Genomic DNA, 230,686 nt, shown 5'->3' on the forward strand with positions numbered 1-230,686 from the left:
CAGGTACAGGAGTATCTTGAAGAAGTGCCCAGTAAGGCAGAGCTCATTGAAATATTGTCACAACTCGGACTTCAGCCACTAGCGCTTATCCGTAAGAATGAAGCTTTATTCCTCGAAAAATTTCAACAGCTTCAATTGACAGACGAGGAGTGGGTTGAGGTGATGCTGCAAAACCCTATATTGATAGAACGGCCCATCGTTATTAAAGACGGCAAAGCGGTTATCGGCCGTCCATTGGAAAGAGTAATCGATCTCTTTTCACCACGATCATCCTAATGGCTCGATAATTGCATTATTTTTTCCATGAAACAGCTACTAAATATACTCGCAGCGGTGCTGGATATCTTCAAATTATTTACCTAGATGAAGTGTCGTTAGCCATCTTTTCTAGAAGAATTGAAATATGCCCTTTAAGGTCTTTCGTGACATGCATCTCTTTGTCTGAAAACTGATGATCTTTCAATATAAATTGATGCTCAACATCCTGACGAAGTAAAATTGTTCGGCCCTTCGACAACTGGTAAATTTTTGTATTAATGATAGCAATATCATTGTTAGGCTGAGTGAAAGCGACGAAATTGACACAATAGTCATTTCCCAAAAAACAGCGAGCACATTTTTGTCCAAGTGTTTATGCCTACGGTTCATCTGGAATACAATAATGTCTGATGTATACTGAAACTTACCCCGATTATCTTCCTTCAAATATGGAGTATTCGGCTACAAATATGGCCGGGCTCCAGACTAATATGGATTTCAAGATAAAAAGCAAATATTTATTTCCAGATTTACAGCAGTAAATTGAAATCTCAAGCTCATAAAAGTGATAATGAGTAGTTAAATTCACTGTGGGAAGCCTTTTGGGGCTGCGATAAAATGTAAATAGGAATCATTAGTTAAAAATAATATTATAAAATTATGTTTAAATTTTTCAAAGAATTATTGAGTGCAGCCAAGGAGGGCGTAAGGGAAGCGAAAGAGGAACTCGCACAGGAAGCGGAATTGGATAAAGCCAAAAAACAGCAAATTAACGATAAGCATATGTTGAAAGATATTTCTTATGAAGAGCAATTTGGTACGGCATTGGGAGCGGCATTCCGCGTTATCGTCTTTGGCGATTGGTTTACCGTATTTGGCAGTGCCGGGGACGATAGAACTTATCCGGTTCATCTCTATCAGTTCGGGACTTATCCTAAACAGGCAGAGTACCGTAACGAACTGGTGAAACTATTGAACAGAGACTTCGCCATTGCAGATACTGAAAGCTGCCTGCAGCTATTAGCAGCATATTTTAATTTGCTCGGAATGAAGACAGGGGGGACTGTCCTGGAGGGTCGGGAAGATCAAATAGACAGCGGAAACTGGGATATTAGCAAACCTGGTGTGGATGCACTTGTCATTACTGTGAGCAGTCATATCACGACTGCTGCAACAGATGTAGGGTATCTGCAAAAATCAGCCGCTTTGGACATACTGAAAAACCTTTCTTCTTACGCAAGATTGCACTTTAAAGATTGGCACACATTCTCCGAAAAATTTTTAGAAGGAGAACATTATGTTGGGCTGAACAATAAAATCGGGAAATCTTATTTGAAAAGATATATTGGCTATTTAAGGGAAAAAATAGGCAGCCCTTGGAATAATATAGATTGGAACATCCAATCAGTCCAAGATCGTGTGCTGTCAGCTATAGCTTGGACATTTCAGGCTAAATCGTATAATAGTTCCCGGGAATTTGACGCCGATGTTGCGGAGTCTCAACGTAATATTTTAGCTGATCGGGCGCAATGGGACGCCAATGAAATTGTGGTGGATGCTCCCGAAATTGAGCTGTGTTATATGTGTTGGATCAAAGGTATGGAAGATTTGAATCCAAATGAAACACTATTGGATGATGAAGAAGAGGCTTTTGATGACGATAACGAAGACAGCGGGTACTACCAAGTGGAGATCTGTGCCCGCCTTCGCGCATCCAATGAGAAGAATTTTACCGCACTGGATCTATTGTATCAAATGGAGAAACAATTGATAGGCAAGGAATTGGGGGATCACATATTCTTTGAAGGGCTTGATCGTGTCAAGAATCATCCAGGAGATACACCCTTGTATTATATCAGCTTTGGAAGCTAGTCTTTTTATCTTGAGAAACGGAAGTGGGTATCATCCCAAACGGAAGCTTTGATCTCGTTTATTTACCCGTTAGCCATGGAATTCTGCATATCGAATTAAATTTGGTAATTTTGTGCTGCTAATTAATTACCTTATTATCTATTTAGACGTTTTTTTTGATGTCCGGAGAGAAACACAAATGTCGTTTAACAAAGAGAAGAATGTATTTATACCTTATATTGTTGGCAGGTTTAGTACTATTTATTGTACTTTATAGCTTAATTTTCAGGAAGTATACTGCTGGATTTAAACCTGAAAACCATCAGATCAGTTATGAAGCTTCAGCTGATTTAGTGAGCGCAAAGATCAAAAAGATTTCGTCCCGCCCTTTCCTGTTTGGCATGGAAGATAATCTTGTCAGCGATGAAGATTTCTATTTTGATGATATAAACTTTTATGCTATCGATAATAAACAACAAAGAAAGGCGGTTTTCCCGCTGACGGAGATAATCGAACTGAGTAAGACTTCGATAACAATCACCAATGATAGGGTCTGGCAAGTCATTATTCAGGGAGCTGACAATCACAAGATCGTATTTAAGTTTACCCATAACTATACCCTATGGAATAAAGATTTTTATAAATTTTATAAGAAAATAGAGCAAGTAAACCCTGCTGCGGTAAAATCAAAATGGAGTCTCTGGACAATGTAATGAGGATCAGCTATCATAAAAACAAGGATGTGTTGAGAGTTGTTATATTGGTAAAAAGTCATGAATAAAGTATCATCATCGTTTTTGATCTCAGCAGCACTCATCGCACAGACCGCGTGTCAGTCCCCGTCAGATCAACATAGAAATATGCGAGATAATTCAGCTGATCTGAAATCAGCAGAAAAAGCAGTTTCTTTTAACGATGGCCGTCTGGTAAAACATATGGAAATAAAGTCAGGACATACTGATACTATTTTTATTTTCGTTCATCGAGCAGATTCTGTTCGGATAAAAATCAAAACTCCCTCAGATACGGCTAATATTCGGATTAGCCAGCTATTTTCTCCAAATGGAAAAGCCGACGGACCGTTTGGGAAAGAATTGATCCATCGTTTTATTGATAGCGGACAATACTATATTACTGTCAATGAAAATAGGATGGTTGGCAATCGGTATTCAGGTCCCTACGAAGTGGCGATTGTTCCAAATTGAGAATGGCCCTATCAATTTGATAAGGTCGTTTCTTTTTTATATTTTTTTAAATAAAATTATCTTTCTGTATATCAGTTTATTAATTCGTTTTTTATTGTTTTGGAATATTGTTTGGTTCATCCGGTTTACAGTGATAACATGTATACATAAAAAACGATACAATGGAAGTAAGAAAAAAAATGGATGAAGGACAGACGGTGGATTTTATTGCCGCCGTAATCCCTGAGTTGAATCTAAGATTAAGAAAATCGGAACTTAAAGGAGACTACAAAAATATTATAAAATTGATCTCACAGTTTGCGGAAGATGTCATTTATGCCAAGGATTGGCATCGTTTTGAATGGATTATGCAGGTCATGGCTTATGTACATGATCGGGGAACCTCCGAACTTCAGTTTGTGATAAACGGATTACTTCCAAACACCTTCTTCAGGTTAAAAAAAGCATGCAACTCGATTGAATGGAATTACCTTGAAGCCCGCTTGCCACTTTCAATACAACGGCTTGTTTTGCCCGAAGATACCTGCGATAAAGAAAAAAACAAGCATGCTGAATATCGCTCCTATGAAAACAACTGATGTATCAATTCGACAAACTATTCCGGCCGACTGTAAATATGCGGTTCGGATCTCTCAGGAAATGGAGGCTTCAGCACGTGCGCGCGGTATCGGAATTGGACGAAGAAGCCCCGAGTCTATCGTTCATAAAATGTCGGAAGGAAATGCCGTTATCGCTTTGACCAAAGCTGGAGAATGGGTTGGTTACATCTATCTAGAGGTGTATGGACATGCCAGTTTTGTTTCTCATTGTGGCTTGATTGTAGCTCCAGACTGGCGCAGACTTGGGATCGCAACCCAAATGAAGGAGTGTATATTTTGGTTAACACGGAAAAAGTATCCAGAGGCAAAGATATTTGGTATTACAACGACATTGGCGACTATGCGGATCAATTCAAAACTCGGGATGCGGCCGGTAACTTTCTCTGAAATAACACAGGATGCATCGTTTTGGCTTAAATGTGAGCAATGTGTGAATTATCAGAATTTAAAAAATACAGGGTTTAGAAACTGCTATTGTACGGCGATGATGTTTGAACCGGATATAGCATTAAACGCAAGTAAATGATGAATATAAAACAGGCTCAGGAAATAATTGTTTCGGTAGTACCATCGGTGCAGACGGAAATCTTGCGACCCGAAAATGTTGGAAATCCACTTACGATAATCGGGATTCTTACCGCTTATATTGAGAAAATGATCGCACAGGAGTGCGAAGATGAATTGGGCAAGGCCCTGCATCTGATGGAATATATGCACGAAAAAGGAGAGTGGAGGCTTCAAAATGCGGTGGAAAATATATTTGTTTTTTCATTGCACAGTATTTTGAATGCCTGTCCCGAATCACGCCGTGGTAGAGTGACCGGCAAGATTCCTATTGGAATTTATACGGCCTATGTCAATCAAATATATAGATCAGGCAACTAGGCCTGATCTATATGGCCCAAACAAGGTAAGGGGACTATAATCACTTCGCAGCAATGGACCTAATCTATCAGTACAATTCTCCCATTTATAGATTTCCAATGGGCCTGCTGCAATAATTTATCTATTGAATTATTGATAATTATATCAATTTGAGCACCAGTCTTTGAAAAGCCAAAGGCTCTTGCGGCGGCACGTACAAGATCCTCCCGCAATAAACTGAGGTTGGTATCCATGATCTCGATGAGCGCAATCTCTATTTCTTGGGGAGCAATATCTTCTATTGCCCTTTTTTCCAGACTATTGTCTCTATAGTGGGTCAGGTCGGTAGCCAATTGTCCCTGATCCCAATAAAAACTTTGATGTGAAATTTCCTCCCTTATATCCGGTAGATTTTTTATAAGCTCACCTAGATATTGGGTAAGTTTTCCGGAGGATCTTGGGAGATCCCATAGGCGTAGAACTTTGCGAAACAGATGATTTTGACCAATTGGAGATTCTGTACGGATGATTTTCAGGATCTGATTGCTCAATGTTGCGCGATGTGTTGCATCATAAATTGATTCCGCACTAGCTGTTGCCATTGAACTGATATTGGCACTTAGATAGGGTTTCATTTTACTTGAAACAATCGCATCATCGGATATCACTGAAATATTTGTCTTTGGTTGTGGTTGTGAGGCGTCAATGATGATTGGCTCTTGTATCTTCGCGTCATTTAAGATACGTTGAATTTCCGCTTGGATGTCAGCCAGTATTTTTTCTTTGTTTTTTATCCAGTCTAAGGTCCAGATGCGATAAATATTCCATCCTAAGGATTGCAGAACATCGGGAATAAGCAGCTCTCTATCATTTGTCGTTTTTGTATTGAAATAGTTTTTTCCATCGACCAAAACTCCCAAAATATACTTTTGCGTATGCATAGGATCAACAATTCCAATATCAACACGGTAGCCAGAGGTTCCAATATTTGTTTTTACTTTTATTCCATTTCGATCTAAATGGCCGGCAATAGACTGGATGAGCGTATGTTTGTCTTTATCTTGGGCAACAGTTTCTGTTGTTTGCAATATACCTCTTTCCGCAAAGTTCAAAAAGGCTTTCAGTCCTTGCACACCAGCTGAACTGGTACGGTTCAAGTCGATCTGGTCCCCCTTTAACGAAGAGAAAACACGCATTTCGTATCGGGCCCGGGTTACTGCGACATTTAGCCTTCGCCAGCCACCCTCACGATTCAAAGGACCGAAATTCATGGAAACTTTCCCTTCTTCATCTGGACCATAGCCAATTGAAAATAAAATGAAATCACGTTCGTCACCCTGAACATTCTCCAGGTTTTTAATAAAAATCGGTTCCTCTCCCTGCAGTGCAGTTTCCTCTAAAGTGGGGTATTGGGAGAATAAAAGCTGTAGCAAATCTTCTATTAGATTCTGCTGTGTTTGACTAAATGTAACCACACCTAATGAACGATGGGGATGATGTTCCAAATGATGTTTTATGTATTGAATAACAGCTTCAGCTTCGTTCTGATTTGTTCTTGTTTTCCCTTTGTCATAATGGCCGTTGATAAATTGATAACTTACCTTCCTGTCCTGATCGTCATGAGAAGGAAATGTCAGCAATTTGTTTTCATAAAAGTTGGAGTTACTGAAAGAAATCAGGCTTTCATGTTTACTGCGGTAATGCCGCAGCAGGTATTTGGACGGAATGGACAAGGCCAGGGTATCATCAAGGATACTTTCGAGATCCTCCAATTCAAGATTGTCTTCATCGAATTTGTTACTGGCAAAGAAACTGGTTGGTGGCATTTGTTTGGGATCCCCAACAATAATGGCCTGCTTTGCCCGTGCAAGAGCACTGATTGCCTCAGATGTCGGTAATTGTGAAGCCTCATCAAAAATAACAAGATCAAAATGATCGGTATTTACGTCGAAATATTGGGCGACCGAGATTGGACTCATCAACATACAGGGTTTTAACCGGGGAAGTAAAGTCGAAATTTGGTCAAATAAACGGCGGATACTGACCCCACGCCCCCGGTTACGGATGGCTCGTTGCAAAATACCGATTTCCGAACTATGGACCGCTTCGTGGGAGAGATTCGGAATTTTGTTGCTTAGCGCCAAAACCAATTGATCCCGCACCAGCCGGGTAAATTCTTGATAAAGTGCCTTATATTGTCCGATCTGTGCTTCATACACAGCTGCGTCAAAACCATTTAGAATAGTGTACTGATCCAACGATTTTATGAAGTAATTGAGATGCAGTACACTTTCCATATCTCTGCTTAATTCATTTTTATCAATCTTGTTTGATTCAAGGAGGTCAATCAACCAGGATAATCCAAGTTTTATTCCCTGATCTTTATAATAATTGTAGCGGATCCAGTCTTCAAGGCTATCTAAATGTTGTTTTATCTGGTTTAATTCTTCAATGTCGGGAATATATGTTAAGAATGTCGAAATTTCCTGATGTTTATCCGCATACTGCTGTAGGGTAAGGACAGTGGCAGGGATCTTAAGCTTTAAATCCACATCCGTGAGGATGTTGGTGAGCCAGGATTGGAAATTTTCAATTTTGAGATATTGCGCCAGATGATTTAGTTCTTCCAGCTCATGCTGGTTCTGTGATAATGTGTTTAAGTCAAACTGGTTACCGACAAGATAATAGCTCGTCGCTTCGTTTATGGGATGAAACTGCGGCTCGCTTAAATTTTTAGTAACGAGATCAAAGGAATTTTTCTGATTAAAGAATTGATCAACTTGTTGTTCGGAGGTGATTTTATTTGTGGCAAAACCATTTAAAAAGTTTTTTACTTTGCGCTGTTTCAGCCACTTGAGCAGAAACCAGGAATGCTTTGACTGATTCCAGACAGATTCAATAGGATTACAGTCTGTGGTGAATATTCGGTTGCCAAAATCTGTGATAAGCACTTGTTTTAATGCTTGCTTTTGGGTTTGCAATTCAATCCAATGATCAAGTAAATTCTTTTTACGTGGGTCATAGTGCACATTCACGAGGGTCTGATGCGCTTGAAAATGAGCTGTTTTTTCGAGAAGTGAGTATAGAGAAGCTTTGTTTACGATCCAGTTGTCTGAAAGGTTCAGCTGTAAATCCGATTGGGCTTTGTTCGCATGAGTAGATGCCTGAATGTATTCGTCGATAGATTTTTCGATCTGATTTTTATAGGCAAAGTTCTGATCTTTCAACGGGATCAAACGCAACGGGTGCGTGTCAATCGCGGGTAAATTAGCTGTTAATTGTCCAAACGGGATTGCCCAGTCCTGCCAGTCATTCCAGGTCTTTTTATCGATAACATCCAGTTGCAAAGGTAGCAGCCATGCTGTGTTGATTGCAATATGATTGCTGTCTAGATAAGAGACAGAATCATACAGGCTCCAACCTACTGCGAAGGGCTGATGCAGGGCGTCTACGTAGCGACTTAATGCCGCTTTGCGCTGATCGATACGTTGGGCTTCTTCCTGAAAATCAATATGACTTTGATATTTGGGGGTTTCCAGGCTCTGCTCCAATTGCTTTAACACATCTGATTTTTTGGATTTATTGGAGTGTAACTCCAGGCAAAAGGAGCCCAGTCCAATTTTTTCCAACCGACGATGGACCACATCCAGTGCCGCCTTTTTAGCGGCCACAAAAAGTACCTTTTTGTCATTCGCCAAAGCATCTGCGATAATATTGGTGATGGTCTGGGATTTACCGGTACCGGGAGGCCCATGTAAGACAAAGCTTTTATTTGCGTTCGAGTGACGGATAGCTTCCAATTGCGAATTGTCGGTTGGTATCGGTAATGTCAACTGTGAAGATGGCATAGTTTCCAGGTTCTCCGAATCGCCGCTGATATCCAGCATTTCTGAAAGCCTTCCGTCAATCAGGCTCTTTACAATTGTACTTTTTTCAATTTCTTCAGCATATCTGGATAGATCTTGCCATAAAATCAATTTGTTAAAAGAAAAGTTTCCTAAAACGACCTGCTCCAGGATATCCCAGCCTTCCAGATTTAGAATAGACTTTCTTAAAATGGCGAGTACTTTCTGCACATCTACTCCCGATTCATCCATCGGTAGTGTCTCCAATGTACTGAGATTAAGTTTGAATTCCTGCTTGAGATATTCCAATAAGGTAATATTGATCATAGCCTCTTCCTCACGGCTTCGGAGCGTAAATTTCGTATTAACGGATCGACGGGATAATTCTACCGGAATCAATAGGATAGGAGCGAGTCTGGCCTGCTGTTTGGTTTTGGGTTCAAACCATTTCAATAGGCCAACACCCAGATACAATGTACTTTTTCCATTTTCTTCTTCGGCTAATTTCGCATTACGGTACAAGTGTGTTAAAATGATATCTAGGTCATCCTGATGGTAATGGGTCAGCAAGCGGTTATAGCGAAATGCGTCATCTGCGAGTTTAAATAATGGCTCGGAGAAGTGTAAAGGTGCTGAATATAGATTATAACGGCGTAAGAGCTGTTGGTTGTTATTGGGATGAATTGACAGTGATTTCCCGTTCGAAAGATGATCTTCCAGATGGTCTATTTTCAGATCCACAATTTGCAGCATGCTTTTGGTGAACCGTAGATTCAATAGATTATTTCTGAGCGAGAGATCGAGCAATTTCCTTTCCCATATTTTTTGTTTGGTTAGCTCTTTAGCGTCACTAAGAGCTAGGTCCAGCTTGTTGTCATCTAGGGTAAAACGATCGATAGCCTGTTGTTTAGGTAAGCTTGAAGAATGCTCTATACTTGCGTTGTGCAACTCTTCTTTTCCTGAAAAAGGTAGGGGAAGAATACCATGTGAACGGGCATGTTTGATATCGAGAGATAAGATAAAATTGTTTGCATGCAAGAGCTGTGTTTCGGCGTAGTTCATAGCTTCGCCCATGGTATACGCATTTCCACGGCACAGATGAGTAGACTCAATTAAAGCAATATCATCAATCCCATGAACGATCCGTTTTGAAATCGCGGCCTGATCATAATTGATTACCGCATCTAACCGTTGGTCACCGAGCCAAACACCAATAAATGCATGACCATGCGTAACAATAAGAATCGGATTCAGATCGATTGCTTCCAGGCAGGCCGCAAATAATAGAGAGATATCAATACAGTTTCCGAATTTGGTTTCATAAATCTGATCGACCAGACGAATCCGCTGACCTTCAGTTTCGAAGCTCGGGGGCATGGCACTGTAGGTAATATTGATATTTAAAATTGCTTGGTATATCGCCGTTACTTCCTGTAGGACACGTTCCTTGCTATTGGATTGATAGCCCAAAAAGGCCGGCTTTAATCTATTTTTTTCAAGAATCTTGACCGCCTCTGCTTTAATGGTATAGATTATAGGGTGATTGGGTAAAACATAAGATGCTAACAACTCTGGATATTTACTTAATCCGCCAAAATAATCCATCGGTAACACCTTTACGGCAAACTTTTGCTGATGTAATATTTCATTTTTCGAAGAGATAGTACAGGTAATGGTGTCTAGATCTTTCTCCACGAGATTCCGGAGATATGGAATATGGTAGTCGAAAGCTAAATTTTCCAGCGTTACTGGAATTCCCTCCGAAAATTTATCTATATGAAATGCATAAGGGCTGAACAGCCCGATTTCAGAAGTCATCTCAATTTTAATGTGCTCGATATCTCTCGTGACCGCAGTGATTTTAATTTTTTCCACCAAGGACAGGTTATGGAAACAGAAGCTATAATTAAAGTGGGAAGCCTTCTCTATTGCAACTTGAAAACACGCATTCGTTTCGATCATTTTAAAAAAATATATTAGTTTAAAGATATTGAAAATTTATTTACTCCCAATTGCTTTATGCACGAATTCGAAATGTCGTTTTAAGTGTAATTTGGCAAAAAAGATAAAAGGGGCATTTTTAATTTTGTTTCCCCAGCCCGCTGGAAATTATCAATCCTATGTCCGTTCCTGAAATTTAGTCTTTATCAATCAGGTTGAAAAGGATGGTAAGATATTGAAACTGCGAAAACTGGGCATGGAGGTCAATGAGCAGGAGGTCAAAGAGGCTGCCGATGTTGAGATACAGGCAATCTTCGAGATTGATTAAGCAGACGTGCTATGTAGGCATTCTTGTTAGTCAAAAAGTTTTCAAAAGGAGATATTGCTCTTTGTAAGATAAATAAAAAAATGCCAATGTGATAAACATTGGCATTACCTTTACGTCCTATAAAGTTTCAGGGATGTTATTCAACTTCACCTTTATATTTGATTGTACCATCGACATATAAATCTGATTTTTTTGCATCATATTTATAAATATCCTTTTGGTACAGGTTGTCTTCCGTTTTATCCAAAATAATGGTTGTTTTATTGTCATCTGGCAAAAATAGCTCCATTTTCGATTTATCATCGTTTATGACGACAAATGCACTGATGACAGCATCCCCCTCTTTCGAATCAACAGGATTTAGCCGCGTTCCGACATTGAACACCTGGATACATCCCTGCTTAACCTCACTCCAGGTTTGACCTGCACCCACAAGACAGCCATGTTCATCTTTATCACCGCCAATAGATGGCGTTTCTTCTTTGGTCTTATCTTCTGTGCTCTCTGTAGATTTTGATTGCTGTGTATTGTTACATCCGGCAAATAGGATCACACCCAGTGCTAGAATCGCTATTTTTTTCATTTGAATCAGTTTTTCTATATATTCTAATTCTGCTGTGCAATAAATATACCATATTTGTCAAATTGTACTTTTTATCAAAAAAAATAAACGTTGCATAAATATTGTCATAGGGCAAGTTAATTTAGTACGCTGTTTATTAATATTGTCTTTCAATTGATTGGTCGCTATTCACTTGCGACGATCAGATCTGCCGAACGTAGCAGAAAATCTAAATAATAAATAGAAAAAACAATGATCAATAGATAGAACGTATTTAACCTAAAAATATAAAATATGGAAGCTGCAGACTCAAACAGGAATACCCTAGTCTCGGTTGTTTTGGTCGAAAGGCCAATCGAGGATGTCTGGGAACATTGGACCGGTGCCGGATCCATAAAACAATGGAACATTCCATTTGACGATTGGCATTGTCCAGCCGTGACAAACGATTTCAGGGAAGGAGGGAACTTTAATTTTCGAATGGAGCGAATGGAAGACGGAGAGGGTTTTGACTATCGTGGCGTGTATGACCGAATTGTCCCATTCGAATATATTGAAAGTACCAGTGCAGGGAGAAACTGCATTGTCGAATTTCAGGCAATAGATAACAATACAATTCTAAGGGAAACATTTGAACCGGACAAAAAAACTCCTTTAGACCTTCAGCAAAAATTCACAGACTCTGTTCTGATCAACTTTAAAAAATTTGTGGAAAGCAGATAAATTTTTCATCTAAATAAGCCAAACTATTTAATATTGAATTATGGATATATTGAACAATCATTCAGGCTATTCTCCAGCGAATGGAATACAACTATATTATGAGATCTATGGAACCGGAAAACCGCTGATACTTATTCATGGCGGCGGTTCTTCTGGTTTTTTTGATTTTGAGGAAACAGTGAAACGGCTGCAGGATCATTACCAATTGATTCTGTTGGATATGCAAAATCACGGAAGATCGGCACATAGAAAAGTTCCCGAAACATTTGAACAGGATGCAAAAGACATTGTAGCAGTATTGGATCATCTCGCCATAGATAAAGCTTCATTTTTTGGTTTCAGTAACGGTGCGACCACTATTTTGAAACTCGCTTCTCTTTTTCCAGATCGGGTAGACCGATTGATCGCAGCCTCCGGTAATACAAAGAGGGCGGGGTTGTTAGATGGTTTTTTTGAGGGAATGTCGGCTTCAACGATTGAGGTGATGCCGCCCTCTCTGAAAGAAAACTTTTTGAAGTTAAATTCTGATCCCGAAGATTTTAGAAATATGTATGAAAAAGACAGCCAACGAATGATCAATTTTCGCGATTTTGAAGCCGGAGCTTTAGAAAATATATCATGTCCGGTATTTCTCATTGGAGGGGATCAGGATGTGGTTAAGGGAGAGCATTTAGCGGAAATGCAAAAACAAATCCCAAATGCCCGTCTCATGATCTTACCTGCCAATCATGGAAACTATATGATGAAAGATTTCAGCGGTGAGACTGATGAAGGATTAATTGATTTTACCATTTTTCAGGTTCGAAAATTCCTCGAAGCTCAATAGCACCCTTTTGTGGCGGTTATGTATACATCAGCGATCCGATTTTAGGACAGGTGATTGCTAGACTTAATGGCGCATACTTCGTTCAAGACTTCGTATACGTTGTTTATTTTTGCCATCTACACGTGAAGCAACCGCCCAAATAGCAGCCGGTAACCAGCCCAGAATAGTGAGCTGAAGGATTAAACAAATAATTCCCCTGAAAATTTTCCCTCTTAAAAAGAAGGATAACCAAGGTAGTAACACTGCGATCAAGATCATAACAGTTGATTTATAAAAGAGTAATATCTTATGTTAAAATAATCTATGTTTATCTGGCTATAGATAGCTTAGATGTTCAAAGCAAAAATCGACAATAATAATAAAGAAAGCAAATAAGAATGGTGAAAATTGCTGCTACTTGCTTCAATATGAATCCTGTTACCAAAATCGCCGCTGTTGGTTTGCTGAACCATTATTTGGCAAATCGCTAAAAATGTTAAGAAATCTTAAAGTTTTCTGTTTCCAATCTTCATTTGAAAATCTAGTGGAGGAGTGGCACCAATGTTGATGTTCCCCTGTCGAATATTTTTAGATGCAGTTTACAATTGAATAAATGACGGAACAAATGAAAGATAGCAAAAACATAATTGAGATTTTGGACAGTAAATATAAGGCTTATTTAGAAGATGAAGGAAAATGGCTCAATGAAGGGTTCAGAAATATTTTTACCGAAGGTGAAGCCAACAGAGAAAATCTAAAAACACCAGTTTACCTGATGTTACCCGAAGAAATTAGGGAATATGTGGATCAATTGTTATTAGATCATTTAAGTTAACAGGGAAGGAGGCTAACTTACAGCAGGTTTTTCTAAATATTTAAGGTATCCTTCTTCCATTCGGCGTTTGACGAGATTTCGTATACCGAATCTTTTGATAGTTTGATAAATCTGCTGTTTTTCTTTTCTGCTCAGCACATTCAGCATCTCTTTGCCTTGCATGGTTTCTAGTTCGAGTCTCGTTCCCATGCAGATACTCGTTGTTATCCGGATATTGACAATTTGCACAAATGGAACAAAAACCAATAAATCCAAGTCCGTTAATGCTTTTTTTATTAGCAGGCTACCAGATATTCACTTGAAATAAAAACCCTGTCTATCTGTTTTTGCCCGAATGGCTCTTTTCTTGTTTTTCAAAATCCAAAAGCCGGTAAGAATACAGGTAAGTTTCAATGGAATTGCTACCATGGAATGTGACAAAGAGGCAATATCGATGCCTAATGGTGCTAGACCAATGAGCACTTAAATAACGGCGATAGTGACCCTTTTCTATTTTGGTCGATATAAATCTTTTCAGATTGAACCTCATTAACCATAAGCTCTTTATCATTTTTGATGAATATAAAGGTGTAAAGTAATCCATGTTTGCTGCTTTTACAATTCGTCCGGAAAGATTTTATACTTGATCATACATCAAATTGTGTCAAACAGACTGCTGATCACGTAATATGAACAAATGAAATTTTATCCGTCGATTGAAGAATGCAACACGACTGAACTCTTCCCGTCTTCGTTTAATGACTTTAATCGGCGGTGGTAACATACTGGACTGTCTGACATCTCAAATCTGGATGATGAGGTGAATTTCTTTTACGAGTATTTTTGCCTGTATAAATCAAAATATTTACTAAAATGAATTATCAAATTAAAAAAGCTAGCCTCGAAGACCTGGAACAGACCGCAGAACTGTTTAACCTTTATCGGATTTTTTATCGCCAGGAATCGGATCTGGAAAAAGGGAAAGTCTTTTTAAAAGAGCGGTTTCTGAATAGCGAATCGGATATTTTTCTAGCGATGGTGGACGGTAAAGCGGTAGGATTTGTACAATTATATAAACTGTTTCACTACACCAAATTGGAAATGCAGTGGCTGCTGAGCGACCTGTTTGTTCATCAGGACTATCGTGGTAAAGGACTCTCTGTCGCACTGATAGACCGAAGTAAACAATGGTGTACGGAAACCGGTGCCTGTGGTTTGATGTTAGAAACGGAAAAAACAAACGACATCGGCAATACGCTATATCCACGTTGCGGATTTGAATACGATGGAGCCCACAACTATTATCATTGGTGGAGTAAAAAGTAAACTATATTTTGTCTAGTCCTTAGAATCATCCGATTATCTGGACTAGACTTCTTTATGAATTTACAATTAAGCTAGTATTTGGTGCCGGTGATGATTGAGGTGGGTTACATAATCTGCCATCAAAAACGCTAATGTGAGATCATTACATTTTCGTGTTGTCAGATCTCTCGCAATCAGCGTCCTGAATAGGAATAAAAGCTGCTTGTTGAGTGATAACCATAAGTCCGTGAGTTGTTTGGTTTCCGACTGCTGATAATTTGCGTTTTCGCAAAAATCATCCTGTGCGTAAAAAATCTGCGGATTTTCTTCAGATTGTGCTCTTATAAACCGGAGATAGTTTGTCATGGCACTATCGATCAAGTGCCCTAAAATTTCCTTCTTGCTCCATTTTTCCGGAACTGACTTCTCGTTAAATGCGACTGTATTAATTGCCGAAAGTTCAGCTGGAAAAGTATCAATGAGAACTTCAAATTCATGTATAAAATCGTTCATTTTTATTGAATATTAATATGATGGTAGATTTGTGTTAAGTGATGACATGGCTTGTCACTGAAAAAATTACCGCAAGTCGTATTTAGAGATAAACTGTTATTGCTAATTTATAAATAAAAATTCACGGACAGAAATCAATTCGTTTTTAAATCCATTTTATGGTTTGGATGAATAATTATATATGCGTCCCTTTCTTCGGATAACGGTCGATGTTTTGTAAAACCAGTTTGCACGGATTGTAAATATTATTGTTAACCTAACGCTGTACTCCTTATATTTGATTATCTTTTGCCGCAGGTTTAAGATTGAAAATGAAAAGATAATTTTGAGCAATTTTCCCCATGAAGCTATTTAGTTCAATACATAAAAGTATCCTTTTTTCACTACTTTTATCGACGCTGTTACATTCTTGTCAATCTCAGGATCCGGATGTTGTACTCTTGGATAAATTGGATAAGACGTTTGATGTTTCAAAGTTTTATGCACCAAAAATAAAAAAAACAGAGTCTATATTAGCTTCTGATGTGAAGAACATGGACAAGAAAGCAATAAAAGAGGTTTTTGAAACCGCCATGTTCAAAAAAGATACCATGGCAATTTTTGATAGCGAAGGAAGTTTGCCGACGCCATTTTATCTGGAGTCTAACTCTAGCTGGGGAACAAGAAAATTAAAACCGAAGAAATATTATGGCTATCGCTATACAACGGTGTCCTATAACGAGGAGAAGGATACCTTGGCCATGCTGAATGGTGTCGCTTTTCCCTCGCTGGCTATGGGGGAAAATAGCGATGGTAAATTCGCTTATTTATATGCGGGCAAAACCTCAAAAAATATGGCTGATTTCCAAAATATTCAGAATTTTCTACAAAAAAAATACACTGCCCTCAACATAGCAGAAGAAACTGGTTCAGGGGTAAAAGGCTGGGAAAGTCCGGATTTTTATTATTTCTTAACGAAGAAAGATCGAACGGAGGAGGAAATTTTCTCGTTTGGTGAATCCGAAGATGACAAGCCCACCACGACAGCTATTTCAGAAATACTTTTGGAAATTTTTAGTAAAGAATATATTCAGGATATGCGGAAAGAGCAGGTTTATCTGAAGGATTATATTCCTGTTGCTAAATGATAAGTGATTCGATTGAGCGGCAGGGCTAAGACGTTTTTTGAAATTGTTTATATTTACATCTTTGTTTTTCGGAAAAATCAATAAAACTAATCTTATTATTTGTATGCCCGATACAGCAGTTTCTACTTCCGCGTATGCCGACACCAAACCGCATTATGCTGTGCTTGATGGCCTGCGTGGCGTTGCCGCCATCACGGTAGTGTGTTTTCATATTTTCGAAGCTTTTGCCACCAGTCACTTGGATCAACGTATTAACCACGGTTACCTGGCGGTCGATTTTTTCTTTATGTTATCTGGATTTGTCGTCGGTTATGCGTACGATGATCGTTGGGGAACGATGACGACAATGGATTTTATCAAACGCCGGATTATACGATTACATCCCATGGTTATTATGGGGGCGATCATTGGTGCTGTCCTATTCTATTTACAGGGTTGTTCGGTCTGGGATGTATCGAAGGTGACTGTTTCGGCTTTATTACTAGCGACGGTATTAAATGCACTGCTGATCCCTGCTCTCCCCGGACATGAAGTAAGGGGATTAGGTGAGATGTTTCCGCTGAATGGTCCGAGTTGGTCCTTGTTTTTTGAATATATTGGTAATCTCCTTTATGTTTTGATCATCCGTAAATTTTCAACAAAAGCACTTGGCGGACTGGTGGTTGCTGCTGGCTGTGGATTAGCCATATTTGCGATCTGGGGTCCTTTGGGTGATATTTGTGCAGGATTTTCACTGACCGGAACAGAATTTACAGCGGGATCCTTACGTCTTTTATTTTCCTTTACTGCAGGACTGTTTTTATCGCGCGTATTTAAGCCTTTTCGGATTAAAGGTGCATTTTGGATCTGTAGTATTATCCTTGTTTCACTTTTGGCGATTCCTCGTATCGGGGGAGTTGAACATCTCTGGATGAATGGACTCTATGATACGCTGTGCTGTGTGCTGGTTTTTCCACTGCTAGTTGTTCTGGGGGCTTCCGGAAAAGGGGGCAGTTTTACAAACAAACTGTCTAAATTCCTGGGAGATATCTCTTACCCTTTGTATATGGTGCACTATCCTTTTATCTATTTGTATTACGCTTGGGTGAAAAATGAAAACCTCAGCTTTGAGCAATCATTGCCCGGTGCTGCAGCGGTCGTGATCGGTAGTATTGTGCTCGCTTATAGCTGTTTAAAGTTGTACGATATCCCTGTACGAAAATATCTGACCCAGCGATTTTTAAAATCAAAGGCAAAGAATTAGAATTAAGTGCAGAATAGGTAAACGATTATTTTTGAAATGCTCCAATCGTAATGCGATTTGCTTCTGATCTTGCCTTTCCGCTCAAATCCAATACGCCATTGATTGCTTGACTAATAAAATTGCCTTTATCAAGGGCAGGAGATGAATCCCTTAATTCAAAATCTGCTTGTGTCGTTGATATAAACCCCGGATCCTGGCCAAAGATCGCATGCGTATCGCCAATAAGGGTTGATTTCCAGGTTTGTTGATCCCGGATGACTTTCCCATTCCATATCCACTGATCTTCTCCGGTACTGAAGTATAAATTGTAGTCAATCGCATTGGATTTACCTGTATTGGTATATTTATGAATAAATACACCATTGGGTTTGGCAACAATAATATTATTTTGGATGATATTGTCTATACAGTTCTCAACAAGTCGTATTTCACCTTCAATTTCATCAAAATAGCCCCTGTCGATATTGTTATGAAATAAGGTATTATTCACAACATAACAGTTCAGCGTACCACCTCCGGTGTAATTTAGATATCCACCCAGGCTGATCCCCGCGAGTGAATTGTTATAGACCTCGTTATTTCTGACAATACAGTCACGTGTAGGAAAGTTGTCGGTTTCACTGACTAGGCCGATTCCGCGCCCACAGCGATAGACACTGTTTCTTTCAACAATGATATCCCGGGCGCCATCGATGTAAATTCCAATGGCCCCGTTATGCTCAGCAAATGCAGGGATAGGACCAGTTCGACCATCAATATCATAAACTTCGTTTTGGCTGATCAGTCCGTTACGTACATAGTTCAGGTTTGCTGTAGCATTGGCGGCATATCCTCCGGCTGCAACAATACCAATATTTTCACCATTGTATACTTTGTTCCCTCTAATCGTAAAGCCATCCACGTAGCCATTGATGGTGAGGTTTTCGGAATAGCCGGTATTGCAGTCATGGATCGTATTATCCTCCACAATAATATCCTGTAAGGCCTCGGCAGTATTGCCGATGACCAGAATACCATGCCCACTTCTGCCATCCTGTGGGCTGGCATTGTTCTCGATATGATGAACCCTATTATTTCGTATGGTTATGTTTTTAGAACCTTGATCGATAATAATCCCGTTCACGTCATTGCCCTTGGCTTGTGTTTTAAAATTGCGGATTTCAAAACCCTCGAATTGAATAAATCGGGCATTTCTGATCGTGACCAATGCTTCTGTGCCGGTGATGGGTAGTCCTTCACCATCAATAGCCACAGCTTCGTTGGGATAGGACTTTATCGTAATGAGTTTCGTTGAACTTCCTGATTTTGAAATCAATAGTTTTTCATGGTAAGCACCTTCACGTACAAAAATAGTGTCACCTGCTGATATAGCATCCAAAGCGCGTGAGATAGTACGAAAGGGCTGGCTCTCCGTACCCTTGTTCTGGTCGTTACCTGTAACCGAAACGTACCTGCTTTTTTGAGGGACTGAGTCGGTCTGTATATGATCGACATCATAAGCATGACCGCATGCCGCGCACAAAAGCAAACCTTGTAATAGCGAATAGGTCAACGAAAATAGGCGCTTAAAAATCATATAAAGTCATTTGAAATTTGAATAAACTGTCCAAAGTGTATAGGCTTTCATATCTTTATGACCTCATTTGGATCTTGTCATCTCTGAGAATGCACAATTGAAAAGAGTGGTTGGGGATATGGATAAAATTAAAGAAAATGGGTGTCCGATGGTTCTATTTCGGACACCCATTAGGTTATTCAGATATGATCTTTCGGACACTATTATTTTTCTTGTCGATGACATAGACTGTACCATTTTTATCTACAGCTACACCTTCAGGCACGTTAAATGAGGCAGCCTCGCCGACGGCGTTTGTAAAACCTGCGATGTTAGATCCCGCAAATGTACTTACCTGGAATGTCTTGCCATCCACCAAGCGGATGCTCTGATCCGGAGATCCACTATCGGCCCCGGCGGTACCATTTCCAGCTACATATACATTGCCTTGGCTGTCGGCCGCAATCCCCCAAGGGAGTGCAAATTCAGCCTCCGTACTGAGTCCATTTTTATAACCATATTTACCAGAACCGGCAATCATGGTATGCTTCCATGTTTTGGGATCGTATTTTCTGATTTGATTGTCGCCATGGATACAGATGTATAGACTGCCATCCGGACCGCAGGCCATTCCTGCCGGAAAATTCAATCCATCGATGACTGTCGTTACTGCTGTACCATCTGTATTTAACTGATAAATAGGAGCCGGGGAGGTAACAGAATTATAATATAGTTTTTTTGACGTTTGGTCATAAGCAATGAACCAAGGCTCCCTTGCGGCCCAGGCGACAAGCTTTGCTGTACCATCGGGTGTTATCTTACGGATATCCCAGTTTCCGGGATCGACACAATACAGATTACCCTGTTCATCAATGGTCAATCCATACGGAAGGCTAAACCGTGCTTCACCTCCTTTCCCGTCTGCAAAACCGGCATTACTTGGAGATCCGGCTAAAGTACTGACGTTTCCGGCGGGATCAATTTTACGGATACAGTGGTTACCGGGGTCAGTGACATAGACATTTAACGCATCATCTACAGCGATACCGCCATTGCGGTACCAGGATTCGCCTCCAAAATTGAACTTCGCATCAGTACCTTTTCCGTTGAGGAAGCCTGCTGCGCCATTGCCCGCCAAGGTGCTGACCGTTCTTTTGTAGATATAGCTGTAGCTATCTTTGGATGTTCCTGTTTTTCCGCCGATAGACACTTCAAGAGGTCCGCTACCAGCTCTTTTAGGGATTATGGCCATGATCTGGCTACCATTTGAGCCAACAACTTTCAAAGGTATGCCATTAAGTTTAACAGAAATCGCAGCAGTGTCCGTGGTAAAGTTCTCTCCATTGATCAGCACTTCTGTTCCATAGACGCCTTGCTTTGGAAGGAAATCCGTGACAACAATGGCCGCATTCGGATCATGTGCTGCACTCATATGATCTTTCTTACATGAACATATTCCCACCAATATCACAAAGGAGAGCAGGGGGAAGAATAAATACTTTCTATATATTAATTTCATCTGTCAATAATTTTATTTTCCATCCGTTAGATGGGAGCTATTCTATTTAAAATTTACATTTACTGCTGTGATAAAAATGAAATTTCAACTAGGAGCGGTTTATAAATAGTAAAAATCAAACCCTAATTACCAGCCTGGATTTTGGACAAGGGCTGTATTCTTGTCCAGATCATCTTGGAAAATCGGGAATAGATACATTTTGTCATCCCAAAATCTGTTTTGCAATAAATTTCTTTTATAGAAATCCTGGTAGAAAAATCCTTGATTGTTATCGTTTGACGTTATATTCATCCGGTATATCGCTCGGGAGGCTGGGTTTCCCATCATCAGTCGACGAATGAGGGTGAAATAGCGGTCACCTTCAAAAGCGAGTTCAATTTGTCGCTCGCGAAGAATCCATTTACGTTGTTCATCTTTATTGCCTACCACCTGTGGATAGACAGTTTCCAATTTAGGTAAACCGGCCCGTTGACGGACAAGGTTTAGATAAGACAGAATATCAGGATGGCTCGGATTAACTTCATTGAGCGATTCGGCATAATTTAAATAGATTTCAGCCAAACGGATATGGATATATGGACGATATACAGCGCGATCCTGGCGAATATTACTGGCTGGACTAACATTTTTTTGTGCGAGATATCCTGTTTTATCGGCACTATTTGAATTCTGTACCAGTCCGGCTTTTCCTGAATAATAAAACTCGGCTCTTCCGCGTCCATCCTTGTTGCCATCTGAGGAAAAGAAGTTGCGGTCATCGGCTGTTGGTGCGGGTAGGATAGGCTTACCATTATAGAGGATATTGACGTAAAATCGCGCTTCCCGGTTTACATACATATTTGAATTGCCAGCGATGTAACCTCTATTGACGCCATCGCGGCTTTTGCCCCAGTCGGCAGGATCATCCGTTGCGACGAAACCATCCTCCCGATAACCAGAAGTGGGATCGTCAATAGTCTTGCCATTACGCATCAGGTGGGCATCCACCACATTTTGTGTGGCATTCATCATCGCAATTCCACCGGGTTCAGGTGCACTTCGTTTCTCATGTCCCCATTGCCAGGTGTCCGCTTTGTGCGTGGAAAAAATAATCTCACTATTCCAGTTGGTTAAAAAGAGGTTACGGAAAGACAGGTAAGGATCGAATTTTGAATCTCCTTCATCCAGATTGGTAAAGAGCTTATAGGCATTTAAGTCAATAACAGCTTTTGCAGCATCAGCGGCCAATTGCCATTTATTGGCATCGTTCTGCAACGGGGCGAGGGCCTTACCATCTTTGTTTTTGAAGTTTGCAAAACGCGGATTTCCATTCCATAAGGGGCTCGCCGCCCATAGCGCCACCTGTGATTTTATAGCCAGACAGGTTCCTTTACTTGGTCGACCATAATTGGAGGAGGCGGACCATACCACAGGAAGGTCTGCTGCGGCAAGATCCATCATGCTATTGATGTAATCGACGCATTCCTGAAATGAATTGCGGGGATATTTGTTGAAATCTTCGTTCAAACCCAATGTCCCTTTCAGCAATACCGCTGGGCCATATTGACGCAGCAATTTCCAATAGTACCAGCCCCGCAAAAACCTTACCTCGGCTTTGTATTGTACTTTAAGTTCTGTGCTCAATGCACCTTCAGGAACCTTGTCGATGTTTTCCTCAAAAATAAATGACTGCCTAATGGCGGTGTAAGGGTTATTCCAATAATGCTGCCAGTACATGCTTTGTGCATTCCAGTTCCCGACAGCCATTTGTCGAACGTTCACAACAGGTATATTACAGGAGCTTTCATCGCTGGCACCAAGGGTCGTAAAATCGTCTACCGGCGTTTCGATATAACTATAGATCTGGTTTAAGTAAGATTCTGCATTGGCCCGGGTCTCCCAAACCATGTCTGAAGTGAGGAGGTTATCCGGTTTTTTGTCCAAATAAGTACAGCTTTGCATATTTTGGCATAAGGCTAGCGCTAATAGACCTGATGCAATATATTTTGGTGATATCTGTTTCATGGTTATTGTATAGATTTAGATTAAAACTGTGCCCGAACGCCGAAGGTGATCATACGATTTAATGGATATTTGGCACCGTTGCTTCCCAATTCGGGATCCCAGAGCTTGAATTTGCTAAATGTCAGGAGGTTTTGGCCCGATGAATACACATAAAGTGACGTGAAACCAAGTTTGTCCAATCCTTTTGCTTTAATAGTATAGCCCAAAGAAGCCTGTTTCATGCGTATATAAGCCCCATCTTTTAACCAGTGTGTACTGTTGATATAGTTGTTGTCACTGCCACTGGCCATTGTCAGGCGCGGGTAGTAAGCATCCTGACGTGGATTTTCTGCGGTCCAACGGTCTTCAACAATGGACATGGTATTGTTGGGATAGATTCCTAATCCCGAAAAAGGGAGCACGCCGACCCCATTGACGCCCATACCTTTCCCCGGAATTTCACTGCCATTGGCCATGATCCCCACATCAGCGACCCCTTGAAAAAATACGGAAAGGTCAAAGTTTTTATATGAAGCTGAAAGACCGGCACCGTATAGCCAGGATGGAAACCAGGATTTTCCAAGGTAGGTCCGGTCATATGCATCAATGATATTATCGTCTTCAGCATTTAAGTTTTTGTAACGGATATCTCCCGGAGATACGGGGTTAAATTTTTGCTGAGGGGCAGACTCGACCTCTTCTTTGCTCGTAAAGTAGCCCATGGCAATATGCCCCTGATATTCGCCATAGCGTGTTCCTGTCTTGGATTGATAACCGTAGCGTCTGACGGGTTCATCCGCATATACTATTTTATTGCGGCTATAGGTGACATTACCAAAAAGGCGTAGCCCAACATCCCCAAAGTTATCGTTGTATTCAATACTGGCATCCATCCCCTTATTGTCCATCTCACCTATATTGGCATAAACAAGAAGACTATTATAACCGGCGATAGAAGAAATGGATTGTCTCTCGATAAGAATGTTTTTTCGACGCTCGGCGAAACCATCAAAGATCAGGTTGAGCTTGTTCCATAATCCGATTTCAAGACCAATGCCGGTTTTATAGGATTTTTCCCAGGTGAGATTCTCGACACCTAATATTCTCTCCGTTTTTCCGCCGACCAAATTTCCATTGAGACCAAAACCTGTAGAGCCGCCACCACCGATCTGCGTTAAGTAAGGGAAGCGATTTTCAGCATTACCAATATTATCGTTACCGACCACACCATAGGATCCCCTGATTTTTAATAAACTAAATGTCTTTTTCAAAGGCTCAAAAAATTCTTCATTGGAAATCACCCAGCCAGCCGAAGCGGAGGGAAATAAGCCAAATTTCTGTCCCTTCTCGAAATTTTCAGATCCCGTATAGCCCGCGTTAACTTCGACAAGATATTTATCACGGAATCCGTAGTTGATCCTTCCGGCCAGACTTTGATTGCGGTAGGGGATGGATCCAATAACGTCACCGGCCAAACTGACCAAACGGTTACGCATATTATAAAGAAACATCCCGCCGATTTTGTGATCGTTGAAAGTACGGTCATAGTTTAAATTACCTTCAAGATACATGACGCGTTGGCCAAAAGATTCTTTACTATAGTCCAAAAATTGCTGACCAACTCTGCTTTGATTAAAAATGAGTTCCCCCTCAGGTGTCCTTCCTGTGGCCTGCCATAAATCATTTCTCCCTGAACGACGGTTGTTGAATTCACCATAACTGTCAAAGGAGAACCGGGCATAGGCAGATAATCCTTCCGTAATTGCGTCTAATTTTTGATTAATGGTCAATACCGACTGTACGATAGGTTTAAATTCGCTGGAATAACCATTATTTTGTACTTCATTTAATGGGTTTGCGCCACCACCACTCAGTGGTCCTGCCCATTTACCGTCCGGATATTGAATTGGGTAGGCAACGGGTGTAGTCGCATATGCCAGATACCATAAATCACCGGCAGCAATACCGGGGTAGCGGGAGTTGACCAGCATCCCTGTTAAGTTGAGCTGAACGGAGGTGGTTTTTGATAAATTGACATCCACATTACTGCGGAAATCATAGCGCTTGAAATCGAGATTCGGATTGTAATTGTTTAAATTACGGACTTTATAAGGACCGGTTTGATTATAATACGATCCTGAAATATAATATTTCATCGATTCACCACCGCCGGTAATGTTGATGTTGGCATTGGTGAGCATGGAATTCTTCTTATATACTTCATCAATCCAGTTCACATTGGGATACATATAGGGATCCAGTCCACTGGCTGTTTTTTGGATCAATTCGTCTGTATAGACGGGACTAAGTCCCATATTTCTTCGCGCTTCATTCTGCAGTTCCATATATTTTATTCCATCCAGCATCTGTGGCGTTTTTGTAAAACCTGAGAAGCCTGTTTCTGCCTTAAAGGAAATCTTTGGTTTACCGGCAACACCTCTTTTCGTGGTAATAATCAAAACACCGTTGGCGCCCTTAGCTCCATACATGGCCGTGGATGAAGCATCTTTCAATAGGGAAATACTGGAAATATCTTCGGGATCAATATTGTTGAAAGATCCACCGAAACCGCCATTGACATCATCACGTTGCACACCATCGATGATAATTAGTGGAGACGAATTACCAGCGTAGGTCCCGATTCCACGGATTGTAAAGGTCGAATTGTCATAACCGGGTTCACCACTGGACTGCACAGAAATAATACCAGCGACTTTACCTGCTAAAGCATTCGATAAATTGGGTACAGGCGTCCGCATATCCGCCATATTTACTGAACTTACAGCACCCGTGACATTGATTTTTTTCTGTGTACCATAACCTACGACAACAACATCATCCAGATTGTTATTGGCGAGTGCCAAGGTTATATTTAGATGGTCTTTGTTATCCGCATCTCGTTCAATACTTTCATAGCCCACATAGGTAAATGTCAGGATCACCTGACCGGATCCGGATGGAGGGGCAATGGTAAAATTTCCCTTGCCGTCGGTTGTCGTTGTGATCTGGGTATTTTTGATACGTACTGTTACACCGGCTAAAGGGTTTCCCTGTTGATCTTTGACTGAACCATTAATGGCTTTTTGATTTTCGGTAACCTCTGCGGTACGAGCTGCCCCCGTCGATTCTTTTGGACGTATTATTAAGGTCTTCTTGATGACTTCAAACTCCAGCGCCTGATTTCGGAATAATGCCGTCAGCGCTTCGCTCAGCGTGGCATTTTCCAGGTTAAGGGTGACAGGGCTTGCTTTCTTGATCAGTTTTGAATCGTAAAGCAGATCAAGCTGCGCCTGTTTGCTGATTTCTGCAAGAACTAGGTCGACCTTACTATTTTTAAAATGTAGGTTCATTTTTTGGCTATAAACCGGGGTTTTAGCCTGAACAACGCCAAAAAATGCGAGCAGTAGATAGAACTTCATAATCAATAGGGTCTTAATTAAGAACATATGCTGTTCTTTTCCCGGTATTATTTTCATAATTTTGTTTAGAATTAAAAGGTTAATTAATTTTTGACAGAAAATTTTTAAACTCTATTCGTAGCCGGGATGTGACAGCATCCTGGCTTAAGTTTTCTATTTATCTTTTGCTGACGTAGATCCTCCTTTCCACAATTTTAAATTTAATTGATTTTGTTAGTTCGAGAAGTGATAAGATCTCTTCAATATTTTCTCTCCTGGAGATTTTCATTTTGAGATTTACATCATCCCATTCCTTTCCCTCAAATATCACTTCGGCATCGTACCATTGCGCTACATCCGCCATAATGGTTTTGATATTTTCATCTTTGTAAATAAAATAGTTGTTCTTCCAGGCGATTTCGGATTCAGCATCAAATTGATCAATCTCAACACCTGAGGTAGATATCTTTGCACGCTCTCCGGGTTTGAGCATGGTCTGGCCTGTTTTTGAAGTCAAACGTACTGATCCCTGTAGTAGAGCAACTTTTGCAAAATGGAGGTTATCCCTATCAGATACATTGAATTTGGTGCCCAGTACCCGAATTCCAAATCCATTTCCCGCTACGATAAAAGGTTTGTGTTTTGATTCAGCAACTTCGAAGTAAGCTTCTCCTTTGACCTGAACGAGGCGACGGTCAGCAGCAAAATGTTCCGGGAAAATTAGGCTACTCTCGGCGTTGAGCCATACTTTGGTACCATCTTCTAAATTGATCTGATATTTACCACCTTTCGGCGTTTCTAAAGTTATAAGTTGAGATTCTATAGTTCTTTTGCCGGTCGTTGCAAGATAACTGATAACACCTTCCTGATCTATTTTGAACAACAACTTTCCAAAGGGAATTGTGTCTCCAATCTTTTTTTTCTGCAGATCCAGACTATTGCCGTCAGAGTTTTTCAGGGAAGCTTTTTCTACACCCGGATTTAGGTATGTATGTTGATTTGCAACTTGTAAATCGGCCTTCCCAACCTTCAAAAAATAATATCCGGCAATGCTGGAAACAGCCAATAACAAAGAGGCTGCATAGGGGAGGTAACGACGGAAAGTGCTTATCTTTTTTGAATTGCCCGCTTCTGCCTGAATAAGTTGTTCTACGTTGTACTTAATCTGTGTTTCTATATTTTCTGCAGGACCGAATTTATCTTCGTCCCAAGTCGCATCATGATATGCATCCAAGAGCCTATCGTCTACTTCAAGTAATTCATCTTCGGAGGATTGTTTGCGTAAAATCTTCTTAATTAAGTCTATAATTTCAGGTTTTTTCATGAAATCTATAATTGATTCGTTCTTATAGAGTTCATTTTTTCATTTAGCCCCCAAAAGGAATTGCACTTTTTTAAAAAAAGAAAATATAAAAGAGCCTTTTATTAAATTATTTTGGTTGTAATGTGTTGTATTTCAGTGTCTTGTTAGAGGAAGAAAATCTGAAGAAAGATGTGCATATTCTGCATACCTTGTTTTAATCGTTTCAACGCAATAGAAATTTGGTTTTCTACTGTTTTTACGGAAATATTTAGCTTCTCAGCAATCTCCTTATGGCTTAACTGCTCCATTCTGCTGAGGTAAAAGATTTCCTTACATTTGTCAGGAAGCTGGTTGATCATTTGATCCAGGTAATCCAGCAGTTCACTGTACTCCAATTTTAACAAGGGGTTGAAGGAATCAATATAGTTCTCATCTAAGTCTTTGAGTTCAACGTGATCCATTTTCTTTTTAACATTTCGGAACACTTCGTAACGAATGCAACCAAATAGATAAGTTTTGATGGAATATTTGAGATTTATTTTCTCCCTGTTTCGCCATATATTGATAAATACATTTTGGACAAGTTCCTGACATACTTCGGGATCCTGCATCGTGACAGACGCCGTTTTGAACAGTGGTTGCCAAAAGCGATGCATCAGGTGTTGTAGCGCCCGTTCCTCACCTTGACAAACTGATTCAAAAATTTGCTGATCCGAACAGGCGGAGAAATTCATAGTTTAATTCTGTTTACAATAGGTATCCCACAAAAACCTTCTCAAAGTAAGTATAAAATAATAATAAAACAAAATCTATTCCGCAAGTGCCATGATCTGTAACTGGAGTCGATATTTCGGGACAAAACCCTAAGGCTTCCTGGCTAACGAGTTATCTGTCAACAAGTGCGGTCAATATAACGACCGAGAACAAGAATTTCGAACCTAATTATCCGATGAAAGTGGGAGTGGGGCTAGGGATCAGCAGCTTTTGAACGAAGCGAACGACAGCTTCAGAACGCAAATTAACTTTTCTTTTAGCAAACATGGATCAGGTTGAACGGAATAGCAGTTTATCCAAAAATCCGGCAAAATGACTTAAGAAAATTGTATTTTTAGCAACCAAATTTTATACAATGATGAATCAATTAAGAGATCACATAGAACGTATTGTACCTCTTGAGGATACTGAATTTGAGACAATTTCTTCTTTTTTTAGTTATAAAAAATACAAAAAACATCAATTTTTGATTCAGGAAGGAGAGCTGGTACCATGCAACTTTTTTGTACTCAAAGGACTTTTAAAGCTCGTTTATTCTGACGATACCGGAAAGGAGCATATTGTCAGTTTTGCACAGGAAGATTGGTGGGAGACTGACTTTGCCGCTTTTTATACGGAATCGAGGGCCACGATGTCGCTCGAATGTGTTGAAGATACGGAGGTACTCTGTCTCCGTTTGACTGACTATAGGAAACTATGCGCTGCAGTACCCCAATTAGAGCATTTTTTTCTGGAGAAGGCTTATCAAGGCTTTATCGCTGCACAGCAGCGCATTATTTCAACAATGACAGTAGGAATCAAAGAACGTTATGAACAGCTCCTGAAAAAATACCCCACGCTGGTACAGCGTGTTCCGAAATCATTACTTGCAGCCTATTTGGGCGTTTCTCGGGAGGCTCTAAGCCGGCTGTCGCGGTGATGTGACTTTTGTCACGCGAAAATTGTGCGTTTTATCAAGGGTTTTTACATCTGCCATTTCACAATTTTGTTGTACATCAAAATGTTGTGAAAATGAATAAAAGATCGATTAACCCATGGACGTGGCAACGGCAGCGGAGTTACGTGCAGGCTGTTGAAGTAAAAAATGTCGAAGGAACCTTGTATTGTTCGGGGCAGGCGGCAATAGCTGATGACGGAATTTCTAGTGATAAAGACATGGAGTCCCAACTGAGACAGGCTATTGCCAATCTCGAAAACGTTATTCAGACGGCTGGCTATTTGTGTAGTGGAATTGTGCGCTTAAACCTATATACCACTTCCATGCGAGAACTTTGGCCACATTTTCCGATACTTCAGGAGTGGATTGCCAAACATCAAATTGAACAAGCATTAACAGCGCTGGAAGTTGTAGGATTATTTGAGACGCTGAAGGTCGAATTGGAAGCTACAGTGGTCAAATAACAAGTTGATTTTTTCTCTTCATGGCGATCATCAAAATCACCATGAAGAGAAAAGCTGTTAAGGGATAATTTGTTTATTCCGCATTTCGTCGAATAAACGAAAAAACATCTGCTCGGTATCAACGAACTCATGAAATCCCATTCTTCGGGCTTTATTGCCATCCGCAAAAAAGTCATAATCCCAAGAGAAAACAAAATCTCCAAAAGCCCAGGCAGATACTTCTGTATAAGTATAATTCAATCCATGTCGGGTCCTTATATCTTCCCATATATCCGCTTTGTCGGACATCATCGTCTGTAGCGGTAAGGGTAAGGGCGCGTCGACTTCCATCTGGAAATATTTCGCAATCTTGGGCCAGAGATCTTCCCAGCGGAATAAGTCACCATTATTAATATTGAAGGCCTGATTGGCTGCACGCGGTTCCGTAGCGGCCCATACAGTCGCCTTTGCCAATAAGTTAGCATCAGTCATCTCCAACAGTTTGCCATAGGCAGCGGGTTTTCCCGGAAAGCGTAGCGGGATATTCAATGCCTTGGAGATTGTTGCATATACAGCAATTAACAAGGCTAGGTTCATCGGGTTGCCGGGAGCTGTTCCCCCTACAACTGACGGGCGGATCGCTGACCAGGTCCAGCGCTTTCCAATTTGCTGCTGTTGGAGATACTTGAGCTGACTGCTGTTAAATTCCGGTGGCATGTGTCCGGCATCTGATTCCTTGGCCGGTGTTTTAAATGGGCCGAGGTGAGCACCGTATACTTTATAGCCTTGCATGAGACTTACATGCCGCAAAGACTTCGCTACCGGCTCAATTGCGGTTAACACATTGACCAACATCTTCAGGTTGGGTTCGACCAAAGCTGCCCAACTTTCCCGGTCCTGATAAGCTGCGTAAAAAATGTGAGTTACGGTTGTTAATGGGTTTAGTTTGTTGATAACGTCCTCTAAATCCAATAAATCTACTGCAATATAATGCACGTGGCCTTGATCGGTTCCACCGCGACGGGATATTGCAATGATGTCCCAGTTTCCAAGGCTGCTAAGATAGTCAATGAGGTTTGTGCTGATGACACCGTTCGCCCCGACGATTAATGCCGTGTTGTTTGTTGTTTCCATATGGATTCCTTTTTAACAAAATTAGTGTGGATCAGATCGGACAGGATGTAAAAATCGGCTATAATTTTGTACATTTCTTAAATGAAACGCTATCGACAATTTGAGCCTGTTCTGGTATCGGAATTTAAAACCGCTGAATGGGCACATCCTGAACATAATCATAATCACTACGAATTTATTTTTATTGTGCGTGGAAGGGGGGTACATGTGATAAATGGCCATATTGTCCCTTACCAAAGCGGGGCTATTTTCTTTATTGGGCCAGAAGAGTACCATTATTTTGAGATTGAACAAGAGACGCATTTTATTTATTTAAAATTTACAGATGCATATCGCCTCGGGTATGCCGCCGATTCGGGTGTGTTAACCCGACAATTGGAGTATTTGGTGAAAAGCAGGGAGACCCATCAGCATGGATTTCCGCTACTTGCTGCTGATCTCTTCACTGTTCACCTACTGTTTCAGGTCGTTGCTTCATTAAAACACGATACTTTTGCCAATCAAGACTTGATCTGGTATCAGTTGCTTAGCATAACTACGATTCTGATGAGAAATATGCCCGAATTACAGGTAGATCGAAGTAGAAGTCGCGACCTACAGGCGATGTTCTGCTATATCCATAAAAATATCTATACGCCCAATTTATTGAAGTCGCAGGTTATGGCCCCTCATTTTAATATTTCGCCCGATTATTTGGGCACCTATTTCAAACGTCAAGTTGGGATGACCATAAGAGCATATATTCTGGGCTACCGGAATACGCTTATTCGACAACGTATCGCAGCCGGGCGCATGATTTTAAAGGAAATTGCAGATGAGTTTGGATTGACAGATGTAAGTCACCTCAGCAAAATCTTACAGAAAGATCACGGAGCTTAAAACGAGAGCCCCCTTAAAATTTCATGTTTAAGGGGGCTCTCGTTTTATTTATACCTAGATTATCAATTACATGGTATTTTCTTTTTTCCGGCTCCAATTCCTTTGATTACCGTTCTGCCATCAACAAGTTGAGTGACTTTTACCGCGTTGCTTTGTATACCGTTCCAAGGGAATGTATTGAAAGCATTGCCATTGGTTAAGATAAGTGGATACAACTCACCACCGGAAGTTTTACTTCCAAACATCGTAACCTCACCAGTTCTGCTAATTACAAGCTTAATTAATGGTTTTGATGCCGTGCCTTTCATGTCATAGATGTTACCAATTCTTTTATTGGTTTGTACATCAGTACCTTCGTATTTGCTTCCATCAGCAAATTGAATATTTTGTTTTGAAGAAGCACCCGCATTCTGAAATTGGATTTCCTGTTTGGCTAATCTAATACCGTTTACTTCCATGTTGAAAGCATTGTCAAGCTCAGTGATATCAAAGACAAAACCATAGTTCGCTACCGGCGCTGTAAAAATACGTTCGATTGTGCTACCATTAGCGTAGAATGTTCCATCTTTCATAATTCCTTTTTTACCGCGAAAAGTTGTTTCAGGATAGCTCCAATTTAATCCATCACTTGTTACATCCTGTGTACAGGTTTTGAAATTAAGTTTGAGGTCATATTTTTGTCCCGGATTAATTTTTACATTTGGAATGCTGATGTTTGATTTTGTTTCTCCATCAATTGTTAACGTTCCTAATTTAAGTGTTCCATTGCTCGTTGCCGGATGGATCAATAAAGAAGGAGTACTAACGACTGTACGAAGACCGTTTCCTAAACTTGGAAACTGTGCCAGCACTCCAGCATCATTCATGGCATTGTAAGTAAGGGCTTCATCCGATAATTTGAAGTTTGCCGTAGAATAGCTTGGTTTGAACACTGCATTTTCAAGTTTTGTAATTGCTCCGGTCATATTTGGATCCATGGTCAAAGTCGTGATGATCTGACTGAAACGATGTTTTAAAACAATATTTAAGTTGTTTACACCGGTGTTCAATTTTAAAGAACCTGAGTAAACCATTAAATCGCCACTGATATTGTCCAGACTTGCCGCAGACAATGTGCTTTGGTTGTTGATATTGGGAACAGTGCTAGTGCTGTTGATTGAATACGCGATGAACGTATAGGTTTTGCCGGCATCCAGTGCAATTCCCGCTGCTGTTGATTCACTACCATAGCTATAGGTTTTTTCTGTTACATAGCTGCCTTGGTTGTCATATACCACGACTTTATATTTGATATCTTTGTCCAATGGTTTCTCGCTTACCTGAGCAGCGGTGGTTTTTGGGCTCGATGCGGCAACTAATCCCTTCTTTGCAGCTGCTGCAGAACTGTTTGTCAGGACAACATCGATGGAACATCCGTTACCGAAAGGGACGGTCATTTCCTGAATATTCGATGTGCTGCCAGAAGCTAAAGATCCTTTAGCGGAGCCTTGCTTTTGACCTACAGTGTTACTGCCATCTTCATCAAAGCCTGCAACGCCTTGTAGATTGATTTTAACCACTGTTTCTCCAGTTAATGCTGTAGTTTCTCCACTCTTTTGACAAGAGTAAAGGCCTGAGCCCGTCAGTACAATGCAGGTTAGTATTAAAATGTTTTTCAGATTAAGATAAGGCTTTAAATTCATGTAATTAAATATTTATGTAAGGGAATTCTTTGTTTTAATGTATTTTTATATGATACAAAGCGTTTATTTAAATCCTTATTCGGAATATTTAAATTAAAGCTGTGTATTTTTAGTGTGTCAGTAATATGATATCTGTTGTAGTAAATGTTTTTCGACGCAAAATTAAATGGATTTTTTGTTTAATAAGTGTTGTTTGATAGGTTGATTTTTTCTTGTAGAGAAACATCTACATTACTGCAATTCCTGTAAGGATTTACATAATTGCAGAATTTGTTTTACGCCGGAGAAGATGTTTCAGCACATAAAATCTTATCATATGAACACATTAGACAAGGTTGTGAATGCTGATTGTCAATCGAAACACTTTAATTTTGTTTTGACGTTTGCAGTGATCACCGGCTTCAACTTTATTGGTAATAACGGTAAAATCATCTGTCCGAGGTGACTATTTTCAGTCTGAGAAACTGGAAAGAATGCTTCTGAGTCCAAACAAACTATTTATTGAATTTGAAAAATATTTAAAATGCGATTACCTTTTCTACCCTACGATCCGAAATGGAAAAAACATTTTGAGTCAATTAAGTCGGAACTACAAGCTATACTTAAACCACTCGCCCCTCAGATTGATCATATTGGCAGCACTGCAGTAGAAGGTCTTTCCGCTAAACCGATCATTGATATACAGTTAGGAGTTGAGAACGAAACGGATTTGGAAGTGCTTCCCGATGTATTAAAATTGCCGAATATTGTTTATTACGAAAAATATAATCAAGATTGGCCAGAACGCCGTTTTTTTATTTTGCTCAATGAACCTGTATATAAAATTGTGGTCCCGGATGTTGTAAAGATTGGGGAGGAGATACCAGCGATCTTGCATGATCATGAATTTCGTCTCGCCCATTTACATGCTTTTGTAAAAGGCTCGGCAGATTGGGTAAGACATATCGCGTTTCGTGATTATCTATTAGCCCATCCGAAGGTCAAAGAAAGCTATCAGGCACTTAAACAAAATTTAATTCAACTCGAATGGGTTGATGGAAACGATTATAACAAGGGCAAGGACGAATTTTTGAAGAGGCAGGAAAGAAACGCATTAATATGGTACAGAGAGAGACAGCAATGACTATCGAGCATGTAAGGATTGAGGAGAAAAACTATATGACCTTATCACATACATAGGATATGAGTAAAGATATGACGAATAAATTGAAACAGGCAGCAATCGGGTTGGCCGGTACAAATAGACTAAATGACTTTGTTGAATATGCCGGTGTCGCCGCAGCGATAGAAACGGTATCAGGCAATATTTATACCGGAATCAGTATCGATACAGCCTGCTCAATGGGCTTTTGTGCTGAACATAGCGCTGTTGCGGAAATGTTGAAACATAAGGAGTTTCGGGTCAGGGCATTTGTTGCAGTAGATGCCGCAGGAAATGCCGTTCCCCCTTGCGGACGTTGCCGGGAATTGATCAGTCAGCTTGCCAAAGACAACCTCGAAGCAATTGTGGAAGTAAAAAATGGAGTGTTCAAATCCTTAAAAGAATTGTTACCTTTTGACTGGAAAGAAAATCTGGATAGAAATTGGTGATTTTAGGGTACAGTCAATAGATTTAGACAGAGTGATCAATATAAAAACAATGGAGAAGATAAAATCAGTATATAAGAAGATTAATTTAGCGGACTGGAAGCGGAAGGAGCACTTTGCGGTATATCGCAGCCAGATGAAATGCGGCTTTAGCCTGACAACAAAAATCAATATCGCCAAAGTACTTCCTTTTATTAAGGAAAATGGCTATAAACTTTATCCTGTCATGATATACCTCATCGCACGCGCTGTGAACAAGCATGACGCGTTTAAGATGGCAATGAAGGAGGGCGAGCTCATTGTCTGGGATTATGTAGATCCGATATATACCGTATTGCACTCGGAAACAGAGACTTTTTCTGCACTGACTGCTATATACGATAAAGATTTTACGAGGTTTATGGCTAATTATAATGATGTAGGAGAAAGACACGCAGATAATCTGCATTTTTTCCCGGAGCAGCCACCGGAGAATCATTTTAATATTTCAGCGATTCCATGGATTAATTTCGATAGTTTTAATTTGCATATTGCTGACTTTACAGATTATTTTGCACCTTCTTTTACCATTGGAAAGTATAAAAAACAAGCTGATGAAACCTTGATGCCTATTGCGATCCAGGTGCATCATGCCGTCTGTGATGGGATTCATGTCGCGCAATTGATCTCAACATTGGAAGAGTACTGTGAAAACATTGAAACAGTCATTAAATCTCAAGTATAAAAAACGAATCGTGGTCATCGATAATATCCTTTTGTACTATTCGACCTGATTAATACCTCGAAGATATGTCATCAAAAATACGACAATTAACACAATCGGATTTCCCAAAGCTACTGGAGGCAATTAACGCAGCTTTTGAGGATTATATTGTTCCATTTCATCTTGATGTCGAGCAGCTGAGACAGAAGATCAGAATAGAAGATATCGATTTTGCATGGTCTGTTGGGACATTTGTAGCAGGCAAACTTGTGGCCTTCATGTTGCATGGCCTGCGCGAACTAGATCATCATCCTGTTGTCTACAATGGCGGCACTGGTGTGTTACCCGGATTTCGTGGACTTGGGCTGGTGGGAAAAATGTATGATTATCTACTGCCTTTACTGGGCCAGCATCAAGCAAAGTGGATTGTTCTGGAGGCAATAGAAAGTAACCAGTCAGCTATTCGTGCCTATGAAAAGACTGGTTTTTTGATCAGTAGAAAATTGTTATGTTTCAATGGCGTCATTCAATCGGCAAAAGTGGAGGAAGTTGCAACAATCCAGACACTATCTAATTTGTCATGGACATTGCTTCAATCGTTCTGGGATATTTTACCAAGCTGGCAAAGTGCGCCACAGAGTATGGATACCTTGCGGCCAAATGCATTGGGTGCATATGTTAATGGTGAACTTGTTGGTTATATACTTTTCAGCCTTGGAAACAAGCGAATATACCATATCGCCGTGGCACCTGAATTTCGAGGGAAAGGAGTGGGAAGGCAGCTTTTTCAGGCGCTTAGAAATGAGCTGCCAGCAGAGAATATACAATTCAATAACATTGATGCAAAAGCGGAGGAATTGAAATTATTTCTGGAGAAGCAAGGCTTGGTAAATGGGATTAACCAACTTGAAATGACAAAAGTGTTATAAATCCAATATCCTATACGACTGTTGGTCAATTTTTCTTGTTGACCAACAGTCGTATAAAGATGTTCGTTTATAAGCGATAAACTGTACTTATGGTAGACAAGAAGCTTGCAGAGGAATTGATTCAACTCGCAAATGGCGATAGACTATTGAGGGAAGAAATAGCCAAAGAAGGTGCACTTGGAAAAGGCTATCATCCGAAAATGGAAGCTGTCCATCGTGCCAACGCGAAACGATTACGCGAAATAATTGACAAGATAGGATATCCCGGTATTTCAAAAGTTGGCGAAGAGGCTAGTGAAGCCGCTTGGTTGATTGTACAGCATGCGGTATCAGAGCCCGTGTTTATGCAAAACTGTTATCAATTGATGAACAATAAAGAGGATATTAACTTGGCCCACATAGCCTATTTATACGATAGAATACAGTGTTTCAAGGGCGAGCCACAACGTTTTGGAACACAGTTAACTGCGGATGGCGGAATCTATCCTGTGGAAAACAAGGAAGATCTGAACACGTTGCGTTTGCAAATGAATCTGCCCCCGCTCACTAAAAGGAAACTTGATACGGTTTATCATATAGAGGAGCTTGCGAATTTAAATCAGCGGGATCCCGACTATACAATCTGGCGAAAGAAAGTAGGCTGGATATAATTCTTTTTAAGTAATGCAAAAATTTCGCCATCCACAAAACGTCCTTTCTCAAAGAAGTAGTCCTGCAAGATTCCTTCTGAAACAAGGTTCATTTTTTCAAGCAACTTACGGGAAGCCAAATTCTCAGGGTCGATAAATGCCTCTATGCGGTTGAGCTTATACTCCTCAAATCCGTAAGAAATAATGGTAGAAATTGCTTCTGTCATAATCCCTTGCTGCCAGAAGTCAGGATGAAGTTCATAGCCGATTTCTGCACGAAAGTGTTCGGAGGAGAAGTTATGAAAACCACAAGAGCCAATCAGCTGATCCGGATTGCCCTTCAGACAGATTGCCCAACGAATTGCTTTCTTTTGTTCAAAATTTTCCTGCCAGTTTTTTACGAGCTCGTAGGCCTCATCCATGTGCTGAAAAGTTGGTAGATCAAAATATAGCGTTACCTCATCTTTTGAAAAATAAGAGAATAAAGCCTGAGCATCCGACTGTTGAATCTCACGCAAATAAAGACGTTCACTCGATAAAATTGGGAATATATCCGATATCATGGATGTAAAAATAATAAAATATGTTTAATTGAAGAATGATGATGTGAGTTTTCGACATTTTTTGTATGTTTGTCGAGCAATGACAATGCAACAGGAAAATATTAGAGAAGAAATTATCCTTTCGTCAATGAAGGTATTTGAAACGTATGGTTTTACACGAGTTTCAATGCAGGATATTTCTAAAGCTTGTGGTAAAGGCCGTAGTACGTTGTATTACTATTTTACGAGCAAAATGGATGTTTTTGATGCGATAGCCGAATGTTTATGTCAACAGGTATTCACAAAAGCAAAGGAAAGCTATAGTCGGGAAGCTTCTTTGGAGGAAAATTTGGTTGGCTTTTTGAGAGCGAAACTGCACCAGATTAATCTGATTACGAAACGTTTTCACCTTGCTTTCGAGGATATGAAATCAGATCCGGCTTTGATGGTATCCAAGACACGTTATATGTTGGATGATGAAATTAAATTGATTCGTGATATGATCGGGTGCGCTATTGCAAAAGGAGAGATTCAGTTTTTAGAAGAAAAAGATATTCTCTTCCTCTCAGAAATGCTAGTAACGACTTCCCGTTGTTTTGAACAGGAAGTGTTGTTATTTGACCGGTTTCCTGATTTCGAAGCGCGACTTGGTTGGTTAATCAGCATCTGTGTAAAAGGGCTCAGGTAGCTGTTTGGTACCCAGACATTAGAAATTGACGAGCATTTGCTCTTTTTTTAGCGTAAAGTTTCGACAAAAATACAAAATATGTCTATTTTGTATTTGACTCAAAAAATAGGAATGCCTAATAAAAAATATGGTATAACATGATTTTAAATGCAAAAATAGGAAAGGTGACCAGAAAATTGACGGCAAAAAAATACCTGCTCGTATTAGTAGAAACGGATGAGAAGATTCAGCCTGAGTCTACCGGTTTATTGGATGCAGCGTTTGATTGTTATGTATTGATACATCGTGAAATCGAACATTTGGATGAATTGGCGCTTGCATTGGAAGGTATAAATAAAGAAGTGCGATTGGCGCGCAATTTTAATGAGCTGAAAGATAAAGGAATTGTGATCGGTGACATGAATCAGATCGCATTTAAGGTATTGAAATAAAGTGTTTTAGTGAAATAAATCTAATATGTACAAAGTTGTTTACTCCCTATCCCGCAAATTGAAATGGAAGGCCAGCGAGATCTATCAATTCTTATATCAGAGTTTTCCGGAGATTAAAAATATTGATTTATTGCTGGATGATCAGCAATTTTTACTTGTTGTCAAGATTAACAGCCGTTTGGAATTTTCAATTCTAAATATTTGCCAGCAACAAGGCCTTAAGATGCAGTTTGTCCAGGTAGAGGATTTCGATTAAAGATTTTTGAAAATCCAGTTCGGCGCATTGTTATAATGCATAAATTTACATTTCATATTTTTCGATTCAGGCTATGAAACACTGTAAATATAAGGTGTTCACTTCTAAGGTCGGGGAAAGCATCGAAAATGGAATATATTGTGTTTTAAGCCAAACTTTTTTTAGTACTGAGGGTTATTCTTAACTTATACGGGAGATAACTGGTCTTGCGGATAGTTAACTAATGCAGATCGTTATAACAGGTATAAATAATAATTAATTATAGAGCATTATATGGATATGAATACATTTTCAATAAAAGCTTTCGGAACTGAAGCGCCGACAGCAGATTTAAAACAGCTGGAAGTTCAGCGCCGTGAAGTAACAGCCGGAGATGTGGAGATTGATATCCTCTATTGTGGTGTTTGCCATTCCGATTTACATACCGCACGTAACGAATGGGGGGGAACAGTTTATCCAAATGTTCCCGGCCATGAGATCGTCGGACGGATCACCAAAATAGGATCTGGTGTGACTAAATTTAAAGTTGGCGATTTTGCCGGCGTTGGATGTATGGTGGACAGTTGCCGTGAATGTGAGAGTTGCAAAGAAGGATTGGAACAATATTGTGAGAATGGAAATATCCAAACATACAATGGTCATGATCAACATCTGAACAAACAGACTTTTGGCGGATACTCAGAGCGGATTGTAGTGGATCAAGATTTTGTTTTACGTATTCCTGAAAATTTGGACCTGGCGGCAACTGCGCCTTTGCTTTGCGCCGGTATTACAACTTACTCACCATTACGGTATTGGAAAGTTGGCCCCGGACAGAAGGTAGGTATTGTGGGCATAGGCGGTTTGGGGCACATGGGGGTAAAAATTGCTAAAGCGATGGGGGCGTATGTCGTAGTGATAACAACCTCCGAAAGTAAAGTGGAAGACGCCAAACGTTTAGGTGCTGACGAAGTCGTTCTGTCAACAGATCAGGAACAGATGAAAAAGAATGCCGGCACTTTACATTTTATTTTGGATTGTGTCTCTGCGCAACACGATATCAATACCTACCTGAGTCTATTGAAACGTGATGGATCACTTACGCTCGTGGGGGCTCCGGAACTTCCGCTTCCAGTAGCCCCATTTAGCTTAATTCCTGCCCGTAAAAGTTTCTCAGGATCAATGATCGGTGGAATTGCCGAAACGCAAGAAATGCTGGATTTCTGTGGAAAGCATAACATCACTTCGGATATAGAGCTCATACGGATGCAGGACATTAACCATGCCTATGATAGGTTGCTAAAGAGCGATGTAAAATATCGATTTGTGATCGATATGGAAAGCTTAAAGAACTAAGATGCAAATCAGACAGTGTTAAATCAGCCGGGAGCAACTTTAAGTTAATGGTAAGTCTAACACTGTCCAATTAATTTGTTTGTCGTTTTGTGAATTTTTTGGTGTCATCATTTGAAATAATTAGACGTGTAGCTATTTTGATCGCGTTGCCTCTATTTTTATGGAAGAAAGTAAAGTCGTAGTTTTTTGGTTCCGTAGGGATCTTCGCCTAGAAGACAATGGCGGATTATCCCGGGCGTTAGCAACAGGACTCCCTGTGCTGCCGGTTTTTATATTTGATGAAGATATTTTACAGCAATTGGAAGATAAATCGGATCGACGTGTAGACTATATCCATCAGGCACTTGAAGCGATAAACAAACAATTAAAGGAGTTCGGAGCAGCATTGAATACTTTTTATGGGAGTCCTTTGGCAATTTATAAAACACTACATGAGAAATACAGAATTCATGAAATCTATTGCAATAGAGATTATGAACCTAAAGCAATCAAACGGGATCGCACAATATTTGAATTTTTTAAAACAGCTGGTATTCCATTTAAAGCAATAAAAGATCAAGTTATTTTCGATAAAAATGAGTTATTGAAAAACGATGGTACCCCTTATACCATTTATACACCTTATGCGAAAAAGTGGCGGGAAAAATTAACGACAAAAGATCTTCAGCCACATGATCATAAAGGGGGGCTTTTTGTCCAGCAGGCTTATGCGCCAATAATTTCGTTGGAGAAAATTGGATTTAAAAAGACAGATTTGACTTTCCATCCGCCACAATTGAGTACAGATATTATTAATAATTACGATAAATTCCGAGATTACCCTGCCTTAGCGGGGACAACGTACCTTGGTATAGCGCTGCGTTTTGGCACGATCAGTATTCGTCAGTGTGTGACCTTTGCCAGGCAGCATAATGAGGTATGGCTGTCAGAGCTCATCTGGCGTGAATTTTTTATGCAAATCTTGTATCATTTTCCAAATGTCGTCAGCGAATCATTTAAAAAGAATTATGATGGTATTCATTGGCGCAATAATGAAGTGGAATTTGAACGGTGGTGTAAGGGCCAAACGGGCTATCCTTTGGTCGATGCCGGAATGCGGCAATTAAATAGTACTGGTTATATGCATAATCGGGTTCGCATGGTAGCGGCTAGTTTTTTATGTAAACATTTATTAATTGATTGGCGATGGGGCGAAGCTTATTTTGCGCAAAAACTCAATGATTATGATTTATCTGCGAATAATGGCAATTGGCAATGGGCAGCGGGGTGTGGTTGTGATGCAGCACCGTATTTCAGGGTATTTAACCCAATCATTCAGGCTGAAAAATTTGATAAAAAGCAAGAATATAGTGGACAATGGATCCCTGAACTTGGGAGCGCAGCTTATCCCGAACCGATGGTAGCACATTCTTTTGCTAGAGAACGTGCGCTAAAGGCCTATGCGGCAGCATTGGATAAACGATGACTTAGGATAATCCAATCCCAACTTAACAATTGGTTCAGCTGGGATCGGGGGCCTTAGGACTAGATTTTTATTGCGCCAAGAAATCGGCAACAAACTTGTCGAATGCCTGTGGGTTTTCCGCCTGGACCCAGTGTCCGGCGTTTGGTATCGTTTCAAAGCTGACATTTGGAAATTGCTCTTTGATTTTGACTTTATCTTCAGGAAGAATGTAGCGCGATTTTTCGCCCGCTAGAAATAGCGTAGGGCCACTGTAAATACCAGCTTTTACACTTATTGTGATAAAATCCGAATATTTTTGCTGTAGAACATCTAGATTGAAGCGCCACCCCAGTTTGCGGTCTTCTTTAATATAAACGTTTTTTAACAGAAATTGAACGACTCCCGGATCATCAAGGTAAGTTTCAAGTTTTGTCTGTACATCTTTTCTGTTGTCCATACTATTGATATCAACTGCACAGAGCGCGTTGAAAATATCCTGATGATGTGGTGGATAAGCTTTGGGGGCAATATCCGCAATAATTAACTTTTCAACCTGTTCGGGATGATCAATGGCAAATTGCATGGCAACTTTTCCGCCCAGAGAATGACCCAATAACAGAATTTTCTTCACCCCGATCGAAGTAATATAGTCGGCTAGATCCTCGACCATATCCTCAATGGACATGCCATCGCTGTGGAAACTTCGACCGTGATTGCGGAGGTCAAGCAAATGTATCTGTCTTCTTTCTCCAAAACTTCGGCCAAAAGATCCCCAGTTGTCCGCCATACCAAAAAGCCCATGCAGAACAATAAGTGGTGTTCCACCATTTTCTGCTCCATATATTTTGCTGTGTAATAGTTCTTTCACGATATTTCTTTCTTTTAATCGAATTAATGTTGCCTCCAAAAGGCTATTCCTGGGGCTAAGATAACTAAAACATCTTTCCTTATCAAAATGGTAGTGTCGAGGATATATTTGGTAGTGGCCTCAGTTGTTGCCCCGCTAATATTGTCGTAACGAAAACATAATACTATATAAAAGTTCATCCCACTTGAATCGTTAGAACGTCCACATCACACTTTTTTAAAGCAAACTATTTGGTCAGTCTCAAAACCTATGGACTAAGCGGGTAATTTGGTCAATCTAAATAGAAAGAAATTGATGTCAGGGGCACTGACTTCCGAAAAATTTTATCTTGGTATTGAAAGATTCGGCGGCGGTATTTGTGCTTTTTTTCATGATCCATACTGCCAGTTCTGATAAGGTCGAATATATTTTATTTCTTTTTTGTCAAATTCCAAATCAGGACCATGATATGATTTTTTACACTTTTTAATCGACTATTTTTGATTGCTTCAATAGAAGTTATTTTAAGTACAACTCAACATAATGAAAAAAAAAGAGTACGTCATTTCTCTTAAAATGGAGGATTTGACGCGTGAGCTGCTGTTTCCGCAACGCAGCAAGGAATATATGGTGCTAGAGTCGACAAGTGACAATATGCAAATTCAGCGCAATTGCCATTATCGAGCTTCTTTTTTTGGAGTATTGTTGGCTGAAGAGGGTATTTCCTATTATCGGGTGGGAGACTATGAATATGAGTTTCAAAAAGGCGACATTCTTTTTTGTGTTCCACAGGAGGTTTTCAAAGTCATTTACTTTTCCGCAGATGTCAAGCAAAAGCAAATTTTCTTTTCCATAGATATGCTATCGGATGCCGGCTTTAATTATCGGTCAAATGATATGTTAAAGAATTTCTCCAATAACCCTTCCTATATCATTCGTGGGGAACAACACCTCTACAGACGGTTGGCATTTTATATAAAGGAACTTGCTTATCTCAACGATTTTAAGAACACGGTCTATTATAGTAATGAGATGATCTGGCATTATTTTTCTTTATTGATGTACGATATTGAGAACTATTCCAAGAACTTTCGGCAACAGGCGAATTTTTCTTCCAGGGAAGAAGAGATTACAAGTGCTTTTTTTGCGCTTGTCCGGGAATATTATGTCGAACATCATGACGTTCAATTTTACGCGGATCGTTTATTTGTCAGTCGAAAGTATCTCACGAAAGTTGTCAAGAAAGCCATGTCGCGTACCCCGAAAGAAATTATTAATCAGGTACTCCTTATCGAAGCAAAAATTCTCTTAAAAAACTCGATAAATAACATCAGTCAGGTGGCCTGTTTACTTAATTTTTCAGATCAAACGGTCTTCAGCAAATTTTTCAAAAAACATACCAAAAGAAATCCGAGTGACTACAAAATGGACGATCTTTTCTAGGTAATTCTTGCTGTTTCAATAGCAATCCGAACAAAGGTGCTTTTACTTCGTACGAAAGTAAAAGCACCTTTGTTTTTAGGGCCTGAGCTATTCTGTTTGGCGTCTTTTAAACAAATTTTGGCGTCTTTGCGCCGAATTTAGGCTTCGGTTTTTTTGGACTTTTGCTACACATATAATTAAAAGCAAAATCCATTATGAAGCAAAACGTCGTTAAAAAACGCACCACGAACTTGTTTATTGCACTGGTGTTATTATCCAGCTGTACGGGTAAACAGCAGGGGGACGGCTATCAGCAGGGACCTGCCGAGGTTCTTTTTGATACCGTGAAAACAGGCGATGCAACGATCCGAAATGAATATGCGAGTGCCATTGAAGGTCTTTCCAATATAGAAATACGGCCCCAGGTGAACGGTTATCTCCAAAAAATATTTGTCGATGAGGGGGACTATGTTCGTGCCGGACAGACGCTATTCAAAATTGAAGATCGGATCTTCCGCGAACAGTTGACCAACGCAAAGGCTGCATTGGCTGTCGCAGAATCAAATCTACTGACTGCTAAAATTGAATTAGATCGAAAAACTGAGCTAACCAAAAGCCGTATTGTTTCGGATATCCAGATGCAAGAGGCTCAGGCGAGCTATGCTGCCGCAAATGCGTCTGTGGCACAAGCCAGATCAGCAATAGCTTCGGCACAGATCAATCTGGATTTTTCGGTGATCAAATCGCCTGTGGATGGCTATATCGGTCGCTTCAACTATCGTTTGGGGAGTTTGCTGTCTACGACAAATCAGGAAGCCATTACAGTCGTTTCGGATAACCATCAGGTATATGCTTATTTTAGCTTGAGCGAGCGTGATTTCGTGCGGTTTCAGCGCGAGCATACCGGAAGTACTGTGGCCGAGAAACTGCAAAATGCAGCGCCCGTTGCACTATTACTATCGGATGGACAAGAATATGCCAAAAAAGGGCGAATAGATGCCGTTGAAGGTCAGTTCAATAAAAATACGGGGTCGATTACTTTCCGTGCCAAATTTGATAATCCCAATGCAGAGCTGCGGAGTGGCAACACCGGAAAAATTGTGATGGCTCAGCAATTGAAGGAAATGCCATTATTACCTATCGCGTCGACAGTCTCCTACCAGGATAAGATCTTTGCCTATACCGTCGATAAGGAAAATAAAGTCGTACAGATACCCGTGGTTATTTCAGGAAAATCTGAAGATAATTTTATCATTCGAGAAGGGTTAAAACAGGGCGACCGTTATATCGCACAAGGATTCGAACGTCTGCAGCCCGGAATGTCGGTTACAGCACAAAAGCAAACTCAAAACAAAAAATAAAACAGCAATTCATGTTAAAAAAAATAATTAAACGACCGGTATTGGCCACCGTGATTTCTGTTTTATTGGTCATTCTCGGTGTTGTCGGTATGCTCAGCCTGCCCATTACCAAATTTCCCGATATTGCCCCACCTACTGTAATGGTGACTGCTGTGTATCCCGGTGCAAATGCCGAAACAATCGCACGTTCCGTCGCTCCGCCCATTGAAAATGCTATTAATGGCGTTGAAAATATGGATTATATTTCATCAACGGCGAGCAATGACGGTACATTAAATATTACGGTCATCTTTAAGTTGGGTACCGATCCGGATCAGGCCGCTATCAATGTCCAGAACCGTGTTGCGCAGGTGACCAACCAGCTGCCGGCGGAGGTGATCCAAAGTGGAATCACTACCTTAAAACGTCAAAATAGTATGATTGCGATGGTCACGCTGACAAGTAAAGATGGCGCCATGGATGATCTCTTTCTCGAAAACTACAGCAAAATAAATGTAGTACCCGAGCTTAAACGTATCAAAGGAGTAGGCGACGCAATGGTATATGGAAATAAGGACTACGCCATGCGCGTATGGTTGGATCCAAACAAATTGAATAGCTACAATCTGACTCCAAGTGATATTTCGCGCGCCATCCAGTCCCAAAATCTGGAAGCAGCTCCGGGTAGGTTTGGTGAACAGAGCACAGAGGTGAAAGAATATGTAATGCGCTATAAGGGGAAATTCACCGAACCTCGGCAATATGAAGATATTGTTATCCGGGCACAGAACGATGGTTCGGTATTGCGTCTGAAAGATGTTGCCAAAGTAGAATTCGCAGCTTACAGCTATACCGTGGCATCCAACTATAACAAGAAACCTGCCGTTACCATGGCAATTTTCCAGATGAGCGGATCAAATGCCAATGAGGTACAAATTGCATTACAAAAGCGAATGGAAGAATTGCAGAAATCTTTTCCGGGAACGATGGAGTACAAAATACCATATGCAACCAAAGAATCACTGGATCAGTCGATTGACCAGGTCATTAAAACCCTGATCGAAGCCTTTATTTTGGTATTTATCGTGGTATTTATTTTCTTACAAGATTTTCGTTCAACTTTGATTCCGGCCATTGCCGTTCCGGTTTCCATTGTAGGGACATTTTTCTTTATGAAAATATTTGGGTTTTCAATTAATATACTAACGCTTTTCGCCTTGGTACTCGCAATCGGAATTGTTGTCGATGATGCCATTGTTGTTGTCGAAGCCGTGCATGCCAAAATGGAACGGCGAAAACTAAATGCTAAAGCCGCTACGATGTCTGCCATGGGGGAAATTTCGGGTGCTATTGTTTCGATTACGCTGGTGATGTCCGCAGTATTTGTCCCAGTTGCATTTATGGATGGTTCTACAGGGTTGTTTTATCAACAATTCGCATTGACATTGGCGATCGCAATTGTCATTTCAGCCGTAAATGCCCTGACATTGAGCCCGGCCTTATGTGCAATCTTATTGAAAACCCATGTGGATCATCCGGATGAAAATCGTAAGGTTACATTTAAACAACGTTTTTTTGCCGGATTTAATGCTGGTTTTGATAAACTTACTTTTCGTTATGGAAAAGCAATTCTAACGATGATCAAACGCAAGTGGATCGCATTTTTACTTTTGGCTGTGTTTGGTGGCTTGTTTGCCTGGTACTCCATGAATACTCCAAAAGGTTTTATCCCGGACGAAGATCAGTCGTTTATCATTGTGACGGCCAACCTGGCTGCCGGAACGTCGAAAGACCGGACCACCGTGCTGATGTCTGATACTGAAAACAAGTTGATGGCGCATCCTGCAGTTCGCGAGGTAATCTCCGTGAATGGTTTAAGTCTATTTACAGGAGCAATGTCTTCCGCTGCCGGTACTTTCTTTATTCGCCTGAAAGCTGAAAAAGAACGCGGGGAAGTGCACGATCTCGGAGCGATTATGGGCGAACTGCAAGGTATGCTTGCGCAGGATAAACGGGCCAACTTTCTTGTATTAAACACACCTACGGTGGACGGATTTGGTAATTCGAGTGGTATGGAGCTGGTTTTACAGGACAGAACAAATGCGGAATTGCAAAAACTTGGCAACATATCCTATGGCATGATGGGCGCATTGATGCAAAGACCGGAGATTGCCATGGCCTTTACCACTTTTGATGTTTCCTACCCACAATACGAAGTTGCTGTGGACGAAGCGAAGGCCGCACAGCTCGGTGTGGCTGTTAGTGATGTACTTGGTGTTATGCAAGGGTATTACGGCAGCATACAGGCTTCGGACTTCAATCGCTTCGGTAAATATTATCGTGTATTGGTACAGGCAACTCCGGAATCCCGTGCAGATGAAAAATCATTGCAGGGGGTGTTTGTGAAAAATAGCCGGCAGGACATGATCCCGATCAGTACGCTGGTGAGGATCCAACCCGTTACCGGTCCGGAGGTCGTGGAGCGTTTTAACTTGTTCAACGCATCAAACCTTACTGTAATGCCCGCTCCGGGATATAGTACGGGGCAAGCGATGTCAGCTATACAGGAGGTCGCCAGACAGCTGCTCCCACCGGGCTATACCTTCGATTACAAAGGCATGAGCCGCGAAGAAAACATGGCGACATCACAGACAACAATAATTTTTGTGCTCTGTATTGTATTTGTTTATTTCTTGTTATCTGCACAATATGAAAGCTACATATTGCCTTTTTCCGTACTGCTCTCCATTCCTGTGGGATTATCAGGCGTGTTTATCGGAATTGGTATGGCCGGAATCGCAAATAATATCTATGTACAGATTGCCATGGTGATGCTCATTGGGCTACTGGCAAAGAATGGAATTCTGATCGTCGAGTTCTCAAGCCAGCGCCGAAAAGCTGGAAAGAGCTTGATTGCGGCGGCGGTAGAAGGTGCAAAAGCGCGGCTAAGACCTATCTTAATGACCTCATTGGCTTTTATTACAGGAATTGTGCCGCTTGTTTTTGTTGTAGGACCTTCAGCAATGGGTAATCATTCCATCGGTTATGCTGCCATTTTTGGCATGCTGGTGGGGACGGTATTAGGGATATTCCTGACCCCCGTACTCTTTGTGGTATTTCAGTACTTCCACGAAAGATTGAATGGCCGTGAGCTGGATGAAAGTGAATGGGATTACTAATTAAGGATGATATAATATGAAACAGATAAAAAAAAATCTCCGGTATTGTATGGTGCTGCTAGCGACTATCACAGTGGTGCATGCCTGCCGCGTGCCACAATACGCTGGGAACGAGATGAAGCCGGTCGATCGTTATCGAAATCAAGAGGAGGCACAAGAACGCGATAGTAGTATCGCAAAGATATCTTATCGCGATTTTTTTAAAGACGATATGCTCATTTCTCTTTTGGACAGTGCATTGAAAAAAAATAATGATCTGAATGTTGCCCTGAAGCAGATTGAATTTGCTTCGGAAGGTTATAAGCAAGCCAAGTGGCTGAATGTACCGTTGTTAAATGCAAATCTTGCCAATGTGGGGATTAACCGCCCTTCCGACAACAGCATGAACGGTATGATGGCCAGTCAGTTTATGGGACAAAAATATACCATGGATTACACATCATCCATTCAGCTATCCTGGGAGGCCGATATCTGGGGGAAATTGAAAGGACAAAAGCAGGAAGCCTTGGTGGATTTTCTTAAAACACAGGAGGCAGCGCGCGCGATTAAGACACGTTTGGTGGCTGAGGTCGTTCAAGGGTATTACAATCTGTTGCTGCTGGATCGACAGTTGGAGATAACAAGACGTAATCTGGAATTTGCGGATAGCACGTTATTCATCCTCAATAAACAGGTTGAATTGGGGCTGACAAATATGCTTTCCGTACAACAGCAAGAGGTGACACGGGATCAAGTTGCCAAACAGATTCCAGCAATTGAAGCCCGAATTCAAGTACAGGAAAATGCGTTGAGTATTTTAGTGGGTGAAGTGCCGGGGCCAGTAAAAAGAACTACCCGATTGGATCAGGCCCAGTCGCCGACCAGTCTCTCACTGGGGGTTCCTGCAAATCTGTTGAGCTACCGACCGGATCTGCGCAGTAACGAATTGGATGTCCGACGTAGCCTGGCCTCCATACACATCGCCCGGGCAAGCATGTATCCAAATCTAAATATCACTGCTCAGGGCGGATTAAATGCATTTAAAGCCCATAACTGGTTTAATCTGCCCGGCTCACTGTTTGCCGCCGCAACCGGAAGTATCGTACAGCCGATTCTGAATGGAAGACAGCTAAAAACACGTTTAGAACAGGCAAAAATTACGAAGGATCAAATGGAACTGAATTTCAAACAGACGATGTTAAAAGCAGTCGGTGAAGTGTCCGATGCACTGATTCAGCTTGAGAAATCAGAAGAACAACTGGAGACTTCCAACCGGCAGGTAGAACGCTCCGCACAGCTCGTGCAGAATGCCTTGCTGCTTTATAAATTTAATGAAGCAACATACTTGGAAGTGATTGTGGCACAGATCAATCGCTTGCAGGCCGAACTGGATCAGGCTACGGTGAAATCACAGAAAATTAATGCCATAACATCCCTTTATCGTGCCTTGGGAGGCGGCTGGCTCTAATAGCAGCATCTTAATATACGAACGCAATGAAAACAATAAACATGCTGATTCTGATCAATCCAAGTCAAAATCGCCGCGAAACTGAAAAGATGGCCTACGCATGTAGTGCTGATCGGTTTATACTTATTGATGCCGATCTGGATTTTGCGGACCAGCTAGCCTTAATCCTTGAAAAAAGAAGGCAAAAAGTGGCTATCATACCGAACTTGGAAGGGTTGGAACAGCTGTTTTCAAATGTTGAAGATTTTCCTTACAGCATCGCCTTGAAATACTATGGAGCGGGCATAGGTCGGTAATTTGGATTTAAATTATAACAATAACTATGATACCTTATGTGCAACTTTTTGTGGTAGGCAGGGGAATTCTACTGCGACGGAAGGAACTTGAAACCTATATTTTTTTACTGGTTCCGACAGTGATATCCATTTCTTTTAATCTAGATGACAAGGTATTCACGATGATGGTGAAATCAACTAAAAAAGTAGATGAATTGATTATTCGTCTGATGGAGCAAAAAAAGTTGAAAATAAGCCTTTTGGACTTTGAAGAGGAGCCTGCTAAAAAAGGAGTTTTTTAGAAAAGTTATTCCGGAAAGATATTGATCCTAACGATCTTCGGAAATATCTTTCCGGATATAATGTCTAACCGAAAATGCCATTCTCAGCCGTTAAAATTACTGGGCTGCCATCTGTAATCATGATGGTGTGCTCATGTTGTGCCATGTAACCTCCTTTGTCGCCAACCATCGTCCAGCCATCATTTAATTCAGTAGCATAAGTGGAGTTGGTGGAAATAAAGGTTTCGATAGCAACGATAGTATTTTTCTTAAACCGTCTCTGGTCAAATCTATTCTTATAGTTAAGTAATTCATCTGGCTCTTCGTGTAAGCTGCGTCCGATGCCATGTCCACCTAGATTTTTGATCACTTTATAACCTCTCTTTTTTGCTTCTGTTTCCATTAGCTGGCCAATGTCCGCAATTTTAACACCACCACGGATATTTTTTATGGTTTTTTGAAGTATTTCCTTTGAAGCGTCTACCAATTTCTGATGGTTATGAATATCCTGACCAATTACAAAAGAAGCCCCGTTATCAGCCCAAAAACCATCCAGCTCAGCCGATACGTCAATATTAATAAGATCTCCTTCCTGTAATAAACGGTCCGCAGTAGGAACACCGTGACAGAATTCGTTGTCTACACTGATGCAAGTCCAGCCCGGGAAGTTATAGGTCAACGCTGGTGCTGATTTGGCACCATATGCTGTTAATATCTTTGCTCCATATTCATCTAATTCTTTGGTTGACATGCCTACCTTGGCATAATCACACATCGCTTTAAGCGTTTTGGCGACTGCCACACTCGCTTTTTGCATTCCGGTCAATTCGTTCTCGTTGGTAATAGACATGGTGCTTTTTTGTGTTTTAGCTTATTGAATTAAAGATAAACAAAGGTCTAAAAAAAATAGATAATCCCATAAAGAAAAACAGGATAACGGTTGTGTGAAGATTTATGGGAGTTTTGGTATAAGAAAGACCTGCTTTCGTATAAAATCTCCACTGGCGATAGTTTAAAATGATAGATTTGTGAGCAATTCTCGGATGAATATAAACTGAGATGCGACCGAATTTTGGGTGCAATTTTAAATTTATAACATGAAAGCAAAGCAGATATTGATTTTTAAAAGCTCTGTAAGAACAAAGGAGAAGAAGACCTTCCTGATGCAGTTGTTAAAGCTCCATCTACCGCAGATACAGTCGGCTACCTTGGATCTGGATGATGAAGATGCCATCTTCCGGGTAGAAACCGAGGACTGTTCCGTAGATCTATTGACAGCTTTGTTGCACAGACATGGTATAAAAGTTGATTTTCTGGACCGCTTTGTCCTTGCTTAGTCCTATTCAGATCGCCGTACAGATGATCTTACAATAGCCCGCCCGTATACTGCTTAAAAAACAGCTCGCGATAGATATCGCCAATCGGGATTTCGAACTTGTCTATGTATATCGTATGGTTGTCGAAAGAATCAATAAAGAACAAATTGATCAAATAAGATTTGCTGACCCGAACAAATATATGGGCCGGTAGTTTTTGGTGAATGGTTTTCAGATTCATTGCTGTAATCAGTTTGTTGGTACGGGTATAGATGACCACATAATCTTTGAGTGCTTCAATAAATCGAATATCGCCAAATAAGATTTTATAGTATTTTCGGTCCGATTTGATAAATACAGCATCTTCATTCACATCTTCAAAGGTGTTTTGATTTTCTTTTAAATTGAGCAGATTTTTATAGCTAAACGCTTTATCAATTGCCTTGGCCAGACGATCTTTTTTTATGGGTTTAAGCAGGTAATCAAGCGCATCCAGCTCAAAGCCCCGCAACGCATATTGGGCATAGGCTGTCGTCAGTATCACCAGGACATCTTTCGGTAAGGCCTGTGGAAAATCCAGTCCGTTGACGGTGGGCATCTCAATGTCCAGAAAGACAAGGTCAACAGATCCTGTTGCGAGATATTCCTTGGCAGCTAAGGCATTGGAAAACTCGCCGAGGATTTCTATGGATGAAATTTCTTCGACCAGATTTCGCATTTCTTCCCTTGCTAAGGGTTCATCATCTACAATGATACAGTTCATAATGGAATTTTTAATTTTACCTGATACAACAGGTCCTTTTTTGATATGTTAAGTTCGTAATTATTGCCATACAGCAAATCCAGCCGTCTTTTAGCATTGACTAATCCCAGTCCACCGTATTTAAGATCAGTATTCGAAAAATTTGGATCGCTCGAATTTTCACATTCAAAACAAAGTTGCCCGTCGGTCTGTGTAAAGTGAATAGCAATAAAGGTATTTTCATTGTGTATATTGACACTATGTTTAATCGCATTCTCAATAAAAGCGGTAAAAAGATGTGGCGGCAGAAAAATACTTTGTTTTTCGAGTTCCGCGGCACAGGAAAGTGAGGTTTTCAAATTATCCCGGCGTATTTCCTCAAGTTTTAGAAAATTGAAAATAAAGTTTATTTCGGATTTTAAGAGTGTTTTATCTGCATCATTTTCATACAGCTGGTACCGTAGAAAATCGGATAATTTGATAATAACCTCGGTGGCCATACTCGGGTTTTTCCGAATCAAAGCCTTCACATTATTGAGCATGTTAAACAAGAAATGTGGCTGAATCTGGTTCTTTAGTGCATTTAACTCCGTTGTAAGCGCCAAGTTTTTTAAATCTGAAATGCGTTTATTGTCTTCGATCCAACGTTTAAAAAGTTTAAACGTGGTGGTGGTCAAAATGATGGGAACACAGATAAAAAGACCGCTCACAAAACTCATGGTATTGGTTCGTTGCCTTTCAATTGTCGGGATATGGATACTAAAGATATAGATTGCGATCTGCATGACAACAAGCAGGCTCGCTGTCACCAGTAAAATGAGCAATACAGTATAGATTTCATATTTTCCCCTGAAAAAAAACTGTGGTATCAATACGTACATATTGATATAGAACATTGCGACGAAAACTGTCCAAAGCGCCAGAGAGAAGTAGGTCTTATAATTTCCTAAAAATTGTGCATTTGTATTGGCATTGGCAAAAAGAAAAAGCAAACCAATTAAAAACAGGCCATGTCGTAAAAATCTGAATTTCTTTTCCGTTAGGTAGCGTAAAACAATACGGTTGTTGCAGTCTAGCATATTGATCTGGTTTATTGACCCTGATTTCGCAAATGTAACTTTTTTTGTTTCAAAATGATTTTGTTTTATATGAACAGTGCTTTTTTTTATACCAAAGTGAAATCGGTAGGTAAAACGGATAAAAGCTCTTTTAATGTTACCCGCCTTTCGTATAAAATATTGCCCCTTTTGTATAAAAAATAAAATGAGCGTTTCCGATTGATCTATTCTTGTAAGACGCTGGCTGCTCCGTTCTAATTTCCGAAAGAGCAGTTTTTCGGATTGCCTTTAATTGAAAAAGAATAGATAGACAAAAAACGAATATCCACATGAAAAAGAATCTGGTGTTGCTTGGGAGCTTTGCTTTTATATGCAGCGGTTCAGCACAGACCAAAGATAGTATTCCCCAAAAAGTACAGGCCATTGTAGCCGACAAATTTCCTGCTGCGCGGGTGCTAAATCTAAGTTATGAATATAACGGCGGGTACAAATATTCATCCAATGCTAAAGGGGGCGTCATTACGCAAGGTAAGGTAGAGTCATTCTATCAGGCTGGCGGGAGCTTGAATGTCAATTTTTTAAACCGGCGTAGCTGGACGTTAGGTACTAACCTCGGTTATCAGTATTCTTCGTTTAATATCCAAGAATCTGATTTCAGCATGTGGCCGCAGAAAATGCGTACACAGGATTTCCATTACCATTACGAATCACTTAATTTCTCTTACTTCTCAAAATTATTTGGAAAAATGGTTATTTATTCCGCCAGTTTCATGACGGATGGAAGCGATAGGGGGATTGAACGGATGCGTGGGATATTGACCGGAACATGGGTACTAAAAGCAACTCGGGATGTACAAATGACAATCGGCTTACTCGGGTTTATTGATCCTGGGGCAATTATTCCTGTTGTTCCTACCTTCACTTATAAGCAGCAATATCACAATGGCTGGATGATAGATGTGCTATTGCCAAAAGGCGCCTACGTCCGAAAAACAATGCTGCGAAACGGTCGCCTTTCGCTGGGGGCAGATCTCAGCACGACGACATTCTACCTCAATGATTTTTTGGGATCAGATAAGATCTATACCTTTAGTCAGATGGAGATCAACTCGGGATTGACCTACGAACATAATTTGGGAAGATCATTTATAGCAACGCTCAAATCTGGTATGAAGACCATTCCGAGGTCAAGGATATTTGAAAAAAGTGAAAGGCAAAATAATTATGTATGGGAAGCTTCTGCGGACCCGTCGTTTTATCTCAATGCTGGACTTTCTTTTAATCCCTTTGCAAAAAAAAGACGTTAGTGAAGGGCTGATCATCGGCAAAGCAATTTGACGGGATTGTACAAAAATTTACTCAGTTTCTTCGATTATTTATATTGTTTTAGTGTTTGAACATTTAAATATTTGCTATATTTATTTTATAAATAGAAATTAAAATAAGGTTAATCGTATGTATACTGCTTTCTAGATTTAATTTCTTTTATCAAATTTGAGTGATACTAAGCCCGTAATAGGGCATTTGAATAAATAATCAAGAAAAAAAAAGAAAATGGCATTATTAGAAACCCTTGAATGGCGTTATGCGACCAAAAAATACGATTCAACAAAGAAGGTTGATCAGAAGGACGTAGATAAAATTATCGAAGCAGCACGTATGGCACCGAGCTCCTCGGGATTGCAACCTTTCCGTGTTGTGTTGATTACAGATCAACAATTGAAGGAGCAAATTGTACCTGTAGCTTGGGGACAGCAAATTATTGCAGAAAGCTCTCATCTTTTGGTTTTTGCGGCATGGGATAAATACACAGATGAACGTATTGATGCAACTTTTAACCAGATGAATAACCATAGAGGTTTACCATTGGATACAACTGATGATTACAAAAATAAATTAAAAAGTATGTTTGCCGCGCTTACTGAGGAACAGCAGGCAGCGCACGCTGCGAAACAGGCTTATATTTCTTTTGGAATAGCCATCGCGCAAGCTGCAGAATTGAAAGTGGATGCAACACCAATGGAGGGATTTTCCAACGGTGAGCTGGATAAGTTATTGGGATTAGATAAATTGGGGCTAAAAAGTGTTGTTCTGCTACCATTAGGTTACCGTTTGGGTGAAGAGGATTGGTTGCTGAAATTGAAAAAATTTAGATTGCCTAAAACTGAGTTTTTGATTGAACTACCTTAATAGTACGAAATTGAAGTGCTGTAACAAGAGCACGATTTAATTGTAATCTCTAACAATACACAAAAAGGGGCCTATTTATGCCCCTTTCTTGTATATTTATACCGCGTTAACTGAGTAAATTAAAATTGATATGCGACACTCCCGAGGATATTTCTAGGCATTTGAGGATTTACAGTAGTCCAACCTTTGAAATAGGTTTGGTTGGTCAGGTTGTTTCCCTTTACCGCAAATTCAAAATGTTTATACCCATAAGAGAGGCTTGCGTTAAATAGTGTATATGACGGTAGTGTAAAAATACCAGTAGGTACACTGTTGGTAATTAGATTTTCACTGGCATAATTCAATCCCGCCCCAATACCGAGACCTTTGAGTATTCCTTTTTGTAGAATATAGTTGGCCCATAGGTTCGAAAGATGTTTTGGCCCTGCTTCTGTTGGACGTAAATTATTCACATTTTCAGCAGCTTTTGTCGTTTTGCTATCATTAAAACTATAACTAAATATAACATTCAGGCCTTGGACCGGAGCAGCTGTTAAATCAAAATCTATTCCCCGGCTTAAACGTGTACCATCTTGAACGGTAATATTGTAGGACTCCCCATCAATAACTCTTGCTTCAGAGCGCAACATATTATCAACGGTAATGTCGTAGTAGCTTGCCGTTAGACCAAGTTTATTGTCGAGCAGATTAAATTTAACCCCGGCTTCCCATTGCGAGGCCTGCTGTGGTTTAAAGTCTCCTGATATACTTGGATGTGGTTGTACGACAGGAGCAACATTCTTGAATCCGTTTTGATAATTTGCAAAAAATGAGACTTTATCTCTGATAAATTCATAGACTAAACCTGCACGTGGAGAAAATGCGGTTTGATTGAACGTCCCCGTTGTGGTGTCTTTGTCAAAATTATAAGTTCCCTGATTGTCAAAGTAATCCATACGTAGAGCAACATTCAGATGTAACTGCGGAGTGAGATCCAAAACATCGGAGACATAGGCGCCCAAGACCTGATTACGGCTTCTCGTATTTGTTTTGGCTCCTGTTGAAGCGGCTATTGCTGCATCAATATTTGCTACATTGAATTTAGCATATCTTGGATCATCAAAAGAAGTATTGAGCTGATCAAATAAGATATAAGGTGAATTATGACTTTCGGCTTGTTGGAAAAGATAGTCGATGCCAACGAGCAATCTGTTTCGGAGTTCCCCGAGATGAAAGTCCCCGACAAAATTTTGCTGTGCATTGAAATTGCTGGCGGTGTAGTTCTGGTCAGCGACATAGCGATTGATCAATGTATCGTTATTCGCCTGGAGATACATAACATATTGAAAATAACCGTCTGATTTACGTCTATTGTAATTTGCTGTTGTATAGGAGGTCCATTGTTCGTTGAAACGGTAGGTGACGTTGCCCCTTACATTCGTGGTGGGATTTTTAAAGGTCACGTCGTCATTCGTATACGATTTACCGAAATCAAACTGTAGTTCATCGGGCGTCCTCGCAAATAACTGGCGTGAACGATTGAGAAATACCATTAATGGATTGGTCGCCTTGTTTTGAAAATGCTCGAAATCCAATTGGATGTCAAGTTTTTCACTTGGTCGGTAGAGTAATGAGGGGGCGATAAAAAATGATCTGTTGAAACCCGCGTCCTGATAGTTGCCGACATTGGTAAGTGCTGTATTCACACGGCCCAGAAGCTTTTTATCCGCAGTTAGCGGACCATATACGTCCGCAGTAAGACGATGCTGTGCATAACTGCCAAAAATATAATTGACACGACCACCGACAGTATCCAATGGCTTCTTGGTGATATTGTTGATTAGTCCGCCAAATCCAACTGCGGCTCCACCGTAAAGTGAACCTGAGGGCCCTTTGATCACCTCTATGGATTCAAGATTGGCCGGATCTGGACTGGTGCTAGCGATTCCAACCACACCATTAACCATGGCAGTCTGTGTACTAAATCCTCGCAATGTGTAATAGGTGACTCCATCACCAGGTCTTCCTGTTGAAGCCCATAATTTGTCAATACCTGAAACATTCGCCATAGCATCGTCGTAATTGGTGTTAAGCTGGCTCTTTAATAATTCTTTGGTAACGACAGCGTAGGATTGGGAGTTTTCAAGGTTGTTAAGTGGCATCTTCGAAACGTAAATACTTTGTTTCCGAGTGTATTTATTGGATCCATTTCCATTAATAACAATCTCTTGTAGGGTAGATTGGTTTTCGTTGAGGTAAATATCTGGAATCCGGTTTTTGTCCTCTACAATTTGGATTGTACGGGTCAAAGACTGTAAGCCCAAGGCTGATATCTCCAGTCTGGCTTCGCCCGGCTTTAAAGATTTAAATTGATACGAGCCGTTGGTTCTCGTTGATACGGTGATGTCTTGCGGGTACAATTTTACTGTAATACCTGAGATAGGTTTGCCATCGGAGGAGAAAATTTTACCGTAAATTTCGGCTTTGTGTTGTCCTTGGGCAAGTAGGGTGCCCGGAATAAACAACAGGAGGTAGATGATAATTTTATTCATGTCGGTTTGTAGTCTTAATTAGATTAATTATAAACAACGCAAAGGTATTACTCCTGTGATATTTTTCAAAGTTTTATTTATTTAATTTTTGGTCTTATATTGGCCAGTAGATAAGTGGCCTGTCCATTGGCCACAAACGCGGATCAAATAGCGCTTATCAACAATGATCGTAATCCCGATCCCAGATTAAAAGTAAAAAAGTGATCGCTTCTTAAGTTTCCGTAACTAAAATGTTATCCATGGATAATGAAGCTCAAATGGCGCTAAAAGCGACGAAAATAGAGATTGTATTGCGAGGAGGTAATATAGTTTATGTTTCTGTTAATCTAGTTTTAGTTTATCCCGTCGTTCTTCTTTAATTTTACTAACGTTAGCTATCAATGCTGTTTCGGCTCGTTGATATGTATTCCATTAGCTCAAGCATTGGAATAGCTGCACAACAATTATAAAATAAACCTAATAACAGAATAATATTGAATAGACCTTATTGCTATGAATAGAAAATTAATGGTATTAGCATTATTGGCCTTAATTATCGCCTGCTTTACAATATTTACATTTGGCAAAGAAGAAACGGTAGACTTTAGTGCGGATGTCAAACCGATATTAAATAAACATTGCATTGCTTGTCATGGTGGAGTGAAGAAAAATGGAGGGCTAAGTTTTCTTTTTGAAAATGAAGCTTTTGCCAAAGCCGAGTCTGGCAAACCGGCGATTATTCGGGGGGATGCGGAGCATAGCGAGTTTATGAAGAGATTGGTTTCTGATGATCCTGAATTGCGCATGCCTTATAATGCGCCAAAACTGAATGATGACGAAATTGATATTTTAAAGAAGTGGATCGACCAAGGTGCAAAGTGGGGTAAACATTGGGCTTATACTTTACCCGATGATGTCGAAGTGCCGAAACCATTTTCCCTGGCAGGACTTTTTGGCATAAAACCGAAAGGGGTGAATAACAACATCGACTATTTTGTGCAGGCCAAATTGAAGAGCAAGGATCTGTCTTTTTCGGATGAAGCCGATAAGAGTACTTTGTTGAGAAGACTTTATTTGGACCTCATCGGCATACCACCGACCTTAGATGAAATCAGCGCATTTATCGAGGATGACAGCGATGATGCCTATTCACGTAGAGTTGATAGCTTATTGGCTTCCTCTAAATACGGTGAGAAATGGGCTAGCTGGTGGCTGGATATGGCACGCTATGCCGATACCAAAGGATACGAAAAAGATGGGTCACGTAGTATCTGGTCCTATCGGGATTGGGTAATCAAAGCCCTGAACAAAGATATGCCATACGACGAATTTACCGTTGAGCAGCTGGCAGGAGATCTCTTGCCTCAACCGACCAAAGATCAGTTTATCGCGACGGCTTTCCATCGGAACACCATGAATAACGATGAAGGTGGAACGGATAGTGAGGAGTTTAGGATGGCGGCTGTACTGGATCGTTTAAATACCAGCTATCAGGTATGGTTGAGTACAACATTTGAATGTGTGCAATGCCATAGTCACACCTATGATCCTTTTAAATTTGAGGAATATTATAAATCTTTGGCATTTTTCAACAACACGCGAGATGAAGATACACAAGGTGATCATCCAAAACTACGTTTTTATACGGCACAAGATGAAAAACGTGTCGATAGCATCAAGCATTGGTTGGCAGTCAATGGCGATGGAAATGCGGTAAAATCTGCGGATCTTTTCCTGCATACGCTCGAGCCTAAGATTCATGCCCATTATAGCGATCAGATTGTAAACGGTGCTTTGTATGATACAAAATGGCTTGGTGTACGCAGCAGTGGCTCAGCCCGTCTAAAAGCAATTGCCCTGGATGGCAAAAGGCAGCTCTTCATGAATTTTTGGACAGATGCAGTTGGCGGAAAAATGGAAGTGCATCTCAATAAACCTAATGGGCCTCTGCTAGCCAATATAGATTTACCCAAAACCTCCGGTAGACAGGTTATCCAGGCAGCGATAGCACCGACAAGCGGTGTACACGACCTTTTTTTGGTATTTAAGAATCCAGCGGTTGCAGCTGGTCAACCGATTTGTATGATTGAATGGTTTGCTTTTCGGGAGGACTTTCCGATTGGAAAACCCGTGGAAAATCTAAACCTTCAGCGAACTTTTCTCCAGCTAGTTAATCTGCAACCGGAAAGTGTGCCCATAATGATTGAAAATCCGAAAGATATGCATCGGAAAACGAATGTATTCATTCGGGGTAACCGCCTGTCTCTGGGAGCAGAAGTACAGCCCATGGTGCCTGAATCGCTCAATGAATTTCCAAAAGGCGCTCCCCGAAACCGCATGGGATTTGCACAATGGATCGTCAGTAAAGAGAACCCATTAACCGCGCGGACCTTGGTTAACCGTGTATGGGCACAGTTGTTTGGCCGGGGGCTGGTGGAGCCATTAGGTGATATGGGGACACAGAGTATACCGCCAATTCACCGTGAATTATTGGATTATATGGCTCTGGATCTTATGAACGGGAAAAAATGGAGCATGAAAAAATTGGTTCGTGAGATTGTCCTTTCAGGTACCTATAAGCAGGCTTCAACGCTAAATGGTGATAAAGCGGAAAAAGATCCGCAGAACTATTATTTGGCGAGAGGGCCGCGATTTAGGCTTTCCGCGGAGCAGATCCGAGATCAGGCGCTAGCTGTCAGTGGCTTGTTAAGCAATAAAATGTATGGACCGAGTGTCATGCCCTATCAACCGGATGGGGTGTGGATGACTGTATACAGTGGAGAGTCTTGGGTCAAGAGCGAAGGGGAAGATCAGTATCGACGTGGTATTTATACCTTTTTAAAACGTACGAGCCCTTATCCGTCCTTTGTTTCCTTCGATGCATCCAGTAGGGAAGTATGTCTTGTTGATCGCATACGGACAAATACGCCGTTGCAGGCTTTGGCCACCCTCAATGACCCCGTGTATCTGGAAGCGGCAAAGCATTTAGGAAATATCATGCTACAGGAAGGAAAAGGAAATACAAAAAAGAGCATCAGTGCCGGTTATCGAAGAGCAATGCTCAAAGAAGCTGATCCCAGGAAGATCGCCGACCTTGAAGCGCTCTACAAAAAAGCACTCTTGGAATTTAACAAAGCACCAGCATCTGCAGCGAAATATCTGGGCAGCGATTTGGCTAAGGAAAATACAAAAACAATATCATCCAAAGCTGCTTATATGTTGGTTGCAAATGCATTATTGAACCTGGATGAATTTTTAACGAAATCATAGGGGTGAGATTCAAAATACGTGACGGTAATAATCCCCGGAAGCTGAATCAACCGGGAATCGGGATAAACAAGAGATATGGTAGAATCGGTGTCATTCAAAAAGAGTTACATTAATGAAAGATCTGAATAAATTAATAGAAGAAGCGCAGCAATCTGAATTGAAGGCTGTGACAAGAAGACATTTTCTAAAAGATTGTGTTGCTGGTATTGGCGGCATTGCATTGGGAAGTCTTTTGGCAAGTTGCGGCGGATGGGGCACATCCGGATCGAAAGGCAATTTGGATCTGAATGCTTTAAATCCGTTGATTCCCAAATCGCCCCATTTTCCCGGTAAAGCCAAAAGTGTGATCTATTTACATATGGCAGGAGCCCCTTCGCAGCTTGAATTGTTTGATTACAAACCTGCACTACAGAAATTACATAATCAACCCTGCCCGCAATCACTTTTGGCCGGAAAGAAATTTGCCTTTATCCGTGGGGTACCTAAAATGCTGGGACCACAGGCGACTTTCAAACAATATGGTGAAAGTGGAGCTTGGGTATCCGATCATTTACCTCATTTTAGTCAGGTGGTCGATGACGTCAGTTTTTTGAAAGCCGTCCATACGGATCAATTTAACCACGGACCGGCACAGCTGTTTATGCATACCGGAAGTGCCCGATTGGGACGGCCAAGCATCGGTTCATGGGTGACATATGGCCTAGGCTCAGAAAACAGCAATTTACCGGGATTTGTGGTATTGACTTCTGGGGGTAAAACTCCGGACGCCGGAAAGAGTGTCTGGGGAAGCGGTTTTCTACCATCGGTCTACCAGGGGGTGCAATGCCGGTCAAAGGGAGACCCTGTATTGTATATTGCTGATCCTGAGGGAATGGACCGGGACATGAAGCGCAATCTTATCGACGCAATCAATAATGTTAACAAAACGGAGTATGACACATTTAAGGACCCGGAGACACTTTCACGGATTGCACAGTATGAAATGGCTTATAAAATGCAGGTCGCCGTACCCGAAGTGATGAATATCAACAATGAACCTGCTTATATCCATGAATTATACGGTACAGAACCCGGAAAGGAATCTTTCGCCAATAACTGCCTGTTGGCCCGCAAGCTTGTTGAACAGGGGGTGCGTTTTGTGCAATTGTTTGACTGGGGCTGGGATAGTCATGGCACAAATGCGGCAGACTCCATAGATCTTGGATTTCGAAATAAATGCCGTGAAATTGATCGCCCCATGACAGCACTGATCCTGGATCTAAAACAACGGGGCTTATTAGAGGACACATTGGTCGTCTGGGGTGGGGAGTTTGGACGGACGCCAATGCAGGAGAATCGTGACAATAGTGATATGCCATTCCTTGGGAGAGATCATCATACTGATGCCTATACCATCTGGATGGCAGGTGGAGGCATACGTAACGGCATCAGCTACGGGCAAACGGACGATATTGGTTTTGCAGGTGTTGAAGGCAGGGCCTCCGTACATGATGTGCATGCCACTATGCTCCATCTCCTGGGATTTGACCACGAAAAATTTACCTATGACTTTCAGGGCCGACCATTTCGTTTGACGGATGTGGAAGGTGAACTTATACAAGCTATTATTTAACGAATGAAACGATTACTAGTATTAATCCTTCTGATGGCCAATTTTTATACACTTCTGGCACAGCAACAAGAGAAATTACACATTAAGTACTATTGTACCAATTGGGGAAATACTGATTCCTGGGACCGCTTTTGTGAACGTGTGAAAAATGCGGGCTATGACGGGGTAGAAGCCTGGCTCCCCGGGGATCAGAAAGAACGAAAAGAAATGATTGATGCCTTGCAAAAATATGGTCTGCGTTTAGGGCTTCTTTCCGGTGGTTCCGGAGCTTCGTTTGACCAGTACCGTGAAAGTTTTAAACGTAATCTGGAAGAAGCTGTAAGCATAAAGCCGGATTATATCAATTGCCATACAGGTAAAGAATATTACGCGTTTGAACAGAATAAGCAATTGATCGATATTGGTCAAGTGATTATGGAAAAATGGCGTATTCCGGTTTACCATGAGACACATCGTGGGAGATTTAGCTTTGCGGCACACCTGACCAAAGATTATTTAACAAAAATCCCTGGTTTAAGGCTTGCTTTAGATATTTCACACTGGTGCAATGTACATGAGTCTTTGCTCGCTGACCAAGCTGAAGCAGTCTCTTTGGCACTCGCCCGGACAGAACATATCCATGCCCGGATCGGACATCCTGAAGGACCTCAGGTCAATGATCCTGCGGCACCGGAATGGAAAAATACGGTCAGTCAACATCTGGCCTGGTGGGATCAGATTGTTGCCCAACATAAACAAAGCGGAGCAAAGGTATTGACCATTACCACTGAATTTGGCCCAGCAGGTTATTTACCTACACTGCCTTTTACACAGCAGCCAGTGGCAGACCAATGGTCCGTAAATGTATATATGTTGAATTTACTCAAAGACAGGTATAAAGAATGATGGTTTTTCTTGAAGAATTGATGGCCTTTTTGGGACGGTTTCATTCCATCTTAGTGCATTTACCCATCGGAATTTTATTGATTGCATTTGTGATGGTATTTCTGGAGCTATTCACAAAAGAAAATCCATACCTGTTGGCGATTAGATTGTGCTTGTTATTGGGTAGTATGGCAGCCATGTTTGCCGCTCTTTCGGGATTTCTGCTTTCACGCAATGGCGGTTATGAAATCGACGTACTGAATTACCATCAGTGGCTGGGAATTGCTGTCGCCATATGTAGTCTACTGCTTTGTTTCCTGTACCGCGAAAAAAGCGGGACACTACACTGGGCAAGAAAAATCGTACGTTTCCGTTTTTGGATATTTTTGGTCCTGGTCATATTACTGGGAGTCACAGGACACTACGGCGGTACCTTAACACATGGCAAAGGTTATTTTCTTGAAGCCATGCCACAGGCGATGAAAAAGACTTTTGGTGTGGAGGAAAGCAGTGATGAGCTTCTAATTGTTGCGAATGTACAAGAGGCTGCCGTATATGACGGTATTATACAACCTATACTCAAACAACGTTGTCAGAGCTGCCATGGTGATCGAAAACAGGAGGGAGGATTGGCCTTACAGACAAAGGAAAGTCTGTTAAAAGGGGGTGAAAATGGAAAGGTGCTGAAGGAGGGCAATTCGAAAGAAAGTGAATTGTATGCGCGACTGATATTACCGGAAGGACACAAAAAAAGAATGCCACCAAAGGGGCGTACACCTATCAGCGTCGATCAGATCAAATTGATTGCATGGTGGATTGATCAAGGGGCAGGCTTCGATAAAAAAGTGAATCAACTTACACAGACGAAGGAAATTGCAGCGATATTGAAAAAACTTGAAACAGGAGAACAGCAGGCTTCGCAGATATTGTATGCTGATTTTCCCAAGGCACCCGATTTACCAAAGGATAAAGTTGATGCCTGGCAGGCAAAAGGTATTAAAATCATTCCTGTGGCTAAAGAAAATAATCTGGTGCTGGTCAATGCCATCAACTATCCACAGTTTAATGACAAGGATATGCAGGAACTTCTGGCCATTAAAGAGAATATCGTTCAACTGAAACTCGGGCATACCGCCATCACTGACCAGGCATTTTCTACGATAAAATCCATGCCTGTCATCTCACGTCTGCATCTCGAGAATACAAAAGTTTCCGACAATGGCCTATCACAATTGAAAGGACTGCAAAAATTGATCTACCTGAACCTGGTGGGAACAAAAGTAACCGCAAAGGGACTGTCGAAGTTGAAGGATATTCCTAGTTTGAAAAATGTATATATCTACCAAACGGGTGAGAGGGACAGTGTGGCCTTAAAAGCATTACATGGTAAGGTGCGCATCGATACAGGTAATTATCGGTTACCATTTATCGCTACGGACACGGTAAAGTTTTAAGAGGATAATAAGGGTGTTGGAACCTGACTGACCTATAGTGCAGCGATGCGATTGAATGGCGATAGGGTGTCCGATCTTTTCGGACACCCTATTTTTAGGTGTTGGGTATAAATATTAAGGATTATTTTCCGGTATTTTCCAATAAGGTGATCGCGTCATAAAGTACGCCGGCTTCGCCCCTAAAGGTTCCCGAACCTTCAGGTTTATTGTCTTTCGTGTACCATTCGTAGAAACCTTTATTTTTAATGACACGCGCCAACATGGGCTTGATCTGCTCATAAGCTTCCTGCTGGAACCCATTTTTAGCCAGTTGCTGGATCATTCTCCCTCCAAACCAAGTCCAATCTCCGCCATTTTGGTAACCATACGGATACATGCCTTTATTTTTGAAAAAACCTGCCGGATAAGTCGGATATACGGTTAATCCAATGGTGGCTGCTCCGGCATCTTTTACATTTTTGATCATCTTGTCCAGGGAAGTTTTGATCTGCTCTTTGTTAAGCAGGTTTGCCTCAATAGCAATGGCTGTTCCGCCGTGATAGTAAATCTGGTTTTCATCAAAATCTTTCGGAAATGGCGACCCGTTGATGTAGATGTGGGGGATGAATTTTTGATTTTTATCGTCCCAAAGATATTTCATGGTATTGCTGGTAATCGTGGCCCTGACCTTACCCCATTTTTCTTTTTTATCAGGGAAAAGATCCATGTAATTGTCCAAAGCAATTAAAAACATGGCGTTATCATAAATATCCAGGGCAATATGAGAGTTTTTATCCAAATGGACCCCCCAATCGTGTTCTGGCTGCACATCACCCCAATCGACGGTTGTGGCTCCCCACAATAGACCATAAGTGGCATTATAACGTTTGTCCATTAAAAATTGCAAAGCCTGTTCCATCCGGTCTTTCACTGTTGTTTCGCCTATTTTTTGTACGAGAAAAGAGCTGTCCTTGGTTGCTACGATATATTTGTGGACTGCCTGGATCAAAGATGTTTCCTGATCGGTTTCAACTGTGTTTTTATGTGCGGCATATTCCGGAGCCAGTGGATTTGTGATCGTATAATAGTCGGAAACACCATTCTTTAAACTGGATTTTTTGACAAAACCGTCTGCGATATTTCCATCAGCTTCCTGTAATTTAAAAAATAGTGCCAATTGATCTTTGATCTGCTCGTGGGGGTGCACTTGGCTTGCTAAGGTAATAAAGGTATTGTAATCCCTGATCCATACTTCACTATAGCCGTCACCTGCATTGAATCCTGCTTTGATAACCTTGCTTGCCATATCTTTGACGAGTTGGAAGCTACTATCCTGTGCCACATTTTGCTGTGTGTCGCTTCCTGAGGATTTATTGCTACCACCATTGCAGGATAATAGCAGGAATGAAGTTGATAACGCGAAACATAAATTTCTCATGATGCTGTTTTTTCTATCGTTGTGTACTTATTATTAACATTTATGGTCTTTGACAAAAGACTGTATTACTTTCGCCCGAGCAGTTCCCAAGTTTCGGAGCGAATAGGATTTCGCAGCTGCAGGAACGGCGAATGTCTCGGCATAATGGAAGATTTTTTTCATGCCATTGGCAGTTGTCAGTTCTACCGCTTCCCCTTCAACGAGCATCATAATATGGCATTGGCCCTTTGTCTCAATCTTCACCTCGTCCATAAATTCGTACCTGTAAACATCATAAAAATGATCTTCATGTGTCGGCAAATGCACTTTTGATGTTTGGTCATCGAGTGTATAAACCTTTGGTTGGGACAGGAGCGTGTCTTTGACAACATCACCCTTTCGGTTAAAATTAAGATTGGCGAAAGCCCTGTCGATATTTAATGGACGTGGCTTACCGTCTAAATCGGGGCGTACCCAGTCGTACATCTTAAACGTGTAGTTGTAGGGGGTGGCGCTGATCTCCAGTACAAGGTTATTTGTCCCTGAAGAATGCACCGTACCGTGGGGAATTAAATATAACTGATGCTTTTGCGATTCAAATTTTTGAACGTACCTGTCGATGGCGATCGGTTCGCCCGTATGGAAGCTCTGTTCAAGAACAGCACGGAAGTTTTCCGCATCGATATCATCCTGAAATCCCAGGTAGACCTGTGCATCACCCTTTCTGTCAACAATATAATAGGATTCGTCCTGTGTGAAATTTTCACCAAATTCGGCTTTGGCATAACTTGGACTAGGGTGGCACTGAATGGAAAGATTGCCGCCATCAAAAGTGTCCAGAAAGTTAAACCGGATTGGAAACTCAACACCAAACCGTGGCTGCGCAGCGCCCAGGACATTTGAACTTTCCTGAAACATCAGTTGATCAAATGAAATTTCGAGCACTTGCCCATTGTTCTCAAGTAAAATGCCGTTTTCGGGGACAATCATTTCAAAAGACCACGCATAATTTTTGACCTGTTGATCAATACCCGTTAAATGTTCTTTCATCCATTGCCCGCCCCAGACTCCGGGTTCGAATGTTGGCCTTACCCGAAAGTAATTTTTAGACATTACATGCAAAGTTGCCTTTAAATCATTTCCTAAGATCCAAGGTAGATTTTCAGCGGATTGTTGATCGGCAAGAATCTCCACGCGTGATAATATCATCCGCTTATGTCGGTTTAGGAGTTCCCAATCGACAAAGTAATACCGTTTATAAAGCTCTTTTTGATCTGTTTGTTTCGCACAGGCCAGATTCCCGGCCAGTCCCGCACGCATCCGCTGAATAAGGATATTTTTGGGCAGGTCGATGTACATCACTTGACCTGATACGTCAAGGAATGCTGCTCCGGGGCCATAAAAAATAAGGTATTCATTGTCGGTAGCCTGGTTTAGCATTCCCCGCAGTGTAGCCAATTTGACCGTATCAAAGTATGCGATCAGTTCGAGTGGTGTTTTTTTTCCGAATAAAGGATCATTACCGCCAAGATAAGGAGCCACTTTCTCCTCGATCGCTGCTTCAGGGAGCAATGCTGTTTCTATGGAAACAAATCGCGCCGTTAATCCTCGCTTAACAAATTCCTGCTGGATATGCTGCATCGGTGTTTCCCAATTTACGCCAACAAATCCATCTATGCAGTGTATATGATTTTGGATCAGGTGATCGACCAACTCATGATAAGAGTTTGACAATTTGCCCTGAACTGGAAATGTAGGTAAGATGTCGTATTGAAAAGATGTTGTTTGAGTATTGGAATACATAGGATGTTATTTATTGCGTATGTAAAAAAATGACTAAAATAATAGCGGGTATTGAACGAAGTTATACGTTGTTATTCTGCTTTTTCTTTGATTTTTCAATCCAATATTTTTCGATTTCTTCCAAAGGTTTGCCTTTGGTCTCCGGTAAATATCCCAGCACAACGATAAAAGCTATCGCACAGAAAAAAGCAAATAACCAAAAGGTATAACTCGCTCCCCAAGATGCGAGCAAAATAGGAGTCAGCTGACCGACAATCGCATCGGAAATCCACATCACCATAATACTTATTCCCATTGCCCTTGCCCGTATGGCATTTGGGAATATTTCCGCCGCGACCACAAATTTTAACGGGCCGATAGAAAAAGCAAAGAAAAAAAGGAAGAGCAGGATGGATCCAATCAATGCAACATTGTTTGGTTGTTCCTGACTGAAAAGATATCCCGTTACAATCAGACTAATGGTGGCCCCCGATGTCCCTAAAATATATAAGGGTCTTCTTCCCCAATGATCTACTTTCCAGATGGCAAAGCAGGTAAATAGTACGTTCGCCGCACCAAAAAATAATTGTGTATGATAAGAATTTGCTAAGGAAATACCCGATTCCAACAATATGCTTGGGCCGTAATAGACGATGGCGTTGATTCCGCTCAGTTGAGAAAATAAGGGTAAAAATAGACCTAAGAAAAATGCGCTGCGGTAGATGGGAGAAAACAGCTCCTTCATATTTCCCTTGGCCGGGCTTGGTGAATCATACAGATCCGTTAAACCAAGTTTGGTACGAATAGCTGCGACCTCTCCGTCCCGCCCAATTTTGGCCAGCCAGCGGGGACTCTCAGGAATAAAATAAACCCCGAAACTAAGTAGGACGGCGGGGACTGCCCCAACTAGAAACATGCCACGCCAAAGCTCCGCCTGAGGCAATGAATGGAATTGAAGAATGAAATAGTTACTAATATAGGCAATCAGAATACCAAATGTAATCGCCAATTGATAACAGGTAACCGATCTGCCCCTGAATTTACTGGGGGATATTTCAGCAAGATAAAGAGGAACTACAATAGAAGCTATACCAACACCTAGTCCGCCAATACCTCGGCTCGCGATCAATACAGTATAATTAGGACTGAATCCGCAGCCAATTGCTGATAATAAGAAAAGCAACGATGCAACGATAAAGGCTTGTTTACGACCATATTTGTCCGTAAAAGAGCCCGTAAAGAATACACCAATAATGCATCCGACCAGTGCTGAACTAACAAAAATACCTTCCTGCACGGGAGATAATCCAAAAAATGCCTTCACAAGCGGTAAAGCACCGGCGATAACAGCCATGTCGAAGCCAAAAAGCAGACCTCCCAGTGAAACAATGCATAAAATAAGGATAAAATTTTTAGACATAGCTGGTTTTATTAGTTTTATATGTATATACATACAAACATATATTTATTTTTTTAATTATCCAAAAAATCTTACTTTAGCCTAAGCAATATCATGTAATGAATTTAAAAATAGATCACAAAAGTCCAGTCCCACTGCATATACAAGCAGAAAATCTACTGCGGGAGTTAATAAAACAACCGGAATATATTGAGGGGAAAATGTTGCCCAATGAAATAGAGCTAGCCAAACGTCTGGCTATTTCCCGTTCTACTCTGCGTCTGGCGATTAATAAGCTGGTTTATGAGGAGCTATTGATCCGGAAGAAAGGTATCGGTACAAAGGTTGCAAGCACCAAATTCAGTTCGAAATCCAAAAATTGGCTAAGTTTTTCACAAGAAATGAAAAACCGTGGTATCGAGGTTAAGAATTTTGAGCTTCATGTGAGCTGGGTAGTGCCCGATAAGGCCATTACAAAATTTTTTGCGGTCGATGAAGATCAAAAGCTATTAAAGCTGGAACGGTTACGTGGTAAAAAAGATGATCCGTTCGTCTATTTTACATCTTATTTTCATCCTCGTATTGGACTGACAGGTGACGAAGATTTTAAACGTCCGCTCTATGAAATATTGGAGACCGATTACCATGTTGTTGCTGATCTTTCGCAAGAAGAAATAGACGCCGTTGCAGCCAATAAATTTATCGCAGACAAACTCGAAATCAATATTGGTGACCCGATCTTATCGCGCAAACGTTTTGTTTTCGATCAGTCCGGAAAGCCAATTGAATATAATCTGGGATTCTATCGCGCCGAGAGCTTTACCTATACCGTGGAGAGTCGAAGAGATTATTAATAGAAGAATTGATCCAGTTATCATAAGCTACTGGATCAATTCATCCGTAGATTGAATGTGGCTACTCGGCCGTTTCTGCGGCCCATTGACGGAGTAGTGCGATTGCTTTGCTCAATACACCTGCCGAGCCTTTGAATTTGCCCGATCCGCTCGGCACATCGTTTTTGCCGTACCATTCGTAAAAACCTTTGTTCTTCACCACACGATCAATCATTGGCCCTAACTCGTCGTAGGCTTCCTGATAAAAGCGGTTGCGTACTAGTTGCTGGATCATTCTACCGCCAAACCAGGTCCAGTCCCCGCCATTTTGATAGTGATAAGGCTCTGCCATCCAACCTTTGAAAAAGCCGGCTGGGTAGGTTGGATAGAGTGTAAGACCTATGCTCGGCATACCCGACAAACGGACATTTTCCAACATCTGTCTATTTACCGTTTTTATTTCGTTTCGTTTAAGCAGTCCGGCTTCGATCGCAATTGCCGTACCTCCATGGTAATGGATTTGATTTTCATCAAAGCCTTTTGGTAGACGAGAGTGCACCCCAGTCGGCTGTCATGGCGCCCCAGAGGAGACCGTATGTCGCATTGAACCGTTCTCGCCTGAGGTAGTTCAACATCAGCTGTATGCGTTCTTTGACCGAAAGTCCACCAATGGATTCGTCAAGAATGCCATAATCTTTGGTTTTCTGTATATACTTGCTCAGTAGCTGAATCAGCGAAGTCTCTTGGTCGGTTTCGACAGTATTTTTAAAGCCGACATGATCGGGTGCATTTTTCGAATAATAAGGTGTATCATCATGCCAGGTGAAATCTTTCTTGAGCACATAGCCGTCTACCATTTCACCATTAGGTTGTTGCATCTGGAAAAACAATAGGATAGCCCCGCGAACATCTGCTGCAGGTCTTTCTTCCAATGCCGTTTCAATAAACGTATTGAGGTCCCGTGCCCATATCTGCGAATAGCCACTTCCGGCATTAAATCCTTCTTTGATGACCTGTCTGGCTAGGCTATCCACATATTTTAACTTCGGATCGGCTAAAATGGTCTGCGCAAGCTTAAGTTGGTCTCCTTTCGATGGGATTCTTTGCTGCGCAGACAGACCGCTGCTAAAAAAGATAAGCGTAAGACCGAAAAACGTTAGGTTTCTTCTCATGGAACTTTTTATTAATTGAAGTGTTTATGCATTTCAGTAGTCCAATCGCAATGGTTCGTTAGATTATTTCCAGCGCATTCAATTTGGATTGATTTTTCTGACTTAAAACTTCTTGGTTATTATTTATTATGTATGTACAAACAAAGGTGAAAAAATAACTGCTGTATAAGGCCTTTAATGAGGTGTAATTAAATTCGTAATTAAATTATTACAATATTGTGCTATTTTGACCTGCCTCTGTCTATTTTTTTTAATGATCTTTTTGCTTTCATGTTTATACATAGTTTTATTTTTTGTATGTTTGTTTTTGAACCTAATTGACAACGATGGCTAAGCATCTTATATTTTATTTTTTCTGCATGTTATCCAGTGTGCTACCTGCGCCAGGGCAGCAGAAAACTGATTTAACTACCTTGGTAAGACCTAATATTGGATCTGTGCATAGCCGGTATTTTTTTTATACGCCGGCGGCAGTACCCTTTGGTATGGCCAAATTAGCACCAAGCACAAATGGAAGTTATGGCAATAAGTCCGGTTGGGAAGCTGTTGGCTATGACGATAGACACAGCTCAATCGAAGGCTTTGCTAATTTTCATGAGTTTCAGATCGGGGGAATTGTCTTCGCTCCATCAGTAGGTGAACTCAAAACGACTCCGGGTAAACTGGAACAGCCGCAAAGTGGCTACCGCTCATCATTTGATAAAAAAGATGAATTTGCCACATCAGGTTATTATCGGGTGAAACTGAAAGATTACGGAATCCTTGCCGAACTAACGGCGACAAAAAGGGTCGGCTTCCATCGTTATACCTTTCCGAAAACAGATGCGGCCAACCTAATATTTGATATTGGACATGTGATGGGCGAGAGCGGGCCAGTGGTCGATGCTGAAGTAAATTACGAAAATCAATGTGTATGGGGATACGTGGTGACAAACCCGGTATATGTCCAAAAATATCAACAAGGCGCTACTGTAAAGATGTATTTCTTTGCAGAAGTCAGCAAGCGACCAAAATCTTACGGGACATTTAAGGACGACGCGATTTTTGAGGAAAAGAAGAACATAAGGGGGAAAGGAGCTGGACTGTTTTTGCGATTCGATACAGGGTCGGATGAATCCATCACCATCAAAACCGGTTTGTCCTATACCTCTGTAGATAACGCACGGTTAAACTTGCAGCATGAGGCAAAGGGGCTGACATTTGATAAAACGAAATCCGAAGCACTGAAGACCTGGAATAATGAAATGGGAAGGATATTGGTGGAAGGTGGTAAAAAAGAGGACCGCGTTAAATTTTATACCGGATTATATCATGCCTTACTTGGACGGGGCCTTGCCAGTGATATCAATGGGGCTTATCCAAAAAATGATGGCTCAGTAGGCCAGATTGCGTTAAATGCGCAAGGAAAACCTATACATCAGCACTATAATACCGATGCGATCTGGGGGGCATTTTGGAACCTGACACAACTCTGGTCCATAGCCTATCCTGATTATTACAACGATTGGGTACAGAGCCAACTCCTGGTATATCGCGATGCGGGCTGGCTTGGGGACGGTATTGCCAATAGTAAATATGTCTCCGGTGTGGGTACCAATTTTACGGGATTGGCGATTGCTGCTGCCTATAATGTCGGGATCCGGAATTACGACACGAATTTTGCCTATGAAGCTGTGCGGAAAAATGAACTAGAATCACAGGGGCGCATTCCGGGAGCAGGGAAGCTTGATGTTGGGGTATTTGTCGATAAAGGTTATTCTCCCTATATTCAGGACAATACCAGTAGTCCCGAATTATTGACCACTGGATCACCTTTTGGTGCTTCCCATACCTTGGAATATGCATTTTCGGCCGCAGCTGCAGCGCAATATGCAAAATCACTGGGCCGTGATGCAGACTACAAAAAACTTCATGAACTTTCAACTGCCTGGAAAGGATTATACGATCCATCGACTAAGTTCATGCGGCCAAAAGACAGTTTGGGGAAATTTATTCCAAATTTTAATCCTTATCAACCTTGGCGTGGTTTTCAGGAGGGAAACGCCTGGCAGTATACGTTTTATGTGCCACATGTTCCGCAGGAATTGGTTAAGCTCGTCGGAAAGGATCTATTCAATCAACGCTTGGACAGTATATTTACAGTATCACAAAAGAATGTTTTTGGTGGTGGAACCCATATCGATGCCTTTGCTGGAATTGAAAGCTTATATAACCATGGAAATCAGCCCAACTTGCATATCTCCTGGTTGTTTTATTTCTCAGGGAGACCTGACCTGAGCCAAAAATGGGTGCGGGCGATTTCAAATGAATTTTATGGTACTGATCCTATACACGGTTATGGCTATGGACAGGATGAAGATCAGGGACAATTGGGGGCTTGGTATGTTTTATCGGGGATCGGGTTATTCGACGTAAGAAGTCTAACGACAGAAAATCCGGCATTTCAGATCGGCGCGCCTTTATTTGATAAAATTACCATACAGCTTCCCAAGGCATTACGAAAAAATAAATTCACGATTCAGGTTGAAAAAGAGGCCCCGGATAGCTATTATGTTGATCAGATCCGACTGAATAATAAAGCCTGGACCGGATGGCAACTTCCCGTTGACCAACTGGTTAAAGGTGGTGTCATGACGCTGAGCTTAAAAAGTAATGCGCGTGGAAACTAAGTGGTAGACGAAGAGTTCTGAAGAGCAAATGAAAATTCTGCACCGGATAGCACATTTCAAAAAACCTTTGGAACGTATATAAAATAAAAAATGGGGGTGTCCAAAATGATCGGACACCCCGTAGGTAGGTTGGTTTGTTGATTGCCTACGCGATCTCTGCAATGAAATTGCCCTCTCGGTCCAAATCAGCCTTATGGGCAGCAATTTGTTGAAGATTAATGTGGCCAATTACATATTTGAAATCTGCTGCGTAATACCTTTCGGTGATCTCACTGAAATTTAATTTTTCGATCAGTTGATCGTCCGTGTATCTTAAATAGACCTTGATCAGATAATCCTGGCTATAATTTAAGGCACTGGATTCTAAATGCTTTTTATATTCATAGCGGTAGCCATAACGTAGTGCTGCAATGTCGGACAGTACTGCAGAACCTGTCGGATGCCCCCCGGCGCCTTTACCGTAAAAGAATTGTTCGTCCGCAAATGCAGCTTTGACCAGCACACCGTTATTTTCATTTTCTACGTTATACAATATGCTTTCTTTGCCTACCAAACGAGGCAGTACATAAAGCACAACTTTATTGCCATCGATCTCTTTGGCCGTAGGGATCAATTTGATTTTAAAGTTTTTTTCTTTAGCAAAACGAATATCCTGTTGGCCTAATTTGTCGATACCAATGTTGAATACATCATCTGGTTTAACATAGATCCCATAGGCGTGTGACGCGACAATACAGACTTTAAATTTAGGGTCATATCCACCGACGTCAAGCGTAGGATCTGTTTCTGCAAAGCCAAGTTCCTGTGCTTTTTTTAATGCATCCGCATAAAGCTGGTTTTCGTTGAAAACCTTGGAAAGAATGTAGTTGGAAGATCCGTTAAAGATACCGCTGACCGAATGCAGGAGCTCATTGTCGTAATATTCTTCCAGGTTACGGATAATAGGTATACTTCCACAGACGGCTCCCTCATAAAGCAGGCTCGTTCCATATTCATGTTGAATATCTACTAGCTCTTCAAGGTGACCGGCAATCATTTTTTTATTTGCGGATACTACATTTTTGCCTGATTTCAGTGCACGTACAGTAAGCCTATAGGCCGCTTCTGCATCATCGATCAATTCGACAACCGTGTTGATTTCCGGATCATCCAAAATCGCCTCCGCATCAGTTGAAAATAGTTCAGCGGGCAGTGAACGTTTTTTATCCGCATTTTTAATGACAAATTTCTTGATTTCCAGATTCAGATTTTTGGTTTTGATAATGTCGTAGAGACCTTGGCCGACAACACCAAATCCAAACATCCCTATCGTTAATTTATTACTCATATTTCTTCTTGTATGCTCTTATATTATTGTTTACTTCTCTTATACTAATTCGTTGATATACTCCTTCTTATTTTCTAAAAAGCTATGGATAATAGCTGACAGCCTTTTGGTCTCGATCAAAAAGCCATCGTGACCGAAGCTCGACTCGATCTCCCGGTAGCTGGCATTGGGAATATGTCGGGCAATAAATTTCTGTTCATCAATGGGGAACAATATATCTGTATTGACACCTAATACCAATGTTGAGCAGTCGATACCAGCGAGCGCTGCTTCCAGAGATACTCTTCCGCGGGCCAGATTGTGGCTGTCCATCGCTTTTGTCAGGTAAAAGTAGCTGTACGCATTGTAGCGTTTAACCAATTTTTCACCTTGATAATTTTGATAAGAAGCAGCTTTGTAATCATTTACTTTATTGTCATCGGTATCCCTTTGTGTATGATCATAGGTGATATAATTGCGATAGGACAACAGCGCGATCGAACGCGCGACTTTCAGCCCTTTCGCGCCGCCATCCGGATGATTGGCATAGAAAGTCCGGTCTGCTGTGATGGCTAAACGTTGACTTTCATTAAAGGCAATGCCCCAAGGGGAATGCACTGCATTTGTACCGACAACGATGAGTTGATTGATGGCAATCGTTTTGGAAGCGGCCCATTCCAAAGCTTGTTGACCGCCCAGTGATCCGCCGATTAAAACTTCAATTTGGTTGATATCCAGATGTGCTGCGAGCAATTGATGGGCATTGACAAGATCTTTTACCGTAAATTCGGGAAAAGAAAGGTAATATGGTTGACCTGTTGCCGGATTGATGGATAGGGGATTGCTGCTTCCATAGGGCGAACCAATCACATTCGCACACACGATATAATAGTCATTGGGATTAAACAGGTCATCTGTCCCAAAAAGGCCCGGCCACCAGTCCAGCACATTGGCATTCGCTGTCAAGGCATGACAAACCCAAACTACATTGCTGCGATCTGCGTTCAGTTCTCCAAATACTTCATAGCTGATCTGTAAATCGATAAGCTCCCTGCCGTTTTCAAATACAAAAGGCTCCTGATGCTGATAAATATGCCTGCTCATGATGTTTAAATTTAGGAATGCATTTGATTATTTGATCTTTTCGAATGCCTGTTGCAGGTCAGCTTTAATGTCATCAATATGTTCTATCCCTACTGAAAGGCGCAACAGTCCCGGAAATACACCCGCATTGGCCTGATCCGCATCACTTAATTGCTGGTGTGTTGTTGCTGATGGATGGATAATCAATGATTTGGTGTCACCTACGTTGGCCAAATGACTGATAAGTTCCAAGCTGTCGATAAAAGCATTTGCTTTTTGAGCAGCATCACCTTTCAACTGGAAGGAAAGGACAGCACCATAACCGTTTTTGAGATATTTTTGTGCATTGGCAAAACTTGGTGAACTTTTTAATCCTGGATAATTTACCTTCTCTACCTGAGGGTGGGCCTCAAGCCATTTGGCAACCTCTAAGGTATTGTCCACATGGCGTTGCACACGCAAGGACAATGTTTCAAGTCCCTGTAGTAGTAAAAAGGAATTGAATGGCGAAAGGGCCGGACCAAAATCACGTAGACCTTCAACACGGGCGCGGATAGCAAACTGAATATTGCCAAAAGGTCCCTTTTCACCGAATACTTCTGAGAATACCAAACCATGATAACCTTCGGATGGTTCAGAGAATTGTGGATATTTTCCATTGCCCCAATTATAGTTTCCACCATCTACGATGACACCGCCGATACTTGTTCCATGACCGCCAATCCATTTTGTTGCAGATTCAACGACCACATGGGCGCCATATTCCAGTGGTTTGAACAGGTAACCACCGGCACCAAAAGTATTGTCGACAATTAGCGGTAAATCGTATTTTTTGGCAACAGCCGCTATTTTTTCAAAATCAGGGATGTTAAAACTCGGATTTCCGATCGTTTCCACATAAATGGCTTTCGTCTTATCGTCAATAAGTGCTTCAATTTTATCGGCTTCGGCATCTGTGGCAAAACGTGCTTCGATACCTAATCGTTTAAAAGCAACTTTAAACTGGTTGAATGTACCGCCGTATAGATTAGAGCCTGCCACGAAGTTATCTCCATTTTCAAGGATATTGTTTAACGCAATAAATTGTGCTGCCTGTCCGGATGCAACTGCTAATGCCGCAACTCCGCCTTCTAGTGCCGCGATACGTTGTTCGAAAACATCCGTCGTGGGATTCATGATCCGCGTATAGATATTGCCAAATTGTTTCAGCGCAAATAAGTTGGCTCCATGTTCGGCATTTTCAAAGACAAATGAAGAAGTTTGATATATAGGTACAGCTCTGGATCCAGTAGTAGGATCTGCCACTTGACCCGCGTGAACTTGTAAGGTTTCGAATTTTAGATTTTTGTTGGAAGACATAATATATCAGATTTTAAGGGTTCAAAAAAAGTATTCATAAGAAAAAAAGAAAGCATACACACCTGTTGAAAAGGTCTGCTAATATCGTGATCCGGGAAAAAGGAAAATGATTCTTAACAAGTTGGAAGGTGCGTATGCATGCGCATTCGCATAGACATGACCTTGCTATATGTCGCTTCTTTACCTGTTAGCGGGTTTGTCTGAAACAAACCTAGATTGTTGATGGTTTTCTGTAATGTAATAATCATTGTCTTATTTCATTTATATGCTCCAAAACGATATTGCTTTGGACAGGATTTGGCACCTTTTCAACCAAATTGAAGGTTGCCAGTGGGTCATAGAGCCAGTCTCTCGCCACTTCTTTATAAATCAAGACCTGCTGATTAAGGAAGGTGTTGATTAGAAATCTTCATCTGAAGACATTGCAAATATAAACTTCTTTTCTATTAATGCAAAAGAAAATCATTTTTTTAATTAAAACTATCTAATAAATACATCTTCGCCATCGCTCTTCTACTACCTTTTAGCGAGCGCGATATGTTCCGCAATTTGATCCAAATTTGTCAAAAGCGGTTTTAACTCATCTATTCGACTATAAATGTCGTTGTGTACGACTTCCGGATTCTTTTTACTGATGGAAATGGAAAGTCCGACAAGATGCGAATTGACGCGATAGGAGAGTGCCTGAAAATGGTGAATATGGGACCAATCTATCCATTTGTGTTCAGGCTCTTTTTTCATTTGGTTGATGGAGTCCGAAAATAGGGCCATTGCTGTTTGCGCCTTTTTTCGCGCCAACCGGATGTCAAAAGAGCTCTGTAGATTGTCCGATAGGCGTTGGTTGATCATCTGGAAGTAATGTTGGTTGTAACTTGCAACCTCCCTAGCCAGATGCACTAAGCTTGAGCTTTGGCGAACGGGAATCAAGAAGTATCCAGCAATGGTCAGAAATGCACCCACCAATGTAAAAGCCATACGGCTACCCAAAATAAGATTGATATTACCTTCAAATAGGTTTAGCGCAATGACAACACCCAATGTAATAAAAATAACACTAACCATATAATTGGATCGGTTGAATAGAAAAAAGCCAAAAAGACCAATTGCTGATAGACTCAACAAGAAGGGGAGGCTCTCAAAGCATGCTAGGGAGGAGATGCCAATCAAAATACCTGAAAATGTTCCTACAATCCGTTCAATGTTGCGGCTTTTGGTCATCGAAAATGCTGGTCTTGCTACGATAGCGATCGTCAGCAAAATCCAATAGGTATATTTGAAATCCAGAAACAAAATGCCGATCAATGCACCAATACCAAAAAGTAGGGCCATACGTAGCGCAAAACGAAACAGCGGATTTTTAAGGTGAAGTTTGTTTTTAATCTCACCTAGACTGCCCAAGGGGCGATTGATAAATTGTTGATATTCCGCTGTATCTATTTTGTCCTGAATTTCCTGATTCTGATAAAAAGCAACCTGGATTCGACGCAGTACCTCAAGAATAGACTCCATATTGGTGATAATAGACCGTAGGATAGGGCCGGCTGGACCGGTTTGTTGTTGCTGAATGTTTTTAAGCTCGGTCAGGAGTTCATTCAGTTTAATTGTATTGTAATACAATTGCTGTGCATATCGGAATCTGATATGTGGTTGTGAAAAGCTATCAATTTCTAATGCCAATAATTTTATTGCACGACGGATTATAGGGAGGCTACCCGTATCTGCAAGATTCTTGCGGATTGCATCATAGTCATGGTCGAGTGCGATGATGAGTTCATGCAGATCAATGAGACCATAAACCTGACTCAGCCAATAATTACTTTTGGGCCATTGATGACCAATAATTCTTTTCTCGCGGAACAGCAATGAACGGATCTGTTCCTGTTGCTCACTGATCTGACCGTGGATTTTGCCCACGCGACTGTATGTAATGTCCAGCGGAATGTTGGGGTCATAGGACTGGGCACGGATCAGCAGGAATTGAGATAAGCCCTGAAAACCATTTGCCATTGCATGCTTCAAGGAGCGGTAGGGTCTTATATAAGCCTGTAGCAGGCTAAAAGCATAGTAAATCGCTGCGCCAGTCGTAATTTGCAGGCCGACCGCCCAGGGATGTTTTGGAGCTAGACCGATGACAAAACTCATTAAGATCAAAGTCATGTTGCCGATAGCAGCATATCGTGGTCCGAACAAACCATATAACGTAAAAGTAAATCCCGCCAAACTCAGCAGAATGACCAGAGGCCAATGGTAAGGAAAGAAGTAAGCTGTAAGAAATGACGCAAAAAAGAAAGTTGGAATGCATACCAGGGCTGAGCATAGTTTATCCTTTCGGTTACCGGGAGGATCAGTCAGTGTCGTTAACAAGGAGCCGACACCAATACCAATGGCAGTGCCTGCGGGAGTGCCCAATAAATAGATGGTCAGACTTGGAAGAATACTGATGGAGACATTACGCAAGGCATCACCAAAGTGTTCACCTTGGATAAATCGCATAACTTGGCTATAAATACGGTAGAATCTTTTCTTTAATGATATAAAACCCATCAATCAGTTTACTAATTTTCGATACAAAAATACAAATATTATGCTTAATATTTTGTGTATTCATTTTATTTATTTTGAATACTATTGTTTTTTTAAATTTTTATTTTGAAACAGGTGCTATATGCAATCTTGTTCTCCGACGCCCTGAAAAAATGTACCGATATTTTTTGGGGGATGAAAAATATGCCGTGGTCGAGAAAACCTGAAAAGCAATTTACCGAGGTTATTTAGCCATCCGCCGACGATTTTTGGGTATACGTCTATTTCCCTTGGTCAAGGTGTAATGAATACACGATGTTTGTTGTCATCTAAATAAACAATGACGATCCAATTGATGGAAAAAAGAAATTATGTTATGAAACTAAATAAAAATAAACTGCTCCTATTCGCTACTATTATCATGCTATTTTCCTTTTTGGGGACTGTTTCTGCGCAATCGAGTGACGGAAAGTTAAATGCGGTTGTGGTCGGCCAAGATGGCGGACCGTTTGCTGGGGCGAGTATTTCACTGCTCCGTAATCCCGGGGGTATCCTGCTGAAAGGGACTGTGTCTAAGGAGAATGGAGGTGTTGAATTTTTGGGAGTGTCCGAAGGTAAATATACGATGCAGGTTTCGGCGGTGGGGTATACGACTTACAGTTCCAGTGAAATAACCCTAAAAAAAAGTGAAATATTGTCTTTGGACACCATTCGTTTAGTGCCCGTATCAAAAGTGCTGAACGAGGCTCAGGTTGTTGGTAAGAAACCTTTGATTGAAAGTCAAATTGATAAAATTGTGCTGAATGTGGAAAATAGTATATTAGCGACGGGGAACAATGCATTGGAACTCCTGCAAAAAGTTCCGGGGGTTACTTTGGATAATAAGAAAATCAATCTCCGCGGAAAAAGTAACGTAATTATTATGATTGACGGCAAGCCTACTTATCTTTCGGCGGATGAAGTTAGCCGACTGCTGGAAAATACGGCTTCAAATTCAATTACATCAATTGAAGTGCTTACCAATCCACCGGCTAAATACGATGCTGCCGGTAATGCAGGCATTATCAATATCAAAACCAAAAAAAATACACAATTTGGCAGCAATGTTAGCCTGAATCTGAATCTGGGGCAGGGGAAATATACGAAAGGTGACGGCGGTTTCTTAGTCAATCATCGAAATAGTTGGGCGAATATTTTCGCTTCCTATAATTATAATAACAGTTTAGGATTTAATGATTTAACAATCGATCGCTCTGTCAGTGATTCAATGGGGACCACCTATTTCAATTCAGATTCTTACTCGAAATTTCGTTATCGTGCGCATAATTTTAAATTTGCTGCTGATTTTAACCTCGGCGAACAGCAGGTGTTGGGTTTTGTTGTCAATGGTAATGTCAGCAGCGGCAATTCAACACGACAAGGGGATAATCTGATTGCTTCACAAAAAGGAAAATTGGACTCCGTAGTACAGGGAAGTAACTTTTCGGATTTTGCCTATCATTACCTGGCTTATAATCTCAATTACAAAAAGACATTCGATACCCTGGGGACTGAACTAACAGCCAATGCAGACTATTCCTATTCCAAAAATCACGATAACAGCATGATGAAAAATCGTTTTCTGGATCCGAATTGGGTGGAATTTAAGGCGCCAAATGTATTCCGAAACGATATGTTATCCAACACCAAAATTTTAGTTTTCAAAACTGATTTTATCCATCCCTTTGATAAAACGACAAAATTCGAAGCAGGTTTAAAATACAGCCGTGTGAAAACAGATAATAACCTGGTCTATGAGGATCAAAACACAGCCGGGGAATTCGTCCCAAATGAAGATCAGAGTAATCAGTTTTTATATAACGAAAACATTGCGGCGGCATACCTTACCTTGAATAAATCCTTTGGAAAGTTCTCTGTACAAACGGGGCTCCGTGTTGAAAATACAAGTTCATTGGGCAATTCAGTAACCTTAGGGCAGCAGACAAAACGTAATTATACGGATTTCTTCCCCACGGTATTTATACAGCAACAGATCAACGACAATCATAAGCTTGGTCTAAGTTATAGCCGAAGAATAGACCGGCCGGATTATGGTGCACTGAATCCCTTTATCTACTACCTGGATCAATACACCTATCAGTACGGTAATCCCTATTTGAATCCACAATATACCAACTCTTACGAGCTGAATTACACCTTTAAGGAGCGTTATTTGTTGAGCCTTGGCTACAAGAGGACAAACGATGCGATCACCCAGGTAATTGAGAGCAATTCAGAAACCAAGGCCATTGCACAGACAGATCGAAACCTGACCTATTTCGACTATTATAATATGAATATCAATATACCGGTTAAAGTGCTTAAATGGTGGACTACTTCCAACAACGTGACTGCGTTTTATAGCAAATATAATTTTGATGAGCGTTCGGGTGCTCAGCGGCAACTGGAAAAACTATCTTTTCAGGTGAGCTCCAATCACGATATCCGTATTGGAGAGACAACCAATTTGGAGCTGACCGCCAATTATTTCTCTCCGGCTGTTTATGGTGTATTTAGCTTTAAATCTTACTATGGGGTCGATCTTGGAGCAGGGAAAACATTTTTCGACAAAAAGCTGAATGTCAAGTTGGCGGTAAACGATATTTTGAATACCAGAGGCCAACGGCGGTTGTCCAGTGTTCAAGAAAACGGATATTATCGCATTCGCAATGGATATGATAGTAGAGTGATCCGGCTTTCACTTTCTTACCGTTTCGGAAACATTAATATTAAATCCGTGGATAAGCGGGCCGGAAATAATGATGAGGATAACCGGTTGAAAAAATAGCGGCCGGTAGGGTTTTGTTCAAATCAACTGTCGGTATATAAAACAAGAAGAGCATTCCGGCTGGAATGCTCTTCTTGTTTTTGTATAAAGCGATATTAGCTTAAGAATAATATTTCTCTCAATTTTGGAAGAGGCCATTTTTTATCGTCAACGATTTTTTCCAATTTGTTGACATGGTAACGGATCACGTCAAAATATGGTTTTACCAATTCGTCATAAGCGATTGACCGTTCACGTACATCTTCGATCTGGTTTGCTTTTTTACGTTCTTGACGCATGGCTTCAGCTTGCTCCAGAATGGTGTTTACGTGTGTTGAGATACGCTCCACGAAATTCAGCTGTGAACTAAATGCTGCTTGAGCAAGTCCTAGGTCTTTAAGACCTTTTACATTTTCGATTAATTCATTTTGGTAAGTGAAACATGCAGGCGCGATTTGATTATTGACCATTTCTTCAATCACACGGGCCTCAATTTGAAGTTTCTTGTAGAAGTTTTCTAACAAGATTTCATGGCGGGCTTCTGATTCACGTTTTGTATAGATACCCAATGACTCAAATAGGGCCAATGACTCTTCTTTTACATAAACATCTAATGCCTTAGGGGTAGATTTGATGTTTGAAAGACCACGTGCTTCAGCTTCTTTTTCCCACTCTTCACTGTATCCATTTCCTTCAAAACGGATTGCTTTTGAATCTTTGATGTATTTACGGACAACATTTAAGATTGCAAGATCTTTTTTCGTGCCTTTTTTGATCTGTTTGTCTACCTCTGCTTTAAACTCAATTAGTTGTGCAGCAACGATGGCGTTTAATACCGTCATTGGTAGGGCAGAGTTTGCTGAGGAACCTACAGCGCGGAATTCAAACTTGTTACCGGTAAATGCGAAAGGTGAGGTGCGGTTACGGTCCGTGTTATCCAGCTTCAATTCTGGAACTTTAGGGATGCCGTGCCACAAGTTTGCTTCAGCTTTTACTTTCTTCGCTACACGGGCTGATTCAACTTCTTCTAACAATTCATCTAATTGAGAACCTAAGAAGATCGAGATAATCGCCGGTGGCGCTTCGTTTGCACCTAAACGGTGGTCATTGCTGGCACTAGCAATAGATGCACGCATTAAATCTGCATTTTCAAATACGGCTTTGATGGTATTGACAAAGAATGTCAGGAACATCAGGTTATTTTTAGGTGTTTTGCCCGGTGACAATAGGTTGATGCCCGTATTGGTAATCAAAGACCAGTTGTTGTGTTTTCCGGAACCGTTTACACCAGAATATGGTTTTTCATGTAACAGTACTTTGAAGTTGTGTCTCAAAGCAACTTGCTCCATTAAATTCATTAACAATTGATTGTGGTCAATTGCCAAGTTGATCTCTTCGTACATAGGTGCACATTCAAACTGTGACGGTGCAACCTCATTGTGGCGGGTTTTTAATGGAATACCCAATTTTAATGCCTCGTTTTCCAGATCAACCATATAGGCTAATACACGCTCTGGAATCGCGCCGAAGTAATGATCTTCCAATTGTTGTCCTTTAGCAGACATATGGCCGAACAAGGTACGGCCGGTCAATTGAAGGTCAGGACGTGCATTGTATAAGGAAAGGTCAACTAAAAAATACTCTTGCTCGATACCAAGAGAAGCGTTTACTTTCGTGATTGATTTATCAAAATATTGTGCGACTTCAGTTGCCGCTTTATCAACAGCATTGATTGCTTTCAATAAAGGGGCTTTATAATCCAATGACTCACCGGTATAAGAAACAAATACCGTAGGGATACAAAGTGTTTTACCAGCACCGGTTTCATAGATAAATGCTGGTGAAGAAGGATCCCACGCTGTATATCCTCTTGCTTCGAATGTGTTACGGATACCGCCATTAGGGAAGGATGAAGCGTCTGGCTCTTGTTGAACTAAAGCATCTGCAGTGAATTTTTCGATTGCTTCGCCATTTTCGTCAGGTTCGAAAAATGCATCATGTTTTTCAGCTGTCGAACCAGTCAAAGGTTGAAACCAGTGCGTGTAGTGGGAAACGCCATGATTAAGGGCCCAAGTTTTCATCGCTTGCGAAATGTGCTCAGCTAGATCTCTAGAAATAATCTGTCCCTCTTCAATGGATGCAACTAACTCCTTATATGAGTTTTTAGGAAGGTAGTCTTTCATTTTGTTCACGGAAAAAACGTTCTTTCCGTAGATGTCAGTTGCTTTTTTAGTTTCAACTTTTTCAAATTGTGCAATCTGGCGTGAGCCCGCTGCCTCTACTGCTTTGAATCTTAGGTTCGACATTTGTATTTTATAATTAAATTACAGTTTTGTTGATTTTGTTTTTCAAAAATATTGTGTTTTTACGGAAAACTGAAATTTTTTTTGATTTTTTTTACAAAATATGTATTTGTGGTTGGCTTTTGGTCAAAAAAAATAGGTCGATTTAAATAAATCGACCTATTTTACATGTTTTTAGTTGTAATCCAGTCCCCAGTCTATTCCTTTTAAGGTGGCAGGTACTCCTTTCTTTAGCCAATTTGGCGCTGGAGCACCTTTTAAGTAATGATCAAAGAACTGCTGCTCGCGGATCTGTATGTCTTTTCTGTTTTGTCGTTGCATTAAATTATGTTCATCGCCATTATAGTTCAACATCCAGACCGGTTTGTTTAGTCTACGCAATGCGGTAAACATTTCGATGCCTTGGTACCAGGGCACGGCACCGTCGTTGTCGTTGGCCATAATTACAACAGGTGTGTTTACCTTGTTTAAATGGAACAGCGGCGAATTCTCCAGGTACAGTTCAGGCGCTTCCCATAGGGTTTTTCCGATACGGCTCTGTGTATGCTCATATTGGAATTGACGTGACATACCCGACTGCCAGCGTATTCCTCCGTAGGCGGAAGTCATATTGACAACCGGAGCTCCGGTCCATGCTGCAGCATACATATTGGTGCGCGTAATCAGATGTGCGACCTGATAACCGCCCCAGCTTTGTCCCTGAATGCCCATTTTAGTGCTATCTACCCAAGAGTTCTGCGCTAAATAACGCATGCCCGAATTGATATATTCCTCAGCTGATTTTCCCGGATGTCCGGTTTCGTAGCTGATATTCGGCGCAAATACCAAATATTCGTTGCTCACAAAGTAAGGGATATTTAGCCGCGAAGGAGTAGGGGCCGGTGGTTGGTAGGTATAGAGACCGTCTGAAAGCTTTTCATAAAAATAAGCAATGATCGGATATTTCTTTGCTGGATTAAAATTCTCTGGTTTATAAAGAATACCCTCAGCCTGATGACCTGCCGGTGTGGTCCAATGCACGAGTTCGGCAGTACCCCAATTGTAGTTTGCCTGCTGTCTGTTAATATCCGACAGCTTCAATTCGTCTTTGAACTTAATACTATTGATATAGATATTCGGCGAACTGACATAATCTTCTTTTGTGTAAAGAACGGTTTGTTGATCAGCTGAGGCATTTATATTTTTAAATGACTTTGGTTCAACAAAAAGGGGTTTTGGATCGTTGTGCTGACCTTTAAACTGATAAAAACCAGATTCCTTTGTTTTGTTGTCGAATGATGTCAGGAATCCACCTTTTTTATAATCCAATGTCAATGGCTGATCGCGGTCTTCTTCACGTCGCAGCGGCAGATAACGTAATGTTGTTCGGGAAGCTGCACCATAACCGTTGGTGAGTATGGATGTATTGGCTCCATCCAGTGTAAAATACCAGATGTCATAGCGTGAGTTGACATAGATACCTTTATAATCAGGGCTCCAGGCAGCCATGCCATAGCCTTGTGCCGGTGTAGGCATATCGTTCTCTTCATCTGCAAAAGATGCTGGAATGCCTTCATTTAATACGGTCTTTTTCTTTGAATTGATCTGGTACGAATTCCAGGTCCCTTTTTCTTCGTCAAAATAAACGACATATTTTGCATCTGGACTTAAGGTTACATTTCCGGAAAAGTTAGAAAGAATAAGTTCACGTTGGCCATTTCGTGTTGAAACAAGGTAGATATCTTCTTTTGTACCGCCTTTCCACTGACTTTCGATCCGCTTGCCAAAATCTGTACGTGCTAAAACATATTCTGCATTTCCATCCGGCGTAAGTGTTGTGGAGTTGAACGTTTCATCCGTTAATGGAATAACAGTACGATTGTTTTTGGGGTAGGTGACCGCTAAAAAATTTTTGGAAAGGTCTTTTTTTAAGTTAACCAGTTGCATGGGTTGTAAATAGTCATCCTGCCAGCCCCATACGTCGACTTTAGCATGTTCAAAATCGACTAATGTCGTATCTTTGACACGCGGCACCGGGGCGATGCCGAAGAAAAGTTTTTCGCCATTTTTGCTGAAGCGGATATTCCCATCGCCACTGACAGCCCAATTTTTGGGAATGCCGGTGCTATTTTTCGTTGCCAGGTACTGTGCTGTATCTATACCATTGGCATAATAATACAGATTATAATTTTTGAGCAGCGCCTTTTCCTTGGAGAGATCTCCCAAATAAGCCAATTGATTACCCGATTCATCAAAACTGAAACTTTTGTATTCACCTTTGCCCGTTGATATTTTCTTCAGATTTTTAGTAGCTATATCATACAGGTAAACACCAGACTCTTTAGATAAGCTGTCTTTCGCATCCGTTTTTTTTGAAAAGACGAGTTTTGTTCCGTTTTTGTTCCATTCATATTGATCTACCAAAGTGAATTGGACTGAATCGCCGGAATTGAGGTCATATAACGCTAGTGTCGCTACTGTTTTCTTCTTTTTATCGGTGGTATTTTTTGTATTTTGAGTAGAATCTGCCGGATTTTTGGAAGAATCTGGTTTTTCGTTCGCCTGTTTGTCAAAAAGGAAGGAAACAAAATTGTTGTTTTGTTCCGCAATCTTAAAGGACTTGACTGATCCAAATTTGACAAGGGAGGAACTGGTTAAATTATAGATTGCCAGGGAATCTTTGGGAAAATCCTCGGTTTTTTTCTTTTTGATTTTAGCCTCGCGTGTTGCAGTAAAAGGCGCTTTGATGAGACTGATCAAATGATTTTCTGTATCGGTCAGTTTCCCATTGTAGCCTCGCGGAATCTGGACCAAGGCTTTGTTTTCTTTCGTTTTCAAATAGAGATGGCTATCGCCTTCTTGCGGAGCAACCTGAAAGAGGACAAATTTGCCGGATTTACTGATATAGGGAGATGATACGCTTTGCCAGCTATCATATACCGTATGATCCAACGGTTTCTTTTGTGCATGGACAGCTAAAGTAGCAAGAAAACAGAATGGTATACAGATATTTTTCTTATTCATGTTTAAATTCTTTTGTCGCAATTTATCTATAAAAAATAAAAAATTGACGATTTTTTGGTATATTCATTGTTACGTAAACATAAAAAACTGGTTATGAAATCATCATCTATTATTGTTTCTGTCATTGTGGGCGTCGTTGTGTTGCTGACCGCATGGATATTGGGCAATGCTTATCGATATAAATTTAAATCAACACAGACGATTACGGTAAATGGCAATGCGAAGAAGGACTTCGAATCGGATTTGGTAAAATGGAACGCCACATTTAGCAGAAAGAATTTCGAATTAAGTGCTGCCTCGGCCCAATTGGCAACCGACCGTGACCTGGTACGCGATTTTTTAGTGCAGCAGGGGATCAAGGTAGGTGAGATTCGTTTTGAAGCCGTAAATATCGCCAAAGACTTTGAATACCATACCGACGGGAAGGGCAATGGGTATAATACCTTTTCTGGTTATACATTGTCACAAACCGTGAGTGTGGAATCCAAAGACCTGAATAAGGTGGACAATGCTTCCAGAGAAATATCGACATTGATTTCAAAAGGAATAGAGCTGAGCTCAAGCACTCCGAACTATTATTACTCAAAGCTGGAAGATCTAAAGCTGGAACTTATTTCCCAAGCTTCAAAAAACGCCCATCAGCGTGCGGATAATATTGCCAAAGAATCGAATGCGGGATTAGGTAGTCTGGTAAAGGCTGATCTTGGAATTTTCCAGATAACGGGTCAAAATGATAACGAAGAATACTCTTCTGGAGGTGCTTTTAATACAACTTCGCGGAAGAAAACAGCGAATATAACGGTTAAGGCGAGCTTTTTGAGTAATTAACGAAAAATTATTTGACTGTATTTCAGTAGACTATTGATTTCGGTGGGAAATTTGCTTAAAAAGTTTTCTCTTTTTCAATAAAAAAACTACTTTTGCATCATCCCAAACGGATATGCCCGGATGGCGGAATTGGTAGACGCGCTGGTCTCAAACACCAGTGGGAAACCGTGCCGGTTCGACTCCGGCTCCGGGTACTGAAAGGGTCTTAACATTACACATGGTAAGGCCCTTTTTAAGTAAAATGCCCCTTCGGGAACATAGAACCACTCCTTGACACGGATGATTTAGTTAACAAGCTGAAAAATTTGTAGACCTGAAAGCTTTTAACGACGCAACAAGTTAGGCTTCATTGTTTCATCACCAGACACTTAGCTTCATCCGTTAATTTATTTGAAACCTTCGTATGCTCGCGTCGATCTTTTTGAGATGATTATCAACCGATATATGCTTATTATTTGTTTAAATGAGATCAGCAGTGGCTTATCCTTAAGGACGTTTAGTTAAATGCTGAGGAGGTTTGGCCAAATGCTGAGGAGAAATGAACAAATGCTGAGGAGGATTGATCCGATGCTGAGGACGTTTGGTTCAATGCTAGGGAAGATTGGACCAATGTTGAGGACGTTTGATCAAATGCCAAGGAGGTTTGGTCAAATGCTAGGGAAGATTGGACCAATGCTGAGGACGTTTGGTCAAATGTCAAGGAGGTTTGGCCAAATGCTGAGGAGAGATGAACAAATGCTAAGGACGATTGATCAAATGTCAAGGAGGTTTGACCAATTGCTAGGGAGAGATGAACAAATGCTAAGGACGTTTTGTTCATCTCTCCTTAGCAACGGTAAGTGTTTGCTTACCGTTAAAATGCCCCTTTAATGGTATTTAGACCTTGATTTTTGTCTGATTTTGGCCATAAGGTGTCAAAATCGGCAATAAAAAGTTATGTCTTGCCGAAAAGTTGGCCGATTTTACCCCCTAAGTTTGTAGCCGACTCTTTCGTAATGGTTTCATTGGATAAAGATGCCAAATGGGCAACATACGAGTCATATTTTTTTCATCTTCGGTGCTGTAGAATTTGACACAGTTTTTTTGTATAAGCCTTTTTATTATGGGAATTCTTGTTTAAATTGGAAATACCAAATTTAAACTTAGATGAAAGCAGCATTTTTATCTTTAGCATTACTCTGTTCTGTTTTTGCATGGGGACAGGACCGTTTTGTTCTGAAAGAAAAAAAGAAGGCTAAAATTCCGTTTTTATTTGTTCATAACCTCATTATTATTCCCGTACAGGTTAACGGCTATGCCATGAACTTTTTATTGGATACAGGAGTCAAAGAGACGATGATCTTTGGGGAAACACTTAAATCTATAGATAGCGCTGTTTTTGTCAATAAATTTCAGGGACTGGGGAGGGACGAGGGGTTGGATGGCTATCTGTCTGTAAATAATAATGTGAATATCGCCGGTGTGTATGAAGATACGGATCAACCCATCTATATTCTTAAAAATGCACATATCGATATTTCTACCCGGATAGGCGTTGAAATAAATGGTATTATGGGGAGCCGTTTTTTTAGTGATCACGTTGTTGAAATGGATTTTTTGAAACATTGGGTTACCATTTACCAGAAGGAAGAGTATCCCAAGGGGCTGGCCAAAATGCAGCGCATCCCGCTAGATATTTTAAACAGTAGACCCTATATTTCGATCGCTTTTAATCAGGATTCCGCAGACATCGAAGGTCGCGTATTGATTGATATGGGCAATAGCGATGCGTTGATGCTTATCCCTTCCAAATTAAATAATTTTTCGATTAAACCTCCTTTTATTGACGATTATATCGGGCAAGGATTTAATGGTGAAATTTATGGGAAAAGAAATCGGATCAAATCGTTGGAGCTGGGGCCATTTACGATGCATTATCCGCTGGTGGCTTATCCGGAATTGAGTTCAACGCAGCATGCGACTTTTGTCAATGAACGAATCGGCTCTGTTGGAAACGAACTTCTGCGCCGATTTAAAGTGATTTTTGACTACCCCAATAATGTAGTGTATCTGGTTAAAAATAGAAATTTTGATAAATTCTATTATTTAAACATGAGCGGTCTGGAAATCATCCATGACGGCATTAAATATGAGAAGGAGGAGGTACCTGTCTATTTAAAAAAAGATGGTGGAACTGAGATTCGCATGGACAATCGGGTACAGTACCGATTTGTGCTGAAAAACATGTATAAAATCGCTACAGTTCGAACAGATTCCCCAGCGGCAATTGTCGGTTTAAAGCCAGATGATAAAGTGTTGAAAATCAATGGTCGTTCGGCGTCTTCTTATACCTTGGAAGCGATCCATACACTTTTCAAATCAGAGGAAGGCAAAGAGATCCGCTTTAAGATAGAAAGAGCTGGACAGGAACTCGATTATACCTTCTTTCTAAAAGATCCGCTGCCTTTCAATTCAAAATAAAGTTTCTTCAAAATTTGGAAAATTGAATTTAACTTACTTACCTTTGCCGCTGATATTAATTTTAAACAATTTAAAAGACGAAGAACTATGTTGGTCGCTAAGATAAAATCAAAAGACGCTTTTACGGCAAATGGATTTGCTGGAAGCATTCTTCGTGCTTTTCTTCACTTATAACGTATCCTTTACGATTTGAAAAAAGCCCGAAGATCATTCGGGTTTTTTATTTCCTTCAATTTTCTATTTAGCCGGGCTATGCGGGGTCTGTTTTTTATCGGTCGATTTCTGTGTCGGCCCATATAGGTTAACCGGCCTGTTTTTGTATGTCATTTTGGTCATGCTATAAAATGTGATGATCCCGCTGTCGGCAGACTGTTTATTCAAGAAAAGAAAACCCGGATATTTTAAATTGCTTATCCCTGAGTGGGATAAGTTAGCATATTAAATTATTTTAAAAAATATGGGAAGTAAATTATCGGGGAAAGACCTTATTAAAATCGGTTTTCCACAGCATAATATAATACAAGTAGCCTTAGGGCTAATAACACGCTACCGAAAAGGAGAAAAGAAGGAAAATATCCTTTTGGAAGTAAAAACTGTGTTGGAGGCACCTGAAAAATTTAGGGCACATCCAATCTGGGCGAAGCTCGCTGAAGGTTTGATTCAGCCGGTTGAAGCCCGTATGCGGCAACTAAATAAGCAGATGGCTCCCTTTACCATTTTTGGTGAAAATGAAATTGATGAGCAAGCCAAAAAGCAATTGTATGAAGCATTGAAGTTACCCATAGCATATCGGGGAGCATTGATGCCAGACGCACATATGGGCTATGGCCTGCCGATCGGCGGGGTGCTGGCAACAGATAATGCCGTGATACCTTACGGGGTCGGTGTGGATATCGGCTGTCGGATGAGCTTGTCTATCTTTGATCTACCGGCAAGTTATTTTAGAGGAAGAGAATTCCAGTTGCGAAATATGCTGAAAGAAAACACCAAATTCGGTATGTATGATACGCATCGCGATAAACAGGATCATGCGATTTTTAGCCGATCCGAATTTAACGATATCCCTCTGCTGAAATCATTGTTGGATAAAGCGTACAAGCAACTCGGGACCTCAGGTGGTGGTAATCACTTTGTCGAATTTGGCGTGGTTGAGCTGCATGCTGTCCGCCCGGTCTGGGGGCTGGCCCCCGGTGCTTATCTGGCGATATTGTCGCATAGTGGATCGCGGGGATTGGGCGCAAATATTGCGAAACAGTATACTGACCTAGCCGCAAAGCAGTGTCCTTTACCGCGTCATGTGCAACATCTGGCGTGGCTGGACCTGGACAGCCAAGAAGGTCAGGAGTACTGGTTAGCGATGAATTTAGCGGGTGATTATGCGCGGGCCTGTCATGAGGATATCCACAGGCGTTTGGCTAAGGCTTTGGGGGAACGTCCCGTTTTAACCATCGACAACCACCATAACTTTGCCTGGAAGGAAATGATGGATGGAAAAGAATGTATTGTTCACCGCAAAGGGGCGACACCTGCCGGACAGGGGGTGCTGGGGATTATCCCAGGGTCCATGACCGCACCCGGATTTATCGTTGAGGGGCGGGGCAATCCGTTGAGCCTGCAATCGGCATCGCATGGAGCCGGACGCATGATGTCGCGGGCAGCCTGCAAAAGTAGCTTCACCAAAAGTGCCATGCTCAAGGAACTGGAGAAACATGATGTGGAACTCATCGGAGGCGCATTGGATGAAGCTCCACATGCTTATAAGGATATTCACCGGGTGATGAGCCTGCAGCAGGAGTTGGTTAATGTACTTGGAACATTTCGTCCCAAGATTGTTCGCATGGATAAATAGGAGCGCATGGAAAAGTATATTTTATTGACTTCGGGGCGAGGGCCCAGGGAATGTAATCTTGCTGTAAAGCAGGTGTTGGAAAGGATGCAGTCAGAAGCAAAGCAATATGGCTTAAAGATGGAGACGGTGGAAGCCGAGGAGATCGATGGGCTTCCCTGTTCATTGGTGTTAAAGCTGGCAGGTGAGGCAATTTCGGTATTTATTGATCGCTGGATAGGAACAATTTGTTGGATCTGTCCAAGTCCCTTTCGACCTAACCACAGACGTAAGAATTGGTTTTTGGAGGTCAAGAACTGGTATCCGGTACAGCCTGTTGCGAAAATGAACTTGAAGGATGTGCAATTTCAGGCGATGCGCAGCAGTGGCGCAGGTGGACAGCATGTAAACAAGGTGAGTTCAGCAGTTCGCGCGACTCACCTCCCGACAGGAATGATGGTACAGGTGATGGATACCCGTTCCCAATTGCAAAATAAAGAAATTGCCGTTTTGCGTTTGGAAGAACGGTTGCTGGAGCTGGAACGGTTGCAGAAAAATGCAGGGAAAAATCAGTCCTGGAAAAATCAGATTGATGTCCGTCGAGGGGATTCGAAACGTATTTTCTCCGGTCCGAAATTTAAAGAGTTATGACCGGATTAGGATGCCGTTGGGCGTTGAATATGACTTTTTTGTCGCCTATAAGCTGTCGATACCATATCCTGTGCTTATTAATGAGGTAAACAGCATCGTTTAAACAACGACGCTGATCTTATGAGTCCGGCCAAACACCGGGCTCATGTTATTTATGGCGGTAGCTACCGACTTGTTTTTAAGGGGAGAGCTGCGCGCACGATTGTGAATGCTTTCGGATGAAACCGTATTTTCTTCGGCTAAAGACTTGAAATGTAGAAAATAATTTGTTGAAATGCCGTGATAATTAGTATCTTTAGGATGAACGATCGAATTATTTGTTGTTCAAACTAAATAAACTTAAATACTGCTCATCATGCCCCTAACAGGGTTTTATCCTGTCGGACTAATGAGTTGTGGAATTTCAAATTTCAATGATATGATAGATTCTCCAGGCTTCCTTTTTAGAGAAGCAATCAAGCATGAAAACCCCTTACAAGTCGTCGGAACCATCAATGCGAATCACGCACTTTTGGCTGAGCAAGCAGGCTTTAAAGCTATCTACCTCTCTGGAGGTGGTGTCGCTGCGGGTTCGCTGGGTGTGCCAGATTTGGGTATTACAACACTTCAGGATGTATTAATTGACGTGGACCGCATTACTAATGTATGCAAGCTTCCTTTGATGGTGGATATCGACACGGGCTTTGGTCCTTCAGCTTTTAATGTCGCAAGGACGATAAAGAGCCTGATTAAAGCCGGGGCTGCAGCGGTCCATATGGAAGATCAAGTGGGGGCCAAACGCTGTGGCCACCGCCCGGGAAAGGAGCTGGTGTCAAAAGATGAAATGGTAGACCGGTTAAAAGCTGCTGTCGATGCGCGTACTGATCTACATTTTGTCATTGGTGCGCGTACCGATGCTTTGGCTTCTGAGGGTTTGGAAATGGCCTTGGAAAGAGCCCTGGCCTACAAAGAAGCCGGGGCGGATTTTATCTTCGCGGAAGCCGTGCATAACTTGGATCAATATATGCAGTTCAGTCGCGCAACCGGATTACCTATACTCGCTAACATTACCGAATTCGGACAGACACCATTGTTTAACCTTGACGAGCTTCGTCATGCGGATGTGTCCATCGTGCTTTACCCTTTATCTGCATTCCGTGCAGCAAACAAAGCGGCGACTGATGTGTACAGGCATATTCGGAAAGACGGTGGTCAGGCAGCAGTTGTAGACCGTATGCAGACTCGCGATGAATTGTATCGCAGTATCGACTACTATGCTTACGAGAACCGCCTGGATCAATTGTTCAACGCGAAGTAATTACCATCTCTAACCGGATGCATGAGTATATTTTGTTATTTAAATACACGCTAACTTATACATAAATAATTTATGGCGATGAAAGAGACACCAAATGATACGGGTTTTAAACCCAAAAAAAGCGTCGCACTTTCGGGTGTTCCGGCTGGAAATACAGCGCTGAGCACCGTGGGGAAAAGTGGTAATGACCTCCATTATCGGGGATATGATATCCTGGATTTAGCCCATCAGGCCAGCTTTGAAGAAGTTGCTTACCTGCTGATTTACGGAAATCTTCCTACACAGGCGCAGTTAACGACTTATCAAGGCCAGTTACTTAGTCAGCGCGGTCTGCCGATTACAGTACAACAGGTATTGAAACAGTTGCCTTCTACAGCACATGCCATGGACGTGCTGCGCACCTATGTTTCTTTTTTTGGAAGTGTAAATCCGGAAAAGGAAAATCACGCTTTGGCAGGAGCCAGGGACATTGCCAATCGTTTGATGGCATCCATGGCTTCGGCTTTGCTTTATTGGTACCACTTTAGTCAAAATGGACGTGAAATTCGGGTGGAAACCGATGACCCAACCCTTGGGGGGCACTTTTTGCATCTGCTACATGGGAAGGCACCATCCGATTCCTGGGTGCGGGCCATGCAAATCTCGCTTAACTTATATGCTGAACATGAATTTAATGCCTCTACCTTTGCTGCACGGGTAATTGCGGGGACGGGATCCGATATGTACTCCTGTATTGCCGGTGCAATCGGGGCTCTACGGGGACCAAAACATGGCGGCGCAAATGAAGTTGCTTTTGAGATCCAGAGCCGTTATGCGAATGCTGATGAAGCCGAAGCCGATATCCGGAAAAGACTGGAAAATAAAGAAGTTATAATTGGTTTTGGACATCCTGTCTATACCATTTCAGATCCAAGAAATCAGGTTATCAAGCAGGTCGCCAAGGAATTATCCGAGGAGGCCGGTGATATGACATTGTACCTGATTGCCGAACGGCTGGAGAAAGTGATGTGGGAAGAAAAACGGATGTTCCCTAATTTGGACTGGTACTCGGCCGTTTCCTATCATCTGATGGGAATACCTACTGAGATGTTTACCCCTTTGTTTGTGCTTTCACGTATCACAGGCTGGTCTGCACATGTTTTTGAACAACGGCAAGATGGCAAAATCATCCGGCCGAGCGCAAATTATATCGGTCCCGATGATCGGCCGTTTGTGCCAATTTCAGAACGATAAATCGGTATGGTATGTATAATGGCGTGAACGAAATTGGAAGAAACGGCTTGGAGCCCTGATGAAAGGATATTTTGGTGTTTTTTCGTTTGATGGGTACGGGCAGTTTCTGAAATAAATAAATTGAAAATAAAGATAGCTTTTATAAGAAAAAAATAATGAGTTCAACAATATTAAATGAGCGACCACAGCCCGATCAGGTCCTGGTGGCGATAGTGGATTATGTACTAAATTACAAGATAGAAAGTAAAACGGCATGGAATACAGCTTTTTATTGTTTCCTGGATACCATAGGTTGTGGGTTGGAAGCGCTGACCTATCCCGCTTGCACCAAATTACTTGGTCCGGTTGTCCCGGGGACGATTGTTCCTAACGGTGCGAAAGTACCCGGAACGAATTATCAGTTGGATCCCATACAGGCTGCATTCAATATCGGCACCTTAGTTCGCTGGCTGGATTTTAACGATACTTGGCTAGCGGCGGAATGGGGGCATCCATCAGATAATCTTGGCGGTATTCTGGCGACTGCAGACTGGTTGAGCCGAACGCAGATCGCCAAAGGAGGGAAATCCCTAAAGACGAAACAGGTGCTCGAAGCCATGATTATGGCGCATGAAATTCAGGGGGTTCTGGCGCTTGAAAACTCATTCAATAAAGTGGGATTGGATCACGTTATTTTAGTGAAAGTCGCTTCTACAGCTGTTGTCGGTAAGCTCTTGGGGCTCAGTAGGGAAGAGTTGCTCAATGCCATATCACTTGCCTTTGTCGACGGGCAGGCCCTGCGTACTTATCGTCATGCGCCCAATACAGGGAGCCGTAAATCATGGGCTGCCGGCGACGCGACTTCGCGTGCCGTACGCCTTGCTTTAATCGCCAAAACGGGTGAAATGGGATATCCCTCTGTGTTAACAGCACCTATATGGGGCTTCTATGATGTTTCATTTAAAGGGAATCCATTTAAATTCCAGCGCGATTATGGATCTTACGTAATGGAAAATATTCTGTTCAAAATCTCTTTCCCTGCTGAATTTCATGCGCAGACTGCTGCCGAAGCGGCGATGCAGCTTCACCAGCAGTTAAAAGAATTTGGGAAAAATAGCGATGATATCGAGCGTGTCACCATTCGTACGCATGAAGCCGCAATTCGGATCATAGACAAGAAAGGGCCTTTACATAATCCGGCCGATCGCGACCACTGTATTCAGTACATGGTTGCGGTACCTCTAATTTTTGGACGATTGACGGCGGAGGATTATGAAAATCATATTGCGCAGGATCCACGTATTGACAGCCTGCGGGATAAGATTTTCTGTGTCGAAGATCCTCAGTTTACAGTAGATTACCATGATCCACAAAAAAGGGCGATCTCCAATGCACTGACGGTGGTCTTGAAAGATGGGACAGTATTGCCGGAGCTGGTTGTGGAATATCCTATTGGACATCCACGACGTCGGGAGGAAGGAATACCGAAGCTGATTGAAAAGTATAAGACGAATCTTGCTCGTGTATTTGCCGAAAAACAACAAAAACAATTGCTCGAAGTGACCTTGGATTACGATACATTCATTGATCTGGATGTATCTGATCTGATGGATCTTCTGGCCCGATAAGAACAAGAAACCATTGACTGGTGTAATTGAGTTATTACTGGTCAATGGTTTTTTAGCTTGTTATTTATAGAAGAGCTTAAGCCTTAGATAGACATTTTGCTTGATTCCACGTTCTTTAATAAATGCTGATCGTTTAATTCAAAGACTGTTTTCCTGTCCAATTTGAATCTAAACCCGTATAAAAGGTAAAATTTCTATCGGCAAGTTTTCTTAACGATTGTGGGATTTCCCATTGTTCACCAAATGGTAGAAACGATTGGCACTCCTCCATAAAAATTGGGAGCGTTGTTAGGTCGATATGGCCAAACACTCCCCCGGTATGTGCGGCATATCCCACGCCGAGGATTGAACCTATATCGCCATCTATGGTTTCTTCCAATATACCTTCTTCCAGACAGCGGTAGCTATCCAAAGCCATGACATGGAGCAGTCTCTTACGTATTATATCGGCTGACCAAGACCCTTCGGAGGTCGGTAGAGCAGGATTCCGCCAGATTGTTTTTGTTCCAAAAGCAGGGTCGTAGTCATAGAATCCATGGCCTGATTTTCTGCCTTTTCTGCCATTCTCAATCATTTTGTTCAGGTGGGCATAAGCACGTCGTTGACTGTTATGGAGTGTTGGGAATTGATCGTACACGTGCACCATCAGTTCCAGTGAAATTTCATCCAGCACGGCCAATGGGCCAACAGCAAATCCTGCCTGAATGGCTTCTTCTTCGATCTGAATCGCAGGAACACCTTCCAGCAACATCGTGATTGCCTCCAGTAAATAATGGAAGAAAATGCGTGAGGTAAAAAATCCGGGTCCATCATGCACGACAATGGGGATTTTGCCCAGGCGCAACGTTACTGCAATTGCCTTTTGCAATGTAATATGATCGGTTTGTGTGCCACATATAATTTCAACCAAGGACATACGGTCTACAGGAGAGAAAAAATGCATGCCAATGAAGCGCTCCGGCCGATCCGTTACATCGGCCAATGCCGTAATGGGCAGCGAAGTAGTATTGGAAGCGAAAAAGCCATTTTCGGCGAGATAAGGCAGACTTTGTCGGGTAACCTCAGCTTTTAGCTCCAGATCTTCAAATACCGCTTCAATAATTAAATCAGCACCGACAAGATCGGCAACTTGCGCACTGGGTTGAATATTGGATAAAAGTTCCTGTTGTTGAATGCCGCTCATCTGCCCTTGGGCAAGCCGTTTGTCGCAAAGTTTGGTCGAATAGGCTTTTCCCTGCTCGGCCCGTGCGATAGTCACATCTTTTAAAACCACTGCAATGCCTGCTTTGGCGGCTTCATAGGCAATACCGGATCCCATCATACCTGCCCCCAGAATTCCTATTTTTTTGACCTTATAATCTCCAAGTGATTTTATCCGGCCGGGATGCTGGGCCTTTCGAATTCCTTCATGCAGCGTCCTGATCATATGGAGGGGTTCCGGAGCCCTTAATACCTGAGAATAGCGTGATGTTTCAGCCGTTACCGAACCAGTTAATGATAAAGACGGGGCTGTTTTCAGCAGTTCCACGACAGCATTGCTACCGGGTAATAATCCTCTTGTTTTCTTTAAAATAGCGGAGCAGGTCGCTTCAAATTCCGCAGATGGCATGGTTGAATAGGCAGCAGAAACAGATTGCTTTGAATTTGTAAGGATCCAGTTTTTCGCTTGCAATAGGCACAGATCAAAATCGGCTGCTACTTCGTTCAATAAACCCGATTCAAGCGCCGTTTGACCCGGTATAAGGCCGGGTTGGGTCAACAGGTTCAGTGCTTGGACGGAACCTACAAGCTGTGGTAGACAGATCGTCGCTCCAAAACCGGTAAAAAGCCCAAATTTACTTTCGGGAAAACCCATTTTAATTCCCGGACCTGCGATACGGTAGTCTGACCACAACATCGTTGCTAAACCAATACCTGTGCATTCATCATCAAAAATAGACACAATTGGTTTGTTTTGGCTTTTCCATTGTAGTGCCTGTAGGGTGGTTTTTAATAGGGTCTCAGGATCGAATCGACCACTGGACACTTGATCGAATAGGGAAAGATAATCGGTCTGTTTGTTATTTAACGGACAGGTATAGATCATTCCCCGAACCTCTTTTTCATGAAGAATGGCCGTTACTAGGGCAACGAACTGCTGCAAACGATCGAGTATGCCTTGTTCGTCGGCTATGGCATCGGCGAATGGTTTTATGGTGACAATATGTTGATTGTCATGCTGTATGTCAAAATAGGGCTGAGTATTATAATTCATTATATTGAATTTATTTTTTTGTATTGAAAATGGTTATGTTAGCTAGTTTTGTTCCGCTGATAGTTTACCTTATCAATCGTCATCTTAGCAATGATTTCCAACATAATCTCAGATGTTCCACCGATGATTGTGCCCACTCTTACATCCCGATACAGACGTGCGATTTTGTAATCTTCGGTAAATCCGTAGCCTCCAAATAACTGCAGACAATTGCTGACCACCTGAACGGCGAGTTCACTTGCCTGGAGTTTGGCTATGGAACAGTCCTGGACGGTATATTCCCCTTGGTTCTGAAGATCACAACATTGATAAACAAATGCTTTTGTGGTTGCGATATCGGCAGCCATTTGCGCAATGCGGTGTCGGATGGCCTGAAAATCATGGAGCTTTTTACCGAATGCCTCCCGTTGACCGATATATTCCAGGGTATATTGTAATGCCGAATCCGCTGTTGCAAGACTATGGATGGCGGCGGTTAAACGTTCTAATTGTAAACCCGCCATTAAGTAGCTGAAGCCTTCATTTTCAACGCCAATCAAGTTGGAAACCGGAACCTGGACCTGATCGAAACTCAATTCAGCTGTGTCGGAGGCATGCCAGCCTAATTTATGGATCTTATTGGCCGAAACACCCGTAGCATTTCTTTCGATCAGCAGCAGACTGATCCCTTTTGTTCCTTTTTCCGGAGCCGTTTTTACTGCAGTAATAAAAAAATCTCCATAATAACCGTTGGTGATAAAGGTCTTGGAACCATTTACAATATAATGGCCGCCCGATCGAACGGCTGTCGTCTTGATCTGTTTGACGTCAGACCCAGCTCCCGGCTCGGTGATGGCAACGGCGCTGACCATATCACCGGCAATAACTGGCTTGAGATAACGTTCTTTGAGTTCTTCAGATGCATATTTTAATAAATAGGGAGCTGACATATACTGGATAACTAAGGCGGATATTGTAAACCCTCCTGAAAAACAATAGGATAGTTCTTCACATAGGATCAGCGAATAATAAAAATCTAAGTCCAGACCACCGTACTCTTCAGGGTAATTGAGTCCCATGAAACCCATGTCACCCATTTTCTTCCAGATGCTCCGATCTATTTCACCTTGTTGTTCCCATTGATCTATATGTGGGATAATTTCCTTGTGAATAAATGCCCGAATGGTCTCGCGAAAAATCTGATGTTCAGCTGTGAGCTTGCTTGCCTGCATAATTGTTTATTTTACTTTTGGTTAATGGTTTCAGTTACTCGATAGAAGACTGAAAACAATTCATTCTTTGCTTTATCTTGGCTTTATAATACCTTTCCCAAAGCATGGGATGTCTAGTCGAATTTAACGAAAAGCAGTGGCTTTTTTGCAAATATTTATTGTTTATTTTTTGTAAAATAGATTAGGTAGGGAACTTTTTGCCTGATTTTTTTTCTATTTATTCTGTTTATGCTGGAAAAATATAGAAATAGGATTCGCTTGTTTACTTTATATTTTTTATCTTTAGGAAAGGGATGATGCCCTTGTCCATCATGTTCAAAAGAAAACAATTATAAACAGAATAACATGTCAAAGAGTGTATTTATCGTTGCTGCTAAGCGTACGCCAATCGGAAGTTTCGGCGGTGGTTTGTCATCTATTTCCGCGACAGCTCTGGGGGCTCATGCTGTCCGGGCGGTCTTGGATGAGGTCGGTCTTGCGGGAGATCAGGTCGATGAGATTCTGATCGGCAATGTGCTACAGGCCGATTTGGGACAGGCTCCCGCTCGTCAAGTTGCCCGTCTTGCAGGTTTACCTGACCAGGTGCCGGCAACGACAGTCAATAAAGTATGTGCGAGTGGTATGAAAGCTATTGCTTTTGCTGCGCAGGCAATACTATTGGGTGATGCAGATGTGGTGGTTGCAGGTGGTATGGAAAGCATGAGCAGGGTACCTTATTATGCGAGTGCCATGCGCTGGGGGGCGAAATTCGGAAGCCAAAGTTTTGTCGACGGTTTACAGCGGGACGGTTTAAGTGACGCTTATTCGAATGAAGCAATGGGAATTTTTGCTGAACTATGCGCCGAGAAATATGCGATCGGGAGAGCGGAGCAGGATCAGTATGCCATTAGTTCTTACAAACGGAGTCTGGAAGCCTGGCAGAAAAATAAATTTGTCAACGAAGTAAGCCCGATTTCCATTCAAGGACGTAAAGGCGAACAGACAATCTCTAGAGATGAAGAATTTTCTCAGGTCAATTTCGATAAGATTCCCGAATTAAAGCCTGCATTTAAGAAAGATGGTACTGTGACGGCAGCGAATGCATCAACTTTGAGTGACGGTGCCGCTGCAGTGTTATTAATGAGTGCGGCAAAAGTAAAGGAATTGGGCCTACAACCTCTGGCTGAAATTGTCGCCTATGCCGATGCCGAACAGGCACCGGAATGGTTTACGACCAGTCCGAGCCTCGTAACGGATAAGGTGCTGAAGAAAGCGGGATTGACAAAGGAAGATATTGATTACTTTGAATTTAATGAAGCTTTTTCTGTGGTTGCACTTGCGAACGCAAAAATATTGGATATTCCCTTAAATAAGGTGAATATCTATGGTGGAGCAGTTTCGCTCGGTCACCCATTGGGTTGCTCCGGAGCAAGAATAGTCGTGACATTAACCCGTATATTACAGCAAGAGGGGGGAGCAATTGGACTCGCCGCCATTTGCAACGGTGGTGGAGGGGCTTCTGGAATGATTATTAAAAGATTGTAGTTTCTCGTCCAGATCAGGAATTATTTTATATCAGTAATTACTGATCTGGACGAAGCCTATGGTTTGGTTGATGACAAAGCGCCAGAAGATCAACAAGGGTTATTCTTCATATAGACGACTTGCCTCAACACCATGAAGCGCAAGCTCGGACTCTATTTCCGTTGGGTTGAGCCGGATGCCCTCAATGGTGAGCAGATTATAAATGGAATCCAGATCGATCTTCCATTCATGGATACCATTTAATTTTTCTACAGCTTGTTTGATCTTGTCTACAAGACTGGGGTGTTGTGCATTAGTTTCGAAAATGAGCTTTTCCATCGTGTTTCATATTAGGCCCGATTAGAATAAATCAGGCAGGTTTAACCAAAATAGCGTAGACAATCATTTGATCGGCTAATTACAATACTCTCAATATAAGAAGAATAATCTGAAATTAATAGTTTAAAGTGACTAAATTGTAATGAAACTGTTAATTTTTGTAATCAATACCTGCAAATTTTACACTCAGATAAGTATTCTTTTCGGTATTAAATTTTGCGATTCATTGCATCCCGATAAAATGAATCTGACCTGTGGCTGTCTAAAGGAATCGTTTCGTTGCTAGTGAAATTTTCGTTAAGTTTGAAAGTAATCATGACGACTGAACTTTCCAATATAATGATCGTATTGCTTCTCGTGGCTGTCATTGTCCTGTTAATTTTTTATATATTATTGATACGGAAATACAACAGGCTGCGGGGGGAGGAGCTGCGACATAGAGAACTTTTCAAACGCATGGATAATGAGCAGATGGATCATGTTTACCGCAATCGTTTAAATCCGCATTTACTGAAAAACTCACTCAATGGTATTCTTTCCCACGCCTATCAAACCTATTATACCATGGATAAATTGGCGATGGTACTGGATTATGTCTTATATGAAAGTGAGGCTGAACTTGTCTCTCCAAAAGCAGAGATTGAGTTTGCACGGAATTTAATTGAGGTCAATAAGGTCAAGTTAAGCCCCTTGTTCGATATGCGTGTTAAATTTGATATTGATGAATTGAACGAGTCCCTACTGGAGCGCCCTGCACTGGTTCCGCTAATGACCGTAGATCTTATTGAGAATGCGTTTAAACATGCTGATTTTCACCATCCTGACTCCTTTATTTCGATCGTATTTACTTTTCGCAATGGTTTGTTGGAATTGACAGTCAGCAATAAAATATCGAAACGGTCCCCTCTGTATAAAAGCAAAGGTGGCATAGGCAGCAAGACACTGGAAGAACGCTTGATGCTTTACTATCCGGATAGGCACGAGTTAAAACGTTTTGTAGAAAATGATGTCTATAACGCTTACCTTCAGATCAGGTTGTATGAGAATTGAAAAAGTACTGAAATGCATTTTGCTGGATGATGAACTGCCGAGCTTACGATTTTTGAAAATGCTCTGTGAACAAATTCCCGGGCTGGAGGTTGTCAGGGCCTTTAATGATCCTTGTGTGTTACTCAACGAATACAAAAGTTTAGATTTTGATTTTTGCATCCTGGACATTGAGATGCCACAGTTAAACGGCTTTGATATTGCTAAGGAACTGGAAAACTATCCCATTGTTTTTTCGACAGCCTATAAACAGTATGCCAGCGATGCTTTCGATATCAATGCCGTAGATTATATGCGCAAACCAATATCTTTATCGCGCCTTCAGCAGGCGATTCTAAAAGTAGAACAGGTAATAAATAATCGGCAAACAGACATTTCTCCTTTCGCGCAATTTAATACCAATAAGGGCAAAGCAATACTTTATTTCAATCAGATAGACTATATTCAAATTGCGGAGGTGGACAGCCGCGATAAGACCGTATTCCTCTCAGGCGGATCCTCCATATTATTAAAAAATATCAGCTTCGACAAGTTGCTGTCCATCTTACCGGAGCAGGATTTTATCCGTATCAGCAAGAAGGAGATTATAGCTCTTAAAATTGTGAAATTCTTTTCGGCGGATATCATCACCAGTAACATATTGGATGAGCAAGAATCGGCTATTCTTTTTAGCTTGGGCGAATCCTATAAAAAATCATTCCTCGAGAAATTTGTTTGATTACAAAATTCCCGGAGTTCATTACAAATTTTTGGCTTCCTAACCCGCAGTAAGATTTAAAACAGGTATAGAATTTTATTTTTGTTGTGGTTGTCTGTTCGAATTGATGAATAGTTGATTTTGTGCGGACATTTATCTGCTATTAACACCCGATTTATTTAAAGCGAAAAAGATGAAGAAATACAGGAATACGATTTTTTATGTGACCCTTATAGGCACATTGCTTGTGGTGATGTACTGGGTTATCCATTTGGGGACACAGCTGCAGAGTCAGGGACTGCCTGCCGGAGAAAAAACAAGCCAGGGGGCCTGGATGGATTTCAAAACGACCTTTCTGCACAGCCTTGGGCATCCATTAGCGATACTGCTGGCACAGATTGTGACGATTATTATCGCCGCCCGTGTGATGGGATGGATATGTATCAAGATCAAACAACCGGTCGTCATCGGTGAAATGCTGGCTGGTATTATTTTAGGCCCTTCCTTACTGGGGCTTTATTTTCCTGAATTCGCGCATACCTTATTTCCGGTTGAATCTCTTAGCAATCTACAGTTTTTGAGCCAGATCGGATTGATCTTATTTATGTTCATTATCGGTATGGAACTGGATTTGAATGTCCTCCGCAATAAAGCGCACGATGCGGTGGTGATCTCCCATGCCAGTATTGTTATCCCCTTTACGCTGGGAATTTCCCTGGCTTATTTTTTATACCTATACCAGCCACCTGCGAATGTGGAGTTTTTGTCCTATAGCCTGTTTATCGGTATATCGATGAGCATCACGGCATTTCCTGTCCTGGCTAGGATCGTACAGGAACGGGGACTTCAAAAAAGTAAACTGGGTGCGATGGTCATTACCTGTGCCGCCGCGGATGATATTACAGCCTGGTGCATTTTGGCGGTGGTCATTGCGATTGTGAAGGCTGGGGATTTTGCCAGTGCCTTATACACGATCGCCCTTGCGGTGGCTTATGTCTTATTGATGATAAAAATTGTGCGCCCTTTCCTTATGCGGGTGGGAGAGGTGAAGGGTACGCGTGAAGCTTTGAGTAAACCTGTTGTCGCCATTTTTTTTATTGTGCTATTATTTTCGGCCTACGCAACTGAAGTCATAGGTATACATGCTTTATTCGGTGCTTTTATGGCAGGTGCAATCATGCCCGAAAGCAGCCGTTTTCGAACAGCCTTTATTGAAAAAATCGAGGATGTGTCGACGCTATTGTTACTGCCGCTATTTTTCGTATACACGGGTCTCCGTACACAAATCGGTTTATTGAACGATCCGCAGCTATGGATCATCACCATCGTTATTATTTTGGTGGCGGTAATTGGAAAATTCGCCGGAAGTGCGTTGGCTGCCCGCTTTGTGGGACAAAGCTGGAAAGATAGCTTAAGTATCGGTGCGTTAATGAATACCCGGGGTCTAATGGAACTGATCGTATTGAATATCGGTTATGACCTTGGTGTGTTAAGTGCCGAATTATTCTCCATGATGGTCGTCATGGCGCTGCTCACCACTTTTATGACCGGTCCTTCACTGGACCTGATCAATTACCTGTATCGGCCAGGAAAACGTTCATTACAACAAGAAATCCAGAATAAGTCAAAATTTAAGATCCTTCTGTCATTTGCCAAGAGCAATACCGGAATTTCACTGCTTCGTCTGGCAGATGCACTTACTTTAAAGTCAAAAAATACGGCTGAAATTACTGCATTGCATATCGAACCATCCAATGAGCTCCATCATTACGAGGTAGAAACACAGGAGCAGGATAGCTTCCGGGAAATAAAGGAGGCTGCAGCAAATTTAGAACAACCTATTCAGACGGTTTTCAAAATTTCGAGTGACATTGACAGTGAAATTGTGGAGACATCTAATGAACAACATCAGGATCTGCTGTTGCTGGGGGTGAGCGAATCCATATACGAAGGTAGTCTGTTGGGACGATTTCTGGATTTTACATCACGTATTATCAATCCGGAGAAATTATTTCATACCGTGACAAATGCGGAATCTCCCTTTGCGACATTTGACCGAAATCAGCAGATCAATGCAAAAGTCAATGCGATGGTTGGCATTTTGATTGACAAAAACTTTGTCCGGCCCCGTCGTGTTATTGTTCCTATCCTGTTGAAAAATGATGAATTCCTAACGGCGATCATCCAACGCTTAATTCATCATTCGGATGCGCAGGTAATGGTGTGGGATTTTGACCAGATCTTGCGGAAGCAGGAGAGTTTTCGGGAAAAGCTAAGACAGCTGGAGCAGCTTGTTCCCAATCATTTGACGATATTGGAAGAAAAGGAGCTTGACGCCGAGCTGTGGACACAACAGGATCTGATGCTTATCAGCCTACCGTGTTGGCATAAAATTGTTAACAAGAAGATGGACTGGCTACAGCATACACCATCCACCTTACTGCTGGCTGACCGAAAAAAATAGGGACTTACACAAAGCGTGCCGAAACAGGATCGTTCCGGCACGCTTTGTAAAAGAATGAAGCGGAAAGTTATTTTCCTGCCTTATTCACTTTGATCTTTAAGCCGATCAATTTTTCAATATCGCTTAAATAAGGTCTTTCTTCCACATCGCAGAAAGAAATGGCATTTCCTTCCAGGCCCGCTCTACCGGTCCGCCCAATGCGGTGCACATAGGTTTCAGGTACATTGGGTAGGTCATAATTGATGACCATAGGCAATTGTTCAATATCTATTCCGCGTGCAGCAATATCAGTAGCGATCAGAATTTTCAGCCGGTCTTCTTTAAATTCCCCCAATGCCTTTTGTCTGGCATTTTGTGATTTATTGCCGTGAATTGCAGCAGCACGCAGTCCATTTTTAGCCAACAGTTTGACAATCTTATCAGCGCCATGTTTTGTACGTGAAAATACAATCGTACGTTCTTGCTTAAATTGTTTAAGCAAACTCGTCAACAATTTTATTTTTTCCTTTTTCTCAATAAAGTATACGGACTGATTTACCTTTTCAGCAGTAGAACTTACCGGAGTTACGTCCACTTCGACAGGCTTGTGCAAGATGCCATGTGCAAATTTGCGAATATTGGGCGGCATTGTTGCGGAGAAAAAAAGTGTCTGTCTTTTCTCGGGAACCTTCGCCAGGATTTTTTTAATGTCATGGATAAATCCCATGTCGAGCATATTGTCAGCCTCATCGAGGATCAATACTTCTATTTTATCGAGGAAAACCAGTTTCTGATTCATCAGGTCTAAAAGACGGCCCGGTGTGGCTACTAAAACATCCACTCCTTTTTTTATTTCTTTAACCTGTCTGTCCTGATTGACTCCGCCGAAAATGGTGCAGTAATTTAATTTTAGATGTTTGCGATATAAATTGATATTCTCACCGATCTGTATGGCTAATTCACGGGTTGGTGTGAGGATCAGGGCACGGATCGGCATTACTTTACCTTGCACGTGTGCATTTTTCTCGGATAGACGCTGCAACAAGGGCAGGGCAAATGCCGCTGTCTTACCAGTGCCTGTTTGTGCACATCCAATAAGGTCCTGGCCGCTTAATATAACGGGGATCGCTTTTTGTTGTATTGCAGTGGGGGTTGTATATCCTGTTTCCGCGATTGCCTTGAGGAGAGGAGGTATTAAATTGAGTTGTTTGAATTCCATTAAATATGATTCAGAAAAATAAGCGTAAATGAAGACCCTTTAGCTATTTCTATAGTATCAAATAATTGATTAGAGGTATCTTAATTATACCCGAAATGAATAAGTACATTGAAAATAACAAGGGAAGAATACGAAAAAGAAATGGGATAAATCATTAAGAATTACCCCATTAACAAGAAAGTGTATTTTTTGGATTACGCCAATTTTACATTTGTAGCGTTGATTCCTTTTGGAGTTCTTTCTACATCATAAGTTACAACGTCGCCTTCAGATACTTGGTTCTTAAGAGCAGAAACGTGTACGAAAACATCTGCACTACCATCCTCTGGTGTAATAAAACCAAAACCTTTAGTTTCATTGAAAAATTTAATTTTACCTGTATTCATTATTTTTAATTAAGTCCTGCAAGGTAGGGATAATAAATGATTAATCTTTTATTTTTCGTTAAAATAACAAAGTTTTTTTTCTTTCTTCCTGTTTATTTAGCTCTAATCAATCTTCAAATGGGTTAGGGCCTGTTTTTATATGGTATTGAAAGTCAGTATGCCTAGGGTATTTGGCTTTTTCTGTAACAGCCGTATTCCTGAAAATAGTAGAGTAAGGCTTTTAGATACCATAATTTTGTCCGATTTTTCGCTGTCTCGAAGAGACTTTAATGTGTAGAGGTTTGAATGTCGATATATATTTTACAATGATTAGGGTAAGGCTTAAATTGAATTTTGTAATTTCATCGGAAACTTAAACCTTCGTGTATAATAAACCAACATGTGATGAATAGAAAAGACTTTATCCGAACTTCCAGTATTTTAGCCGCCTCTACATTCATGCTCAAAAGCCAGGCATCCAGCTTATTTGATCAGCCGATCCGGGTGGGCGTGATCGGGGTAAATGGTATGGGCTGGTCTGACCTTAATGCTTTGTTAAAGCAGGATGGTGTGATATGCACAGCGCTTTGTGATGTAGATGAAAATATCTTAGGCAAAAGGGCGAAAGAGCTACAGGATAGAAATATGAAGGTTGCAACCTATGTCGATTATAAAAAAATGCTACTTAGTCCGGATGTGGATGCGGTGATTATAGGTACGCCTGACCATTGGCATTGCCTACAGATGATCGATGCGGTGAATGCCGGGAAGCATACCTACGTCGAAAAACCCATTGGGAATTCTATTCGGGAATGTCAGCTCATGTTGCAAGCCGCAACAAAAAATAATGCAATTGTTCAGGTAGGTCAGTGGCAACGGAGTCAGCAGCATTTTAAGGATGCCATTGATTTTGTACATTCGGGTAAGCTGGGTAAAATACGTTTGGTCAAAGCTTGGTCTTATCTAGGCTGGAAAAATAGTATTCCGATTCAGCCGGACGAGGCAATACCCGCAGGTGTACATTATATGGATTGGTTGGGTCCCGCCGCGAAAAGACCTTTTAATATCAATCGTTTTCATTTTAACTTCCGGTGGTTTTGGGATTACGCTGGCGGTCTGATGACGGATTGGGGGGTACACATGCTGGACTATGCCCTGCTCGGAATGAAAGTTTCTGACCCGAAATCCGTCATGGCTTCCGGTGGAAAATTTGCTTTTCCAGATGATGCCGGAGAAACACCGGATACCATGACCGCGGTATATGAATTTGACAACTTTAATATTCAGTGGGAGCATGCAAAAGGAATTGATTTAGGGCCTTATAACCGCAACCATGGTGTGGCTTTTATTGGCAATAACGGAACTTTGGTACTCAATCGCGGGGGCTGGGAAGTCATTCCCGAAAAGGGAAGGATGGAGGCGGTCGCCCTGCAGCCTTCCGTAGACAACGGTTTGGAAAAACATATGGCCAACTTCGTGGACGCCATTCGTAAGAAAAATCCGGCCTTGTTAAATGCCCCGCTTGAAGCCGGCGCCCATATTGCTATTTTTTCGCAATTGGGAAATATTGCCTATAGAACAGGGCAAAAGCTCTATTGGAATAACGAAAAGCAACGTTTTAATGACGAAAAAGCAAACAAATACCTTGCTGCAGTCTATCATAACGGCTATAAATACCCTAAAGTCTAAGGATATAGAAAAAGAGAGTTGCGGAGCAAAGGGATCAATCGTTAAGTGACAGGGAGTACCAAAGTATATCCTGGGTTTAAGCTTTGAAAATTATTTCGGCTTAAACCCAGGATATGTCGCGTATATTGAGCGGCCTGCTGATTTCTGTTTCGATAAGGATACTTAAGCCAGGATGCATTTAGTGAAAGACAAACTTGTTGGCGATGGTAATCTCTTCCTGATTAATGGAGTGACCAAAATTGGGATATACGGCAAGTTTGACGTCCGCATGCTGGCCTTCAAGGATGTTTACGCTGGCGTTGACACGTTCCAGGGGCACATGAAAATCTGGATCACTGGTGCCAATAAATATCGGTGTTTGCTCAAAGTTTCCCATATACTTACCCGGATCAATTTGCTCACCGATCAATCCGCCGATAATTGCGACTGCGCCACCATATCGTCTGGCATTCCGCGCTAGGAATTCAAGCGTCAGACAAGCTCCCTGGGAGAAACCAAAGAAATAGATGTTTTCTGCTTGTAAGCCTTTGTCCAAAGCAAGCTGCAGGGTATTTTCAATGACTTCAAGAGCGGAACTCAACCAGGGCTCATTACTTTGTTCGGGGGCCATAAATGAATTTGGATACCAGGTGTAATTGTCAGCTTGCGGTGCGAGTAAGGCATAATCCCCTACATTGAGATAAGCCGACATACTCAAGATATCTGTTGCGTTTCCGCCACGGCCATGGATCATGATCAATGCTTTTTTCGCATTTTCCAGGCTATGCCCCGCTGTTTTGATATTGTTAGAATGACTCATTATATCCCTTCCTATACTGTTTTCTTAAACCATACATCATCATAGGTGTCAGGGTGACGGTGAAATTGTGCATTTACATAAGGACATAAAGGCACAATTTTCATCGCGTTTTCCCGTGCATAGGACACTAATTTTTCCAATAGTATTTTTGCAAATCCTCGACCTTCAAAGGCTTCATTGACTTCGGTATGGTAGACGACCAATCGTCCGTCAATAATGGCGATGCTCATTAAGCCAGCTTTTTTCTCGTCTGAGAATAATTGAAGTTCACCACGCTGATTTTTATCCAGTACAATTTCTGTTCTTTCCATTGTTTTGCAGTATATTAATAGTGTTTATGTTGATCTTAATCTATTTTTGGTAAAGAGGCTTCGATCTGCGACCGATGACTTTCGTATTGTTTTGGCAATTTAAGTGCTGTACCAAGACTTTCCAATGGCTCATCAACAGTAAATCCCGGGTTGTCTGTTGCGATTTCAAACAAAACACCTCCCGGTTCACGGAAATAAAGCGAGAAAAAGTAGTCCCGATTGATTTTAGGTGTAATATCCAGACCTGCGGCAAGCACTTTTTCGCGATATTCCATTAAGATGTTATCATCTTTTACCCGAAATGCGACATGGTGATTCGTACCGGCAGCATTACGACCAAAAGGTAAATTCCGGTCCGCAACAATATCTACGATGTTCGCAGTTGATATGCTGTCGGTAGTCAAGCGATAGCGTTCATTCTCCTGCCCCTGCACGGAATATCCTAATATATCCGTCAGAACCTTGAGTGTTGGATCAGCCTCTCTTAAAGACAGGGTAATATTGTGAAATCCCTTCAATGCATTTTCATGATTGATATCCGCTGTCGTCCATACGCTTCTATTATCTTTAGCTAACGGTTCAATAAACTGTAGTTGTAAACCATCCGGATCGGTAAATGAGATCAATTTTTCACCAAAAATTTCATCTTCCAAAAAAGGCACATTGTGTTCTTTTAGTCTGTTTTTCCAGAAAATAAGGCTACCCTCCGGGACGGCATAGCCAATATGGGTAGCCATTCCCGCGCCCTGTTTACCTTTACCGATACCTTCCCAAGGGAAAAATGTAAGAATAGTACCCGGGTTGCCCTGCTCATTGCCAAAATAAAAATGATAGGTGCCAGGATCGTCAAAATTGACAGTCTTTTTTACAAGCCGAAGTCCTAGGACTTTTGTGTAAAAATCAAGATTTCGTTTTGCATTATCAGCTATCGCGGTAATATGATGCAGTCCTAATATTTTATTATCCATAATTGTTTTTTTTTATTTTCTTAACTGTTGTAAAATTACGGCAGCTGAAAAACAAAATCATTGAACTAGATTAATAAAAACAAGAATTGACTTTTTGTTTTAATTTGTTGGTAAATTTTAATAGGACCGGGCCCGTAAACAAAAAAACACCTGAAGTGGGTGACCTCAGGTGTTTTTAACCTAACCAATTATTAACCTAAATTTATGAAATGTATATTTTTGAATTTATACTGTAAAGTAATTTTCAATTATCATGCCATAATTTTTCGAGGCATATTGGGGTGAAGGATGGTTGCTTTGAAAACAAAATTATGGGCCAAATGTTGTTTATTGGATACAATAAATAGGGGGCAGTGAATATAATAGGTTCTTTTATATATTATAATTAGGTTCAGATAATGAAAACAAGCAGAAATTTTATGTTGTCAATAGCGATTGTAGCGCTATTATTTACGGGATGTCAGCAGAGCCAACAGGCTAAGGAGGAGAAAGGACAGACGCAGTTGGATATCAACAAGGAGAATAAACGAATCGTATTGGACTTTTATCAGCAAATGTTCGGAGATAAAGATCTTTCTGCCGTTGACCGTTTTATTGCCCCGGAATATATCCAGCACAATCCGGCAGTAGCGGATGGTGCCGCTGCATTTAAGGCAGCTGCTTCAAAATGGTTTGAAGGGCAGCCAAAAACCAAGATTGATGTACAGCATATTGCCTCCGATGGGGATCTGGTTTTTATCCACCTTAAAAATAAAAATGCTGATGGCAGTCTGAAATCAACGATAGATATCTTTCGTTTAGAAAACGGAAAGATTGTTGAACACTGGGATACACAGCAGGATGTACCCAAAGAGTCTGCCAATAGTCACCCCATGTTTTAGTATATCGGTTGTTTTTTGTTCAATCATGCTATTCCTTTATAAAAAGGCCTTATATTTATTATGTTATTGACAGATCGATGGCATTGTAATTAAAGCAGAAAATAATTAATCTAAATGAAGCGAATTTTAGGTGCAGGCCTTTTTTATATCCTTATCTCCGCTTGTAGCGTTCATCACAATCCAAAAGAAAATCCGCAGGTGTATTTACAAAATCCCGGGCGGGAGACAAAAAAATGGAAGCTTGTGTGGGAGGAGAATTTTAACTCATCAAATTTGGATACAAGCAAATGGAGCCGGATTCCGGCAGGGGGAGCAGACTGGAACCGGCATATGACTCAAGATGATGCCTGTTTTGGATGGGAAAAGGGAGAATTGATTCTAAAAGGGATCAAGAATACCGACCAGCAGAAAGATGCACGACCGTTTCTCACTGGCGGGATATGGAGTAAAGGAAAATTTGCTTTTCAATATGGACGCATTGAAATAAGAGCCAAACTTGGCAGTTCCCAAGGCGCCTGGCCGGCAATGTGGATGCTGGCTGAGTTGGACAAATACGGGCAGTATCCGCGAAACGGTGAAATTGATATTATGGAGCACCTTAATTTTGATAATATTATCTATCAAACGACTCATTCGCATTACACCTTGAATTTAGGACAGAAGGATAATCCCAAACATTCCGGAACGGCAAAAGTCAATGCGGGGGACTACAATGTTTATGGTATCAGCTGGTATCCGGATCGGATTGTGTTTCAGCTGAATGGCGTGGATACATTTACCTATCCACGGATAACTGGTGTCGATGCGTCCCAATGGCCCTATGATCAACCTTTTTACCTGTTAATTGACCAGCAGCTTGGCGGAACTTGGGTAGGGGAAGTGGATTTGAAACAGCTACCGGTCGAAATGCGCATAGATTGGGTCAAGGTTTACCAATAATAAACAGGAAGCAAGATCTATAAGAGGTACCATCTACCGTTAAGGTGGTTTTTAGTCGAAATTAAGTGACAAAAACTTAACATGCCAAGCAGAAAAATAATGTTTATTTTTGATCCCAATTATGGAAGATAATACAATATTTAAGATTAGTCATAAAATAAAAGAAATCCGCAAAGAAAAGGGGATTACCATACAGGAAGTTGCTGATAAAGCCGGAGTAAGCAAAGGATTGATTTCGCAGATTGAAAATAACCGGACCATACCTTCCCTGTTGGTGTTAATTAATATTATTAATGCACTGGATGTTGACCTGAATGAATTCTTTAAAGATTTCAACTCCGAATTGGATGCAGGGCCGGTCGTCGTTCGAAAAAAAGATAGCTATACATCCTTTGAAAAAGAGCATGCCCTTGGATTTCATTACAAACGCATCTTCACCTCCGCGATAGAGAGTTCCACCATGGATATTGTGCTTTTGGAACTGCAACCTGATGCCCAGCGCCCAATGGTGGAGACGGAAGCCTACGAATATAAATATATCATCAGCGGGCAAGTTGAATATATCTTTCAGGATCAAAGCATTCGGTTGGAGGAGGGGGATTCCATATTCTTTAATGGACGGCTTTCACATACTCCGCGCAATGTCGGGAAGGAAAAAGCAGTCATGCTCATTGTGTATTTCTTTGAAAATAAACGGTAGTTCTGTCGGGGTAGTCCATCAATAAAAAAGCATCAATGAAAATTTTCATTGATGCTTTTTTATTGATGGCTGTACAATGTCAATTCGGTTACTTATATTTGTTTATAAATACTTAACAAAAGTTTAGTGTTGTGTTAATTTCCAGAATTTACTTTTGATTGCGGACAATGAGGTCCGTCAACAATTCTAAATCATGGATTTGAACCAGCGAATAAAAGAGCGGATTGCGGGGTTAGACGAACGGTCGGTAGCCATTTTACTGGCTATTACGGCATTTTTATGTTACACAAGTATGTATTCATTCCGGAAATCATTTACAGCTTCGGCTTTTGCCAATGAATCTATTTTGGGTATAGATTACAAAGTGTGTATGGTTATTGTTCAAATGTTGGGCTATCTGTTTTCGAAATTCTATGGGATTAAATTTATTTCTGAGAGCAAGCAGCGGAATAGAGGACGCTACTTACTTGCTTTAATTTGTATTTCGTGGACTGGCTTATTGGCTTTTGCGCTTTTCCCTAAACCATGGAATGTACTCTTTCTTTTTATCAATGGTTTCCCGTTGGGGATGGTCTGGGGTTTGGTATTCAGCTACCTGGAAGGTCGTCGACATACGGAAATTATGGGTGCGGTAATGTCTGTCAGTTTGATTTTTGCTTCCGGTTTTATTAAAACAGTAGGACGCTGGCTTATGTCCACTTTCCACGTCAATGAATTCTGGATGCCTTTTTTCACCGGGATGCTCTTTTTTATGCCTTTTGTCCTTTGTATCTGGATTCTTGAAAATGCCCCGGGGCCAACAGCACAAGATAAGCAGCTGCGGACCGAACGTGTCGCTATGGATGCCGGTATGCGTAAACATTTCTTCAAGGTATTTATGCCGGGCATTATGTTAACCATTATTATTTATACAATGTTGACGATTTTACGTGACGTTCGTGATAATTTTGAGATAGAAATCTGGCAAATGCTGCATCTGAAAGGAGCAGGGATATTCGCTAAAGTCGATGGAACCATTGCGCTTATTGTCTTGATTTTAGTCGGCTGTTTAATTATGGTAAAAGACAATTTGAAAGCATTTAAGCTGATTCATTACATGATTATTTTGGGCTTTTTGACCGCCGGGATTTCGACCTATTTATTCTCGATGCATTGGATCAGCGGTCTCAGTTGGATGTTATTGGTTGGATTGGGACTTTATATGGCTTATATACCCTATAATGCCATATTTTTTGAACGTATGATTGCGACCTATCGCATAAAAAGTAATATTGGTTTTGTCATGTATATGGCTGATTCGGTTGGTTATTTAGGGAGTTTTTTGATTTTAATGAATAAAGAATTTTTACCAAATTCAGTCACTTGGGGCGCTTATTTCATCCAGTTGGTTTATCTAGCTTCCATTATAGGTGCTATCCTGGCGATCTTTTCGTTAGCTTACTTTGTTCGGAAGAAGGAACAGATGAAAACGAAGAAAGGCGAAGAATTGCTGCGGCCCTGGCAAGCGAACAGTGGTGAAGTGCAAATAAGTTAATGCTAATTATTTTAAAGAATGAAAACAAATACATACGATTTAATTATTGTTGGAGGTGGTATTCTGGGGACTTTTCACGCCTATCATGCATTGAAAAAAGGGTTAAGTGTGCTCCAGCTGGAAAAGGATAATTTTCCTGTCGGGTCTACCGTGCGCAACTTCGGTCAGGTGGTGCCATCTGGGATGGCAGGTGAATGGTTTGATTATGGTGTACGGGGGCTGGAAATATACCAATCCATCCAACAGGAAATGGATATCTCCATTCGGAATAATGGCAGTATTTATATTGCGTCTGATACTGATGAAATACAGGTCATTCACGAGTTGTCTGCACATTATCAAACGAAAGGATACGATCATGCGCTTTGGTCCAAAGCGCAAATCTTGGCAAAGTATCCCGCCATGCATGCCGATTACGTTCAAGAAGCTATTGTTTTTGATCAGGAACTGAGCGTCGAACCTGAAACAATGATTCGCCAGTTGCATATTTTTATGCAGGCAAAATTTGAAAAATATACATTAAAATATGACACAACTGTTATTGCCTGTGAAGATGGTAATGAGCAGGCAAGCTTAACAACAAGTAACCTCGAAGTTTTTGAGGGAGCGAAAATCATTATCTGCAACGGGTACGAATTTAAGATCTTGTACCGTTCATTGTTTGATGACAGTGGTCTCGAGATTAGTAAATTGCAAATGATGCGTACCAAGCCGTTACCTCAGATTCAGCTGCCCGGAAATATCCTGACCGGTTTAACGATTCGTCGTTATGAAAGCTTTGAAGAATATTGTCCATCATTTGGGACTATCCCCGTACCTGAGCATTATCATGAACTGCGGAAATATGGAATACATATTTTATTTAAACAGGCCACCGATGGTAGTATTATCGTTGGAGATTCACATGAATATGCGGCGGGGAATCGATTGGACGACTTAGGCTTTGCGGTTGACACTTACATCAACGACCTCATGATTGCCGAGGCAAATCGTATTATTCCGATGCGGAACGATTGGATTACTTCTTCTTGGTCAGGATTCTATGCACAGCATAAAGATCATATGCTCGAAGTTGATGTCAGTCCGCGCATCCATGTACGTACAGGTATCGGCGGCAAAGGGATGACGGCGAGTGCCGGATACGCCGAACAAAGTATTGAAAAGCTTTTTTAGGATATTTCTTTTATAAAAAACGCCTTCCCTTTTTTCGGGAGGGCGTTTTTTTTATAGGCTTTATCCTGCAATCTGCAGTTGTTGTATGAGAAAAAAAGAGGCGCGGTTCGGTGATGTGGGTTTAAATAAAATTAATTATTAGGAATTTGAAAAGCAGAAGGACATTTATTTTTGGCCAATCTTCTATGTCCGATAGCAACAATTTAGCGTTATCGTTGTTTATCAAATAAGTATGATTCAATGATATTTCCTTATTGGTTATGTGTTCAATAATGTTTTTATTAACTTCACAGGCATAATAAACCAAAAGTAACGGACAGCAGCTTATGACAAATCAGAATTTCCCTGAAAATGAATGGCGAAGGATAGAGAAATTAAAGTCCTATGAGTTAATGGGGCTAGGGAAAGACCCGGAATTGGACGTGTTTGCACAGGCTGCCTGCTTGATTACGGATTCCCCTGCTGCACTAATTGCCATGATGGAAGAGCAAACACAACGTATACAGAGTTGTGTCGGCATGGAACTGGATACTGTCGAAAGAAAGAATACCGTCTGTCAGTATACGATCATGAGCACAGAGCTACTTGTCATAGAGGATACCTTTGAAGATCCGCGCTCATCCTCCAATCCGCTGATACGGGAAGGCAATATTCGTTTTTATGCCGGGGTGCCGCTAATGGATGAGGACGGGGATGTATTGGGAACTATTTGTGTGATAGATTTTCAGCCCAAGTCGCTTTCTGACAGGCAGAAACATTTATTGGAAGAGCTGGGAGTAGGTGTGACCAAAATTCTTCTTGGAAAGAAAAGAAAGCGACAGGCCGGATATTTCTCCGAAATCTTTCAGCTGACAAATAACGTCATTTGTGTGTTAGACCAAGACTGCCAAATTAAAGATGTTAATCCCGCTTTTACCAACGTATTGGGGATTTCAAGATCAGAAAGTATCGGACAGTCCTTACTGACGTTATTGCAAGATGATACGAAAACGCTGGCTTCCGATTTGAAGCGGATAGTGACGGCGGATTACGGGATTCAATCCACCTCATTAACACCTCTGGGGGATGGCTCTGAGGTCATTATCGAATGGCATTTTAAGTATGATGCGATCAATCATGAAATTTTAGCCTTTGGGCGTAATGTGACACAAGAGCTTCAGGAAAAAATGAAGCTGGAAAATTCGGAACGTCGCTTCCGAAGTTTTTTTGAAAATGCCATTGGTTTGATGAGCATGCATGATATGGAGGGTAATATTCTGGCGGTCAATGAAAAAGGTAGGGCGGTGTTGAAATATGAACAGCATGAGGTTAAATCGCTCAACCTGAAAAAATTGGTTCCGCCACACCATGTGGGACTGGTTGAAGAATACCTGAAGCGAATCGCGCAGAATAAAGAAGATTCCGCGATGATGGTTCTACAGACAAAGGACGGTGAAAGTATTTCCTGGCTTTATCATAATATAGTCGAAGTGGATGAAGAGGGCAAACCCTATGTGGTCAGTACGGCATTGAATATGACCGATCGTCTGCGCCTTGAAAATGATCTGCGGCATACCAAACAGATCCTGGAACAGACCAATGCTGTCGCTCAAGTCGGTGGATGGGAAGTAAACCTTGCAGAAAATAAAGTCTACTGGTCAGACTCAACGAAATTAATTCACGGTGTTGATCCGCATTTTACACCTGATTTTGAACATGCTATTGGCTTTTATGAGCCGGATAGCCAAGTAGCACTGAGGCATATATTCGAAGAATCGGTCCGTAATAGAAAACCCTATGATACGGAACTTCGCCTGTTAAAACAGAATGGAGAAACAATCTGGGTCAGGGTAAAAGGAATCCCTGAATTTGAGAATGATGTCTGTAAGCGTGTATTTGGTATCATTCAGGATATTGATAAGAGTAAATCGCTGTATCTTGAATTGGAACGTAAAGAATCCATGTTGCGTGCGTTTGTAAATTACGTACCTGCGTCCGTTGCGATGTTCGACCGCGATTTTAATTATGTTTCGCTGAGCAATCAATGGATTGAAGATTTTCATAAGGATGAAAATCAATTGCTCACTAAAAATCTGTTTGAACTTTTTCCGGATATTCCGGCCCAGCGGAAGAAAATCTATCAAGATGCACTGCAGGGCATCTCCTATAAGAATATAGACGAAGTTATTCAGGTCGGCGGAATCGCCGAACCACAACACTTTAACTGGGAAGTACGGCCTTGGCATCTGACAGATGGCAGCATTGGGGGAATTATTATTTTCACGCAAAATATCACGGAATCTGTCCAAATAAATGAGGAGTTAAAACTTGCAAAAAAAATGGCAGATCTGGCGAGTAAAGCCAAGTCTGAATTTTTGGCCAATATGAGTCACGAAATCCGAACGCCATTAAATGGTGTGATCGGATTCTCGGATTTGTTATTGAAAACTCCGCTGAATGATACGCAAATGCAGTACTTGGGCTATATTAATGAATCTGGCAATAGCTTATTGAATATTATCAACGATATTCTGGACTTTTCGAAGATCGAGTCCGGAAAACTGGAACTGTTTGTTGATAAGCATAATGTATACGATATCGCAAACCAAGTGATCAATGTCGTATTATACCAGGCTCAAAGAAAAGAAGTCGAATTGCTTTTGAATATTGAGCAAGGATTGCCGGCTTTTGTATGGGTTGATGAGGCGCGCATTAAACAAGTCCTTATTAATTTATTGGGCAACGCGGTTAAGTTTACGGAGCAGGGAGAAATCGAGTTTAAAATAAGCAGACTCCATCATGACAGCGACAAGCTAAGCCTGCGTTTTGAAGTACGTGATACGGGGATTGGAATTCCTGAAGAGAAACAGCAGCGTATTTTTGACGCTTTCACGCAGGAGGACAGTTCCGTCAGCAAACGATATGGTGGAACTGGGCTTGGATTGACTATCTCCAATAATTTATTAAAGTATATGGGGAGTAAGCTGAACTTGACCAGCCAATTGGGCAAAGGATCAACGTTCTACTTTGACATTGAAGTTCCCTGTGAAGAAATGGAAAATCAAGATGCCGATTTACCATTAAATAGGGCGCTCGTGGTGGACGATAATGCCAACAATCGTATTATTCTGCAACACATGCTGACTTACAAACAGGTTGAATCTGTTCTGGCCGAAAATGGTATGGAAGCATTGCAGTTGCTAATGAAAGGGGAACGCTTTGATGTGATTTTAATGGACTATCATATGCCGATTTTATCGGGGCTTGAAACCATTGAAAAGATTAAGGAGCTCTTTCGAAAACAGGGAGAGGCGATCCCGTTGATTGTATTGCATACATCTTCTGAAGAACATGAGGTAATTTCGGCATTTAGACAGGAGGAACGTTCGTTTTGCCTGCTGAAACCCATTAAATCGGATGAGTTGTATCAAACCTTGCGTAGGGCGATCCAACAGAATAAAGAAGAGCTGGGACAGGCGAAAGCAAATCTATCCCTGCCTACGGAATCCTATGGTAGGGGAATTCGGGTACTACTGGCTGATGACAATGCGGTAAACATGGCTTTGAATGTAAGAATGATGGCCAGTATTATGCCCGATGCTAATTTAACAGAAGTGTCAAATGGCGCGGACGCAATTCAGGCATGTGAGGAAGTACATTTCGATCTTATCCTGCTGGATGTGCAGATGCCGGAAGTTGACGGTATCGAAGCAACAAAACAGATCCGTCAGATGAAACAATATCAAGATACGCCTATTATCGGTATCACTGCTGGTAATGTTTCGGGGGAAAAGGAACGCTGTTTAGAAGCTGGCATGTCTGACTTTTTAGCTAAACCTATCCGGCAGAAAGATTTGTTTAATGCCTTGCAGCAGGCAATGTTATCTGTGGAAGTTTCTGAAACGCCGGAAATTGAAGCAGTTGATCTGGCCGCACATTTGGATGTGCGACGTCTGCAGGAGCAGGCAGGCGATGATCCTGCATTTTTATCCTTTTTCCTCGACTTGGTGATCAAGGAAATTACATCCTCGAGAATACAGATCACCGAAGCAAAAAGGGAAAATGATTGGAAGCGTATCAAGGAGCTTTTACACAAATTAAAGGGAACTTCTTCAACTGCCGGACTCATTAAGCTGGCCCAGTTAACAAACGAACTGGAAGCCAATATTTCATTTGACACTGATCTGTCAAAAGCTTTTGCCCTTATCGAAAAAGAAATGGAGGTCGGTTTGGGTTTGATTGCAAAAATTTTAAATAAATAGGAGTATGTTGATTTTAATTGCCGAAGACGACGAGCTAATTTTGCGCACTGTAGAACACAAGCTAGTAAAGGAAGGACACGAGGTTGTTTTGACCAGAAATGGGCAGGAAGCTATTGAAAAGATTGAGGAATTGGATTTTGATCTGGTTGTAACGGATATCATGATGCCATTTGCATCGGGCATTGAAATTCTTTCGGCGATCAAACGCCATGGAAAAAAAGTCCCTGTCATTGTGTTATCCAGCATGGGACAGGAAGAAGTGGTTGTTGATGCCTTTGACCTAGGTGCATCGGATTTTATGGTTAAACCATTTAGTCCAAACGAACTGATTCTGAGAATAAAACGCTTAACAAATAAATAGACTGCGATGAGTTTCCCTTCTATTGTCCTGCACGAGCTTATCCTGGCGATTATCGTCGTCTTGATTCTGGTTCTGCTGCTGATTATTACGGTGTTGGGCTATAGCTTTTATAGTTATAGAATCTTACACAATCGACACACCTGGAGACAGATCATTGAGTATAAGATTATGGAGACGATCGTGGGAAGCGATGGGAATGACGAACAAAACCGGGAGTTCAGCAGATATCTAAAGGAGTCTTCATTTCGTGTACTTTTTTTGGAGATATTGGTGGATTCTGGCCGAAAATTTTCAGGGGCAGCCAAAAAAGCCATCGATGGGTTGTTTTTTGATTTTAAATTGGAAGACGAAGCCTGGCGAAGACTACGACAACGGAAAGCCTATCTCGTGGCTGGCGGTATACAGGAACTGGCTGAGATGAATATTGAAGCAGCAATTCCGGAGATAAAAGCTAAACTAAAGGATGATCGTGCCCTAGTTTATCAAGAAGCACAATATGCCATGGTGACTTTCTTGGGTTATGAAGGCCTGGAATTTCTGACTCATTTTGATAAACCGCTATCAGACTGGCAGCAACTACGCCTACTGTCCTCAATTCATCATATACCTGAACTTTCAGATGTTCAGGTTTACACCTGGCTAAAGAGCACAAATGATTCGGTCGTTATATTTACCTTACGTCTTATCCGTAAGTTTAGACTGATGGCATTTTATCCGGCGATCTATGCGTTACTTGATCATGTTGCCACGTCTGTTCGTGTACAGGCAATACGGACAATGCAAGCCATTGAAAACAGCGCGACGATCGGACAGTTTATAACATGCTTCGATCAACAGCCCATTGAAGTCAAGCTTGAAATTTTGAAATCCATGAAGGTGGCCAGAAGCAAGGAAAGTGAGGACTTTTTGAAGAAACAATTGCTGGATCATCCCGAGACCTCGATTAAAATTTCGGCGGCTGAGGTGCTCGTGGTTTTAGGCGAAGAGCAATATCTACGCGAAATTTCGCAAAGGACAGATACTTACGACGAACTTATACAGATTATTAAACACGCTTTGCAAGAGAAAAAATGTTAGAATTCTCCCATATCGTCTATGAAATTGTAGTTTGGCTATTTTTGCTTTATTCTGCAGCTCTATTTATTATCTATACATGGATAGGTCTATATGCCTATGGAGGAGTATTTCGTTATAAACATAAAAATGCATTTACCGATTATGGTATTATCGCCACCAATCCCAATGCACCTACCTTCAGTCTGATTGCACCAGCCTACAACGAGGGCATGACCATCATCGAGAATGTACGCTCTTTACTATCCCTATATTACCATAATTTGGAAATTATCATTGTGAATGACGGGAGCAAGGATGATTCCATGCAGAAATTGATTGCGGCCTATGAGCTCGAACCTACTTCATTTTTCGTGCAGGGAAATATTGAAACCAAGGCAATCCGAGGAATCTATAAAAGTAAAAATCCAGCCTTTAAAAAACTTATCGTTGTCGATAAAGAGAATGGTGGTAAAGCGGATGCACTCAATGTTGGTGTTAATATTTCTGCTGGTGATTATATCGTCTGTATTGACGTGGATTGTATTCTGGAACAGGATGCGATCTTGAAATTGGCTAAGCCATTTTTGGAACAAACAGACAAACGCGTTATCGCCTGTGGTGGCGTAATACGTTTGGCCAATAATTGCAATGTGGTGAATGGCTCTGTGAGGGATGTGAATCTTCCGAAGTCCTGGTTGGGACGAACACAAGCTTTGGAATATATCCGTGCCTTTATTTTGGGTCGGATGGCTTGGTCCAGGGCTTCCGGATTGATATTGATTTCTGGGGCATTTGGGGCTTTTGATCGTCAGATCGTTTTGGCTTGCGGTGGTTATGACAGAAATACGGTGGGTGAGGATATGGAACTTGTTGTTCGTATGCGACGCTATATGGAAGAACAGAAACAGGCCTATGAAGTCGTTAATATTCCGGATCCCTTGTGCTGGACAGAAGTGCCGGAGTCAAAAGAGGTCTTGCGTAAACAGCGTAATCGTTGGATGAGAGGTACCATGGAGACCTTGTGGAAGCACCGCAAGCTGATGTTTAACCCACGATATGGCCGTTTTGGTATGATCAGTATGCCTTATTGGTTTTTCTTTGAGTTTTTGGGCCCTATTGTCGAGTTTACGGGTTACATCGTTTTCGTGATCTTTTTTATTTTAGGAATTATTAACTGGCCCTTCTTCCTCGCCTTGTTTGCGTTGGTCATTGCTTCTGGAATTTTATATTCGATCTATGCCATCTTGATTGATCTTGTTAGTCATCAGGTTTATACAAGGAAACGAGAGCTCTCCACCTTAATTGCAACCGCTGTTCTTGAACCGCTATATTTTCACCCCATTGTCGTTAAAGCCGGTGTCCAGGGCGTGGTTGATTACTTTCGCAAGCAACATGGCTGGGGTGAAATGACAAGACAAGGCTTTCAGCAAAAAGAGGTGAATGAGTCGGTGTGGACATACATTGGAAAGCGGTTAATTTCGGCATTGCGGGGAATAGGTCCTGTCATGCTGGTTTTCTTTGTGCTGTATATGTTGTCCATTGGAATAGAATGGTGGTGGTATGGCCGACGTTTTGCCCAGCTTGCCGAAGCGGGGGCAGGGAAATACCTTCTTGTAGATAACCTGCTTTTTGCTTTCCAGGTATTGGGCTGTGTGGGTATCGGGTATTTATTGCTTCAGTTTTTAAGCAGCTTCTGGGCAAGGATCCTGTCGGTGCTGTCGCTTTCAGCTATTGTTGTCATCCAATTTATCCTGTTTTTGTATTTCGGAGAATCGAGAAATTTGCTCGGAGCAGATATGTTTTATTACAGTTCCGAAGAGATGAAGCAGATTTTGGAAGCCAGCGGCATGTTGAATTTTACAAATATCGCTTTGCTTTTACTATTGATTGTGATTGCCTGGGTTCCCCTTTGGATGGCCAATAAACAGACTTTTAAAAAGGTTTATGTGGGCATTGCATGCCTGTCTTTGGGCTTTGTATCCTGTTTTATTTCTTCGGCTTCGATTTTGGGAAATGCTTCGGCAAAAGACGAATTTGTGGCCAATGCAAGCCGTAGCAAATGGCGGTATTTTTTTGAATCCAATTTATCAGATTATGTAGAGGAACGTCCCGGAATGTTGGCTGCCCTGTATCAAGATGATGTGGATCCAAAGGTGTTGGATAGTAAATTTCCTTTTTTGAAAGCTGAAGATACCAAAGATTTTCTGGGAGCTTATTTAAAGAAGACGGCAAAGGCGCCGAATTTGGTTATCCTTGTTATTGAAGGTTTAGGACATGCCTATAGTTCAGAAAATGGCTATATTGGTAACTTTACGCCATTTATAGGCACATTAAAAAAACAATCTTTGTATTGGGATAATAATATAAGTTCCTCCGGACGGACATTTTCCGTATTGCCTACCCTAACCGGTTCATTGCCTTTCGCCGTGCATGGTTTCCTCGAACAGGATACATTGCCAGATCACTTTAACCTGTTCAATATTCTGAAGCACAATGGTTTCAATACGGGATTTTTCTATGGTGGTCATTCTAATTTCGATTTCATGAAAAAATTCATGGACTATAATCAAATCGATAAGCTCATTGACCAGGATGCTTTTGGTCCACCGTATAAAAAATTACCGGAAAAGGGGGGTGAAAGTTGGGGATATGAAGATCAGGCCGTGTTTAGTAAATTGCTAGAAGTACAAAAAGTGCAGGAGAATCCCTATTTCCACGTCCTGCTGACACTGTCTACACACAATCCATTTTTGATTAATAACACAGCCCATTATGAGCAGTTATTTGAACAGCGAATTGCATCCGCGGAGCTGTCGCCGACACAAAAAAAGTGGGCTCTGGAAAACCGGGCCCAGCTTGTTTCGGTCTTAAATTTGGATGATGCAATGGAACAGTTTTTTAAGGAATATAAAAAAAGGCCGGATTTTGCAAATACCATTTTTGTTATTACAGGAGACCACGCCATGCCGGAGATTCCTTTGCAAAGCAAAATCGACCGTTATCATGTGCCATTATTGATTTATTCGCCGCTTTTAAAAGAACCCAAGACCTTTCACAATTTTGTGAGCCATTTTGATGTGGCCCCTTCGTTGCTGGCCTATTACCGTGAAAATTTTGCCATAAAAACTCCCCGTCAAGTGACATGGATCGGTCATGGTCTTGATAAAGGTGCGTTGGCAAAAGGAGAAGGGATTGGGATGATGCAGAGCAAAAATCAGTTGAACGATTTTGTGCGCGGCAATTATCACCTATCTGAGGGACAATTGTATAGATTGGACGGAAGGCTCGATGAGGATATTGCCTCGGATGATGCAAAAGAAGAATTGTCAAAGCACTTTGAATTGTTCAAGCGCAAGAACAAATTATTTTATACTCAAAAACGGTTGTTACCAGACAGTGTTTATGCCAATTATTTTGGGTCTTTGAAAAAAGACTAAAATTTGCGGATATAACCCAGAATGATATCCAGTTGGTTTCCTTTTTCTTTTGGTCGGAATTCTTGGTTATAATAGGTGCCCGAGATCGAGAATAGGTTACTTTGTTTGACCGAGAAATTGTACTCAGCACCTACTTTGAATGTCTTTAATTTGTATGGAGCGTTGTCCAATAGATTATTCCGGTTTTCCTCGGGACTCAAACCTGTCCCGGCACTAAATCCGAAGTAATCGTTTGCACCTTTTGTATAGTAGCGCACTGTGCCGGTATAAGATTGGGAAATATTCTTCTCGCCGGGAGTGAGGTATGTTCTCAGATTGAACCAGAAATTTTGGTAGTATTTTCCGACAGAAGCTGTATACATCCAGATATTGTCGCTGAAATAGAGTTGCCGGTACCCAATTTCCCCTTCAAAACTATGCGGTAAGTTGGCGTATAAGGAGACACCTGTACGGTATTTGGCAAATATGCCCACATTATTGGAGTAAGCTGCTCCAACATAGAGATAAAACAACTCGGACAGTCGTGGGTAAGCTTCCATTTCAAACTGTACACCGTTCTCCGCAAATTTATTCGCATAATTTGTTCTAAAGATCACAGATCCGATGGGAGTAGCACGTTTATAGCTCAGGCCAACGATGTGCCAGTTATTGTCAAACTGCTTGTCAAAATAGACGAAATTATAGGTTAGGCCAATGGCGTTTTTAGCGGTATATTCCTCAATGTTTTTGGCCAAAGATCTCGCTTCCGCATTCTTTGGATCGATTTTGAGGAGTTGATGGACAGCGTTTTCGGCGACCTCGTAGTGACTGGCGCTATAGTTGATCTTCGCTTTTAACAAAAGCAGATCCTGTGATTGTGGATGAAAACCCAGCCCTTTGTCGGTCAGCTGGCTGGCTTTCTCAGCCCGGTCGTTCCAGTACTCCAGCGCGGCATAGGCTAAAAAGAAGTCTTCATCTTTCGTGTCTTTTAAATCCAGCTCATTAAAGAGTGTCCGGGCGGAGTCAATCTTGTCCGACCAAGTGTAAAGGCGTCCGAGGAAAATGCTGATGTCTGTATAATCTGGTGCCTGTAGCAATGCCTGTTTCGATAATCGAATGGCCTGCGGATAATCTTTTGAATCAAAGGCTACTTTGCGCGCTTTGGCAAAGAGATCATCAGCAGTGATTTTTGTCTCTTGGGCAGTTGAAAATAAAGGTAATAAAGCGAGGGATAGTAACGGATAGATTACTTTTTTCATTCCAGATTGTATAGTTGACATTTTAGCTTGCTAATATATAAACTAAAAATAGGAAATATTGTTTGCTAATGCTTGTTTTAAAAATGAATTTTCATGATAAATGAGGAGCTCCCTGCAGGCAGGCGAGCTCGTTAAGTCATATTTTAAAAAGAAAGCTTCGAAAAACGCCAATGCAGCGTATCGACAAGGGTCAGTTGATTAGCGTCTACAGGCAGCCCTGCGGCCATTTTGAGTACCTGCATGGCCATCATGCTCCCTATTATTCCCGGTAAGGGACCCAGCACACCATTTTTATCACAGTTGGGCACCTGTTCGGGGGGAGGAACTGAGGGAAACAGGTCGAGGAGATGTTTGCTGCCCTGATAATTAAATACTGCCAACTGTCCCTCAAATCCGTGTATACTTCCATAGACTAAAGGCTTGTTAAGCGTTAGACAGGTCTCATTGAGCAGGTAACGCGTCTTAAAGTTGTCGCAGCAATCCACAATGATATCATAAGGTCGAAGAATTTCTGCTGCATTGTCAACATCAATTTTAACCTGCAAGGGCCGGAAATCAATCGTACTGTTGTGCCGTTGCATAAAGTCAACGGCGCTGCTGGTTTTGGTTTTATGGAGCTGCTTTTCGCCATGGATCACCTGCCTATTGAGGTTATGTAGTTCTACCCGGTCAAAATCGGCCAAAGCAAGCACACCAATGCCAGCAGCTGCCAGATATTGCAATACCGGACTCCCCAGCCCGCCAGCTCCAACGATCAGTACTTTGGCATTCATGATTTTTCGTTGTCCCGAAACACCAATTTCCTCGATAAAGATTTGTCGGCTATAGCGTTCGAAAATTAAATCCTCTTTCATCCATTTAGCGAATTAGTCCTGAATAAGTACTTTCCCAATCCTTCATCACAGGTGCGTATCCCATTTTTCGGATTTGATTTTTTATGGTTTCCATATCCCGCTCGTCGCTGACCTCAAATTGCTCCAGCGCTTGTGGGGCAACAACATACCCGCCGGGGTTTGTTTTGGAAGCCGCACTCATTGTTGTTACTCCGATAGGGATGATATGATCCCTAAAGCTTTCATTTTCCCGGGTAGAAATGGAAATCTCCAGATTTTCATTCCATAACCGGTAAGCACAGATTAATTGCAGCAGATGTTTGTCCGAAAGATGAAAATTGGGAGCGACGGAACCTGCTGCCGGCCGCAGTCGCGGAAAGGAAATGGAGTACCGGGTCTGCCAGTAGTTTTTTTGTAAATAGGCAATGTGAGCCGCGGTAAAGAAGCTGTCTACACGCCAATCTTCCAGTCCGAGTAACACCCCTAATCCGATTTTATGGATCCCCGCCTGCCCGATGCGGTCCGGAGTGTCCAAACGGTAATCAAAATTCGATTTCTTGCCTTTGGGATGGTATTTCTTATATACTTCCCGATGATAGGTTTCCTGGTACACTAGGACTGCATATACACCCGCAGCCTGTAACAATTGGTATTCCGTTAATTCAAGAGGTTGTACCTCGATGGATATTTGGGAAAAATGAGGTTTAAGCAGCTCAATCGCCTGCAGGAAATAATTAATTTCCACGGTCTTGTTTGCTTCACCGCTGACTAATAGGACATGGTTGACCCCCATGGATTTGAGTGCCATCGCTTCCAGTAATAATTCAGTGTTGCTCAACGTTTTTCGGCGAATCTTGTTGTCCATGCTAAACCCGCAGTAAGTGCAGATATTCTGACATTCATTGCTGAGGTAGAGAGGAGCGTAGAGTTGTATCGTCTTGCCAAAGCGCAGTTGTGTGATCTGCTGTGCCTTGACAGCCATTTGCTCCAGATAAGGTGTTGCGGCCGGTGAAATAAGGGCGATGAAATCATTGAGTGTCAAATTATCCCGGTTTAATGCATGGCGGACATCCTGATCCGAGGTCCCATAAATCTTTGCCTGGACTTCTTCCCAGCGATATTGCGCGAGTAGCTTTTTAAAATCAGTCATGGTTTTGGATCAATCGAATAAAAATGAAGTGAGCGGACTTGAACTGACTGCCCGCGAAGTAATGGGCCCTAATCCTGCTTCATAAGCCTCGCGCCCGGCACTGACTGCTTGCTTAAATGCCGCGGCCATCTGTACCGGATTATTGGAAATGGCAATTGCCGTATTGACCAGTACGGCATCCGCACCGATTTCCATCGCTTTAGCAGCATCAGAGGGAGCCCCAATTCCGGCATCAACGATTACCGGGACATTGCTTTCCTCGATAATAATTTCCAGAAAGTCTTGGGTACGAAGCCCTTTGTTGCTACCAATCGGTGCACCTAGGGGCATGACAACGGCGGTACCTGCGTTTTCCAGACGTTTACAAAGTACAGGGTCTGCATGAATATAAGGCATGACGACAAAGCCCAGTTTTGCCAGCTCCTCTGTCGCACGTAAAGTTTCAATCGGGTCAGGTAGCAGATAGCGGGGATCGGGATGAATTTCCAGTTTTACCCAGTTTGTTTCCAGCGCTTCTCTGGCCAGCTGGGCCGCTAAAACCGCTTCCGCCGCTGTTCTGGCACCCGATGTATTGGGGAGTAAGTCTATTTTTGTTAGGTCGAGTGCAGCCGTCAATTCGTCTTGCACGGCGAGCTGATCGATTCGTTTTAATGCAACGGTAACGAGTTGTGATCCGGAAGCCCTAACGGCCGCGCTCATCTCATCTAGATTGCCGAATTTGCCCGTTCCCATAAATAATCTAGATTCAAAGCTGCGATTGGCTATGTGTAATATGCTCATTTTAAAAGATTTTTAATGGATGAAATAATATTTGGTGTCTGGGTGATCAGTCCTGATACCGCTACACCATAAACCCCTGTTTCTGTTAAACGTTGGATATCTTCGAGGCTGCTGATCCCACCGATGGCGTAGATCGGAACAGGAGTAAGCCCCTGCCGACGGATTTCCCGGATGATATGTTCATATCCGGCAATGCCCAATAGTGGACTGAGCTTTTGTTTTGTATAAGTATGTTTATAGGGGCCGAGTCCGATGTAATCACATTTTTCAGCTATCCGCTGTTGCACATCTTCCAGACTATTTGCTGTCCCGCCAATAATCTTTGCTGCTCCCAACAACTGGCGAGCTTCAGCTATACCGCAATCAGTTAAGCCCAGGTGTACACCATCGACATCCAACTCCTTTGCTAGCTGCACATGATCGTTGATGATACATTTGGCTCCAAAGTGCTGGCAAACCTGTAGCATTTGCTGCGCGAGCAGCGAGAATGCAGATTCATCTGCTTGTTTCCATCGGATCTGAATCCATGTGGCACCTGCATCCAAAGCTTTTAAGATGTTATTCTTTTGGTCTGCCAAAGTCAGTCCCTGGGAGATATATTGTAGTTTTTCGAGCATAGCTGTTTGCATGTGATAAAATGTTGAATAGGGTCGGGATCTTGCCATAGAGCACCCAATAAGGCGATTCCATTTGCTCCTGCCCGGAAGGGAAGCAGGCAGTTGGCGGCTGCTATCCCTCCCAGACCAATTAAGCGAACATCAAAATTGGACCGTAGTGGCAGCTGATTCAATAGTGCATTTTCCCGGCCATAGCCTATTTTTGAGATGCTTGGAAATAAGGGACTTAAGAAGGCATAATTCCAGCGTGTGTCCAAGGCATTGAACTGACTGATATGATGGACCGAAGTCGAATAGATGTTCCCGAAATGATGCCGGTCGAACAGGCCGCTTTGCCGATGATGTTCGTTGAAGTGAATTCTGCCGATTTGAAGTGCATCTGACAGCTGCGGATGGGAGTGGAGAACCAGTCGATCGCGGTATGTGGCATCTATAGATTCCACATACCGGTACATCTGCTCATCTGTGAAATGATATTTTCGCAGATGCAGTAGATCGAGCCCCTGTTCAAAGAGATGATGTATGATGTCCATTTCCGGGGCAACTTCCTCCGCTGCTGTCAATGCAATGATCATAAGTAGATTTCCTTTCCTTGGGCGATGAATTCCTGCGATTTTTCCAACATGCCCTGTGCGGCGGTATCCCGGATTTCCTGTGTAATTTTCATCGAACAGAATTTCGGCCCGCACATGGAGCAGAAATGGGCTACTTTGGCAGCATCCGCGGGCAGTGTTTCGTCGTGATATTCGCGGGCGGTATCCGGATCAAGGGATAGGTTAAACTGATCCTCCCATCGAAATTCAAATCTGGCCTTACTCAGCGCATTGTCGCGGTACTGCGCCCCGGGATGTCCTTTGGCCAGATCTGCCGCATGGGCGGCCAGTTTGTAGGTGATGACACCGTCTTTCACATCTTTTTTATTTGGGAGTCCAAGGTGCTCTTTTGGTGTTACATAGCAGAGCATGGCACAGCCATACCAGCCGATCATTGCCGCGCCAATAGCCGAAGTGATGTGGTCATATCCCGGTGCAATATCAGTGGTCAGCGGGCCTAAGGTGTAAAACGGCGCCTCGTCACAACATTCCAGCTGCTTTTCCATGTTCTCTTTGATCAGCTGCATAGGAACGTGGCCAGGCCCCTCGATCATCACCTGTACATCATGTTTCCAAGCGATCTTTGTCAACTCACCCAGGGTTTCGAGTTCGGCAAATTGGGCAGCGTCATTGGCATCTGCAATAGCGCCCGGACGCAAGCCATCACCGAGCGAAAAAGCAACATCATACTGCTTCATGATCTGGCAGATCTCTTCAAAATGCGTATAAAGAAAGTTTTCCTGATGATGAAAAAGACACCATTTGGCCATAATGGATCCACCTCTTGATACGATACCGGTCACGCGCTTTGCTGTTAAATGAATGTAGCGCAGTAGGACACCGGCATGGATGGTGAAATAAGAGACACCCTGTTCAGCCTGTTCAATCAGCGTATCCCGGAATATTTCCCAAGTGAGATCTTCGGCAACCCCTTTCACTTTTTCGAGCGCCTGATAGATCGGGACAGTGCCTATCGGTACAGGTGAATTGCGGATAATCCATTCACGGGTTTCGTGGATATTTTTTCCTGTGGACAGATCCATGATGGTATCGGCACCCCAACGGCAGGCCCATACTGCTTTTTCAACCTCTTCTTCGATGCTGGAGCTGACCGCACTATTGCCGATGTTGGCATTGATTTTTACCAGAAAATTACGACCGATAATCATTGGCTCGCTTTCTGGATGATTGATATTGTTCGGAATAATTGCTCTGCCGGCAGCGATTTCCTCCCGGACAAACTCCGGTGTAATGTATTTTTCGGCAGTCCGGGCGCCAAAGTTCTCACCCGGATGCTGGTGATCCATACCAGGGGTACTTTCAGCCAGCTGTGCTATCCGTTGATTTTCGCGAATGGCAACATATTCCATCTCCGGCGTAATGATACCTTTTCTGGCATAATGCAATTGCGTTACATTTTTTCCTTGCACAGCAACCTTGGGTTTATGGCTGTAGGCAAAACGAAGTTCGTTCAGTGTTGTATCCGCCAGACGCTCCTGACCGTAAGTCGAGCTGATGCCCTCCAGCTGTTCCACATCCTTGCGGTCCAGGATCCATTGGTCCCGAAGGCGGGGAAGCCCCTTGCGGATGTCAATTTCCTGCGTCCCGTCTGTGTAGGGACCTGAGGTGTCGTATATGGTAATGGGCGGATTTACTTCGATCTGACCATTGCTCAATTTGGTAGGACTCAACGAAATTTGACGCATGGCCACTTGGATAGGATAGAGCGTTCCGGGGACAAAAACCTTGGTGGAATTTGGAAAAGCGGTCTGTGTGATTTTTTCTGATGTCATGTGCATGGGGAATTAGGTATATTGAATTGAGTATGTTCAATGGGGTTAACCACCTTGTGTAGCAGTAATAAGCAAGATCTGGTCGCTGGATTGCAGATGGGTTTTGGACCAGTCGTCTTTGGGAATAACCCGGTTGTTGAGCGCTACAGCGACACCTTGTGTTTTATCAGAAAGCTCAATCTGTAAAAGATCGGCTAAAGAGTTGGGCGCGGGGTCGAAAAATCGGATTTGATGATTGATTGTAAGTTCCATTCCTTTTTATTTTTTTGGTAAAACTTTAGGAATGGCCACAACAAGATACAAAAATGTATCCGGAAGACAGCTTACTTTTCCCTACGCCAGTATGATCTGGATCAGGTTATAAGGGTAAAATCTCAGCCTGCAAATGCAGACACCCCTAAAGTCGGAACTAATATAGGACTATTTTGATGAAAAATCCAAAACATCGTCACTAATTTTAAATACTTCCCCGCAGGACAGTACAGTTTACTATGTTGAAAATAATTAATATATTCGTTTTTGGATCAACTAAAACAATTTAACAACTCTTGTTGTTCCGCTGAATTCATTCATGATCGTTCAGGATTTAAATTCAATTCTATTGTGGGAAAAGCAAGAAACCAACATGTATAAACCAACTATGCGGAAGAGTTTACTGATAATGACGCTGAGCATGAGCTCAGTCCTATATGCACAGCAGCGAAAAGAATGTGTACCCATTGGGCTCAGCTGTGAACATCTCCAAAATCCATTGGGTGTAGATAGGCCCAGTCCTCGTTTGAGTTGGCAGCTGGCTGATAAACGGCAGGGAGCAAAACAATCGGCTTATCAAATTATGGTAGATACAGATTCAATGGCATTGGTGAAAAATAAACCCGGTATATGGAATAGTGGCAAGCAGTTAAATTCTGACATGTTGATCCATTACAAGGGGAGGGCATTGAAACCGCAGACAAAGTATTTTTGGAAAGTCCTGGTCTGGGATAAAAATGGACGGCCAGGCACGTCTTCCATTGCTTCATTCGAAACCGGTATGATGGGGGTGGAGCACTGGAAAGGAAAATGGATCAGCGATAACCACAGTATCCATGAACAGCCTGCACCTTATTTCAGAAGAGCATTTAAAGCTGCCAAACCGATCAAATCGGCTCGTGCTTACATTGCTGTGGCGGGACTTTATGAGCTTTCCGTAAATGGCGAGAAAATCGGCGATCACAGGCTGGATCCGATGTATACCCGATTTGATAAACGTACTTTATATGTGGTGGAAGACGTCACCCGGCAACTTCAGCAGGGAGACAATGTCCTCGCCGTCGTCTTGGGAAATGGTTGGTATAATCATCAGCCTCTGGCGGTATGGGATTTTGACAAAGCCCCTTGGCGCGACCGCCCGACATTTTGTTTGGACCTGCGTATTGTCTATCAGGACGGCAGTGAGGAAACAATAAGCTCGGATCAAAGCTGGAAAACTGCTGCAGGACCTATCCGCTACAATAATATTTATACGGGCGAGCATTATGATGCGCGTCTGGAGATGCCGGGATGGGATATGCCGACCTTTGACGACAGCCAGTGGCATACTGTTCGGTATCGGAAGCCGCCCTCCACAAACATTACCTCACAACAGACGGTACCCATACGCCTTGTTAGATCGTATGAACCGAAATCAATGAAAAAGATCAATGACAGTACCTATGTCTTTGATATGGGGCAGAATATGGCTGGTCTGACAAAGATCAAGATGCGAGGGAAGGCCGGAACTGTGGTCAAGATCAAACATGGCGAACGATTGCATGCAAATGGACGCCTGGACCAGTCCAATATTGATGTTTATTATCGTGGAAATAAAGAATTGGAACCCTTTCAAACCGATATTCTGACGCTAAGCGGTAAGAAGGAAGATGAATTTATGGCGAAATTTGGCTATAAAGGTTTCCGCTATGTCGAAGTGAGCTGCAGTGAACCGGTAGTGTTGGAGAAGTCGGCTGTTATGGCTTATTTTATGCATAGCGACGTGCGTCCAATTGGCCAGCTGAAAACCTCCTCTGCCCTGATCAATGGATTATGGGAAGCAACCAATAACGCCTACTTATCCAATTTGATGGGCTATCCCACGGACTGTCCGCAGCGGGAGAAAAATGGCTGGACAGGGGATGGTCACCTCGCCATTGAAACAGCTTATTATAATTTTGATGGCATCACGGTTTACGAGAAATGGATGGCAGATCATCGGGACGAGCAACAGGAAAATGGTGTGTTGCCGGATATCATTCCCACGGGGGGCTGGGGGTACGGTACGGCAAATGGCTTAGACTGGACAAGCACCATTGCTATTATTCCATGGCAGACCTATCTGTTTTACGGCGATGCAAGCCTATTGGCAGAATGTTATGACAATATAAAACGTTATGTGGATTACGTAGACGGAATCAGTCCAAGTGGACTGACCACCTTTGGTCGGGGGGATTGGGTACCGGTCAAATCGCAGTCCAATCTTGAACTTACCTCATCAGTGTACTTTTACGTGGATGCAAGGATACTGGCTTCCGCTGCAAAGATGTTTGGAAAAACAGCCGACCAGCAGAAATATGAACAATTAAGCCAAAAGATCAAAGATGCCATCAACGCCAAATTTTTGGATACTGAAAAGGGGATTTACAGCACGGGAACTCAGACCGAGCTAAGTGTACCTTTATATTGGGGGGTGGTACCAGAAGCGATGAAAGCCAAAGTCGCTGCCAATCTAAATAGCAAGGTAGAAGAGACCAATTTTCATCTGGATGTAGGGGTGCTGGGGGCGAAAGCACTCCTGAATGCACTGAAGGAAAATGGTTATGACGAAACGGCCTATAAAGTCGCGGTACAGGATACCTATCCCTCCTGGGGATGGTGGATTGTCAATGGGGCGACTACCTTGCTCGAAAACTGGGATCTGAATGCCACGCGGGATATCTCTGACAATCACATGATGTTTGGTGAAATCGGAGGCTGGTTTTTCAAGTCCATCGGCGGCATTCTGCCGGATCCGGCGCAGGCTGGTTTTAAACATGTGCTATTAAAACCCATTTTTCCGAAGGAACTTAAGGAGTCTTCCATTACTTATAACTCGCCCTACGGAAAGATTGTGTCCAGCTGGAAATCGAACGGAAATAAGGTCGAATATCGGGTGGAGATACCGGCAAATGCCAGGGCAACCTTTTATCCGCCAGCAAATATCCGCAATGGTAAAGTAATCCAATTGGAGGCAGGGAGACATGACTTAAATTTGGAATTGAAATAAGTGGTCTGGTAAACAGATTTTTGAATAATTTAAGAAATCAATAAATTATCGTTGTTGGTAGATCGTTCCTTCGTCTTATTTTCGGATCTTATTCGGACAGTCTGCGTTATTGACCAAGGTTGAGGTATTGACCAGATGTTGACCAGTGATTTCCTGACCAACATCTAGCCGGAATCTGACTATACTCCGAATTTGGTGCGAAGAAAAGTGTGACTTAAATATGGAATAGCATATAAAACAATAAAGCCCATCATCTGATGGGCTTTATTGTACCTAGGGCGGGAATCGAACCCGCACTCCCTTAACGGGAACAGGATTTTAAGTCCTGCGTGTCTACCAGTTCCACCACCTAGGCAGGTGAGCGAAAAACGAGATTCGAACTCGCGACCCCAACCTTGGCAAGGTTGTGCTCTACCAACTGAGCTATTTTCGCATGGAATTTATTTTTTCAAGTATTTCAGAACGTCGCGTTCTGTTTCTTTTGGTGGTGCCAGCTGGATTCGAACCAGCGACACAAGGATTTTCAGTCCTTTGCTCTACCAACTGAGCTATGGCACCTTTTCAATGCTAGACGTTTGTCTTATTGATGCTGCAAATATAGAGGGATTATTTGAAATACAAAAAGCAAAAGTGCTTTTTTTTGCGTTTAAACGCCAACCTGTTGATTCCTAAGCGGAAAAAATAAAGGGCTATTCGATCTGAATAGCCCTCTAATACTGTCTAGGTGGATCTGATTAAGATAATTTACCTACTTCTAATACTAAATCAACGATTTTGTTTGAATACCCCCACTCGTTGTCATACCAAGATACAACCTTAACGAAATTATCATTCAAAGAAATTCCAGCTTTAGCATCGAAGATTGAAGTACGTGCATCACCTAAGAAGTCAGTTGAAACAACCTCGTCCTCTGTGTAACCCAAGATACCTTTCAATTCACCTTCAGAAGCTTCTTTCATCGCAGTTTTGATCTCTTCGTATGAAGCACCTTTGTTTAGGCGTACTGTTAAGTCAACAACTGAAACGTCAGCAGTAGGAACACGTAGCGACATACCTGTCAGTTTACCTTTCAATTCAGGAAGGACAAGACCTACAGCCTTAGCAGCACCTGTAGAAGAAGGGATAATGTTTTGGTAAGCTCCACGGCCACCTCTCCAGTCTTTTACAGAAGGACCATCCACGGTTTTTTGCGTAGCTGTTACTGCATGTACAGTAGTCATCAAACCTTCAACGATACCGAATTTGTCATTCAATACCTTAGCGATAGGCGCCAAACAGTTTGTTGTACAAGAAGCATTCGAAACGATATGTTGATCAGCTTTTAATTCTTTGTGGTTTACACCCATAACGAAAGTAGGTGTATCATCTTTTGCCGGAGCTGACATCACAACTTTTTTCGCACCTGCATCAATGTGTTTTTGAGCTAACTCTTGTGTCAGGAAGAAACCTGTAGATTCGATGATTACTTCAGCACCTACTTCATTCCATTTCAAGTTTGCCGGATCTTTTTCAGCAGTCACACGGATTGTTTTGCCATTCACGACCAAGTTACCGTCTTTCACCTCTACGGTACCGTCAAATTTACCGTGAGTTGAATCGTATTTCAACATATAAGCCATGTAATCCGGCTCAACTAAGTCATTGATACCAACAATTTCAATTTCTGGACGATTGATAGCAGCTCTGAATGCTAAACGACCAATACGGCCAAATCCGTTAATTCCAATTTTCATATTCTTAATTTTTATTGATATAATATTTAATTAAATTATGTATCGGCTCCTTGACTACGGTGCCAATACTGATATTAAATTCATCTGTTGCTACCTCCCGGAGGATGTTTTCATAATTGAATGCCACCGAACCCGTAAAATTCACATCACTATCCGGATACTCCTTCATTAATGGCTTAATATAGGTTTTAATGAAAATACGTAATCCATTTTTGATCAGCTGATTGATAAAGAGATGCTCCTTGTTTTCAAGTACAAAATCCGTAAATGAATTTAAGAAGTTAGTGGGTTGCGGTGCGATATACACCTTCTCCAAAATACTTTTCTTATCCAGGGTAAACTCTTTCTCCAATTTTTCTTTCAGATCGAGTGGGAGGGTGTCTGTCATATAGTGTTTCAGCAACTGCTGGCTATTCCAGTTTGTCGCCCCTTCGTCCGCGAGGATATAGCCCAAGCCGTAGTTGTTCTCTATGATTTTCTTGCCGGTATAATAAGCCGCGTTCGATCCGCTTCCAATGATGCCCACAATGCCTTTTTCATCCCCGAAAGTTGAAATTGCCGAAGCAATGACATCGTGGTCAACCTTGACCCTTGCGTTGACAAAGAAGCGTTCGAAGACATTTTTGATTTTATCTTTGCGTTCCTTGGAGGAAGAACCGGCACCAAAAAAATAAATACGCTTAATTTTTTCAGCGTTATTGATCAGATTGGTGTTTCTATTTAAATGCTGTAGTATGGACCTTTCATCCTGAAGATAAGGGTTGATACCATTCATGCGGAATCCGGTGGTTATCCGGCCTTTGTCAGCCAACCGCCAGTCTGAGAATCGAGATCCACTGTATACTACTGCTATCATAGTCTGCTTTGCTTTATGTTATAAAATCTCAGCCATTTCCAATAGATCAGGACTAAGTTTAATTTCCTTGTTGCTGATAGCCTCTTCAATCGGTGTGGTTTTGATTTCATTACCACGAAGCCCCACGGTGATGCGTGTATTGCCCGCTAAAATTTCATTCACGGCAGCAAACCCCAATCGACTGGCTAATACGCGGTCGAAACTCGTCGGAGATCCACCACGTTGTAAATGCCCTAATATACTAACTTTCGTATCGTAATGATCAAATTTTTCCTTTACTTTTTTTGCGACATAGTATGCACCACCATTTTGGTCACCTTCAGCAACAATAACAATGGACGAGGATTTCTTTTTAATCGCACCATCTTCCAAGTGACGGATTAAGTCATCAATAGCTGTCTCTTTCTCCGGAAGTAGGATGGCCTCTGCACCACCGGCAATTCCAGCGTTTAATGCGATACATCCCGAGTCTCTGCCCATGACTTCAACAAAGAAAAGGCGCTCATGGGAGGCAGCCGTATCTCTGATTTTATCAATGGCCTCGATAACGGTGTTATTGGCTGTATCATAACCAATGGTATAGTCAGACCCGTAAAGGTCGTTGTCAATCGTTCCGGGGATACCTACAATGGGAATCTCAAATTCTTTGGAGAAGAAATTCGCACCGGTAAAAGTTCCGTCACCACCGATCACCACCAAAGCATCAATTTCTGCTGCCTTCAAATTATCGTAAGCGATTTTTCGTCCTTCAGTTGTTTTAAACTCAAGACAACGCGCTGTTTTTAATATCGTACCACCACGCTGTATGATGTTGCTCACTGAGCGGGTATCCATTTCTTTAAAATTTCCGTCAATCAGACCTTGATAACCCTGATAAATCCCAGTTACCTGGAGGCCCTTATGTAGCGCTGTACGGACAACAGCACGAATGCAAGCATTCATGCCGGGTGCGTCACCGCCAGATGTTAATACGCCTATTTTTTTAATTTCTTTTATCACACTCTATATTTTAGGTTTTACGAATATAAGATTTTTATAGTGTATATTCTACACTTTGAATAAATTTTTCATTATTTTTTTGCGCATCACGTTTAGGAAGCGTATAATTGTTACAGATAACCCGATGATTAGTAGCCGATAAATTTAGCTCAGTATAATGCACATAAATAAATTTAGAAGTTTTGTATAGTAATTTTACCGTAGACTGTGTCATATTAGGCTTTCATGAAGGAGAATTAAAAGTTCTTTTGGCTGAAAGAAATGAATATCCTTTTAAGGATTGGTGGGCATTGCCAGGCTTTTTCGTGGATAATGACGAAGAGATGGAAGATGCCGTAAAAAGAATTTTGTATGAAAATACAGGTTTGAAAGATGTATTTATGGATCAGTTACATTCTTTTGCGGGTCTCAAACGGCACCCAAAAGGACGTATTCTGACCGTAGCTTATTATGCCCTTGTCCAACTTGACAATACAAAATTAAAAACAAAGCCTGTTACAAATTACATGAAACAGGCAAAATGGTTTCCGGTGAGAAATGTTCCCGAACTGGCATTTGACCATAAGCAGATTTTGGACCTATGTCTGGAAAGATTGCAGCGTCGTCTGGCCTATAAACCGATCGCTTTTGAATTGTTACCTGAAAAATTCACCCTCACCCAGTTGCAATTGGTGTATGAGGGAATATTAAATAAAACATTGGATAAACGCAATTTTAGAAAGAAAATGCAGAATTACGGTTTTCTAAAGGAACTGGATGAAGTTCAGACCGGAGTTGCTTATCGGGCGGCCCGTCTGTATAAACTGGATAAAAGAAAATTCCTCAAACATTTTCAGAATACTGTAGCGTTTTAATCAAATCTGAGTTATTATGGGCAAGGCAAACTTCTAAAGTTTGCCTTTTTTGTTGTCAATTAAGTATCAAATTATTATCGATTTCAAAATATATTTTGTGCGAGATGTTACTTTTTATATTTTTGAACAATTTCTGATAAAAGTCAGAAAGTAGAAAGGAGTTTTTTGAAGAATGGAAGATAGAAAAGACCAGATCATTGATGCTGCCATAAGACGCTTTATGCATTATGGATTTAGTAAGACAACAATGAATGAAATTGCGGAGGATATAAAAATCACCAAGGCGAATTTATATTATTATTACTCGGAAAAGAATGCGCTTATACGTGACGTCATTATACGTTTGACCGATACGTACCGGGAGGAGGAGGAGAAGTTGGTTGCCATACATAAAGGTACAACCTACGAACTGATTATGAAGATCCTGGAATTAAGAGATGCATTTGTACGTAAGTATTATATGTTGCACATGAACGAGAACCTAGAGTGGATTAAAGGGCTTTCGATGCAGGATTTCTTTCAGTGTCTCCATAATCGTGATGTAAAGGCGCTCTATGAAATATTTAAGGTAGGCGCGGAGAAGGGGGAACTCAACGAAGAACATTTGTATGAAACAGCGGAAATCTATGTTGAACTGATGAAGAGTCTATCCTTGATGTGTAATATTTCAGATATCATTTCTGGGATACCAAATCAGGATCGTTTTGATGAAGTATTACAGAAACAGAAGTTGGCTACGAAGCTGTTTTTTAATGGTATAAATAAAAAGTAGATATAAAATTAGGACAAATAAATTAGGAATGAAAACAATCAGAATACTAGCCAGCCTTTTATTAGGTACGATGGTTTTCCAAAGTCATGCACAGCAGCAATTAAGCCTAAGTGATGCGATCAAATTTGCTCTGCAGAATAAAGCTGATGCAAAAAAAGCAACACTCGATGTGCAGAATGCGGAGCATAAGATCGCTGAGGTTAAATCGGGCGCATTACCACAGATCAATTTTACGGGGGGAATAACGTATAATCCCATGATTCAAAAAGTTGCATTGCCCGGTGAGCTTGTCGGTCAGCCTGGAACAACAGTAATGGCCGCTTTCGGACAAAAATGGCAATCAACAAATTCGATAAGTTTGAATCAACAATTGTTTAATCAAACAGTATTTACCGGATTAAAGGCCGCGAAAACCACACGCGAATTTTACCTGATTAATAAAACGTTGACGGATGAACAGTTAATTGAAAAAGTAGCCAATAGCTATTATGATGTTTATCAATCCAAATTACAATTAAAAACAGTTGATAATAACTTAGAAAGCACGACCAAAACAAGAGACGTGATCGAAGGTCTATATAATAATGGATTAGCCAAGAAAATTGATCTGGATCGTACAAATGTAGCGGTTACAAATCTAAAAGCATCTAGACAGCAGTTGATTAATGCAGTTGAACTTAAAGAAAATGCACTTAAATTTGTTATTGGTATGTCCATGGATGAACAGATCGTCATGCCAAGCTCAACCTTTGAAACCGTTGCGTTAAATGCCGTTTATAATCCAATTGATGTTTCCAATAGAACAGAGATTCAGGTGCTTACGAAGCAAAATGACTTATTGGAGCTCAATAAAAAAGCCGAGATTTCAAAATATTATCCAACATTGTCACTGACTGCTAATTATGGACGTCAAGGTCTGGGGCCAGTATTTCCTATATTTTCAAAGGCTGAAGGTGTAAACTGGTCTAGTTTCTCGGGAATCGGCTTGAATTTATCCGTTCCTATTTTTAATGGTTTCTTGACAAAATCCAAGGTCCGTCAAGCTCAGATCGATATTGATAAGCTTCAGGTTGATATCGCTGATACAAAATTAGCGCTGAGTATGGCTGCGGAAAATTCCAAAGTGCAAATCAAGAATACACTTTTGACGATTGAGTCGAATCGCAAAAATGTGGATTTGGCTAAGTCCGTCCTGGAGGATACAAACAATAACTACAAGAACGGTTTGGCGACGTTGACAGATCTACTGGACGCAGAGAAAGCTTATGCTGATGCACAAAATAATTTAAATACGTCTTTGCTTGATTATAAGGTGGCTGAAGTTCAACTGATTAAAGCAAACGGCAATCTCAAATCACTAATTAACGAATAATTGACTAATACGATATGAAACGCGGAATTATTACCCTACTTATTATTGCTGCTGGTCTTGCAGGAATATTTTTTGTGTTAAATAAAAATAAAAAGAAGAACGAAGCTGAGACTGCTGAAGTCGCCAAAACCAATGCGTCTATTGCCGTTCGTATTGATACCGCAAAGGTCGCTTCGATGGATTTGCGTTATACTGCGAATGGAACCTTTGCACCGAAGCAAGAAGTAACGGTCTCTGCAGAAACTGCCGGTAGAGTAGTTAAGGTATTGGTCGATGAAGGATCACGTGTGAGTGCCGGACAAACATTGGCGATCATTGAAGGAGATAAGCTGAATGTCAATGTAGCGAATGCTCAGGCAGCCTTTACCAATGCCCAGGCTGACCTGCATCGTTTTGAAAGCGCTTATTCTACGGGAGGCGTTACCAAACAGCAATTGGATCAGGTGAAATTACAATATGAAAATGCCAAAAATAATTTAAAGGCTTCAAAATTGAACGCAGGCGATGTAACCATCAAAACATCTGTTTCAGGAGTGGTCAATGCACGTAAAATAGAACCCGGAACTTATTTAAATATTGGAGCTGCAGCATTCGATATCGTGAATGTAGGCACGTTAAAATTACGTGTGAATGTGGATGAGAAAAATGTGGCAACGTTAAAAATCGGTCAATCTGTGGATGTGTCTGCAAGTGTTTATGCTGACCAAAGATTCACTGGTAAAGTGACATTTATCGCGCCCAAATCGGACGGAAGCTTAAATTTCCCAGTGGAAATTGAAGTCAATAACTCATCCAATCAATTGCGTGCCGGTATGTATGGCACAGCGATTTTTGGCGAGGGTGTTGCCGGCAATACCTTGATCGTGCCCCGTAATGCATTTGTCGGTAGTGTGAGCGACAATAAAATATTCGTGCTTAAAAATGGTAAAGCAATCGAAACCAATGTGAAATCCGGAAGGAACTTCGGCGATTATATTGAAATTTTGGGCGGCCTGCAAAATGGTGATCAAGTGATTGTTTCTGGTCAAATCAATTTGTTTGATCAGAGCCCTGTTGAAATTATTAAATAATGTTTACTGAAAACCAGTAGCAAATGAAGTCGTGGTTTCATTACCATTAAAAACAAATAATTCTAATGAAAATTACCGAAATATCGATAAAACGTCCCAGTATAATTATCGTATTATTTATAATACTCACATTAGGCGGGTTGTTTTCCTATACTCAATTAGGGTACGAGTTAGTCCCTAAATTTGAGATCAACGTCATCACAGTGCAGACGGTTTATCCGGGGGCATCCCCCGCGGAGGTGGAGAGCTCTGTCACCAAGAAAATTGAGGATGCTATTTCATCCTTGGAAAGTATCAAAAAAGTAGAATCGACCTCGCTTGAAGGGGTGTCGATCGTTATGATTACCCTTAACAATGGCGCTGACGTCAACTTTCTGCTTACTGATGCCCAGCGGAAGATAAATGCCGTCATAAACGACTTGCCTGATGATGTGGAGACACCCTCCCTGTCCAAGTTCTCGTTGGACGATGTCGCGATCATGAGTTTGGCTGTTACCTCAAACTTGTCCGAGAAAGAGTTATACGACCTCCTGGACAATAAAATCCAGCCTGTGTTTGCACGTATTAATGGGGTTGCAAAAGTAGACATGATTGGTGGTGAAGAACGTGAGATCCAAATTTCTGTGGATCCTAAGAAAATCGAAGGTTATGGATTGACAATCTCACAGGTGCAACAAACTGTAGCAGCATCTAATTTGGATTTTCCTACAGGTAACGTAAGCACGCGTGATAATAGAACCACAATCCGGTTAGCGGGAAAGGTTACCTCAATTGAGGAGCTACGTAACTTGCCGATTACAACTCCGGCAGGTATTCAGATCTATTTACGTGATATTGCAGACGTTCAGGATGGTATCAAAGAAATTGAAAAAGTAGCTCGTTTGGACCGCCAGAATACTATTTTGTTGCAGGTCTTTAAACAATCGGATGCCAATGCAGTAGCTGTATCCGAAGCGGTAAAGAAAACCATCGCGGTACATGATAAAAATGGAAAGGTAATTAGCGGGGTTGAGAAGGATTATGCTGCGCAAAATATTAAAATTTTGGTGGCCAATGACTCTTCAGATTTTACCTTGAATGCGGCTGACAACGTAATCCATGATTTGATGATCGCAATTGCATTAGTAGGTTTTATTATGTTGTTTTTCTTACAGAGTTTGCGAAATGCTGCAATTACAATGGTGGCGATTCCGCTGTCGTTGATTGCAACCTTCATTGGCTTACTTTTGATGGGCTATACGTTAAACTTGATGTCACTGTTGGGTTTATCCCTTGTGGTGGGTATCCTGGTGGATGATGCGATCGTTGTTATCGAGAATATTCACCGCCATATGGAGATGGGTAAAAATAAGGTGCGTGCGGCATTTGATGGTGCTTCCGAAATTGGATTTACCGTTACGGCGATTACTTTGGTTATCGTGGTGGTGTTCTTGCCAATCGCGATGTCTACAGGACTGGTTGCAAATATCCTGGCACAATTCTGTGTGACCGTGATTATCTCTACCATGTTATCTTTACTTGTTTCATTCACGGTAGTTCCTTGGTTGTACTCACGTTTCGGAAAACTTGAACACTTGAGCAAAACATCTTTCTTTGGACGCATAATACATGGATTCGAGAGTGGTTTGACCGCGTTTACGCATTGGGTATCGGGATTGTTGGTGTGGTCTTTAAAAACACGATTGACTAAACTGGCTACGCTAGGTCTTGCGATAGGACTTTTGATTGCTTCATTTTCATTGGTAGTGAAGGGCTATATCGGTTCGGATTTTTTTCCGGGTATCGACCGTAAGGAATTTTTTATCCAATTGGAACTCGATAAAGACGCTTCCTTAGAAAAAACTAACTTATTGACACAGAAAGCTGAGGCTTATCTTAAATCCAAGCCAGACGTTAAAGAAATAATCACTACGGTCGGACAATCTTCGGATGGTATGGCTTCCACTACAGGATCTCGTTATAAATCCGAAATACATGTTATTCTGGACAAGGAGAATTTTGAAGGAAATTCTCAGGTGTATTCCGCAACCTTAAAACGTGAATTGGAAAATAAACTGATTGGTGCCAAGGTTAAAACTGTGAACGTTGGTATTATGGGAGCTGAGCAGGCGCCATTGAAGCTGACCATCATTGGTGCCTCGGTCGAAGACGCGCAAGAATTTGCGGAGAAAGCTGCGGACCAATTGCGCAAAATTCCGGGAGCTGCGGGAGTAAAACTGACCTCTGAAGCGGGTAACCCAGAGATCAATGTGAAAATTGACCGTAATAAAATGACATCCCTGGGCTTGAATGTATCGACCGTTGGTATGACTATGCAAACTGCATTTTCGGGAAATACCGATAATAAATATAGGGCAGGGGATAACGAGTATGATATTAATATCCGTTACACCGAAAGTGGTCGTGCAAATATCGACAATGTGCGTGATTTAAAGTTTATTAACAATAAGGGTGCTTCGATTTCATTGGAGCAATTTGCCAACGTCACTTATGGTTCTGGCCCCACTTTGTTGGAACGTCGCGACAAGTCGCCGGCAGTATCCATTCAAGGACAGGCCATCGGTAGACCAATGGGTACCGTAGCGCAAGAGTGGCAGGCACAGTTTGAAAAATTGCCGCGTAAACCGGGAATCGTATTTATTTGGGGTGGTAACATGGAGAACCAAACCGAAGGTTTTGGAACTTTAGGAATTGCCTTATTGGCATCTATTATCCTGGTATATTTGGTAATGGTTGCTTTGTATGATAGTTTTATCACTCCATTTGTTGTCTTGTTCTCTATTCCATTGTCATTTATCGGGGCATTATTGTTCTTGGCTTTGGGAAATCAAACGTTGAATATATTCACGATTTTGGGTATCATTATGCTGATCGGACTGGTAGCCAAGAATGCGATTATGCTGGTGGACTTTGCTAACCATCGTAAAGAAGCAGGAGATACCACCCACGATGCATTAGTTGCAGCAAACCATGCTCGTCTTCGTCCGATTTTGATGACGACAATCGCAATGGTATTCGGTATGATTCCAATAGCTATCGCCACAGGTGATGGTGCCGATATGAATAGAGGTTTGGCAATCGTAATTATTGGTGGTCTGTTGTCCTCTTTGTTCTTGACGCTAGTTGTCGTCCCAGTTGTCTATTCAATCTTCGATAGCTTGCAACGTCGTTTCGGAAAAAAGGAAAAGACTGATTATGAGGCGCTCATGGTAGAAGATTACGACCATGTTGATGTCGCAGAACATTAAACATATATCAATTTTACAAAAGAAAGGAGGCTAAGTTATTGGCCTCCTTTTTTTTGTATTAAATTTAGGTTAATCAATCGATTGCATAGATATTTTTTATTACATTGCGACCGCATTAACAAAATATATATATACTTAAAATTGAGACAAGCATGTGTGGAATTGTAGGATACACAGGTTACCGTCAGGCGTATGGTATCGTCATTGACGGATTGAAAAAATTAGAATACCGCGGTTATGACAGTGCAGGAGTCGCACTACACAAAGGTGAACATGTTGATGTTTACAAAAAGACGGGAAAAGTCGTAAATTTGGAAGAATTCGTTTACGGTCAGGACCTTCAGTCAACAACAGGAATGGGGCATACCCGATGGGCCACTCATGGTGAGCCTTCGGACCGAAATGCGCATCCACATTACTCAAACAGTGGACGCATCGCAATGATTCATAACGGTATCATTGAAAATTATGCATCTTTAAAATCAGAATTAATTAATAAAGGTTATCATTTTAAAAGTGATACGGATACAGAAGTACTCGTTAACTTTATCGAAGAAATCCAATTACAGAATGAGTGTCCTCTGGAAGAGGCCATTCGCATTGCTTTAAAAAGAGTCGTCGGTGCATATGTGATTCTCGTCTTAGAAGCTGGTCACCCAGATCGGATTATTGCAGCCAGAAAGGGGAGCCCGCTGGTCATCGGAATAGGTAAAAACGAACACTTTCTAGGGTCAGACGCTTCGCCAATGTTGGCCTATACCAAAGAGGTTGTTTATATCAATGACTACGAACTGGCGATTATAACGCCAGAAGAGCTGATTCTAAAAAATTTGGGGAATGAACGTATCACCCCGTATATCCAAAAGCTGGATCTGGAGTTATCGGCTATTGAAAAGGGTGGCTACGACCATTTTATGCTCAAAGAAATTTTTGAACAGCCGGATACCATCTACGATTCGATGCGTGGTCGTCTGGATCTGCAGGCGAAACAGATTATTCTTAGTGGAATCGAGAAGTATGCGAATGAGATCAGCAACACCAATCGGATTGTGATTGTGGCATGTGGTACAAGCTGGCATGCCGGATTAATTGCAGAATATGTCATAGAAGAATTATGCCGCATCAACGTTGAAGTGGAATATGCGTCTGAATTCCGTTACCGTAATCCAGTGATCCATCCCGGAGATGTTATTTTGGCCATTTCACAAAGCGGGGAGACTGCGGATACCTTGGTTGCGTTGGAGAATGCAAAAAAACAGGGCGCTATAATTTTGGGCGTAGTGAATGTGGTAGGCTCATCCATTGCACGTCTTTCAGATGCAGGCGCTTATACGCATGCGGGGCCTGAAATCGGCGTGGCAAGTACAAAAGCATTTACGGCGCAGCTGACTGTCCTCAACCTGATCGCATTAAAAATTGCGGCGTTAAAAGGAACGATTTCCGACGAGCGTTTTCTGAAACTGTCGGAAGAATTGCATGAGGTTCCCGGGAAAGTACAGTGGATTTTGGATACGCAAATCGAAAAGATTCAACAAATAGCAAAAAAATATAAAGACGCGAGGGATTTCTTGTTTCTTGGCAGAGGGTATAATTTCCCGGTTGCCCTGGAAGGTGCGCTAAAGCTAAAAGAGATCTCTTATATTCATGCCGAAGGTTATCCGGCGGCGGAGATGAAACATGGCCCTATTGCTTTGGTCGATGAAAACTTGCCCGTTGTTTTCGTCGCCACCAAAGATGCTTATCATGAAAAAATTGTTTCCAATATCCAGGAGATAAAGGCCAGGAAAGGGAAGATTATTTCCGTAGTTACCAGAGGTGATGCCGTTTCCGAAAATCTGTCGGATGATTTTATGGAAATTCCAGAGGCAGATGAGGTTATTGCTCCTTTAATCTCCGTTGTTCCTTTGCAGTTATTGTCTTATTATATTGGTGTGGAGTTAGGCTTAGACGTTGACAAACCTCGTAATCTCGCCAAATCTGTCACAGTAGAATAGGAGGCGCATGAGTGTATTGAAGAAAATACCTTTGGAGCATTTGGGATATGATTTTATCCCAAATGAATTTCTCCATGAAGGGCAGGATGAGTACACCCTGCGTTTTCAGCAGAATCCACGTAATGATTACCGTGATCTCACGTCAATTGAGGTTCAGGAACTTATTGCTAATGGTAATTGGTCGAGTGATTGGTCCAAGGTGAAGGTTTCGGCGATCTTTGATCCCAAGCAGGTTCAGGGATGCAAATTTTACGGCTTGGTACGTATCGGAAATTTAAGCCCTAGTTACCTCGAATATCGAAATCTGCAGCTTCCCATCGGTTTATATCATTCGACCATTATCAGCTCGGATTTTGGCGATGATGTAGCTGTACATCATATAGGTTATTTATCCTATTTTATTGTGGGGAATGAAGTGCTGTTAAGTCAGATCAAGGAGATGGAAACTGGTAGCACGGCTAAATTCGGAAATGGTATTCTGCGGGATGGTGAAGAATCCGATAAACGCATCCAATTGGAGCTTTGCAATGAAAATGGAGCACGCTCCGTTTATCCTTTCGACGGCATGCAGGCCGCTGATGTTTACCTGTGGACGCGAAATCGCCATGATCGTATGCTACAGCACCGTTTTGAAGAGCTGACGGACCAGAAATTTGGTACTCAACGTGGTTATTATAGTCAGATAGGGGATCGTTGTGTCATTAAAAATACATTCACAATCAAAAATGTGAAGATTGGTACCGATGCTTATATTAAAGGAGTAAGCAAGCTGAAAAATGTGACCGTCAATTCTTCCCGGGAATCCTATACGCAAATTGGTGAGGGCTGTGAGCTGGTCAATGGTATCATTGGTTACGGTTGCCGTATATTCTACGGGGTAAAGGCAGTACGTTTTATTTTGGCCTCTTACTCCCAGCTGAAATATGGTGCACGGTTGATCAATTCTTATCTCGGCGATAATTCGACGATATCCTGTTGTGAAGTACTTAATTCTCTGATTTTTCCGGCGCATGAGCAACATCATAATAATTCTTTTCTGTGTGCAGCATTGGTCATGGGGCAAAGCAACATGGCTGCCGGAGCGACAGTGGGGTCAAACCACAATTCCAGAGCTGCTGACGGTGAGATTATTGCAGGACGTGGCTTTTGGCCGGGACTCTGTGTCAGTTTAAAACACAACTCTAGGTTTGCATCCTATTGTCTCATTGTCAAAGGAGATTTTCTACACGAATTGGACATTAGATTGCCTTTCACGCTGGTGAGCAATGATGTGCAGCGTGATCAGCTCGTATTGATTCCTGGCTATTGGTTTATGTACAATATGTACGCATTGGTGCGTAACGCCAATAAATATGAAGCCAGGGATAACAGACATTTCAAAAACCAATATTTTGAATACGATATGTTGGCACCGGATACGGTGAATGAAATGTTCGAAGGAATGGATATATTGGCCTTGGCTGTTGCAGATAGCCTTCACACTGGAGCAGGTAAGGATACGCAAGAGCGTATTATTGCCGGTCGGGCGTTGCTCGCCAACAATATGGATCTGAAAAATCAGACCATCGTGCTGCAAGGAGCTGAGAATTCCCGAAGACCTACTGTCATTCAGAAAGTTGGCGAAGCCTATCATTTGTATCGCTCGTTTATTAAGTATTACGGTGTGCTGCATCTGATGGATGCACTTGAAGACGGACTTTCGCTGCAGGATATCATTAAATCTTTAGCGGATAAGGCGCGTACCAGCTGGCAAAATATAGGTGGACAGCTGATAGAAAGTAACGCGTTGCAAACTTTTCTGGACGATATTAAATCTAAAAAAATAGATTCTTGGGATGAAGTCCACGAATTCTATCATGATAAGAGTAAAGATTACCCCCTAGATAAACGTGAACATGCACTCTTATCTTTAATCGAAGTCTTAAATTTGGAAGGTATGGTTTTATCAACAGATAAAATTGTATCTTTGTTGGATCAGGCGCTCGGACACCGGATCTGGATTGGTGAACAGATTTATAAATCACGCGCGAAAGACTACAAAAATCCGTTCAAAAACATGGTCTATGCCAATGATGAAGAACGTGATATTGTGGTAGGGAAGCTGGAGGAGAACTCCTTTATCAATCAACAACAAAAAGAATTAGAGACATTTAAGATAAGGGTTGCAAATTTGAAAGGGCAATTTTAAAAGAAAGGCTTCCGCTCGGAGGCCTTTTCTGTAATCTTTAATATCTGTTTTTTTAATCGGGCGTCAAATAATGAATTGACCTGTCAAAAACTGCTGGAGCTGAATAAATTTATCCTGCATCATGTATTTTATCCAATGGTTTACGTTTATTCTCTTTGATATGCTTAAAATGACTAGGAGTCAGTCCGGTAACCTTTTTGAATTGATTGCTTAAATAAGCAACGCTGGAATAGTTCAACTGATAGGCGATTTCGCTTAGTGTCAATTCATCATAGACCAAAAGTTCCTTCACGTATTCAATCTTTTGGCTAATGAAATATTTTTCGATTGTCATGCCTTCAACATCCGAGAATAAATTCGAAATATAATTATAATCATGGTAAATCTGATTACTTATTATTTCCGATAAATTAAGATTGGTATTGTTATGTTGGTTGCGGATTAAGTCCAGGACCAAATGCTTGACCTGCTCAATCAATACCGTTCTTTTGTCATCGATGAGTTCAAAACCAAGGGCGGAGAAGCTTTCGGCTAGCTGAGCCGATTGTTCCCGGTCTAATGTCTCTTCAATTTCGACCTGTCCTAAAGAAATATGTTTAATATGAAGATTAAGCTTGGCCAATTCGTTTTCGACGACCATGATGCATCTATTGCATACCATATTCTTTATTGCGAGTTTCATTCGATTATTTTTAATACAAGTTACAAATCCAAATCCAAACCCAAAAATCGCAAATTAATCGGACATTTCTGTTGTAAGATTTAGGTGATATGTTGTAGCATTTTGGTGCTTTCTGCGGAGCTATCCATACAGTTTGTCTAGCCGTTGGAACTGACGTGCTGATCAACGCTAGGGATTAATCACAATAGGGGTACCAATGGGGACGGCCTGGTAAAGTTCATCGATTTCTGTGTTGGTTAACGCCATGCAGCCGAGTGTCCAGTCTGTCCAACGTTGTAATTTCCCGATAAAGCCCATTCCATTTCTTAAGCCATGGATTTTGATGTCACCACCCGCAGTTTTGCCCAAAGATCTGGCATAGACGATATTTTGATCATTCGGATAGGAAATCCCTAGGTTCTTGTGGTATCCACTGTACTGATTTTTATCGTTGATATAATATAATCCTTCCGGTGTCTTTAAGTCACCTTCAATTTTTTTAGCACCAATCGGTTCTCCGCCCAGCGATATTTGGTAGGATTTGAGCAATTTGCCTTGCGCATAAACTGATAGGGTTCGTTTGGATTTATAGACCACAAGTTTGTCGACCACCGCATTTTTTGGTAAGCGGGGTTCAGGATAAAGGTTATAGGCGGTAACCCCAAGAATCAATAGGAGGAATACGACAGCAACGATTTTTAGCCAGTTGCGGCAATTTCTATTTCGTTTCATAAGAATCGCTGATATCTAAATGGGACGGTTAGTATACGTGGAAAACCCAGATTTACATCAATAGCCCTAGCGAGTTGCTCATAGAGCAACTCGCTAGGGCTATTTAAATTCAGTGATCTATTAAAATTCACGGTCGACATCCTTGTCTCCACGGCCAGATAGGTTAACTATAGCAAGTTTGTTTTTATCTTTCAATAGTTTGACGGCTAGGGCAACAGCATGTGAAGACTCGATTGCCGGGATGATTCCTTCTAATTTGGAAAGCAATTTATAGGCGGCGATTGCTTCGTCGTCCGTAATAGGATAATAGTTGGCTCGATTGCTGTCCTTTAAAGCGGCATGCTGAGGCGATATGCCCGGATAATCCAGTCCAGCAGATACGGATGTGGATGGGATCGGATTGCCTGTATCGTCAACGAGGCAGTAGGAATAGGTACCTTGAAATACAGTCGGTTTACCAAACGACAGGGTAGCGGCTGTCTTAGGGTAAGTACCTGATCCACCGCCTTCACCGCCATTGATTTCAACATCTTGATCATCCAGAAAACCTGAAAATAACCCAATGGCATTTGATCCACCGCCCACACAGGCAAAGATACTGTCCGGAAGACGCCCCTCCTGTTCAAGAATTTGTTGTCGGGCTTCTTTGCCGATCACACTCTGAAAATAGCCCACCATTTTAGGATAGGGATGCGGTCCGACATGTGAACCAAGAAGATAATAAGATGTTGGATTTTCGACATAATACATCAAGGCGGCGTCAACAGCATCTTTAAGTGTTCGGCTTCCTAGATTTGTTGTGACAACCTCAGCCCCCAGCAACTCCATCCGTTTCACATTCAAGGCCTGGCGGGCGGCATCAATTTCGCCCATAAATACCTTGCATGGAATATTTAAGAGAGCAGCGGCGGTCGCGGTTGCAACTCCATGCTGACCAGCTCCGGTTTCGGCAATAATTTCCGTAGCGCCCATTTGTTTTGCCAACAGGATCTGACCGATACAATTGTTGATTTTGTGTGAACCGGTATGATTCAGGTCTTCCCGCTTTAAGTAGATTCTAGATCCTACATATTCACTCAGGTTCTTTGCAAAATACAAAGGTGAGGGGCGTCCCACATAATGTTTGAGGATGGAGATGAATTCTTTTTGGAATTCTTCTTTCTGAACATGGCTATCAAAAAATTCGGCTAATTTATTTAACTGATTTTCCAGAACAGGTGGGATATATGACCCGCCATACTCGCCATATTTACCATTGTATTGAAGCATGTTTTCGTTGGCTTCGACAGATGCGCACTTTTCTAGACTCATTTTAGGCTTAAGTTTCTTGTTGTAAAATTTTGCTTATTAAAGAAGGCTAAATATAATAATCTTTGGAGTCTTTGGAAAAAAACAAGCTAATTTTGTTTATGGAGTCCGTGTTTTAGGTCCGAGTCGATGATTATTTGGGTCATATTCGAGGCTGATTCGGGCCTGAATCGCGTCTGAAAGCAGGTCTGACTAATATTATAGTGTGGTGAATTCGTGCTGAATCCGGGTTTTACTCGGACTCACCACGGACTCACCGCGGACTCATGTCGGATTCATGGTGACCCAGATGCGACCCCGTTTCGGAACAGGCGGCTACCGCGGTCGGACCGAAGCCGAAGCATAACGATAAAAAAAGGCATCTTTTGTAAGAAAGATGCCAGCTATATATTGACGTTGCGAACTGTCTCAGATCTCTGTGTATTTTAAGCTTTTGGTTTTCGGAAAATAAAATAGAGACCGACCAAAATAAAAGGTATACTCAAAAGCTGTCCCATATTGAGCAACATGCTTTGTTCAAAGGCTTCTTGATCAATTTTAAAATGTTCCAACACCATCCGCGCACCAAATAATAAAACCATAAAAATACCGAACAATTTTCCTTTTTGACGATTCGGGTTCGATTTGAATAAGAAGCCGATAATAATAAAGATGATAATATAGGCGATGGCCTCATAGAGCTGGCCCGGATGGCGGGGGATATTGTCATGACGCTCAAAAATTATTGCCCAGGGCATATCCGTAGGTGTGCCCACCATTTCCGAATTGAAAAAATTACCAATCCGGATCAATGCGCCGGCGATAGGTACCACCACAACCAATCGGTCCGCTAACCATAAAAAGTCAGTCTTTGTCTTGCGGCAGAAGAGGTAGAGTGCGACAAGGATACCAATGGCTCCACCATGGGAGGCCAATCCTGCAAAACCGGTCACCTGGAATCCGTTTTTATCCCATTTGAAAGGGAGGAAAATTTCGAGGATATGGTCTTTATAATAGTCAAAATCGTAGAACAGGCAATGACCAAGTCGTGCGCCGATCAGTGTGCCGAGGAAGATATAGATGGAGAGCTGATCCAGTTGCTCTTGCGTGCGGCCTTCTTTTTTGAAAATGCGCAACATAATAACATAGGACACAAAGAATGCGAGGAGCCAACATAGGGCGTAATAGCGTAGGGCAAATGCGCCAAAGTTGAACATCTCGGGATCTACGTTCCAATGTATTGCACTTAGTATTGAATTCATATTTTTTATGTCTGTTTAAATTACTAAGGTAAAGATAAGGTTTAATCTTATTTTTCAATAAAATGAAAGTGAAATGTAAAAGGAATATTCCAAAAAACATTTTTACTTTTGCATTTCATTGAAATTTTCATATTTTGACGAAAGTAAATAGAAAAGGAAAAGATGGCTGAAAAGAATAAGAAAAAAGAACCGAAAACGACAGCAGTTGTAACAAAAGATTCGCTTTCATTTTTTGAGAAATATATAAACAATGCATCACCCACAGGTTTTGAATGGGACGGTCAGCGCTTATGGCTGGATTATCTGAAACCTTATGTGGACGAAACATTCGTGGATAACTATGGTACCGCAGTTGGTGTTATCAACCCCAAAGCGAGCTATAAAGTAGTGATCGAAGCACATGCTGATGAAATCTCCTGGTTTGTCAATTACATTACAAAAGATGGATTGATCTATGTGGTGCGGAATGGTGGTTCGGATCATCAGATTGCGCCTTCCAAGCGGGTAAACATTCATACCGAAAAAGGGATCGTAAAGGCGGTATTTGGCTGGCCTGCCATTCATACTCGTTCGGGCGAGAAAGAAGAAAATCCTTCCCTAAAAAATATATTTTTGGATTGTGGCTGCAGTTCCAAAGAGGAAGTGGAGGCTTTGGGGGTGCACGTTGGCTGTGTGATTACCTACGAGGATACCTTTTCGATCCTGAACGACCGTTATTATATCGGACGTGCCCTGGACAACCGTGCCGGTGGCTTTATGATTGCTGAGGTCGCTCGTCTGCTGAAAGAGAATAAAAAGAAATTGCCGTTTGGATTATATATCGTAAATTCGGTGCAGGAAGAGATCGGTTTGCGCGGTGCTGAAATGATTGCAGATCGCATTAAGCCGAATGTTGCCATTGTGACTGATGTGACGCATGATACCCAAACGCCAATGATCAATAAGATCACTCAAGGAGATTTATTCTCCGGAAAAGGACCGGTATTGTCTTATGCTCCGGCGGTTCAGGTCAACTTGAATAAGCTGTTGGTGAAAGTCGCCGAGGAAAATAATATCCCGTTCCAACGTCAGGCATGTTCACGTTATACAGGAACAGATACTGACGCTTTTGCTTATAGCAATGGCGGCGTGCCTTCAGCGTTGATTTCTTTGCCGTTGCGGTATATGCATACAACGGTTGAAATGGTGCACAAAGAGGATGTCGACAATGTGATCCGGTTGATCTATCATACGTTGTTGAATATCGAGGATGGACAGGACTTTAGAACATTTACAAAATAGAATTTAGGATTATATTAACTTATCATTTAGAATTATTATGGAAAATAACCAAAATCAAAACGAATTGAGCATCGAGTTGACAGAAGAAGTAGCAGAAGGAATCTACTCAAATCTTGCGATTATCACTCACTCTAATACAGAATTTGTGGTTGACTTTATCCGTGTGATGCCAGGAGTGCCAAAAGCAAAAGTGAAATCAAGAATCGTTTTGACTCCGGAGCACGCAAAACGCTTGTTAGGTGCATTGGTTGATAACGTGAATCGTTTCGAAGCTCTGAACGGTCCGATTAAAATGGATGTAGGTGTTGCCGAACAACCTCAACAAGGTGGCGACCCAACTGTAGCATTTCCTTTCGGAACTCCTCAAGGTCAAGCATAGTCAATAGTATAATCTATCGATAATTAAGGTGCCAATAAAACAATTGGCGCCTTTTTTTGTCTCCATTTGTGGTTGCTGGGCTACGCTGGTATTTGGGCTTGGGCCCGACTTTTGCTATTTTTAGATAAACTTATTTCAAAAGGAGATTTATATGGATATTCAAGTGCGCAACTTGACAAAGAAGGATTATGTTGATTTGAAAAAATCAATGGAACAAGCTTATGATGGTGTAGGGGATACCTGGTCAAAGGAAAATATTCAGGATCTGATCGAGATATTTCCCGAAGGACAATTGTGCGTGGAGATCGATGGGCATGTGGTTGCCTGTGCGCTATCCATTATCCTCAATTCCAAAAAGAACAACATCTATGATAGTTATTATGATATTATTGATGACGGTAAATTCAGCAAACATAGCGATGACGGAGATACGTTGTATGGTATCGAAGTATTCGTCCATCCAGAACATCGTGCATTGCGATTGGGCCGGCGCCTCTATGATGCACGTAAGGAGCTGTGCGAGCAGATGAACTTAAAATGTATCGTTGCCGGCGGACGGATTCCCAATTACCATAATTATGCGGACAAGATGAGTCCGAGAGTCTATATTGAGAAGGTAAAACGCAAAGAGATTTATGATCCGACATTGACGTTTCAGCTTTCCAATGACTTTCATGTCAAAAAGGTGCTGAAACATTATCTCCCGGAAGATGCCGAGTCGATGGAATTTGCTACTTTGCTGGAATGGAATAATATTTATTACGAATCGGAAACCCGGTCGATCTCAACGACCAAACAGACGATCCGTCTGGGATTGGTGCAGTGGCAGATGCGTTTATTCGATAATATCGAAGCGTTTTATGACCAGATCGAATTCTTTGTGGATACGGTAAGCGACTACGGAACAGACTTTATTATGTTTCCCGAGTTTTTTAACACACCATTAATGAGTCCATATAACGATCTTCCCGAGCGATTGGCAATGGAAAGGCTGGCCCGGCATACTTCCGAAATTATTGATCGGATCCAGCAATTTGCGGTTTCCTATAATGTGAATATTATTGCTGGCTCTATGCCGCTGATGGAAAATAAGAAACTCTATAATGTTTCTTACCTATGCCATCGTAATGGTAAGCTGGATGAGTTCAAGAAAATTCATATTACGCCAAATGAATTTAAATACTATGGTATGGTAGGTGGAAGTGAGGTGAAGGTATTTGATACAGATTGTGGTAAGGTCGGCCTACTGATTTGTTATGATGTGGAGTTTCCGGAATTGAGCCGTATTTTGGCTGACCAGGGCATGCAGATTTTATTTGTGCCTTTTATGACCGATACCCAAAATGGTTATATTCGGGTCAGGACCTGTGCACAGGCCCGTGCCATCGAAAACGAATGTTATGTGGCCATAGCAGGGTCTGTTGGCAACTTGCCACGTGTCAACAACATGGATATCCAATATTCGCAATCCGCAGTCTTTACGCCGTCGGATTTTGCGTTTCCGAATAATGCCATCAAGGCTGAGGCCACACCCAATGCGGAGATGGTGCTGATTGCTGATGTGGATCTCTACGCCCTTCGCGACCTGCATGAATATGGTACGGTAAAAGTCAAAAAAGACCGACGTAAAGACTTATATGAGGTAAAACTTTTGAAATAATTGCGCTGTATTTTTGAAGCGCTTCAAAATATGCTTAGCTTTAGTTATATTCTTTAATCTAATAAAGTATGATACAAAAAGTCAAATGGGGGACGCTCTCGATCGTCTTAATGATGCTGTCATGTCAGTCCAATAAAAGTAAGGAGAGTCCACAGGAAGTCAGAACCAATTTTTTTGATGTTTCTGGCATGGATACCACGGTCAATCCTGGCGACAACTTCTTCCAATATGCGAATGGTGCATGGATGAAAAATACCCAGATACCGGCTTCCGAAACGGGCTGGGGCTCATTTTATATTCTAGCAGATGAAAACCTGCAGAAATTAAAAACAGTATTGGAAAATGCTGCTCAGTCCAACGCCAAGAAGGGATCGGACCAACAGAAAGCAGGTGATTTTTACGCGAGCGGTATGGATACTGTGGCGATTGACAAGCTGGGAGCCAAGCCAATAGAAGGGACTATTCAAAAAATCAATGCATTAAAAAATGTTGATGAATTGATCGCCTATGCGGCTGATGGATTCAAAGAAGGGGATGGAGACCTTTTTAGTTTCTATGTAGCAGCCGATGATCGGATCAGCACTAAAAATGCGCTTCAGTTTTTTCAGGGTGGCCTGAACCTACCTGAGGCTAGCTATTATCTGGATCAGGACGATAAAGCCAAAAAGATTCGGGAAGCTTATGTAGCCTATTTGGTTAAATTGTTCGGGTTGATTGGTGAGGGAGCAACTGCACAGAAATCTGCGGAAGAGGTACTCAAATTGGAGACGGAAATCGCGAAATCCCATTTAACACCCGTTGAATTGCGGGATCCGATCAAAAACTATAATAAGTTTGCCGTTCAGGATTTTCAGAAACAAACCCCAAATTTGAATTGGAAAGATATTCTTGGGCGATTGGAGGTGAAAACTGATACAATTTTGGTACAGCAACCTAAGTTCTACCTCGCCTTAAATAATTTGTTGAAATCACAGCCTGTAGATATTTGGAAAACAAAACTAAAGGCTGATTTGGCTAATGCTTCGGCAACTGCGCTAAGCAAGGAATTTCGAGATGCTAAGTTTGAATTATTCGGCAAGACGCTGAATGGGCAGAAACAACAAAAAGAGCGTTGGAAATTAATGGTGAGCTCAGCAGATGAAAACCTGGGCGAAATCGTGGGTAAGCTTTATGTGGATGACTACTTTAAACCGGAAGCAAAGCAACGCATGATGGAACTGGTCGATAATTTACAAAAAGTCTACAAGACCAGAATCGAGAAATTAGACTGGATGACACCGGAAACCAAGAAAAAAGCGATCGGAAAATTAGAAGCTTTTGTCAAGAAAATCGGTTATCCAGAAAAATGGAAAGATTATAGCGATGTAGAAGTTGCAAAAGATACGTATTACGCCAATTTGCAATCTTCGGCTAAGCATGCCTATAAGGAGATGGTTGCTAAAATAAACAAGCCTGTCGACAAGAAGGAATGGCTGATGACCACACCGACTGTAAACGCTTATTATAATCCTCCGTACAATGAGATTGTATTTCCGGCGGGCATCCTACAGTTTCCATTCTTTGATGCCAATGCGGACGATGCGATCAATTATGGCGCGATTGGTGCTGTCATAGGTCATGAGATGACGCATGGTTTTGATGATCAGGGGCGGCAATATGACAAAGACGGTAACTTAAACGACTGGTGGACAGCAGTGGATGCCAAGCAGTTTACCGAACGAGCCAATCAGGTCGCAAAATTGTATGGAAGCTTCACTTTATTGGATAATCAACATGTCAATGGAGAACTGACCTTAGGAGAGAATCTGGCCGATATTGGTGGTTTGAACATCGCTTACGATGCGTTTAAATTGACCAAACAAGGACAGGGAAGCGAGAAGATTGACGGGTTCACACCTGATCAACGTTTCTTTTTAAGTTTTGCGCAGGTCTGGCGGGTGAAGAGCAGCGACGAGCGTATGCGTTTACGTTTGAAGGTTGACCCACACAGCCCTGAGCAGTTCCGTGTAAATGGTCCCGTCTATAATATGGAGGCATTTTATAAGGCATTTAATGTACAGCCTACGGCTAAAATGTATGTCGCGCCAGAAAAAAGAGTTTTAGTTTGGTAAGGGCTTAATCCTTGCTATTCTGTTATTTCGATTGCGCGATAGCGCAAAGGCTGAAAATAATTGAAGGGAAAAAGATAGATTTATCTTTGAATTATGAGAAAAACTAATTACTTTTGCCCTTCATTTAATAACACATTTAATTAATTAACAATGTACGCAATAGTAAATATAGCAGGACAGCAATTTAAGGTTGCAAAAGACCAGTTCCTTTTTGTACACCGTTTACAAGGAGATGAAGGCGCTAGTATTGAATTTGACAATGTATTGTTAGCAGAAGACGGTGGTAAATTTACCATTGGTACACCTAGCGTTGCTGGTGCAAAAGTTTCGGCTAAAATTTTGTCTCATTTAAAAGGCGATAAAGTTATCGTTTTCAAGAAAAAACGTCGTAAAGGCTACAAAAAGAAAAACGGTCACCGTCAACAATTTTCTAAAATCCAGATCACTGGTATTACGTTATAATTGAATTTTTAATCAGACATTAGTCTTAAATTAAGATAAAGAAATGGCACACAAAAAAGGTGCGGGTAGTTCTAAGAACGGCCGTGAGTCACATAGCAAGCGTTTAGGTATCAAAATCTTCGGTGGTCAACAAGCAATCGCAGGTAACATCATCGTACGCCAACGCGGTACACAACACAATCCTGACACGAATGTTGGTATTGGTAAAGACCACACATTGTTCGCTTTAGTAGACGGTAAAGTAGTTTTCCGTAAAAAAGCTAACAATAAATCTTATGTATCTGTAGTTCCTACAGAACAAGCATAAGGTTTGCAACAATATTTGAAGAAGGCATCAAGCAATTGATGCCTTTTTTTATGTATGTCCCTTTTATTGTTTAATTTTTTTAAACAGCTGCAAAGATTTTGTTAAAAATCTGCAGCGTTTCATCTGCCTGGGTACGAGCTGCTTGCTGAGCCGTGCCAGCTGTAACTATGGTGTTTGTTTATAAATTATCCGCTTAACTCCTGCGATGAATTGTTATTTTCTGTTAAATGTAACTGCTTTGGTACAATTTTTATAAAGGATATGTGTTTTTTAAGCATGCTTGCCCTCTGGGGTTAAGCGCTGGTGCATATATAATGAGGATATTCCATATGGCCATTAAAATACAAAATGCGAAGCATTCATGGATACATTGAATGCTCATACAACTGAATAATTACTTATATATGAAATACAACAAGTTTGGATATGGCCTGTGCGTTGGATTATTTGCCTGTTCATTATATTCCTGTAGTTCGATCTATATGCCCAATGTGCCTTCGGCACCTATGTTTACGGAAGCTGGTGAGGTTTATATTTCCGGCAATATAAACACAAAGGCAAACGTTTCTGCAAATCTGGGAGTAGCCGTGACCGATCATGTCGCTGTCATTGCCAATGGATCTTATTTGGACAATAAATCCAATACGAAAGACTATGCACAGAAAATGGGGGAAGCAGGGATCGGGTACTATACGCGTTTTGGCCGAAAAAATAATCGTGTATTTGAAGTGTATGGCGGATATGGGCTAGGAACCACGAGTGTAGTTGATAAAAGATCTTCAACCATGGGGCAGGCTATTGTCGAGACACAGGATATGGATTTTGACAAAGTGTTTGTGCAAGTGAACTTTTCATCGGAAAAGAAAGACGCTCTGAAATTGTTCGGAAATAAACATGATATTGACTATGGGACGATTATCAGACTGAGCAATATGCGTATGAAGAACTTCGCTATTGATGGTTTTGCCGTAGCGAAAGAAGATAACATGCTGATTGAACCCATATTTTATACACGGATGGGGCTTGGGAAAGGGTGGAAGTTGCAGTATACGAATGGAATGGTTTTTGGCTTTAAAAGTAATACATATTTAAAAGCGGGTTACCCATTGTTTACACTGGGAGTTTTGTATAAATTTGGAGGAAAATAGCGGCTATGAGCAAGAAAATTTTATTTGGATGTTTGGTCTTTTTGGTTTTATTCATTTCCGGATGTGGTGTGAACCGACAAAAGGCACAGATCGAGAACTTGGCGAAATGTAAGTTTGATGTAGAATCTGTAGACAGTATTCGATTGGCAGGAACATCATTGCAGCGTCTGATAAAAAATAATCAGATTGATCTGGGGGCAGCACCCAGTTTGGCTTTGGCCTATTTACGAAAAGATATTCCATTGGATGCGGTTATTCGTCTTAAAATTGATAACCCAACCTTGAAGAAGGCGTCAATCAATAAGTTTCAGTATATCATCCTGTATGGCGGTCAACAGCTTGTCGAAGGAATTGTCAATCAATCCTTACAAATTGAACCCGGGGGATCAACGATGGCCAATGTGCGTATTGCGACCAATATTTATGATCTGTTAGTAAATTCTGACCTGCAAAATTTTTTAATGTCCAGTGATGAGAATAAAAAGGGAATATTTACGTTAAAAATTAAACCTTCAATCAATATTGCTGGCCAATCGGTATTCTATCCTGGATATATTACCATAGACAAGGCGGTGAGCCGAAAAATCCTGCTATAAAGGATACGGATCAGTAAAGAGATAAAAAGGTTTTCCATGCGCATGGAAAACCTTTTTTGTTGAAGATTTTTTAATGCACTGTGCTCGGCATAAAGAGCGACAGGTCAATTTGCTAAACCGTTATTATAAAATGGTTATTCGGTTAATAATTAAACTGTAATAAAAAAGTTATAGTGCCAAAGTGTAAAGTATACACCTTATTTTATATTTTAGTCTTTAAATAGAAACCTAAATATGTTAAAAAGATTCTTAATTCCTGTTTTACTGTTTGCTGGAGTACATGCCATTGCTCAAAACAAGTTGGATTCTTATGAGCAGACCATTGCGGGAACCAATCTTTCGTTTAAAATGGTAGCTATCCCGGGCGGAAGCTTTAAAATGGGATCTATATCTGGCGGTAAGGAAGATGAAAAGCCAGCGCACGAGGTTAAGCTCGACCCTTTTTGGATGGGACAGTATGAAGTAACCTGGGACTTGTTTGAACCCTTTTTGTACAAAGATTATGAAATTGCGAAAAGTAAGGATGGTAAGGTTGCTCCGGAAATAGACGCCGTAACCCGCCCTACGAAGCCCTATCTTGACATGACATTTGGTTTTGGTAAAGAGGGGCATCCCGCACTTGCTATGACCCACTATAATGCGATTCAATTCTGCAAGTGGTTATATGTTCGTACTGGGGTGTTTTATCGTCTTCCTACGGAGGCAGAGTGGGAATATGCGGCTCGTGGTGGTGCGAAGACGGCTTATTTTTTCGGCGACAACGATACGCAATTAGGAGAATATGCCTGGTTTAAGGATAATGCTGACCAAAAAACGCATGTGGTAGGAGAGAAAAAGCCAAATCCTTGGGGCCTTTACGATATCTATGGAAATGTGGGGGAATGGACCTACGACCAATATAAGGCTGATAGCTATGCAGAAGGTAAGGATAAGGTATTGATTAATCCTGTTGTTGTTCCTACGACATTGTATCCCAATGTTGTCCGAGGTGGTGCATTTGACAGTGCCGCTGCTGATCTGCGCTCGGCTGCCCGTGGTGCATCGGATCCTATATGGAAACAATTGGACCCGCAGGTCCCCAAAAGTAATTGGTGGTTCCCCGAGGCCCCCTTCGTTGGTATGCGTTTAGTTAGACCGGTAAATCCCCCTAGTCATGAAGAGATTATGGCTTATTATGATAAAAAACCAATTAAAGATTTTTAAAAAAATAAAATAATCAATATAAAACTATTATGGAAAATCTAGAAAGAAGAGATTTTATTAAAACTTCTGCCATGGTTGCTGGCGGCGCCATGTTAAGTTCGCTGCCTTTATCTGGAGCCTATGCTGCTGGTTCCGATGTGATCAAAGTAGCTTTAGTAGGCTGTGGAGGTAGGGGGACAGGGGCTACATTTGATGCGCTAAGTTCGGGAGCGAACATCAAAGTTGTTGCTTTGGCTGATGCATTTAAAGATAATTTAGATAGTACATATAATACCCTTAAGGAAAAATGGCAAGATAAAATTGACGTCAGCGACAACCATAAATTTGTAGGTTTTGACGCCTATAAAGAGGCAATCAAATTGGCAGATGTGGTTATTCTGGCTACGCCCCCGGGATTTAGGCCAGCACATTTTGAAGAAGCAATCCGTCAGGGAAAACATGTTTTCATGGAAAAACCTGTTGCTGTGGATATTCCCGGAGTGCAACAAGTTATCCGTGCTGCCGCTGAAGCAAAACGCAAAAAATTGAATGTTGTCGTAGGTTTGCAACGTCGTTATCAAACGAATTACCGTGAGGCCATTAAACGTATTCACGATGGTGCAATCGGTGATGTAACTTCGGGACAGGTGTATTGGAATTCAGGTGGGGTATGGGTACGCCCACGTAAGCCTGAGCAAACAGAAATGGAGTATCAAATGCGCAATTGGTACTATTTCAACTGGTTATGCGGTGACCATATTGTTGAACAGCACGTACACAATATTGATATTGCAAACTGGGTGAAAGGTTCTTATCCGGTATCTATCCAGGGAACTGGAAGCAGGGCGCACCGTACAGGCAAAGAATATGGTGAGATCTACGATAATTTTGCGCTGGAATTAACCTATGCGGACAACAGTGTGGTATATAGCCAATGTAGACATTTTGAAGGAATACAAAATCGTGTTGATGAGCAGTTTCAGGCAACAAAAGGCCGTGTATACCTTTCTGCCGGTGGACAAGCCATATTGTATGATTGGAAAGGTAAAGAAATCTATCGTCATGATGCGAAAGGTAACCCTAACCCTTATCAACAGGAACATAAAGAACTTTTCGCAGCAATTGCTAACGGAGAGTATAAGTTTGACAATGCGGAGTACGGTGCCTACAGTACTTTAACTGGTATCATTGGCCGTATTGCTTGTTATACAGGTAAGGTCATCAAATGGGATGAGGCATTGAAATCAACGATCAAATTAGGTCCGGATGTCTTGGCTTGGGATGCAAAACCGAAGTTATTGCCGGATACCGAAGGTTTTTATGCTGTAGCTAATCCTGGTCAAAATACCAACCTTTATATTTAACAGCTGTGCGGCAATGGGGCTAAAGAGGGAAATCTGCTGTATATTCTTTTTTATGATTGGGTTGCTTGCTGCGCAGGCACAAACTGGTTCAAAAGAGTTAAATAGGATTCGCCTGGAAGGCCCCGCGCAGGGCACACAATTTCACATCACTTATTTCGCGCCGGATAGTGTTGTCAAGCGGTCGGAAGTTGATAGCATCTTGAGAATCATTGATCTATCCATGTCGGTCTATCGCAAGGATTCAAAGATATCGCTGTTCAACCAGGATACGGTACAACATATCGAAATGGATAAGCATATGGTGCATGTCATCGCCGCTTCATTCCGATACAACAAACTATCTAAAGGCCAATTCGATATTACCATTGCCCCATTGGTCAACCTTTGGGGCTTCGGTGTAAAAAAAAGCCCGGTTGCACCCGATTCGGCGACCGTCTATCAGGCAAAGCAATTTGTCGGTATGCATAACCTCAAGGTCAGGGGCAATCAGCTGATCAAGAAAAAACCGGGTGTTAAAATTGACGTCAATGGTATCGCACAGGGCTATACGGTGGATGTGCTGGCAGATTATCTAAAATATAAAGGACTGTCTGATTACATGGTGGAAGTTGGGGGTGAAATCCGAGTTTCGGGAACAGCTCCCGGGCAACAGGGCTTTTCAATCGGTATTGTACAACCCGATGGAAGTAAACAGGAAGAGACTATGACGGCCGTTGTGCAGCTCCGGTCCGGGGCGTTAACTACGGCCGGTAGTTTTGAGAAGTTTATTAAATATAAAGATAAAAGACTGGGACACCACATAGACCCCATTTCAGGGTTTCCCTATACGACCAGCATCTTAAGTGTTACGGTGTACGCCGGAACAGCCATAGATGCCGATGCCCTGGACAATTACTTTATGAGCATGGAACCCACTGAAATTATTGCTAAAGCCAAAAAGCTGAAAGATGTGGAAGTTTTTGTTATCTACAAAAATAAAAACCAGTCCATTCAGACGATTTATTCGGATGGATTTGGTAAATTATTTAAAAATTAATCAACTATAAACAAAATGAAAAGATCTGATTTTATTAAAAGTGGCCTTTTGGCTGCTGGAGCCGGATTATCTGGGCACACATTTGCCTCAACAAATCAAAATGCAACCAATATGATGGATAAAGGAAAGACATTTAATCTAAATTATGCACCCCATCAAGGGATGTTCAAGAATCATGCAGGGGACAATTTTCTTGACGAAATTCGTTACATGTATGATTTGGGATTTCGTGGAATTGAAGACAATGGCTATCTCGGCCGGACATTAGATGAGCAAAAGAAAATAGGTGAACTACTGGCCAAATTGGGGATGACCATGGGTGTATTTGTGGTTGATGGCGGCCAAAACTGGATGCCTTCCTTGGCGACAGGAAAACAGGAGTTTTTGGATAAATTTGTCGAAACATGCCATAAGTCTGTCGAAGCAGCCAAACGCTGTAACGCAAAATGGCTTACGGTAGTGCCCGGATTCTACGAACGTAGACTTCCTTGGGGAAACCAATTCGCCAATATTCTTACCGCGATGCGTAAAGGAGCGGAGATCTTTGAACCCCATGGACTAGTGATGGTGCTTGAAACCTTAAGTGATACCCCGGAGTTATTTTTGCAACAGACACACGAAACCTATGCTTTGTGTAAAGCCGTGAATAGCCCTTCTTGTAAAATCTTGTATGATATCTATCACATGCAACGTACCGAGGGCGATTTAATCGCAAACATAAACCGTTGCTGGGATGAAATCGCTTATATACAGATCGGGGATAATCCAGGCCGTAAAGAGCCAACTACGGGCGAAATTAATTATAAAAATGTATTTAAACACATTCATAGTAAGGGATATAGGGGCGTAATGGGGATGGAGCATGGTAATTCTAAGCCCGGCAAAGAGGGCGAGGACAGATTGGTGGCCGCATACCGCGAAGTAGATAGCTTTTTGTAATATTTTAATAGTGTACTATTGACAATTAGATTTAATTTCTTAAATTGAGCAGGTAAAACCAATTAGTAGTATTGTAAAACACCATTTTTTTATGATTTCATCAACAATAAAATTTAAACTATCCTTCATGATGTTCCTTGAATTTTTTATTTGGGGGGGGTGGTTTGTCACATTAGGCACTTTTTTGAGCAAGAATTTGAATGCGACAGAATTTGAAAAGGCTAATGTTTTCTCGACGCAGTCATTGGGTGCGATTATCGCCCCCTTTATCGTAGGAATGATTGCCGATCGTTATTTTAATGCGGAGCGTATTTTGGGTGTTTTGCACTTAGTTGGCGCAGTGCTAATGTATCAGATGTATGGTGCTGCCGATATGTCTACTTTTTATCCCTATGTATTGGCCTATATGATTCTATATATGCCAACGTTGGCTTTAACGAGCTCGGTTTCATTTCGCCAATTAACAAATCCAGAAAAGCAGTTCTCGGCTATACGCATCTGGGGAACCATTGGTTGGATCATTGCTGGTTTAGTTATCAGTTATTTTTGGGATGCAAAGGCCTCTGAAGGAGCATTAAAAAATACCTTCTTACTATCGGGTATCGCTTCTTTAGTATTGGGGATATTTTCCTTTGCTTTGCCAAAAACACCGCCGGTTAAATTGGATGAAGGCGAAAAGCCATCGTTTGCATCAATTATTGGTCTGGATGCCATCAAATTGTTGAAAGACAAAAACTTTTTTATATTTTTCATTTCTTCGGTATTGATTTGTATTCCATTGGCATTTTATTATTCCAATGCTAATCCTTTTCTATCAGAGATAGGATTAGAAAATGCCACTGGTAAAATGACGATTGGTCAAGCTTCGGAGGTCTTGTTTTTATTGGCACTTCCGATCTTCTTTACAAAATTTGGCTTTAAGAAGACCATTCTTGTGGGGATGTTAGCTTGGGTGATCCGTTATCTACTGTTTGCTTATGGTAATGCGGGCGAATTATCGTTCATGTTGTTGATCGGTATTGCCCTGCACGGAATCTGCTATGATTTTTTCTTTGTTTCAGGACAGATTTATACAGACAGTAAAGCAGGTGTTAAGTACAAATCTGCAGCTCAGGGCTTGATCACCTTGGCAACATATGGTGTTGGTCAGTTGATCGGTTTCTGGGTGGCAGGCTATGTAGGAGACAAATATAAAGATTTAAAAGCAACAGATTTAGCGGCATTTTGGAACCATACTTGGGTCGTGCCCGCAATTATTGCCGCGGTAGTATTTATTATCTTTTTAGCTCTTTTTAAAGACGAGAAGGTGGATAATGCGAACGCTGCACACTAAACAGAAAAAAATAACTATTTAAAAAAACAAATAATTAGAAGAGAGATGGCAACAAATACTTATGACGCGATTGTAATCGGTTCGGGGATAAGTGGTGGATGGGCTGCGAAAGAATTGACGGAGAAAGGGCTGAAAACAATTATGCTGGAGCGTGGTCGTAACATCGAACACATCAAAGATTATACTGCGCCAAATAAAAATCCATGGGAATGGCCTCATGCTGGTGGTCGTACGCAACAGATGATCGAAGATTATCCGGTTTTGCGTAGAGATTATCCCTTGAATGAAAAGAACCTGGATTTTTGGGTGAACGAAAAAGAGAGTCCCTATACAGAAGTGAAACGCTTTGACTGGTACCGCGGGTATCACGTGGGTGGTCGTTCTTTAATGTGGGGAAGACAATCTTATCGTTTGGGGGATTTGGATTTCGAGGCAAATTTAAAAGATGGCCATGGTGTAGATTGGCCAATCCGTTATAAAGATATTGCTCCTTGGTATAGTTATGCTGAAAAATTTGCCGGTATCTCGGGAAATAGAGATGGTGTGCCATCTTTGCCAGATGGTGATTATATGCCCGCAATGGCGATGAATGTTGTTGAAAAAGACTTGGCTGAGCGCCTGAAAAAACAATACGGTGGTCAACGTCATTTCATCATGGGTAGGACAGCAAACATTACTGTTCCGCATCATGACCGTGTCAATTGTCAATATCAAAATCAATGTTGGTTGGGTTGTAACTTTGGAGCTTATTTCAGCACGCAATCAGCGACTCTCCCTGCAGCAAAAAAGACAAATAACTTAACATTACGTCCTTTTTCTATCGTAACAAAGATTATTTACGATAAAAACACCAAAAAGGCAAAAGGTGTTGAAATTGTTGATGCTGAAACCAATCAGACTTATGAGTTCTTTGCGAAAGTAATTTTTGTTTGTGCGTCGGCATTGAACTCGACTTGGGTGTTGATGAATTCAGCGACCGATGTTTGGGAAGGTGGTCTTGGAAGTAGCAGCGGTGAGCTTGGACACAATTTGATGGATCACCATTTCCGTTGCGGTGCCGGTGGTAATGTGGAAGGATATTTGGATAGCTATGTTTTTGGCCGTCGTCCGACAGGTCTTTATGTGCCTCGTTTTGTAAACGTTGAAGGCGATACGAAAAAACGCGACTATGTTCGCGGATTTGGTTATCAGGGGGCTGCAAGCCGCGGCCGTTGGTCCGGTGCTGTTGCCGAGATGGAAGTTGGTAGTGCATGGAAAGATGCGATCTGTGAACCTGGTACATGGAATGTAGGTTTCACAGCATTTGGGGAGACTTTGCCGTACCATGAAAATAAAATTACTTTGGATAAGAGCAAAAAAGATAAATGGGGGTTACCTGTGCTATCGTTCGATGCCGAAATCAAAGATAATGAATTGAAGATGCGTGGTGACATGCAAAATGAGATGAAGGAAATGCTGGAGAGCATTGGCGTAAAGGATACGTATACCTATGATAATGTATATGGATTTGGTCAAGGTATCCACGAGATGGGAACAGCTCGTATGGGACGCGACCCTAAAACATCGGTATTAAATGGGAATAACCAGGTTTGGGATGCATTGAACGTATTTGTTACGGACGGTGCGTGTATGACTTCTGCAGGCTGTGTTAACCCATCACTTACATATATGGCGCTTACTGCACGTGCAGTTGATTTTGCAGTTAGTGAATTGAAAAAAGGTAATATCTAATAGCTAAAGATTGATAACAAATGGAAAATAACTCAAATAAGTCGAGTAGAAGAGATTTTTTAAAGACTGCGGCAACTGCTGCGGCAGCTTTCATGATCGTTCCTCGTCATGTATTAGGAGGAAATGGTTTCATTGCTCCTAGTGACAAGTTACAAGTGGCTGGTATAGGTGTAGGTGGTAAAGGGTTCAGCGACATTAACGCATTTCATGATTCAGGCAAAGCAGATCTAGCGTTCTTATGTGATGTGGATGATCGTCGTGCTGCTGGAGCGTTGAAACGTTACCCAAAAGCAAAATATTATAAAGATTATCGTGAGATGTTGGACAAAGAACACAAGCGCATTGAAGCTGTTTCTGTTTCGACTCCGGATCATCAGCACGCAATCCAGGCATTGGCGGCAATGCAACTGGGCAAGCACGTTTATGTTCAGAAACCGTTGACACATGATGTTTGGGAAGCAAGAGCACTGACGCATGCTGCGAAGAAATACAAAGTGGTTACCCAAATGGGGAATCAAGGGGCATCTAACGATGGACCGCGTTTTGTTCGTGAATGGTATGAAGCTGGTTTAATCGGTGATGTACATACGGTATATTGTTGGACTGACCGTCCGGTGTGGCCTTCAGGAATTGCATGGCCAACAGGTAAAGCGGAAATTCCGAAAGAGCTAGATTGGGATCTTTGGTTGGGAACTGCCCCATACAAAGAGTATGTGGATAAATTGGTACCTTTCAACTGGCGCGGCTGGTGGGATTATGGAACCGGCGCTTTGGGTGATATGGGCTGTCACTTATTGGAAGTTCCTTTCAGTACATTGGGATTGACTTATGTACAAGATGTACAGGCCACTGTAGGTTCTGTTTATGTAGATGAGTTCAAACGTGGATATTTTCCTGAAAGTTGTCCTCCGTCAAGTCACGCAACGCTGACTTTTCCCAAAACACCGCGCACAAATGGACCGGTAACATTACACTGGATGGATGGAGGTATTCAACCTGCACGTCCGGATGAATTAGGTCCGAATGAAATCTTTGGTGACGGTGGTAACGGCATCTTGTTGGTCGGTACCAAAGGTAAGATCTTGGCTGATACTTATGGTCAGAATGCACGTTTGTTGCCAACATCAAGAAAAGATCAGGTAGCACAGAAATATGCTCGTGTACCCGGACAAGAGGCTGGTCACTACGCACAATGGGTAGAAGCTTGTCAGGCGGGTTATGGTAAAAAAGAGGTAAGTTCACCTTTTGAAATCGCTGGTCCTTTGACTGAAGCACTATTAATGGCTAATTTGGCGATCAGAGGTGCTGATTTACGTATTGATGGAAAATATCCGGGACGCAACTTGAAATTGTTGTGGGATAACAACAATATGCGTGTGACCAATTTTGATCATGTGAATCAATATGTCAAACGTAACTACAGGCAAGGTTGGGAAATGAAATATAATTTCTAAAATTAAGATATTTAGTAGTATGAATAGAAGAGAAGCATTACAACGAGTTGCCTTGATTTTAGGAGGAACCGTTATTGGCGCTAATTTATTTTTGGAAGGATGTACACGTTCGGCTACAAATGATGTGCAGGCTTTATTTGAGGCAAAAACAACAGATTTGTTAGGTGATTTAGCGGAAGCTATCCTACCAGCAACTGCAACTCCCGGTGCAAAAGAAGCTGGCGTGGGAAGTTTTATTCCCGTAATGGTCCGTGACTGTTACACGGAAAAGCAGCAAAAAGCATTTTTAGCTGGTTTTGCAAGTTTGGATGATAAAGCGAAAGAAGTGAAGGGAAAACCTTTCCTTGAACTTTCACCTGAAGATCGGACAGCGGTAGCTGCAGCTTTGGATAAAGAGGCAAACGAGTTTAACAAGAAACAGGGCGAAGAGCAAAAAGATATTTTGGAGAAAAATAAAGAAAAACAAAATCAATTGTATAATTACGTGGAAAATGATCCACCACACTGGTTCACGATGTTTAAACAATTGACTTTGACGGGTTTCTTTAATTCGGAATTAGGTTGCACAAAAGCATTGCGTTTTGTTAAAATCCCCGGAAAATATGACGGAAACTTTCCGTACAAAAAAGGCGATAAAGCATTCGCATAATAGCTATGCATTGTATAAAATAAAAGTGGAGGCCCAAGCCTCCACTTTTATTTTATCTCTACCTCCAGTGCAAAATGAATACGTTGTTGTTTTGTGACGGACATGAAATAGCCCTTGTCGGTCGAATCCCCATTAATGTCAACAGTGTCATTATAACGAAGTTCTCTGAGGTAGTTCATCTCCAGCGATTTGATCTGATTTGTCAGAACCAGTTCGATTGGCAGCCTATCCATACACCAGTCCAGGTACCTGACATTATTGGCATGGTTGACAATATCAAGATCGGATAACTTGACGCTATATTGATCAATATTTTTGACAGATTGAGAAATATCCAATTTGGAGAAAGGCCGTTGTGTCGCAGGACGATCCGGATAAGTTGTAAAATCATCTGTAGAAATGGCCAGATCCTCAGAACTTCTTTTAACGGTATTGATCACCGCCCAATAGCTCGTGGCCGTAACATATACTTGTCCATTTACCCGAATTTCAAAATTACGCGTAGAGCGCGCACCTTCCAGTTCCTGTATCCACGTTCTTACCTGAACAATGTCCATCCATTTGGGCAGTCTGTTGATTTCAATACGCATTCTGCTGAGCACCCAGGTTTGGTTGTGTTTGGCCATTTCCTTAAAACCGAAACCGATATTAGTCGCATGCTCGCCAGCAGTAAGCTGAAGAATATTTGATAAGTCGGAGAAACGGATACGACCATTGGAGTAACATTGTGTAAAATAAATTTCCCAGTTTTTCTCAAAGACTGATTTTTCCATCTGTTGTTTTATTTTTTGCAAAATTAGGCAATATGACTGATTTGGTCTCTTAAATCAAAATGAAATGACATAATTTTAAGATATTCAGATAATATTGTATCGCATGATAAATTTCAAGCATTAACAAAACAAAAAAGCGAAAACCGCCAATCGTTTTTTTATTGTAAAATAAATGATAGTTTTCAATTATTTAATTGATTATTATCACCAGATTAGGTAGATTTAAATAAGCCAATGGCATAAAATAATAAAATAAGATTGGTTTTATCGCGTTATATCAGGTGTAGCGTGAAACATTAAATTTACACATTAAATGCTAATATTATGGTTGGAGAACTAATAGCTAAAGAGGAAATTCCTCAATTTAAATTTATCCCTGCGAGCGAAGATAAGTCCGCGACGTTTATGGATAAATTGAAAGGGGCCCTTCGGTTGGGAAATGAATTTAAGTCCAAAACTGAAATAGCCTTTCAAACAGATTCCGGACCAAAGCGTATCGAAACCACAGTGTGGTCATTAACCGATAGATATATCCAGATTAAAAGTGGGGTATTAATCCCGCTTCGGTCGATTATTGCAATTGACTATTAATAAGAAAGGCTCCTACATTCGTAGGAGCCTTTCTCTTGGCAATTCATCCTGAAAGGATTGTCTGTTGTAGTTAATAGGTTTCGCCAGTGAGTTCCTTCAGACGTATTTCTGAAACTTTCGCGTCGTACTGGGCTGTATAACTCCTGGTCATTGCATTGATATAATTTAACTGTGCTGTCCTTACTTCCAGGGTCGTAATCGTTCCGATACGAAACTTATCCATGGTAATGTTTAGATTTTCTTTGGCGAGTTCTTCGTTCTTTTTTTCTACGTTCGCCAATTCGATATTGGTAATATAGGTCTGAAAGAGTGTCCGAACTTGTGCCTGTATGTTTTGTTTTTGCTGCTGTATCTGTATTTCTGTGCTTTGCATCTGAAATTTCGCGATTCGTTCATTTCTGTTTTGAATAAACCCGTTGAAAATATTCAGTGAAGCAGTCACACCATAGTTAAGCCCTTTATTTTTGTTTTCCGTCGAGAAACCCAATGAGGAGTGGGATTCATTCCAATTATACCCGGTATTCAGTCCGATTTTGGGATAACGTTCCGCTTTGACGGATTTTAGATTCAGTTCAGCGACTCTTTTGTTGATGAGTGCCAATTGGATTTGTGGATTTTGCTGATCAGCTATCTGGATCAGATCGCCCAATTTAAGATCCGTATCCAGTTTCATCTCATCTTCGACCTGGAAATCTATGCCCAGGTCGCGAGTCATTAGCTGATTCAAGTAAGTCTTGGTATTTTGAAAGCTCTCGCGTTGCCGGAGTAAATTGGTCTGATCTGTATTTAGGTCGACTTTTGCATTCAATAGATCCAATTTGGATCCCTTTCCGATTTCCAGACGGTTTTCGGCCAAAGTGACCCGATATTGAGATAGGGTAATTGTCGTGTCTAAGGCATTCAATAAACGTTTTTGTTGTACCAGGTTGTAATAAGTGGCAATGACCTCGCTTAACTGACTGATCACTTCAAATTTGATTTCTGCTTCACCTTGGCGCTGTATTTCTTTGAATCTATCGCGGCGGGCAAACATACCAAATCCGTCAAATACTGTCCAGTTAAGATTGACTCCATAGGACATGTTGTCATTCTTGGCGTTGGAGATTTGCTGCACTTGTCCGTCATTCCTTACCTGACGGGAATTTTGAATAGAATTGCTCCGGCTAAAGCTTCCGGTGACGGCAGGGAGCATTCCGGCACTACCGAGACTTGTATTTTCGATATCTATTTTGTTGTCATTTTTTGCCAACAGGATATTGAAGTTGTTGCTCAGGGTGGTTGTTAAAGCCTCCTCCAGCGTTAATACTTGTTGCGCACGGGCTTGAAACAGGATGAAGCTAAGCAACATTGCGATGATTATATTTCTCTTCATGTCTGATCTATTCGTAGCTTTTAATGTTATCAAATTCAGGTCTGTGTTTTTTGGGCCTTGACCACATATAATAGATTGCAGGGATAATGAACAAGGTCAGTATCAACGAAAATATGGTACCGCCTACAATAACAACCCCCATACCAATACGGCTTGTCGAGGCGGCGCCAAGGGACATGGCAATTGGCAAGGCGCCTAGCGCAATGGCTAGACTGGTCATTAAAATAGGTCTTAGGCGAGACTCGGCCGAATGCATGATGGCCTCAAATTTTTCCATACCCTCTTCTCGCATCTGATTGGCAAATTCAACAATTAAAATACCGTTTTTCGTCACCAGACCGATCAGCATAATGGTTCCGATCTGGCTGAATATATTCCAGGTCTGATCAAATAGCCATAAACTGATCAGGGCACCGGCTACTGCCATCGGCACGGTAAGGATGATGATAAATGGATCAAGGAAGCTTTCAAATTGAGCCGCCAATATCAAATAAATCAGCAACAGGGCTAACCCAAACGCAAATAGGGTATTTGAGCTACTTTCCACAAAATCGCGGGATTCGCCACTAAGGTCAGTTGTAAAACTCTGATCCAGTACTTTCTCCTTGATACGGTCCATCGCAGCGATGCCATCGCTCATGCTCATACCGGGTGCAAGCCCGGCGGAAACGGTAGCTGACATGTAACGGTTATTGTGGTAAAGTTGTGGCGGACTGCTTTTTTCCTTGACATTGACGACATTATCCAATTGTATGAGCTGTCCTATATTATTGCGGACATAAATTGAAGTTAGATCTGTTGGCGTGGCCCGCCTATCGTTTTCCACCTGTCCGATTACTTGATATTGCTTTCCGTCACGCATAAAATAAGCGAAACGCTGACCGCTTAACAACAGCTGAAGTGACTGAGAGACATCGAGTACGGACACACCCATACTCAAGGCTTTTAAACGATCAATTTCGACATGAAGTTCGGGTTTGTTAAACTTCAGGTTGATATCCGTTGTTGAAAATGTAGGATCATTATTCACTTCATTCATAAACTCCGGAATCTTCTCCTGGAGCTTTTCAAAGTTTTGTGCCTGAATAATATACTGTACCGGTAAACCGCCTCTACGGTTCATGGAAATGGTTGGTGTCTGCGAAACATTGACACGCACGCCATCGTATTTTTTTGTCCATTTGGTCAGCTCTTTTGCAACATCATCCTGCGACCTTGTACGTTCTTCTGGATCGATCAGGGTCATGCGAATCCGTCCGGAGTTGACGGAACTGGCACCAAAACCCGGAGAGGTGATATTTAAACTAATCTTATTTTCCGGAATGGAATCGTAAACGAGATTGTCCAGTTCTTGCATATAACGGTCCATATATTCATAAGTGGCTCCCTCGGGGCCTGTGACATTGACCATAATGCTACTCCGGTCGTCATAAGGGGCGGTTTCTTTTTTGATGGAAGAGAAGATCACTCCGATAATGACAAAACAGACCAATAAGATTGGGAAGCTAATCCATTTGAACTTCATGAACTTATCTAGGCTATTGGCATAACCCTTATTCATTTTCACGAACATGGGTTCGGTCCATTCATAAAAGCGGGTCTTTTTATGGCCTCCACCTTTGATCAGGTAAGCATTGAGCATGGGCGTCAAGGTGAGGGAAACAAAGGCCGATACCAGCACGGCCGAGGCGATAACCACTCCGAATTCACGAAACAGGCGACCAACGAAGCCTTCCAGAAATATCACTGGTAAGAAAACAGAAGCAAGTGTGATGGAAATGGAAATGACCGCAAAGAAAATCTCTTTTGACCCCTTTAAAGCAGCTTCAATAGGAGACATGCCTTCTTCAACCTTCTTAAAAATATTCTCGGTGACGACAATTCCGTCATCCACGACGAGTCCTGTTGCCAAAACAATCGCCAGTAGGGTAAGCACATTGATCGAAAACCCAAAAATGTACATGATGAAAAAAGTTGCGATCAGGGATACGGGGATATCCAATAAGGGCCGTAGAGCTATTCCCCAGTCACGGAAGAAAAAATAGATGATCAGTGTAACCAATATAATGGAGATCAGTAAGGTCTCTGCTACCTCAACAACGGACTTTTTGATGAATTTGGTATTGTCAGAAGCGATATTGATGCTGATATCCTGAGGGATATCCTCTTTCATCTGATCCAGCATCTTGTAAAAATTATCGGCGATTTCCAGGTAATTTGTTCCCGGTTGAGGAATAACGGCCACACCGACTAGCTGTTTACCGTTGCTGACCATTTTTGTCTCTAAATTTTCAGCATCAATTTCAGCACGGCCGATGTCAATAAATTTGACCAGCCGTGTGCTATCTGCTTTTAGGACGATGTTGTTAAACTGCTCGGGTGTGGAAAGGTTGCCAACTGTTTTTACGGTTAATTCAGTGGTGTTACCAACAATTTTACCGGAGGGGAGTTCAATGTTTTGGTTGTTCAATGCGGTCCGGATATCGGAAGCGGTAATACCGTAAGCGGCCATTCGGTCGGGATTGAGCCAGAGGCGCATAGCATAACGTTTCTGACCGTAAATTTGCGTGCTACTGACTCCGGGAATGGTCTGTAGCCTTTCGGAAATAACGTTTTCAGCATAATCACTCAGTGAAAGCTTATCTCTGGTTTCACTCTGTAGGGTAAGCGTAATGATCGGATCGGAGTCAGCATCTGCCTTTGATACAACAGGAGGGGCGTCAATATCTTGAGGCAGGCTTCTGACAGCCTGCGATACTTTGTCACGCACATCATTGGCAGCTTCTTCCAGATTTTTCTTTAAATCGAATTCAATTGTAATATTACTCGATCCCTGATTGCTCGAGGAGGATATGTTGCGAATTCCATCGATGGAGTTGATCGCCTTTTCCAGAGGTTCAGTGATCTGGGACTCGATAATATCGGGATTGGCACCGGCGTAGTTGGTGCGGACCGATACGATGGCCGGATCAATGGAAGGGTATTCACGAACGCCCAGAAAACTAAAGCCAATGTAGCCAAATAGAATAATTGTAATATTGACAACAATGGTAAAAACGGGGCGCTTTATAAAAACGGCAGATAAATTCATGTACAGTTAGTTAGCTAGTGAAACTTTAACCTTCACTCCATCTTTTAATGCGAGAACGCCAGTTGTCAGGACCGTGTCCCCGGCACTTATTCCGGATAAGATGACTATCTCTTTATCCGTACGGGACCCGGTTTCAACTTTGGTTTCTTTTGCCAGCCCATTTTCCAGAATAAATACTTTTTTTCCGTCCTGAACCGGGACGATCGCCTCGGTCGGAATAGCGATTGCATCATTTTCTACTTCAATCGGCAGGATAACATTGACAAAAGATCCTACCCGAAGCCGACCCTGTTCGTTCGCTGTCCGTGCCCGAACAGTCAATGTGCGGGTGTCTGGGGATACTTCAGGTTCGATCGCATAAATGTTTGCTTTGATGACTGTTGGGTCATTGGCAACACTAAATTCGACGGGGGCATTTAACTTGACCATATTACTGTATTTTTCAGGGATAGCAAATGTAATCTTGACCGAATTGTCTTTGACCAAATTTGCGATCAGGGTATTCGATGAGACGATTGCACCAACTGAAATGTTTCTTAAGCCGATCATGCCGCTGAATGGTGCTCGCACGGTTGTCTTGGAAATCTGCGCCTGAATCAACTGGATTTGCGCCTGTGCAGTTTTTAACGCTGCACTGGCGATATCAAATTCTTCCTGACTGATTGCGCCTTTCTGAAGTAACAGTTTTGCCCTACGCTCATTTTCTGCATTAAGCTGATTTGTTGTCTGAGCCTGCTTTAGTTGTGCCTGAAGTTCAATATCATCAATCTTGATCAACGGCTGTCCTTGTTGGATACGTTGGCCCTCTGAAAAGTAAATTTTTGTAATTCGACCACTGACCTCGCTTCTGATCTCAACCTTTTCTTCGGCATCGATACTTCCGGACAAATTAATGGACCGATCTGCTACAGATGATTTTGCGATAATCGCCTGTGCAGCGACAGGAGCATCTTTTTTGACGGTAGATTGGCCACTTTCTTTCTTGTCTTTTTTTGAATTTATGAGGAAATATCCACCTCCGATAACAGCACAGGCTAGAAGGATGTAGATGGTCGTTTTTTTATTCATTGTGGTATAGTCCTTATGTGGTTTTTGATTTGACGGATAAAGATAGGTTTATTCTAATGATGAAACCGGTTGTCAAAAGGATTTTACAATACAGAACAACCATCTATCCGTTGATGGTGCAATATGCTGGCTATAAAAAAAGCTAGAAACTTGTTCTAGCTTTATGCTTATTATTTTTTCGCTTTGACTGTTTTCTTTTCGACTTTTTTTTCCGTCGAATCATCTACTTTTGGTTTAATGGAAGCTTTCGATAAATGTGGTCTTCTTTTTCCAAAAGAACCGTTTGATATTTTTCCTCTTCTGGTTTTGATATCACCTTTTCCCATAGTATAAAATATTTTGGTTTTAACAATACATTATTGATAAGTTTAAATATACCATATTCCTTTTGGATTTGCAATTTACTTAATATTAAATGATTGGGAAAATTCTTTTCTGTATGTCTATTTTAAAGTTTTGGCTGATGGTCTCAAAGAAAAGGTTATTGGCTGGTTTATTTTCTGCTAACAGATAAGGGATCTCCAGGATGTGATCTTTTAATTTGATCCGATAATAACCATAGAGCAGACCTCTGGTGGTCTGAATGGACTCAACCTGTTGTACGCCCTGAATGTCCCGGAAAATATTGAAAGTATAATTATCCGCACGAAGCTGTTCCACAAAAACCTCATTTGTTTTGGTGTTAAACCAGATCTGCTGGCTCTTGATCTTGCTGAAGTGATTATTGAAAAGAAAGAGGTACCCAATTAAAAAAAAGGCGATTGGAAGCAAAAACAATACAATCTTAATTTTGACAAAGAGCAATACTGTGATGAGAATAAGGACCACGCCCATTAGGGCATTGGAGAGTGTTTTCTTGAGGGTGGATTGAATGAGTGCAGCGGGCGCTTCGATCAATTGGAAGCCCGATTTTAAATTTTTGGAATTTATGTCTTCTGATCCGGAAAAATTAAATTTTTTCCGGATCAGAAGATAAGAAGCTAGGAGAATTAGTCCAACAATCAACAATTTCATGACGCTTTGTTAATATTGTTCTTCTGCATTTGGATATTGGACAGCCTTGACCTCAGCAACGTAATTGCTCACTGCTGCTGTAATCTGCTCGTGAAGATTGGCAAAATGTCGCATAAACTTTGGCTTAAAATCCGCATTCATCCCCAACATGTCATTAATGACCAATACCTGGCCATCGCAATCGGCACCTGCACCTATTCCGATTGTTGGAATATCCAATTTTTCGGTTACCGTTTTGGCTAAAGTTGCAGGAATTTTCTCCAATACAATGGCAAAACAGCCCACTTCTTGTAGAGCCAGTGCATCTTCAATAAGTTTGGCTGCTTCTTGTTCTTCCTTGGCACGGACACCAAAATTTCCAAATTTGTTAATGGACTGTGGTGTTAAACCCAGATGTCCACATACTGGGATTCCGCCGGAAATAATCTTTTTGATATTTTCAATAATTTCAAGACCGCCTTCCAATTTCAGAGCATGTGCGCCGGATTCTTTCATCATGCGTACAGCGGCCTTGTAGGCTTCGTTTGCAGAACCCTGGTAGCTACCAAAAGGTAAATCTGCCAAGACCATGGCGCGTTCTGTGCCCCGTGCAACGGCCGCTGCATGGTAGATCATATTGTCAAGCGTGATGGGTAGGGTGGTTTCATAGCCAGCAAATACATTGGCAGCAGAATCTCCGATTAGAATAACATCTACACCGGCACCGTCTACCATTTTGGCCATGGAGTAGTCATAGCTGGTCAGCATCGAAATCTTCTCCTGACGTTCTTTCATTGCTTGAAGCATTGCTGTGCTTACTCTTTTTATTTCTTTGTTTACAGACATCTTAACTTATATTGTAAACCCAAAAGTAAGGTTTTTATCATACATTGGCCAATATTCTGCCTTGTGTTTTGTATTTTTGTCAAATGATACAGAATGAAACCCGTCTATTTAAATTTCCCAAATTTTCAGAATTAATAATCTATGAGGATGAAAATTTGATTGTTATAAATAAACCTCCTTTTGTCGCTTCTTTGGACGAAAGGGAGGGGGGAGAGATTAATATTCTCCGTTTGGCAAAGAAATATCATGCTGACGCTCAAGTCTGCCATCGTTTGGATAAGGAGACTTCAGGTATTTTGTTGATCGCGAAAAATCCGGAAACCTACCGTTCGATTTCCATCGCTTTTGAAAAGCGCAGAGTCAATAAGGTCTACCATGCTATTATCAGCGGCACGCATACTTTTAACGATCTTGTCGTCGACTTGCCTATTTTAAACCTAGGCAATAAAAATGTATCCATTGACCGCGCAAATGGCAAGCCTGCGGAAACCATCTTTAATTCCCTTAAATATTATAAGAATTATACCTTAGTAGCGTGTAAACCGATTACAGGGCGCATGCACCAAATCCGTATTCATTTGGCTACACAGCATGCTGCAATCGTAGGGGATAGCATGTACCGCGGAAAACCTGTTTATCTGTCACAAATTAAGAAAAGAGGCTATACTTTGTCCAAGGATGAAGAAGAACAACCCATTATGAAACGTTTTGCCTTGCATGCCAAGCATGTTGAATTTGAATTGAATGGTGAACAAATGGTATTTGAGGCACCTTATCCGAAAGATTTTGCAACTTTGCTGAAGCTGTTGGATAAATTTGATTCTTAACCTGCCGTAAATCTTATTTATGAATCCAAAAACAAAAAAGATAATTGGCAATGTTGTGTTTGTGCTGTTCATTGGTTTATTGATATGGCCGACAAGCAGAAGTTATTTTCAACAGCTGTTGATGAAGATCGGTTTATTTAAACCGAAATTGGAAGTACCACAACAGGTTGCAGAGCCTCTCAGTTCGGGGACAGAGAATGTTGGTAAGGGCGTCACGTTTATGAATCATTTGGGCGAAACGGTATCTGTAGCAGATTTAAAAGGCAAAGTAGTGTTTATCAACTTTTGGGCAACTTGGTGTGGGCCGTGCCGCGCGGAAATGCCTTCCATCAATGTGCTTTATGATAAATTCAAAGACAATCCCAATGTGGTATTCTTAATTGTAGAGATAGAAGGTGATAAGGAAAAGGCAGCTGCTTTTGTCAAAAACGAAAAGCTAACTTTACCCATCAGCTATCCGAACAGTGATATCCCGAAAGAGTGGCTTTCGGAGTCTATTCCAAGTACAGTTATTTTGGGTAAGGACGGCAACTTGGCTACACGACATGAGGGCATGGCCGATTATTCTAAACCGGATGTGGCAACTTTTATTCAAGATTTAATCAATAAATAATTACGATCTATATATTAGCATGACCAGAGCAGAACTTATTCATCAAATCAAAGAGAAACGTTCGTTTTTATGTGTCGGATTGGACACAGACCTTACTAAGATTCCTGAACACCTGTTGGATGATGAGGATCCGATCTATAGTTTTAATAAAGCAATTATAGATGCTACAGCTGATTTATGCGTCGCTTATAAACCAAATATTGCTTTCTATGAATGTTATGGACTAAAAGGGTGGCAGTCTCTTCAAAAAACCTGGGCTGCATTGCCGAAAGATTGTTTTAGTATCGCTGATGCCAAACGTGGCGATATCGGAAATACCTCAGGCCGTTATGCAATGGCATTTTTTGATGAGTCAAATTCAGGTTTGGGATTCGACAGTATTACCATTGCTCCTTACATGGGGAAAGATTCGGTCACACCGTTTTTGGATTTCAAGGATAAGTGGGCTATTGTACTGGCATTAACATCGAATGAAGGCAGCCTGGACTTTCAAAATTTTGAAAATAAGGAAGGGCTTCAGTTATTTGAGCAGGTCATTGATAAAGTAAGTACTTGGGGAAATATAGACAATTTAATGTATGTTGTGGGTGCAACAAGGGGAGAGGGTTTTATTAAGATCCGTCAACATGCACCGGAGCATTTCCTATTGGTGCCGGGGGTAGGTGCACAGGGCGGTTCGTTAGAAGATGTATGCAAATATGGGATGAATAAAGACTGTGGTTTGCTGGTGAATAGTACCAGAGGAATTATATATGCTTCAAAAGGACGTGATTTTGCGGAACGCGCGCGTGAGGAAGCCTTGAAATTACAAAAAGAGATGGAAATTGAACTGCTAAAAGCAGGTATTATTTCCTGATTTGACATTTAATAATTCATTCGTAATACTTACCTTTGCAGCATGCCAGAAAAAATTATCATTCTAGACTTCGGGTCTCAGTACACGCAATTAATTGCAAGACGTGTCAGAGAACTAAATGTGTATTGTGAGATACACCCGTTTAATAAATTGCCAGATTTTGACGAATCTGTGAAAGGAGTTATATTCTCCGGAAGCCCCTTTTCGGTTCGACAAGAGGATGCGCCTCAAATTGATTTTTTCGCTATTCAGGAGCGATTTCCTCTTTTAGGAGTGTGTTATGGTGCACAGTATATTGCTCAAAAATCGGGTGGAGATGTACTGCCATCTGAAATCCGTGAATATGGTCGTGCAAATCTGCAATTTCTCAATAGTGAAAATGAATTGTTGGCAGGCGTACCCGTACAATCTCAGGTATGGATGTCGCATGGCGACACGATTAAGGAGGTGCCGGCAAACTTTGATATCATTGCCAGTACAGATAAAGTACGCGTAGCAGCTTACCAGGTAAAAGGCACACGTACTTATGGTATACAGTTTCATCCAGAAGTAACACACAGCACGGATGGTGCCATTTTATTGAAAAATTTTGTTGTCGGGATCTGTGGTTGCACGCAGGACTGGACTCCAGATGCATTTGTGGAGACAACCGTAGCATCATTGAAAGAACAGCTGGGTGATGACCATGTGATCATGGCATTATCCGGTGGTGTAGATTCTACTGTTGCTGCAGTTTTATTACACCACGCAATCGGACAGAAATTACATTGTATTTTCGTGGATCATGGCTTGCTTCGTAAAGATGAATACGAGCAAGTATTGGATTCTTACAAAAATATGGGTTTAAATATTAAGGGAATTAATGCAAAAGACTTATTCTATGGTCGTTTGGCAGGCGTTTCTGAACCTGAGGAGAAGCGTAAGATCATCGGTAATTCCTTTATTGATGTGTTTGACGAAGCTGCGAAGGAAATTCAAAAAGAATTACCAGAAGGAATTGAAGCCAAGTGGTTGGGGCAAGGTACAATTTATCCTGATATTATTGAATCGGTTTCGGTTAAAGGACCTTCAGCAACCATAAAATCACATCATAATGTAGGCGGTTTGCCTGATTTTATGAAGTTGAAAGTTGTTGAACCATTGAAGACGTTATTCAAAGATGAGGTTAGAAGAGTTGGTAGGGCATTAGAGGTAGATCAGGCGATTTTGGGCAGACATCCATTCCCGGGACCGGGTTTGGCCATTCGTATTTTAGGTGATATTACTGCGGAAAGAGTAAGAATTGTTCAGGAAGCAGACGCAATCTTTATCAATAATTTGAAAGAATCCGGTTGGTATGATAAAGTATGGCAAGCTGGTACGATCTTTTTACCTGTACGTTCAGTTGGTGTAATGGGTGATGAACGTACTTACGAACATGTCGTGAGTTTAAGAGCTGTAGGATCGCTTGATGGGATGACTGCAGATTGGATACATCTACCATATGACCTGTTGGCAAAAATTTCAAATGAAATTATCAACCATGTGAAAGGAATTAACAGAGTTGTATATGATATCAGTTCAAAACCACCCGCTACGATTGAGTGGGAATAAAATATGGGTTGCAGCACTCGTGGCATTATGCTTATCGAGTTGTACAACCAAAAAAAGCACAGTATTGCGTTCGCCCTCTTCTAGTCGGGGCGAACAGCAAACTGATGCCACTAAACCAAACAGTGAGAAAGATAAGCCTGCCATAAAGGTAGGTGATGTGCAAAATGTAAATGGCCATTCGGTTAAGAACAATAAAATTGCACTACTTTTGCCGTTTGAATTAAATAGTATTGCTAAAACGGTGACTACAGAAGATGTCGAGCGTTCTGCTCTGGCACTGGATTTTTACCAAGGTTTTCAATTAGGACTGGATAAGATCGCTAAAGACGGAATGCTTTTTGATTTGCAGGTTATCGACTCGCGCGATAATGTTGCCTATAATGCGTCATTGGGAACGGCGGCGGCAGTAAAGGATGCCGCGCTTGTTGTCGGGCCTGTCTATCCAAGGGAAATTCGAAGTTTTGCGCAGACTTTTGCCAACAAAAATGTTCTTCAGGTTTCTCCATTGGCAGCAACGATGGCTTCAGAATTTAGCCTGCCCAACCTTGTGTCCATGACACCGTCGATACGGACGCATGCTGAAACCTTGGCAAAATACATTGCCGACCAGTATTATACTGGCGATCAGATTTTGATCTATGATGCCGGTGATGATGAGAGCAAACAGTTTTTGGTTAATTTTGCCAATGAAGTTACAAAGGCAAATGCGCAGGCAAAGATAAAAACAGTGATGAGCATCAATGAACTCAATAATAGTCTTGTACTCGCAGGTACGAATCATGTTGTGTCGGGAACTGCGAATAAGAATCTCGTCAAAGGATTGTTGGATGCTATGGATGAGCGTTTCTTGAACCCCAGTAATCAATTTAAATTGTATGGACATCCAAACTTTTCGAAGCTTTCTTTCGAAAATTTTGAAAATATGGACTTCTATGGCTTGACGATTACGTCTTCGAGCCTGGCCGATGAATCGGATGGTGATACGAGAAAGTTTATAGCAAATTATAAATTGCTGTATAAAGTCGATCCTTCAGAGTTTTCCTATAAGGGCTATGATGCAGCTGTTTATTTTGGGCGTTTGCTCCATAAATATGGTATTGACTATGTAAGTCATATCACGCAGGAAAAATTTTCAGGGCTCAATAGCGATTATAAATTTGAGTTTTATCCAAAATGGGGCTATGCCAATAGAGCTTTAGGGATAATGGTCTATCACAACAGGAAATTTGAAAGAAAATAATCCTTGAATGGCTGAATTTACTGAAAAACGTATTTACCAACAAATACGTAATTTTGAGCGTGCAATGGATGGCTTTGAGGGAGATCAGCCATTTTCACGATATTTGACGGCTTTTTTTAAGGAAAATAAACAGATGGGATCCTCGGATCGAAAGTCTACTTCCCGTTTGTGCTATAACTATTTTCGTTTGGGAGCAGCGGCCCCACAGTTGTCACAGCAGCGACGACTGGTCCTTGCTGAGTTTTTATGTGAAAAAGACAGCCCATTGGTTAACTTACTTGAACCTGCATATCTTGAAAAGCTGGGTTTATCCATAGAGGAAAAGATTGCTTTTCTAGAATCTGAAGGACTACTAAAAAGTGAGGATCTATTTCCATTTACTGCATATTTTTCGCCCCAGATTGATACCAAACTTTTTTTGGAGAGCCAACTGGTACAACCACATCTCTATATTCGAATAAAAAGAGGTAAAAATAAAATAGTACATGCGATTTTGGACGAAAACAGGATTCCCTATCATGAATTGGGCGATCAGACTGTCGCTTTAGCGAATGGTACCTCATTGCAGCGATTTTCCACGTTGGAAGGACTTGTTGAAGTGCAGGATCTATCATCGCAGCGTACACTTGCATTTATGAAACCGGGGGAAAGGGAATTCTGGTGGGATGCTTGCGCAGCATCTGGTGGTAAATCTCTTTTGTTAATGGATGCCTGTCCCTCGATAAACCTATTGGTATCGGATCTTCGTATGAGCATTCTTCGAAATCTGGATGAGCGATTTGACCTGGCTGGAATTAAGCATTACCGAAAGAAAATACTGGACCTGACAAAAGACCCATATCCCATATTGGGCAATGAAAAATTTGACGGGGTATTATTGGATGCCCCCTGTACGGGTTCCGGGACCTGGGGGCGCACACCAGAGATGATCCGGCAGTTCAAAACCGTCAAGATCGAGGAGTTTAGCACATTGCAAAAGAAAATTGCAAGTCACGTCGCCGGTTATGTGAAAGAGGGGAAGCCACTGATCTATATTACCTGCTCGATATTTAAAGCTGAGAATGAAGAGGTGGTGGATTACATCTTAAATAATTTGGGGTTTGAACTGGAGAGCATGCGTTGCCTGGATGGCTATAAGGAAAGAGCAGATAGTATGTTTGTCTCCCGGTTGATCAAAAAATAAGCAGAATGGCCTTGAAATATCGAAGAGCTTATTCTTTTCCTAAGAATAGGCTCTTTATTTTATCTCGATCATTGCAATTCGGACAGATCCGTTAATCGCACTTGCTAGGAATGACCAGTACCGGACAGGTAGCTTTGCGGATAACGGATTCAGATACAGATCCTGAAATAAAATGGTCGAACCCAGTTCGTCCATTTGAACCCATAATGATCAGATCTGCCGACCATTCATGCGAAGCAGCAAGAATTTCTTCTTTGATGGATCCAATTCGATTGAAAAGATATACTTCTTCTGACTCCGTAAACTCGCGGCTTAATTTTTCAAGATATTTTTGCGCATTTTCCTGTTCCATTTCGGATACCTCCGGCACAATGATCGGTTGCTGTCCCAATAGGGGATCAGCTCCAAAATTAGTCGGTGAGGTGGGCGGAATAACCGTGACAAGCGCAACTGAGGCATGAAATACCTGAGCCATTTCCTTCGCATAGAGAATGGCTTTCTCTGAACATGGAGCATCATCGACTGCAACGAGTATTCTTTTGAATTTTAAATTTGTATTCTCCATATCTACTATAATTAATTTATCTTCGTTTTATAATATATAATCACATATTCGACAATTTTGTTTTGTTTGGCCAATGAAATATGGTATTTGTACATTAGCTCTTGTTCCGTTGCGTGCGGAACCGGCACATCGGAGTGAGATGGTTTCCCAGCTGTTGTTTGCTGAACTATTTGAAATTCTTGAAATACAGGCAGACTGGACATCGATCAGGCTATTAGAGACAGCTTACCCGGGCTGGATTCAGAATGGTCAATTTAGGGAACTTGATCCTGTGGAAATGGAGAAGTATCTCGCGGCAGGTCTAAGCCTGGTCGGCAGAGAAGGAGGTCTGCTTCGGAATGATACAGAGTGCCTATACCTCTGTCATGGAACAAAGCTTTATTTGGGTGAGGCAGGCCGGTTTCGGGTAGCGAAGCTGGATATGACTTACCAAGGCAGTATCAACTCCTTTTCCAGGGATGATTTTGAAACTAAAGTTGCCGAACTGGCCATGAGCTATAAGGATGCACCTTATTTATGGGGTGGACGTTCTCAGTGGGGAATAGACTGTTCTGGTTTTTCGCAGTTGATCTACAGCTGTTTTGGCATAGCTTTGCCCAGGGATGCGTATCAGCAAGCAGAACTCGGGGAGACCGTTGATTTTATTTCGGAAATTAAAGTCGGGGATTTAGCTTATTTTGACAACGCAGACGGACGGATTACCCATGTAGGCATTATGCTGGATCGGGATACCATTATTCATGCCTCCGCGAAAGTACGTATTGACCGGATGGACAATGAAGGTATTTTTAATCAGGAACTAAATCGCTATTCCCATAAATTGCGAATTATTAAACGTTATACCTAATGATGAAAAAAGGCTATAAGTATCCGTACCTATAGCCTCTTTCTTTCTTATCAACTACCGATTAGAAGTGGAATTGTACACCTAAAGTTGGTGCTAAAGAGTTCGCATCTAACCCAAATGTGTTGGTTGATCTATCATCAGTTTTATTGTTGTTATAGTTGTAGTATAAACCTCTAACCTTTAATTCGATACCAATTTTGCTCGTTGGGAAATACGCCAAACCCGGAGCCAATTCGACGCCATAGTTTTCGAATTTTGTTTCTGTTTTTGCGTTATTTGTTTCCGCTGTAGTTTTTCCCCAAGACATTGGTACGGATAATTGTGCAAAGAATCTTAATGGACCATTAGCAGAGTATTTTCTTACGAATGGAGCTACTTGAAAAGCATCAACTTTAGTACTATTGTTTTTATCAGTTTCGTTTTTTCTCCAATTGTAACCAACACCAGTACCTACCGCCCAGTTGTCGCTGACAAAATAGCCAACAGTTGGGTTGATCGAAAACGAATTATTTTTATGATCTGTATCTTTAACTTTTGAAGTTTCGAAGCCAACTTGACCGCCAACCATAATTTTTCCTTTTTCAGTTTGTGCGTTTGCTGCAATTGTTAAACCTGCAATGGCAGTTAATGTAAGTAAAACTTTTTTCATGTCTTTTTATTTTAATAGTTTGTTCTAGAGCCAGTAATTACTTTCTGACTTTTTAAATTCATTAGTCAAATATCGCAAAGTTATTTTATTTTATTGTCACTATATTGTCTAGATATTTTATTAAAATCGTAAGTTATAGTGGTTCAATTGATTAAATTTTATGTTTTTTTTATAAATTTCTTATTGTTTTAACAATGTTTGAAAAGTGTTGACTTTTTGTAATTATTTGTCAATTTGACGTAAGAAAACAAAAAAAGTCCTATATCAATTGATATAGGACTCTCCATGTCGTTGTTTAATCCGACTTTTTATTCGAAATATTCTTTTATGCGTTCAAAGAATGACTTCTCACTTTTACCAGGTTGCGGTTTGAAGTTCGGCGATTCTTTGAGTTTATTTAATAGTTCTTTTTCTTCGCTGGATACAGCTTTTGGTGTCCAGATATTCACATAAACAAGTTGATCCCCTTTGTGGTAGGAATTAACTTCGGGAATACCTTTTCCTTTTAGACGTAATATTTTCCCCCCCTGCGTTCCGGGTTCAATTTTTATTTTGGCTTTTCCGTCAATTGTAGGCACTTCTACACTAGTACCTAATGTAGCGTCCACAAAATTAATGTATAGATCATAAATGACATTTAGGCCATCACGTTTTAAGCTTTCGTGAGGTACTTCTTCGATTAATATGATCAGGTCTCCCGGAATACCACCGCGCGGAGCTGCGTTACCCTTACCGCTCATTGAGAGCTGCATTCCTTCGCTCACTCCTGCAGGAATATTGATCGCAATTGTTTCTTCACCGCGTTCTAATCCTTCACCTCGACAAGTTGTACATTTTGCGGTAATTTCAACACCTTCGCCATTACAGGTAGGGCAGGTGCTGGTGGTTTGCATTTGTCCCAAAATGGTGTTGGTCACTCTGCGTACTGATCCTGAGCCACCACAGGTTTTACAGGTATGGAAAGACGATTTATCTTTTGCTCCTGTGCCATCACAGCTATGACAGGAAACTTGTTTGTTTACTTTAACTTTTTTCTCAACACCTTTAGCGATTTCTTCAAGAGTCAATTTAACTTTAATACGTAAATTGCTTCCACGCGCTACGCGACGTCCTCCACGTTGACCTCCCCCGCCACCTCCAAAGAAGCTTTCGAACGGATGTCCGCCGCCAAAAATATCACCGAACTGACTGAATATATCGTCCATATTCATGCCACCGCCACCGTAACCACCGCTTGCTGAATTACCGGCGTGACCAAATTGGTCGTAGCGTTGACGTTTTTGTGGATTGCTCAAGATATCGTATGCCTCAGCAGCTTCCTTAAATTTTTCCTCAGCTTCATGGTCACCGGGATTTTTATCCGGGTGATATTTTATCGCTAATTTGCGATAGGCTGATTTAATCTCCTTCTCGTCCGCTGAACGCGCGACACCAAGTATATCGTAATAATCTCTTTTTGACATCGTCTTACTATTATTGACCTATAACTACTTTCGCGTGACGGATCACTTTGTCACCTAGGTAGTACCCTTTTTCGATAACGTCCACTACTTTATTTTTTAAATCTGCCGTTGGTGCTGGAATAGATGTAATGGCTTCCTGCAATTCAGGGTCAAATGTCTGACCGATCGTTTCCATTTCTTTTAACCCCAATTGAGACAATGTCTGTCTTAGTTTGTTGTTAACTATATCCATTCCCGTTTTGACAGATACCACATCTGTTGCAGTTTCCATGGCATTTAAGGCACGGTCAAAATCATCCAAGGTAGGTAATAACTTTCCGATCACATCTTTTCCCGCTGATTGAATCAATTCAACACGTTCTTTGCTCGTACGTTTTCTGTAATTGTCAAATTCAGCAGATAGACGAATGTATTTATCCTTTGCCTCTGCCAATTCAGCTGCCAGCTTCTCTTCAGGAGACAATTCTACCTGATTTTCCGAAGGCTGCTCCTGTTGATCAGAAGAATTAGTTTCTACTTGATCTTGACTCTCATCATAATAATTATCTTGCTCATTCATATCTTCAATGCTAAAATAGATTCAAAAATTTACTATACCTTCTTTTGTCAAAGTTTTTGCCAAATAATAAAATTCCGACAGCTTGTCAGATTTTACCAAAAAAGCCTAACAATTTGTCGGAATTTGTAAAAATGTCTTTTTAACTGTCAGTTTTTCGTTTAGATGCTGACATCATCCTGTAGAATACCGTCCCCAGTTTTGATAATCCGGGATGGCATATTGCGAATAATGGTATAATCGTGAGTAGCCATTAAAATTGCTGTTCCAGAATTGGCAATGTCGCGCAATAATAGGACAATTTCTTCCGACGTCGCCGGATCCAGATTACCCGTAGGCTCATCCGCCAAAATGATCTCCGGATTATTCAATAGTGCGCGAGCAATAACAATCCGCTGTTGTTCACCACCTGAAAGCTCATGGGGCATTTTTTTTAATTTGGAACGGAGCCCTACTTTTTCCAAGACGTCCAAAATACGTGCATCGATCATTTTTTTATCTTTCCAGCCCGTCGCCTTTAAGGCAAACTCCAAGTTCTTCTCGATCGTCCGGTCTGAGAGTAAATGAAAATCCTGAAAGACAATTCCCAATTTCCTACGTAAATAGGGGACATCATTTTCATGAAGTTTCTTTAAATCAAAGCCAGCAATCATTCCTTCGCCATTGCCGATATATAAATCGCCATAGATGATTTTTAATAAACTACTTTTCCCACTGCCAGACTGTCCGATAAGATAGAGAAACTCTCCCTTGCCGATACTTAAATTGACATTGGATAATACCAGATGTTTCTGTTGAAAGATATCAACGTTCTTTAATGTAATTACTTTATTTTCAATCATGGGCGTTAAAACTCTAATTTTTTAATTTGGCCAAAGGGCATTTCTTTGACCAATTGCATGATATATTCTGCCTTTTCTCCTAATCCGATCTTTTCAAGCGATTTGTCAGGCCGATCTACTCTAAAATATGCCAACAAGGTGAAAGCATCATCTCGCAGCTGCACATAGTCGGGGATTTTGGCGACACCTCTTACTTTAATGATATACATGATTTCAAAGTTAGTATTTTTAATGCAATTTCCGTACTACGAAATTAACCGAAGCTTACTGGTTTGCAAATAAGAAGTCTAAGGTATTAATCCCATCTGCATAATCATCCAAAGCAGGAGACTGACTTTCACCAAAATGAAAAACTGGTGACTGAATATTCAATTGCACTTCGGATACCACACATTGGATGTTTTCAGCCTGTTGATTTAACTCGTTTTCGACGTCTCCAAGACTGTTGTATTCTTCATAATAAACGACAGATAGCGGAGATGCTGTACGCTCATCCTGTTTGAGCAATAGAAACCCATTATCAAAATGCTTGTCGCCATTGATCAGATAGATGGATTTATTATAGTCGTAATTGTTATTGTATTTATAGTGTTCGGAGACATCTTTAAAATTTGCTATTCCTTCAAAAAAATGGGAAACATTATAGCCTTTCGGGACAAAAATTTTGGATACGGAACGACAGCCGAGTCCGAAATAATCGAAGATGTCGTGTCCCAGAGCTTGTAGTTGTGCAGCGGATTCCGTACCGGTAATAACGCCAACACTATTTCTGTTACGTCGGATAATATGCGGCTTAACTCCAAAATAATAATCAAAGTAACGGGCCGTATTGTTTGATCCGGTCGCAATGACGAGATCAAAGTCTTTAAGTTTATCTACGATTTCAAAAGCGGTTTCAAAAGCGGGTTCGATTTGTTTTAAACGATTGAGTACAAAGGTTGTTAAACCGGCGTCATCGGAGGATACTTTAATTTTTGCCTTAAATCCGCTGATTAATACACAAAGGATGTCATGAAAACCAACCAGCGGAATATTTCCGGCGAGAATCAAGCCTACTGTTTTAGCTGATTCGTTATCCGGATAGTCTTGTAACCAGTAACTGAGCTGCTCTGCCGTTAAGTTGGAAGCAATCGCATGTAGGGCGTTTTCGATATTTTTTAGGGTATACCAAGGGTTTTTATGTTGTGCCAGTTGAATGATCTGAACAAGATCTTCAGGCTGCTTTTTCAACAGTTCACCCAGTTTTACAAACGCATTTATTCGTTGTTGCTTTGTCAAAATATTAAATTTTTAAAAGATGAATACACAAATTTGTGTTATATTTGTGCTGTTAACATTAATCAACGTGAATCAACTAGCCTTATTGTACAATCAGACTTTGTTTTCATATTGATAATGCAAAAATAGTTTATTTATCATAATTGTGAGGTTATAAATGGCGATTAAAATTACAGACGAATGCATTAACTGTGGTGCTTGCGAACCAGAATGCCCAAATAATGCAATATACGATGCTGGTGTAACTTGGAAATTCTCAGATGGGACTGCTTTAGATGGTGTTATAGATTTTGGTGATGGCGTTACGCTGGATGCGAATGAATCACAGGAAGCGATCTCAAATGAAGTCTATTATATTGTTTCAGATAAATGTACGGAGTGCGTAGGTTTTCATGACGAACCCCAATGTGCGGCTGTTTGTCCGGTTGATTGTTGTGTGGATGACGAAGATGTACGTGAGTCTAACGATGAGCTATTGGCGAAAAAAGCTTGGTTACACGCGGAATAATTTTTTGATTCCGTTAAAATATAAAGCAGGGTAAGAAATTATCCTGCTTTTTTTATGCTCCGGCATTTTCGTGAAATCGGTATTTTGTTGTGAAACAGGGGCTGTTTAAATAATAATATTTGCAAAAGCATAGGATTTTTTTATTTTTGTTCTTTTGACCATTAAAATCTTTTAAATGTTAAAAACCAAAATAGGGTACATCACCCTTATCACAGTTACATTAGCTTGTATCATTGCTGTATTATACGAATTTGATGTTGTAGGCTTTTCGCATGAATTTCTAATGGCTGTCCGTTGGATAGTTGCCACCATTTTGGTTGTGAATGCGCTTTATAAGAAAAATTTGACCACCTGGATTCTGACCTGTATGATCCTGGGTATTTTTGTTGGTCTGGATTTTCCCAATCTGGCAATTTCTTTGCAGCCATTGAGCAAAGGTTTCATCAAGCTGGTGAAAACAATTGTAGGGCCTATTCTTTTTGCTACACTGGTTTATGGTATTGCTGGGCACTCTGATCTGAAACAGGTAGGGCGTATGGCCTGGAAGTCTATGCTGTATTTCTTCTGTGCAACGACCTGTGCTATTTTTATTGGTTTGGGTGCCATTAATCTGACCCGTGCAGGAATAGGTGTGGATGTCGCACATATGCCACATGAGGAGCTACCGGCGCCTAAAGAAAGTATGGATGAACATGTCTTGAAATCGCTGCCCGATAATGTACATCCCGTTTACAAATTCACTTCATTTATCCGAGATCTCTTTCCTGAAAATATCGTAAAATCTGTTGCCGATAATCAGGTCCTACAGATCGTTGTCTTTTCGGTGCTATTCGGAATAGGGCTTGCAATGGTCGATGAGAAGAAGCGGAAACCTTTGGTCGATTTTACGGAAAGTATGTCTGAGACAATGTTTAAGTTTACGAATATCATTATGTATTTTGCGCCGGTTGGGGTGGGAGCGGCAATGGCCTATACGGTAGGACATCTTGGTGTTGATATTTTGAAAAACCTATTTATGCTGTTGGCAACATTGTATTTTGCATTGTTTTGCTTTCTGACTTTGGTGTTGCTTCCTGTTGCACTTTACTTAAAGATTCCTGTCAGACGTTTTATTAATGCCATCAAAGAACCTGTATCTATTGCTTTTGCCACGACAAGTTCAGATGCTGCTTTGCCAAAAGCAATTAGCGCAATGGAGAAATTTGGTGTTCCGCGTAAGATCGTTTCATTTGTTATCCCGACAGGCTATAGCTTTAACCTAGACGGTACTTCGCTGTATTTATCGCTGGCTGCAATTTTTGTTGCGCAGGCAGCTGGTATTCACTTATCGTTTGGACAGCAGCTCATGATTGCCTTCACATTGATGATTACCTCCAAAGGAGTTGCGGCAGTGCCCCGTGCTTCCTTAATTATCTTAATAGCAACGGCTGATCAGTTTGGTCTGCCAACCTTTGTTATCGCCGCGATTTTGGGTATAGATGAATTGATGGATATGGCACGTACTTCAGTTAACGTTGTTGGTAACTGTCTTGCAACGGTCGTTGTCGCTAAATGGGAGGGTGAATTTGATGAAGAAGCACCTTACCGGGAAGATACCGAAGAATTGGTTTAATTGATATACCAATTGACTTATAAAAAAGCGGCTCCAACGCATTGTGTGTTGGAGCCGCTTTTTTTTCTCAATGTGTCTGTTTTCTATTGATCAGCAAGAACCTTCAGTTGGTTTCATCGTGTTGGTGCTTTATAAGTGCGTGAAGGTTTTGCTGATTGATCGAAGCTGACTACCCGCCCATCTACATAATACCAGAGGTCGCCTTGTTGTTTAAATGTAGACTTTTCATGATGAATCTGTACTTGCAGCGCCGAATCCAAATAATGCGCTTCAAACTCTACCGTGGAAGATGTTGCTTTCAGTATATTGAGCTGCATCCACTTATTTTCCTGTGCCCATTGCTGAATCGCATCCCTGTGCTGGAATCTTCGTGTGGTCGGGTGGAATGTGTTGTATAAAAAGTCAATGTTTCCTACAGCAAAAGCACTGTAGCGTGCCCGCATAAGTGCTTCGGCAGTAGTTGCTTTGGTATGGTTGCTGTGCACTTGGCGACAGCATTCCGCAAAAGTCAGTCCTGAGCCACAAGGGCAAGAGTAGGGTGTTTCAATCATAATTTTTAGCATTTACCAGCCTTTAATGGCACCGTTTTTAAACACCTTTTTCGCTGTTGCTTCTACTTCCGGAGATTGATAAGATTGTATAAACTGCTGTACTTTTTCGTCATTTTTATTATCTGCCCGCGCAACGATTAAGTTGACATAAGGAGATTCTTTATCTTCTGTAAACAATCCCTGTTTTTCAGGGTCCAATCCGGCCTGTGAAGCAAAGCTATTATTGATGATCGCTATTGCAACCTGAGGATCATCTAGTACGCGGGGTAACTGTGGAGCTTCCATCTCAATGAATTTGATCTGCTTCGGATTGCTGACAATATCTGTCACTTTTGGTTGTATGCCCACATTCTCCTTTAAACCGATAATCCCCTCACGCTGGAGAAGTAATAGCGAGCGTCCGCCGTTTGTAGGGTCATTTGGGATAGCGATAGTCGCGCCAGGCTGAAGCTCGGTGATGGTTTTGATCTTTTTGGAATAGGCGACAATCGGGAATACAAACGTATTGCCCACGATAGTCAATTTGGTAAAACCACGTTGTTTGGACTGCTCCTGTAGATAAGGCTGGTGCTGAAACACATTGACATCGATATCACCTTGATTCAAGGCTTCATTCGGCACAACGTAATCATTGAAAGAAATTAGTTCCACATCCAGATTGAACTTTTCTTTTGCAACTTTCTTAGCCGTTTCAGCAAGTTCCTTTTCAGGACCTGTTACCACACCAACCCTAAGGGTATTTTCCTTCTTTTCCCTGTTATTACAAGCTACAATAGTCGTCAGACTAAAGGCTAAGATTGCAAATGCATAGTTCAATTTTTTCATCTGTTTGATTTGTTTATTCATTAATCAATTTTCCCTTTAAGTCATTATTCATAAGTGTTTATTTCAATGGTATTCATGAGCTCGTTGCACTCGGTTCATGCTGCCTTCGGTGGTTTCACTTGTAATGAAGCTATCAGATTTATTCCTCGAGTGTATGTTTTAAGCGGTATTTATGAGTTCGCTTTGTTCGGTTATTCACTCTACAGTATGATCAAATAAATCATGATGGTTTCATATGATACAATTAATGTTAGCGATGGTTTACTTTTTTTGATATGTAATCGCCTGTATATTGCAGCAGGAATACAATTAAAATTAATAAAATTAGTACAGCATTCATGATGAAAGTGTCATAACCGACATAGCCGTATTGATAACCAATCTGTCCCAGTCCGCCCGCTCCGACAGCGCCACCCATAGCCGAATAGCCTACAAGTGTAATTAACGTTATTGTCGCATTGTTGACCAGCGAAGGTAAGGCTTCGGGAAGTAATACTTTAAAGACTACCTGCCAGGTACTTGCGCCCATTGCCCTCGCGGCTTCAATTAATCCATGGGGAATTTCCAATAAGCTGTTTTCCACCAAGCGTGCGATAAATGGAGCTGCGCCAATGCTTAAAGGGACCAATGCTGCTGACATGCCTATAGATGTTCCTACGAGCTGACGTGTAAATGGAATCATCCATACAATAAGAATAATGAATGGAATAGACCGGAACACGTTCACTAGCAGCGAAACAATCTGGTGCATTGTTTTGTTTTCCAGCAGCTGATGTTTTCTGGTCAGGAATAGATAGATCCCCAGTGGCAGTCCGATTACAAAGCCAAAGAAGCCTGAAAGGAAAGTCATCATTAACGTTTCAAGCGTTCCCGATAATAGTAAATTCAGTACTTGATCAGACATAACCTAGTATTTTAGTTTGCGGATGCTGTTCTTTTAAATAGGAGAGGCTAGCTATTATATGTTCGCTGTCACCTGATAATTCGGCCAGTATAACACCAAATTTCATTTCTCCAACGTAATCGATCTGTGCGGTTATAATATTTGTTTTGACCTGATATTGTTGTTCCAATTGTTGTATAAATGGAATGGAATCGCCACTTGAAGCCATGTAAATCTCGACAAGTGGATTACCCTTATCTTTTAATCGTTCCTGAAAACTTAGAGGGATATCGACCTGCAAAGAGGATTGGATAAAGCTTTTTGTGGTCTCTTGTTGCGGGTTGGCGAAAATGGTTTCAACGGATCCGCTTTCAATCAAAAGTCCTTGATCCAGTACGGCCACTTGATCACATATCCTTTTGATCACATCCATTTCATGGGTGATCAGTAAGATGGTAAGTCCCAGCTGCTTGTTTATTTTTTTTAATAAACTGAGTATAGATTTCGTCGTGGCCGGATCCAGTGCACTGGTAGCCTCGTCACAAAGTAGGATATGGGGGTCATTTGCCAGTGCACGAGCGATTGCCACCCGTTGTTTTTGTCCTCCAGATAAATTCGCCGGATAGCTCTCTGCCTTATCTTCCAGTCCCACTAGATTGAGTAATGCCGAAACTTTCTCGCGGATAAATGCCTTAGATCTACCTTCCAGCTGCAATGGAAAAGCTATGTTTTCAAAGACTGTCAGTGACGACAACAGATTGAAATGTTGGAAGATCATACCGATATTTCTTCGTTTCATCATTAAATCCTTGGATGACATGGACATCAGGTCCTCATTTTCAATAATGACTTGACCAGTGTCAGGTCTTTCCAGTAGATTGACGCAACGAATCAGCGTGCTTTTCCCAGCGCCTGAGGCCCCTATAACGCCAAATATTTCTCCTTTGGCAATGGATAGGGAGAGACTCTTCAATGCATCTATTCGTTTGGATTTAACCTCGAATGATTTAGATATGTTGTTTAGTTGAATCATTGACCCTGTAGGGATTTATGCATTTATGTTAACAAAGTGGATGTCGATATAAATGTACACAAATGCGGTTGATAAATTACAATGAAATGACGAAAAAATAGCCATTGAACCGATCTTTCCGGGCAAAAAGCAAAGACAGGAAAGATCGGTCGTTTAGGATAGGATGTTAAGATAAGGGATGAGCAGATATCACTTGTTTCCCAGATCCGAGTCCCTCTATACCGTATTCAATAATATCGCCATCGCGAAGGAAGCGTTGTGGGGATTTTCCCATACCCGAACCTGCCGGTGAACCGGTTGAGATGATGTCACCTGGAAGTAAGGACATGAACTGGCTTAGATAGGATATTAACTTAGGCACGCGATAGATGAAATCGCTGGTATTACCGTCCTGCATAAGTTCGCCATTTAATTTAAGCCAAATTCTCATATTATCGACGTCTTGAATTTCATCTTTTGTGGCAATGAACGGGCCAATTGGAGCAAATGTATCGCAGCCTTTGCCCTTGTCCCAGGTACCACCTCTTTCAATCTGGAACTCGCGTTCGGTGACGTCATTATGCAGCACATAGCCAAAAACATAATCTAGGGCTTCCTCTTCACTAACATAGGATGCTTTTTTACCGATAACGATGGCAAGCTCGGTTTCCCAATCGGATTTCACTGAATTTTTAGGTAACGTAATACCATCGAAAGGTCCATTAAAAGCGGAAACAGATTTCATGAACACAATAGGTTCTGCGGCCTGTTGCAATTTGGTTTCCTTAACGTGATCGTCGAAGTTGAGTCCCACACAAAGAATTTTGGAAGGAGCTTCTAAGGGAGTGCCGATGCGCTCGTCCGCAGCGATCTCTTTTAAGTTGTGGTAATTCTGTTCTACATATGCTTGAAGTTTTTCCAAATTTGCCGTATTTGCAAAGAAATCACGGTTATATTGAAAATTTCCTTCCGAAACATCATATTTCTTTTCATTTAAAATGACTCCCGCCTTTTCGGAGCCCTTTGCGCCATATCTAAAAATCTTCATAAGCCGCAAATATACGGATTTTGTCCCGAAAAGGCCTGAAATTAACGCGAATTAACAATTAACCGATGTGTAAATTATCTATACAATTATTGTCCAGAGTGGGGTATTTAAAAGGAAATTTTTCTTGCAGTATTTTTTTGTTACTTACCCAGGTTCCGTTGAGCACCATTTCCTGTCCTTTTTTTCCAAAGAGCAGTTTGATCAGGAATGCAGGTACCGGAAAAGGAATGTAACCTATGCCGTACTTGCATTTGGCAATCCGTTTAGTGAACTGGCCAAGTGGTATCGGATCGGAGGAGCATGCATTATAAACGCCTGCCAGGGCATTGTTTTGTATAGCAAATAGGAGCATGCGGGCGAGGTCCTCCATGTGGATCCAGCTTAGCATCTGTTTACCCGAGCCCAAAATAGGGCTTAGCCGAAAGCGAAGCAGCTGATTGATTTCTTTTAATAAGCCCTGATCTTTGCTGATCACCACGCCGAATCGGAAGACAACAAGCCTTTTCCCGAGCGTTTCAATTGGTTTTACGCTGTCTTCCCAAAGATTGCAAACCCAGGATAAAAAATCGCCACCTTGAGGATCTCCCTCTTCGAACGGTTTTTTTTGAAAGCTGTCATCGGCACCATACCATCCGGTTGCTGACGCTGATATAACAGTTTTTACCTGGTTTGGAACCTGTTTTAATGTCTGATACAGCAATTGTCCGCTTTCTACGCGACTTGATATAATTTCTTGTTGGTATGCCTTGGTCCATCGTGATCCATTGAGGTTGGCGCCAGCTAAATTGATGATATAATCCGCTTCCTGGATCGATCTTATATCGATAACCTGTTTTTTGGGATCCCAATGAACATAGCGTACATGCGGCTGGGCCGGAAAAGCCTTTGGATCCCTCGTGAAGATGATCACTTCATAGAAGTTGGCGACCAATAATTTGGTCAAATGAAGGCCAATAGCACCTGTTCCCCCTGTAATGATTACTTTTTCCATGATTAATCTCATCTTAATTTGATCACGATATCGTTACTACTACCTTTTGGATAATCAGCGCGATACTCCTTCTAATATACTATTTTGAATCAATAAAAGAAGGTATATTTTAAGGTTTATCCTTTAAAAACTTCAGCTTTTGTTTTGTTATTTATAGTTCCTTTCCAAGACGGCAGGCTCAAGAGTGGAAATGCAGGGGTGATTGACCGGAGATCCTTTCCGACAGTTAAACAGGGGGAATAAAGCGAAATCGTCCGGAAAAGATAGCGCTAAATAAAAGCAGATCGTCAAAAAAAACAGGTTCGCCTGCAGCGCAGACGAACCTGTTGTAGAACGTTTGGTATCGTTTATTGTATGGTTTGGATTGTACTTCCACATGTTAACATTTGAGCGCCATAATATGGATTTTTGACCTCTTTATTAAGACTTAACCAGGTAGCTCCTTTGCCTCCGTTAAACATGGGACATTTTTGTTGATAAACGGGAAGTGCTGGTTTGGAACTTTTTGCCAGTTTATAAACCTCCTCGGAAAGCGATACAAATGCCAAACGTTGTTTTGCAAGATCCTTTGCGTTCTGCAGCGCCTTGCTGTGTTGTGCCAACGTATTTGCCTGTGCTTTCCATACCTGTTGTTCAGTAGTTGTCAAGGATGTCGATTTTAACGTGGTTAGCAGGTTTGAAAGTTTTGTAGCGCCTGCTGTGACAGCTTTATGATCAGCAGCAATAAGGGCGTCTTTCAATACGAAATACTGATCGTAAATGGGCTGAAAGTTACCCGCCTTAGCGACAGATGAATTTCCGCTGCTTTCTTCTTTATTTTCAGGGGTATTTTCTGGGTTTGCTGGTGGAGCGCTCAATGTTCGGTCGTATTGACAACATCCATGTAGCTCGGCATAAGTCGTTGTCGGAGCTAGGTATTTTTCATTGTCATAACCTGCTAGTGCAATGTTTTTCAGCACCGCGTCCAAAGAGGTTTTCTCAGCATTAAAAGATACCTTTGCTGTCTGGTTATCCTCGTTCCAATCTACTTTGGAATCCGCTGAATTTCCGGATTTTTCTATCGTTTTTTTACACATACCACAGTTGCCACTGATTTTCACGGTTTGCGTTGTCATGGCTGTATTTTGTGCATGGCTGTATAGACTGCTGGATAAAAGGCAAATTGCTATGATATTTTTAAGTACTTTCATTTGTTTTAGTTTTTTGAAATACATTTATAGATTCCTGCGGAATGCGATCGGTCTACTTGATCGGCATGGACAGGTTCTTAATTCTTTTTTACCGATGGGGGACTCATTTTTAATGAAGCTCCATTTTCTATTTAAGCTATTTTGGGTGGTACCCAAGGGTAGAAATAGCCCTCTGAAAGATAGACGGGCAACAAACCACTATATAATTTTTTAAAAATGGAAAAGGAAATTTTTGGTAGCTGAACGGGAAAGGTAGAGACCGCCAGTATACTTGTCGCTGTGGCGCAATGACAACTACAATCCCGGCATTGCTTGCGGTGTTGACAGAGCGGTTTTTTCTTCGCTTTTTGGCAACAATCATGTTTTTTGCTTGCATGGTCCGGATTGGCAACGGGGCAGGTTTTTGCCTTACTTTGATGGCAGGGATATGTCGCGGTCGGCTTGGCCGCTAAGCCAAGAAAAAGAATTAGTCCGATGAGATATTTTAGTGTCACCACAGTTCAAATATAGCTTTTTTTGGATAAGTATTAAATCTACTATCGGGATGGCTGTTTCTTATTCCATGTAAGGCGTTCGTAGCGCTCGTGACTGCATTATGGAAAACACGTGTTGTGGGAGCAGAATCTAGGGATGCATGAGCGGGGTATATTACATAGAAGCGTAGACAACAGTTTGATTAGTTGACTACGCTTCTTTTATTATTTAAGTTAGTCGAGAAGCTCGCTAGAACTTAAAGTTTGATAAGAAACCCGGTTTCTTCCAGGTTCTCTTATATTCGTCCGCCAATGCGCTATGGTCTGAATAAGCGAGGACTTCATTAAGTAGGTGATGCGCTTTTTTGAGGTTCCCCGTCTTGTAGTTAGCGAGTGCTTCCGCCAACTTTACAGATTCACAATCATCGTCGTAGCTCCATTCATGTTGCGCATAGATGCTATTAAAAATTTCCACATAGCGGTTTACTTCTACTAGATTTTCCCGTTCAGCCAGTAGCTGAATCCCCATTTTTATCCAAAGTACATAATCTTCTGGATCCATGACTGTGGCAACCCAGGGATCATGGTGTTGAAATACGTCTGTACCTGGTCTAAATTCGGAGAGGAAATAGTGACTTTTGACAATGAGATACAAGGTTTTTGCTTTATCAAAGTCATTGATAATAAATTCCTTTTTGTTTTTGAGGTAGGCCTTTGCAGCTGTAATGATAGCGCTATAGTCAGAAACCTCATTGTAAAGCTGCATGAGGATATATTGTGGCTGTGCTTCATGCGGATATTTTTGGGCCATATCGTTATAATACTGAATACGGTAATCGCGTTCATAGGGCTCAAGAATAACATAAATTACATTTTCCACACCGTTTTTAGCCGCTTCAAAATCCCGATAATGATAGTCGTTCAAGGTAGGATGATTGATGTAGAACTGATAGATGTGCTCCAGAAGATATTGTGCTTCGCCCTGTATATCGGAGGAAAGTCCCAGATGATAATTTACTTCAAGCTGATACACAAACATCTGATAGCAACTTGGGAATACCAGATCTGATTCATCCTCGGCAGATTGTTCTTCTATTACCTCATCGCGCATTTCATCAAGGTCGCGCAAAGTGACTTGGTAGGTGTCGAAATATAGTATGAGGGCGTCTTTTAAACGTTCATAATCCTCCAATTTCGATAATGCGTCTGTTCGCGTCTGATGTAGTTCTTCAAAGTCTGAGTAGTTTAGCCCTTCAGTTGCGATTTGATAACTCTCTTCGAGGAGATCCACATTCTTTAATGCAATTGCCAGGTTATTGCAATTCATTGCACGATTATGGTTTCCACCGAAATAATCACTTTCATATTTCCCCTGTTCGAAATAAGCAGCGAAGGCATCATAAGCCTGGCGGTAAACGGCAAGGTAAAGCTGCCGCATGGCCAGCGTTTCTTCGGATGATAGGGTTTCCAGACTATTGACAAAGTCAGCTAAATTGACCCCTTCGTTATAGAGATCACGTGGCAAGTCATCAAAAGTCGGAACATGCTTATGTACTTCGCCTGTTGTTAAGTAGGTACATTCAACGAGACGACGCCAAGAAGTTGCATTCCACTGTCTTTCGCCCAATTGTCGGAGGTAAGGTAAAGCTGCTTCATATTGTTCCTCATCATACAGGTATGCCGCTGCAAAATGATAACCGGCGTACAGGTCAGGATATTGATCAATGAGTTTTAACGCGTGCAAATAGTAATAGTCCAAAGGAATACCGATATCTTCGGAATAATTGCGTTCGATGATAAGCTGGTAATAGAATACCTCCGGGTTTTCATAACCGTCAGCGATAAGATCTTCGAAGCGGCTGTGCCATTTGACCAGTTCCTTGTGGATATGTGCAGCTGAATTTTCTCCTCTGATAAGCTTCATTAATACCTTTAAAGCCAGGTCGATATTCTTGTTTTCATAAGCGATCTCAGCAAGGTCAACATACTGCATCTCGCTACCGCTGATGAAGCGATCAAATTGCTCGCTGATTAAAGTTGTTAGCGCAGCGCCTGAAATCTGTTTGGTACGATCTAGAAGGTATATTTTTTTTATCCAGAATATGGAGAAATTCTGATCGGCAGCTTCGCGGTTGTCCTTGAACGCTTCACGAAAGTAAGCAATGCCTTCATCCAATAAAGGCAACAGGGCAGTGTCATCCTGGAGACTTTCATAAATATCCGCCAGAAATCCGTAGCCATAGGGAGCCATTTTCGGTATAGCGATCAACTTTTTTGCATAGCCGATAAACTCATCTTTGTTGTCTTCATTGATGTGTTTCCTTGGACGATTGATCTGTTCCAATCTGGTCTGATTATCCAGGACATAATTTAACATATGATAGAGCGTTGTTTCATTTTCCGGCTCTATCAGTAGTGCTTTTTGAAGATAAGGGATCATCTTCTCCTGTATGATATCAAAAATAGCTTCATGCCCATCGTAGAATACCTGGTCGTGATAGGCAACTGCGAGATGTGTCCAAAGGGGGACATCCTGGTCATCTTGTTTTAATTGATTTTCACCTTCAATGATAAATAGATCAAGCTGCCCGCTGTAGAATAAATCGTATATATTTTTATCTTCCATTCTTTAATTCTTTGTGTGTTTTTCCAATCGGTTGAATTTATTAAAAATTATTGGGGTAATGAGCGTTTGACAAATTTATCACCATCCCATTGAAAATGCTCTTCTCTTTTGGAAATGCGGTATTTGGAGGCGTCGATATCGTCGTTTTCGGTTTCCCCTTCTTCGATATACTTATAGATCAATTGGTTGTTTTTTTTGTGTTCTGTAGGGAACAGGAGTTTCTCGTCGTAATAAAAGACTCCTGCATCGGAGACAGAATACCTGCTGGGTAGGTTGATAAGTTTCTGGCCGGTCCAGGCAACATAATGATATTCGCTGGGAACTCCGCAGGCGCCAGAAATAAATTCCATGTATAAGATTTGTTTTACATGAGTTAATCCCATGCTTGGCAAAAGTTTGCTTTGTGCACTCAGCTGTCCGCCAAATGCAAATGTGTAGGATTGGCTAGCGATCAAGGAGTCGTGTGGATTCAATACTTTTACTTTGGTTAAAAAGTAATCCTGTTGTTCCCTATTTGGCGGTTTGATAAAACGTTCAAAACCATAGAGGTATTGGAAACCTTCCCGGTCAACCTGTTTGCCAAGAGCCAATAAGCCAAGCCAGATAAAACCTTTTTTTTGTTGGCTATCCTTCAAGTAGCTAATCTGGTACCATGGGGCGTAGAAGTTTTTGATAATACTGCCTTTGAGTGGGGCGCTTGTCATCGTAACCGTTGTCCCAACACCTAAAGAGTCTATCTGTTTAGCTTGGAGTCCGGGAGCGGAGCGAATATAGGCTTTTTCAACAAAAACGGTAGCTGTTTGCCCTTTCTGTATATTCCAGAGATTAAAATCGTTATCAAAGGAAATACCATCCTGCGCTTTAAGAAGCAAGGGAAATAAGCTTAAATATGCCAGCGTGAAATTTATTATTTTCATCTTTATCCTGTTCACTGTCGCAAAAATAGAAGAATTTTTGTGCAGGATTATCACTGGTTTCAGGTATTTTCTTGCTGGCGACGTAATCCCGAGTAAACCTTGATATGAATAGTAGTCCAGCGCAAATAGATTTTATGATTTCAAAACAATTTTGTCTTAAATGTGGTATCTTAAGACGTGAAAGTTTATAGCATTAATAAAGGCTATAGTAGGCGAATAATAGGAATTTATGAAAGAAAAAATAGATCAAAAACAGCAAGTAAGTGCGCTATTTGATCGCTACAGGAATCAATTGGATAATCCCGAATATGTGGAAATTGAACTATTGGTTTTAATTGTCGCGATAATTCGGCCCAAAAAGGTGCAGTTGTTGTATCAGGTCGATATCCAGTTTTTTCTTGATTTTCTACAGGAGTCAGTGGATTGCAGAAATCAGTTTATCCGCTACCTTAAACGGGTTCTCAGGCAAAGAGATTTTGACCAACTGGTATCTGATACGGGCATTATCAGTTATGCAGATTTTATCTATGAGCTCAGGAAGCGGATTACCGAGCGTTATCTCCCTTATCAGCCAGCAAAGTCAACTTTGCAATATTTGCTGAATCAGGTATTTTACTCCCCCAAAGATGCGGATTGGATAGCCACAATTTCAGCCGAGCAATTGTATGAACTATTTCGGCTGTGTGAGTTTAATTCCATTTATGATGATGAAACGGGTTTTGAAATGATTGAGATCTTGTATGGGATCGAGCTGTTGGTGCAACGTATTACTGGCCGGGCAATGGAAACTGATGTCAATAAAATGGTGCCGGAGTTTCAGAATTTCGATAGTCCATTTATTGCAATTATGCGGGAGTTTACGGAGTTAAATGACCGTATTTTACAGTCGGAGACGAAATACATCAACTCAGAAGATCTTTCGTATAAACAGTTGCTCGTACTTCATCGACAATGTGAGGCCTATATAGAAACCGCTTTTGGCAATTCGCACCGTTTTGGTATTTCCATTAAGGTGAATCAGTCCTTATTGCGGATCCGTCAGCAACTGGAACGTATCAAGGATATGCTCTCTTTTTTGGTGATTGATACGGAATCCCAAAAAGCAGAGAAAAGCATTGAGTTGGCGAAGACGCTGATTGGATATAATTCCAGAAAAAGCAATATCCGTAAATTAATAGGGCAGAGCACGCAGTTGCTGGCCTATGAAATTACTCATCATACAGCGCAGACGGGGGAACACTATATTACATCAACCCATCAGGAGTATTGGAAGATGTTTCGTTCTGCCTGCGGTGGCGGTGTAATTGTGGGGGTGATGTGTATAGTAAAACTGTTATTGGGAAAAGTGGAGACAAGCGAATTCGGGCATGCATTTTTATATAGCCTGAATTATGCGATCGGTTTTACGGTGATCTATCTTTTTGGAGCGACCTTGGCAACAAAGCAACCGGCGATGACAGCTTCATCGTTGGTGAGCGCGATTGAACAGGGGGCTTCTGATCGAGGCGCCGGCAGGCATCGGTATTGGGTGTTTGCCCAATTTTTTGCACGTTTATTTCGCTCGCAGTTCATCGCTTTTGTTGGTAATGTGGTTATGGCATTTCCCGTCAGCCTGCTGTTGGTATGGGGGATACAGCAACTCACAGGTGTGAATATTGCAAGTGCCAAATGGTTACATTTAGTCGATGATTTAAATCCCATCAAGACTCCAGTCATTTTACACGCTTCCATTGCCGGTGTATTTTTATTTCTGTCGGGGATTATTGCCGGCAGTATTTCAAATCGCGATAAACACAATTCGGTTTACTATAGGATTCAGGAGCATCCTTTGCTGAAAAAGGTATTTGGGAAAACGAAGACGGACAAGATTGCCTCTTTTTATGAAAAGAAATGGGCTGGTATTGTTTCCAATCTCTGGTTTGGTGTTTTTATGGGCTCAACGGCTTCCATTGGGATGTTTCTTGGTATTAATATCGATATTCGGCACATTACCTTTGCGAGCGGAAATCTGGCCCTGGGTTTATTTGGACATCGTATGGAGCTGTCCACGGATATCTGGATATGGGGGATTTTGGGTATCGGGATCATTGGGTTCTTTAATTTTCTCGTAAGCTTTGGTTTGTCATTGGTGCTCGCGTTTCGTTCGCGAAACTTATCGTCTAAGGAGTTGGCGAAAATGGCCAAGGCGGTATGGATTTATTTTAAAATGAATCCAAAATCTTTTTTCTTTCCGCCTAAAAACTAAGAGATAATTTTTTGTCAGTCGTTGCGGAAATTGACTAATTCTATTAAATTAAGTGTACTAACAAATTTTTCCAGGAAGCCAGAAAATGCCTACAATTTGTTTGTTGCCGTCTATCTTTATAATATAGCTCACCTTTATCAAAAAAATGAATTTATACGGAAACACTGAGCGTGATATTTCATGTCTTTATAGCAACCGAAATTGTTTAAAATGATGGGAGAAATGCTTATTATGGAATACAATCCATTCTTGTTGGTTAAGTTGTCCCATGACGTCAATGAACCAAAGACTGGGTGTTCGGTTGCATATAATTTATTGATACAATCAATAATTGAATTCCTGTCGACAATTGTCATCATTGTGCTATCCTCTTTTTGTACTCAAACGACATTAATCGAAATTCGCTGGGATCTCAACCGTCTCCTGCCAAAAATGGGTGTAATATTACAAATAAGACTTTTAACTAATTAAATGGGATTATCCACTTATTGCGATCTCTGTTTCGCTCATTATCGTTTTGTTGCAATTTGCGGAACAATACATTTGGAATATCGTTCACAAACTAATTATTCAAATGAAAGGATTAAAAAGTATGCTGATGATCAGTCTAGGACTGGTTATTTTTTTTCCTGTAAAAAGGGGGACACAGGGCCACAAGGAGCTACTGGTGAGAAAGGCGAACAAGGCGAAAAAGGGGTACAGGGGGTAAAAGGTGGAGATGGAGCTACGATATTCTCTGGAGATGTCGTTCCATCAGCAAGCATAGGGAAAGCGGGAGATTATTATATCCGAAAAACGACTTCCGAAATGTATGGCCCCAACAGATGCCGGATGGGGCAAAGCGATGTCCTTCAAGGGAGCGACAGGAGCTAATGGAGCGCCGGGATCCAAAATCCTGAGCGGGACCCAAATTCCGGCAGTGTCGTTAGGTGTCGTAGGTGACTTCTACTTTAAAGTCGACAGTTATCAATTTTTTGGACCCAAGACCGCTTCTGTATGGGGTACAGGGATTAATCTAAAAGGGATGACTGGTACAGCGAATGTCCTCTATAGTGGCTGGCAATATGCTACAGGAGTTAAAGATTCTATTATAGACGGTTCTGTAGTTAGAGTTATCCATCTTGCTGCTAGAGGAATAACCACAACAATACTGAATAGTGGAACTGTAATGGTTTATTTAAATTATGGAGGAGGGGTGTTCCAGCTGGCTTTCACCTCAAGAGCCGGAGGGAGAATGAGCACGATCGCTCATCATCTGAAACAGAATCAAATCATTGTCTACAGGTTTGTTTACGATGGAGGAAGTCTTCTGAATTTAGTTAGTCAAATTAGTTATCGTTATGTGATTATTCCGGGAGGAACCATAGCAAGCCTGAAACGAAAGGGTGTGGACCTGAATGATGCAAGTCAGCTAGAGGTTGCATTGAAGTCTGAATAAAATGTTTATTGTACTGAGTGAGAGGCTCAAAGTTCAGAATTTCGTTTTATCTTGTTTTTACAGCATAAATAAAAAAAGCTCAACTGCGTTGAGCTTTTTTTGTAGTCTTGGCGGAAGAGGCGGGATTCGAACCCGCGGTACCGTTTCCAGTACGACAGTTTAGCAAACTGTTCCTTTCGGCCACTCAGGCACCCTTCCGTGTTTTGACATTGCAAACATAAGGCAATTATTTGAATCTGCAAAGCCTAAATATCAAAAAAAATGCAAAAAAAACGTAACGTTACAATAAGCATTTGAATTTCAATTTGTTGTTTAGCAATTAAAATTACATTGTTTTTTTGCTCAAATCATAATCCACCCGAACATGGTAAATACTTTTGAGCATAGCCTTGAAGATAACAGCCGATTCGGTAATATCTTTTAATGTAATATTGCTATTATTGAATTGCCCGCGCATCAGTTTATGTTCGATTATTTTATCCACAAGATTATTGATGGACTCCTCTGAGGGTTCTTTTAAAGCTCTGGACGCCGCTTCCACTGAGTCGGCCATCATGAGTACAGCCGTTTCCTTAGAGAAAGGAATAGGGCCGGGGTAGGTAAATAAAGACTCGTCAACGAGTTTGTCCGGATTGTTTTTAACAAACACATTGTAAAAGTAGTCCACTCGGGTGGTACCATGGTGTGTTCGGATAAAATCGAGGATCACTTCGGGAAGCTGATGTTTCTTAGCGATATCCACACCTTTGATGACATGGGAGATAATAATTTGCGCACTTTGTTCCGGAGAAAGTTCATCGTGTGGATTTTTTTCTGTCTTTTGGTTCTCAATAAAAAATTGTGGATTGGTCAATTTGCCGATGTCATGGTACAGCGCTCCGGCGCGAACCAACAGTGGGTTGCCTCCAATTTTATAAATTGCCGCCTCAGCCAGATTGGCTACCTGTAGGGAGTGCTGAAAGGTGCCCGGCGCTTTAAAGGATAGCTCCCGCAATAATTTGGAGTTACTGTTTGTGAGCTCCATCAGCGTCAGGTCGGATACTATTCCAAAGAGTTTTTCGAAAGCATAGATCATCGGATAGGCCAGCAACGTGATCATGACACTGACCAAGAATGGAAGGAGGTCCGACCAGTAGATGGTATCAATAGAGCCATTTCTTGTGACCACTAGCCCGATGTAAGCGATCCAGTATGTCCCCAGGATAATTGCTGAAGAAACAAACAGTTGTTCACGTTTTACCAATGTTTTGATACTATAGATTGCAACAATGCCTGCCATAAATTGTAAAAAGACAAACTCAAAACTGTTTGGTACAAAGAGTCCGGCCAAAAGCACCATCAACAGATGGATATTCAGAGCGACACGGGTGTCAAACAGGATGCGAATGATAATGGGGACGGCACAAAACGGAATATAATACAAATTGGGTATTTTGATCTTGATAGCCCAAGATAGTACAGCAAGCATCCCAATGATAACAATCATGATAATCATCAATAACCTATTGTTGAAATAAATGTCCTTTCGGAAAAGGAAAAGAAATACCATGAGTATCGAAAGCGCGAGGGATATGATCAGAAATTGTCCCAGTGTGACATAGTTTTGATTTCCGCTTATTTTGCCTTCATCTTCATACACTTTACGCAGTGATTCGAGCTTCTGGTAAGTCTCATTGGATATAATTTTTTCTTTTTCCGCAATCAGTTCACCTTTCTGAACTACACCTCGGGTAGCGGATATATTTGTGATCGCATTTTGTTCAAGCGCTTCGGTTTGCTGATCGTTATAGATGTAATTAATCGTGATGTAATTTTTTAATGTCTCCTCGAGCCAGCCTTTCTGTTTGATTTTGGTCAGCTTGGGCATTAAATTGTCCATATATTCATAAGAACTTTCAATGGTGTAACAATCTGCCGTATTTTTTTGTGAAGCAACCTTATCTTGTATTAATGTGAAATTATAATGTTTCGAAGCTGGGGATTTGTCATTGTTGCGGTTTTGAAACCGGTTATTCAGCGAGAGAATACCTTTACCATAGAGATGGTTTAATATCGCATTTCCGGCACTGCGATAATCGTTGATATTTTCATGTGTTGTATCCAGTTTGCTGCTTTGCCATTTTTCGGACAAATCGGTATTGAATTGGTCGATCTGTTCTTTGCTTGTTGTCGAATTGGCATTATAAATCGGCTGAATCGTATTTAATATACTTTTTTTGTCTGCATTGAGCTCTTCCTGCGTCTTCAGGATCGCAAAATTGTAAGGTGATATGAGATTTTCATGGTTCCAGACTTTTCCTTTTTGAAACTCATATCGGAACCGTGGTTGTTTGGGAAGAAAAATACAAATCAGGACGATCGTGATTAGTATTAATCCAATTTTTCGGATGAGATTTTCCGTTGTGTTTAATTCTCTTTTATATTTTATTTTTAATCTTCCCACTGCGAACGATGTTTTTATTATATAAAGTTAATATACAAATGTAGTTATAATTTATTTTTCGTGGATTCTGCCAGCTGCTATTTGAATCACGTTAAATGTGGAGAATGTTACGCTGAACAGAAAATACTTGTTATCTTTGCAAAAAAAACACAACATGTCAACAAAATCACATCTCATTGCACCATCCGTTCTTGCTGCAGACTTCGCAAAATTATACGATGATATCATCATGGTAAACAAGAGTGAGGCTGATTGGTTTCACATCGATATTATGGACGGCGTTTTTGTGCCGAATATTTCATTTGGATTTCCGGTGATGCAAGCAATCGCGAAACATGCTACAAAGCCGTTGGATGTGCACTTGATGATTGTTGATCCTGATCGCTATTTGCAGGTCTGTAAAGATTCCGGAGCAGACATAATTACTGTACACTATGAAGCTTGTACGCATTTGCACCGTACATTAGCGGCTATTAAAGAATTGGGCTGTAAAGCGGGGGTCGCGTTGAATCCACATACGCCAGTTGCCCTTTTGAAGGATGTTTTGGCTGATCTGGACCTTGTGTGCCTGATGTCTGTCAATCCCGGGTTCGGTGGACAAAAGTTTATCCCGAATACCTATGCAAAAGTGCAGGAACTCCGTGCAATGGCTCAGGGTGTCAATGATGGCTTGTTGATCGAAATCGACGGTGGAGTTACCACAGCAAATGCAGCACAGCTGTTGAAAGCGGGTGCTGATGTACTTGTTGCGGGTTCGTTTGTGTTTAATGCTGCAGATCCGTTGGAGACTGTAAAAACATTAAAAGATATAGATATTGCTCTAGCAAAAATATAGAGATATGCAGAGGTGATTTAGTAAAATAAATCACCTCTTTTTTTATGGCGGATAACGGGAAGAAAACAAATTCAGGAAAAAACGAGCGGATGATATAAGTGCTGTTTAGAACAATTCCAAATTGATTTAAATAAATGGAATGCATGCGTTTAAAGTTGGATTTTCACTATTTTTGTATTTAGTCATAATAGTTGATTTAAGGTAAAAAAATCGACTTGAATACACGAATTGAACGGGCTAATTTATAAGGTAGTGTAGCGGGGCTGCATGAGTTTTCTATTAGCTTAATTATATTACAGACACGGTAGTGGAAGAAGGTAAAAAATATATCTTCTGAACTATCCTTAAAATAGAAAGATTGATATCTATGAGTATTTACAACGATTACGTACAAGAGGTTGTAGAGCGAGAAGGCCAGGGATTACATCCTAAGCCTATTGACGGAGCAGAATTACTAAGTGAGGTAATTGCTCAGATTAAAGATTTAAACAATGAAAATAGAGCGGAATCTTTAAGATTGTTTATTTATAATACTTTGCCCGGAACAACACCTGCGGCTGGTGTTAAGGCGCAGTTCCTAAAGGAAATTATTTTGGGTGAATCAGTTGTTGCTGAAATTACTCCTGCTTTTGCTTTTGAGCTATTGTCTCATATGAAGGGTGGACCTTCGATCAAGGTGCTATTGGACTTAGCGCTAGGTACTGATCTTGCGATCGCCAATCAAGCTGCAGAGGTACTTAAAACTCAGGTTTTCTTATATGATGCGGATACAGCTCGTTTGAAGGAAGCCTTTGAACAAGGAAACGCTGTTGCAAAAGATATTTTAGAAAGCTATGCGAAAGCTGAATTCTTTACGAAACTTCCTGAAGTAGCGGAAGAAATCCAGGTGGTTACTTTTATCGCGGGTGTAGGTGACATTTCTACGGATTTATTATCTCCAGGTAATCAGGCGCATTCACGTTCTGATCGTGAATTGCATGGTAAATGTATGATCACGCCAGAAGCACAGCAACAAATCAAAGAATTACAGGCACAACATCCTGGCAAAAGCGTGATGTTGATCGCTGAGCGAGGTACAATGGGAGTAGGATCCTCACGGATGTCAGGGGTGAACAATGTGGCCTTATGGACAGGTAAACAGGCAAGTCCTTATGTTCCTTTTGTAAACATTGCTCCGATTGTAGGTGGTACGAACGGCATCTCACCAATTTTCTTGACGACAGTAGATGTTACCGGCGGTATCGGTATCGATCTTAAAAACTGGGTGAAGAAGGTAGATGAAAATGGAAATGTTGTTCGCAATGAAAAAGACGAGCCTGTTTTGGAGGAAGTTTATTCTGTCGCTACAGGTACTGTTTTGACCATTAATACAAAAACAAAGAAATTATATAATGGAACGCAGGAGCTAATTGATATTTCAAAGGCTTTGACACCACAGAAAATGGAATTTATCAAAGCAGGTGGTTCTTATGCTATCGTATTTGGTAAAAAAATCCAAACTTTTGCAGCACAAACATTAGGTATCCAGGCACCGACGGTATTTGCTCCTTCGAAAGAAATCACGATTGAAGGTCAGGGTTTAACTGCTGTAGAAAAAATCTTCAACAAAAATGCGGTAGGTGTGACACCGGGCAAAGTATTGCATGCTGGTTCTGACGTTCGTGTTAAAGTAAATATTGTCGGTTCTCAAGATACGACAGGTTTAATGACTGCACAGGAGTTGGAAGCTATGGCTGCGACGGTCATCTCGCCTACAGTTGATGGTGCCTACCAATCAGGTTGTCATACAGCATCTGTTTGGGATAAGAAAGCGCAAGCGAACATTCCAAAATTGATGAAATTTATGAACGATTTTGGTTTGATCACTGCTCGCGATCCAAAAGGCGTTTATCACTCCATGACCGATGTTATCCACAAAGTATTAAACGATATTACGATTGACGAATGGGCAATCATTATCGGCGGTGACTCGCATACACGTATGTCTAAAGGTGTGGCCTTCGGTGCTGACTCAGGTACTGTTGCATTAGCATTGGCTACGGGTGAGGCTTCTATGCCGATTCCCGAATCTGTAAAAGTTACTTTTAAAGGCAGTATGAAGGAGCACATGGATTTCCGTGATGTTGTGCATGCTACCCAAGCACAGATGTTGCAGCAATTTGCTGGAGAAAACGTTTTCCAAGGTAGAATCATTGAGGTTCATATCGGTACCTTACTTGCTGATCAAGCCTTTACTTTTACTGACTGGACAGCGGAGATGAAAGCAAAAGCATCCATCTGTATTTCTCAGGATGATACGTTAATTGAATCGTTAGAAATTGCGAAAAACCGTATCCAAATCATGATTGATAAGGGTATGGAAAATAAAAACAATGTTTTACAAGGTTTGATCGATAAAGCGAACAAGCGTATCGAAGAAATTAAATCAGGTGTGAAACCAGCGTTGACTCCAGATAACAACGCAAAATATTATGCTGAGGTTGTGGTTGACTTGGATCTTATTGAAGAGCCAATGATCGCAGATCCAGATGTAAATAACGTGGACGTTTCTAAACGTTATACGCACGATACGATTCGTGACCTTTCTTACTATGGCGGAAACAAAAAGGTGGATTTAGGTTTCGTTGGTTCTTGTATGGTGCATAAGGACGATTTAAAAATCGTTTCAAAAATGTTGCGTAATATCGAGCAGCAAAAAGGTGTAGTTACCTTTGAAGCTCCATTGGTTGTTGCAGCGCCAACATATAATATTATCGATGAGTTAAAAGCAGAAGGTGACTGGGAATTCTTGCAAAAATATTCGGGATTTGAATTCAGTGATGCATTGCCAAAAAGCACTGCACGTACAGAATATGAAAATATCATGTACTTGGAGCGTCCCGGTTGTAACCTTTGCATGGGTAACCAAGAGAAAGCTGCGAAGGGTGATACAGTAATGGCTACTTCTACACGTTTGTTCCAGGGCCGTGTCGTAGAGGATAGAGATGGTAAAAAGGGTGAATCTTTATTGGCGTCTACACCTGTTGTCGTACTTTCCGCTATTTTAGGTCGTATCCCTAATATAGAAGAATATAAAGCTGCTGTCGAGGGCATTAACTTAACTAAATTTGCGCCTATTCCGACAAAATAAAAGCTACCAGGGTTTCAGTAACTTAATTAAATAACATAAATAAGAGAGATATGGCTTTTGATGTAGATATGATAAAAAAGGTATATAGCCGTTATGACGAACGCATTGCAGCGGCCCGTCAGGTGGTGAACAAACCTTTGACTTTATCTGAGAAAATTTTATATGCCCACCTTTGGGATGGTAATGCGACAGAAGATTACAAACGCGGCGTTTCTTATGTTGATTTTGCTCCTGACCGTGTAGCGATGCAAGATGCAACTGCACAAATGGCTTTATTGCAATTTATGCAGGCCGGACGTCCTAAAGTAGCAGTTCCTTCTACTGTTCATTGTGATCACTTGATCCAGGCCAAAGAAGGTGCAGATAAAGATTTAGCCCGTGCTAAAAACGAAAGTTCAGAAGTATTTAACTTCTTGAGCTCTGTTTCAAATAAATATGGTATCGGTTTCTGGAAACCCGGTGCTGGTATTATTCACCAGGTTGTATTGGAAAATTATGCATTTCCGGGTGGTATGATGATTGGTACAGATTCACATACCGTCAATGCCGGCGGTCTGGGTATGGTAGCCATCGGTGTAGGTGGTGCTGATGCCTGTGATGTGATGGCAGGCTTACCTTGGGAATTAAAATTCCCGAAATTAATCGGTGTTAAATTGACTGGTAAATTAAGTGGTTGGGCTGCCGCAAAAGACGTTATCCTAAAAGTTGCAGGAATCTTGACGGTAAAGGGTGGAACCGGCGCAATCGTTGAATATTTTGGCGAAGGTGCGGAGTCTCTATCTTGTACAGGTAAAGGAACAATCTGTAATATGGGGGCTGAAATAGGCGCGACTACCTCAACATTTGGTTATGACGCGTCGATGGAGCGTTACCTTCGTGCGACAGGTCGTGCTGAGGTTGCAGATGCCGCCAATGCCATTAAACAGCACTTGACAGCTGATGCTGAAGTCTATGCTAATCCGGAGCAATATTTCGATCAATTGATCGAAATTAATCTTTCGGAATTAGAGCCTTCGTTGAACGGGCCATTTACGCCAGATCTATATACCCCGGTTTCACGTATGCGCGAAGAGGCAGCTAAGAATGGTTGGCCTTTGAAAGTAGAGTGGGGACTGATTGGATCCTGTACAAACTCTTCGTATGAAGATTTGTCGCGTGCTGCATCCATTGCAAAACAAGCTGTTGATAAAGGGTTGATCACCAAAGCTGAATTTGGTATTAATCCTGGTTCTGAGCAGGTTCGTTTTACGGCAGATCGTGATGGTTTGTTAAAGACATTTGAAGATCTTAACGCTACGATATTCACCAATGCTTGTGGTCCATGTATCGGTATGTGGGATCGTGTGGGGGCGGATAAGCAAGAGAAAAACACAATTGTTCACTCGTTCAACCGTAACTTTGCGAAACGTGCGGATGGTAATCCAAATACCTATGCATTCGTTGCATCACCAGAATTGGTTGCTGCAATTGCAATTTCCGGTGATTTGGGTTTTAATCCGGTTACGGATACATTAACCAACAATAAAGGTGAGCAGGTGAAGTTGGATCCTCCTGTGGGCGATGAGTTACCAACAAAAGGATTTGCTGTCGATGATCCGGGATATCAGGCTCCGGCAGCAGATGGTAGTGCTGTTGTTGTTGACGTCGCTCCGACATCAGACCGTCTCCAATTGTTGGAACCTTTTGCAGCTTGGGAAGGTACAGACTTAAAAGGTTTGAAATTATTGATCAAAGCAAAAGGTAAATGTACAACGGATCATATTTCTATGGCTGGTCCTTGGTTGAAATACCGTGGTCACTTAGATAATATCTCAAATAATATGCTGATCGGTGCGGTTAACTTCTTCAATGAGAAAACCGACAACGTGAAGAATCAATTGACGGGTGAATACGGTCCTGTTCCGGCAACGCAACGTGACTATAAAGCACATAACATCGGATCAATTGTGGTAGGGGATGAGAACTATGGTGAAGGGTCTTCGCGTGAGCATGCTGCGATGGAACCTCGTCATTTGGGTGTGCGCGCAGTATTGGTTAAATCTTTTGCTCGTATCCACGAGACAAACCTGAAAAAACAAGGTATGTTGGGCTTAACTTTTGCGAACAAGGACGACTATAACAAAATTCAGGAAAATGATACGATTGATATCCTTGGCTTGACAGAGTTTGCTCCTGGTAAACCACTGACTCTTGTCTTGCACCATGCAGATGGAACGCAAGAGCAGATCTTGGCAAACCACACTTACAATGCACAACAGATCGAATGGTTTAAAGCCGGAGGTGCTTTGAATATTATCCGTAAGAATCAAGCGCAATAAAATGATTCCATAAAAATTTAGTTTAAAAGCTGCTTTCGTCCGAAAGCAGCTTTTTTTATGCAAGTTCAAGTAATGAAACATTTCTGTGATCTTCGTCATATTTTCCTAATTTCCACATGTTTTATTTGGTTATAAAATAGAATGGGGGTACTTTTGCCCAACGTTTTTAGCGCTGATATGAGAAAAATATTTTTGACGATTGGAGCACTTGCATTAAGTGTTTCGAGTTTACTTGCACAGGAAAATCCCGAGATAGGAAAAAGTATCTTTAAGCCAAAGAATTTAAGGACAGAAAGTAATAAAGGGAAGTTTTTCTTTTTTTGGGGATATAACTTTTCTTCGTATGCAAAATCTGATATACATTTTACAGGTCCAAACTATGACTTCATCCTCCATGATGTAAAAGCAGGAGATCGCCCGACGAAATTTGGATCGACTTATTTTGATCCCAGTCGTTTGACTATTCCACAATTTAATCTGCATTTCGGTTATTACATCAAGGACAATTACTCCATTTCCCTGGGCTGGGATCATATGAAATATGTTGTGGATATTCCACAGCAGGTTAAGATCACAGGTTATATTGGTGATGAAATCTCAACTCCTGGCATACCGACCGGAAATCGTGCGGGACAATATAATGGCGAAAAGATAACCGTGGATTCTGCCATGCTAACTTTTGAACATACGGATGGCTACAATTTTGCTTCGGTAGGGTTGGAGCGATATGATGATATCATCAACAACCGTAAAGGTCAACAGGTACTCACCATGGAGTCGGGTGTAGATGTAGGCTTATTGATCCCGCGTTCGGATGTGCACCTTTTTGGTGAAGGTGGTAACCATTTCTGGAATATTGCAGGATATGGTGCTTCTGCAAAAGTTGGTTTGCATTACCGTTTTTATAAAGGGCTTTACTTACAAGGAAACTTTAAAACAGGTTGGACAGATCTGTACAATATACGCACAACAGGTAGAAGAGGTGTGGACAAAGCAACGCAGCAGATCTGGTTTTTTGAAAATTATTGGGCTCTGGGCTTCAGATTCTAACGATCTCAATCTATAATATCTTAAGAATGGGGCTGTCAACAACAATCCCATTCTTAGAATATATCCTTTGGGAAAAAAGATCATTTCATATTCAACCTGTGCATCCTTAAATATCGCTTAATTTGAATATGTCCTTCACCCGGATTCCTTTCTCTGTATGTTGCAAGGTACAGCATTCGTTAATCGGATCATGTTCAAAGAAAAGAATGTATTCATTGTCGACAATTTCATTCCAGTACGTATTTCGTTCTTCCATGGTGACCAACGGTCTCACATCATAGCCCATGACATAGGGAATGGGAATATGACCAACAGAAGGCAATAGATCTGCCATATAGAGTACCGTTTTTCCCTTATATTTAATCTGCGGCAACATCATCGCTTCAGTATGGCCATTGGCATACCGAATGCTGATATCCTTGCCAAAAGGATTTTCAATATCTTCAACAAATTTTAACTGTCCGCTTTCTTGAATAGGAAGAATGTTCTCTTTCAGAAAGGATGCTTTTTCCCTCGGATTCGGGGCTGTAGCCCAAGCCCAATGGTCGGCATTGCTCCAAAAATTTGCATTTTTAAATGCCGGAGATAGTTTTTCACCTTCACGAACGATCGCGCCACCGCAATGGTCAAAATGTAAGTGTGTCAAGATGACGTCTGTGATGTCATTTCTTTCAAAACCTAGACTTGTGAGCGATTTGTCCAGTGTGGCATCACCGTGTAAATAGTAATAACTGAAAAATTTTTCAGTTTGTTTGTCGCCCAGGCCAGTGTCTACCAACATTAATCTATTACTTTCTTCAATCAGGAGTAAACGGTTGCCCCATGTGCACATATTGTTGGAATCGGCCGGATTTGTTTTGTTCCATATGCTTTTTGGAACCACTCCAAACATCGCACCTCCATCCAATTTAAAGAAGCCTGTTTCTATTGCGTGTAATTTCATTTTATTAATATTTGTAAAGCTTGGAACAATTTACGAAAAATCTAAATCATAAGGACGGTACAGGAAGATATTGTGCTAAAAAAATATGCTAAAAATTTTAATTTTTTTTATCTACATAAGTGTTTGGTAATGAGTAATTTGATTTTGTGTTTTTTATACAATAAGCCTGATTTTTAGATAATTAAGTTTTGTTTTTAGCGAAATTTGCCTTTAACTTTGGGCACATTTTAAAACAAACAAAAATATGAAAAAGGGTAACATTGGAAACGCGCCTGATTTGAAATATTTGAAAATTGATTATACAGGAAATGTATTTTATCAATTACCTGTTTCAGAGTTGGTCGAGCATGCGCTAGCGAATCAAGAAGGAAGACTATCTGATACTGGCGCATTGGCTGCTGATACGGGAAAATTTACTGGAAGATCCCCCAAAGATCGCTTTTTGGTGGAGGATTCCCTGACCAAGGATGCAGTATGGTGGGGGGAAATCAATCAGCCCATGACTCCGGCTAATTTTGATGCATTATTTTCGAAGGTTGCAGCGCACTTGGGCAAGAAGACAATTTACGTGCGGGATTGTGCCGCAGGGGCAGACCCAGCTTATCAGTTATCCATCCGTGTGATTACAGAAACTGCCTACCAAAGTATTTTTGCAAATAACCTATTTTTGAGACCGGAGGTCGAAATTGACAATCAACCGCAATGGTCCATATTAGCTGCACCAACATTGCTTATTGCTGATCCAAAGGATTATGGTATTCGCAACGAAAATTTTGTAGCAATCGATTTTACAAGAAAAATAGTGCTGATTGCGGGTACTGGCTATACCGGTGAAATTAAGAAAAGTATTTTTTCCATTCTAAACTTTATTCTGCCATTTGAGCATAATGTATTATCCATGCACTGTTCGGCAAATACCTCCAAGGATGGTAAAACGGCTTTATTTTTCGGCCTTTCCGGAACCGGAAAGACAACGCTATCAGCAGATAAAAATAGGAAGTTGATCGGTGATGATGAACATGGCTGGAGTGAGAAGGGTATTTTTAATTTTGAAGGTGGTTGTTATGCCAAATGTGTTGGACTCACAGCAGAAAAGGAACCGGAGATTTATCATGCGATCCGTTTTGGGGCATTGCTTGAAAATGTAGTTCTGGACGAGTTTGATAGACCGGACTACGATGATATTAGTAAAACGGAGAATACACGGGTTTCCTATCCGATAGACTTTATGGAAAACGCTGAAATGTCCGGGGTGGGGAATGCTCCCGATAATATTTTCTTCTTGACGGCGGATGCCTTCGGCGTATTGCCGCCGATTTCGTTGTTAACAGTAGATCAGGCGGTCTATCATTTTGTGAGTGGTTATACAGCAAAAGTAGCCGGTACTGAAGTAGGAGTAAAAGAACCTACTGCTGCCTTCTCTACCTGCTTCGGTCAGGCATTTCTACCTTTACATCCCGCTAGGTATGCCTCTTTACTGCGCGCTAAACTGGAGCAAAACCCAAACATTAAAGTATGGTTGGTTAATACAGGTTGGATTGCCGGACCATACGGTATCGGGCGTCGAATTAAACTAAACTATACACGTGCTTTGATCCGGGCGGCAATGGATGGATCGCTGTTAGAGTCCCGATTTAACAAACACGAGATCTTTGGATTGGACTATCCAACAAGTTGCGGTGAATTTATTCCTGAACAGATTCTGGACGCTAGAGGGTTATGGAATAATAATGAAGCTTATGATATGCAAGCCAGGCGTTTAGCAAAACTGTTCATTCAAAACTTCGAAAAATTTGACGACGAAATGCCTGCTTCGGTGCAGATGGCCGGTCCTAAAATTCCTACGACAGTGCTCGTATAAAAGTAGCGCAAATTTCGCAAGAAAATACTTCCGGAAAGGGGCTCTCTTTCTGGAAGTATTTTTTTCAAAGATTTGCTAATCATGTTTTTTGACAAAAGAATCCAGCTTCTCCTGTTCATTGCCAACAATTACGTTGATAAGTATCCGAAAGGCAGCCAAACGAGCTTTCTTTTTATTGTCATTGTCGATTTCAAACCAAGGTGATTTTTTTGTGCCTGTTGTTTTAAATAGGTTTTCAATATAATTGGTGTAAATATCCCATTTTTCTTGAGCCTGCTGATCTAATACTCCAATTTTCCAACGTTTTAAAAAGTCTTCTTGTCTTTCTTTCAGCCGTTCAGCCTGTTCTTCCTTACTGATGCTCAAAAACAGTTTGATCAGGATAATTCCATCATCAATCAATTGTTTTTCAAATTCCGGGGCCTGTTTCATGAATAATTCATGCTGTTCTTTGGTACAGAAATCAAATACCGGTTCTACCACAGCGCGATTATAGTAACTTCGATCGAAGATTACCATTTCTCCTTCATTGGGCAAATGTTTGATATACCGTTGAAAGTACCATTGTCCATTTTCTTCAGGGGTTGGTTTCGGTAATGCTACAACACGTACCTTTTTTGGATTTAAATGTTCGGTAACCCGACCAATCGTACCACCCTTTCCAGCCGCATCCCTTCCTTCAAATATAATGACAACGCGTTTCCCTTTTTCAATAATATCATATTGTAATTTGAGCAGGGTGACCTGTAGATCATAGAGCTCTTGTTCATAGTCACAGACATCATTAAATTTTTTGATTTCCAAAATTTTATGCTGCTCTAAATAGTCAAGAACATCTTTGTTTTGACGGATTTTTTGAAGCTCTTTTAAATCGTATTCTGCCATAATATTGGTTTTATCAAGTTTATTCATCTAAAGTTAGCTATAGAATTGTTAAAAAATGTCAAAATTCAAATAAATCCGACCAGCCAATGTAATATTGACGGAAACGCGAACGTTATAAAATAAAGCAATGAAAAAGGATGCTTTTAGTAGAAATTGACTTTTCATAAATTTAGGTTAATAATTGGTTAGGTAAGCTCGGAGTTCTCAACTTCGGGCTTTTTTTATACCTTCAAAACTGTTTGCAATTCATATGCGGATACTTTCCGATAGCCATGGTATGAACCTGTAGCTGGAATATACTCGTAATTGCACTTGATATTGTTTAAATGTTAAAAAATGTTAAAGAAATAGTGATTATATAATTAATTGAAACAAGTGTCGTTTTAATTACAAATACTTTTCATAAAATAGGTTAATATATGGCTAACGAAAGCTCAGAGTTCCCCACTCTGGGCTTTTTATTTTCACCTATGACAATGGAGTAAATATTGTTTTCAGGGGCGGAATTCCAAGCATAAAAAAGCCCTACATATAGGCTGTAGGGCTTTGCTATTTTTTAATCTATATTTCTATATTTTTTAAGCCACTTCCCTTAAATCTACAGCAACAACACGTGAGACTCCCTGTTCTACCATGGTCACACCATAGATAATATCGGTGCTTGCGATCGTTTTCTTATTGTGTGATACAACGATAAACTGAGAGTTTTTGGAGAAATCACGAATGATATTATTGAATTTGTCAATATTGGTATCATCCAAAGGCGCATCTACCTCATCGAAAATACAGAAAGGTGCTGGTTTTGAAAGATATAGTGAAAATAACAATGCTGTTGAAGTCAAGGTTTTTTCACCTCCCGAAAGCTGATTGATTGATAACGGACGTTTTCCTTTTGGCTGAGCAATGATATCTATATCCGAATCTAACGGATTGCTTGGATCAGTCAGGACGAGGTCACAGCTGTCCTCTTCATTAAATAACGAACGGAACACTTTAATGAAATTGTCCCTTACAGCATTGAAGGTGAACATAAATTGCACTTTGGCGGTATCGTCGATTTCTTTAATTGTGGCCATTAAAGAGCCTTTTGCTTCGATCAGATCTGCTTTTTCCTTATTGATAAAATCATAGCGCTCATTCATCTCATCAAAGGCTTCTTTGGCCATTAAATTAATCGTTCCAAATTCATCGAGCTGCTTTTTGAGTTTGCTGCATTTTGCCGCTAAGGTAGACTGATCTTCCGCAATTTCTGGTAGCTCTTCGCGCTCAATCAGATCTTTAAGTTCGATATTAAATTCTACGGACAGACGTTCTTTAAGCGCATTGAGGTCTATTTGTAAGGCTGTTTTCTTGTCCTTAATTTCACTGACAAGAAAATCACTCTGTTCTTTAGAACGACGGTGTTGTGTGAGTGAATCCTCCAGATTATTGATCTGTTGTTTGTCTGCGTAGTACCTTTCTTCCAGCTCCTTTAGACCATCTTCCAATGCAATCTTTTGCTCATACATCGCTATAAGGTCCTCATCTTCTTCGTCCTCAAAGGGAATTGTCGTTCGCAACGCTTCCTGTACTTCAACAAGTTCAATACTATTTCGCTCAATACGGATTTCATGATCATCTTTTTGAGTCTCCCTGAATTCAAGATCCTTGCTGATGTTGGAGACTTTATTTAATTGTTGATGATAACTAATGTTCTCCTGATTATAGGCGATGGATTTTTCATTCAAAATCTCCGAAATTTCATGGAATTGATCCTGTAATTCCGATAGCTCCGCCACACTCTGATCTTTTTGTATACGCAATTCCTGCAGTTGAGGTTCGGCAAGAGTAAGATCGGTTTCGATACCTGCGATTTTTTCCTGGATATCTCTTTTACGTAGCTGCGAATTGCTGATGAAAGACTGGTATTGCTCCTGTTTCGTTTTTACCGTGATCAGTTCATTGTTAAGTCTATTGAGTTGAAAACGGAGTTCATCAATGCGTTCTTTTTGCGAGTTGCTGCGTAAAGCCTCCACGCGTGCTGTTTCGGCTGTTATCTTGTCTTCAAGTTTTGCAATCTCTTGATTGAGCGTTTTAATTTCCTGAGCGAGAACCTCAAGGTTTTTCGCTCTACCGATGCGTTTTCCCTCAAATAATCCGACTGATCCACCCGAAAGTCCAAAATGATGTTTGGCATAGCGACCATTTTTTTGTAGAATCACTCGACCTGTTTCAGGTAGCTCTTGCTCCAGTTCCTTTTCACCTTCCTGCTTTAATATATAGACATGCTGAAGGAGTAGGGTACAGAGGGCTTTATATTTTTCATCCACCGTGATCACATCCAGAGCAGGCATGAGATTATTATTTGTAGGAATGGGAGAAGTAACCGCGGTATCAATTGCTTCCAATACGAAGAAATGAGCCCGACCTTTTGCGGCATCACTCAGTAACTGGATTGCTTGGACAGCATCTTGTTGTGTTTCGACAACATAATGGTTCATGATCGGTTCCAGGTAATTTTCAATTGCAACGCGATAGTCTTCCTGACAGAAGAGTACATCCGAGAACAGCGGTGGTTGCTTTTTCCAGCCTGCATTTTTCTTTAAAAACCGGATGGAATCCGGGAACCCCTCCAAGTTGTCAATAAGTGATTTTGTCAGGTTATATTCATTTTGTTTGGCATCAACTAACCTGAGGTCTTTCGCAAGCTGTGCTTTAAACTCCTCCACATTTGTCTGGCATTGAAGAATTTGCGCCTGTAACCCTTCTTCTAGCTCATTGGCCGATTCATACTGTGCTTGTTGGGCCTCAACACGACCTTCCAATTCCGCTACAGCATTGTCAAATTGTACCAGCTCGGTCTCCTTTGCTTCGGTATCCGCGCTGTTGCGCACAGCTTCCTGAAGAAGGGCTTCTTTTTGAATGTTAAAAACAGCTAGATCTTTCTCCAGTTTATAAATTTTGGCCTGAAGTTCAGCATTACTTTTGTTGAAGATATCCAATTTGCCTTTAGCAGACTGCTGCTGACCGCGTAAGGCATCCACTTCAGATTTATTGGACTCCAGGTTGTCTTTTAATGAGTCAAGTTTATTCTGTTCATCAAACAACTCCTCATTTAACCTTTTTATCGTATAGAGAACGTGATTAAGTTGTTGTTTGTCGCTATTGATGTCTAGATTTAATCTGTTTTCTTTGTCCTGAAGATTTTTTACTTTCTCATTTTTGATCTTTTTTTCCGATTCATAGCCACGGATTTTGTTCACAAATTCTTGAGTTGCCTTTTGCTGTACGGAAAGGTTTTTCTCCTGTTCCAAATTTACCTGACGCAATGACTGCAATTGCGTTTCTGCGTTCAGGATCAATTCTTGAGAATTTGCGGCGTCTTTCTGAACTTTAGACTCCTGTGTTTGAAGCCGGTCAAGCTCTGTGGAAAAATCAGCAATTCTATAATAAGCGAGATCAATGCTGCTTTGACGGTATTCTTGCTTGAGCAGGGTATATTTTTCTGCTTTTTTTGCTTGATTTTCTAACGATTTGAGATTTTTTGTGATCTCATAGAGTAGATCGTCTACGCGGCTGAGATCAGCTTCGGTATCTCTCAATTTCGCTAGTGTCTGTTTTTTACGCACCTTATATTTTGAGATTCCGGAGGCTTCCTCAAAAAGATTTCTACGCGAATTGTCTTTGTTGTTGATGATTTCATCAATCATTTTCAATTCGATAATGGAATAGCTATCCGCACCAACTCCCGTATCCAAAAATAAATCCGTGATATCTTTTAAACGGCATTTTACGTCATTCAAACGGTATTCGCTATCGCCATTGCGGAATAATTTACGGGTGACCGTGACGGTTGAGAATTCCGTTGGGAGGATATTATTATTGTTGTTGAAGGTTAAGGAAACTTCGGCAAGATTGGCTGGTTTTCTATTTTTCGTTCCGTTAAAAATAATATTCTCCATTTTATCAGAGCGTAGCATCTTTGTACTTTGTTCTCCAAGCACCCAGCGTATCGCATCCACTACATTAGACTTCCCACATCCGTTTGGTCCAACAATAGCGGTGACACCATCGTTAAAGTTGATCGTGA

187 protein-coding genes, 5 tRNA genes and 2 riboswitches (2 of these 194 cut by a window edge) are annotated in these 230,686 nt (G+C 41.4%); of the genes, 106 read left to right on the forward strand and 86 right to left on the reverse strand.

Features of this window, described 5'->3' with window-relative positions; genetic code table 11:
• From arsC to D7322_RS04575, 7 genes are all read left to right on the forward strand, one after another.
• On the forward strand, positions 1-276 hold the 3' portion of the coding sequence (arsC, locus tag D7322_RS04540; RefSeq protein ID WP_121121732.1) for an arsenate reductase (glutaredoxin). 81 nt of this gene lie to the left of the window's left edge; only the last 276 of its 357 coding nucleotides appear in the window; its start codon lies off the left edge, out of view; the stop codon is at positions 274-276.
• A gap of 642 nt (positions 277-918) precedes the next feature.
• A complete protein-coding gene (locus D7322_RS04550) occupies positions 919-2,130 on the forward strand; it encodes a DUF1266 domain-containing protein (protein ID WP_121121736.1) in 1,212 nt (403 codons plus the stop codon).
• A 200-nt stretch (positions 2,131-2,330) separates the two neighbouring features.
• Positions 2,331-2,822 carry a hypothetical protein gene (locus D7322_RS04555; protein ID WP_121121738.1) on the forward strand — a complete coding sequence of 164 codons (492 nt, stop codon included), beginning with the start codon at positions 2,331-2,333 and terminating at the stop codon, positions 2,820-2,822.
• Positions 2,823-2,882: 60 nt separating this feature from the next.
• Complete coding sequence (locus tag D7322_RS04560; RefSeq protein WP_121121740.1) at positions 2,883-3,314, forward strand: hypothetical protein; 432 nt, start codon at positions 2,883-2,885, stop codon at positions 3,312-3,314.
• Positions 3,315-3,475: 161 nt separating this feature from the next.
• Positions 3,476-3,892, forward strand: coding sequence for a hypothetical protein (locus D7322_RS04565; protein WP_121121742.1), 417 nt, complete (start codon positions 3,476-3,478; stop codon positions 3,890-3,892).
• Complete coding sequence (locus tag D7322_RS04570; RefSeq protein ID WP_121122115.1) at positions 3,879-4,439, forward strand: GNAT family N-acetyltransferase; 561 nt, start codon at positions 3,879-3,881, stop codon at positions 4,437-4,439. The genes D7322_RS04565 and D7322_RS04570 overlap by 14 nt, the downstream gene beginning before the upstream one ends.
• On the forward strand, positions 4,436-4,798 hold the full coding sequence (locus tag D7322_RS04575) for a DUF7674 family protein (RefSeq protein WP_121121744.1): 363 nt from the start codon (positions 4,436-4,438) through the stop codon (positions 4,796-4,798). The genes D7322_RS04570 and D7322_RS04575 overlap by 4 nt, the downstream gene beginning before the upstream one ends.
• 59 nt (positions 4,799-4,857) lie before the next feature.
• Here the strand turns inward: D7322_RS04575 and D7322_RS04580 are convergent, their stop codons facing one another.
• Entirely contained in the window at positions 4,858-10,497 is a 5,640-nt protein-coding gene (locus D7322_RS04580; protein WP_220700016.1) for a DUF3320 domain-containing protein, read from the reverse strand.
• Positions 10,498-11,027: 530 nt separating this feature from the next.
• Positions 11,028-11,474 (reverse strand): hypothetical protein, encoded by a 447-nt coding sequence (locus tag D7322_RS04590; protein ID WP_121121748.1) that lies wholly within the window; start codon positions 11,472-11,474, stop codon positions 11,028-11,030.
• Between the two features lie 273 nt (positions 11,475-11,747).
• Here D7322_RS04590 and D7322_RS04595 point away from each other — a divergent pair, with 273 nt between their 5' ends.
• Both D7322_RS04595 and D7322_RS04600 read left to right on the forward strand, forming a co-directional pair.
• A complete protein-coding gene (locus D7322_RS04595) occupies positions 11,748-12,176 on the forward strand; it encodes an SRPBCC domain-containing protein (RefSeq protein WP_121121750.1) in 429 nt (142 codons plus the stop codon).
• A gap of 40 nt (positions 12,177-12,216) precedes the next feature.
• The gene (locus tag D7322_RS04600) at positions 12,217-13,002 is read left to right on the forward strand and encodes an alpha/beta fold hydrolase (RefSeq protein WP_183078599.1); all 786 of its coding nucleotides are present in this window, start codon (positions 12,217-12,219) and stop codon (positions 13,000-13,002) included.
• Between the two features lie 63 nt (positions 13,003-13,065).
• On the opposite strand, the gene D7322_RS04605 is transcribed toward D7322_RS04600, so the two are convergent.
• On the reverse strand, positions 13,066-13,260 hold the full coding sequence (locus tag D7322_RS04605) for a YqaE/Pmp3 family membrane protein (protein ID WP_121121752.1): 195 nt from the start codon (positions 13,258-13,260) through the stop codon (positions 13,066-13,068).
• Between the two features lie 346 nt (positions 13,261-13,606).
• Here D7322_RS04605 and D7322_RS04610 point away from each other — a divergent pair, with 346 nt between their 5' ends.
• The gene (locus tag D7322_RS04610; RefSeq protein WP_147430289.1) at positions 13,607-13,816 is read left to right on the forward strand and encodes a hypothetical protein; all 210 of its coding nucleotides are present in this window, start codon (positions 13,607-13,609) and stop codon (positions 13,814-13,816) included.
• Positions 13,817-13,828: 12 nt separating this feature from the next.
• Here D7322_RS04610 and D7322_RS28380 read toward each other — a convergent pair whose 3' ends face one another.
• A complete protein-coding gene (locus tag D7322_RS28380) occupies positions 13,829-14,005 on the reverse strand; it encodes a hypothetical protein (protein ID WP_183078600.1) in 177 nt (58 codons plus the stop codon).
• A gap of 663 nt (positions 14,006-14,668) precedes the next feature.
• Between D7322_RS28380 and D7322_RS04615 the strand changes: the two genes are divergently transcribed.
• Positions 14,669-15,121, forward strand: a complete 453-nt coding sequence (locus D7322_RS04615) for a GNAT family N-acetyltransferase (RefSeq protein WP_108632123.1) — start codon at positions 14,669-14,671, stop codon at positions 15,119-15,121.
• 66 nt (positions 15,122-15,187) lie between these two features.
• On the opposite strand, the gene D7322_RS04620 is transcribed toward D7322_RS04615, so the two are convergent.
• Positions 15,188-15,613 (reverse strand): DinB family protein, encoded by a 426-nt coding sequence (locus D7322_RS04620; protein ID WP_121121756.1) that lies wholly within the window; start codon positions 15,611-15,613, stop codon positions 15,188-15,190.
• Between the two features lie 341 nt (positions 15,614-15,954).
• Here D7322_RS04620 and D7322_RS04625 point away from each other — a divergent pair, with 341 nt between their 5' ends.
• Together D7322_RS04625 and D7322_RS04630 are read left to right on the forward strand one after the other, a co-directional pair.
• Positions 15,955-16,740 carry a hypothetical protein gene (locus tag D7322_RS04625; protein ID WP_121121758.1) on the forward strand — a complete coding sequence of 262 codons (786 nt, stop codon included), beginning with the start codon at positions 15,955-15,957 and terminating at the stop codon, positions 16,738-16,740.
• A gap of 103 nt (positions 16,741-16,843) precedes the next feature.
• The gene (locus tag D7322_RS04630) at positions 16,844-17,983 is read left to right on the forward strand and encodes an acyltransferase family protein (protein WP_121121760.1); all 1,140 of its coding nucleotides are present in this window, start codon (positions 16,844-16,846) and stop codon (positions 17,981-17,983) included.
• Positions 17,984-18,008: 25 nt separating this feature from the next.
• Here the strand turns inward: D7322_RS04630 and D7322_RS04635 are convergent, their stop codons facing one another.
• From D7322_RS04635 to D7322_RS04660, 6 genes are all read right to left on the reverse strand, one after another.
• Positions 18,009-19,559 carry a DUF1565 domain-containing protein gene (locus D7322_RS04635; protein WP_121121762.1) on the reverse strand — a complete coding sequence of 517 codons (1,551 nt, stop codon included), beginning with the start codon at positions 19,557-19,559 and terminating at the stop codon, positions 18,009-18,011.
• 175 nt (positions 19,560-19,734) lie between these two features.
• Positions 19,735-21,057: an NHL domain-containing protein gene (locus D7322_RS04640; protein ID WP_121121764.1), complete on the reverse strand. Its 1,323-nt coding sequence runs from the start codon at positions 21,055-21,057 to the stop codon at positions 19,735-19,737.
• A gap of 126 nt (positions 21,058-21,183) precedes the next feature.
• Positions 21,184-23,061, reverse strand: a complete 1,878-nt coding sequence (locus D7322_RS04645) for a RagB/SusD family nutrient uptake outer membrane protein (protein WP_121121765.1) — start codon at positions 23,059-23,061, stop codon at positions 21,184-21,186.
• 20 nt (positions 23,062-23,081) lie between these two features.
• The gene (locus D7322_RS04650) at positions 23,082-26,516 is read right to left on the reverse strand and encodes a TonB-dependent receptor (protein WP_121121767.1); all 3,435 of its coding nucleotides are present in this window, start codon (positions 26,514-26,516) and stop codon (positions 23,082-23,084) included.
• Positions 26,517-26,616: 100 nt separating this feature from the next.
• Positions 26,617-27,762 (reverse strand): FecR family protein, encoded by a 1,146-nt coding sequence (locus D7322_RS04655; RefSeq protein ID WP_121121769.1) that lies wholly within the window; start codon positions 27,760-27,762, stop codon positions 26,617-26,619.
• Between the two features lie 143 nt (positions 27,763-27,905).
• Positions 27,906-28,475, reverse strand: coding sequence for an RNA polymerase sigma factor (locus tag D7322_RS04660; RefSeq protein ID WP_121121771.1), 570 nt, complete (start codon positions 28,473-28,475; stop codon positions 27,906-27,908).
• Positions 28,476-28,870: 395 nt separating this feature from the next.
• Between D7322_RS04660 and D7322_RS04665 the strand changes: the two genes are divergently transcribed.
• Both D7322_RS04665 and D7322_RS04670 read left to right on the forward strand, forming a co-directional pair.
• The gene (locus D7322_RS04665) at positions 28,871-29,434 is read left to right on the forward strand and encodes a Crp/Fnr family transcriptional regulator (RefSeq protein ID WP_121121773.1); all 564 of its coding nucleotides are present in this window, start codon (positions 28,871-28,873) and stop codon (positions 29,432-29,434) included.
• 92 nt (positions 29,435-29,526) lie between these two features.
• Positions 29,527-29,916, forward strand: a complete 390-nt coding sequence (locus D7322_RS04670) for a RidA family protein (RefSeq protein WP_121121774.1) — start codon at positions 29,527-29,529, stop codon at positions 29,914-29,916.
• Positions 29,917-29,973: 57 nt separating this feature from the next.
• On the opposite strand, the gene D7322_RS04675 is transcribed toward D7322_RS04670, so the two are convergent.
• Positions 29,974-31,029, reverse strand: a complete 1,056-nt coding sequence (locus D7322_RS04675; RefSeq protein ID WP_121121776.1) for an SDR family oxidoreductase — start codon at positions 31,027-31,029, stop codon at positions 29,974-29,976.
• Between the two features lie 81 nt (positions 31,030-31,110).
• Between D7322_RS04675 and D7322_RS04680 the strand changes: the two genes are divergently transcribed.
• Positions 31,111-31,908: an AraC family transcriptional regulator gene (locus D7322_RS04680; RefSeq protein ID WP_121121778.1), complete on the forward strand. Its 798-nt coding sequence runs from the start codon at positions 31,111-31,113 to the stop codon at positions 31,906-31,908.
• 62 nt (positions 31,909-31,970) lie between these two features.
• On the opposite strand, the gene D7322_RS04685 is transcribed toward D7322_RS04680, so the two are convergent.
• Positions 31,971-33,590, reverse strand: coding sequence for a fimbrillin family protein (locus D7322_RS04685; protein WP_121121780.1), 1,620 nt, complete (start codon positions 33,588-33,590; stop codon positions 31,971-31,973).
• 523 nt (positions 33,591-34,113) lie between these two features.
• Between D7322_RS04685 and D7322_RS04690 the strand changes: the two genes are divergently transcribed.
• From D7322_RS04690 to D7322_RS04710, 5 genes are all read left to right on the forward strand, one after another.
• A complete protein-coding gene (locus tag D7322_RS04690; protein ID WP_121121782.1) occupies positions 34,114-34,713 on the forward strand; it encodes a GrpB family protein in 600 nt (199 codons plus the stop codon).
• Between the two features lie 59 nt (positions 34,714-34,772).
• Complete coding sequence (locus D7322_RS04695; protein WP_206531920.1) at positions 34,773-35,180, forward strand: cytidine deaminase family protein; 408 nt, start codon at positions 34,773-34,775, stop codon at positions 35,178-35,180.
• 49 nt (positions 35,181-35,229) lie between these two features.
• Positions 35,230-35,901 carry a type A chloramphenicol O-acetyltransferase gene (gene catA, locus D7322_RS04700; RefSeq protein WP_121121784.1) on the forward strand — a complete coding sequence of 224 codons (672 nt, stop codon included), beginning with the start codon at positions 35,230-35,232 and terminating at the stop codon, positions 35,899-35,901.
• Between the two features lie 65 nt (positions 35,902-35,966).
• On the forward strand, positions 35,967-36,809 hold the full coding sequence (locus D7322_RS04705; RefSeq protein WP_121121786.1) for a GNAT family N-acetyltransferase: 843 nt from the start codon (positions 35,967-35,969) through the stop codon (positions 36,807-36,809).
• Between the two features lie 89 nt (positions 36,810-36,898).
• Positions 36,899-37,459, forward strand: coding sequence for a DUF6624 domain-containing protein (locus tag D7322_RS04710; RefSeq protein WP_121121788.1), 561 nt, complete (start codon positions 36,899-36,901; stop codon positions 37,457-37,459).
• Here the strand turns inward: D7322_RS04710 and D7322_RS04715 are convergent.
• The gene (locus D7322_RS04715) at positions 37,423-38,001 is read right to left on the reverse strand and encodes a GNAT family N-acetyltransferase (RefSeq protein ID WP_121121790.1); all 579 of its coding nucleotides are present in this window, start codon (positions 37,999-38,001) and stop codon (positions 37,423-37,425) included. The two genes, D7322_RS04710 and D7322_RS04715, sit on opposite strands and share 37 nt — an antisense overlap.
• Positions 38,002-38,086: 85 nt before the next feature.
• Here D7322_RS04715 and D7322_RS04720 point away from each other — a divergent pair, with 85 nt between their 5' ends.
• The 5 genes from D7322_RS04720 (at position 38,087) to D7322_RS04740 (ending at position 42,155) form a co-directional block, all read left to right on the forward strand.
• Positions 38,087-38,668, forward strand: coding sequence for a TetR/AcrR family transcriptional regulator (locus D7322_RS04720; protein ID WP_262707621.1), 582 nt, complete (start codon positions 38,087-38,089; stop codon positions 38,666-38,668).
• A 137-nt stretch (positions 38,669-38,805) separates the two neighbouring features.
• Positions 38,806-39,099: a hypothetical protein gene (locus D7322_RS04725; protein WP_121121794.1), complete on the forward strand. Its 294-nt coding sequence runs from the start codon at positions 38,806-38,808 to the stop codon at positions 39,097-39,099.
• Positions 39,100-39,124: 25 nt separating this feature from the next.
• Positions 39,125-39,355 carry a hypothetical protein gene (locus D7322_RS04730; RefSeq protein ID WP_121121796.1) on the forward strand — a complete coding sequence of 77 codons (231 nt, stop codon included), beginning with the start codon at positions 39,125-39,127 and terminating at the stop codon, positions 39,353-39,355.
• Between the two features lie 279 nt (positions 39,356-39,634).
• A complete protein-coding gene (locus tag D7322_RS04735; RefSeq protein WP_121122119.1) occupies positions 39,635-40,690 on the forward strand; it encodes an NAD(P)-dependent alcohol dehydrogenase in 1,056 nt (351 codons plus the stop codon).
• Positions 40,691-40,850: 160 nt separating this feature from the next.
• Positions 40,851-42,155 carry a cryptochrome/photolyase family protein gene (locus D7322_RS04740; protein ID WP_121121798.1) on the forward strand — a complete coding sequence of 435 codons (1,305 nt, stop codon included), beginning with the start codon at positions 40,851-40,853 and terminating at the stop codon, positions 42,153-42,155.
• Positions 42,156-42,222: 67 nt separating this feature from the next.
• Here D7322_RS04740 and D7322_RS04745 read toward each other — a convergent pair whose 3' ends face one another.
• The gene (locus D7322_RS04745; protein ID WP_220700017.1) at positions 42,223-43,002 is read right to left on the reverse strand and encodes an alpha/beta fold hydrolase; all 780 of its coding nucleotides are present in this window, start codon (positions 43,000-43,002) and stop codon (positions 42,223-42,225) included.
• 522 nt (positions 43,003-43,524) lie between these two features.
• Between D7322_RS04745 and D7322_RS04750 the strand changes: the two genes are divergently transcribed.
• The 6 genes from D7322_RS04750 (at position 43,525) to D7322_RS04775 (ending at position 50,946) form a co-directional block, all read left to right on the forward strand.
• Complete coding sequence (locus D7322_RS04750; protein WP_121121800.1) at positions 43,525-44,424, forward strand: helix-turn-helix transcriptional regulator; 900 nt, start codon at positions 43,525-43,527, stop codon at positions 44,422-44,424.
• 194 nt (positions 44,425-44,618) lie between these two features.
• Positions 44,619-45,764 (forward strand): efflux RND transporter periplasmic adaptor subunit, encoded by a 1,146-nt coding sequence (locus D7322_RS04755; protein ID WP_121121802.1) that lies wholly within the window; start codon positions 44,619-44,621, stop codon positions 45,762-45,764.
• An 11-nt stretch (positions 45,765-45,775) separates the two neighbouring features.
• Positions 45,776-48,922 (forward strand): efflux RND transporter permease subunit, encoded by a 3,147-nt coding sequence (locus tag D7322_RS04760; RefSeq protein ID WP_121121804.1) that lies wholly within the window; start codon positions 45,776-45,778, stop codon positions 48,920-48,922.
• 16 nt (positions 48,923-48,938) lie between these two features.
• A complete protein-coding gene (locus D7322_RS04765; RefSeq protein ID WP_220700018.1) occupies positions 48,939-50,369 on the forward strand; it encodes a TolC family protein in 1,431 nt (476 codons plus the stop codon).
• Between the two features lie 26 nt (positions 50,370-50,395).
• Complete coding sequence (locus tag D7322_RS04770) at positions 50,396-50,665, forward strand: hypothetical protein (protein WP_147430290.1); 270 nt, start codon at positions 50,396-50,398, stop codon at positions 50,663-50,665.
• Positions 50,666-50,691: 26 nt separating this feature from the next.
• Positions 50,692-50,946, forward strand: a complete 255-nt coding sequence (locus D7322_RS04775; protein WP_121121807.1) for a hypothetical protein — start codon at positions 50,692-50,694, stop codon at positions 50,944-50,946.
• Between the two features lie 64 nt (positions 50,947-51,010).
• Here D7322_RS04775 and map read toward each other — a convergent pair whose 3' ends face one another.
• On the reverse strand, positions 51,011-51,775 hold the full coding sequence (gene map, locus D7322_RS04780; RefSeq protein ID WP_121121809.1) for a type I methionyl aminopeptidase: 765 nt from the start codon (positions 51,773-51,775) through the stop codon (positions 51,011-51,013).
• A 247-nt stretch (positions 51,776-52,022) separates the two neighbouring features.
• Between map and D7322_RS04785 the strand changes: the two genes are divergently transcribed.
• Positions 52,023-52,262, forward strand: coding sequence for a hypothetical protein (locus tag D7322_RS04785; protein ID WP_104382394.1), 240 nt, complete (start codon positions 52,023-52,025; stop codon positions 52,260-52,262).
• A 28-nt stretch (positions 52,263-52,290) separates the two neighbouring features.
• Here the strand turns inward: D7322_RS04785 and D7322_RS04790 are convergent, their stop codons facing one another.
• Together D7322_RS04790 and D7322_RS04795 are read right to left on the reverse strand one after the other, a co-directional pair.
• Positions 52,291-53,004, reverse strand: a complete 714-nt coding sequence (locus tag D7322_RS04790) for a LytR/AlgR family response regulator transcription factor (protein WP_121121811.1) — start codon at positions 53,002-53,004, stop codon at positions 52,291-52,293.
• Complete coding sequence (locus tag D7322_RS04795) at positions 53,001-54,062, reverse strand: sensor histidine kinase (protein ID WP_121121813.1); 1,062 nt, start codon at positions 54,060-54,062, stop codon at positions 53,001-53,003. The genes D7322_RS04790 and D7322_RS04795 overlap by 4 nt, the downstream gene beginning before the upstream one ends.
• Positions 54,063-54,370: 308 nt before the next feature.
• Between D7322_RS04795 and D7322_RS04800 the strand changes: the two genes are divergently transcribed.
• Complete coding sequence (locus D7322_RS04800; RefSeq protein WP_121121815.1) at positions 54,371-55,348, forward strand: DUF6268 family outer membrane beta-barrel protein; 978 nt, start codon at positions 54,371-54,373, stop codon at positions 55,346-55,348.
• Positions 55,349-55,595: 247 nt separating this feature from the next.
• Positions 55,596-56,231, forward strand: a complete 636-nt coding sequence (locus D7322_RS04805; protein WP_121121818.1) for a nitroreductase family protein — start codon at positions 55,596-55,598, stop codon at positions 56,229-56,231.
• 119 nt (positions 56,232-56,350) lie between these two features.
• Here the strand turns inward: D7322_RS04805 and D7322_RS04810 are convergent, their stop codons facing one another.
• Complete coding sequence (locus D7322_RS04810; RefSeq protein WP_121121820.1) at positions 56,351-58,762, reverse strand: TonB-dependent receptor; 2,412 nt, start codon at positions 58,760-58,762, stop codon at positions 56,351-56,353.
• 492 nt (positions 58,763-59,254) lie between these two features.
• Between D7322_RS04810 and D7322_RS04815 the strand changes: the two genes are divergently transcribed.
• The 4 genes from D7322_RS04815 (at position 59,255) to D7322_RS04830 (ending at position 65,941) form a co-directional block, all read left to right on the forward strand.
• Positions 59,255-62,011 (forward strand): DUF1553 domain-containing protein, encoded by a 2,757-nt coding sequence (locus D7322_RS04815; protein ID WP_121121822.1) that lies wholly within the window; start codon positions 59,255-59,257, stop codon positions 62,009-62,011.
• A 112-nt stretch (positions 62,012-62,123) separates the two neighbouring features.
• Entirely contained in the window at positions 62,124-63,623 is a 1,500-nt protein-coding gene (locus D7322_RS04820) for a DUF1501 domain-containing protein (RefSeq protein ID WP_121121824.1), read from the forward strand.
• A gap of 3 nt (positions 63,624-63,626) precedes the next feature.
• Positions 63,627-64,508: a sugar phosphate isomerase/epimerase family protein gene (locus D7322_RS04825; RefSeq protein WP_121121826.1), complete on the forward strand. Its 882-nt coding sequence runs from the start codon at positions 63,627-63,629 to the stop codon at positions 64,506-64,508.
• The gene (locus tag D7322_RS04830) at positions 64,505-65,941 is read left to right on the forward strand and encodes a c-type cytochrome domain-containing protein (RefSeq protein ID WP_245971253.1); all 1,437 of its coding nucleotides are present in this window, start codon (positions 64,505-64,507) and stop codon (positions 65,939-65,941) included. The genes D7322_RS04825 and D7322_RS04830 overlap by 4 nt, the downstream gene beginning before the upstream one ends.
• Positions 65,942-66,062: 121 nt before the next feature.
• Here D7322_RS04830 and D7322_RS04835 read toward each other — a convergent pair whose 3' ends face one another.
• The 3 genes from D7322_RS04835 to D7322_RS04845 all read right to left on the reverse strand — a co-directional run bounded on the left by D7322_RS04835 (position 66,063) and on the right by D7322_RS04845 (position 70,539).
• Entirely contained in the window at positions 66,063-67,358 is a 1,296-nt protein-coding gene (locus tag D7322_RS04835; RefSeq protein ID WP_121121828.1) for a glucosidase family protein, read from the reverse strand.
• Between the two features lie 33 nt (positions 67,359-67,391).
• Positions 67,392-69,140, reverse strand: coding sequence for a class I mannose-6-phosphate isomerase (locus D7322_RS04840; protein ID WP_121121830.1), 1,749 nt, complete (start codon positions 69,138-69,140; stop codon positions 67,392-67,394).
• Positions 69,141-69,201: 61 nt separating this feature from the next.
• Entirely contained in the window at positions 69,202-70,539 is a 1,338-nt protein-coding gene (locus D7322_RS04845) for a sugar porter family MFS transporter (protein WP_121121831.1), read from the reverse strand.
• Between the two features lie 98 nt (positions 70,540-70,637).
• On the opposite strand from D7322_RS04845, the gene D7322_RS04850 reads away from it, so the two are divergent.
• Complete coding sequence (locus D7322_RS04850; protein WP_121121833.1) at positions 70,638-71,372, forward strand: GntR family transcriptional regulator; 735 nt, start codon at positions 70,638-70,640, stop codon at positions 71,370-71,372.
• A gap of 61 nt (positions 71,373-71,433) precedes the next feature.
• Here D7322_RS04850 and D7322_RS28880 read toward each other — a convergent pair whose 3' ends face one another.
• Both D7322_RS28880 and D7322_RS28885 read right to left on the reverse strand, forming a co-directional pair.
• Entirely contained in the window at positions 71,434-71,910 is a 477-nt protein-coding gene (locus D7322_RS28880) for a glucosidase family protein (RefSeq protein WP_245971254.1), read from the reverse strand.
• Entirely contained in the window at positions 71,882-72,523 is a 642-nt protein-coding gene (locus D7322_RS28885) for a hypothetical protein (RefSeq protein ID WP_245971255.1), read from the reverse strand. Before D7322_RS28885 ends, D7322_RS28880 begins: the two co-directional genes overlap by 29 nt.
• 326 nt (positions 72,524-72,849) lie before the next feature.
• Between D7322_RS28885 and D7322_RS04860 the strand changes: the two genes are divergently transcribed.
• Positions 72,850-75,192 (forward strand): GH92 family glycosyl hydrolase, encoded by a 2,343-nt coding sequence (locus D7322_RS04860; RefSeq protein ID WP_121121835.1) that lies wholly within the window; start codon positions 72,850-72,852, stop codon positions 75,190-75,192.
• A 145-nt stretch (positions 75,193-75,337) separates the two neighbouring features.
• Here D7322_RS04860 and D7322_RS04865 read toward each other — a convergent pair whose 3' ends face one another.
• From D7322_RS04865 to D7322_RS04880, 5 genes are all read right to left on the reverse strand, one after another.
• On the reverse strand, positions 75,338-76,519 hold the full coding sequence (locus D7322_RS04865) for a homoserine dehydrogenase (RefSeq protein WP_121121837.1): 1,182 nt from the start codon (positions 76,517-76,519) through the stop codon (positions 75,338-75,340).
• Positions 76,520-76,558: 39 nt separating this feature from the next.
• On the reverse strand, positions 76,559-77,602 hold the full coding sequence (locus D7322_RS04870; RefSeq protein WP_121121839.1) for a homoserine O-acetyltransferase family protein: 1,044 nt from the start codon (positions 77,600-77,602) through the stop codon (positions 76,559-76,561).
• 27 nt (positions 77,603-77,629) lie between these two features.
• Entirely contained in the window at positions 77,630-78,940 is a 1,311-nt protein-coding gene (locus D7322_RS04875; RefSeq protein WP_104382377.1) for an O-acetylhomoserine aminocarboxypropyltransferase/cysteine synthase family protein, read from the reverse strand.
• A gap of 113 nt (positions 78,941-79,053) precedes the next feature.
• The gene (locus D7322_RS29075; protein ID WP_262707622.1) at positions 79,054-79,188 is read right to left on the reverse strand and encodes a hypothetical protein; all 135 of its coding nucleotides are present in this window, start codon (positions 79,186-79,188) and stop codon (positions 79,054-79,056) included.
• Between the two features lie 10 nt (positions 79,189-79,198).
• A riboswitch (SAM riboswitch) is annotated at positions 79,199-79,311 on the reverse strand.
• 145 nt (positions 79,312-79,456) lie between these two features.
• A complete protein-coding gene (locus tag D7322_RS04880) occupies positions 79,457-81,433 on the reverse strand; it encodes an FUSC family protein (RefSeq protein ID WP_183078602.1) in 1,977 nt (658 codons plus the stop codon).
• A gap of 406 nt (positions 81,434-81,839) precedes the next feature.
• On the opposite strand from D7322_RS04880, the gene D7322_RS04885 reads away from it, so the two are divergent.
• Positions 81,840-84,290 (forward strand): TonB-dependent receptor, encoded by a 2,451-nt coding sequence (locus D7322_RS04885; RefSeq protein ID WP_183078603.1) that lies wholly within the window; start codon positions 81,840-81,842, stop codon positions 84,288-84,290.
• Between the two features lie 95 nt (positions 84,291-84,385).
• On the opposite strand, the gene D7322_RS04890 is transcribed toward D7322_RS04885, so the two are convergent.
• A complete protein-coding gene (locus tag D7322_RS04890; RefSeq protein ID WP_121121845.1) occupies positions 84,386-86,575 on the reverse strand; it encodes a glutamine synthetase III family protein in 2,190 nt (729 codons plus the stop codon).
• 171 nt (positions 86,576-86,746) lie between these two features.
• Positions 86,747-89,575, reverse strand: a complete 2,829-nt coding sequence (locus D7322_RS04895; RefSeq protein ID WP_121121847.1) for a S9 family peptidase — start codon at positions 89,573-89,575, stop codon at positions 86,747-86,749.
• Positions 89,576-89,668: 93 nt separating this feature from the next.
• Between D7322_RS04895 and D7322_RS04900 the strand changes: the two genes are divergently transcribed.
• Together D7322_RS04900 and D7322_RS04905 are read left to right on the forward strand one after the other, a co-directional pair.
• Positions 89,669-90,403 (forward strand): SIMPL domain-containing protein, encoded by a 735-nt coding sequence (locus tag D7322_RS04900; RefSeq protein WP_108632063.1) that lies wholly within the window; start codon positions 89,669-89,671, stop codon positions 90,401-90,403.
• A gap of 114 nt (positions 90,404-90,517) precedes the next feature.
• Positions 90,518-90,597 (forward strand) — tRNA-Leu (locus tag D7322_RS04905).
• Between the two features lie 302 nt (positions 90,598-90,899).
• Here D7322_RS04905 and D7322_RS28285 read toward each other — a convergent pair.
• Entirely contained in the window at positions 90,900-91,223 is a 324-nt protein-coding gene (locus D7322_RS28285) for a hypothetical protein (RefSeq protein ID WP_147430291.1), read from the reverse strand.
• A 326-nt stretch (positions 91,224-91,549) separates the two neighbouring features.
• On the opposite strand from D7322_RS28285, the gene D7322_RS04915 reads away from it, so the two are divergent.
• The 6 genes from D7322_RS04915 (at position 91,550) to D7322_RS04940 (ending at position 99,476) form a co-directional block, all read left to right on the forward strand.
• The gene (locus D7322_RS04915; RefSeq protein ID WP_121121851.1) at positions 91,550-92,863 is read left to right on the forward strand and encodes a PDZ domain-containing protein; all 1,314 of its coding nucleotides are present in this window, start codon (positions 91,550-91,552) and stop codon (positions 92,861-92,863) included.
• Positions 92,864-93,320: 457 nt separating this feature from the next.
• A complete protein-coding gene (locus D7322_RS04920) occupies positions 93,321-94,712 on the forward strand; it encodes an RtcB family protein (protein WP_121121853.1) in 1,392 nt (463 codons plus the stop codon).
• 6 nt (positions 94,713-94,718) lie between these two features.
• Positions 94,719-95,339 (forward strand): peptide chain release factor H, encoded by a 621-nt coding sequence (gene prfH / locus D7322_RS04925; RefSeq protein ID WP_121121855.1) that lies wholly within the window; start codon positions 94,719-94,721, stop codon positions 95,337-95,339.
• 418 nt (positions 95,340-95,757) lie between these two features.
• Positions 95,758-96,636, forward strand: coding sequence for a methylisocitrate lyase (gene prpB / locus D7322_RS04930; RefSeq protein ID WP_121122127.1), 879 nt, complete (start codon positions 95,758-95,760; stop codon positions 96,634-96,636).
• 78 nt (positions 96,637-96,714) lie between these two features.
• Positions 96,715-97,869 (forward strand): bifunctional 2-methylcitrate synthase/citrate synthase, encoded by a 1,155-nt coding sequence (gene prpC, locus D7322_RS04935; RefSeq protein ID WP_121122129.1) that lies wholly within the window; start codon positions 96,715-96,717, stop codon positions 97,867-97,869.
• Positions 97,870-98,024: 155 nt separating this feature from the next.
• Positions 98,025-99,476: a bifunctional 2-methylcitrate dehydratase/aconitate hydratase gene (locus tag D7322_RS04940; RefSeq protein WP_121121857.1), complete on the forward strand. Its 1,452-nt coding sequence runs from the start codon at positions 98,025-98,027 to the stop codon at positions 99,474-99,476.
• A 133-nt stretch (positions 99,477-99,609) separates the two neighbouring features.
• Here D7322_RS04940 and D7322_RS04945 read toward each other — a convergent pair whose 3' ends face one another.
• Both D7322_RS04945 and D7322_RS04950 read right to left on the reverse strand, forming a co-directional pair.
• Positions 99,610-101,730, reverse strand: a complete 2,121-nt coding sequence (locus D7322_RS04945) for a 3-hydroxyacyl-CoA dehydrogenase NAD-binding domain-containing protein (RefSeq protein ID WP_121121859.1) — start codon at positions 101,728-101,730, stop codon at positions 99,610-99,612.
• 38 nt (positions 101,731-101,768) lie between these two features.
• Positions 101,769-102,941, reverse strand: coding sequence for an acyl-CoA dehydrogenase family protein (locus D7322_RS04950; protein WP_121121861.1), 1,173 nt, complete (start codon positions 102,939-102,941; stop codon positions 101,769-101,771).
• 345 nt (positions 102,942-103,286) lie between these two features.
• Here D7322_RS04950 and D7322_RS04955 point away from each other — a divergent pair, with 345 nt between their 5' ends.
• The gene (locus D7322_RS04955) at positions 103,287-104,465 is read left to right on the forward strand and encodes a thiolase family protein (protein WP_121121862.1); all 1,179 of its coding nucleotides are present in this window, start codon (positions 103,287-103,289) and stop codon (positions 104,463-104,465) included.
• A 99-nt stretch (positions 104,466-104,564) separates the two neighbouring features.
• Here the strand turns inward: D7322_RS04955 and D7322_RS04960 are convergent, their stop codons facing one another.
• Positions 104,565-104,783: a hypothetical protein gene (locus D7322_RS04960; protein ID WP_046672939.1), complete on the reverse strand. Its 219-nt coding sequence runs from the start codon at positions 104,781-104,783 to the stop codon at positions 104,565-104,567.
• A 315-nt stretch (positions 104,784-105,098) separates the two neighbouring features.
• Between D7322_RS04960 and D7322_RS04965 the strand changes: the two genes are divergently transcribed.
• The 3 genes from D7322_RS04965 to D7322_RS04975 all read left to right on the forward strand — a co-directional run bounded on the left by D7322_RS04965 (position 105,099) and on the right by D7322_RS04975 (position 108,991).
• Complete coding sequence (locus D7322_RS04965; protein ID WP_121121864.1) at positions 105,099-105,833, forward strand: histidine kinase; 735 nt, start codon at positions 105,099-105,101, stop codon at positions 105,831-105,833.
• Positions 105,823-106,548, forward strand: a complete 726-nt coding sequence (locus D7322_RS04970) for a LytR/AlgR family response regulator transcription factor (RefSeq protein ID WP_220700019.1) — start codon at positions 105,823-105,825, stop codon at positions 106,546-106,548. Before D7322_RS04965 ends, D7322_RS04970 begins: the two co-directional genes overlap by 11 nt.
• A gap of 172 nt (positions 106,549-106,720) precedes the next feature.
• Positions 106,721-108,991 (forward strand): cation:proton antiporter, encoded by a 2,271-nt coding sequence (locus D7322_RS04975; RefSeq protein ID WP_121121866.1) that lies wholly within the window; start codon positions 106,721-106,723, stop codon positions 108,989-108,991.
• Between the two features lie 67 nt (positions 108,992-109,058).
• Here the strand turns inward: D7322_RS04975 and D7322_RS04980 are convergent, their stop codons facing one another.
• Both D7322_RS04980 and D7322_RS04985 read right to left on the reverse strand, forming a co-directional pair.
• Positions 109,059-110,189, reverse strand: coding sequence for a DEAD/DEAH box helicase (locus D7322_RS04980; protein ID WP_121121868.1), 1,131 nt, complete (start codon positions 110,187-110,189; stop codon positions 109,059-109,061).
• Between the two features lie 194 nt (positions 110,190-110,383).
• A complete protein-coding gene (locus D7322_RS04985; protein WP_077434921.1) occupies positions 110,384-110,575 on the reverse strand; it encodes a cold-shock protein in 192 nt (63 codons plus the stop codon).
• A 384-nt stretch (positions 110,576-110,959) separates the two neighbouring features.
• Between D7322_RS04985 and D7322_RS04990 the strand changes: the two genes are divergently transcribed.
• Complete coding sequence (locus D7322_RS04990) at positions 110,960-112,243, forward strand: Gfo/Idh/MocA family protein (protein ID WP_121121869.1); 1,284 nt, start codon at positions 110,960-110,962, stop codon at positions 112,241-112,243.
• Between the two features lie 178 nt (positions 112,244-112,421).
• On the opposite strand, the gene D7322_RS04995 is transcribed toward D7322_RS04990, so the two are convergent.
• The 3 genes from D7322_RS04995 to D7322_RS05005 are packed head-to-tail and all read right to left on the reverse strand — an operon-like array spanning position 112,422 to position 114,321.
• The gene (locus D7322_RS04995; protein ID WP_121121871.1) at positions 112,422-113,042 is read right to left on the reverse strand and encodes an alpha/beta hydrolase; all 621 of its coding nucleotides are present in this window, start codon (positions 113,040-113,042) and stop codon (positions 112,422-112,424) included.
• An 11-nt stretch (positions 113,043-113,053) separates the two neighbouring features.
• Positions 113,054-113,353, reverse strand: a complete 300-nt coding sequence (locus D7322_RS05000) for a GNAT family N-acetyltransferase (RefSeq protein ID WP_121121873.1) — start codon at positions 113,351-113,353, stop codon at positions 113,054-113,056.
• A gap of 35 nt (positions 113,354-113,388) precedes the next feature.
• Positions 113,389-114,321 (reverse strand): ring-cleaving dioxygenase, encoded by a 933-nt coding sequence (locus tag D7322_RS05005; RefSeq protein WP_121121875.1) that lies wholly within the window; start codon positions 114,319-114,321, stop codon positions 113,389-113,391.
• Positions 114,322-114,719: 398 nt separating this feature from the next.
• Here D7322_RS05005 and D7322_RS05010 point away from each other — a divergent pair, with 398 nt between their 5' ends.
• From D7322_RS05010 to D7322_RS05050, 9 genes are all read left to right on the forward strand, one after another.
• A complete protein-coding gene (locus D7322_RS05010; protein WP_121121877.1) occupies positions 114,720-115,202 on the forward strand; it encodes a nuclear transport factor 2 family protein in 483 nt (160 codons plus the stop codon).
• 114 nt (positions 115,203-115,316) lie between these two features.
• On the forward strand, positions 115,317-116,141 hold the full coding sequence (locus D7322_RS05015; RefSeq protein ID WP_121121879.1) for a glycoside hydrolase family 16 protein: 825 nt from the start codon (positions 115,317-115,319) through the stop codon (positions 116,139-116,141).
• A gap of 121 nt (positions 116,142-116,262) precedes the next feature.
• On the forward strand, positions 116,263-116,841 hold the full coding sequence (locus D7322_RS05020) for a helix-turn-helix domain-containing protein (protein WP_108632044.1): 579 nt from the start codon (positions 116,263-116,265) through the stop codon (positions 116,839-116,841).
• A gap of 193 nt (positions 116,842-117,034) precedes the next feature.
• Positions 117,035-118,375, forward strand: a complete 1,341-nt coding sequence (locus tag D7322_RS05025) for a DUF5690 family protein (RefSeq protein WP_121121881.1) — start codon at positions 117,035-117,037, stop codon at positions 118,373-118,375.
• 18 nt (positions 118,376-118,393) lie between these two features.
• The gene (locus D7322_RS05030; RefSeq protein WP_121121883.1) at positions 118,394-119,548 is read left to right on the forward strand and encodes a TIGR03364 family FAD-dependent oxidoreductase; all 1,155 of its coding nucleotides are present in this window, start codon (positions 118,394-118,396) and stop codon (positions 119,546-119,548) included.
• Positions 119,549-119,874: 326 nt separating this feature from the next.
• A complete protein-coding gene (locus tag D7322_RS05035; protein ID WP_121121885.1) occupies positions 119,875-123,789 on the forward strand; it encodes a response regulator in 3,915 nt (1,304 codons plus the stop codon).
• A gap of 4 nt (positions 123,790-123,793) precedes the next feature.
• Entirely contained in the window at positions 123,794-124,150 is a 357-nt protein-coding gene (locus D7322_RS05040) for a response regulator transcription factor (protein WP_121121887.1), read from the forward strand.
• A 6-nt stretch (positions 124,151-124,156) separates the two neighbouring features.
• Positions 124,157-125,227 carry a HEAT repeat domain-containing protein gene (locus tag D7322_RS05045; RefSeq protein WP_121121889.1) on the forward strand — a complete coding sequence of 357 codons (1,071 nt, stop codon included), beginning with the start codon at positions 124,157-124,159 and terminating at the stop codon, positions 125,225-125,227.
• A complete protein-coding gene (locus tag D7322_RS05050; protein WP_121121891.1) occupies positions 125,221-128,643 on the forward strand; it encodes a sulfatase-like hydrolase/transferase in 3,423 nt (1,140 codons plus the stop codon). Before D7322_RS05045 ends, D7322_RS05050 begins: the two co-directional genes overlap by 7 nt.
• Here D7322_RS05050 and D7322_RS05055 read toward each other — a convergent pair.
• The 8 genes from D7322_RS05055 to thiS all read right to left on the reverse strand — a co-directional run bounded on the left by D7322_RS05055 (position 128,640) and on the right by thiS (position 135,899).
• On the reverse strand, positions 128,640-129,881 hold the full coding sequence (locus D7322_RS05055; protein ID WP_121122133.1) for a YaiO family outer membrane beta-barrel protein: 1,242 nt from the start codon (positions 129,879-129,881) through the stop codon (positions 128,640-128,642). The two genes, D7322_RS05050 and D7322_RS05055, sit on opposite strands and share 4 nt — an antisense overlap.
• Before the next feature lie 143 nt (positions 129,882-130,024).
• On the reverse strand, positions 130,025-130,735 hold the full coding sequence (locus D7322_RS05060; RefSeq protein ID WP_121121893.1) for a HesA/MoeB/ThiF family protein: 711 nt from the start codon (positions 130,733-130,735) through the stop codon (positions 130,025-130,027).
• 4 nt (positions 130,736-130,739) lie between these two features.
• Positions 130,740-131,864 (reverse strand): 2-iminoacetate synthase ThiH, encoded by a 1,125-nt coding sequence (gene thiH, locus D7322_RS05065; RefSeq protein WP_121121895.1) that lies wholly within the window; start codon positions 131,862-131,864, stop codon positions 130,740-130,742.
• A 9-nt stretch (positions 131,865-131,873) separates the two neighbouring features.
• On the reverse strand, positions 131,874-132,644 hold the full coding sequence (locus D7322_RS05070) for a thiazole synthase (protein WP_121121897.1): 771 nt from the start codon (positions 132,642-132,644) through the stop codon (positions 131,874-131,876).
• Complete coding sequence (thiE, locus tag D7322_RS05075; protein ID WP_245971256.1) at positions 132,641-133,273, reverse strand: thiamine phosphate synthase; 633 nt, start codon at positions 133,271-133,273, stop codon at positions 132,641-132,643. Before thiE ends, D7322_RS05070 begins: the two co-directional genes overlap by 4 nt.
• The gene (locus tag D7322_RS05080) at positions 133,225-133,836 is read right to left on the reverse strand and encodes a thiamine phosphate synthase (protein ID WP_121121901.1); all 612 of its coding nucleotides are present in this window, start codon (positions 133,834-133,836) and stop codon (positions 133,225-133,227) included. The genes thiE and D7322_RS05080 overlap by 49 nt, the downstream gene beginning before the upstream one ends.
• Positions 133,833-135,647: a phosphomethylpyrimidine synthase ThiC gene (gene thiC, locus D7322_RS05085; protein WP_121122135.1), complete on the reverse strand. Its 1,815-nt coding sequence runs from the start codon at positions 135,645-135,647 to the stop codon at positions 133,833-133,835. Before thiC ends, D7322_RS05080 begins: the two co-directional genes overlap by 4 nt.
• Positions 135,648-135,692: 45 nt before the next feature.
• Positions 135,693-135,899, reverse strand: a complete 207-nt coding sequence (gene thiS, locus D7322_RS05090; protein WP_121121903.1) for a sulfur carrier protein ThiS — start codon at positions 135,897-135,899, stop codon at positions 135,693-135,695.
• Between the two features lie 61 nt (positions 135,900-135,960).
• Positions 135,961-136,056: riboswitch (TPP riboswitch) on the reverse strand.
• A 231-nt stretch (positions 136,057-136,287) separates the two neighbouring features.
• Here thiS and D7322_RS05095 point away from each other — a divergent pair.
• Entirely contained in the window at positions 136,288-138,927 is a 2,640-nt protein-coding gene (locus tag D7322_RS05095; RefSeq protein ID WP_121122137.1) for an alpha-L-rhamnosidase, read from the forward strand.
• A 270-nt stretch (positions 138,928-139,197) separates the two neighbouring features.
• Here D7322_RS05095 and D7322_RS05100 read toward each other — a convergent pair.
• The 6 genes from D7322_RS05100 to pfkA all read right to left on the reverse strand — a co-directional run bounded on the left by D7322_RS05100 (position 139,198) and on the right by pfkA (position 142,512).
• Positions 139,198-139,282 (reverse strand) — tRNA-Leu (locus D7322_RS05100).
• Between the two features lie 5 nt (positions 139,283-139,287).
• Positions 139,288-139,360: transfer RNA gene (locus D7322_RS05105), tRNA-Gly, on the reverse strand.
• 49 nt (positions 139,361-139,409) lie between these two features.
• A tRNA-Phe gene (locus tag D7322_RS05110) sits at positions 139,410-139,485 on the reverse strand.
• A 176-nt stretch (positions 139,486-139,661) separates the two neighbouring features.
• Entirely contained in the window at positions 139,662-140,660 is a 999-nt protein-coding gene (gap, locus tag D7322_RS05115; RefSeq protein ID WP_077434877.1) for a type I glyceraldehyde-3-phosphate dehydrogenase, read from the reverse strand.
• 4 nt (positions 140,661-140,664) lie between these two features.
• The gene (locus D7322_RS05120; protein WP_104382338.1) at positions 140,665-141,516 is read right to left on the reverse strand and encodes a hypothetical protein; all 852 of its coding nucleotides are present in this window, start codon (positions 141,514-141,516) and stop codon (positions 140,665-140,667) included.
• Positions 141,517-141,534: 18 nt separating this feature from the next.
• A complete protein-coding gene (gene pfkA, locus D7322_RS05125; RefSeq protein WP_371412046.1) occupies positions 141,535-142,512 on the reverse strand; it encodes a 6-phosphofructokinase in 978 nt (325 codons plus the stop codon).
• 185 nt (positions 142,513-142,697) lie between these two features.
• Here pfkA and D7322_RS05130 point away from each other — a divergent pair, with 185 nt between their 5' ends.
• The 7 genes from D7322_RS05130 to D7322_RS05160 all read left to right on the forward strand — a co-directional run bounded on the left by D7322_RS05130 (position 142,698) and on the right by D7322_RS05160 (position 154,013).
• Complete coding sequence (locus D7322_RS05130; protein ID WP_077434873.1) at positions 142,698-143,369, forward strand: NUDIX hydrolase; 672 nt, start codon at positions 142,698-142,700, stop codon at positions 143,367-143,369.
• 172 nt (positions 143,370-143,541) lie between these two features.
• Complete coding sequence (locus tag D7322_RS05135) at positions 143,542-144,141, forward strand: TetR/AcrR family transcriptional regulator (protein ID WP_121121905.1); 600 nt, start codon at positions 143,542-143,544, stop codon at positions 144,139-144,141.
• A 28-nt stretch (positions 144,142-144,169) separates the two neighbouring features.
• Positions 144,170-145,513: a TolC family protein gene (locus D7322_RS05140; protein ID WP_121121907.1), complete on the forward strand. Its 1,344-nt coding sequence runs from the start codon at positions 144,170-144,172 to the stop codon at positions 145,511-145,513.
• A gap of 14 nt (positions 145,514-145,527) precedes the next feature.
• Positions 145,528-146,583, forward strand: coding sequence for an efflux RND transporter periplasmic adaptor subunit (locus D7322_RS05145; protein WP_121121909.1), 1,056 nt, complete (start codon positions 145,528-145,530; stop codon positions 146,581-146,583).
• A 65-nt stretch (positions 146,584-146,648) separates the two neighbouring features.
• Positions 146,649-149,831, forward strand: coding sequence for an efflux RND transporter permease subunit (locus D7322_RS05150; protein WP_121121911.1), 3,183 nt, complete (start codon positions 146,649-146,651; stop codon positions 149,829-149,831).
• Positions 149,832-149,983: 152 nt separating this feature from the next.
• Positions 149,984-151,825, forward strand: coding sequence for a glutamine--fructose-6-phosphate transaminase (isomerizing) (gene glmS, locus D7322_RS05155; RefSeq protein WP_121121913.1), 1,842 nt, complete (start codon positions 149,984-149,986; stop codon positions 151,823-151,825).
• A gap of 7 nt (positions 151,826-151,832) precedes the next feature.
• The gene (locus tag D7322_RS05160; protein WP_121121915.1) at positions 151,833-154,013 is read left to right on the forward strand and encodes a DUF4954 family protein; all 2,181 of its coding nucleotides are present in this window, start codon (positions 151,833-151,835) and stop codon (positions 154,011-154,013) included.
• Between the two features lie 109 nt (positions 154,014-154,122).
• Here D7322_RS05160 and D7322_RS05165 read toward each other — a convergent pair whose 3' ends face one another.
• The 4 genes from D7322_RS05165 to lgt form a co-directional block, all read right to left on the reverse strand.
• The gene (locus tag D7322_RS05165; protein ID WP_121121917.1) at positions 154,123-154,695 is read right to left on the reverse strand and encodes a helix-turn-helix domain-containing protein; all 573 of its coding nucleotides are present in this window, start codon (positions 154,693-154,695) and stop codon (positions 154,123-154,125) included.
• 168 nt (positions 154,696-154,863) lie between these two features.
• Positions 154,864-155,406, reverse strand: a complete 543-nt coding sequence (locus D7322_RS05170) for a L,D-transpeptidase family protein (RefSeq protein ID WP_121121919.1) — start codon at positions 155,404-155,406, stop codon at positions 154,864-154,866.
• Between the two features lie 120 nt (positions 155,407-155,526).
• Entirely contained in the window at positions 155,527-156,717 is a 1,191-nt protein-coding gene (trpB, locus tag D7322_RS05175; protein WP_220700021.1) for a tryptophan synthase subunit beta, read from the reverse strand.
• Between the two features lie 422 nt (positions 156,718-157,139).
• Positions 157,140-157,955, reverse strand: coding sequence for a prolipoprotein diacylglyceryl transferase (lgt, locus tag D7322_RS05180; protein ID WP_121121921.1), 816 nt, complete (start codon positions 157,953-157,955; stop codon positions 157,140-157,142).
• A 162-nt stretch (positions 157,956-158,117) separates the two neighbouring features.
• On the opposite strand from lgt, the gene D7322_RS05185 reads away from it, so the two are divergent.
• From D7322_RS05185 to D7322_RS05260, 16 genes are all read left to right on the forward strand, one after another.
• Positions 158,118-159,236, forward strand: a complete 1,119-nt coding sequence (locus D7322_RS05185; protein ID WP_121121923.1) for a M42 family metallopeptidase — start codon at positions 158,118-158,120, stop codon at positions 159,234-159,236.
• A 37-nt stretch (positions 159,237-159,273) separates the two neighbouring features.
• Entirely contained in the window at positions 159,274-159,615 is a 342-nt protein-coding gene (locus D7322_RS05190) for a DUF3467 domain-containing protein (RefSeq protein ID WP_104382326.1), read from the forward strand.
• A 151-nt stretch (positions 159,616-159,766) separates the two neighbouring features.
• Positions 159,767-161,275 (forward strand): carbon-nitrogen hydrolase family protein, encoded by a 1,509-nt coding sequence (locus D7322_RS05195; RefSeq protein ID WP_121121925.1) that lies wholly within the window; start codon positions 159,767-159,769, stop codon positions 161,273-161,275.
• 68 nt (positions 161,276-161,343) lie between these two features.
• Positions 161,344-163,386 carry a M13 family metallopeptidase gene (locus D7322_RS05200; protein WP_121121927.1) on the forward strand — a complete coding sequence of 681 codons (2,043 nt, stop codon included), beginning with the start codon at positions 161,344-161,346 and terminating at the stop codon, positions 163,384-163,386.
• Between the two features lie 150 nt (positions 163,387-163,536).
• Positions 163,537-163,848, forward strand: coding sequence for a 50S ribosomal protein L21 (gene rplU / locus D7322_RS05205; RefSeq protein WP_028068281.1), 312 nt, complete (start codon positions 163,537-163,539; stop codon positions 163,846-163,848).
• Between the two features lie 43 nt (positions 163,849-163,891).
• The gene (gene rpmA, locus D7322_RS05210) at positions 163,892-164,155 is read left to right on the forward strand and encodes a 50S ribosomal protein L27 (protein ID WP_046672918.1); all 264 of its coding nucleotides are present in this window, start codon (positions 163,892-163,894) and stop codon (positions 164,153-164,155) included.
• 404 nt (positions 164,156-164,559) lie between these two features.
• On the forward strand, positions 164,560-165,303 hold the full coding sequence (locus tag D7322_RS05215) for a hypothetical protein (RefSeq protein WP_121121929.1): 744 nt from the start codon (positions 164,560-164,562) through the stop codon (positions 165,301-165,303).
• Between the two features lie 5 nt (positions 165,304-165,308).
• Entirely contained in the window at positions 165,309-165,899 is a 591-nt protein-coding gene (locus D7322_RS05220) for a hypothetical protein (RefSeq protein ID WP_121121931.1), read from the forward strand.
• A gap of 234 nt (positions 165,900-166,133) precedes the next feature.
• The gene (locus tag D7322_RS05225) at positions 166,134-167,102 is read left to right on the forward strand and encodes a formylglycine-generating enzyme family protein (RefSeq protein ID WP_121121933.1); all 969 of its coding nucleotides are present in this window, start codon (positions 166,134-166,136) and stop codon (positions 167,100-167,102) included.
• 29 nt (positions 167,103-167,131) lie between these two features.
• Positions 167,132-168,445, forward strand: a complete 1,314-nt coding sequence (locus tag D7322_RS05230; protein ID WP_108632002.1) for a Gfo/Idh/MocA family oxidoreductase — start codon at positions 167,132-167,134, stop codon at positions 168,443-168,445.
• Between the two features lie 52 nt (positions 168,446-168,497).
• On the forward strand, positions 168,498-169,481 hold the full coding sequence (locus D7322_RS05235; protein WP_183078605.1) for an FAD:protein FMN transferase: 984 nt from the start codon (positions 168,498-168,500) through the stop codon (positions 169,479-169,481).
• Positions 169,482-169,496: 15 nt separating this feature from the next.
• On the forward strand, positions 169,497-170,420 hold the full coding sequence (locus D7322_RS05240; RefSeq protein WP_121121937.1) for a hydroxypyruvate isomerase family protein: 924 nt from the start codon (positions 169,497-169,499) through the stop codon (positions 170,418-170,420).
• A gap of 94 nt (positions 170,421-170,514) precedes the next feature.
• On the forward strand, positions 170,515-171,753 hold the full coding sequence (locus D7322_RS05245; protein WP_121122140.1) for a nucleoside permease: 1,239 nt from the start codon (positions 170,515-170,517) through the stop codon (positions 171,751-171,753).
• A gap of 45 nt (positions 171,754-171,798) precedes the next feature.
• Positions 171,799-173,484, forward strand: coding sequence for a GMC oxidoreductase (locus D7322_RS05250; RefSeq protein ID WP_121121939.1), 1,686 nt, complete (start codon positions 171,799-171,801; stop codon positions 173,482-173,484).
• 20 nt (positions 173,485-173,504) lie between these two features.
• Positions 173,505-174,938 carry a Gfo/Idh/MocA family protein gene (locus D7322_RS05255; protein WP_121121941.1) on the forward strand — a complete coding sequence of 478 codons (1,434 nt, stop codon included), beginning with the start codon at positions 173,505-173,507 and terminating at the stop codon, positions 174,936-174,938.
• A 19-nt stretch (positions 174,939-174,957) separates the two neighbouring features.
• Positions 174,958-175,587 carry a gluconate 2-dehydrogenase subunit 3 family protein gene (locus D7322_RS05260; protein WP_121121943.1) on the forward strand — a complete coding sequence of 210 codons (630 nt, stop codon included), beginning with the start codon at positions 174,958-174,960 and terminating at the stop codon, positions 175,585-175,587.
• A gap of 47 nt (positions 175,588-175,634) precedes the next feature.
• Here the strand turns inward: D7322_RS05260 and D7322_RS05265 are convergent, their stop codons facing one another.
• Positions 175,635-176,360 (reverse strand): acyl-[acyl-carrier-protein] thioesterase, encoded by a 726-nt coding sequence (locus tag D7322_RS05265; RefSeq protein ID WP_121121945.1) that lies wholly within the window; start codon positions 176,358-176,360, stop codon positions 175,635-175,637.
• 324 nt (positions 176,361-176,684) lie between these two features.
• On the opposite strand from D7322_RS05265, the gene D7322_RS05270 reads away from it, so the two are divergent.
• Entirely contained in the window at positions 176,685-176,951 is a 267-nt protein-coding gene (locus D7322_RS05270; protein ID WP_172394354.1) for a hypothetical protein, read from the forward strand.
• 70 nt (positions 176,952-177,021) lie between these two features.
• Here D7322_RS05270 and D7322_RS05275 read toward each other — a convergent pair whose 3' ends face one another.
• The 6 genes from D7322_RS05275 to panB all read right to left on the reverse strand — a co-directional run bounded on the left by D7322_RS05275 (position 177,022) and on the right by panB (position 184,321).
• Positions 177,022-178,323, reverse strand: a complete 1,302-nt coding sequence (locus D7322_RS05275; RefSeq protein WP_121121947.1) for a TolC family protein — start codon at positions 178,321-178,323, stop codon at positions 177,022-177,024.
• Between the two features lie 7 nt (positions 178,324-178,330).
• Positions 178,331-181,414: an efflux RND transporter permease subunit gene (locus D7322_RS05280; protein WP_121121949.1), complete on the reverse strand. Its 3,084-nt coding sequence runs from the start codon at positions 181,412-181,414 to the stop codon at positions 178,331-178,333.
• Between the two features lie 6 nt (positions 181,415-181,420).
• Entirely contained in the window at positions 181,421-182,482 is a 1,062-nt protein-coding gene (locus D7322_RS05285; RefSeq protein WP_121121951.1) for an efflux RND transporter periplasmic adaptor subunit, read from the reverse strand.
• A gap of 170 nt (positions 182,483-182,652) precedes the next feature.
• On the reverse strand, positions 182,653-182,808 hold the full coding sequence (locus tag D7322_RS05290; RefSeq protein ID WP_121121953.1) for a 30S ribosomal protein THX: 156 nt from the start codon (positions 182,806-182,808) through the stop codon (positions 182,653-182,655).
• An 85-nt stretch (positions 182,809-182,893) separates the two neighbouring features.
• Entirely contained in the window at positions 182,894-183,496 is a 603-nt protein-coding gene (locus tag D7322_RS05295; protein WP_121121955.1) for a hypothetical protein, read from the reverse strand.
• A 9-nt stretch (positions 183,497-183,505) separates the two neighbouring features.
• Positions 183,506-184,321, reverse strand: a complete 816-nt coding sequence (gene panB / locus D7322_RS05300) for a 3-methyl-2-oxobutanoate hydroxymethyltransferase (protein WP_121121957.1) — start codon at positions 184,319-184,321, stop codon at positions 183,506-183,508.
• A gap of 83 nt (positions 184,322-184,404) precedes the next feature.
• Between panB and D7322_RS05305 the strand changes: the two genes are divergently transcribed.
• The 6 genes from D7322_RS05305 to D7322_RS05330 are packed head-to-tail and all read left to right on the forward strand — an operon-like array spanning position 184,405 to position 190,633.
• Positions 184,405-185,148: an RluA family pseudouridine synthase gene (locus D7322_RS05305; RefSeq protein ID WP_121121959.1), complete on the forward strand. Its 744-nt coding sequence runs from the start codon at positions 184,405-184,407 to the stop codon at positions 185,146-185,148.
• Positions 185,149-185,167: 19 nt separating this feature from the next.
• Positions 185,168-185,761 carry a TlpA family protein disulfide reductase gene (locus tag D7322_RS05310; protein ID WP_121121961.1) on the forward strand — a complete coding sequence of 198 codons (594 nt, stop codon included), beginning with the start codon at positions 185,168-185,170 and terminating at the stop codon, positions 185,759-185,761.
• Positions 185,762-185,780: 19 nt separating this feature from the next.
• Entirely contained in the window at positions 185,781-186,617 is an 837-nt protein-coding gene (pyrF, locus tag D7322_RS05315; protein WP_121121964.1) for an orotidine-5'-phosphate decarboxylase, read from the forward strand.
• A 42-nt stretch (positions 186,618-186,659) separates the two neighbouring features.
• The gene (guaA, locus tag D7322_RS05320; protein WP_121121966.1) at positions 186,660-188,210 is read left to right on the forward strand and encodes a glutamine-hydrolyzing GMP synthase; all 1,551 of its coding nucleotides are present in this window, start codon (positions 186,660-186,662) and stop codon (positions 188,208-188,210) included.
• The gene (locus D7322_RS05325; RefSeq protein ID WP_121121967.1) at positions 188,167-189,450 is read left to right on the forward strand and encodes an ABC transporter substrate-binding protein; all 1,284 of its coding nucleotides are present in this window, start codon (positions 188,167-188,169) and stop codon (positions 189,448-189,450) included. Before guaA ends, D7322_RS05325 begins: the two co-directional genes overlap by 44 nt.
• Before the next feature lie 7 nt (positions 189,451-189,457).
• Complete coding sequence (locus tag D7322_RS05330; protein WP_121121970.1) at positions 189,458-190,633, forward strand: RsmB/NOP family class I SAM-dependent RNA methyltransferase; 1,176 nt, start codon at positions 189,458-189,460, stop codon at positions 190,631-190,633.
• Positions 190,634-190,724: 91 nt separating this feature from the next.
• Here D7322_RS05330 and D7322_RS05335 read toward each other — a convergent pair whose 3' ends face one another.
• Entirely contained in the window at positions 190,725-191,198 is a 474-nt protein-coding gene (locus D7322_RS05335) for a universal stress protein (RefSeq protein WP_121121972.1), read from the reverse strand.
• A gap of 73 nt (positions 191,199-191,271) precedes the next feature.
• Between D7322_RS05335 and D7322_RS05340 the strand changes: the two genes are divergently transcribed.
• Positions 191,272-192,045 carry a C40 family peptidase gene (locus D7322_RS05340; protein WP_121121974.1) on the forward strand — a complete coding sequence of 258 codons (774 nt, stop codon included), beginning with the start codon at positions 191,272-191,274 and terminating at the stop codon, positions 192,043-192,045.
• 61 nt (positions 192,046-192,106) lie between these two features.
• Here the strand turns inward: D7322_RS05340 and D7322_RS05345 are convergent, their stop codons facing one another.
• The 6 genes from D7322_RS05345 to D7322_RS05370 all read right to left on the reverse strand — a co-directional run bounded on the left by D7322_RS05345 (position 192,107) and on the right by D7322_RS05370 (position 196,833).
• Positions 192,107-192,694 carry an outer membrane beta-barrel protein gene (locus tag D7322_RS05345; protein ID WP_121121976.1) on the reverse strand — a complete coding sequence of 196 codons (588 nt, stop codon included), beginning with the start codon at positions 192,692-192,694 and terminating at the stop codon, positions 192,107-192,109.
• Between the two features lie 308 nt (positions 192,695-193,002).
• Positions 193,003-194,157, reverse strand: coding sequence for a molecular chaperone DnaJ (dnaJ, locus tag D7322_RS05350; protein WP_121121978.1), 1,155 nt, complete (start codon positions 194,155-194,157; stop codon positions 193,003-193,005).
• Positions 194,158-194,167: 10 nt separating this feature from the next.
• The gene (locus D7322_RS05355; RefSeq protein ID WP_121121980.1) at positions 194,168-194,716 is read right to left on the reverse strand and encodes a nucleotide exchange factor GrpE; all 549 of its coding nucleotides are present in this window, start codon (positions 194,714-194,716) and stop codon (positions 194,168-194,170) included.
• A 158-nt stretch (positions 194,717-194,874) separates the two neighbouring features.
• Positions 194,875-195,555, reverse strand: a complete 681-nt coding sequence (locus D7322_RS05360; protein WP_108631978.1) for a cell division ATP-binding protein FtsE — start codon at positions 195,553-195,555, stop codon at positions 194,875-194,877.
• A 5-nt stretch (positions 195,556-195,560) separates the two neighbouring features.
• On the reverse strand, positions 195,561-195,764 hold the full coding sequence (locus D7322_RS05365; RefSeq protein WP_121121982.1) for a fructose-6-phosphate aldolase: 204 nt from the start codon (positions 195,762-195,764) through the stop codon (positions 195,561-195,563).
• 55 nt (positions 195,765-195,819) lie between these two features.
• Entirely contained in the window at positions 195,820-196,833 is a 1,014-nt protein-coding gene (locus D7322_RS05370) for an acyl-CoA reductase (protein WP_121121984.1), read from the reverse strand.
• A gap of 157 nt (positions 196,834-196,990) precedes the next feature.
• Between D7322_RS05370 and D7322_RS05375 the strand changes: the two genes are divergently transcribed.
• A complete protein-coding gene (locus D7322_RS05375; protein WP_046672889.1) occupies positions 196,991-197,341 on the forward strand; it encodes a 4Fe-4S dicluster domain-containing protein in 351 nt (116 codons plus the stop codon).
• Between the two features lie 175 nt (positions 197,342-197,516).
• A complete protein-coding gene (locus D7322_RS05380) occupies positions 197,517-198,953 on the forward strand; it encodes a dicarboxylate/amino acid:cation symporter (RefSeq protein WP_121121986.1) in 1,437 nt (478 codons plus the stop codon).
• Positions 198,954-199,066: 113 nt separating this feature from the next.
• Here the strand turns inward: D7322_RS05380 and D7322_RS05385 are convergent, their stop codons facing one another.
• The 9 genes from D7322_RS05385 to D7322_RS05425 form a co-directional block, all read right to left on the reverse strand.
• Entirely contained in the window at positions 199,067-199,516 is a 450-nt protein-coding gene (locus D7322_RS05385) for a YchJ family protein (protein ID WP_245971257.1), read from the reverse strand.
• A complete protein-coding gene (gene metQ / locus D7322_RS05390) occupies positions 199,517-200,329 on the reverse strand; it encodes a methionine ABC transporter substrate-binding lipoprotein MetQ (RefSeq protein ID WP_121122143.1) in 813 nt (270 codons plus the stop codon).
• Between the two features lie 250 nt (positions 200,330-200,579).
• Complete coding sequence (gene metI, locus D7322_RS05395) at positions 200,580-201,233, reverse strand: methionine ABC transporter permease MetI (protein WP_121121988.1); 654 nt, start codon at positions 201,231-201,233, stop codon at positions 200,580-200,582.
• Complete coding sequence (locus D7322_RS05400) at positions 201,226-202,245, reverse strand: methionine ABC transporter ATP-binding protein (protein ID WP_121121990.1); 1,020 nt, start codon at positions 202,243-202,245, stop codon at positions 201,226-201,228. Before D7322_RS05400 ends, metI begins: the two co-directional genes overlap by 8 nt.
• A gap of 166 nt (positions 202,246-202,411) precedes the next feature.
• Entirely contained in the window at positions 202,412-203,272 is an 861-nt protein-coding gene (locus D7322_RS05405) for a fumarylacetoacetate hydrolase family protein (RefSeq protein WP_121121992.1), read from the reverse strand.
• Between the two features lie 58 nt (positions 203,273-203,330).
• A complete protein-coding gene (locus tag D7322_RS05410; RefSeq protein WP_183078606.1) occupies positions 203,331-204,263 on the reverse strand; it encodes a TIGR01777 family oxidoreductase in 933 nt (310 codons plus the stop codon).
• 347 nt (positions 204,264-204,610) lie between these two features.
• Positions 204,611-205,453: a DUF3347 domain-containing protein gene (locus tag D7322_RS05415; protein ID WP_183078607.1), complete on the reverse strand. Its 843-nt coding sequence runs from the start codon at positions 205,451-205,453 to the stop codon at positions 204,611-204,613.
• Positions 205,454-206,176: 723 nt separating this feature from the next.
• The gene (locus D7322_RS05420; protein ID WP_121121998.1) at positions 206,177-208,552 is read right to left on the reverse strand and encodes a hypothetical protein; all 2,376 of its coding nucleotides are present in this window, start codon (positions 208,550-208,552) and stop codon (positions 206,177-206,179) included.
• A gap of 47 nt (positions 208,553-208,599) precedes the next feature.
• Positions 208,600-209,469, reverse strand: a complete 870-nt coding sequence (locus D7322_RS05425; protein ID WP_121122000.1) for an SH3 domain-containing protein — start codon at positions 209,467-209,469, stop codon at positions 208,600-208,602.
• 229 nt (positions 209,470-209,698) lie between these two features.
• Here D7322_RS05425 and D7322_RS05430 point away from each other — a divergent pair, with 229 nt between their 5' ends.
• The 3 genes from D7322_RS05430 to D7322_RS05440 all read left to right on the forward strand — a co-directional run bounded on the left by D7322_RS05430 (position 209,699) and on the right by D7322_RS05440 (position 213,152).
• Complete coding sequence (locus tag D7322_RS05430; RefSeq protein ID WP_121122002.1) at positions 209,699-211,714, forward strand: recombinase; 2,016 nt, start codon at positions 209,699-209,701, stop codon at positions 211,712-211,714.
• A 471-nt stretch (positions 211,715-212,185) separates the two neighbouring features.
• Positions 212,186-212,587, forward strand: a complete 402-nt coding sequence (locus tag D7322_RS28290) for a collagen-like protein (protein WP_147430292.1) — start codon at positions 212,186-212,188, stop codon at positions 212,585-212,587.
• On the forward strand, positions 212,526-213,152 hold the full coding sequence (locus D7322_RS05440; RefSeq protein ID WP_121122006.1) for a hypothetical protein: 627 nt from the start codon (positions 212,526-212,528) through the stop codon (positions 213,150-213,152). Before D7322_RS28290 ends, D7322_RS05440 begins: the two co-directional genes overlap by 62 nt.
• Positions 213,153-213,260: 108 nt before the next feature.
• Here the strand turns inward: D7322_RS05440 and D7322_RS05445 are convergent.
• Positions 213,261-213,350, reverse strand: a tRNA-Ser gene (locus D7322_RS05445).
• 127 nt (positions 213,351-213,477) lie between these two features.
• Positions 213,478-215,595, reverse strand: a complete 2,118-nt coding sequence (locus D7322_RS05450; protein WP_121122008.1) for an HD family phosphohydrolase — start codon at positions 215,593-215,595, stop codon at positions 213,478-213,480.
• Between the two features lie 154 nt (positions 215,596-215,749).
• Between D7322_RS05450 and rpe the strand changes: the two genes are divergently transcribed.
• From rpe to D7322_RS05470, 4 genes are all read left to right on the forward strand, one after another.
• Positions 215,750-216,430 carry a ribulose-phosphate 3-epimerase gene (gene rpe / locus D7322_RS05455; protein WP_121122011.1) on the forward strand — a complete coding sequence of 227 codons (681 nt, stop codon included), beginning with the start codon at positions 215,750-215,752 and terminating at the stop codon, positions 216,428-216,430.
• Between the two features lie 367 nt (positions 216,431-216,797).
• Positions 216,798-219,560 carry a bifunctional aconitate hydratase 2/2-methylisocitrate dehydratase gene (locus tag D7322_RS05460; RefSeq protein ID WP_121122013.1) on the forward strand — a complete coding sequence of 921 codons (2,763 nt, stop codon included), beginning with the start codon at positions 216,798-216,800 and terminating at the stop codon, positions 219,558-219,560.
• A gap of 50 nt (positions 219,561-219,610) precedes the next feature.
• A complete protein-coding gene (locus D7322_RS05465; protein WP_121122015.1) occupies positions 219,611-221,878 on the forward strand; it encodes an aconitate hydratase in 2,268 nt (755 codons plus the stop codon).
• A gap of 177 nt (positions 221,879-222,055) precedes the next feature.
• Positions 222,056-222,928, forward strand: coding sequence for a hypothetical protein (locus tag D7322_RS05470; protein ID WP_121122145.1), 873 nt, complete (start codon positions 222,056-222,058; stop codon positions 222,926-222,928).
• 106 nt (positions 222,929-223,034) lie between these two features.
• Here the strand turns inward: D7322_RS05470 and D7322_RS05475 are convergent, their stop codons facing one another.
• Positions 223,035-223,871: an MBL fold metallo-hydrolase gene (locus D7322_RS05475; RefSeq protein ID WP_121122017.1), complete on the reverse strand. Its 837-nt coding sequence runs from the start codon at positions 223,869-223,871 to the stop codon at positions 223,035-223,037.
• 244 nt (positions 223,872-224,115) lie between these two features.
• Between D7322_RS05475 and pckA the strand changes: the two genes are divergently transcribed.
• The gene (pckA, locus tag D7322_RS05480) at positions 224,116-225,732 is read left to right on the forward strand and encodes a phosphoenolpyruvate carboxykinase (ATP) (protein ID WP_121122019.1); all 1,617 of its coding nucleotides are present in this window, start codon (positions 224,116-224,118) and stop codon (positions 225,730-225,732) included.
• 75 nt (positions 225,733-225,807) lie between these two features.
• Here pckA and ppk2 read toward each other — a convergent pair whose 3' ends face one another.
• Positions 225,808-226,644 (reverse strand): polyphosphate kinase 2, encoded by an 837-nt coding sequence (gene ppk2 / locus D7322_RS05485; protein WP_245971258.1) that lies wholly within the window; start codon positions 226,642-226,644, stop codon positions 225,808-225,810.
• Between the two features lie 551 nt (positions 226,645-227,195).
• Positions 227,196-230,686, reverse strand: partial view of a chromosome segregation protein SMC gene (gene smc / locus D7322_RS05490; protein ID WP_121122021.1) — the 3' portion only. It continues 52 nt past the right edge of the window; 3,491 of the gene's 3,543 nt are visible here — the last part of the coding sequence; the start codon falls outside the window, past its right edge; the stop codon is at positions 227,196-227,198.

Source organism: Sphingobacterium puteale (assembly GCF_003627955.1).
Taxonomy (GTDB): domain Bacteria; phylum Bacteroidota; class Bacteroidia; order Sphingobacteriales; family Sphingobacteriaceae; genus Sphingobacterium; species Sphingobacterium puteale.

Excerpts from the sequence above, each read along its gene's own strand:
- prpC (WP_121122129.1), top strand. The coding sequence starts at position 96,715 with ATGAAAGAGACACCAAATGATACGGGTTTTAAACCCAAAAAAAGCGTC.
- D7322_RS04890 (WP_121121845.1), bottom strand. The coding sequence starts at position 86,575 with ATGTCGAACCTAAGATTCAAAGCAGTAGAGGCAGCGGGCTCACGCCAG.
- D7322_RS04990 (WP_121121869.1), top strand. The coding sequence starts at position 110,960 with ATGAATAGAAAAGACTTTATCCGAACTTCCAGTATTTTAGCCGCCTCT.
- D7322_RS04575 (WP_121121744.1), top strand. The coding sequence starts at position 4,436 with ATGATGAATATAAAACAGGCTCAGGAAATAATTGTTTCGGTAGTACCA.
- D7322_RS05380 (WP_121121986.1), top strand. The coding sequence starts at position 197,517 with ATGTTAAAAACCAAAATAGGGTACATCACCCTTATCACAGTTACATTA.
- D7322_RS05360 (WP_108631978.1), bottom strand. The coding sequence starts at position 195,555 with ATGATTGAAAATAAAGTAATTACATTAAAGAACGTTGATATCTTTCAA.
- D7322_RS04690 (WP_121121782.1), top strand. The coding sequence starts at position 34,114 with ATGCGATTACCTTTTCTACCCTACGATCCGAAATGGAAAAAACATTTT.
- D7322_RS05425 (WP_121122000.1), bottom strand. The coding sequence starts at position 209,469 with ATGAAAATAATAAATTTCACGCTGGCATATTTAAGCTTATTTCCCTTG.
- D7322_RS05015 (WP_121121879.1), top strand. The coding sequence starts at position 115,317 with ATGAAGCGAATTTTAGGTGCAGGCCTTTTTTATATCCTTATCTCCGCT.
- D7322_RS04835 (WP_121121828.1), bottom strand. The coding sequence starts at position 67,358 with ATGAGAAATTTATGTTTCGCGTTATCAACTTCATTCCTGCTATTATCC.
- D7322_RS04945 (WP_121121859.1), bottom strand. The coding sequence starts at position 101,730 with ATGAATTATAATACTCAGCCCTATTTTGACATACAGCATGACAATCAA.
- D7322_RS04880 (WP_183078602.1), bottom strand. The coding sequence starts at position 81,433 with ATGCGATTTATCCAAGGTGAACACTTTGGTGATGCCTTGCGTAATGTC.
- D7322_RS04680 (WP_121121778.1), top strand. The coding sequence starts at position 31,111 with ATGAAACGCTATCGACAATTTGAGCCTGTTCTGGTATCGGAATTTAAA.
- D7322_RS05045 (WP_121121889.1), top strand. The coding sequence starts at position 124,157 with ATGAGTTTCCCTTCTATTGTCCTGCACGAGCTTATCCTGGCGATTATC.
- D7322_RS05400 (WP_121121990.1), bottom strand. The coding sequence starts at position 202,245 with ATGATTCAACTAAACAACATATCTAAATCATTCGAGGTTAAATCCAAA.
- D7322_RS04750 (WP_121121800.1), top strand. The coding sequence starts at position 43,525 with ATGAAAAAAAAAGAGTACGTCATTTCTCTTAAAATGGAGGATTTGACG.
- D7322_RS05095 (WP_121122137.1), top strand. The coding sequence starts at position 136,288 with ATGCGGAAGAGTTTACTGATAATGACGCTGAGCATGAGCTCAGTCCTA.
- D7322_RS04995 (WP_121121871.1), bottom strand. The coding sequence starts at position 113,042 with ATGAGTCATTCTAACAATATCAAAACAGCGGGGCATAGCCTGGAAAAT.
- metI (WP_121121988.1), bottom strand. The coding sequence starts at position 201,233 with ATGTCTGATCAAGTACTGAATTTACTATTATCGGGAACGCTTGAAACG.
- D7322_RS04985 (WP_077434921.1), bottom strand. The coding sequence starts at position 110,575 with ATGAATACAGGTAAAATTAAATTTTTCAATGAAACTAAAGGTTTTGGT.
- D7322_RS05345 (WP_121121976.1), bottom strand. The coding sequence starts at position 192,694 with ATGAAAAAAGTTTTACTTACATTAACTGCCATTGCAGGTTTAACAATT.
- D7322_RS05385 (WP_245971257.1), bottom strand. The coding sequence starts at position 199,516 with ATGCTAAAAATTATGATTGAAACACCCTACTCTTGCCCTTGTGGCTCA.
- D7322_RS05185 (WP_121121923.1), top strand. The coding sequence starts at position 158,118 with ATGGCTGAAAAGAATAAGAAAAAAGAACCGAAAACGACAGCAGTTGTA.
- D7322_RS05120 (WP_104382338.1), bottom strand. The coding sequence starts at position 141,516 with ATGATAGCAGTAGTATACAGTGGATCTCGATTCTCAGACTGGCGGTTG.
- D7322_RS05255 (WP_121121941.1), top strand. The coding sequence starts at position 173,505 with ATGGAAAATAACTCAAATAAGTCGAGTAGAAGAGATTTTTTAAAGACT.
- D7322_RS04625 (WP_121121758.1), top strand. The coding sequence starts at position 15,955 with ATGAAGCTATTTAGTTCAATACATAAAAGTATCCTTTTTTCACTACTT.
- D7322_RS04795 (WP_121121813.1), bottom strand. The coding sequence starts at position 54,062 with ATGCTAGACTGCAACAACCGTATTGTTTTACGCTACCTAACGGAAAAG.
- D7322_RS04810 (WP_121121820.1), bottom strand. The coding sequence starts at position 58,762 with ATGAATAAAATTATCATCTACCTCCTGTTGTTTATTCCGGGCACCCTA.
- D7322_RS05165 (WP_121121917.1), bottom strand. The coding sequence starts at position 154,695 with ATGAAACTCGCAATAAAGAATATGGTATGCAATAGATGCATCATGGTC.
- D7322_RS04940 (WP_121121857.1), top strand. The coding sequence starts at position 98,025 with ATGAGTTCAACAATATTAAATGAGCGACCACAGCCCGATCAGGTCCTG.
- D7322_RS04770 (WP_147430290.1), top strand. The coding sequence starts at position 50,396 with ATGAAAACAATAAACATGCTGATTCTGATCAATCCAAGTCAAAATCGC.
- D7322_RS04650 (WP_121121767.1), bottom strand. The coding sequence starts at position 26,516 with ATGAAAATAATACCGGGAAAAGAACAGCATATGTTCTTAATTAAGACC.
- D7322_RS05290 (WP_121121953.1), bottom strand. The coding sequence starts at position 182,808 with ATGGGAAAAGGTGATATCAAAACCAGAAGAGGAAAAATATCAAACGGT.
- pyrF (WP_121121964.1), top strand. The coding sequence starts at position 185,781 with ATGACCAGAGCAGAACTTATTCATCAAATCAAAGAGAAACGTTCGTTT.
- D7322_RS05285 (WP_121121951.1), bottom strand. The coding sequence starts at position 182,482 with ATGAATAAAAAAACGACCATCTACATCCTTCTAGCCTGTGCTGTTATC.
- D7322_RS04960 (WP_046672939.1), bottom strand. The coding sequence starts at position 104,783 with ATGGAAAAGCTCATTTTCGAAACTAATGCACAACACCCCAGTCTTGTA.
- D7322_RS04775 (WP_121121807.1), top strand. The coding sequence starts at position 50,692 with ATGATACCTTATGTGCAACTTTTTGTGGTAGGCAGGGGAATTCTACTG.
- D7322_RS05000 (WP_121121873.1), bottom strand. The coding sequence starts at position 113,353 with ATGGAAAGAACAGAAATTGTACTGGATAAAAATCAGCGTGGTGAACTT.
- D7322_RS05190 (WP_104382326.1), top strand. The coding sequence starts at position 159,274 with ATGGAAAATAACCAAAATCAAAACGAATTGAGCATCGAGTTGACAGAA.
- D7322_RS04560 (WP_121121740.1), top strand. The coding sequence starts at position 2,883 with ATGAATAAAGTATCATCATCGTTTTTGATCTCAGCAGCACTCATCGCA.
- D7322_RS04655 (WP_121121769.1), bottom strand. The coding sequence starts at position 27,762 with ATGAAAAAACCTGAAATTATAGACTTAATTAAGAAGATTTTACGCAAA.
- D7322_RS04615 (WP_108632123.1), top strand. The coding sequence starts at position 14,669 with ATGAATTATCAAATTAAAAAAGCTAGCCTCGAAGACCTGGAACAGACC.
- D7322_RS05140 (WP_121121907.1), top strand. The coding sequence starts at position 144,170 with ATGAAAACAATCAGAATACTAGCCAGCCTTTTATTAGGTACGATGGTT.
- D7322_RS05050 (WP_121121891.1), top strand. The coding sequence starts at position 125,221 with ATGTTAGAATTCTCCCATATCGTCTATGAAATTGTAGTTTGGCTATTT.
- D7322_RS05035 (WP_121121885.1), top strand. The coding sequence starts at position 119,875 with ATGACAAATCAGAATTTCCCTGAAAATGAATGGCGAAGGATAGAGAAA.
- D7322_RS28380 (WP_183078600.1), bottom strand. The coding sequence starts at position 14,005 with ATGGGAACGAGACTCGAACTAGAAACCATGCAAGGCAAAGAGATGCTG.
- rpmA (WP_046672918.1), top strand. The coding sequence starts at position 163,892 with ATGGCACACAAAAAAGGTGCGGGTAGTTCTAAGAACGGCCGTGAGTCA.
- D7322_RS05010 (WP_121121877.1), top strand. The coding sequence starts at position 114,720 with ATGAAAACAAGCAGAAATTTTATGTTGTCAATAGCGATTGTAGCGCTA.
- D7322_RS04595 (WP_121121750.1), top strand. The coding sequence starts at position 11,748 with ATGGAAGCTGCAGACTCAAACAGGAATACCCTAGTCTCGGTTGTTTTG.
- panB (WP_121121957.1), bottom strand. The coding sequence starts at position 184,321 with ATGTCTGTAAACAAAGAAATAAAAAGAGTAAGCACAGCAATGCTTCAA.
- D7322_RS05225 (WP_121121933.1), top strand. The coding sequence starts at position 166,134 with ATGTTAAAAAGATTCTTAATTCCTGTTTTACTGTTTGCTGGAGTACAT.
- D7322_RS04850 (WP_121121833.1), top strand. The coding sequence starts at position 70,638 with ATGAATTTAAAAATAGATCACAAAAGTCCAGTCCCACTGCATATACAA.
- D7322_RS28290 (WP_147430292.1), top strand. The coding sequence starts at position 212,186 with ATGGGATTATCCACTTATTGCGATCTCTGTTTCGCTCATTATCGTTTT.
- D7322_RS05310 (WP_121121961.1), top strand. The coding sequence starts at position 185,168 with ATGAATCCAAAAACAAAAAAGATAATTGGCAATGTTGTGTTTGTGCTG.
- D7322_RS04950 (WP_121121861.1), bottom strand. The coding sequence starts at position 102,941 with ATGCAGGCAAGCAAGCTCACAGCTGAACATCAGATTTTTCGCGAGACC.
- D7322_RS05040 (WP_121121887.1), top strand. The coding sequence starts at position 123,794 with ATGTTGATTTTAATTGCCGAAGACGACGAGCTAATTTTGCGCACTGTA.
- D7322_RS04590 (WP_121121748.1), bottom strand. The coding sequence starts at position 11,474 with ATGAAAAAAATAGCGATTCTAGCACTGGGTGTGATCCTATTTGCCGGA.
- D7322_RS05220 (WP_121121931.1), top strand. The coding sequence starts at position 165,309 with ATGAGCAAGAAAATTTTATTTGGATGTTTGGTCTTTTTGGTTTTATTC.
- rpe (WP_121122011.1), top strand. The coding sequence starts at position 215,750 with ATGTCAACAAAATCACATCTCATTGCACCATCCGTTCTTGCTGCAGAC.
- D7322_RS05470 (WP_121122145.1), top strand. The coding sequence starts at position 222,056 with ATGAGAAAAATATTTTTGACGATTGGAGCACTTGCATTAAGTGTTTCG.
- D7322_RS05260 (WP_121121943.1), top strand. The coding sequence starts at position 174,958 with ATGAATAGAAGAGAAGCATTACAACGAGTTGCCTTGATTTTAGGAGGA.
- dnaJ (WP_121121978.1), bottom strand. The coding sequence starts at position 194,157 with ATGTCAAAAAGAGATTATTACGATATACTTGGTGTCGCGCGTTCAGCG.
- D7322_RS05335 (WP_121121972.1), bottom strand. The coding sequence starts at position 191,198 with ATGGAGAATACAAATTTAAAATTCAAAAGAATACTCGTTGCAGTCGAT.
- D7322_RS04735 (WP_121122119.1), top strand. The coding sequence starts at position 39,635 with ATGAATACATTTTCAATAAAAGCTTTCGGAACTGAAGCGCCGACAGCA.
- D7322_RS05215 (WP_121121929.1), top strand. The coding sequence starts at position 164,560 with ATGAAATACAACAAGTTTGGATATGGCCTGTGCGTTGGATTATTTGCC.
- D7322_RS05340 (WP_121121974.1), top strand. The coding sequence starts at position 191,272 with ATGAAATATGGTATTTGTACATTAGCTCTTGTTCCGTTGCGTGCGGAA.
- D7322_RS04710 (WP_121121788.1), top strand. The coding sequence starts at position 36,899 with ATGGTAGACAAGAAGCTTGCAGAGGAATTGATTCAACTCGCAAATGGC.
- D7322_RS04620 (WP_121121756.1), bottom strand. The coding sequence starts at position 15,613 with ATGAACGATTTTATACATGAATTTGAAGTTCTCATTGATACTTTTCCA.
- catA (WP_121121784.1), top strand. The coding sequence starts at position 35,230 with ATGGAGAAGATAAAATCAGTATATAAGAAGATTAATTTAGCGGACTGG.
- thiH (WP_121121895.1), bottom strand. The coding sequence starts at position 131,864 with ATGACTGATTTTAAAAAGCTACTCGCGCAATATCGCTGGGAAGAAGTC.
- D7322_RS05465 (WP_121122015.1), top strand. The coding sequence starts at position 219,611 with ATGGCTTTTGATGTAGATATGATAAAAAAGGTATATAGCCGTTATGAC.
- D7322_RS05195 (WP_121121925.1), top strand. The coding sequence starts at position 159,767 with ATGGATATTCAAGTGCGCAACTTGACAAAGAAGGATTATGTTGATTTG.
- D7322_RS04815 (WP_121121822.1), top strand. The coding sequence starts at position 59,255 with ATGAATAGAAAATTAATGGTATTAGCATTATTGGCCTTAATTATCGCC.
- D7322_RS04640 (WP_121121764.1), bottom strand. The coding sequence starts at position 21,057 with ATGAAATTAATATATAGAAAGTATTTATTCTTCCCCCTGCTCTCCTTT.
- D7322_RS05060 (WP_121121893.1), bottom strand. The coding sequence starts at position 130,735 with ATGAAAGAGGATTTAATTTTCGAACGCTATAGCCGACAAATCTTTATC.
- D7322_RS28285 (WP_147430291.1), bottom strand. The coding sequence starts at position 91,223 with ATGAACAAAACGTCCTTAGCATTTGTTCATCTCTCCCTAGCAATTGGT.
- D7322_RS04705 (WP_121121786.1), top strand. The coding sequence starts at position 35,967 with ATGTCATCAAAAATACGACAATTAACACAATCGGATTTCCCAAAGCTA.
- D7322_RS04965 (WP_121121864.1), top strand. The coding sequence starts at position 105,099 with ATGACGACTGAACTTTCCAATATAATGATCGTATTGCTTCTCGTGGCT.
- D7322_RS29075 (WP_262707622.1), bottom strand. The coding sequence starts at position 79,188 with ATGATTATTACATTACAGAAAACCATCAACAATCTAGGTTTGTTTCAG.
- D7322_RS05440 (WP_121122006.1), top strand. The coding sequence starts at position 212,526 with ATGGCCCCAACAGATGCCGGATGGGGCAAAGCGATGTCCTTCAAGGGA.
- D7322_RS05160 (WP_121121915.1), top strand. The coding sequence starts at position 151,833 with ATGAGTGTATTGAAGAAAATACCTTTGGAGCATTTGGGATATGATTTT.
- D7322_RS05135 (WP_121121905.1), top strand. The coding sequence starts at position 143,542 with ATGGAAGATAGAAAAGACCAGATCATTGATGCTGCCATAAGACGCTTT.
- D7322_RS04685 (WP_121121780.1), bottom strand. The coding sequence starts at position 33,590 with ATGAATTTAAAGCCTTATCTTAATCTGAAAAACATTTTAATACTAACC.
- D7322_RS04900 (WP_108632063.1), top strand. The coding sequence starts at position 89,669 with ATGAAATCATCATCTATTATTGTTTCTGTCATTGTGGGCGTCGTTGTG.
- D7322_RS05055 (WP_121122133.1), bottom strand. The coding sequence starts at position 129,881 with ATGAAAAAAGTAATCTATCCGTTACTATCCCTCGCTTTATTACCTTTA.
- D7322_RS05270 (WP_172394354.1), top strand. The coding sequence starts at position 176,685 with ATGGTTGGAGAACTAATAGCTAAAGAGGAAATTCCTCAATTTAAATTT.
- D7322_RS04670 (WP_121121774.1), top strand. The coding sequence starts at position 29,527 with ATGAATAAAAGATCGATTAACCCATGGACGTGGCAACGGCAGCGGAGT.
- D7322_RS04860 (WP_121121835.1), top strand. The coding sequence starts at position 72,850 with ATGGCTAAGCATCTTATATTTTATTTTTTCTGCATGTTATCCAGTGTG.
- pckA (WP_121122019.1), top strand. The coding sequence starts at position 224,116 with ATGAAAAAGGGTAACATTGGAAACGCGCCTGATTTGAAATATTTGAAA.
- D7322_RS05430 (WP_121122002.1), top strand. The coding sequence starts at position 209,699 with ATGAAAGAAAAAATAGATCAAAAACAGCAAGTAAGTGCGCTATTTGAT.
- D7322_RS04790 (WP_121121811.1), bottom strand. The coding sequence starts at position 53,004 with ATGAACTGTATCATTGTAGATGATGAACCCTTAGCAAGGGAAGAAATG.
- D7322_RS04840 (WP_121121830.1), bottom strand. The coding sequence starts at position 69,140 with ATGTATTCCAATACTCAAACAACATCTTTTCAATACGACATCTTACCT.
- D7322_RS04715 (WP_121121790.1), bottom strand. The coding sequence starts at position 38,001 with ATGATATCGGATATATTCCCAATTTTATCGAGTGAACGTCTTTATTTG.
- D7322_RS05405 (WP_121121992.1), bottom strand. The coding sequence starts at position 203,272 with ATGAAGATTTTTAGATATGGCGCAAAGGGCTCCGAAAAGGCGGGAGTC.
- map (WP_121121809.1), bottom strand. The coding sequence starts at position 51,775 with ATGTCTATTACCAACGAGAACGAATTGACCGGAATGCAAAAAGCGAGT.
- D7322_RS05080 (WP_121121901.1), bottom strand. The coding sequence starts at position 133,836 with ATGATCATTGCATTGACAGCAGCGGAGGAAGTTGCCCCGGAAATGGAC.
- D7322_RS04645 (WP_121121765.1), bottom strand. The coding sequence starts at position 23,061 with ATGAAACAGATATCACCAAAATATATTGCATCAGGTCTATTAGCGCTA.
- gap (WP_077434877.1), bottom strand. The coding sequence starts at position 140,660 with ATGAAAATTGGAATTAACGGATTTGGCCGTATTGGTCGTTTAGCATTC.
- D7322_RS04665 (WP_121121773.1), top strand. The coding sequence starts at position 28,871 with ATGATGAATCAATTAAGAGATCACATAGAACGTATTGTACCTCTTGAG.
- D7322_RS04725 (WP_121121794.1), top strand. The coding sequence starts at position 38,806 with ATGATTTTAAATGCAAAAATAGGAAAGGTGACCAGAAAATTGACGGCA.
- D7322_RS05365 (WP_121121982.1), bottom strand. The coding sequence starts at position 195,764 with ATGTATATCATTAAAGTAAGAGGTGTCGCCAAAATCCCCGACTATGTG.
- D7322_RS04895 (WP_121121847.1), bottom strand. The coding sequence starts at position 89,575 with ATGAATAAGAAAAATATCTGTATACCATTCTGTTTTCTTGCTACTTTA.
- D7322_RS04600 (WP_183078599.1), top strand. The coding sequence starts at position 12,217 with ATGGATATATTGAACAATCATTCAGGCTATTCTCCAGCGAATGGAATA.
- prfH (WP_121121855.1), top strand. The coding sequence starts at position 94,719 with ATGGAAAAGTATATTTTATTGACTTCGGGGCGAGGGCCCAGGGAATGT.
- D7322_RS05460 (WP_121122013.1), top strand. The coding sequence starts at position 216,798 with ATGAGTATTTACAACGATTACGTACAAGAGGTTGTAGAGCGAGAAGGC.
- D7322_RS05200 (WP_121121927.1), top strand. The coding sequence starts at position 161,344 with ATGATACAAAAAGTCAAATGGGGGACGCTCTCGATCGTCTTAATGATG.
- D7322_RS05020 (WP_108632044.1), top strand. The coding sequence starts at position 116,263 with ATGGAAGATAATACAATATTTAAGATTAGTCATAAAATAAAAGAAATC.
- D7322_RS04915 (WP_121121851.1), top strand. The coding sequence starts at position 91,550 with ATGAAAGCAGCATTTTTATCTTTAGCATTACTCTGTTCTGTTTTTGCA.
- D7322_RS05325 (WP_121121967.1), top strand. The coding sequence starts at position 188,167 with ATGATATCAGTTCAAAACCACCCGCTACGATTGAGTGGGAATAAAATA.
- D7322_RS05420 (WP_121121998.1), bottom strand. The coding sequence starts at position 208,552 with ATGGAAGATAAAAATATATACGATTTATTCTACAGCGGGCAGCTTGAT.
- D7322_RS04760 (WP_121121804.1), top strand. The coding sequence starts at position 45,776 with ATGTTAAAAAAAATAATTAAACGACCGGTATTGGCCACCGTGATTTCT.
- D7322_RS05250 (WP_121121939.1), top strand. The coding sequence starts at position 171,799 with ATGGCAACAAATACTTATGACGCGATTGTAATCGGTTCGGGGATAAGT.
- D7322_RS04695 (WP_206531920.1), top strand. The coding sequence starts at position 34,773 with ATGAGTAAAGATATGACGAATAAATTGAAACAGGCAGCAATCGGGTTG.
- lgt (WP_121121921.1), bottom strand. The coding sequence starts at position 157,955 with ATGAATTCAATACTAAGTGCAATACATTGGAACGTAGATCCCGAGATG.
- metQ (WP_121122143.1), bottom strand. The coding sequence starts at position 200,329 with ATGAAAAAATTGAACTATGCATTTGCAATCTTAGCCTTTAGTCTGACG.
- D7322_RS05170 (WP_121121919.1), bottom strand. The coding sequence starts at position 155,406 with ATGAAACGAAATAGAAATTGCCGCAACTGGCTAAAAATCGTTGCTGTC.
- D7322_RS04630 (WP_121121760.1), top strand. The coding sequence starts at position 16,844 with ATGCCCGATACAGCAGTTTCTACTTCCGCGTATGCCGACACCAAACCG.
- D7322_RS04800 (WP_121121815.1), top strand. The coding sequence starts at position 54,371 with ATGAAAAAGAATCTGGTGTTGCTTGGGAGCTTTGCTTTTATATGCAGC.
- D7322_RS05375 (WP_046672889.1), top strand. The coding sequence starts at position 196,991 with ATGGCGATTAAAATTACAGACGAATGCATTAACTGTGGTGCTTGCGAA.
- rplU (WP_028068281.1), top strand. The coding sequence starts at position 163,537 with ATGTACGCAATAGTAAATATAGCAGGACAGCAATTTAAGGTTGCAAAA.
- ppk2 (WP_245971258.1), bottom strand. The coding sequence starts at position 226,644 with ATGAATAAACTTGATAAAACCAATATTATGGCAGAATACGATTTAAAA.
- D7322_RS04550 (WP_121121736.1), top strand. The coding sequence starts at position 919 with ATGTTTAAATTTTTCAAAGAATTATTGAGTGCAGCCAAGGAGGGCGTA.
- D7322_RS04955 (WP_121121862.1), top strand. The coding sequence starts at position 103,287 with ATGTCAAAGAGTGTATTTATCGTTGCTGCTAAGCGTACGCCAATCGGA.
- D7322_RS04720 (WP_262707621.1), top strand. The coding sequence starts at position 38,087 with ATGCAACAGGAAAATATTAGAGAAGAAATTATCCTTTCGTCAATGAAG.
- D7322_RS05030 (WP_121121883.1), top strand. The coding sequence starts at position 118,394 with ATGAAAACAAATACATACGATTTAATTATTGTTGGAGGTGGTATTCTG.
- D7322_RS05475 (WP_121122017.1), bottom strand. The coding sequence starts at position 223,871 with ATGAAATTACACGCAATAGAAACAGGCTTCTTTAAATTGGATGGAGGT.
- D7322_RS05280 (WP_121121949.1), bottom strand. The coding sequence starts at position 181,414 with ATGAATTTATCTGCCGTTTTTATAAAGCGCCCCGTTTTTACCATTGTT.
- D7322_RS04980 (WP_121121868.1), bottom strand. The coding sequence starts at position 110,189 with ATGGAATTCAAACAACTCAATTTAATACCTCCTCTCCTCAAGGCAATC.
- glmS (WP_121121913.1), top strand. The coding sequence starts at position 149,984 with ATGTGTGGAATTGTAGGATACACAGGTTACCGTCAGGCGTATGGTATC.
- D7322_RS04635 (WP_121121762.1), bottom strand. The coding sequence starts at position 19,559 with ATGATTTTTAAGCGCCTATTTTCGTTGACCTATTCGCTATTACAAGGT.
- D7322_RS04740 (WP_121121798.1), top strand. The coding sequence starts at position 40,851 with ATGGAAGAAAGTAAAGTCGTAGTTTTTTGGTTCCGTAGGGATCTTCGC.
- D7322_RS04660 (WP_121121771.1), bottom strand. The coding sequence starts at position 28,475 with ATGAATTTCTCCGCCTGTTCGGATCAGCAAATTTTTGAATCAGTTTGT.
- D7322_RS05235 (WP_183078605.1), top strand. The coding sequence starts at position 168,498 with ATGATTGGGTTGCTTGCTGCGCAGGCACAAACTGGTTCAAAAGAGTTA.
- guaA (WP_121121966.1), top strand. The coding sequence starts at position 186,660 with ATGCCAGAAAAAATTATCATTCTAGACTTCGGGTCTCAGTACACGCAA.
- D7322_RS04825 (WP_121121826.1), top strand. The coding sequence starts at position 63,627 with ATGAAACGATTACTAGTATTAATCCTTCTGATGGCCAATTTTTATACA.
- D7322_RS05275 (WP_121121947.1), bottom strand. The coding sequence starts at position 178,323 with ATGAAGAGAAATATAATCATCGCAATGTTGCTTAGCTTCATCCTGTTT.
- prpB (WP_121122127.1), top strand. The coding sequence starts at position 95,758 with ATGATAGATTCTCCAGGCTTCCTTTTTAGAGAAGCAATCAAGCATGAA.
- D7322_RS05410 (WP_183078606.1), bottom strand. The coding sequence starts at position 204,263 with ATGGAAAAAGTAATCATTACAGGGGGAACAGGTGCTATTGGCCTTCAT.
- thiC (WP_121122135.1), bottom strand. The coding sequence starts at position 135,647 with ATGACATCAGAAAAAATCACACAGACCGCTTTTCCAAATTCCACCAAG.
- D7322_RS05355 (WP_121121980.1), bottom strand. The coding sequence starts at position 194,716 with ATGAATGAGCAAGATAATTATTATGATGAGAGTCAAGATCAAGTAGAA.
- D7322_RS05145 (WP_121121909.1), top strand. The coding sequence starts at position 145,528 with ATGAAACGCGGAATTATTACCCTACTTATTATTGCTGCTGGTCTTGCA.
- D7322_RS04830 (WP_245971253.1), top strand. The coding sequence starts at position 64,505 with ATGATGGTTTTTCTTGAAGAATTGATGGCCTTTTTGGGACGGTTTCAT.
- D7322_RS04920 (WP_121121853.1), top strand. The coding sequence starts at position 93,321 with ATGGGAAGTAAATTATCGGGGAAAGACCTTATTAAAATCGGTTTTCCA.
- D7322_RS04870 (WP_121121839.1), bottom strand. The coding sequence starts at position 77,602 with ATGAGCAGGCATATTTATCAGCATCAGGAGCCTTTTGTATTTGAAAAC.
- D7322_RS05295 (WP_121121955.1), bottom strand. The coding sequence starts at position 183,496 with ATGAAATTGTTGATTGTTGGACTAATTCTCCTAGCTTCTTATCTTCTG.
- D7322_RS04805 (WP_121121818.1), top strand. The coding sequence starts at position 55,596 with ATGGCATTATTAGAAACCCTTGAATGGCGTTATGCGACCAAAAAATAC.
- D7322_RS05240 (WP_121121937.1), top strand. The coding sequence starts at position 169,497 with ATGAAAAGATCTGATTTTATTAAAAGTGGCCTTTTGGCTGCTGGAGCC.
- D7322_RS04765 (WP_220700018.1), top strand. The coding sequence starts at position 48,939 with ATGAAACAGATAAAAAAAAATCTCCGGTATTGTATGGTGCTGCTAGCG.
- D7322_RS05150 (WP_121121911.1), top strand. The coding sequence starts at position 146,649 with ATGAAAATTACCGAAATATCGATAAAACGTCCCAGTATAATTATCGTA.
- D7322_RS04885 (WP_183078603.1), top strand. The coding sequence starts at position 81,840 with ATGAAACTAAATAAAAATAAACTGCTCCTATTCGCTACTATTATCATG.
- D7322_RS05330 (WP_121121970.1), top strand. The coding sequence starts at position 189,458 with ATGGCTGAATTTACTGAAAAACGTATTTACCAACAAATACGTAATTTT.
- D7322_RS04875 (WP_104382377.1), bottom strand. The coding sequence starts at position 78,940 with ATGTCTTCCAACAAAAATCTAAAATTCGAAACCTTACAAGTTCACGCG.
- D7322_RS04865 (WP_121121837.1), bottom strand. The coding sequence starts at position 76,519 with ATGAGTAATAAATTAACGATAGGGATGTTTGGATTTGGTGTTGTCGGC.
- D7322_RS05230 (WP_108632002.1), top strand. The coding sequence starts at position 167,132 with ATGGAAAATCTAGAAAGAAGAGATTTTATTAAAACTTCTGCCATGGTT.
- D7322_RS05265 (WP_121121945.1), bottom strand. The coding sequence starts at position 176,360 with ATGGAAAAATCAGTCTTTGAGAAAAACTGGGAAATTTATTTTACACAA.
- D7322_RS05305 (WP_121121959.1), top strand. The coding sequence starts at position 184,405 with ATGATACAGAATGAAACCCGTCTATTTAAATTTCCCAAATTTTCAGAA.
- trpB (WP_220700021.1), bottom strand. The coding sequence starts at position 156,717 with ATGAGTCTAGAAAAGTGCGCATCTGTCGAAGCCAACGAAAACATGCTT.
- D7322_RS04845 (WP_121121831.1), bottom strand. The coding sequence starts at position 70,539 with ATGTCTAAAAATTTTATCCTTATTTTATGCATTGTTTCACTGGGAGGT.
- D7322_RS04975 (WP_121121866.1), top strand. The coding sequence starts at position 106,721 with ATGAAGAAATACAGGAATACGATTTTTTATGTGACCCTTATAGGCACA.
- D7322_RS04555 (WP_121121738.1), top strand. The coding sequence starts at position 2,331 with ATGTATTTATACCTTATATTGTTGGCAGGTTTAGTACTATTTATTGTA.
- D7322_RS05070 (WP_121121897.1), bottom strand. The coding sequence starts at position 132,644 with ATGAGCATATTACACATAGCCAATCGCAGCTTTGAATCTAGATTATTT.
- thiS (WP_121121903.1), bottom strand. The coding sequence starts at position 135,899 with ATGGAACTTACAATCAATCATCAAATCCGATTTTTCGACCCCGCGCCC.
- D7322_RS04605 (WP_121121752.1), bottom strand. The coding sequence starts at position 13,260 with ATGATCTTGATCGCAGTGTTACTACCTTGGTTATCCTTCTTTTTAAGA.
- D7322_RS05005 (WP_121121875.1), bottom strand. The coding sequence starts at position 114,321 with ATGGATAATAAAATATTAGGACTGCATCATATTACCGCGATAGCTGAT.
- D7322_RS04565 (WP_121121742.1), top strand. The coding sequence starts at position 3,476 with ATGGAAGTAAGAAAAAAAATGGATGAAGGACAGACGGTGGATTTTATT.
- D7322_RS04610 (WP_147430289.1), top strand. The coding sequence starts at position 13,607 with ATGAAAGATAGCAAAAACATAATTGAGATTTTGGACAGTAAATATAAG.
- D7322_RS05025 (WP_121121881.1), top strand. The coding sequence starts at position 117,035 with ATGGATTTGAACCAGCGAATAAAAGAGCGGATTGCGGGGTTAGACGAA.
- D7322_RS04730 (WP_121121796.1), top strand. The coding sequence starts at position 39,125 with ATGTACAAAGTTGTTTACTCCCTATCCCGCAAATTGAAATGGAAGGCC.
- D7322_RS04755 (WP_121121802.1), top strand. The coding sequence starts at position 44,619 with ATGAAGCAAAACGTCGTTAAAAAACGCACCACGAACTTGTTTATTGCA.
- D7322_RS04785 (WP_104382394.1), top strand. The coding sequence starts at position 52,023 with ATGAAAGCAAAGCAGATATTGATTTTTAAAAGCTCTGTAAGAACAAAG.
- D7322_RS04820 (WP_121121824.1), top strand. The coding sequence starts at position 62,124 with ATGAAAGATCTGAATAAATTAATAGAAGAAGCGCAGCAATCTGAATTG.
- D7322_RS04675 (WP_121121776.1), bottom strand. The coding sequence starts at position 31,029 with ATGGAAACAACAAACAACACGGCATTAATCGTCGGGGCGAACGGTGTC.
- D7322_RS05415 (WP_183078607.1), bottom strand. The coding sequence starts at position 205,453 with ATGAAAGTACTTAAAAATATCATAGCAATTTGCCTTTTATCCAGCAGT.
- D7322_RS28885 (WP_245971255.1), bottom strand. The coding sequence starts at position 72,523 with ATGAGAAGAAACCTAACGTTTTTCGGTCTTACGCTTATCTTTTTTAGC.
- thiE (WP_245971256.1), bottom strand. The coding sequence starts at position 133,273 with ATGCAAACAGCTATGCTCGAAAAACTACAATATATCTCCCAGGGACTG.
- D7322_RS04570 (WP_121122115.1), top strand. The coding sequence starts at position 3,879 with ATGAAAACAACTGATGTATCAATTCGACAAACTATTCCGGCCGACTGT.
- D7322_RS04970 (WP_220700019.1), top strand. The coding sequence starts at position 105,823 with ATGAGAATTGAAAAAGTACTGAAATGCATTTTGCTGGATGATGAACTG.